General features: G+C 73.6%; 174 protein-coding genes. 85 read left to right on the top strand and 89 right to left on the bottom strand.

Features of this window, described 5'->3' with window-relative positions:
* The first annotated feature begins 101 nt into the window (after window positions 1-101).
* Window positions 102-848, top strand: a complete 747-nt coding sequence (locus IF06_RS0110235; protein ID WP_013474728.1) for an alpha/beta fold hydrolase — start codon at window positions 102-104, stop codon at window positions 846-848.
* A 36-nt stretch (window positions 849-884) separates the two neighbouring features.
* On the opposite strand, the gene IF06_RS0110230 is transcribed toward IF06_RS0110235, so the two are convergent.
* From IF06_RS0110230 to IF06_RS0110215, 4 genes are all read right to left on the bottom strand, one after another.
* Window positions 885-2,561 carry a CDP-glycerol glycerophosphotransferase family protein gene (locus IF06_RS0110230; protein WP_030270506.1) on the bottom strand — a complete coding sequence of 559 codons (1,677 nt, stop codon included), beginning with the start codon at window positions 2,559-2,561 and terminating at the stop codon, window positions 885-887.
* 19 nt (window positions 2,562-2,580) lie between these two features.
* Window positions 2,581-4,083, bottom strand: a complete 1,503-nt coding sequence (locus tag IF06_RS0110225) for a bifunctional cytidylyltransferase/SDR family oxidoreductase (RefSeq protein WP_013285258.1) — start codon at window positions 4,081-4,083, stop codon at window positions 2,581-2,583.
* Between the two features lie 104 nt (window positions 4,084-4,187).
* The gene (locus tag IF06_RS0110220) at window positions 4,188-4,988 is read right to left on the bottom strand and encodes an ABC transporter ATP-binding protein (protein WP_013285259.1); all 801 of its coding nucleotides are present in this window, start codon (window positions 4,986-4,988) and stop codon (window positions 4,188-4,190) included.
* On the bottom strand, window positions 4,981-5,883 hold the full coding sequence (locus IF06_RS0110215) for an ABC transporter permease (RefSeq protein WP_013285260.1): 903 nt from the start codon (window positions 5,881-5,883) through the stop codon (window positions 4,981-4,983). The genes IF06_RS0110220 and IF06_RS0110215 overlap by 8 nt, the downstream gene beginning before the upstream one ends.
* A 155-nt stretch (window positions 5,884-6,038) precedes the next feature.
* Here IF06_RS0110215 and IF06_RS0110210 point away from each other — a divergent pair, with 155 nt between their 5' ends.
* The 5 genes from IF06_RS0110210 to IF06_RS0110190 all read left to right on the top strand — a co-directional run bounded on the left by IF06_RS0110210 (window position 6,039) and on the right by IF06_RS0110190 (window position 12,303).
* Window positions 6,039-6,671, top strand: a complete 633-nt coding sequence (locus IF06_RS0110210; RefSeq protein ID WP_013285261.1) for a TetR/AcrR family transcriptional regulator — start codon at window positions 6,039-6,041, stop codon at window positions 6,669-6,671.
* A 151-nt stretch (window positions 6,672-6,822) separates the two neighbouring features.
* A complete protein-coding gene (locus IF06_RS0110205) occupies window positions 6,823-7,932 on the top strand; it encodes a DegT/DnrJ/EryC1/StrS family aminotransferase (protein ID WP_013474731.1) in 1,110 nt (369 codons plus the stop codon).
* Window positions 7,929-8,954 (top strand): Gfo/Idh/MocA family protein, encoded by a 1,026-nt coding sequence (locus tag IF06_RS0110200; protein WP_013285263.1) that lies wholly within the window; start codon window positions 7,929-7,931, stop codon window positions 8,952-8,954. The genes IF06_RS0110205 and IF06_RS0110200 overlap by 4 nt, the downstream gene beginning before the upstream one ends.
* Window positions 8,951-10,633, top strand: coding sequence for a glycosyl transferase family 1 (locus IF06_RS0110195; protein WP_030270496.1), 1,683 nt, complete (start codon window positions 8,951-8,953; stop codon window positions 10,631-10,633). The genes IF06_RS0110200 and IF06_RS0110195 overlap by 4 nt, the downstream gene beginning before the upstream one ends.
* A gap of 50 nt (window positions 10,634-10,683) precedes the next feature.
* Window positions 10,684-12,303, top strand: a complete 1,620-nt coding sequence (locus tag IF06_RS0110190; RefSeq protein WP_186461560.1) for a glycosyltransferase family 4 protein — start codon at window positions 10,684-10,686, stop codon at window positions 12,301-12,303.
* A gap of 68 nt (window positions 12,304-12,371) precedes the next feature.
* Here IF06_RS0110190 and IF06_RS0110185 read toward each other — a convergent pair whose 3' ends face one another.
* Both IF06_RS0110185 and IF06_RS0110180 read right to left on the bottom strand, forming a co-directional pair.
* Window positions 12,372-14,522, bottom strand: coding sequence for a glycosyl transferase (locus IF06_RS0110185; RefSeq protein ID WP_030270491.1), 2,151 nt, complete (start codon window positions 14,520-14,522; stop codon window positions 12,372-12,374).
* Window positions 14,519-15,961 (bottom strand): glycosyltransferase, encoded by a 1,443-nt coding sequence (locus IF06_RS0110180; protein WP_013474735.1) that lies wholly within the window; start codon window positions 15,959-15,961, stop codon window positions 14,519-14,521. The genes IF06_RS0110185 and IF06_RS0110180 overlap by 4 nt, the downstream gene beginning before the upstream one ends.
* Window positions 15,962-16,241: 280 nt before the next feature.
* Here IF06_RS0110180 and IF06_RS0110175 point away from each other — a divergent pair, with 280 nt between their 5' ends.
* Window positions 16,242-18,143 carry a hypothetical protein gene (locus IF06_RS0110175; protein WP_232236647.1) on the top strand — a complete coding sequence of 634 codons (1,902 nt, stop codon included), beginning with the start codon at window positions 16,242-16,244 and terminating at the stop codon, window positions 18,141-18,143.
* Window positions 18,144-18,147: 4 nt separating this feature from the next.
* On the opposite strand, the gene IF06_RS0110170 is transcribed toward IF06_RS0110175, so the two are convergent.
* Window positions 18,148-19,338 carry a glycosyltransferase family 39 protein gene (locus IF06_RS0110170; protein ID WP_013285269.1) on the bottom strand — a complete coding sequence of 397 codons (1,191 nt, stop codon included), beginning with the start codon at window positions 19,336-19,338 and terminating at the stop codon, window positions 18,148-18,150.
* Window positions 19,339-19,567: 229 nt separating this feature from the next.
* Between IF06_RS0110170 and IF06_RS0110165 the strand changes: the two genes are divergently transcribed.
* From IF06_RS0110165 to IF06_RS0110150, 4 genes are all read left to right on the top strand, one after another.
* Entirely contained in the window at window positions 19,568-21,187 is a 1,620-nt protein-coding gene (locus IF06_RS0110165; protein WP_369752120.1) for a glycosyltransferase family 4 protein, read from the top strand.
* Window positions 21,184-22,752, top strand: a complete 1,569-nt coding sequence (locus IF06_RS0110160; protein WP_030270483.1) for a glycosyltransferase family 2 protein — start codon at window positions 21,184-21,186, stop codon at window positions 22,750-22,752. Before IF06_RS0110165 ends, IF06_RS0110160 begins: the two co-directional genes overlap by 4 nt.
* Before the next feature lie 3 nt (window positions 22,753-22,755).
* Window positions 22,756-24,039 (top strand): nucleotide sugar dehydrogenase, encoded by a 1,284-nt coding sequence (locus IF06_RS0110155; RefSeq protein WP_013285272.1) that lies wholly within the window; start codon window positions 22,756-22,758, stop codon window positions 24,037-24,039.
* Between the two features lie 201 nt (window positions 24,040-24,240).
* Window positions 24,241-25,989 carry a CDP-glycerol glycerophosphotransferase family protein gene (locus IF06_RS0110150; protein ID WP_013285273.1) on the top strand — a complete coding sequence of 583 codons (1,749 nt, stop codon included), beginning with the start codon at window positions 24,241-24,243 and terminating at the stop codon, window positions 25,987-25,989.
* A 58-nt stretch (window positions 25,990-26,047) separates the two neighbouring features.
* Here IF06_RS0110150 and IF06_RS0110145 read toward each other — a convergent pair whose 3' ends face one another.
* Both IF06_RS0110145 and IF06_RS0110140 read right to left on the bottom strand, forming a co-directional pair.
* Entirely contained in the window at window positions 26,048-26,590 is a 543-nt protein-coding gene (locus IF06_RS0110145; protein ID WP_013285274.1) for an acyltransferase, read from the bottom strand.
* A gap of 67 nt (window positions 26,591-26,657) precedes the next feature.
* Complete coding sequence (locus IF06_RS0110140) at window positions 26,658-26,996, bottom strand: DUF952 domain-containing protein (protein WP_030270481.1); 339 nt, start codon at window positions 26,994-26,996, stop codon at window positions 26,658-26,660.
* Between the two features lie 84 nt (window positions 26,997-27,080).
* On the opposite strand from IF06_RS0110140, the gene IF06_RS0110135 reads away from it, so the two are divergent.
* Both IF06_RS0110135 and IF06_RS0110130 read left to right on the top strand, forming a co-directional pair.
* The gene (locus IF06_RS0110135) at window positions 27,081-27,737 is read left to right on the top strand and encodes a response regulator transcription factor (protein ID WP_030270479.1); all 657 of its coding nucleotides are present in this window, start codon (window positions 27,081-27,083) and stop codon (window positions 27,735-27,737) included.
* Between the two features lie 10 nt (window positions 27,738-27,747).
* Window positions 27,748-29,136: a sensor histidine kinase gene (locus IF06_RS0110130; RefSeq protein WP_030270477.1), complete on the top strand. Its 1,389-nt coding sequence runs from the start codon at window positions 27,748-27,750 to the stop codon at window positions 29,134-29,136.
* Between the two features lie 6 nt (window positions 29,137-29,142).
* On the opposite strand, the gene IF06_RS0110125 is transcribed toward IF06_RS0110130, so the two are convergent.
* From IF06_RS0110125 to IF06_RS0110110, 4 genes are all read right to left on the bottom strand, one after another.
* Window positions 29,143-30,084: a TAXI family TRAP transporter solute-binding subunit gene (locus IF06_RS0110125; RefSeq protein ID WP_013474739.1), complete on the bottom strand. Its 942-nt coding sequence runs from the start codon at window positions 30,082-30,084 to the stop codon at window positions 29,143-29,145.
* Window positions 30,085-30,180: 96 nt separating this feature from the next.
* Window positions 30,181-30,828, bottom strand: coding sequence for a hypothetical protein (locus tag IF06_RS0110120; RefSeq protein WP_013474740.1), 648 nt, complete (start codon window positions 30,826-30,828; stop codon window positions 30,181-30,183).
* 106 nt (window positions 30,829-30,934) lie between these two features.
* Window positions 30,935-31,738 (bottom strand): peroxide stress protein YaaA, encoded by an 804-nt coding sequence (gene yaaA / locus IF06_RS0110115; RefSeq protein ID WP_013285280.1) that lies wholly within the window; start codon window positions 31,736-31,738, stop codon window positions 30,935-30,937.
* Window positions 31,739-31,754: 16 nt separating this feature from the next.
* Window positions 31,755-33,359, bottom strand: a complete 1,605-nt coding sequence (locus IF06_RS0110110) for a hypothetical protein (protein ID WP_030270472.1) — start codon at window positions 33,357-33,359, stop codon at window positions 31,755-31,757.
* Between the two features lie 82 nt (window positions 33,360-33,441).
* On the opposite strand from IF06_RS0110110, the gene IF06_RS0110105 reads away from it, so the two are divergent.
* The gene (locus IF06_RS0110105; protein WP_013285282.1) at window positions 33,442-34,518 is read left to right on the top strand and encodes an App1 family protein; all 1,077 of its coding nucleotides are present in this window, start codon (window positions 33,442-33,444) and stop codon (window positions 34,516-34,518) included.
* Between the two features lie 345 nt (window positions 34,519-34,863).
* Here IF06_RS0110105 and glgB read toward each other — a convergent pair whose 3' ends face one another.
* The 4 genes from glgB to glgA all read right to left on the bottom strand — a co-directional run bounded on the left by glgB (window position 34,864) and on the right by glgA (window position 41,386).
* Window positions 34,864-36,966: a 1,4-alpha-glucan branching protein GlgB gene (glgB, locus tag IF06_RS0110100; protein WP_030270468.1), complete on the bottom strand. Its 2,103-nt coding sequence runs from the start codon at window positions 36,964-36,966 to the stop codon at window positions 34,864-34,866.
* The gene (locus IF06_RS0110095) at window positions 36,954-39,074 is read right to left on the bottom strand and encodes an alpha-1,4-glucan--maltose-1-phosphate maltosyltransferase (protein WP_013474744.1); all 2,121 of its coding nucleotides are present in this window, start codon (window positions 39,072-39,074) and stop codon (window positions 36,954-36,956) included. Before IF06_RS0110095 ends, glgB begins: the two co-directional genes overlap by 13 nt.
* 299 nt (window positions 39,075-39,373) lie before the next feature.
* Complete coding sequence (locus tag IF06_RS0110090) at window positions 39,374-40,102, bottom strand: class I SAM-dependent methyltransferase (protein ID WP_030270466.1); 729 nt, start codon at window positions 40,100-40,102, stop codon at window positions 39,374-39,376.
* Window positions 40,103-40,192: 90 nt separating this feature from the next.
* Complete coding sequence (gene glgA, locus IF06_RS0110085) at window positions 40,193-41,386, bottom strand: glycogen synthase (RefSeq protein WP_030270464.1); 1,194 nt, start codon at window positions 41,384-41,386, stop codon at window positions 40,193-40,195.
* Window positions 41,387-41,480: 94 nt separating this feature from the next.
* Here glgA and glgC point away from each other — a divergent pair, with 94 nt between their 5' ends.
* Window positions 41,481-42,713 (top strand): glucose-1-phosphate adenylyltransferase, encoded by a 1,233-nt coding sequence (gene glgC / locus IF06_RS0110080; RefSeq protein WP_013285287.1) that lies wholly within the window; start codon window positions 41,481-41,483, stop codon window positions 42,711-42,713.
* Window positions 42,714-42,747: 34 nt separating this feature from the next.
* The gene (gene pgm, locus IF06_RS0110075; protein WP_030270462.1) at window positions 42,748-44,391 is read left to right on the top strand and encodes a phosphoglucomutase (alpha-D-glucose-1,6-bisphosphate-dependent); all 1,644 of its coding nucleotides are present in this window, start codon (window positions 42,748-42,750) and stop codon (window positions 44,389-44,391) included.
* 6 nt (window positions 44,392-44,397) lie between these two features.
* On the opposite strand, the gene IF06_RS0110070 is transcribed toward pgm, so the two are convergent.
* Entirely contained in the window at window positions 44,398-45,327 is a 930-nt protein-coding gene (locus IF06_RS0110070) for an NAD(+)/NADH kinase (RefSeq protein ID WP_030270460.1), read from the bottom strand.
* Between the two features lie 121 nt (window positions 45,328-45,448).
* On the opposite strand from IF06_RS0110070, the gene IF06_RS32800 reads away from it, so the two are divergent.
* Together IF06_RS32800 and IF06_RS0110060 are read left to right on the top strand one after the other, a co-directional pair.
* Window positions 45,449-46,315, top strand: coding sequence for a GNAT family N-acetyltransferase (locus IF06_RS32800; RefSeq protein ID WP_145752643.1), 867 nt, complete (start codon window positions 45,449-45,451; stop codon window positions 46,313-46,315).
* The gene (locus IF06_RS0110060; protein WP_013285291.1) at window positions 46,312-47,370 is read left to right on the top strand and encodes a DegT/DnrJ/EryC1/StrS family aminotransferase; all 1,059 of its coding nucleotides are present in this window, start codon (window positions 46,312-46,314) and stop codon (window positions 47,368-47,370) included. Before IF06_RS32800 ends, IF06_RS0110060 begins: the two co-directional genes overlap by 4 nt.
* A 44-nt stretch (window positions 47,371-47,414) precedes the next feature.
* Here IF06_RS0110060 and IF06_RS0110055 read toward each other — a convergent pair whose 3' ends face one another.
* The gene (locus IF06_RS0110055; protein ID WP_013285292.1) at window positions 47,415-48,056 is read right to left on the bottom strand and encodes a sugar transferase; all 642 of its coding nucleotides are present in this window, start codon (window positions 48,054-48,056) and stop codon (window positions 47,415-47,417) included.
* Window positions 48,053-49,339: a glycosyltransferase gene (locus IF06_RS0110050; protein WP_030270456.1), complete on the bottom strand. Its 1,287-nt coding sequence runs from the start codon at window positions 49,337-49,339 to the stop codon at window positions 48,053-48,055. The genes IF06_RS0110055 and IF06_RS0110050 overlap by 4 nt, the downstream gene beginning before the upstream one ends.
* A gap of 136 nt (window positions 49,340-49,475) precedes the next feature.
* Here IF06_RS0110050 and IF06_RS0110045 point away from each other — a divergent pair, with 136 nt between their 5' ends.
* Both IF06_RS0110045 and IF06_RS0110040 read left to right on the top strand, forming a co-directional pair.
* A complete protein-coding gene (locus tag IF06_RS0110045) occupies window positions 49,476-50,441 on the top strand; it encodes an NAD-dependent epimerase/dehydratase family protein (protein WP_030270454.1) in 966 nt (321 codons plus the stop codon).
* A gap of 21 nt (window positions 50,442-50,462) precedes the next feature.
* Window positions 50,463-51,431, top strand: coding sequence for an NAD-dependent epimerase/dehydratase family protein (locus tag IF06_RS0110040; protein WP_013285295.1), 969 nt, complete (start codon window positions 50,463-50,465; stop codon window positions 51,429-51,431).
* Here the strand turns inward: IF06_RS0110040 and IF06_RS0110035 are convergent.
* The 7 genes from IF06_RS0110035 to IF06_RS0110005 form a co-directional block, all read right to left on the bottom strand.
* Window positions 51,385-52,677 carry a lipopolysaccharide biosynthesis protein gene (locus IF06_RS0110035; protein WP_013285296.1) on the bottom strand — a complete coding sequence of 431 codons (1,293 nt, stop codon included), beginning with the start codon at window positions 52,675-52,677 and terminating at the stop codon, window positions 51,385-51,387. The genes IF06_RS0110040 and IF06_RS0110035 overlap by 47 nt on opposite strands.
* Window positions 52,674-53,903, bottom strand: a complete 1,230-nt coding sequence (locus IF06_RS0110030; protein ID WP_013285297.1) for a glycosyltransferase — start codon at window positions 53,901-53,903, stop codon at window positions 52,674-52,676. The genes IF06_RS0110035 and IF06_RS0110030 overlap by 4 nt, the downstream gene beginning before the upstream one ends.
* 29 nt (window positions 53,904-53,932) lie before the next feature.
* Window positions 53,933-55,177, bottom strand: a complete 1,245-nt coding sequence (locus IF06_RS0110025; protein ID WP_030270448.1) for a glycosyltransferase family 4 protein — start codon at window positions 55,175-55,177, stop codon at window positions 53,933-53,935.
* A gap of 10 nt (window positions 55,178-55,187) precedes the next feature.
* Window positions 55,188-56,435: an O-antigen polysaccharide polymerase Wzy gene (gene wzy, locus IF06_RS0110020; RefSeq protein ID WP_030270446.1), complete on the bottom strand. Its 1,248-nt coding sequence runs from the start codon at window positions 56,433-56,435 to the stop codon at window positions 55,188-55,190.
* A gap of 226 nt (window positions 56,436-56,661) precedes the next feature.
* Complete coding sequence (locus IF06_RS0110015; protein WP_052166142.1) at window positions 56,662-57,828, bottom strand: DegT/DnrJ/EryC1/StrS family aminotransferase; 1,167 nt, start codon at window positions 57,826-57,828, stop codon at window positions 56,662-56,664.
* A gap of 198 nt (window positions 57,829-58,026) precedes the next feature.
* On the bottom strand, window positions 58,027-59,115 hold the full coding sequence (locus IF06_RS32795) for a GNAT family N-acetyltransferase (protein ID WP_052166141.1): 1,089 nt from the start codon (window positions 59,113-59,115) through the stop codon (window positions 58,027-58,029).
* A 111-nt stretch (window positions 59,116-59,226) separates the two neighbouring features.
* Window positions 59,227-59,661: a hypothetical protein gene (locus tag IF06_RS0110005; RefSeq protein ID WP_013285302.1), complete on the bottom strand. Its 435-nt coding sequence runs from the start codon at window positions 59,659-59,661 to the stop codon at window positions 59,227-59,229.
* 156 nt (window positions 59,662-59,817) lie between these two features.
* On the opposite strand from IF06_RS0110005, the gene IF06_RS0110000 reads away from it, so the two are divergent.
* Window positions 59,818-60,831, top strand: a complete 1,014-nt coding sequence (locus IF06_RS0110000) for a DUF389 domain-containing protein (RefSeq protein WP_013285303.1) — start codon at window positions 59,818-59,820, stop codon at window positions 60,829-60,831.
* A 39-nt stretch (window positions 60,832-60,870) separates the two neighbouring features.
* Here IF06_RS0110000 and IF06_RS0109995 read toward each other — a convergent pair whose 3' ends face one another.
* Window positions 60,871-63,318, bottom strand: a complete 2,448-nt coding sequence (locus tag IF06_RS0109995; protein ID WP_030270440.1) for a Tex family protein — start codon at window positions 63,316-63,318, stop codon at window positions 60,871-60,873.
* A 46-nt stretch (window positions 63,319-63,364) separates the two neighbouring features.
* On the opposite strand from IF06_RS0109995, the gene IF06_RS0109990 reads away from it, so the two are divergent.
* Both IF06_RS0109990 and IF06_RS0109985 read left to right on the top strand, forming a co-directional pair.
* The gene (locus IF06_RS0109990) at window positions 63,365-64,753 is read left to right on the top strand and encodes a nucleotide sugar dehydrogenase (protein ID WP_332258966.1); all 1,389 of its coding nucleotides are present in this window, start codon (window positions 63,365-63,367) and stop codon (window positions 64,751-64,753) included.
* A gap of 45 nt (window positions 64,754-64,798) precedes the next feature.
* Window positions 64,799-66,310, top strand: coding sequence for a deoxyguanosinetriphosphate triphosphohydrolase family protein (locus IF06_RS0109985; RefSeq protein WP_030270437.1), 1,512 nt, complete (start codon window positions 64,799-64,801; stop codon window positions 66,308-66,310).
* A gap of 49 nt (window positions 66,311-66,359) precedes the next feature.
* On the opposite strand, the gene IF06_RS0109980 is transcribed toward IF06_RS0109985, so the two are convergent.
* From IF06_RS0109980 to IF06_RS0109960, 5 genes are all read right to left on the bottom strand, one after another.
* A complete protein-coding gene (locus IF06_RS0109980) occupies window positions 66,360-67,505 on the bottom strand; it encodes an MBL fold metallo-hydrolase (RefSeq protein WP_030270435.1) in 1,146 nt (381 codons plus the stop codon).
* A gap of 113 nt (window positions 67,506-67,618) precedes the next feature.
* Window positions 67,619-68,563, bottom strand: a complete 945-nt coding sequence (locus tag IF06_RS0109975; protein ID WP_030270433.1) for an SDR family NAD(P)-dependent oxidoreductase — start codon at window positions 68,561-68,563, stop codon at window positions 67,619-67,621.
* Window positions 68,560-69,744 (bottom strand): zinc-dependent alcohol dehydrogenase, encoded by a 1,185-nt coding sequence (locus IF06_RS0109970; protein ID WP_013285309.1) that lies wholly within the window; start codon window positions 69,742-69,744, stop codon window positions 68,560-68,562. The genes IF06_RS0109975 and IF06_RS0109970 overlap by 4 nt, the downstream gene beginning before the upstream one ends.
* A gap of 74 nt (window positions 69,745-69,818) precedes the next feature.
* Entirely contained in the window at window positions 69,819-70,391 is a 573-nt protein-coding gene (locus tag IF06_RS0109965; RefSeq protein WP_030270431.1) for a hypothetical protein, read from the bottom strand.
* A 65-nt stretch (window positions 70,392-70,456) separates the two neighbouring features.
* Window positions 70,457-71,680, bottom strand: coding sequence for an oxygenase MpaB family protein (locus IF06_RS0109960; protein WP_013285311.1), 1,224 nt, complete (start codon window positions 71,678-71,680; stop codon window positions 70,457-70,459).
* A 137-nt stretch (window positions 71,681-71,817) separates the two neighbouring features.
* Between IF06_RS0109960 and IF06_RS0109955 the strand changes: the two genes are divergently transcribed.
* Together IF06_RS0109955 and IF06_RS0109950 are read left to right on the top strand one after the other, a co-directional pair.
* A complete protein-coding gene (locus IF06_RS0109955; RefSeq protein ID WP_013285312.1) occupies window positions 71,818-72,585 on the top strand; it encodes an SDR family NAD(P)-dependent oxidoreductase in 768 nt (255 codons plus the stop codon).
* 204 nt (window positions 72,586-72,789) lie between these two features.
* Entirely contained in the window at window positions 72,790-74,652 is a 1,863-nt protein-coding gene (locus IF06_RS0109950; RefSeq protein ID WP_030270429.1) for an AMP-dependent synthetase/ligase, read from the top strand.
* Here the strand turns inward: IF06_RS0109950 and IF06_RS0109945 are convergent.
* Window positions 74,560-75,531 carry an oxygenase MpaB family protein gene (locus tag IF06_RS0109945; protein WP_036310577.1) on the bottom strand — a complete coding sequence of 324 codons (972 nt, stop codon included), beginning with the start codon at window positions 75,529-75,531 and terminating at the stop codon, window positions 74,560-74,562. The genes IF06_RS0109950 and IF06_RS0109945 overlap by 93 nt on opposite strands.
* Window positions 75,532-75,683: 152 nt before the next feature.
* Here IF06_RS0109945 and IF06_RS0109940 point away from each other — a divergent pair, with 152 nt between their 5' ends.
* Entirely contained in the window at window positions 75,684-76,901 is a 1,218-nt protein-coding gene (locus IF06_RS0109940; protein WP_030270420.1) for an oxygenase MpaB family protein, read from the top strand.
* 12 nt (window positions 76,902-76,913) lie between these two features.
* Here the strand turns inward: IF06_RS0109940 and IF06_RS0109935 are convergent, their stop codons facing one another.
* Both IF06_RS0109935 and IF06_RS0109930 read right to left on the bottom strand, forming a co-directional pair.
* Complete coding sequence (locus IF06_RS0109935) at window positions 76,914-78,107, bottom strand: TetR/AcrR family transcriptional regulator (RefSeq protein ID WP_232236646.1); 1,194 nt, start codon at window positions 78,105-78,107, stop codon at window positions 76,914-76,916.
* Window positions 78,108-78,170: 63 nt separating this feature from the next.
* Window positions 78,171-79,379 (bottom strand): TetR/AcrR family transcriptional regulator, encoded by a 1,209-nt coding sequence (locus IF06_RS0109930; protein WP_030270417.1) that lies wholly within the window; start codon window positions 79,377-79,379, stop codon window positions 78,171-78,173.
* Between the two features lie 162 nt (window positions 79,380-79,541).
* Between IF06_RS0109930 and IF06_RS0109925 the strand changes: the two genes are divergently transcribed.
* Window positions 79,542-80,756 (top strand): acetyl-CoA C-acetyltransferase, encoded by a 1,215-nt coding sequence (locus IF06_RS0109925; protein ID WP_013285318.1) that lies wholly within the window; start codon window positions 79,542-79,544, stop codon window positions 80,754-80,756.
* A gap of 9 nt (window positions 80,757-80,765) precedes the next feature.
* Window positions 80,766-82,913 (top strand): 3-hydroxyacyl-CoA dehydrogenase NAD-binding domain-containing protein, encoded by a 2,148-nt coding sequence (locus IF06_RS0109920; RefSeq protein WP_030270416.1) that lies wholly within the window; start codon window positions 80,766-80,768, stop codon window positions 82,911-82,913.
* A gap of 6 nt (window positions 82,914-82,919) precedes the next feature.
* On the opposite strand, the gene IF06_RS0109915 is transcribed toward IF06_RS0109920, so the two are convergent.
* Window positions 82,920-84,866: a GMC family oxidoreductase N-terminal domain-containing protein gene (locus IF06_RS0109915; protein WP_030270415.1), complete on the bottom strand. Its 1,947-nt coding sequence runs from the start codon at window positions 84,864-84,866 to the stop codon at window positions 82,920-82,922.
* A gap of 32 nt (window positions 84,867-84,898) precedes the next feature.
* Window positions 84,899-86,050 (bottom strand): acyl-CoA dehydrogenase family protein, encoded by a 1,152-nt coding sequence (locus IF06_RS0109910; protein WP_030270414.1) that lies wholly within the window; start codon window positions 86,048-86,050, stop codon window positions 84,899-84,901.
* A gap of 76 nt (window positions 86,051-86,126) precedes the next feature.
* Between IF06_RS0109910 and IF06_RS0109905 the strand changes: the two genes are divergently transcribed.
* Window positions 86,127-87,617: an aldehyde dehydrogenase family protein gene (locus IF06_RS0109905; RefSeq protein ID WP_030270412.1), complete on the top strand. Its 1,491-nt coding sequence runs from the start codon at window positions 86,127-86,129 to the stop codon at window positions 87,615-87,617.
* Between the two features lies 1 nt (window position 87,618).
* On the opposite strand, the gene IF06_RS0109900 is transcribed toward IF06_RS0109905, so the two are convergent.
* Complete coding sequence (locus IF06_RS0109900; protein ID WP_013285323.1) at window positions 87,619-88,299, bottom strand: GntR family transcriptional regulator; 681 nt, start codon at window positions 88,297-88,299, stop codon at window positions 87,619-87,621.
* A gap of 43 nt (window positions 88,300-88,342) precedes the next feature.
* Here IF06_RS0109900 and IF06_RS0109895 point away from each other — a divergent pair, with 43 nt between their 5' ends.
* From IF06_RS0109895 to IF06_RS0109880, 4 genes are read left to right on the top strand one after another with little or no spacing between them, the layout of a single operon-like run.
* Window positions 88,343-89,164: an enoyl-CoA hydratase-related protein gene (locus tag IF06_RS0109895; RefSeq protein WP_030270410.1), complete on the top strand. Its 822-nt coding sequence runs from the start codon at window positions 88,343-88,345 to the stop codon at window positions 89,162-89,164.
* On the top strand, window positions 89,161-90,321 hold the full coding sequence (locus tag IF06_RS0109890) for a CaiB/BaiF CoA transferase family protein (protein WP_030270408.1): 1,161 nt from the start codon (window positions 89,161-89,163) through the stop codon (window positions 90,319-90,321). Before IF06_RS0109895 ends, IF06_RS0109890 begins: the two co-directional genes overlap by 4 nt.
* Window positions 90,321-91,349 carry an LLM class F420-dependent oxidoreductase gene (locus IF06_RS0109885; RefSeq protein WP_030270406.1) on the top strand — a complete coding sequence of 343 codons (1,029 nt, stop codon included), beginning with the start codon at window positions 90,321-90,323 and terminating at the stop codon, window positions 91,347-91,349. The genes IF06_RS0109890 and IF06_RS0109885 overlap by 1 nt, the downstream gene beginning before the upstream one ends.
* A 22-nt stretch (window positions 91,350-91,371) precedes the next feature.
* On the top strand, window positions 91,372-92,505 hold the full coding sequence (locus IF06_RS0109880) for an acyl-CoA dehydrogenase family protein (RefSeq protein ID WP_030270404.1): 1,134 nt from the start codon (window positions 91,372-91,374) through the stop codon (window positions 92,503-92,505).
* Here IF06_RS0109880 and IF06_RS0109875 read toward each other — a convergent pair.
* The 4 genes from IF06_RS0109875 to IF06_RS0109860 form a co-directional block, all read right to left on the bottom strand.
* Window positions 92,491-93,198, bottom strand: coding sequence for a TetR/AcrR family transcriptional regulator (locus IF06_RS0109875; RefSeq protein WP_030270402.1), 708 nt, complete (start codon window positions 93,196-93,198; stop codon window positions 92,491-92,493). The two genes, IF06_RS0109880 and IF06_RS0109875, sit on opposite strands and share 15 nt — an antisense overlap.
* 136 nt (window positions 93,199-93,334) lie before the next feature.
* A complete protein-coding gene (locus IF06_RS0109870; protein WP_013285329.1) occupies window positions 93,335-94,087 on the bottom strand; it encodes a succinate dehydrogenase/fumarate reductase iron-sulfur subunit in 753 nt (250 codons plus the stop codon).
* A complete protein-coding gene (locus IF06_RS0109865) occupies window positions 94,084-96,018 on the bottom strand; it encodes a fumarate reductase/succinate dehydrogenase flavoprotein subunit (RefSeq protein ID WP_030270400.1) in 1,935 nt (644 codons plus the stop codon). Before IF06_RS0109865 ends, IF06_RS0109870 begins: the two co-directional genes overlap by 4 nt.
* A gap of 1 nt (window position 96,019) precedes the next feature.
* The gene (locus tag IF06_RS0109860) at window positions 96,020-96,751 is read right to left on the bottom strand and encodes a succinate dehydrogenase cytochrome b subunit (protein WP_174361705.1); all 732 of its coding nucleotides are present in this window, start codon (window positions 96,749-96,751) and stop codon (window positions 96,020-96,022) included.
* A gap of 35 nt (window positions 96,752-96,786) precedes the next feature.
* Here IF06_RS0109860 and IF06_RS0109855 point away from each other — a divergent pair, with 35 nt between their 5' ends.
* Window positions 96,787-97,716: a LysR family transcriptional regulator gene (locus IF06_RS0109855; protein WP_013285332.1), complete on the top strand. Its 930-nt coding sequence runs from the start codon at window positions 96,787-96,789 to the stop codon at window positions 97,714-97,716.
* 152 nt (window positions 97,717-97,868) lie between these two features.
* On the opposite strand, the gene hrpA is transcribed toward IF06_RS0109855, so the two are convergent.
* Window positions 97,869-101,864: an ATP-dependent RNA helicase HrpA gene (hrpA, locus tag IF06_RS0109850; protein WP_030270397.1), complete on the bottom strand. Its 3,996-nt coding sequence runs from the start codon at window positions 101,862-101,864 to the stop codon at window positions 97,869-97,871.
* 140 nt (window positions 101,865-102,004) lie between these two features.
* Here hrpA and IF06_RS0109845 point away from each other — a divergent pair, with 140 nt between their 5' ends.
* Window positions 102,005-102,478, top strand: coding sequence for a cytidine deaminase family protein (locus tag IF06_RS0109845; RefSeq protein ID WP_013285334.1), 474 nt, complete (start codon window positions 102,005-102,007; stop codon window positions 102,476-102,478).
* A 35-nt stretch (window positions 102,479-102,513) separates the two neighbouring features.
* On the opposite strand, the gene IF06_RS0109840 is transcribed toward IF06_RS0109845, so the two are convergent.
* Complete coding sequence (locus IF06_RS0109840) at window positions 102,514-102,873, bottom strand: YciI family protein (protein ID WP_030270394.1); 360 nt, start codon at window positions 102,871-102,873, stop codon at window positions 102,514-102,516.
* A gap of 4 nt (window positions 102,874-102,877) precedes the next feature.
* Complete coding sequence (locus IF06_RS0109835; protein ID WP_030270392.1) at window positions 102,878-103,810, bottom strand: MerR family transcriptional regulator; 933 nt, start codon at window positions 103,808-103,810, stop codon at window positions 102,878-102,880.
* Between the two features lie 120 nt (window positions 103,811-103,930).
* Here IF06_RS0109835 and IF06_RS0109830 point away from each other — a divergent pair, with 120 nt between their 5' ends.
* The 4 genes from IF06_RS0109830 (at window position 103,931) to IF06_RS0109815 (ending at window position 107,971) form a co-directional block, all read left to right on the top strand.
* Window positions 103,931-104,977 carry a FecCD family ABC transporter permease gene (locus IF06_RS0109830; protein WP_013285337.1) on the top strand — a complete coding sequence of 349 codons (1,047 nt, stop codon included), beginning with the start codon at window positions 103,931-103,933 and terminating at the stop codon, window positions 104,975-104,977.
* Between the two features lie 113 nt (window positions 104,978-105,090).
* Window positions 105,091-106,125 (top strand): FecCD family ABC transporter permease, encoded by a 1,035-nt coding sequence (locus tag IF06_RS0109825; protein ID WP_232236645.1) that lies wholly within the window; start codon window positions 105,091-105,093, stop codon window positions 106,123-106,125.
* Window positions 106,122-106,994, top strand: a complete 873-nt coding sequence (locus IF06_RS0109820; protein WP_030270390.1) for an ABC transporter ATP-binding protein — start codon at window positions 106,122-106,124, stop codon at window positions 106,992-106,994. The genes IF06_RS0109825 and IF06_RS0109820 overlap by 4 nt, the downstream gene beginning before the upstream one ends.
* Window positions 106,995-107,026: 32 nt before the next feature.
* Window positions 107,027-107,971 (top strand): ABC transporter substrate-binding protein, encoded by a 945-nt coding sequence (locus IF06_RS0109815; RefSeq protein ID WP_013285340.1) that lies wholly within the window; start codon window positions 107,027-107,029, stop codon window positions 107,969-107,971.
* A gap of 55 nt (window positions 107,972-108,026) precedes the next feature.
* On the opposite strand, the gene IF06_RS0109810 is transcribed toward IF06_RS0109815, so the two are convergent.
* Window positions 108,027-109,286 (bottom strand): Nramp family divalent metal transporter, encoded by a 1,260-nt coding sequence (locus IF06_RS0109810; RefSeq protein ID WP_030270388.1) that lies wholly within the window; start codon window positions 109,284-109,286, stop codon window positions 108,027-108,029.
* 331 nt (window positions 109,287-109,617) lie between these two features.
* Window positions 109,618-110,265: a hypothetical protein gene (locus IF06_RS0109805; protein ID WP_013285342.1), complete on the bottom strand. Its 648-nt coding sequence runs from the start codon at window positions 110,263-110,265 to the stop codon at window positions 109,618-109,620.
* A gap of 186 nt (window positions 110,266-110,451) precedes the next feature.
* Here IF06_RS0109805 and IF06_RS0109800 point away from each other — a divergent pair, with 186 nt between their 5' ends.
* A complete protein-coding gene (locus tag IF06_RS0109800; RefSeq protein ID WP_030270387.1) occupies window positions 110,452-112,095 on the top strand; it encodes a hypothetical protein in 1,644 nt (547 codons plus the stop codon).
* 66 nt (window positions 112,096-112,161) lie between these two features.
* Here the strand turns inward: IF06_RS0109800 and IF06_RS0109795 are convergent, their stop codons facing one another.
* Together IF06_RS0109795 and trmB are read right to left on the bottom strand one after the other, a co-directional pair.
* A complete protein-coding gene (locus tag IF06_RS0109795) occupies window positions 112,162-114,666 on the bottom strand; it encodes a DEAD/DEAH box helicase (protein ID WP_030270385.1) in 2,505 nt (834 codons plus the stop codon).
* A 47-nt stretch (window positions 114,667-114,713) separates the two neighbouring features.
* Window positions 114,714-115,340 (bottom strand): tRNA (guanosine(46)-N7)-methyltransferase TrmB, encoded by a 627-nt coding sequence (gene trmB / locus IF06_RS0109790; RefSeq protein WP_221489093.1) that lies wholly within the window; start codon window positions 115,338-115,340, stop codon window positions 114,714-114,716.
* Window positions 115,341-115,483: 143 nt separating this feature from the next.
* Between trmB and IF06_RS0109785 the strand changes: the two genes are divergently transcribed.
* Complete coding sequence (locus IF06_RS0109785; protein ID WP_030270381.1) at window positions 115,484-116,065, top strand: hypothetical protein; 582 nt, start codon at window positions 115,484-115,486, stop codon at window positions 116,063-116,065.
* 359 nt (window positions 116,066-116,424) lie between these two features.
* Window positions 116,425-117,084 carry a class F sortase gene (locus IF06_RS32045; protein WP_030270376.1) on the top strand — a complete coding sequence of 220 codons (660 nt, stop codon included), beginning with the start codon at window positions 116,425-116,427 and terminating at the stop codon, window positions 117,082-117,084.
* 153 nt (window positions 117,085-117,237) lie between these two features.
* On the opposite strand, the gene IF06_RS0109775 is transcribed toward IF06_RS32045, so the two are convergent.
* From IF06_RS0109775 to IF06_RS0109765, 3 genes are read right to left on the bottom strand one after another with little or no spacing between them, the layout of a single operon-like run.
* A complete protein-coding gene (locus tag IF06_RS0109775; protein ID WP_030270374.1) occupies window positions 117,238-117,552 on the bottom strand; it encodes an antibiotic biosynthesis monooxygenase family protein in 315 nt (104 codons plus the stop codon).
* A gap of 25 nt (window positions 117,553-117,577) precedes the next feature.
* Entirely contained in the window at window positions 117,578-118,375 is a 798-nt protein-coding gene (locus IF06_RS0109770; protein ID WP_030270372.1) for an exodeoxyribonuclease III, read from the bottom strand.
* A gap of 37 nt (window positions 118,376-118,412) precedes the next feature.
* The gene (locus IF06_RS0109765) at window positions 118,413-119,333 is read right to left on the bottom strand and encodes a proteasome assembly chaperone family protein (RefSeq protein WP_030270369.1); all 921 of its coding nucleotides are present in this window, start codon (window positions 119,331-119,333) and stop codon (window positions 118,413-118,415) included.
* Between the two features lie 393 nt (window positions 119,334-119,726).
* On the opposite strand from IF06_RS0109765, the gene IF06_RS0109760 reads away from it, so the two are divergent.
* From IF06_RS0109760 to IF06_RS0109750, 3 genes are all read left to right on the top strand, one after another.
* Entirely contained in the window at window positions 119,727-120,578 is an 852-nt protein-coding gene (locus IF06_RS0109760; protein ID WP_030270367.1) for a hypothetical protein, read from the top strand.
* Between the two features lie 94 nt (window positions 120,579-120,672).
* Entirely contained in the window at window positions 120,673-120,819 is a 147-nt protein-coding gene (locus IF06_RS33900; RefSeq protein ID WP_013285352.1) for a hypothetical protein, read from the top strand.
* 39 nt (window positions 120,820-120,858) lie between these two features.
* Window positions 120,859-121,593 carry an EcsC family protein gene (locus tag IF06_RS0109750; protein WP_030270365.1) on the top strand — a complete coding sequence of 245 codons (735 nt, stop codon included), beginning with the start codon at window positions 120,859-120,861 and terminating at the stop codon, window positions 121,591-121,593.
* On the opposite strand, the gene IF06_RS0109745 is transcribed toward IF06_RS0109750, so the two are convergent.
* Together IF06_RS0109745 and IF06_RS0109740 are read right to left on the bottom strand one after the other, a co-directional pair.
* Window positions 121,570-122,424 carry a GDSL-type esterase/lipase family protein gene (locus tag IF06_RS0109745; RefSeq protein WP_030270362.1) on the bottom strand — a complete coding sequence of 285 codons (855 nt, stop codon included), beginning with the start codon at window positions 122,422-122,424 and terminating at the stop codon, window positions 121,570-121,572. The genes IF06_RS0109750 and IF06_RS0109745 overlap by 24 nt on opposite strands.
* Window positions 122,425-122,523: 99 nt before the next feature.
* Complete coding sequence (locus IF06_RS0109740; protein WP_013285355.1) at window positions 122,524-123,117, bottom strand: antibiotic biosynthesis monooxygenase; 594 nt, start codon at window positions 123,115-123,117, stop codon at window positions 122,524-122,526.
* 164 nt (window positions 123,118-123,281) lie between these two features.
* On the opposite strand from IF06_RS0109740, the gene IF06_RS0109735 reads away from it, so the two are divergent.
* From IF06_RS0109735 to IF06_RS0109715, 5 genes are read left to right on the top strand one after another with little or no spacing between them, the layout of a single operon-like run.
* Window positions 123,282-123,545, top strand: coding sequence for a DUF6343 family protein (locus IF06_RS0109735; protein ID WP_013285356.1), 264 nt, complete (start codon window positions 123,282-123,284; stop codon window positions 123,543-123,545).
* Between the two features lie 12 nt (window positions 123,546-123,557).
* A complete protein-coding gene (locus IF06_RS0109730; protein WP_013474804.1) occupies window positions 123,558-124,970 on the top strand; it encodes an NADP-dependent succinic semialdehyde dehydrogenase in 1,413 nt (470 codons plus the stop codon).
* 32 nt (window positions 124,971-125,002) lie between these two features.
* Window positions 125,003-125,977, top strand: coding sequence for a TIGR03885 family FMN-dependent LLM class oxidoreductase (locus IF06_RS0109725; protein WP_255368079.1), 975 nt, complete (start codon window positions 125,003-125,005; stop codon window positions 125,975-125,977).
* A 37-nt stretch (window positions 125,978-126,014) separates the two neighbouring features.
* A complete protein-coding gene (locus IF06_RS0109720; RefSeq protein WP_030270360.1) occupies window positions 126,015-127,595 on the top strand; it encodes a Na+/H+ antiporter in 1,581 nt (526 codons plus the stop codon).
* Window positions 127,592-127,849: a UBP-type zinc finger domain-containing protein gene (locus IF06_RS0109715; RefSeq protein ID WP_013285360.1), complete on the top strand. Its 258-nt coding sequence runs from the start codon at window positions 127,592-127,594 to the stop codon at window positions 127,847-127,849. Before IF06_RS0109720 ends, IF06_RS0109715 begins: the two co-directional genes overlap by 4 nt.
* Window position 127,850: 1 nt before the next feature.
* On the opposite strand, the gene IF06_RS0109710 is transcribed toward IF06_RS0109715, so the two are convergent.
* Both IF06_RS0109710 and IF06_RS0109705 read right to left on the bottom strand, forming a co-directional pair.
* Entirely contained in the window at window positions 127,851-128,384 is a 534-nt protein-coding gene (locus tag IF06_RS0109710; RefSeq protein WP_013285361.1) for a GNAT family N-acetyltransferase, read from the bottom strand.
* 23 nt (window positions 128,385-128,407) lie between these two features.
* Complete coding sequence (locus tag IF06_RS0109705) at window positions 128,408-129,778, bottom strand: MFS transporter (RefSeq protein WP_036310563.1); 1,371 nt, start codon at window positions 129,776-129,778, stop codon at window positions 128,408-128,410.
* Between the two features lie 466 nt (window positions 129,779-130,244).
* Between IF06_RS0109705 and IF06_RS0109700 the strand changes: the two genes are divergently transcribed.
* Complete coding sequence (locus tag IF06_RS0109700) at window positions 130,245-130,787, top strand: DinB family protein (protein WP_084588802.1); 543 nt, start codon at window positions 130,245-130,247, stop codon at window positions 130,785-130,787.
* A 12-nt stretch (window positions 130,788-130,799) separates the two neighbouring features.
* On the opposite strand, the gene IF06_RS0109695 is transcribed toward IF06_RS0109700, so the two are convergent.
* Together IF06_RS0109695 and IF06_RS0109690 are read right to left on the bottom strand one after the other, a co-directional pair.
* The gene (locus IF06_RS0109695; RefSeq protein ID WP_013285364.1) at window positions 130,800-131,120 is read right to left on the bottom strand and encodes a DMT family transporter; all 321 of its coding nucleotides are present in this window, start codon (window positions 131,118-131,120) and stop codon (window positions 130,800-130,802) included.
* A gap of 53 nt (window positions 131,121-131,173) precedes the next feature.
* Window positions 131,174-133,780, bottom strand: a complete 2,607-nt coding sequence (locus IF06_RS0109690) for a glycoside hydrolase family 9 protein (protein ID WP_030270354.1) — start codon at window positions 133,778-133,780, stop codon at window positions 131,174-131,176.
* A gap of 213 nt (window positions 133,781-133,993) precedes the next feature.
* On the opposite strand from IF06_RS0109690, the gene IF06_RS0109685 reads away from it, so the two are divergent.
* Window positions 133,994-134,719, top strand: coding sequence for a PP2C family protein-serine/threonine phosphatase (locus tag IF06_RS0109685; protein ID WP_013285366.1), 726 nt, complete (start codon window positions 133,994-133,996; stop codon window positions 134,717-134,719).
* 3 nt (window positions 134,720-134,722) lie between these two features.
* Here IF06_RS0109685 and hrpB read toward each other — a convergent pair whose 3' ends face one another.
* Entirely contained in the window at window positions 134,723-137,293 is a 2,571-nt protein-coding gene (gene hrpB / locus IF06_RS0109680) for an ATP-dependent helicase HrpB (RefSeq protein WP_030270352.1), read from the bottom strand.
* Window positions 137,294-137,426: 133 nt separating this feature from the next.
* Complete coding sequence (locus IF06_RS0109675) at window positions 137,427-138,248, bottom strand: SigB/SigF/SigG family RNA polymerase sigma factor (RefSeq protein WP_013285368.1); 822 nt, start codon at window positions 138,246-138,248, stop codon at window positions 137,427-137,429.
* 334 nt (window positions 138,249-138,582) lie between these two features.
* On the opposite strand from IF06_RS0109675, the gene IF06_RS0109670 reads away from it, so the two are divergent.
* Window positions 138,583-139,320: a hypothetical protein gene (locus IF06_RS0109670; RefSeq protein ID WP_030270350.1), complete on the top strand. Its 738-nt coding sequence runs from the start codon at window positions 138,583-138,585 to the stop codon at window positions 139,318-139,320.
* On the opposite strand, the gene IF06_RS0109665 is transcribed toward IF06_RS0109670, so the two are convergent.
* The gene (locus tag IF06_RS0109665; RefSeq protein ID WP_030270348.1) at window positions 139,269-140,858 is read right to left on the bottom strand and encodes a phospholipase D family protein; all 1,590 of its coding nucleotides are present in this window, start codon (window positions 140,856-140,858) and stop codon (window positions 139,269-139,271) included. The genes IF06_RS0109670 and IF06_RS0109665 overlap by 52 nt on opposite strands.
* Window positions 140,859-140,999: 141 nt before the next feature.
* Between IF06_RS0109665 and IF06_RS34730 the strand changes: the two genes are divergently transcribed.
* Window positions 141,000-141,125 carry a hypothetical protein gene (locus tag IF06_RS34730; protein WP_013285371.1) on the top strand — a complete coding sequence of 42 codons (126 nt, stop codon included), beginning with the start codon at window positions 141,000-141,002 and terminating at the stop codon, window positions 141,123-141,125.
* A 44-nt stretch (window positions 141,126-141,169) separates the two neighbouring features.
* On the opposite strand, the gene IF06_RS0109655 is transcribed toward IF06_RS34730, so the two are convergent.
* On the bottom strand, window positions 141,170-142,156 hold the full coding sequence (locus IF06_RS0109655; protein WP_030270346.1) for a pirin family protein: 987 nt from the start codon (window positions 142,154-142,156) through the stop codon (window positions 141,170-141,172).
* A gap of 11 nt (window positions 142,157-142,167) precedes the next feature.
* On the bottom strand, window positions 142,168-142,650 hold the full coding sequence (locus IF06_RS0109650; protein WP_013285373.1) for a MarR family winged helix-turn-helix transcriptional regulator: 483 nt from the start codon (window positions 142,648-142,650) through the stop codon (window positions 142,168-142,170).
* A gap of 114 nt (window positions 142,651-142,764) precedes the next feature.
* Between IF06_RS0109650 and IF06_RS0109645 the strand changes: the two genes are divergently transcribed.
* On the top strand, window positions 142,765-143,349 hold the full coding sequence (locus IF06_RS0109645) for a DUF1684 domain-containing protein (protein WP_013285374.1): 585 nt from the start codon (window positions 142,765-142,767) through the stop codon (window positions 143,347-143,349).
* A 53-nt stretch (window positions 143,350-143,402) separates the two neighbouring features.
* Here the strand turns inward: IF06_RS0109645 and IF06_RS0109640 are convergent, their stop codons facing one another.
* Window positions 143,403-143,990: a general stress protein gene (locus IF06_RS0109640; protein WP_013285375.1), complete on the bottom strand. Its 588-nt coding sequence runs from the start codon at window positions 143,988-143,990 to the stop codon at window positions 143,403-143,405.
* 112 nt (window positions 143,991-144,102) lie between these two features.
* Between IF06_RS0109640 and IF06_RS0109635 the strand changes: the two genes are divergently transcribed.
* Window positions 144,103-145,929: a glycoside hydrolase family 15 protein gene (locus tag IF06_RS0109635; RefSeq protein WP_030270343.1), complete on the top strand. Its 1,827-nt coding sequence runs from the start codon at window positions 144,103-144,105 to the stop codon at window positions 145,927-145,929.
* 82 nt (window positions 145,930-146,011) lie between these two features.
* Window positions 146,012-146,512: a metallophosphoesterase family protein gene (locus IF06_RS0109630; RefSeq protein WP_030270341.1), complete on the top strand. Its 501-nt coding sequence runs from the start codon at window positions 146,012-146,014 to the stop codon at window positions 146,510-146,512.
* A gap of 2 nt (window positions 146,513-146,514) precedes the next feature.
* Here the strand turns inward: IF06_RS0109630 and IF06_RS0109625 are convergent, their stop codons facing one another.
* Complete coding sequence (locus IF06_RS0109625) at window positions 146,515-146,739, bottom strand: DUF3072 domain-containing protein (RefSeq protein WP_013474820.1); 225 nt, start codon at window positions 146,737-146,739, stop codon at window positions 146,515-146,517.
* Window positions 146,740-146,840: 101 nt separating this feature from the next.
* On the opposite strand from IF06_RS0109625, the gene IF06_RS0109620 reads away from it, so the two are divergent.
* A complete protein-coding gene (locus IF06_RS0109620) occupies window positions 146,841-147,779 on the top strand; it encodes an NAD(P)/FAD-dependent oxidoreductase (protein ID WP_030270339.1) in 939 nt (312 codons plus the stop codon).
* A gap of 20 nt (window positions 147,780-147,799) precedes the next feature.
* On the opposite strand, the gene IF06_RS0109615 is transcribed toward IF06_RS0109620, so the two are convergent.
* The 3 genes from IF06_RS0109615 to IF06_RS0109605 all read right to left on the bottom strand — a co-directional run bounded on the left by IF06_RS0109615 (window position 147,800) and on the right by IF06_RS0109605 (window position 152,030).
* Window positions 147,800-149,089, bottom strand: a complete 1,290-nt coding sequence (locus IF06_RS0109615) for a cation:proton antiporter (RefSeq protein WP_030270337.1) — start codon at window positions 149,087-149,089, stop codon at window positions 147,800-147,802.
* Window positions 149,090-149,189: 100 nt separating this feature from the next.
* Entirely contained in the window at window positions 149,190-149,867 is a 678-nt protein-coding gene (locus tag IF06_RS0109610) for an HAD family hydrolase (protein WP_030270335.1), read from the bottom strand.
* 9 nt (window positions 149,868-149,876) lie between these two features.
* Window positions 149,877-152,030 (bottom strand): SpoIIE family protein phosphatase, encoded by a 2,154-nt coding sequence (locus tag IF06_RS0109605; RefSeq protein WP_030270333.1) that lies wholly within the window; start codon window positions 152,028-152,030, stop codon window positions 149,877-149,879.
* Window positions 152,031-152,229: 199 nt separating this feature from the next.
* On the opposite strand from IF06_RS0109605, the gene IF06_RS0109600 reads away from it, so the two are divergent.
* Complete coding sequence (locus IF06_RS0109600) at window positions 152,230-153,090, top strand: mechanosensitive ion channel family protein (protein WP_013474825.1); 861 nt, start codon at window positions 152,230-152,232, stop codon at window positions 153,088-153,090.
* A gap of 60 nt (window positions 153,091-153,150) precedes the next feature.
* On the opposite strand, the gene IF06_RS0109595 is transcribed toward IF06_RS0109600, so the two are convergent.
* Window positions 153,151-153,516 carry a DUF6401 family natural product biosynthesis protein gene (locus IF06_RS0109595; protein ID WP_030270331.1) on the bottom strand — a complete coding sequence of 122 codons (366 nt, stop codon included), beginning with the start codon at window positions 153,514-153,516 and terminating at the stop codon, window positions 153,151-153,153.
* A gap of 163 nt (window positions 153,517-153,679) precedes the next feature.
* On the opposite strand from IF06_RS0109595, the gene IF06_RS0109590 reads away from it, so the two are divergent.
* Entirely contained in the window at window positions 153,680-154,126 is a 447-nt protein-coding gene (locus tag IF06_RS0109590) for a hypothetical protein (RefSeq protein ID WP_013285386.1), read from the top strand.
* Window position 154,127: 1 nt separating this feature from the next.
* Here IF06_RS0109590 and IF06_RS0109585 read toward each other — a convergent pair whose 3' ends face one another.
* From IF06_RS0109585 to IF06_RS0109565, 5 genes are all read right to left on the bottom strand, one after another.
* Window positions 154,128-154,340, bottom strand: a complete 213-nt coding sequence (locus tag IF06_RS0109585) for a hypothetical protein (protein WP_013285387.1) — start codon at window positions 154,338-154,340, stop codon at window positions 154,128-154,130.
* A 164-nt stretch (window positions 154,341-154,504) separates the two neighbouring features.
* Window positions 154,505-154,768, bottom strand: a complete 264-nt coding sequence (locus IF06_RS0109580; RefSeq protein WP_030270328.1) for a hypothetical protein — start codon at window positions 154,766-154,768, stop codon at window positions 154,505-154,507.
* A 101-nt stretch (window positions 154,769-154,869) separates the two neighbouring features.
* Entirely contained in the window at window positions 154,870-155,331 is a 462-nt protein-coding gene (locus IF06_RS0109575; protein WP_013285389.1) for an SRPBCC family protein, read from the bottom strand.
* Window positions 155,332-155,389: 58 nt separating this feature from the next.
* The gene (locus IF06_RS0109570; RefSeq protein WP_013285390.1) at window positions 155,390-155,806 is read right to left on the bottom strand and encodes a DUF2795 domain-containing protein; all 417 of its coding nucleotides are present in this window, start codon (window positions 155,804-155,806) and stop codon (window positions 155,390-155,392) included.
* 57 nt (window positions 155,807-155,863) lie between these two features.
* Window positions 155,864-156,886, bottom strand: coding sequence for a YihY/virulence factor BrkB family protein (locus IF06_RS0109565; RefSeq protein WP_013474828.1), 1,023 nt, complete (start codon window positions 156,884-156,886; stop codon window positions 155,864-155,866).
* 141 nt (window positions 156,887-157,027) lie between these two features.
* Here IF06_RS0109565 and IF06_RS0109560 point away from each other — a divergent pair, with 141 nt between their 5' ends.
* On the top strand, window positions 157,028-157,432 hold the full coding sequence (locus IF06_RS0109560) for a ChaB family protein (protein ID WP_013285392.1): 405 nt from the start codon (window positions 157,028-157,030) through the stop codon (window positions 157,430-157,432).
* A 60-nt stretch (window positions 157,433-157,492) separates the two neighbouring features.
* Here the strand turns inward: IF06_RS0109560 and IF06_RS0109555 are convergent, their stop codons facing one another.
* Complete coding sequence (locus IF06_RS0109555; protein ID WP_013285393.1) at window positions 157,493-158,926, bottom strand: aldehyde dehydrogenase family protein; 1,434 nt, start codon at window positions 158,924-158,926, stop codon at window positions 157,493-157,495.
* A gap of 72 nt (window positions 158,927-158,998) precedes the next feature.
* Between IF06_RS0109555 and IF06_RS0109550 the strand changes: the two genes are divergently transcribed.
* Complete coding sequence (locus IF06_RS0109550) at window positions 158,999-160,591, top strand: phytoene desaturase family protein (RefSeq protein WP_013285394.1); 1,593 nt, start codon at window positions 158,999-159,001, stop codon at window positions 160,589-160,591.
* Between the two features lie 451 nt (window positions 160,592-161,042).
* Here the strand turns inward: IF06_RS0109550 and IF06_RS0109545 are convergent, their stop codons facing one another.
* On the bottom strand, window positions 161,043-161,810 hold the full coding sequence (locus tag IF06_RS0109545; protein WP_013285395.1) for a polyprenol monophosphomannose synthase: 768 nt from the start codon (window positions 161,808-161,810) through the stop codon (window positions 161,043-161,045).
* A 90-nt stretch (window positions 161,811-161,900) separates the two neighbouring features.
* Window positions 161,901-162,347, bottom strand: coding sequence for an SRPBCC family protein (locus tag IF06_RS0109540; protein ID WP_013285396.1), 447 nt, complete (start codon window positions 162,345-162,347; stop codon window positions 161,901-161,903).
* 182 nt (window positions 162,348-162,529) lie between these two features.
* Here IF06_RS0109540 and IF06_RS0109535 point away from each other — a divergent pair, with 182 nt between their 5' ends.
* The 8 genes from IF06_RS0109535 to IF06_RS0109500 are packed head-to-tail and all read left to right on the top strand — an operon-like array spanning window position 162,530 to window position 171,232.
* Window positions 162,530-164,194: an HAD-IIIA family hydrolase gene (locus IF06_RS0109535; protein ID WP_030270325.1), complete on the top strand. Its 1,665-nt coding sequence runs from the start codon at window positions 162,530-162,532 to the stop codon at window positions 164,192-164,194.
* On the top strand, window positions 164,191-165,165 hold the full coding sequence (locus IF06_RS0109530) for a glycosyltransferase (RefSeq protein ID WP_013474832.1): 975 nt from the start codon (window positions 164,191-164,193) through the stop codon (window positions 165,163-165,165). The genes IF06_RS0109535 and IF06_RS0109530 overlap by 4 nt, the downstream gene beginning before the upstream one ends.
* The gene (locus tag IF06_RS0109525; protein ID WP_013285399.1) at window positions 165,150-166,367 is read left to right on the top strand and encodes a glycosyltransferase; all 1,218 of its coding nucleotides are present in this window, start codon (window positions 165,150-165,152) and stop codon (window positions 166,365-166,367) included. The genes IF06_RS0109530 and IF06_RS0109525 overlap by 16 nt, the downstream gene beginning before the upstream one ends.
* Complete coding sequence (locus IF06_RS0109520) at window positions 166,367-167,059, top strand: D-sedoheptulose-7-phosphate isomerase (protein WP_030270322.1); 693 nt, start codon at window positions 166,367-166,369, stop codon at window positions 167,057-167,059. Before IF06_RS0109525 ends, IF06_RS0109520 begins: the two co-directional genes overlap by 1 nt.
* On the top strand, window positions 167,056-168,546 hold the full coding sequence (locus IF06_RS0109515; RefSeq protein WP_013285401.1) for a PfkB family carbohydrate kinase: 1,491 nt from the start codon (window positions 167,056-167,058) through the stop codon (window positions 168,544-168,546). Before IF06_RS0109520 ends, IF06_RS0109515 begins: the two co-directional genes overlap by 4 nt.
* 55 nt (window positions 168,547-168,601) lie before the next feature.
* Window positions 168,602-169,303, top strand: a complete 702-nt coding sequence (locus tag IF06_RS0109510) for an SDR family oxidoreductase (protein ID WP_013285402.1) — start codon at window positions 168,602-168,604, stop codon at window positions 169,301-169,303.
* Window positions 169,300-170,259, top strand: a complete 960-nt coding sequence (locus IF06_RS0109505) for a glycosyltransferase family 9 protein (protein WP_013285403.1) — start codon at window positions 169,300-169,302, stop codon at window positions 170,257-170,259. The genes IF06_RS0109510 and IF06_RS0109505 overlap by 4 nt, the downstream gene beginning before the upstream one ends.
* Entirely contained in the window at window positions 170,243-171,232 is a 990-nt protein-coding gene (locus IF06_RS0109500) for a DNA topoisomerase IB (protein WP_030270320.1), read from the top strand. Before IF06_RS0109505 ends, IF06_RS0109500 begins: the two co-directional genes overlap by 17 nt.
* Before the next feature lie 177 nt (window positions 171,233-171,409).
* Here IF06_RS0109500 and IF06_RS0109495 read toward each other — a convergent pair whose 3' ends face one another.
* The 4 genes from IF06_RS0109495 to IF06_RS34725 all read right to left on the bottom strand — a co-directional run bounded on the left by IF06_RS0109495 (window position 171,410) and on the right by IF06_RS34725 (window position 174,967).
* Window positions 171,410-172,453 carry a helix-turn-helix domain-containing protein gene (locus IF06_RS0109495; protein ID WP_013285405.1) on the bottom strand — a complete coding sequence of 348 codons (1,044 nt, stop codon included), beginning with the start codon at window positions 172,451-172,453 and terminating at the stop codon, window positions 171,410-171,412.
* A gap of 125 nt (window positions 172,454-172,578) precedes the next feature.
* Entirely contained in the window at window positions 172,579-173,082 is a 504-nt protein-coding gene (locus IF06_RS0109490; protein WP_013285406.1) for a hypothetical protein, read from the bottom strand.
* A 63-nt stretch (window positions 173,083-173,145) separates the two neighbouring features.
* Window positions 173,146-174,777, bottom strand: a complete 1,632-nt coding sequence (locus IF06_RS0109485; RefSeq protein ID WP_013285407.1) for a RecQ family ATP-dependent DNA helicase — start codon at window positions 174,775-174,777, stop codon at window positions 173,146-173,148.
* 67 nt (window positions 174,778-174,844) lie between these two features.
* Complete coding sequence (locus IF06_RS34725) at window positions 174,845-174,967, bottom strand: hypothetical protein (protein WP_013285408.1); 123 nt, start codon at window positions 174,965-174,967, stop codon at window positions 174,845-174,847.
* A gap of 139 nt (window positions 174,968-175,106) precedes the next feature.
* Here IF06_RS34725 and IF06_RS0109475 point away from each other — a divergent pair, with 139 nt between their 5' ends.
* Window positions 175,107-176,606 (top strand): glycoside hydrolase family 3 protein, encoded by a 1,500-nt coding sequence (locus IF06_RS0109475; RefSeq protein ID WP_030270317.1) that lies wholly within the window; start codon window positions 175,107-175,109, stop codon window positions 176,604-176,606.
* A gap of 45 nt (window positions 176,607-176,651) precedes the next feature.
* Here IF06_RS0109475 and IF06_RS0109470 read toward each other — a convergent pair whose 3' ends face one another.
* Both IF06_RS0109470 and IF06_RS0109465 read right to left on the bottom strand, forming a co-directional pair.
* A complete protein-coding gene (locus tag IF06_RS0109470) occupies window positions 176,652-176,939 on the bottom strand; it encodes a GNAT family N-acetyltransferase (RefSeq protein WP_030270315.1) in 288 nt (95 codons plus the stop codon).
* A complete protein-coding gene (locus tag IF06_RS0109465) occupies window positions 176,936-178,162 on the bottom strand; it encodes a cysteine desulfurase-like protein (RefSeq protein ID WP_030270313.1) in 1,227 nt (408 codons plus the stop codon). The genes IF06_RS0109470 and IF06_RS0109465 overlap by 4 nt, the downstream gene beginning before the upstream one ends.
* Before the next feature lie 99 nt (window positions 178,163-178,261).
* On the opposite strand from IF06_RS0109465, the gene IF06_RS0109460 reads away from it, so the two are divergent.
* The 7 genes from IF06_RS0109460 to IF06_RS0109430 all read left to right on the top strand — a co-directional run bounded on the left by IF06_RS0109460 (window position 178,262) and on the right by IF06_RS0109430 (window position 182,556).
* Window positions 178,262-178,621 carry a hypothetical protein gene (locus IF06_RS0109460; protein ID WP_013285411.1) on the top strand — a complete coding sequence of 120 codons (360 nt, stop codon included), beginning with the start codon at window positions 178,262-178,264 and terminating at the stop codon, window positions 178,619-178,621.
* Window positions 178,622-178,686: 65 nt separating this feature from the next.
* Entirely contained in the window at window positions 178,687-179,508 is an 822-nt protein-coding gene (locus IF06_RS0109455; protein ID WP_013285412.1) for a DUF1206 domain-containing protein, read from the top strand.
* Between the two features lie 77 nt (window positions 179,509-179,585).
* Window positions 179,586-180,782, top strand: a complete 1,197-nt coding sequence (locus IF06_RS0109450) for a mechanosensitive ion channel family protein (protein WP_013474842.1) — start codon at window positions 179,586-179,588, stop codon at window positions 180,780-180,782.
* Between the two features lie 241 nt (window positions 180,783-181,023).
* Window positions 181,024-181,458 (top strand): phage holin family protein, encoded by a 435-nt coding sequence (locus tag IF06_RS0109445; RefSeq protein WP_013285414.1) that lies wholly within the window; start codon window positions 181,024-181,026, stop codon window positions 181,456-181,458.
* Window positions 181,455-181,796 carry a DUF3618 domain-containing protein gene (locus tag IF06_RS0109440; protein ID WP_013285415.1) on the top strand — a complete coding sequence of 114 codons (342 nt, stop codon included), beginning with the start codon at window positions 181,455-181,457 and terminating at the stop codon, window positions 181,794-181,796. Before IF06_RS0109445 ends, IF06_RS0109440 begins: the two co-directional genes overlap by 4 nt.
* Entirely contained in the window at window positions 181,793-182,065 is a 273-nt protein-coding gene (locus IF06_RS0109435) for a DUF4235 domain-containing protein (RefSeq protein ID WP_013285416.1), read from the top strand. The genes IF06_RS0109440 and IF06_RS0109435 overlap by 4 nt, the downstream gene beginning before the upstream one ends.
* Before the next feature lie 287 nt (window positions 182,066-182,352).
* Window positions 182,353-182,556: a cold-shock protein gene (locus tag IF06_RS0109430; RefSeq protein ID WP_007075740.1), complete on the top strand. Its 204-nt coding sequence runs from the start codon at window positions 182,353-182,355 to the stop codon at window positions 182,554-182,556.
* A gap of 81 nt (window positions 182,557-182,637) precedes the next feature.
* Here IF06_RS0109430 and IF06_RS0109425 read toward each other — a convergent pair whose 3' ends face one another.
* Both IF06_RS0109425 and IF06_RS0109420 read right to left on the bottom strand, forming a co-directional pair.
* Entirely contained in the window at window positions 182,638-182,829 is a 192-nt protein-coding gene (locus tag IF06_RS0109425; RefSeq protein ID WP_013285417.1) for a hypothetical protein, read from the bottom strand.
* An 82-nt stretch (window positions 182,830-182,911) separates the two neighbouring features.
* The gene (locus tag IF06_RS0109420) at window positions 182,912-183,895 is read right to left on the bottom strand and encodes an aldo/keto reductase (RefSeq protein WP_013285418.1); all 984 of its coding nucleotides are present in this window, start codon (window positions 183,893-183,895) and stop codon (window positions 182,912-182,914) included.
* A gap of 84 nt (window positions 183,896-183,979) precedes the next feature.
* Between IF06_RS0109420 and IF06_RS0109415 the strand changes: the two genes are divergently transcribed.
* Complete coding sequence (locus IF06_RS0109415) at window positions 183,980-184,771, top strand: trans-aconitate 2-methyltransferase (protein ID WP_013285419.1); 792 nt, start codon at window positions 183,980-183,982, stop codon at window positions 184,769-184,771.
* Window positions 184,768-185,793, top strand: a complete 1,026-nt coding sequence (locus IF06_RS0109410) for an adenosine deaminase (protein ID WP_013285420.1) — start codon at window positions 184,768-184,770, stop codon at window positions 185,791-185,793. The genes IF06_RS0109415 and IF06_RS0109410 overlap by 4 nt, the downstream gene beginning before the upstream one ends.
* A 460-nt stretch (window positions 185,794-186,253) precedes the next feature.
* Here the strand turns inward: IF06_RS0109410 and IF06_RS0109405 are convergent, their stop codons facing one another.
* The gene (locus IF06_RS0109405; protein WP_030270308.1) at window positions 186,254-187,645 is read right to left on the bottom strand and encodes a HAMP domain-containing sensor histidine kinase; all 1,392 of its coding nucleotides are present in this window, start codon (window positions 187,643-187,645) and stop codon (window positions 186,254-186,256) included.
* 29 nt (window positions 187,646-187,674) lie between these two features.
* On the bottom strand, window positions 187,675-188,364 hold the full coding sequence (locus IF06_RS0109400) for a response regulator transcription factor (protein ID WP_013285422.1): 690 nt from the start codon (window positions 188,362-188,364) through the stop codon (window positions 187,675-187,677).
* A gap of 73 nt (window positions 188,365-188,437) precedes the next feature.
* Between IF06_RS0109400 and IF06_RS0109395 the strand changes: the two genes are divergently transcribed.
* A complete protein-coding gene (locus tag IF06_RS0109395; RefSeq protein ID WP_013285423.1) occupies window positions 188,438-189,367 on the top strand; it encodes an ADP-ribosylglycohydrolase family protein in 930 nt (309 codons plus the stop codon).
* A gap of 110 nt (window positions 189,368-189,477) precedes the next feature.
* Here IF06_RS0109395 and IF06_RS34720 read toward each other — a convergent pair whose 3' ends face one another.
* A complete protein-coding gene (locus IF06_RS34720; protein WP_013285424.1) occupies window positions 189,478-190,425 on the bottom strand; it encodes a DUF1775 domain-containing protein in 948 nt (315 codons plus the stop codon).
* A gap of 203 nt (window positions 190,426-190,628) precedes the next feature.
* Between IF06_RS34720 and thrS the strand changes: the two genes are divergently transcribed.
* The 4 genes from thrS to IF06_RS0109370 all read left to right on the top strand — a co-directional run bounded on the left by thrS (window position 190,629) and on the right by IF06_RS0109370 (window position 195,203).
* Window positions 190,629-192,647: a threonine--tRNA ligase gene (gene thrS, locus IF06_RS0109385; RefSeq protein WP_030270305.1), complete on the top strand. Its 2,019-nt coding sequence runs from the start codon at window positions 190,629-190,631 to the stop codon at window positions 192,645-192,647.
* Window positions 192,648-192,721: 74 nt separating this feature from the next.
* On the top strand, window positions 192,722-193,282 hold the full coding sequence (locus IF06_RS0109380) for an HIT family protein (RefSeq protein WP_013285426.1): 561 nt from the start codon (window positions 192,722-192,724) through the stop codon (window positions 193,280-193,282).
* 32 nt (window positions 193,283-193,314) lie between these two features.
* Window positions 193,315-193,938 carry a CG0192-related protein gene (locus IF06_RS0109375; protein ID WP_030270303.1) on the top strand — a complete coding sequence of 208 codons (624 nt, stop codon included), beginning with the start codon at window positions 193,315-193,317 and terminating at the stop codon, window positions 193,936-193,938.
* A gap of 263 nt (window positions 193,939-194,201) precedes the next feature.
* Window positions 194,202-195,203: an aldo/keto reductase gene (locus IF06_RS0109370; protein ID WP_052166144.1), complete on the top strand. Its 1,002-nt coding sequence runs from the start codon at window positions 194,202-194,204 to the stop codon at window positions 195,201-195,203.
* Window positions 195,204-195,365: the final 162 nt, after the last annotated feature.

Here is a 195,365-nt window from a genome sequence, read left to right as displayed (position 1 = left end):
GGGGGCGAGGGCGAGCGGCGTGGGGCGTGGGGGCGTCAGGGTGGGGCGGGTCGGCGGGTTCGGTCTCGCGTGTCCGGGGCGGGCGGTGGCAGACTGCGCCAATGGGCGATGCGACGGGGAAGCGGCACCTGATTCTCCTGCACGGCATGGGTGCCACAGGCGAGGTGTGGCTGCCCTGGGCGCCGCTGCTGGAACGCCGCTGGCCCGGCCGCTGGCTCGCCCCCGACCTGGCGGGTCACGGCTGGTCGCCGCCGCTCGACGGCTACTCGTTCGAGGCCCTGGCCCAGCGCGTGGTCGACGGGCTCGGCCCGGTCCGGCTCGGCCCCGAGGACCGGCTGGTGCTGCTCGGGCACTCGCTCGGCGGGGTGGTGGCGCTGGCGCTCGCGGCCCGGCAGCGAGGGCTTCCGGTCGACGCGGTGGTCGGGCTCGGCATCAAGGCGGTCTGGTCCCCGGCCGAGCTGGCGAAGTCGGCGGAACTGGCCGCCCGGCCGGTCACCTGGTTCGCCACCCGTGACGAGGCGGCCCGCCGCTACCTGCGCGTGTCCGGGCTCGCCGGGCTGTTCGCCCCGGACCATCCGGTGGTGGAGGCGGGGCTGCGGCGGGAGGACGGCCGCTGGCGGCTCGCCATGGACCCGGCGGCGTTCGCGGTCGGGGAGCCCCGGCTGCCGGTGCTGCTGGCCGCCACCGACGTGCCGGTGCTGCTGGCCCGGGGCGAGCTGGACCCGATGGTGACCGACGCGCAGCTCAAGGAACTGGGCGTGCCGGTGGCCACGCTGCCCGGGCTGGGCCACAACGCGCACGTCGAGGACCCGGAGGCGGTGCTCGCCCTGCTCGACCCGTACCTCTGAGCGGGCGAGCCGGCCCGCGACGGGCCGCCCGCGTTTCTAGCCGGCCGCGCGCGGCGCCGGGACCGCCCAGTCGGGTTCCAGCTCGCGGCGGGCGGCGGACAGGAACGCCTCGGCGTAGGCGTCGGCGGGGAAGTCGCCCAGGTAACGCGTCCGCGCCGCCCAGCGCTGTGCCGCCTTCGGGTCGGCGTCGAGCAGGTCGGTGAGCACCTCGTCCACGTTGGACATGTCACGCCGCAGCACGTAGCCGGACGCCGCGAGCGGGAACCGCTCGACGAAGTGCTCGCCGTCGGCGCCGGTGTCGGTGACCGCGTACGGCTTGCCGGAGTAGAGCCAGTCGGAGATGACCCCTGACACGTCGGAGACCAGCGCGTCGGCGCGGTTGACGCACTCGGTGAGCGTCAGCTCGCGGGCCGCGGCGGCGCCCCACAGGTGCGGCCGGCCGGTCTTCGCCCGGTCCGCGGCGAGCAGTTCGGTGAGCCGGGCGAGCTGGCGGGCCGAGGCCGGGTTCTTGCCGGTGTACGGGTGGGCGCGCAGGATCACCGCGGCGCCCCTGTCGATCAACCGGCGGATCAGCGTCTCGGCCACCGGCAGCGAGCAGTAGTTCGCGTCGGCGTGGTGCCCGGTCCAGGTCGGGGTGTAGAGGACCGTGGGGTGCGCCGCCGAGGTGACCGGCTCCCGGCGTACCTCGATCGCCTCGACCTGGGGCCGGCCGACCACGACGAACTTGTCGGCGGGGATCTCCACGCCGGCGCGGGCGTACCTGTCGATCGCGGCCTGCCCGGCCACGAAGATCTTGTCGAAGATGGCCGAGACCGGGTTGGCGCTGGGGGCCTTGTCGCTGTCGCCGTGGTGCAGCTGCACGTGGGTGAGCTGATTGACCCGGATCAGGTGGGCGTTCTTCGCGCCGTGGTTGACGTAGAACGCGACCCGCAGGCTGGGCACCAGCGCCTCGTCGAGCGCCTTCAGCGTGGGGCAGAGGACCACCGGCGCGCGGGTGGCGGCGGCCACCGCGGGCAGGAGCTCCGGCTCGCGCAGCACCACCATGAACGGGCGGCCGATCCGTTCCAGGTACGGCAGCCACATGGTGACCTGGTACTCCGAGCCGGGTGGCGCGGAGAAGTGCAGCACGAACTCGGGCTGGTGGCGGCGCAGTGCCCGGCCGACCGGGCCGCCTCCGGCGGGCGGCCGGAACCGGCGCCGGGCGAGGTCCAGCGCGACCGCCCCGCATCCGGCGCCGACGAGCAGCGCGGCGACCAGCGCCGTCCAGGCGGGCAGCGTCAGGGCGGCGGCGAGCGCCACCACGGCGAGCAGTACCAGCAGCGCGTCGCCGAGCCGGGCGGCGACCACGGGTGTCCACGTGCGGACCGGCAGGTTCGCCGCCCGGATCTCCAGTGCGCCGGCCTGCCGCAGCGGGCCGACCAGCAGCACCAGGCCGAGCAGGACCAGCGCGGTGGCGGCGAGCGCCGGGTCGAAGCCGTCGTCGAGGCGACGGGCGTAGCCGACCAGGATGCCGGCGGCGACGAGCACCGTCTCGGCGAGCCCGTCGGCGGACGGCCGGACCCGGCGCTCCCAGGCGGTGGCGGCCAGCGCCGCGACCGCCAGGGCCAGGCCCCAGCCGGTGGCGCCGGTGAGCGCCACGACGAGGAAGGCCAGCACCGCCAGCCCGGTGGTCAGCCCCCGGGCGAGCAGCTTGCGGACCAGGTCACCACGCATCTGGTACGTCCCGTCGGGTTCAGGCGTCGGCGGACAGCTCGGACCGGTGCGGGCCCGGCTGGGCCGGCACGGCGGCCACCTGCTCGCCGGGGGACCGGCGCACGTCGACCACCTGGCCGGTCAGGTCGGAGATCAGCACGTCCAGGGACGCCTGCGCGACCGCCTCGGAGGAGAGCAGCGTGTGCTCCGGCTCCTCGCCGAACGCCCGCGTCCGCATCGGGGTGGCGGTGCGTTCCGGGTTGACGCAGTTGACCCGTACCCCGAACTCGGCCCACTCGTCGGCGAGCGCCTGGGTCAGGTTGACCAGCGCGGCCTTGGTGGCCGAGTAGAGCGCGTAGCGGGCCCGGCCCCGGGTGTACGAGCTGGACGTGTAGAGCAGCAACTGGCCCTTTGTCTGCTGGAGGTACGGCAGGGACTGGCGCGCGATGGTGACCGGCCCGACGAAGTTGACGTGCAGGAGACGGTCCATCGTCTCGGAGTCCATCTCGGCCAGCGCGCCCTTCTCCAGGATGCCGGCGGTGACCACCACGTGGTCGATCCGGCCGGTGGCCTCGAACGCGGTCTTCAGCGCGGCGGCCACGTCCTCGGCGCGCTCGACGTGCGTGCCGGTGGTGGAGCGGCTGAACGGGAAGACCTGGGCGCCGTAGCCGCGGGCCAGTTCGGCCAGGTCGTGGCCGATGCCGTAGCTGCCGCCGAAGACCACGATGGTCCGGCCGGTCAGCTCCTCGGCGTAGCTGCGGTGGTCGGTCAGCCGGGGCGCCTGCGCGGCGGCGAGCTGGAACAGCTTGTCGGCCAGGTGCACGTCGACCGGGTGGGTGACCTTGATGTTCTCGTCCGAGCCGTCGATCACCTTGATCGGCGTGCCGGGCAGGTAGCGCAGCACCACGCCGCAGTCGTCGGTGGCGGCGAAGTCGGGGTCGCCCTCGGCGCGGCGGTACGCCTCGCGGATGGTGCCGGAGCGGAACGCCTGCGGGGTCTGGCCGCGGCGCAGCCGGGAGCGGACCGGGATGTCGGTGATGCAGTCGTCCGCGTCGACCTGGATGATCGTGTCGGCGGACGGGATGGCCACGTCGACGGCCGAGTACGTCCAGAGCGCGTTCACGCACTCGCGCACGATCCGGGCGCTGACAAGCGGGCGGACCGCGTCGTGGAAGAGGATGTTGACGTCGCCCTCGCCGACCGCGTCGAGCGCGATCCGGGTGGTGTCGTTGCGGGTCTCGCCGCCCTCGATCACCTTGGTGACCTTGCGGAAGCCGGCGTCGGCGACGATGCGCCGCGCGTCGTCGACGTGACCGGTGGCCATCAGCACGATGATCTCGTCGATCTCCGGCGCGGCCTCGAAGACGGCGAGGGTGTGCTCGATGATCGGCTTACCGGCGATCTTGAGGAGCTGCTTCGGGATGCCCAGCCCGAGGCGCGTGCCGGTCCCCCCGGCCAGGATCACGGCCACCGTACGCGCGGGGCGCCAGGGTGCCGGGCTCGCCGGCGCGGCGTCCGGTGCGGTGGTGTGGTCCTGCGTCATTGCCGTACCTCACTCTGGGTGAAAGGGGATGGATCCGAAAACCTTAACGCGTACGCCGGAGCGCACCGCTCCGGGCGGAACCCGGTGCGGTGCGCTCCAGGGCGCTACTTCTGGTTCTCGTACGCGTCGCAGACCTCCTTGGTGGGGCCGTCCATCTTCAGGACGCCGCTCTCCAGCCAGATGGTCCGCTCGCAGGTGTCCCGGATCGAGCCGATCGAGTGGCTGACCAGGAAGACGGTGCCGGCGCTGTCGCGCAGCTCGCGGACCCGCTGCTCGCTGCGGACCCGGAACTTGCGGTCGCCGGTGGCCAGTGCCTCGTCGATGAGCAGCACGTCGTGCTTCTTCGCCGAGGAGATCGCGAAGCGCAGCCGCGCGCCCATGCCGGAGGAGTAGGTGCGCATCGGCAGCGAGGCGAAGTCGCCGCGCTCGTTGATCCCGGAGAACTCGATGATCTCCGGGGCGATCCGCTTGACCTCCTCCGGCGGCATGCCCATGGCCAGGCAGCCGAGCACCACGTTGCGCTCGCCGGACAGGTCGTTCAGCAGCGCGGCGTTCACGCCGAGCAGCGACGGCTGGCCCTTGGTGTAGACGGCGCCGCGGGCCGGCGGGAGCAGCCCGGCGATGGCGCGCAGCAGCGTGGACTTGCCGGAGCCGTTGCTGCCGATCAGGCCGATCGCCTCACCCTCGTACGCGGTGAAGCTCACGCCCTTGACCGCGTGCACCTCGCGGATGTTCGGCGCCTTGGTGCGGGAGACGATCCGCTTGAGCGCGGAGACCGGGGTGGTGCCGCCGCTCGCGCCCTTGTGGATCCGGTAGATCACGTGCACGTCGTCCACCACCACCGTGGGGACGCGACCCGAGTCGGTCACCGGGCCGGCGTTCAGCGGCAGGGTCTGCTCAGCCACGGCCGTACTCCTTCTCTCCGCGCCAGAAGTAGACGAACCCGCCGATGCCCATCACGACCGCCCAGAACAGGCCCATCGCCCACAGCTTCAGCGGGGAGCTGATCAGGTTCGGCTGGTGCGAGTCGAGCAGCGCGTAGCGGGCCAGCTCGATGAAGACCAGCGGCGGGTTCCACTCCAGGATGTTCGCCGCCCAGTTCGGCAGGTGCTCGCGGATGAGCGCCACCGGGTAGAGCACGCCCGAGGCGTACAGCCAGGTGCGCATCACGAACGGCATGACCTGCTTGAGGTCGGTGGCCTTGGAGCCGAGTCGGGCCATCACCATGCTCAGCCCGACGTTGAAGATCGTCTGGAGCAGCAGCATGGGGACGATCAGCACCCAGCGGAAGGTGATCGGCTCGCCGGTCAGCAGCACGATCGCGGCCAGCACCACCATCGACATGAGCAGCTGCTGGAGCTGGACCAGCGTCACGGTGATCGGCAGCGCGGCCCGCGGGAACTGGAGCGCCCGGATCAGGCCCAGGTTTCCGGTGATCGCGCTGGTGCCGTTGGACGCCGCGGTCTGGGTGAAGATGAAGATGAAGATGCCGGTGCACAGGTACGCGATGAAGTTCGGCACGTTCCGGTGCTGGGCCAGGATCACGCCGAAGATCAGGAAGTAGACCGCCGCGTTGGTGAGCGGTGTCAGCACCTGCCAGAGCTGACCGAGCTGGGTGTTGCTCAGCGAGGAGGCGACCTTCGCCCGCGAGTACGCGGTCATGAAGTGCCGGTACGCCCACAACCTGCGGGCGTACTCGCCCAGGGCGGGTCGTTCCCCGGCCACCCGTAGCCCGTACCGCTGGGCCAGCTGGGCCCGGGTCAGTCCGGATTCGGGGTCGGCCACCGCGGTGTTGGCCATGTTCAGGCGCTCCGATCTTTCGTGCTGATGGGGAGCAGTGCGGTGAATGAGATCCAGCGTGGCCGGGCGGGGAGGAGCCGCCTCGCTGCTGCATGGAAGGTAGTCCACCGAACGTCGGGACGCAACCGTACCGTCGTTGCGCTACATTGTTCCACGTGACGACCGAGAAGAGGCGTGCCCCGGCCGGCGCGGCGGTGCTGCGCGGGGAGATCACCAGTGCCATCCGCGCCGCCGTGATGCAGGAGTTGGCCGAGGTGGGCTACGGTCGCCTCTCCATCGAGGCGGTGGCCCGCCGGGCCGGTGTGAGCAAGACCGCCATCTACCGCCGCTGGCGTTCCAAGCTCGACCTGGTGCTGGACATGGTCTCGGCGGTGGCGGGGCGGAACATCCCGCTGCTGGACACCGGCAGCCTCCTCGGTGACCTGGAGATCCTGCTGCACGTGATGGCGCGTGCGTTGCGTCACCGGCTGGCCGCGCAGATCATCCCGGACCTGCTGGCCGAGGCGGCCCGCAACCCGCAGATCGCGGAGAAGCTGCAGGCCGCCCTGGACGACTACCAGCAGGCCATCGGCCGGATCCTGATCGGCCGGGCGGTCGAGCGCGGTGAGCTGTCCGCGGACACCGACCGGCGCGCCGCCGTCGATCTCATCGTCGGCCCGGTCTACTGGCGGATGGCGATCTCCCGGGCCCCGCTGGAGCCCACCGAGGTGCCCCGGATGGCGGCCGCGATCGTCGCCGCTCTGCGGGTAGCATGCGTGGGGCCTGTACGCGACGAGGTGGAAGTCTGAACCCCGGGCCGCCCCCGGAGGGCCGTCGTCGATCATGAACAGAAGGTCACATCCGGTCGGACAATCAGTGCAACCCGCTGGTTTTCCCGACAGACCGGTACCATCCCCCGAAATGTCTCTCATGAACCACGCGTCGACAGGAGGAAGCCCCATGGTCGGGCCGCATCCAGAGTTCATTCCCCCCGCACGGCCGATCATCGGCGAAGCCGAGATCGAGGCGGCCGTCCGGGTGCTGCGGAGCGGCCGGGTCGTGCAGGGCCCCGAGGTCGCCGCGTTCGAGGAGGAGTTCGGCGACCTGGTCGGCGGCCGGCACTGCGTCGCCGTCAACTCCGGCACCTCCGCGCTCCAGCTGACGCTGATGGCGCTCGGCTTCGGCCCGGGTGACGAGATCATCGTCCCGTCCTTCTCCTTCGCCGCCAGCGGCAACGCGGTCCGGCTGGTCGGCGCCGAGCCGGTCTTCGTGGACATCGAGCCGGGCAGCTTCTGCGTCGACCCGGAGGCGGTCGCCGCGGCGATCACGCCGAAGACGGTCGCGATCATGCCGGTGCACCTCTACGGCCACCCGGCCGCGATGGACCGGATCATGGCGATCGCGCAGCAGCACGGCCTCGCAGTGGTCGAGGACGCCGCGCAGGCGCACGGCGCCGAGCTGAACGGCACCCCGGTCGGCGCGTTCGGCACCGCCGGCTGCTTCAGCTTCTACCCGACGAAGAACATGCACTCCCTCGAGGGCGGCATGATCACCACCGCCGACGCGGACCTCGCCCGGACCCTGCGGCTGCTGCGCAACCAGGGCATGGAGCAGCGGTACGCCAACGAGATCGTCGGCGCCAACATGCGGATGACCGACGTGGCCGCCGCCATCGGCCGGGTGCAGCTCACCCAGCTCGCCGAGTGGACCGAGCAGCGCCGCGCCAACGCCAAGTTCCTCGACTCGGCGATCACCGGCATGGTCACCCCGCCCGTCGCCGACGGCGCCAAGCACGTCTACCACCAGTACACCGTGCGGGTGCGGGCCGACCGGGACGCCGCCCAGGCCCGCCTCACCGAGCTGGGCATCGGCAACGCGGTCTACTACCCGACCCCGATCCACCGGCTCAAGCCGTACCTCGACGCCGACGGCAAGCCGGGCGCGTGGGACCTGCCGGAGACCGAGCGGGCCGCCGCCGAGGTGGTCTCGCTGCCGGTGCACCCGTCGCTGAGCCCTGCCGACCTGGAGCGGATCGCCGAGGGCGCGAACCTGGCCGGGGGTGCCCGATGAGCGGACGGAAGCTGCGGGCCGGCCTGATCGGCCTCGGCGCGATGGGCCGCAACCACGCCCGCGTGCTGTCCAACCTGGACGGCGTCGAGCTGGTCGGCGTGGTCGACCCGGCCGGCGACGTGACCGGCACGCTGCGCGCGCCCGTCGTACCCGAGCTGAGCGACCTGCTCGCCCTCGGCGTCGACTACGCGGTGGTGGCCTGCCCGACGGCGCTGCACGAGCCGATCGGCATGGAGCTGGCCGCCAACGGCGTCTGCGCGCTCATCGAGAAGCCGCTCGCCCAGTCCGTCGACGCCGCCACCCGGCTGGTCGAGGCGTTCGAGAACGCCGGCCTGGTCGCCGGCGTCGGGCACATCGAGCGCTACAACCCGGCACTGCAGAGCCTGCGCACCCGCTTGGAGGCGGGCGAGCTGGGCGAGGTGTTCCAGGTCGTGACCCGGCGCCAGGGCCCGTTCCCGCACCGGATCGCCGACGTCGGCGTGGTGATGGACCTGGCCACCCACGACATCGACCTGACCGCCTGGGTGACCGGCCAGCAGTACAGCTCGGTCGCCGCCCGCACCGTCTCGCGCAGCGGCCGGCTGCACGAGGACATGGTCGCCGTGGTCGGCCAGCTCGCCGACGGCACGATGGTCAACCACCTGGTGAACTGGCTCAGCCCGCTCAAGGAGCGGTCGACTGTGGTCACCGGTGACAAGGGCTGCTTCGTGGCCGACACGCTCACCGCCGACCTGACCTTCTACGCCAACGCCGCCATCGACACCGAGTGGGAGGCGCTGCGCGCGTTCCGCGGCGTGGCCGAGGGCGACATGGTCCGCTACGCGATCCCGAAGCGGGAGCCGCTGCTGGTCGAGCACGAGCGCTTCCGGGACGCGGTCGAGGGCAAGCAGAGCGACATCGTCACGCTGCGGCAGGGTCTGCGTACCGTGCAGGTCGCGGCCGCCCTGCTGGAGTCGTCCGCCGACGGCAAGGTCGTGTCCGTCGCGGCCAGCGGCAGCGACGCGGAGCCGGCACTGCGATGAGCCCGGCGCCGGTGCGGCGGACGGTCTCCGCGGTACGGCGGCGGATTCCCCGGCGGTGGCGCATCGCGCTCCGCCGGGCCGCCGCCGGCGCGCGGCCCTGGCAGACCCCTTCGGTACGCGAACTGTGTGAACTCCCCGCCGGCACGCCGCTGCTAGTACACGCCGGCGGGATCACCGGCGACCGGGCGCTGGACGGCGTGCTGCGCGCGCTCGTCCGGCTGCCCGAGTTCCACCTGGCGCTGGTCTGCGACGAGGCGGAGCGGGCGCCGGCCCAGGACCTGACCCGCCGCGCCGGCAAGGCGCGCCGCCGGGTCCACGTGGTGCCGCGCCCGCGTACGGTGACGGCCGCGTTCCTCGCCCCGGCGGACGTGGCGGTGTTCGGGTTCGACCCGGACGCCGGTCTCGACCTGCTGGACACCTTCCTCGCCGCCGGGCTGCGGGTGGTCGCCGCCGACAGCCGGGTGACGCGCGAGCACCTGGCCCGGCACGCCGGGGGCGAATTCTTCGCGCCCGGCTCGCTGCCCTCGTTCACCAAGGCGGTGGAACGGGCCCGGCAGCGCGGCGGCGACGAGGCATCTCCCGCGCAGGAGCCGCCGGTCGCGCCGATCGAGGCCGGCACGCCCGGCCCGTGGCGTCCGCTCGGCGCCGGGCCGATCCGGCTGGGGCTGGGCACGGCGAACTACGCCGGGCAGCTCTCCGCCCTGGCGGTGGCGATCACCACAGCCCGCGCCGACGTCGGCGTGGAGCTGGTGATGGCCAAGCCACCGGCCACCTACCGCTACCCGGCCGACCGCTACCTGAACTACCCCGGCGAGCACCGGCTCGACGTGCAGATCGCGCGGGCCGAGCGGGTGCTCGGCTGGTACACCCACCTGATCGTGGACGCGTTCCGTCCGGTGCTCGGCCGGGCCAACGGCGACGACATCGCCGCGGACCTGCCCGCGTTGCGCCGGGCCCGGCTCAAGGTCGCGCTGCTGGCGCACGGCAGCGAGATCCGCCACCCGGGCGCGCACCTGGAGCGGCACGCCGAGTCCGCGTTCCGGGACGCCCCGGAGGACCTGATCGGGCAGCTCACCACAGTCGCCGAGCGGAACCGGCGCACCGCCGAGGAGAGCGGCCTGCCGTTCTTCGTGACCACCCCCGACCTGCTGGACGACGTGCCGTCCGCCACGTGGGCGCCGCTGATCGTCGACGTGGACGCCTGGGCCTGCGACCGCCCGGTGCTGGAACGCGCCCGGCCGGTGGTGCTGCACGCGCCGTCGAAGCGGTGGACCAAGGGCACCGACCGGCTCCTGCCCCGGTTGCAGGAGCTGCACGATCGACGGATCATCGAACTGCGCCTGGTGGAAGGGCTGCCGCACCACGAGATGCGGCGCCAGGTGCAGGAGTGCGACATCGTGGTCGACCAGCTGGTGATGGGCAGCTACGGCACCTTCTCCTGCGAGGGGATGGCCGCCGGCCGGGTCGTGGTGGCGTACCTCAGCGAGGGGCCGCACCGGGCCGCCGGGATCCAGCCGCCGATCGCCAACGCCACCCCCGGCACCCTCGTCAAGACCATCGAGTCGCTGCTCGACGACAGGCCCGCCGCGGTCGCCCTGGCCGCGGAGGGCACCCGTTACGTCCGTGACCACCACGACGGGCGGCGCACCGCCGAGGTCTTCGACGCCTTCCTCCGGTGACCCGCCCGACCACCACCCACGCCCGCACCGTCAACGAGGAGAAGCACCCGATGCAAGCTGGCGCTAACAGCGATGCCCGACCGACCCGGGGCCGGGTGGTGATGCTGGTCGACAACGGCGTCCACGGCGACTCCCGGGTGCAGAAGGCAGCGCGCTCGGCCGCCGACGCCGGCTGGGAGGTCTTCCTCCTCGGCATCCGCAACGCCCGCTCCGACGTGGACACCTGGCGCATCGGCGGCGCCGAGGTGCGGCTGCTGCGGGTACCCAAACCGCTGCACCGGCTGCCCCGGGAGTACAGCCGGTCGCTGCGCCGGCCGCTGGCGTACGCGTCCACCACCAAGGCCGCGTACCGGGTCCAGGAGATCAAGGCCTGGCAGGCCGATCTGTACGAGCGCCGCGTCCGCGCCCAGGCGCTGGGCGGCGGGCTTCCGGCCGCCGTGGGACGGGCGGCCCAGCTGCCGTCCCGCGCCGCCGCCACCGCGCTCGCCCGCTGGGTACGGTTCCGCAGCGGCGAGACCCGTCGGCTGCGCAAGGCGCAGACCGATCCGGAGGCGCTGTTCAGCCGCCTGCCCGTGCGGTTCTGGCAGGGGCTGCTGGGCGACCGCGCCTGGCGCCGGCTGGACCCGGGCCTGTGGGACTTCGAACTGGCCTTCCGCAAGACGCTCGACGAACTCAAGCCGGACATCATCCACGCCAACGACTTCCGGATGCTCGGCATCGGCGCGCGGGCGACGCTGCGGGCCCGGGCCGCCGGCCGGCGGACCAAGCTGGTCTGGGACGCCCACGAGTTCGTCGGCGGCATCACCGGCCGGGCCGACAACCCGCGCTGGCTGCCGGCCCAGATCGCCTACACGGCCGAGTACGCCGCCTATCCGGACGCCGTGGTGACCGTCTCCGACACGCTCGCCGACCTGCTCCAGGAGACCCACGGCCTGCCCGACCGGCCGGCCGTGGTGCTCAACGCGCCGATGGCGCCGCCGGCCGAGGCCGACGGCGACGTGCCGGACCTGCGGGCGCTGTGCGGCGTGGACAGCCGTACGCCGGTGCTCGTCTACTCCGGCGCGGTGAACCCGAGCCGGGGCTGCCAGATCATGGTGGAGGCGCTGCCGGAGCTGCCCGACGTGCACGTCGCGTTCGTGACCATGAACCCGAACGGCGACAACCAGTTCTCCGAGGCGCTGCGGGAGCGGGCCGCCGAACTCGGCGTCGCGGACCGTGTGCACCTGCTGCCGTACGTGGCGCACTGGCAGGTGGTGCCGTTCCTGTCCGGCGCGGACGCCGGGGTCATCCCGATCCACCACAAGCCCAACCACGAGCTGGCGCTGATCACGAAGTTCCTGGAGTACTCGCACGCCCGGCTGCCGATCGTGGTCAGCGACGTGAAGACCATGGCGCAGACCGCGCGGGCCACCGGGCAGGGTGAGGTGTTCACCGCCGAGGACCGGGCCGACTACGTCCGGGCCGTCCGGGCCGTGCTCGCCGACCCGGAGCGCTACCGGGCCGCCTACGACAAGCCCGGCCTGCTGGAGGGCTGGACCTGGGAGGCCCAGGCCCGGATCCTCGACGAGGTGTACGGCTCGCTGCTGGGCACGCCCGCCGCGAGCGGGGCGCGTCCTCCGGCGTCCCGGCGTCCCGGCGACGAGCGGGAGTACGCGGCCACCTCGCGCTGACCCCCGGCACAGAACGATTCGGCCGGCTCCCCCGTGACGGGGAGCCGGCCGAATCACGTGTACGCCGGTCAGCCGGACGTGGCCGGCGGCTCCAGCAGCAGCCGGTCGAAGTCCTTCTGCGTCACCGACCAGTCCCAGGTGCTCAGCACGTGCGACGCCGCGGCCCGGCCCGCCTCACGCCAGATCTCCTCGGTGGCGGTGAGGGCCAGGATCCGCTCGGCGGCCTCCTGCGGCGTACCCACCACCCAGTCGCTCGGGAACAGGCTCCGGGCGCTGTGCGGGCGGCCGGCGAAGAACGGCCAGTCGCGCACCACGGGCACCGCGCCGCTGGCCGCGCCCTCGACGAGCGCACAGTGGAAGCTCTCCCGCAGCGAGGTGCTGAGGATGACCCCGACGTCGGTGAGCGCACCGGGGACGTCCTCGGTACGGCCGGTCCGCACCACCGCGCCGGACGGCTCCAGCTCGGCCAGCTCGGCGTCGAGTTCCCGGACGTAGGCCGTGATCGCCGGGCTGAGCTCCGGGTTGAGGTCGTCGCCGACCAGCTTGAGACGGTACCGCTCGTCGTGCCGGCGCAGCTCCCGCAGCACCGCCAGGGCCCAGCGCGGGTCCTTCGCCAGGGAACTCAACCCGACCAGCCCGAGCGTGAACCGGCTGTCGGCGGAGACCTTCGGCGCCACGTACCGGTGCAGGTCCATCGCGTTGCTGATCATGTGGGTCCGCGGGCCCTGCGGCGCGCGCAGCCGCGGCACCGCGGCCAGCGCCAGGTCGCGCAGGTGCTCGGAGACGAAGACCACGTCGTCCACACGCGACCAGTCGGTCAGGTGCGGCCACCAGCTGAACGCCTCGAAGCTGTGCAGGCGGACGATCACCCGGGTGGTGCCCGGGTCGATCATCGTCAGCATCGCGGCGCCGAGGTTGCACCAGTCCACGAAGACCGTGTCCGCCCACTCCAGGTGGGGGCCCCACGCCTCCTGGACCTCCCCGGCCCGCTTGGAGGCGCCGGCGAGCATGTGGAGCGTCACGTTGGTGCGGCCGTTGCTGAGCACCGGGAGGATCGACTCCTCCATCAGGTTCAGCCGGCGGACCTCCACCCCGGGCATCGCCTCGTAGCGCTCCAGGATCGGCCCGAGGAAGTTGTCGTTCAGCCCGGTGAAGAAGAGCATCCGGTGCGGCCGGCCGGCGGGCGGGAACGCCGCCGGGCTCTGCCGCCCGCGCGGCGTCGCCATCGCCCGGCCGGCCTCGCTGTCGTGCAGCGGCGCGAGGAACTTCTCCGGGTCCTCGGCCAGCGGCGAGGTGGTGCCGTCGAACTGCACGATCCGGTGGAACATCAGGTTGAACGCGCGCAGCACGTGCGGCGCGGCCTTGCCCGGGTTGCGCTTCTTGAGGAAGCCGTCGGCGAGCTTGAGCTGACCTCGCACCACTGTCATCAGGTGCTCGGGCACCTTGCCCTGGCTCAGTTCCGCGTCCACGATCGGGCCGAGGAGCTGCCCCTTGGTCGCCGGGCTCTTCAGCCGGCCCTGCGCCGCCAGCGCCAGCCGCTTCGCGCTGGCGCCGTGCCCGGTCTTGAGCATGTTGCCGGTGACCCGCCGGGCGATCTTGCCGCGGTGCCGCTCCGGCAGACCGGGCGCCGTGACGGCGCCCTGCCAGAACCAGCGCACCGGGCCGAGCTTCATGGCCCGCTTGCCGGTGCTCATCTCGAACACCCGCTTCGCCAGGTCGACGGTCTGGTTGCGGGTGGCGCTCGCCAGCACGGTCGGGGCCGGGCCGACGGTGTTCAGCCGGGGTCGACGGTAGCGCGCCGGATCGGCGGACCGCTTCTCCACCGCCCGCAGCGCCGGGGCGATGCCGTAGACGGCGTCGGCCCGCCGGTAGCGCTGCGCGAGCTGCCAGACGGTGTGCAGGGCCTGCGCGTCGAGCGCGACCAGGACGTCGGCCCGCTTGGCGTGCCGGCGTACCCACGGGTCGCGCTGGGCGCGCAGCCACGGGCGCCGGGCCGGGGCCGCCCGCTTGACCGCCCGGCCGAAGCGGGGGCCCAGCTCGGTGGCGGTGGGCAGCAGGTGCACCTCGGCCAGCCCGGTCGCCGCCGGGATCTTCTCCACCGGGTCGAAGGTGGTGGCCACCCGTACGGTGACGCCCCTGTCACGGAACTGCTGAAGCGCGTCGGTCAGGACCGCCACCCGTCCGGGGACGGTGCCCATAACCATCAGGACCTCGATCATGACCTACCTTCTCGGGCCAGGACGCGCGCGCCGGCGGGGGAGGGCTGTGGGGTGCCGGCCGGACCGCCGGTGCCCAGCACCAGCTCGGTCACCTCCCGGACGGCGGGGATGAGCTGCTCCTCGCGGGCGTACTGCCGCGCCTCGGCGCGGGCCTTCTCCCGCTCGGCCGCGTCGGCGGTACGGGCCATCGCGGCGGCCCGCCGGAAGGCGCCGGTCAGCTCGGCCGGGTCCAGCCCGACCGCGCCGGTCCAGAGTGGATAGGTGGACAGCACCGTGGAGGCGTCGTGGTCGGCCTCGTGGGCGGAGACCACCGGCAGGCCGGTCGCCATGTACTCGTACACCTTGCCGGAGGTCATGTACCGGCCGCCGGTCACCATCAGCACCACCGCGTCCCAGCGGGAGTAGAGGTCGACCACCTCGGCCTTGGGCACCGAGCCGCCGACCAGCACGCCGTCGACGGCGGCGGCCCTGAGCAGCTCCGCGTGCGCGTTGTCGCCGCGCGCCCAGGCGGCGCCGATGTGGCCCCGCACCTCGAAGCGGGCGTCGGCCAGCGCCGGGTCCTCGGCGCGTGCCGTGCGCCAGCCCTCGAGCACGGCGCTCAGCAGCGGGACGGGAAGGTTCAGCGCGCCGAGGTAGCCGAAGGTCAGCGGCCGGTCCGGCGGGGCGGGGCGGACCTGGGCCGGGATGCTCGCCGCGTCGTAGCCGTTGCGCACGACCCGCATCTTGTGCGCCAGTTCCGGATAGCGCTCGCGGTACCAGCGGGAGATCGGCTCGTTGACGTTCCAGATGGCGACGGCGTTGGTGAGCAGCTTGATCTCCCACTGGCCGGAGACCGACTCCCGGGTGAACGCCTCACCGTTGTTGATCACGTCGACCGACCAGCCGTCGCGGAAGTCCACCACGTACGGCACCCGGTGCGTCTCCCACAGCTTCCAGGTCGCGGACAGGTTGACGTACGGCGCGCAGGTGGTCACCAGCAGGTCGACGTGCCGCTCCCGGTGGATCCGGAGCAGGGCCTTCTCCAGCGCCGGACGCCAGCCGCCGAAGACCGGCTCGGGAAAGACCTTGAGGTTCTGCTTGCGCAGGTCTGCCAGGTAGTCCTTGTGCGCCAGGGCACGCTGCTCGGTGAACGTGCGGATGTCGGTCTCGAGGTCGTCCCGGAACAGCGGCAGCTTCACCACGCGCACGCTGGGATCCACCCCCTGGGAGAGGGTGTGGTCGAGCCCGTACTCCCGTTCCCAGGCCTCGTCCGCGATGGTGACAGCGGTCACGTCCCAGCCCGCGGCGGCGAACTGGTTCGCGGTCTCCCGCATGCGGTAGGCGCAGCTCTTGGCCGCCGGTGGGAAGCCGATCGCGAGGTAGACCATGTGCGGCCGGGACCCGGACCGTCGCGGCCGGGGGAGTTTCAACGAGTCCCAGAGAGTTCGCCCGTTGTTCATCGATTCCGATCCTGGGGAGGTGGGGAGATGCCGTGTCGCGGCCTGGACGGCTCGGCCGGACGCGGTACCTGCTGTGCCGGTGGCCGCGTAACGACCGCCGGAGCGCGTGCGGACACTACAATAACGCCGTTTCGCGCGCCGGACCTGCCGCCGCCCGGCGGCCGGCGGGTGCGCCGTGCCCCGGATCACCGCGGTCCCGTCACCGGCGGTCCCGGCCGGCCGGACACGCCGTCTCGGCCGGTCCTCGACCGCGGCCTCCGCTTTCGTAGACTCCTACGCCATGACCGCGCCTGCGCCCGACACCCGCGACCGCGAGCCCGCCCCCACCGGCGGCGACGGGTCCGCGGCCGACGACTCGTCCGATCCGGGGTCGTCCACCCCGCGCCCGACGACGACCGCGGCCCCGGAGCAGCCGGAGCAGCCGGAGCCGGACACCGCGGCCGAAAAGCGGCGCGGCGGCCGGTGGCGGCGGGTCGACGCGCTGGTGGCCCTGGTCTACCTCGCCGGAGCGTTCTGGGTCACCGCCCGCGGCTGGCGCGACTACGACGGCCGGCTGCTCGGCAGCCGCCCGAACGACCAGGGCTTCAACGAGTGGATGCTGGCGTACGCGGCGCACGCGGTCACCAACCTGGAGAACCCGTTCTTCACCACGCTCCAGAACGCCCCGGCCGGCGTGAACCTGATGACGAACGTCGGGATGCAGCTGCCCGGCCTGGTGCTCACCCCGGTCACGCTGCTCTTCGGCGCGTCCTTCTCCTATCTGCTGTTCATCACGCTGAACCTGGCCGGCACCGGGTACGCCTGGTACCACGTGCTGTCCCGGCACGTGGTCGACTCCCGTGCGGCCGCGTTCGTCGGCGGACTGTTCTGCGCCTTCGCGCCGGCGCTGATCTCGCACAGCAACGGCCACCCGCACATCACCGCGCAGTGGCTGGTGCCGTTCATCGTCTGGCGGGTGATCGCGCTGTCCCGCGGCGAGCGGGTGATCCGCGACGGCCTGATCCTGGGCGGGCTGGTGGTCGCCCAGTTCTTCATCAGCCTGGAGATCCTCTTCCTGACCGCGCTCGGCTGCCTGATGCTGGTCCTGGCCTACCTCGTCTTCCGGCCCCGCGACGCGGTACGCCGGCTGCGCCCGCTGCTGTCCGGTCTGGCGATCACCGCCGTGCTCGTGTCCGCGGCGGCGGCGTACCCGCTGTGGATGCAGTTCGCCGGCCCACAGCACCGGGTCGGCCACCCCGGCACCCCGGACATCTACGCCCTCAAGCTCGGCTCGTTCGTCGAGTTCGCCACCAAGTCGATCGCCGGTGGCCCGACCAGCGCGATCGGCTGGGCGCCGAACACCACCGAGCAGGCCAGCTTCTACGGCTGGTCCCTGGTGGTGCTCGCGGCCGGGGTGCTCTGGTGGCTGCGCCGGGAGACCACGGTCCGGGTCCTCGGGGCCGTCGGCCTGGTGTCGGCGCTGTTCTCCATCGGCACCACCTGGACCGTCGGCACCCGTCGCACCGACGTCCCCGCGCCGTTCGCCCTGGTGCAGAACCTGCCCGTGTTCGACTCCGTGGTGGTGTCCCGGTTCGCGCTGATCACCACGGTGGCGCTCGGTGTGCTGCTGGCGGTCGCCGGGGACCGGCTCGCCGCCCGCCGCACCGAACCGGCCGGCCGGCTGGCCGCCCGCGTCGGGGCCGTGGCGGTGGCCGCCGCGCTGCTGCCGATCCTGCCGATGCCGCTGGACGCGAAGGGCCGCACCCCGGTGCCGGACTTCGTCACCGCCGGCACCTGGCGCGACCACGTGGCGCCCGGCCGCACGCTCGTCCCGGTCCCGGTGAACGGCATGACGTCGCTGTACTGGAGTTCTGCCGCGGTGGCCGGCTTCGCCGTCCCCGAGGGCTACTTCCTCGCGCCGGTCTCCGCCACCGACAACACCGGCCGCTGGGGCGTCGACCCGCAGCCCACGGCGAAGCTGCTCACCGCCGTCTCGCTCGGCGAGCGGGACACCACGGTCGGCCAGGCCGACGTCGACCAGGCGCGCGCCGACGTCCGCTACTGGAAGGCCGACGCCGTGGTGCTGCCCGACCGCGCCGCCCGCCGCCACGACGACCTGAAGACCGTGCTGGACGCGCTCTACGGCCCGGGGGAGCGGGTCGAGGACGTCTGGGTGTGGGACGTCCGGCCGTTCACCCGCTGACCGGTCACGGCGACTTCGTCCAGATCAGCAGCAGATAGCCGCCGAAGTAGGCGGAGAGCGCCACGAGCGTGACCAGCACCGTGCCGGCCCGGGCCCATCCGGCCCGGGCCAGGCCCACGGCGGCCGGCAGCAGCAGCGGGAACGCCGGCAGCAGGAACCGCGCCTTGGAGTGGTAGTAACCGGCCGCGCCGAGCGTGGTGACGAGCATCAGGCCGCTGTAGAGCAGCAACTGCCACGGCTGCCGGTCGATCGCGCTCAACGCGAAGAACATGATCGACAGCAGCGCCACCACGGTGACCACCAGCAGCGGCAACGCGGCCACCTGCACCAGCGCCTGCTGGCCCCGGTCGACGGTGTAGACGCCGAAGTCGAAGGTGGTGCCCCACCCGGCGGACTGGATGTGGAACCAGCCGTCCGGCCGGCCGGTCCGGGTGCCGACCCAGGCCAGGTAGCCCAGCCACCCGGCCGGGGCGAGCAGCAGCGCCGCCCAGGGCCGCCAGCCGTCGCGCCGCCTGACGACCGCCAGCAGCGCGGCCAGCCCCACCACCGGGATCAGCGACGAGGCGGTGGGCCGGGTCAGGCCGGCGAACAGGCACACCACACCGGCCGTCACCCAGTGCCGGCGCAGCAACGCGTACAGCGTCCAGGCGGCCAGCGCGGTGAACAGGCTCTCGCTGTAGCCCATCGACTCCACGACGGCGTGCGGCACGGCGCCCCAGAGCGCGGCGAGCAGGATGCCGGTACGCCTGTCGTGCAGGTGCTTGCCGATGGCGTACAGGCCCCAGGCGGCGGCCAGCGCGGCCAGCCACGCCACGACCAGCGCCGACTCGCGCGGGCTGAACGGGGAGAGCCGCTCCAGGGCCGCGGTCAGGCCCGGGTAGAGCGGGAAGAACGCCATGTTGCTCTGGGTCTTCTCGTACCCGTCGTAGCCGTGCTGGACGATCCCGAGGTACCAGTTGCCGTCGGCCCGGGTGAGCCGCTCGACCGGGGAGACGTCGATGTTGCGGGCCCACAGGTAGACGACGAGCACGCCGATCAGCCGGATCACCGCGTACAACGCCAGCGCGGGCGCCGCGTCCCGGGCGGCGTCGCGCAGCCGCCGGACGTAGCCGGGCCGGACGCGGTCGGCTGTGGCCGGGCCGGTCGGCGGGGCTGGTGCGGGCCGGCTGGGTTCCTCGGTGGTCACCACGTCCATTGTGCGGTCCCGTTCGCGCTGAGCTGCGATTGTCCGGAGGCCCGCGTGGCGCGGCCGGCGACCCGGCGAACGACCCGGAGCGGGCGCCGGTCGTTGAACAGGATGGAGGGTAGCAACCGTCACACCAGGTCGTGGGGCACCGGCGGCGGCGGGCGTTCGAGCCCGATCCGCTGTCGTAGACTCGCTCGGGTCCGCGGGCGCGGTGCTGGCGACGACGAAACGGGCAGGAATGGGATCTGACGGCACGACCGCAGCGGCGGGCACCCGGGGACGGGTCGTGATGCTGGTGGACAACGGGGTCATCGGGGACTCCCGGGTGCAGAAGGCGGCCCGCTCCGCCGCCGACGCCGGCTGGGACGTCGTGCTGCTCGGCCGCGCGCCGGTCGGCAGCCCGCAGAGCTGGCGCCTCGGCGCCGCCGAGGTACGCCTCGTGCCGATGCCCGAGCCGCTGGCCCGCCGCCGGCACGAGTTCCGCCGGGCCTGGCTGCGGCACCCGCTCGCCTATCCGCCCAGCGGCATCGCGGCGCAGCGTACCCAGGCGGTGAAGGCCTGGCGCGCGGACCTGGCGGTCCGCCGGGCGGCGCTCACCGTCGCTGCCCGCGAGTCCGGCGCGGGCCGGCCGGGCGGGCTGCCCTGGGCCGCGCTGCGCGCCGAGGAGAAGCTGTCCGGCCTGACCCGCAAGTGGGTCGGTTTCCGCAACCGTCAGCTCACCCGGGCCCGCAAGGGCCGCAAGCTGGACGGCCCCTGGGACCGCGCGTACACGCTGTTCTGGCGCAAGCTGCGCGGCGACGGCGCGTGGCGGCGCCTGGAACCGGGCCTGTGGGACTACGAACTGGCCTACGGCCCGGTGGTCGACGAGCTGGCGCCGGACCTGATCCACGCCAACGACTTCCGGATGCTCGGCGTCGGCGCCCGCGCGAAGGTCCGGGCCGCCGCGAAGGGCCGCCGGATCGCGCTGCTCTGGGACGCCCACGAATATCTGCCCGGCGTGCAGCCGTGGCGCGACAACGCCCGCTGGCTGCCCGGCAACGTGGCGCACGAGCGGGAGTACGTGCCGTACGCCGACGCCACCATGACCGTCTCCGGTGGTCTGGCCGACCTGCTGCGCACCGAGCACGGGCTGGCCGAACGGCCGGCGGTCGTGCTCAACGCACCCGCGGTGGACGAGTTGCCCGCGGATCCGGCCGGGCCGGCGCCGGACATCCGCGCCCGCTGCGGGCTCGGGCCGGACGAGCCGCTGCTGGTCTACAGCGGGGTGGCCGCCGCCAAGCGCGGCCTCGGCGTGATGGTCGAGGCGCTGCCCCGGCTGCCCGGCGCGCACGTCGCGTTCGTGGTCAACAAGCCCGACTCGGCGTACGTCAGGGGCCTGGTCACCCGGGCCGGTGAGCTGGACGTGGCGGACCGGGTGCACGTGCTGCCGTACGTGCCGCACCACCAGGTGGTCCGGTATCTCGGCGGCGCGCAGGTCGGCGTCATCCCGATCCAGCACTGGCCGAACCACGAGATCGCGCTGATCACCAAGTTCTTCGAGTATTCACACGCCCGCCTGCCACTGGTCGTCTCCGACGTGCGCACCATGGCCGAGACTGTCCGGGAGACCGGTCAGGGTGAGGTGTTCCGCGCCGAGGACGTGGCCGACTTCGTCCGCGCGGTCACCGCGGTGCTCGCCGACCCGCAGCGGTACCGCGCCGCGTACGACCGGCCGGGCCTGCTGGCCGGCTGGACCTGGGAGGCGCAGGCGCGGGTTCTCGACGAGGTCTACTCCCGGCTGCTGCCCGACGCGCCGCCCCGGCCGACGCCGCCGGCGCACGCCCCGGTGGAGCCGGCACAGGTGGAGGTGGGCGCGTGAACGGGCCGGACGTGACGGTGGTGGTCGCCGTCTACAACACCATGCCGTACCTGACCGCCTGCCTCGACTCGCTCGTCGGGCAGAGCATCGGCCGGGACCGGCTGGAGGTCGTCGCCGTCGACGACGGCTCCACCGACGGCAGCGGCGCGGAACTGGACCGCTACGCCGAGCGGTACCCGGGCACGGTCCGGGTGCTGCACCAGGCCAACTCCGGCGGCCCGGCGGCGCCGAGCAACCTGGCGCTCGACCACGCCCGCGGCCGGTACGTCTTCTTCATCGGCTCGGACGACCACCTCGGCCCGGAGGCGCTGGAGCGCCTCGTCGACGCCGCCGACCGGTGGGACTCCGACGTGGTGCTCGGCCGGATGGTCGGCACCAACAAGCGCTACGTGCACCAGGCCGTCTACGCCACCACCCGGGAGCGGCTCGACCTGTTCGACAGCGACCTGCCCTGGTCGTTGTCGAACACCAAGCTGTTCCGCCGGGACCTGATCGAGCGGCACGGCCTGCGGTTCCGTACGGACATGCGGATGGGCAGCGACCAGCCGTTCACGCTGGAGGCGTGCGTCCGGGCGAAGAAGGTGTCGGTCCTCGGCGACTACGAGTTCTACTACGCGGTCAAGCGGGACAACGCCCAGAACATCACGTACGCCAGCCGGTTCGAGGAGCGGCTGCGCTGCGCCGAGGAACTCGTCGGGTTCGTCGCCGGCCTGATCGAGCCCGGCCCGCGGCGGGACGCGGTGCTGGTGCGCCACTTCACCTGGGAGGTGGCGAAGCTGCTCCGCGCGGAGTTCCTCGCCCTCGCCCCGGACGTGCAGCGGCACGTCCACGACCGGATCCGCAAGCTCGCCGAGGCGTACCTGACCGACGGGGTGACCGCCCGGATGGCGCCCGAGGAGCGGCTGCGGGTGGCGGTGGCGCGCGACGGCGACCTGGACGCGCTGTGCACGCTCATCGGCCAGCAGTCCGACCGGTCACTGCCCGAGGTGGTCGTCGACGGCGACCGCTGGTACGCCGACCACGTCGGCTTCCGCGATCCGGCGTTCGGCTACCCGGACGACTGGTACGACGTCACCGAGCGGGCCGCCGCGATACTGGCCAAGCTGACCGCGACCGGGCTGGCCTGGGGACGCGACGCCGCCGGGGCGCGGGCCCTGGTGGTCACCGCCCGCAGCCGCTGGGCCGAGCTGGCCGAGCTGAGCGCGGAGGCGCTGCGGGTCAGTGTGGGCGATCTGACGGGTGTCACGTCGGCCGAGTCCTCCGGCAGCGGTACCGTCGTACGAACGGACTTCGCGGTGGACCGGTTGCTGGCGGTCGTCGCGGGGACAGGCGAGCGTCGTATCGTACGCGCCGAGGTCTCCGCCCTGGGCGGGACGGGCTCGGCGCCGTTGCGCACCGACCGCCCCGTCGCCGCACCCCGGCTGGTGGCCCGGCGCGGTGTCCGCTGGCACCTCGTCACACCCACCACGAACCACAAGGGCCAGGTGATCGTCGCGATCACGCCGGTGACCCCCGGTCGGTTCCTTGCCCGCCTGCGCCGAATCTGGCCCTCTGGAGGAAAGTAGTTCATGAACATCTGCGTCGTCGCGCTCGGCAAGATCGGTCTGCCGCTGGCCGTGCAGTTCGCGTCCAAGGGGCACCGGGTGATCGGCGCCGACGTCTCCGAGCGGGTCGTCCAGCTGGTCAACGACGGTGCCGTGCCCTTCCCGGGTGAGGCCGACCTGGACGTCAAGCTCAAGGAGACGGTGGCCGCCGGCCTGCTGTCGGCCACCACCGACACCGCCGCCGCGGTCGCCGAGTCGGAGGCGGTCGTCGTGGTCGTGCCGCTGTTCGTGGACGCCGAGGGCGTGCCGGACTTCGGCTGGATGGACGACGCCACCCGGGCCATCGCCCGTGGGTTGAAGCCGGGCACGCTGGTCAGCTACGAGACCACGCTGCCGGTCGGCACCACCCGTAACCGGTGGGCGTCGATGCTCGCCGAGGGCTCCGGCCTGACCGCCGGCACCGACTTCCACCTGGTGTTCAGCCCCGAGCGGGTGCTCACCGGGCGGGTCTTCGCCGACCTGCGCCGCTACCCGAAGCTGGTCGGCGGCATCGACGAGGCGTCGGCCGCGCACGGCGTGCGGTTCTACGAGGCGGTGCTCGACTTCGACGAGCGCCCCGACCTGGACCGGCCGAACGGCGTCTGGGACCTCGGCTCCGCCGAGGCGTCCGAGCTGGCCAAGCTCGCCGAGACGACCTACCGGGACGTGAACATCGGCCTGGCGAACCAGTTCGCCCGCTTCGCCGACACCGTCGGCGTGGACGTCACCAAGGTCATCGAGGCGTGCAACACGCAGCCGTACAGCCACATCCACTCGCCGGGCATCGCGGTCGGCGGCCACTGCATCCCGATCTACCCGCGGATGTACCTGTGGAACGACCCGGCCGCCACCGTGGTCCGCTCGGCCCGCGAGGCCAACGCGGCCATGCCGGAGTACGCGGTCGACCTGCTCGCCGCCGCGTACGGCGATCTGACCGGCGTGGGCGTGCTGGTGCTGGGCGCCGCCTACCGGGGTGGCGTCAAGGAGACCGCGTTCTCCGGTGTCTTCCCGACCGTGGACGCGCTGCGCCGGCGGGGTGCGGTGCCGTACGTCTCGGACCCGATGTACACGAACGAGGAGCTGGTCGCGCACGGCCTGCCCGGGTACGACGGCGAGCCGGTCGGCGCCGCGGTGATCCAGGCCGACCACGCCGAGTACCGCACCCTCGCCCCGGCCGACCTGCCGGGCGTGACGGTGCTGGTCGACGGCCGCCGGGTCACCGACCCGGCGCGCTGGACCGGCGTGCGCCGGGTGGTCATCGGGGGCTGACCCCACCGACTCCGCGGGCCCCGGCCGTCTCGAACGGCCGGGGCCCGTCGCGTGCCGCCGCCGGGATGAGCCGGGATCACGCCGTGTGGAGTTCACCTGCCGGACACCCCGGCAATACTTGTGTCATGTGATCCGTTTAGGGTCGCAGCCGTCGGAAATCGACCCGCACCGACATCGGTGGGGCAGACAGGGAGCGTGTCGTTGTTCAGCAGAGTACGCAGCCAGCAGGGTCTCGCCGCGGTCGGCGCGACGCTCCTCGGCTACGCGGTCATGGTCCTCGCCGGAGTTCTCGGCCTGGTGGTCCCGTACGCGGTGGCCGCGGTGGTCGCCGTCGCCGGTGAGCTGGCCCTGGCCGGGCGGCACACCGAGACCGCCACGCTGCTCGACAAGGCCGGTCTGGGCGAGACATTCCGGCGGCTGGTGCGGGACCTGTCGGTGGTCCTGCTCGTGGTCGCCGCGGTGCGTCCCGGCGTGGCCGGCACCGTCGCCGTCCTGCTGCTGCCCGCCGCGCTGTGGACCGTGGCCGTCGCCACCAACGCGGTGACCAAGGTGATCGACGGCCGGGTCGACCCACCGGCGTACACCCGCAACATCGACCTCGGCGCGCTGCGGCGGGTTCCGGTGCCGCCGGCCTGGGCGCGGCTGCTGGCCGGGCTGCGCATGCCGCTGCTGAACGTGCTGCTGGTGCCCGCGGCAGTGGTGGCCGCCGCACTCGACCGGGTCGCCCCGGTGGTGCTCACCGCCCTGGTCACGCTCGCCGCCGGCCTGGTCACCGCCGCGGTGCTGGCGCTCACCGCGCTGCGCGGCCGGGGCAAGGCCCCGGGTGTGCTGCCCGCCGTGCACGACTGGATGGCCCGGGAACGGCCCGAGGTGGCGCTCTACTTCGCCGGCCCGGCCAAGGACGTCTACCAGGCCAACATGTGGCTCGCGCCGGTGGAGGCGACCGGCCGTCGCGCCGTCGTGCTGCTGCGCGCCGCGGACGCGTTCGAGCAGCTCGCCGACACCCGGCTGCCGGTGATCTGCGTGCCGGCCGGCGTCGACTTCATGAACCTGGACCTGGGCTCGCTGCGCGTGGCGCTGTACGCCGCGAACGTCGGCGCCAACATCCACCTGCTGCGGGAGCCGGGCGTGAAGCACGTCTTCGTCGGCCACGGCGACAGCGACAAGCAGGCGAGCGTCAACCCGTACAGCAAGGTGTACGACGAGGTCTGGGTGGCCGGGCCGGCCGGGCGGGAACGGTACGCCCGGGCCGACGTCGGCGTGCTGGACCGCGACATCGTGGAGGTCGGCCGCCCGCAGCTCGCCGGGGTGCACACGTTCGGCTCGGGCGCCGCCGACCACCGCTTCACGGTGCTGTACGCGCCGACCTGGGAGGGCTGGCTCGACGACGACCCGTACCACACGTCGCTCGTGCTGATGGGTGAGCGGATCGTGTCCGGCCTGCTCGCAGCCGGGGACGTGCGGGTGATCTACAAGCCGCACCCGCTGACCGGGACGCGCTCGCCGAAGGCCCGCGCCGTGCACGAGCGGATCGTGTCCCGGATCAAGGCCGCCGGCGGCGAGACCGATCCGTCCTCGCTGGACGGCACCGCGCACCTGGTGGTCACCGGCCGCACGCCGGGGCTGTTCGACTGCTTCAACGTCACCGACCTGCTGGTCAGCGACGTGTCCAGCGTGGTCTCCGACTTCGTGCAGAGCGAGCGCCCGTACGTGGTGGCGAATCCGGCCGGCCTGCCCGAGGACGAGTTCCGGCGGCAGTTCCCGACCGCTCGGGCGGCGTACCTGCTCTCGGCGGACTGCGGCGAGCTGACGAAGATCCTCGACGTGACCCGGGCCGGGGACGACCCGATGACCGGGGCGCGGCGGGAGCTGAAGGAGTACCTGCTCGGCCCGGCCGGGTCGAATCCGATGGACCGGTTCCGGGACGAGATCGGCCGGCTCTGCGGCTGAGGCGTACCGACGGAGCAGGGGCGACGACCGCGCCGGTCGTCGCCCCTGTCTCGTCCGGTCAGCCCTGGTGCGGCGGGTTGTCGACGTCGCGGGAGATGACCTCGCCCTTGGCGTCGACCCAGCCCTTCGGGCGGGCCGGGTTGCCGGCCACCAGCTGGTACGGCTTGACGTCGCGGGTCACCACCGAGCCGGCGGCGATCATCGCGTACTCGCCGACCTCGATGCCGCACACGAGCGTGGCGTTCGCGCCGATCGACGCGCCCCGGCGGACGAGCGTCGGGGTGATCGTCCAGTCCGGATTCTGGGCGCGCGGACGGAAGTCGTTGGTGAACACCGCGCACGGGCCCACGAACACCTCGTCCTCGATGGTCACGCCCTGGTAGACCGAGACGTTGTTCTGGATCTTCACCAGGTCGCCGACGGTGACGCCCGCGTCGACGTAGACGTTGCGGCCGATCACGCAGCCGGCGCCGACCTGGGCGCTGGACCGGATGTGCGCCAGGTGCCAGACCTTGGTGCCGTCGCCGACCTGGGCGCCGGACTCCACGTCGGCCGTCGGGTGGACGAAGACGGAGGCGGACCGGTCGTTGCTGTCAGTCATCTCAACTCGCATCACATGCCAGGGCGCGTCGCGCCGTCGGGCGGGCTCGACGCAGCATAACGAGCGCTCACCCGAGCAGTTCGGCCACCGCGTCGGCGGCGGGCCGGTCGGCCGGCAGGGGGTGCGCGGCGACCACCGCGTCCACCGGCAACGCCCCGTACAGGTGCGGGAACAGCGCGCCGCCGCGGGACTCCTCCCAGCGCAGCGCGTCGCCGAGCCGGGACTCGTCCACCGCGAGCACGGTCAGGCCGGTGACCCCGGCGAAGAACCTCCGCGCGGTCTCCACCACCTGGTCGGCGGCGGACAAGTGGACGTAGCCGTCCTGCCGGTCCATCGCGGTGCCGGCGAACCGCCCGTCCGCCCGCGCCTGCGTCCACTCGTCGTCGGTGAGAATCTTGTAGATCACGGCAGCAGCCTAGAGCGGCCTCGCGTCCCGGCGGCGCGTCTGCCACCATTCGCAGGGCAACACGTCGAGTCGAGGGAGGAACGGGTGCGGATCCTCCTGGTCGAGGACGACCGCCGGGTCGCCGCGGCGTTGTCGTCCGCGCTGACCCGGCGCGGCTACCAGGTGGAACACGCCGCGACGGTGGCCGCCGCGCTCTCCGCCGCCCCCTGCGACCTGGTGCTGCTCGACCTGGGGCTGCCCGACGGCGACGGCACCGACCTGTGCCGCGAGCTGCGGCGGCGCAGCAGCCGGCTCGGCATCATCGCGGTGACCGCGCGCGGTGAGGAACGCGACCGGGTGCTGGGGCTGCGGCTGGGCGCCGACGACTACGTGGTGAAGCCGTTCTCGATGGTGGAGCTGCAGGCGCGGATCGAGGCGGTGCTGCGCCGGGCCGCGCACACCGCGCCGCAGCGCAACCTGATCGAGGCCGGTGCGGTCCGCATCGACGTGGGCGGCCGGACGGTGACGGTGGCCGGCCGGGACGTCTCGCTCACCCGCAAGGAGTTCGACATCCTGCTGTCCCTGGCCCGCCAGCCCGGGGCGGCGGTGCCGCGCGAGCGGATCCTGCTCGATGTGTGGGGCACCACCTGGGCCGACCGGCACACCGTGGAGGTGCACGTCGGGTCGCTGCGCGGCAAGCTCGGCGACCCGACGCTGGTGGAGACCGTACGCGGGGTCGGCTACCGGCTCCGCGAGGCGTGAGGGCCGGTTCGTGCGCCGCCGGCTGGTGATCAGCTACCTGCTGCTGATGGTGCTGGTCCTGATCGCCCTGGAGACGCCGCTGGCGGCCACGCTCGCGACCCGGGAGACGGACCGGGTCCGCGCCGACCGTCTCGCCGACGCCACCCGGTTCGCCTCGCTGGCCGGGCCGGCGTTGCGGGGCGGCAGCCCCGGCCCGCTGGACGGGGAACTGGCCGCCTACGACGCGCTCTACGGCATCGGCGCGGCCGTGGTGGACCGGGACCGCCGTACCGTGGTGGCCTCGTCCGGGTGGGAACCGGGCGCGGGCACCCGCGCGGCGCTCGACACCGCCCTGTCCGGGCAGCAGTTCAGCGGCCCGGAGTCGGTCTGGCCGTGGGTCGGCGGGCCGGTGGTGACGGCCGTGCCGATCAACGACGGCGGCGAGGTGCTCGGCGCCGTGGTCACGACCAGCCCGGCGGACGGCGTGCGCCGCACCGTCACCGTGTGGTGGCTGCTGCTCGCGGGCATCGGCCTGCTGGCGGTGCTGGCCTGCGTCTCGACCGCGTTCGGGCTGGCCGGCTGGGTGCTGCGCCCGGTCACCGAGCTGGACGCGGTGACCCACGAGATCGCCGAGGGCCGCCGCGCCGCGCGGGTCCGCGCCGGACTCGGGCCGCCCGAACTGCGCCGGTTGGCGACCAGCTTCAACGACATGGCCGACGCGGTCTCCGACGTGATGGACCGGCAACGCGCCTTCGTCGCGCACGCCAGCCACCAGCTCCGCAACCCGCTCACCGCGCTGCGGCTGCGGGTGGAGGAACTGGGCCCCAGCCTCACCGACCCGGACGGGCGCGCCGAGCACCGGCTGGCGCTGGAGGAGACCGACCGGCTCGCGACGGTGCTCGACGCGCTGCTCACGCTGGCCCGCGCCGAGCGGGAGGAGAACGAGCGGGTGACTGTGGACGCCACCGCCACCGCCGCCTCCCGGGTGGCCGCCTGGCTGCCGCTGGCCCGGCACCGCGAGGTCACGCTCCGCCTCGACGCCGAGGACGCGCCGGCGTACGCCCGGACCGTGCCGACCGCCATCGACCAGGCGCTGGACGCCCTGATCGACAACGCGGTGAAGTTCAGCGGCGCCGGTGGAGAGGTGACGGTGACCGTACGGGCCGCCGACGGCGGGACGGTGCTGACCGTCGGCGACACCGGCCCGGGCATGACCACCAGTCAGCTCGACCAGGCCACCGAGCGGTTCTGGCGGGCGCCGGACGCGCAGAACGTGGACGGCGTGGGCCTCGGGCTGACCATCGCGGCGGTGCTCGTGGACGCCTCCGACGGCCGGCTCACCATGCGCCAGGGCGAGCCCCGGGGCCTGGTCGCCGAGCTGTGGTTCCCGGCGCCCGCCGACGCGCCGGTCCGGTGCTGACCCGCGTCAGGGCTTCGCGGCGCGATACCACTGCGCCGCGCCCGGATGCAGCGGCAGCGGGGTGGTGACGATCGCCGACCGGGGACTCATCCGTCCCGCCGCCGGGTGCGCGGCGGCCAGCTCCTCCCGGCGGTCCATCAGCAGCCGGGTCACCTCCCGCACCAGCGCGGCGGGCAGGTCGGCGCGGACGATCAGGTAGTTCGGGTTCGCCACCGTGCTGACCGGGGCGGCCCGGTACACCGAGCGCGGCACGTCCCGGGTCACGTAGACCTGCCCGTACGCCCGGCGCAGCGGCTCGGTCCAGTCGCCCAGGTCCACGATCCGCAGCGAGGTCCGCTGGGCCAGGTCGGCGACGCCGCGCACGGGTAGCCCGCCGGAGAAGAAGAACGCGTCGATCCGCCCCTCGCGCAGGGCCGCCACCGAGTCGTCCAGCCCCAGGTGTTCCTGGCGTACCCGGTCGCCACCGAGCTGGGCCACCGCCAGCAGACGGGTGGCGGTGATCTCCGTGCCGGAGCCGTCGGCGCCCACCGACACCCGCCGGCCGCGCAGGTCGCCGAGCGTGCGGATCGGCCCGCCGGCGCGGGTCACCAGGTGCAGCAGGTCGTCGTAGACCCGGGCCACCGCGAGCACCGACGGATGCTCGGGCTCGCGCGGCGGCAGCACGTCGGCCTGGGTGAAGCCCAGCTCGGCCTCCCCAGCGCCGACCAGCCGGACGTTCTGCGCCGAGGCGGCGGTGACCACCACCTCGGCCCGTACGCCGGGCAGCTCCCGGTTGAGCAGCGCCGCGAGCGACTGGCCGAAGGCGTGGTAGACGGCGGTCGGGCTGCCGGTGGCGATGCGGATGCGGGTCGGCTCGGACGGCTCGTCCCGGCACCCGGTGAGCCCGGCGACGAGCAGGAGCACCAGCGCGAGCGGGGCGGCGGCGCGCACAGGCCAGTGTCGGCTCACGGGCTGCACTCTGCGCCGTGCACCCGCCGTGGCGCAAGCCCACGCGGCGCACGCACCACCGCAGGCCCGGCGTGCGGCAGTCTCGGGCCGGGCCGGTCAGCTCGCCGGGGCCAGCTCCGCGCTCTCGGTGATCCGCTCCCGGTGCTCGCCGTTCGGCACCACCACGAGGAAGCAACCCGACCCGGGCCGCAGCGCCGCCGGCACGTCCAGCAGCGCCGCGCCGCGTACCAGCACCGCCGCCAGGTCCCGGTCGGCGAGCCGGATGCCGAGGCAGTGCCGGCGGACGTGCCGGCCGCCCGCGAGCAGCGCCGCCCGCCAGGCCGCCGCGGCCAGCCGGGGCCGCCACAGCCGCCGCGGCGCCGAGGCGCCCGGGAACGGCCCGCCGAGCAGCTCCCGGCGGCCCTGCCGCCAGCCCGCGGTCAGCAGATTCGCGTACGCCGCCCGGTGCTGCGGCGGCACCGACAGCCGGTGCAGCTCGTAGCGGCGGCGCAGGCCACCGGTGGTCAGCTCGTGCTCCACCGGCACGTCGAGGCGTCCCAGCAGCTGCCGCATCCGTTGCGCCGCGTCCTCGCGGTTGAACTCGGCGATGCCGCCGCGGTGCGGTCCGGAGTCGAGGCGGCGTACGTCGGCGGCCGGCGGCGGCGTGCAGCGCACCATGCAGGCGACCTCGAAGGCGTCGGTCAGGGTCAGCCAGTCCAGCGGCGGCGGCGACGGGCGCGGGCGGTCGAGCAGCGTGGTGAGCATCGGCGCGGCTCCTCGGTCGTCGGGGTACCTCTACCGTCGCTGCCGAGCGCCGGACCGGGAACCGCTGCGCCCGAGCCTTGAGCAAAATTTGCGGGAAGCCCGCGGCTCAGAGCTCGGTGACCACCAGGTCGACCTGCCGGGGCCGCCCGGCCGCCCGGGGTGCCTCCTCGACCGTGTACTTCAGCTCCCGCAGCGCCCCCACCAGCGCGTCGGCGGTACGCGGCCGGGCGTCGGCGAGCAGCAGATCCCGCACCAGCCGGCCCTTCGTGGCCTTGTTGAAGTGGCTCACCACCGACCGGGCCGGCGTGCCGTCCACGATCCGTTCGTGCAGCACCCGTACCGTCACCGTGCGTTCGGCGAGCGCGCCGCGCGGCGTCCAGGTGGCCGCGTACGCGCCGGAGCGCAGGTCCAGCACCGGGCCGCGCCCGGCGGCGGGTTCCAGTACCGGGCCGAGCGCCGCCCGCCAGTACGCCGACAGCGCGCCGAGCCCCGGCAGCCGCGCCCCGATCGGGCAGCGGTACGGCGGAATCCGGTCGGCGAAGCGTACCGCGCCCCACAGGCCGGAGCTGATCAGCACCTGGCGGCGGGCCGCCCGCTGCGCGTCGGGGGGCAGCGTGTCCAGGCCGAGCGCCTCGTAGAGCACGCCGGTGTAGAGGCGTCCGGCCGGGGCGGTCGCTGCCTCCCGCAGCCGGGCGTTGCGCCGCAGCTCGCCGCGCTGCCCCTCGGTGAGGCCCAGCGCGGTCCGGGCCGCCGTCTCGTCCGGCCCGGCGCACAGGTCGACGAGCGCGGTCAGGACCGCCTCCCGGGCCGGGTTCAGCTCGGTCAGGGACAGCCGGGACAGGTCCAGCCGGCGGCCGGTGCCGGCCTCGGCCTTTCCCTCCGACGGGGGCAGCAGGATGAGCACCGGCACAGCGTACGGGCCGGGGTCAGCGCCACGGCCGCACGGCACGGTCGGGGTGGTACACGCGACTGCCGCCCACCTCGGCCACCACCGCCGCGTCGGCGCGGTCGCCCAGCAGCCGCCGCAGTGTGCGCTCGGCCGGGGAGCCGACCGCCACCACGTACCCGGGCCGTTCCGCGCGCGCCACCCGCTGCCAGTACGCCGGATAGCGGTTCTGCCCGGGCGTCAGCGCCCCGTCGAGCACGCCGCAGGCAACGGTCTCTCCGGTGTTGAAGATCAGCCGGTTGCAGGTCCAGTAGTCCCCGTACACCTCGTGCAACCCGGCGTCCCGCACCGTGTCGGCGAGGCGGCGGGCGGTGCGTTCCTCGTCCCGTACGCCCGGCACGCCGGCCAGGAACGCCACGGTCCCGGCAACGGTGGCGGCGGTCAGCCCGGCCAGCACCACCGCCGCCGCGGTGCCGCCGAGCCGGGCCGTCCACCCGGTGGTGGCCCGCAGGGCGTGCGCGGCGGCCAGCCAGAGCGGCCACAGCACGGCCGGCAGCGAGATCTGGAGCACCGACAGGTAGCGGGCGTTGCCGAGCGGGTCGGTCGCGGCGAGCGGGCTGCGCACGTACGCCAGAAGTGTCAGCACCGCGCCCGCGACCAGGGCGAGGATCGCCACGGCCCGGACCCGCGCGGCGTGGTCGGCGGCCCGGCGGTACGCGATCAGCCCGAGCGCGGCGGCGGCCACCAGCAGCACCGGGTAGAGCACGCCGAACCACTGCGCCCAGCGCGCGCAGCCGTCCATCGGACACATGCCCGACGCCAGTGGCACCCCCTCCAGCAGCCCGCCGCGCAGGCGTTCGGCCAGCGACGGCGCGACGCCCTCCTTGGTGCTGATCTCGCGGAACACCGACAGCGAGTCCTGCCCGGGCGGCGCGACGAGGTTGTCCTTGACCACCGGGGCGATCCCGGCCAGGAAGCCCGCGACCAGCAGCACGCCCGGCCAGCCGATCAGGTCCCGGGGCACCGCCACCGCGAGCACCACCGCCGCGACCAGCAGATACGGCGCGATCAGCCAGTCCGACCAGAGCGCCAGCCCGGCGAGCAGCCCGAACGCGCCGGTGGCCAGCCAGCAGTGCCGGATCCGTCGGCCGCCGAGGGCCACCGCGATCAGCAGCATCGCCAGCACCGCCGGCTTCACCTCCGGGCGGCCGCCGACCGCTGTGAGCTGGTCGCGGACCACGCGTTCCGAGCCGAGCGCCAGCAGGCCCACCACGACCACCGCCAGCCAGGGGGAGAACAGGCGGCGGGTCAGCCGGTACGCCAGCCACAGGAAGATCGCGAAGAGCGCGAGCAGCGGCAGCCGCAGCACCGGCCAGCTCGGCCCGGCCCAGCCGACGAGCGGCGCGGCCAGGTACGACTCCAGCACGCCCATGTAGCGCTGGCCGTAGAGGAAGACCGGCCGCTCACCACCGGCGGCGATGTGCAGCGCGGCCAGGCCGAACGTGGCCTCGTCGCTGTTCGACGCGGGCACCGTGAGCAGCGTCAGCACCAGCCGGTAGCCGACCCCCGCGGCGCCGAGCAGCAGCGCCACCAGCGCCGGCGCGTCCGGACGCGGTCGTACCGGGTTCCGCTTCGTCGTCGACACGACCAACGCCCCCGTCGTCGTCCCGACCGCAGTCTGTCACGGCGGCGCCCGGCGCCGGGGCGGATCGGCGTGGATCACTCGCGTGGCCCGGCCGGTCCGGTTGTGGCACTGTTGCCGTGTGCCGCCCACACCACCGGACCAGCTGGCCGTCCCGCAACTGCACCGCGCCGCGCGCTTCGAGGACGCCGTGCACGGCCTGGTGGAGCGCCGGTTGCGGCGCACCGGGTGGCAGCCCAACATCATCGCGTACGCGGGTTACGGCGCCCCCGGCTGGGCGCGCGTGCTCTGCCGGGTGCTGCTGGGCCGCCCGGACACGCGGCGGCGGGGCCGGCTGGACAAGGTGCGGGGCTGGCGCAGCTTCGCCACGCTGCCCGCCAAGCACATCACGGTGACCATCGAGGCCGACGGCGTGCGCCAGGAGGTGACCGCCGACCGCAGTGGCTTCGTCGACACCGTGATCGAGGCCGACTTCACCCCCGGCTGGGGCTGCGTACGCCTCAGCGTCGCCGACGCCGAACCGGTGGAGGCGCTGGTACGCATCCTCGACCCGGCCGTCCGCTTCGGCATCCTCTCCGACATCGACGACACCGTCATGGTGACCGCGCTGCCCCGGCCGCTGCTGGCCGCGTGGAACACGTTCGTGCTCGACGAGCACGCCCGCACCGCCGTGCCGGGCATGGCCGTGCTGTACGAGCGGCTGGCCACCGCCCACCCGGGCGCGCCGGTCTTCTACCTGTCCACCGGCGCGTGGAACGTCGCGCCGACGCTCACCCGGTTCCTGTCCCGGCACCTCTACCCGGCCGGGCCGCTGCTGCTCACGGACTGGGGACCGACCGCCGACAGGTGGTTCCGCAGCGGCCGGGAGCACAAGCGGGCCACGCTGGCCCGGCTGTCCCGGGAGTTCCCCGAGGTGCGGTGGCTGCTGATCGGCGACGACGGGCAGCACGACCCGGAGATCTACCGGGAGTTCGCCGCCGCGCACCCGGACAACGTCGCGGGGGTGGCGATCCGGCGGCTGTCCCCGACCCAGTCGGTGCTGGCCGGTAGCCTTCCGGCGCCCGCAGGGCGGTCGTCGTCGGGCCCGATCGGTCAGAAGTGGCTGAGCGCCCCCGACGGCGCCGGCCTCTGGAAGCTCCTCCGCGAAGCCGACCTGGTCTGACTCCTGCGGCCACCCGGCGACGGGCGGTCACGCGCCGACAGCCTGGGTGTGGAGAGCGACCGCCAGATCGCGGTCATCCCGACGCCGGGATATCACAGAGCGTAGTGCTGACCGGGAAGCGACTCCCCGATACGGTTATGACTCAGAGGCATATTTATGCCTCTGAGTCATAACGGGCTCAAGACGAAACCTTCAGACGGCCGCTCGGCCCGGTTGGCCGCCTTCCCCGTGACCCGTGCGTACCCTTGGCCCGCCGTCCGGGGTTTGGCCGCCGTTCGGGGGGTTGGCCGCCGTCCGGGGTGGCCTGCCGCCGCCGTGGGCCGCCCGGCCGGCTGGGCTGTGCCGTCAGGCCGGGCGGAGCCAGAGGACGCCCAGCGGCGGCACGCGCAGGGAGACCGACGCGGGCAGGCCGTGCCACGGCACGTTCTCGGCGTGCACCTCGCCCAGGTTGCCCACCCCCGACCCGCCGTAGTGGTGGGCGTCGGTGTTCAGCGCCTCGGTCCACGTACCGCCGGCCGGCAGGCCGATCCGGTAGTCCTCCAGCGGCAGCGCGGAGAAGTTCGCCACGCACACGAGCGTCTGCCCGTCCGGGGCGATCCGGATGAACGACACCGCGTTGTTGGCGACGTCGTCCCCGGCGATCCAGCGGAAGCCGGCCGGGTCGGTGTCCTGCGCCCAGAGCGCCGGGCTCTCCCGGTAGACCCGGTTCAGGTCGGCGACCAGCCGCTGCACGCCCGCGCGGGCCGGATCGTGGGTCAGGTACCAGTCGAGGCCGCGCTCCTCGCTCCACTCCCTGTCGTCGGCCAGCTCGCAGCCCATGAAGAGCAACTGCTTGCCCGGGTGCGCCCACATGTACGCCAGCAGCGCCCGCACCGTGGCCAGCCGCTGCCAGGTGTCGCCGGGCATCTTGCCGGCGAGCGAGCCCTTGCCGTGCACCACCTCGTCGTGGCTGATCGGCAGCACGTAGTTCTCGCTCCACGCGTACGCCAGGGAGAACGTGAGCTGATGGTGGTGGTGCTGCCGGTAGATCGGGTCCTTCGAGGTGTAGAGCAGGGTGTCGTGCATCCAGCCCATGTTCCACTTGAACCCGAACCCGAGCCCGCCCTCCGAGGTGGGCCGGGTGACGCCGGGCCAGGCGGTGGACTCCTCGGCGATCATCAGTACGCCCGGGTGGTGCCGGTAGACGGTGGCGTTGACCTCCTGGAGGAACGCGATCGCCTCCAGGTTCTCCCGGCCGCCGTGCACGTTCGGCGCCCACTGCCCGTCCTGCCGGGAATAGTCCAGGTAGAGCATCGAGGCGACCGCGTCCACCCGCAGCCCGTCGATGTGGAACTCGTCGAGCCAGTACAGCGCGTTGGCGACCAGGAAGTTGCGCACCTCGTTGCGGCCGAAGTCGAAGACGTACGTGCCCCAGTCGGGGTGCTCGCCGCGACGCGGGTCGGGGTGCTCGTACAGCGGGGTGCCGTCGAAACGGGCGAGCGCCCACTCGTCCTTCGGGAAGTGCGCCGGCACCCAGTCCAGGAGCACGCCGATGCCGGCGGCGTGCAGCCGGTCCACCAGGTGGCGGAAGTCGTCCGGGTCGCCGAACCGGGCCGTCGGCGCGTAGTAGCCGGTGACCTGGTAGCCCCACGAGCCGCCGAACGGGTGCTCCATCACCGGCAGGAACTCCACGTGGGTGAAGCCCATCTCCAGCACGTACGCGGTGAGCTGCTCGGCCAGCTCCCGGTAGCCGAGGCCGGGTCGCCAGGAGCCCAGGTGCACCTCGTACACGCTCATCGGCTCCTGGTGCGGCGCCTGCCGGGACCGGCGCGCGAGCCAGTCCGCGTCGCCCCACTCGTACCGTGACTCGTGCACCACCGACGCGGTGGCCGGCGGCACCTCGGTGCGCGCGGCCATCGGGTCGGCCTTGTCCCGCCACCGGCCGTCCGCGCCGAGGACGCGGTACTTGTAGCGGCTGCCCACCGGCATGCCCGGCACGAAGATCTCCCACACGCCGCTGGAGCCGAGCGAGCGCATCGGCCACCCGTCGTCCGGCGCCCAGCCGGTGACGTCGCCGACGAGCCGCACGGCCCGCGCGTTGGGCGCCCAGACGGTGAACGCGACGCCCTCGTCGAACACCCGGGCGCCGAGCGCCGCCCAGAGCCGCTCGTGCCGCCCCTCGCCGATCAGGTGCAGGTCGAGGTCGCCGAGCGTGGGCGGATAACGGTACGGGTCGTCGTGCGTCGTGCCGTCCACCTCGACCCGGTAGTCGAGCACCTCGCCGGGGAGGACCGCCTCGAAGACACCGGCGTCGTGCACCCGCTTCATCGGGTGCCGCTCGCCGTCGGCGAGCACCGCCACCTCGCCCGCGCCCCGGCGCAGCGTCCGGATCGTGGTGCTCCCGTCGGCCGGGTGCGCGCCGAGCACGGCGTGCGGGTCGTGTACCTCGCCGGCGATCAGCTGGTCCATCGGGCGTCGTCCTTGTCGGCCGGTGCGGTCGGGGCGGTGCCGCCGGAGAGGTCGGCGGGCACGTCTTCCACTGTCAGGTCGGGCGCGGCCGGCTGCTCCGGCTCGGCGGCGGTCGGCGCGGCCGGCTGCGGGGGCTCGGGTGCGGCCGGGCGGCGCACGGTGAGCACGTGCGCCGGTTGCAGGTACGGGTCGAGGCGCACCGCGTTGCGCTGCCCCCAGTCGTACTCGGCGCCGGTCAGCTCGTCGCGCACGGTGAACCGCTCGTGCCAGTCCAGGCCGAGCGCCGGCATGTCGAGCGTGGTGTTGCCCCACTGCACCTCGCGGGAGTCGAACGAGCAGACCACGATCACCGTGTTGCCGGTCTCCGGGTCGTGCTTCGACCAGCACAGCAGCGCCGGGTTGTCGATGTCGTGGAACCGCAGGTTGCGCAGCCGGTGCAGGGCGGGGTTGTCCCGGCGTACCCGGTTCAGCGTGGTGACGAACGGCGCCAGCGACCGGCCCTGCGCCAGCGCGGCGTCCCAGTCCCGCGGGCGCAGCTCGTACTTCTCGTTGTCCAGGTACTCCTCGGCACCGGGGCGCGCGACGTGCTCGAACAGCTCGAACCCCGCGTACATGCCCCACGAGGGGGACAGCAGCGCCGCCAGCACCGCCCGGATCTTGAACATCGGCGGGCCGCCGTGCTGCAACGACGAGTGCAGGATGTCAGGCGTGTTCGGCCAGAAGTTCGGCCGCATCCAGTCGACCGAGGCGACCAGTTCCTCGCAGTACTCCCGCATCTCGGCCGCCGTCGTGCGCCAGGTGAAATAGGTGTACGACTGGGTGAAGCCGATCTTGCCGAGCCCGTGCATGATCGCCGGCCGGGTGAACGCCTCGGCCAGGAACAGCACGTCCGGGTCGACCTTCTTGACCTCGGCGATCAGCCAGTGCCAGAAGTCGAACGGCTTGGTGTGCGGGTTGTCGACCCGGAAGATCCGGATGCCCTCGCCGACCCAGTGCAGCACCACCCGCAGCACCTCGGCCCGGATGCCCTCCGGGTCGTTGTCGAAGTTCAGCGGATAGATGTCCTGGTACTTCTTCGGCGGGTTCTCCGCGTACGCGATGCTGCCGTCGGCCCGGGTGGTGAACCACTCCGGGTGCTCGGTGACCCACGGGTGATCCGGCGCGCACTGCAACGCCAGGTCCATCGCCACCTCCAGCCCCTGCTCGGCGGCGGCCGCGACGAAGTCGCGGAAGTCCTCAGGCGTACCCAGATCGGGGTGGATGGCGTCGTGGCCGCCCTCGGCCGCGCCGATCGCCCACGGCGAGCCCACGTCGTCCGGCCCGGCGGTGAGCGCGTTGTTGCGGCCCTTGCGGTTGACCCGGCCGATCGGGTGGATCGGCGGCAGATAGAGCACGTCGAAACCCATCGCCGCGACACCCGGCAGTCGCTCCATAGCGGTGGCGAACGTGCCGGAACGCGCGGGCGCGTCGACTGTGGCCGGGACCGCGCCCTCGGAGCGGGGGAAGAACTCGTACCAGGCGGAGAAGAGCGCCCGCGGCCGGTCCACCCACAGCGTGCGCTCCTCGCCGGTGGTGACCAGCTCGCGCACCGGGTGCTCCCACAGCAGGTCGGCCAGGTCCAGCGCCGCGCTCACCCGCCGCGGCAGGTCCAGGTCGTCGTCGGCCAGCGCCCGCACGGCTTCGCGTACGCGATCACGGTCGGCCCTCGGCACCAGGTCGAGCGCGGCGGTGAGCACCCGTACGCCCTCGGCCAGATCGTTCGCCAGCTCGGCCGCGCCCTGGCCGGCGGCGAGCTTCTTCGTGACCGCGTTCTGCCAGGTGAGGTACGGGTCTCCGAACGCCTCCACGGCGAAGCGCCACAGGCCGACCGCGTCCGGGCGGATGGTGGCGTGCCATCGGTCCTGGCCGGGTTCACCCGGGCGCATCCGGGTGAACGGGCGGGCCGCGCCGTCCGGGCCGAGCCAGACCACGTTGCACCCGAGCGCGTCGTGGCCCTCGCGGTAGGCCCGCGCCGACACCGGTACGACCTCGCCGACCACCGCCTTGGCCGGGTAGCGACCGCAGGAGACGACGGGGGAGACGTCTTCGATCGGGAACCGTCCAGTCACCCGCTCAACCTACTGCGCGAGATCCTCTCGCGCTCGGCGACTTCACCTCAGCCCTCAACCCGCTCACGAGGGCGTCGAGTCCGTGCCGGTGAGGCACCCGTGCCGTTCCACCGAACGAGCGTGGGCTGCGGTGAGTGGAACGCTATGGGTGTCAAATGGGCGCTGAGGCACCCATGGCGTTCCACCGAACGGGTGGCGGACTTCCGGCGGCCGGCCCCGGTGCCACGAACGGCCTCTTCCCGCGCCTCGGGCACAGGGTCGGCGGGCTCCGGGCGATCTGGCCTGTCCGACAGCGACGTTCAGGTCGACCGCTGGGCGACGAAGACGAACTCCCGGCCGGGGCGGTCGGGCGCGTCCCGCACGTCGAGCACCCGGTAGCCGGCGGCGGTCAGGCTCGCCTCGACCTCGTCCCGGTCGCGGAACCGCAGCGTCGAGTCCGACGTGAGGACGGCGCCGTCGGCCGGGAACCGGTACGTGAACCGGAAGGACACGAACGGCAGGTCCACAGCGGTGACCTCGAGACGTCGTTCCACCGGCCCGACGCCCGGCACGTCCCGGGTCACCGGCGCGCTGTCCGCCGCCCACTCCTCCCACGCGCGGCGCTCGGGACGCCGCGTCTCGAACACGAGATGCCCGCCGGGCCGCAGCGCCGCGTGGACGCCCCGCAGGGTGCGCGCCCAGTCGTCGTCGGCGCAGAACACCTGAGCCACGTTGCCGGTCATCACGGCCAGGTCGGCGCGCAGCGGTGGCAGCGTCGTGGCGTCGCCGTGCACCCAGCGCACGCGGCCTTCGCGGTCCTTCGACCGGGCGACGGCGAGGGACGCCCCGGCCGGGTCGACCCCCACGACGGTACGGCCGTGCCGGGCGAGCAGCAGGGCCAGGTTCCCGGTGCCGCAGCCGAGGTCGAGCACCACGCGCGCGTCCAGCTCGTCGGCGATCGCGAGGTACGCGTCCAGGTCGTCCCGGTCGCCGTCGAACGCGTCGTAGACCGGCGCGAGCCGAGGATGGGCGAAGATCGCATCCGGCATCCGGGGACTGTATCCGCCGCCGACCGCGACCGGGCGGGCTGTTAAGAAGGGGCCCTTCCTCTACCGGAGGCGTTAACAAGGTGCCCTTCCTTACACCCCCACCGAGCGGTACACCTCGATCGTCTGGCGGGCGATCGCGTCCCAGGAGAAGTGCTCCACCGCCCGTCGCCGCCCCGCCGCCCCGAACGCCGCGATCCGCTCCGGGTCTCCCAGCAGCTCGTTCATGCGCGCGGCCAGGTCGGCCACGAAGCGCTCCGGGTCCAGCGGGGTGCCGGAGCCGTCGCCGGCCTGCTCGATCGGCACCAGCAGCCCGGTCTCGCCGTCGGCCACCACCTCGGGGATGCCGCCGGTGGCGGTCGCCACCACGGCGGTCTCGCAGGCCATCGCCTCCAGGTTGACGATGCCCATCGGCTCGTAGACGGACGGGCAGGCGAAGACCGTGGCGTGGGTGAGCACCTGGATCACCTCGTGCTTGGGCAGCATCGCCGCCACCCAGATCACCCCGGACCGGGTGGCCCGCAGCTCCGCCACGAGACCCTCCACCTCGGCGGCGATCTCCGGGGTGTCCGGCGCGCCGGCGAGCAGCACCAGCTGGGTGTCGGCGGGCAGCTCCCGGGCCGCGCGCAGCAGGTACGGCAGGCCCTTCTGCCGGGTGATCCGCCCGACGTAGACCACGCTGGGCCGGACCGGGTCGATGCCGAGCCGATCGAGCACGTCGGTGCCCGGGTCCGGGGCGTACTGCGCGGTGTCGATGCCGTTGTAGACCACGCGTACCCGGTCGGGGTTCACCGCCGGGTACGCGGTGAGCACGTCGCGGCGCATGCCCGCGCTCACCGCGATGATCGCGTCGGCCGCCTCGAACGCGGTCCGCTCGCACCAGGAGGAGAGCGCGTACCCGCCGCCGAGCTGCTCGGCCTTCCACGGGCGCAGCGGCTCCAGGCTGTGCGCGGTCACCACGTGCGGCACCCCGTGCAGCAGCTTCGCGGTGTGCCCGGCCAGGTTGGCGTACCAGGTGTGGCTGTGCACCACGTCGGTGCCGGCCGTCCCGGCGGCCATCTCCAGGTCGACGCCCATGACGCGCAGCGCGGCGTTCGCGCCGGCGAGCGCGGCCGGCTCGGCGTACGCGGTCACGCCCTCCTCGTCGCGGGGCGCGCCGAAGCAGTGCACCCGCACGTCGGCGAGCCGGCGCAGCTCACGGGCGAGGTATTCCACGTGCACCCCGGCGCCGCCGTAGACCTCCGGCGGGTACTCGCGGGTGAGCAGGTCGACGCGCATCGGTGCCATGCCCGCACCCTAGTGCAGAGCCGGGTGTCCCACGCGGTGCGCAAGTGTGGGCGTCCGAGTGGTGAAGTCGGTTCCGGGTCGTTAGCGTCTGAGCATGGCTGCCAAGGTGCTCGCGATCGTCCTGGCCGGCGGGGAGGGCAAGCGCCTGATGCCCCTGACCACCGACCGGGCGAAGCCCGCCGTCCCCTTCGGCGGGATGTACCGCATGGTCGACTTCGTCCTGTCCAACCTGGCGAACGCCGGCTTCCTCAAGATCGTCGTGTTGACCCAGTACAAGTCCCACTCGCTGGACCGCCACATCACCAAGACCTGGCGGATGTCGACGCTGCTCGGCAACTACGTCACGCCGGTGCCCGCGCAGCAGCGCCGCGGCCCGTGGTGGTTCGCCGGCTCGGCCGACGCGATCTACCAGAGCTTCAACCTGATCAACGACGAGCAGCCCGACTACGTGATCGTCTTCGGCGCCGACCACATCTACCGGATGGACCCCCGGCAGATGGTCGACGACCACATCGCCTCCGGCGCCGGGGTCACGGTGGCCGGGATCCGCCAGCCGCTGTCGACGGCCGACCAGTTCGGCGTGATCGAGGTCGGCGAGGACGGCAAGCGCATCCGCGCGTTCCGGGAGAAGCCCACCGACGCAGTAGGGCTGCCCGACGCGCCGGACGAGATCTACGCCTCGATGGGCAACTACGTGTTCACCACCAAGGCGCTGTGCGAGGCGGTGGAGCGCGACGCGGCGGACAAGACCAGCAAGCACGACATGGGCGGCAGCATCATCCCGATGCTCGTCGAGCGCGGCGAGGCAAACGTCTACGACTTCAAGGACAACGAGGTGCCCGGCAGCACCGACCGCGACCGCGGCTACTGGCGGGACGTGGGGACGCTCGACTCGTTCTACGACGCGCACATGGACCTGATCAACGTGCACCCGGTGTTCAACCTCTACAACTTCGACTGGCCCATCTACACCGAGCAGCCGCCGTACCCGCCGGCCAAGTTCGTGCACGCCTGGGGCGAGCGCGTCGGCCGCGCGGTCAGCTCGATGGTGTCGCCCGGCTCGGTGATCTCCGGCTCGCTGGTGGAGAACTCGATCGTGGCGCCGAAGGTGAAGGTGCACTCGTGGGCGCACGTCGACGGCGCCGTGCTGATGGAGGGTGTCCAGATCGGCCGCCACGCGGTCGTCCGGCGCGCGATCCTGGACAAGAACGTCCACGTCCCGGAGGGCGCCGAGATCGGCGTCGACCTGGAGAAGGACCGCCAGCGCTACACCGTGTCCGACAACGGCATCGTCGTCATCGGCAAGGGCCAGCGCGTCGAGCCCTGAGCATTCCCGCCGCATCCCCGAGGAGGATCCCGCAGTGGCCCACCCCCGTGCCGGCCAGCCCGCACAGCCCGACGACCTGGTCGACGTGCCCCGGCTGGTCACCGCCTACTACGCCGAGCACCCGGACCCGGACGACCCGGCGCAGCAGGTCTCCTTCGGCACCTCCGGGCACCGCGGATCCAGCCTGCGCAACGCCTTCAACTCCGACCACATCCTCGCCGTCACGCAGGCGCTCTGCGACTACCGGCGCGAGCAGGGCCTTTCCGGGCCGCTGTTCCTCGGCCGGGACACCCACGCGCTCTCCGCGCCCGCCGAGGCCGACGCGCTGGAGGTGCTCGCCGCCAACGACGTGACCGTGCTGCGCGACAGCCGCGACGGCTACACCCCGACGCCCGCCGTCTCGCACGCCATCCTCACCCACAACCGGGGGCGCACCAGCGGCCTCGCCGACGGCATCGTGATCACCCCGTCGCACAACCCGCCGTCCGACGGCGGGTTCAAGTACAACCCCACCCACGGCGGGCCCGCCGACACCGACGCCACGAAGTGGATCCAGGACCGCGCGAACGCCATCCTCGCCGCCGGGCTCAAGGAGGTGAAACGCATCCCGTACGCGCGGGCGCGCGCCGCCGCGACCACCGGCGAGTACGACTTCCTCGCCCGGTACGTGGACGACCTGCCCGCCGCGCTGGACATCGACGCGATCCGCGACGCCGGGGTGCGCATCGGCGCGGACCCGATGGGCGGGGCGAGCGTGGCGTACTGGGGCGAGATCGCCGAGCGGCACCGCCTCGACCTGACCGTGATCAACCCGCTCGTGGACCCGACCTGGCGGTTCATGACGCTCGACGGCGACGGCAAGATCCGGATGGACTGCTCGTCACCGAACGCGATGGCCTCGCTGATCGCCGCCCGGGACGACTACGCGGTCTCCACCGGCAACGACGCCGACGCCGACCGGCACGGCATCGTCACGCCCGACGGCGGCCTGATGAACCCCAACCACTACCTGGCCGTGGCGATCGGCCACCTGTTCCGTACCCGGGAGCAGTGGGGCCCGGCCGCGGCGGTGGGCAAGACGCTCGTCTCCTCCTCGATGATCGACCGGGTCGCGGCCGACCTCGGCCGTCCGCTGCTGGAGGTGCCGGTCGGGTTCAAGTGGTTCGTGCCCGGCCTGCTCGACGGCACCGTCGGCTTCGGCGGCGAGGAGAGCGCCGGGGCGTCGTTCCTGCGCCGCGACGGCGGCACCTGGACCACCGACAAGGACGGCATCCTGCTCTGCCTGCTCGCCGCCGAGATCATCGCCACCACCGGCCGTACGCCGAGCGAGCACTGGGCCGAGCTGGCCGACCGCTTCGGCGCGCCCGCGTACGCCCGGATCGACGCCCCGGCCGACCGGACGCAGAAGGCCGTCCTGGCGAAGCTGTCGCCGGAGCAGGTCACCGCCACCGAGCTGGCTGGCGAGCCGATCGCCGCGATCCTCACCAGCGCACCCGGCAACGGCGCCGCGATCGGCGGGCTCAAGGTGACCACCGGGTCGGGCTGGTTCGCCGCCCGGCCGTCCGGCACCGAGGACGTCTACAAGATCTACGCCGAGTCGTTCCAGGGGCCAGAGCATCTGGCCCGGATCCAGGAGGAGGCCAAGGCGCTGGTCGACGGCGTGCTGGCCACCGCGTGAACCGGCTCAGCGGGGCGGGGGCAGCTCCCGGCGGCTGAGCTGCTCCCGCAACCCGTCCGGCAACAGCTCCCGCAACTGGTCGGGCAGCAGCGGCAGGTCCAGCAGGCTCAGTTTGAGCTGGTTGCGCTCCTGGTAGCGGCGCGGGTCGAGACGGACCACGCGGCCGGCGTCCTTGACGTACCGGATGTGCACCGAACCCTCGGTCGCCGCCTGCCGGATCAGGAGGCCGTCCATCTCCACCGCCACCGGTGCCGAGTCGGCGCGCAGCTCCAGGTGAACCGTCTCGTGCGCGGAGAGCAGCACCGAGCGGGAGATCCCGGCCATCGGCGCCGACGGCGTCACCACCATCGCCTCCGTGGCCGGTGAGATCAGCGGCCCGCCCGCGGCATAGCTGTACGCGGTCGAACCGGTCGGCGTGCTCACCACCAGCGCGTCGCACCGGTAGTAGCCGTACCGCTGGCCGTCCACCGCGAGGGTGGCCGTGACGAAGCCGGCGCCGGGCTGCCGGACCAGGGCGATGTCGTTGAACGCCACCACGTCGTCGCCGCAGACGTCGCAGGCCAGGCAGGCGTGCGACTCGACGGTGAAGTCGTGCTCCACCAGCCGCTCCAGCGCCCGGGGCAGGTCCGGCGGTTCCACCTCGACCAGGAAGCCGACCCGGCCCAGGTGCACGCCGAGCACCGGCTTCGGGTCGCGGACGGCCATCCGCAGTGCGCCGAGCATGGTGCCGTCACCACCGATGCTGATCAGCGCGGCGCAGCGGTCGGCCAGCTCGTCCGCCGCGATCGCCTCCACCGCTGCCGGTACGCGGGCGCGGTCCTCGGCGCGTACCGCGAGGGTGATCCGGTGCCGGGCGGCCCAGTCCGCGACGATCCCCACCACCTCGGAGACGTCCCGGGTGGGGTGCAGCACCAGACCCAGCACGTCACCCGCCACCACTACAGCTCATCACACCGGCGGCGCACGGCAGCGGTTACCGGAACCGGACCACGCCGGGACCCGGCAGCCGTGATCCGAAATCCCCCTTTGGGGTGGTAGTGGCCACTATGGTGTGAACATGCCGGTCCCGTATGGTGTCCAGTCGATCGTCCCCGCCGCCGACGTGGGAGTGCCGTCCCGTGCGGACGCGCCGGGTCTCCGGGTGCGCCCGGCCATCGTCGCGGACGCGGAATGGCTGGCCGAGGTCAGCCAGGCGTCGTTCGCGCGGCATCTGCACGACTACCTGACCTCGGCTCAGCCCGGCGTCGGCCGGTTCTGGGAGGTCGTGCTCGCACACCCGGAGTCGTTCCCCGGCCGGTGTTTCCTGGTGGCCGATGACCAGGACGGCCGGCGGCTGGGCTTCGCCGACCTGACCCGGGTCGAGCCGGGCCTGGCGCACCTGTCCTACATCTGCGTGGTGGAGGCCGCCCGTGGCCGCGGCGTCGCCCGGGAGCTGCTGCGCGCCTACGCTCGCGCCCACCCCGACCTCCGGTCGATGCGGCTGGACGTGTTCGCCGACAACGCCCCGGCCCGTGCGCTCTACGACCGGCTCGGGTTCGCCGGCGACTCCACGACCACGTGGTGGGTCGCCGACCTCGCGCTCGGCGGGGTCGCGCCCGCCGCCGACGTCCGCTTCGACGGGCTGCACGCCGCCCGGGCCTGGCTCGACACGTACGGCTTCGGTGAGCTCACCGTCGTCGCCGGAGACGCCACCCACGTGCTGGGGCGGCCGAGCCCGGGGGTGCTGCGGTGCTTCGACCCGGCGACGCTGCGACGGCCGGCGGTGGTCGCCGCCGTGGTCCGGGCCTTCCCCGGCATCGACCGCGTCCTGGTCATGACACCCGGCGAGGACGCGCCGCCCAGCGCGGTCGGCCCGCTGCGGGCCGTCAACCGCTCGCTCAGGATGTCCACCACCGAGATCCGCGCCAGACTGGAGCTTCCGTGACGCAGACGATCCCCAAGACCGCCACCGACCCGGGTGCCTTCCGCACGCCGAGCCTGTTCTACCGGGCGGCCCGGGAGGGCATGCGCGACCTGCTCGCCCAGCCCGAGGTCTGGCGCGGCGACCGGCGCGACATCCTGCTGCCGTCGTTCATCGGCTGGTCCGCCAACGAGGGCAGCGGCGTCTTCGACCCGGTGACCGAACTCGGGCTCGACCCCGGCTTCTACGACCTGACCGAGGACCTCGCGGTGGACGTGTCCTCGCTGGAGGCACGGCTCGCGGAGCGTCCCTACGACGTCGTGGTGGTCATCCACTACTTCGGCCGTACCGAACGGGCGATCGGCCGGATCCGGGAGCTGACCGACAGGCACGGCGCGCTGCTGCTCGAAGACCTCGCACACGCGTGGTTCACCCACGCGCTCGGCGGGCCGGCCGGCCGCACCGGGGAGGTCTCGCTCTACTCCCTGCACAAGATGCTGCCGATGCCCGGCGCACGCGGCGGGATGATCACCTACCGCGACCCGGGCCGGCTCACCGGGCAGCGGGAGACCGAGCCGGACCTGTCCCGGCACGTGCTCGACCACGACACGCTGGGCATCGCCGCGCGGCGGCAGGAGAACTTCCGCGCCCTCACCGCGCTGCTGCGCGACCTGCCCGAACTCGGCGTCGCGTTCGAGCTGATGTGGCCCGAGCTGGCACCGGACGACGCCCCGCAGACGCTGCCGGTGCGGATCCTCGGGACCGGCCGGGAGAACCGCGACCATGTCTATGCCGAGATGAACCGCGAGGGCTTCGGCATGGTCAGCCTCTACCACACGCTCATCGCGCAGTTGCGGGACCATCCGTCGATGGCACGGCTGTCCCGGCAGATCATCAACTTCCCCGTACACCAGGACGTCGCGCCGGCCGACTACCCGGCGCTGGTCGCGAGCTTCCAGCGGGCGCTGGGCACACTCCCCGAGCGCGGCGCGCTCGCGCCTGCCGGACGTCCGGCGGCACCGGCCCAGAGCGGCGCCTCGGCGCCGCGACCGTCCGGCGTGCCCACCGGCTCGGCCTGAATACGGTCGGTGCCCCGCCCGGCGCGGGCGGGGCACCGACGGGCTCAGCGGACGCCGGTGAGGCGCCGTTCCTGGTCGAGGTCGAGCATCTGCGCCGACGGGTCGACCGCCACGCCCGAGGCGCGCAGGACCTTGCCCGCCGTCCGCGCGAGGATGCGCAGATCGAGCCAGAGGGACCAGTCGAGAACGTAGCGGACGTCGAGTTCCAGGCGTTCGGTCCAGGCCAGGTCGTTGCGGCCGTTGACCTGCGCGAGCCCGGTGATGCCCGGCCGGACCTCGAACCGCTTGCGCTCCCGGTCGGTGTACCAGGGGTCGTAGCGCAGCAGCAGCGGCCGGGGACCGACCAGGCTGAGGTCGCCCCGGAGCACGTTGACCATCTGCGGCAGCTCGTCGATGCTCAGCCGCCGCAGCGTCCGGCCGACGCCCCGGCAGCGGACCCCGTCGGGCAGCAGCCGGCCCTCCGCGTCGCGGTCGTCGGACATCGTCCTGAGCTTGAGGACCCGGATGCGGCGCTCGTACCGGCCGGTGCGTTCCTGCCGGAAGAAGACCGGGCTGCCGAACTGGGCCAGGACCAGCAGCGCCGCGACGGCCACGACCGGCGCGGTCACCACGAGGACGACGAGCGCCACTGTGATGTCGACGAGCCGCTTGAGCCGTAGCTCGACCGACCGCCGGGCGGGGCTCACCGGGAGTGCGCCTTCCCGGCGGCCTGCGGGGCGTACTCCCCGGGTGGTCCGCCGACGCCCGCGGCGTGCTCGATGACCTCGGCCATCCGCACCGCGGAGATCCGGTTGTCGAAGTGCCGGTGCGACCGCTCGCGGGCGCGTACGCCGCGCTCGGCGAGACGCCCGGACCGGAACTCGGCGTACGCGTGCTCGATGGCCTGCGCCAGGGCGGCCGGGTCGTCCCGGGGGACCACCCACCCGCAGCTCTCGTCCACCGTCTCCGGCAGCCCGCCGGCGTCGCTGACGATGCTGGGAACGTCCAGCAGCGCCGCCTCGGGCGGCGCGCCGTGGCCCTCGCTCAGTGACGGGCTGACGCTGAGGTCCGCCGCCCGGTAGTAGGGCCGCACGTCGTCGGCGGTGTCGATCCAGCGGACGGAGTGGTCGTCGGCGACCCCGAACCGGCGGATCAGCTCCTGCCGGTGGTCCTCGCCGGCCTGGTCCGAGCCGCCACCGACGAGCATCAGCACCGCCTCGGGGTGCCGGGACCGGATCTCCTGCCACGCGGCGAGCAGGACGTCGTGGCCCTTGAACGCGCGGTCCCGGTGGGCGGCGAGCTTTCGTGGGGGATAGACGTACGCCACCATGATCACGACGAACTGGTCCGGGCTCAGCCCGAGATCCGCGCGGCACTTCGCCCGGGCCTCCGCCCGCGTCGCCGCCGTGTCGTCCGGCAGGTCCGCGGTCGCCCAGGCCAGGTTGAGTCCGCTGGTGACGGCCGGGCGACGCGACGCCGGTACGCCCAGCTCGCCGTAGAGGCGGGAGGTGTAGCGGGTGCCGCAGATGATCGTGCGGTCCAGGCGCCAAAGCAGCCGCTCGACCATCCGGACCGCCCGTGACTCCAGGAACGCGGGGCCGGCGACGAACTGCACCCGCGCCAAGGGCAGGCCGACGGTCGCGAGCCGCGCGCCCAGCGTGGCCGCGTACAGGTGGTGGTAGAGCACCTGGGGCCGCAGGCGGCGGACGAGGCGGCGCAGCCGCCACAGCTCGGACAGCGTGCTCAGGCTGGGGCGGAAGCGGAACGAGAACGGCGACGCCACCGTCCGGATCCCGGCCTCGGCCAGGCGGTCGTTCAGGCGCCCGCCGGGTGGGCAGATCACCACCACCTCGTGGCCGCGATCCCGCAGGGCGCAGGCCTGCGGGATGGTCCAGAGTCCGCCGTAGTTCGTCTTGACGATGACGGCGACGCGCAGTGACCGGCGCCCGGGCGGGTCGCCGGCGACGCCGGACCGGGGATCGTGCCTCACGTGTTCGCCTCCAACAGTCGGCGCGACGTCGTTCGCCGCTCCACCCAGGGCAACGAGCTTTGTGGTGTTTAGTAACCAACGTCGGATTCCCTCGTTGGCCCTGCGGAGAGAGCACCGGCGAGCGGTAGGAGCGCACGTGAGAGTCGTCGTCACGGGGGGCGCCGGTTTCATCGGTTCCAACCTGGTGCGGGCCCTGTCGGAAACGGGCCGGGTCGCCGAGATCGTCGTCGTCGACGACCTCTCCACCGGGTCGGTGGAGAACCTGCGCGGGCTGCCGGCGGAGGTGCTGATCGGCACCGTCCTGGACCCCGCGCTGCTCGACCGCGCGATGGCCGGCGCCTCCAGCGTGGTCCACCTCGGAGCCCTCGGCTCGGTGCCCCGCTCCATCGACGACCCGCTGCGCAGCCACCACGCGAACGCCACCGGCACCCTGACCGTCCTCGACGCCGCCCACCGCAACGGCGTCCCGCAGTGCGTGCTGGCCTCCTCGTCCTCGGTGTACGGCGCCAACCCGGTACTGCCACGCCAGGAGGGCCTGCGGCCCATGCCGGTCAGCCCGTACGCGGTGTCGAAGCTGGCCACCGAGGCGTACGGGATCGCGTTCGCCAACTGCTACGGCATGGCCGTCCTGCCGTTCCGCTTCTTCAACGTCTTCGGACCGAGGCAGGCGGCGAACCACGTGTACGCCGCAGTGGTCCCGCGGTTCGTCACCGCCGCCCTGGAGAACCGGCCGTTGCAGGTGCACGGCGACGGGCGGCAGTCCCGGGACTTCACCTACGTGGGCAGCGTGACCTCGGTGATCGTGGACGCCGTGCTGCGGCAGGTGGCGGCCCCGGACGTGGTGAACCTCGCGTTCGGCGCGCGCATCTCCCTGCTCGACCTCATCGCCGAACTGGAGACCGTGCTGGGGCGGCCGCTGGACGTCGTGCACGTGCCGGCGCGGCCCGGTGACGTCCGCGAGTCCCAGGCCGACCACACGCGACTGCGCGAGCTGTTCCCGGCCGCGTCGCCGACGCCCTTCGCCGAAGGGCTGCGGGCTACGGTCGAGTGGTTCCGGTCGCTTCGGGTCGACGAGCCCGTCGGGTCCGGCACGTCCGGCTGATCCCGACCCGATCGGAGCCTCATGGCCAGGATCCTGCTGTTCGGCGCGTCCGGCTTCCTCGGCCGGGCGGTCGAAGCGGTCCTCGCGGAGCACTTCACCGTCGTCGCGCCCAGTCGCCGGGAATGCGATCTCGTCGCCGCGGACCGGTCGCGGCTCGCCGCGTTCCTGCGCCGGGCACGACCCGACGGGGTGGTCAACTGCGCCGGCCGGATCGCCGGGACGAGCGCGCAGTTCGTCGAGTCGCACACTCTGATCACCGCCAAGCTGATCGACTGCGTGGCCGAGGTCTCGCCCGGCGTGCGGCTGGTCCGGATCGGCTCGGCGGCCGAGTACGGGGTCGTCCCGCACGGCGCCGTCGCGACCGAGACCGACCCGGCCCGGCCGGTGAGCGACTACGGGATCAGCCAGCTGGCCGCGACCGACCTCGTGCGGCTGGCCGCCGCCAGTGGCCGGGTCGACGCGGTGGTGCTGCGGGTCTTCAACCCCGTCGGGCCCGGCTCGACCAGTGGCAACGTGCTGGGACGGGCAGCCGAGCTGCTCCAGGCGGCGTTGGCCCGGGGGGACCGGCGGATCGAACTGGGGCTCAACGACTCCTACCGCGACTTCGTCGACGTCCGGGACGTGGCGGAGGCGGTGCTGGCGGCGCTCAACGCCCGACGGCTGCCGGAGTCGATCTACAACGTGGGCAGCGGACAGGCGGTCGCCACCCGGGAGGCAGTCGAGATGCTGGCCCGCCATGCCGGGTTCACCGGACGCTTCGTCGACGGGCTCCGCTCGCCGACTGCGGACCGGTCCGCGGCGGTGCCGTGGATGTGCGCCGACATCAGCCGGATCAGCGACGCCCTCGGCTGGGCGCCGAGATACCCGCTGGGCGAGTCCCTGGCCGCGTTGTGGGCAGCCCGCTCCCACGTCACGGCCGGCTCCGGCACCCGCCACGTGACGGTCAGCGCGCGTCCGGCACCAGTTCCGCCGTCGGCGCCGGTGCGGTGAGAGGTGCCGCCACGCGGGCCCGCCGGTTGAGCCGTACGCGCAGGACGACCAGAACGACGACGGAGAGCAGCGCATACAGCGCGATCGAGGCGGTCGCCGCGCCCATCGTTCCCCAGCGGGAGATGGCGAGGCCGTAGCAGGCGACCGACGCCACGGCGGCGAGCAGACCGACCCCGGCGGCCTGTTTCGTGCCCCCGGTGCCGAGCAGGGCTCGGCTTGCGATGCCGAAGGGCGCCAGGCACAACTCGGCGAGCAGGAGCGGCACGATCAACGGGCGGGCGGACCCGAACTCCGCGCCGAAGACCGGCACCACCAACAGCCAGCCGCCGGCCGCGACGACGGCGCCGCTGACGAGCGTTGCCAGCAGCGTGTAGCCGATCGCACGGACGGGCCAGGGATCGCCGTCGCGCTGCGCGGCCTGCCGCTGCGACAACTGTCCGATGGCGGCCGGAAGGAGGCCGACCACGCTGCTCAGCGTCGCGGCCAGGGCGTAGATGCCCACCGCGCCGGGACCGACGAGGACACCGAGCAGGTAGCGGTCGGCCCGCTGGAGGAAGCTCGTCCCGAGGGAGAACCCCAGAGACGGGGCGCCCATCCGGATCAGCCCGGTGACGTCCCGCCGTCGCGCCCGTGCGAACCGCGCCAGCCCTTGGCCGCGTACCAGCGTCCACTGCGTCACCGCCACCGCGAGCAGCGCGGTGGCCTGGCACATCAGGAGGAGCCACACCTGCGCCGAGACGACGACCGCGATGGCGATCCCGATCAGGCCGGCGGTGGTGGCGGCGATGTTCCACACCGCGCCCCGGCGAAAGTCCCCGTCCGCGAACCGGAGATCGGTGAGCTGGTCGAGCGCGATGTTGGCGGCGCCGCCGAGCGCGACCGCGGCGAGCAGCCGTACATCGGTCAGCGCGGGGCCGAGCAGCGGCGCGGAGAGACGGACCGCGGCGGCCGCGGCCGCCCCGGTGCAGACCGCGGCCACCACTGTCATCCAGCAGTACGCGGAGAGCAGTTCGTCGCGGCGGTGCCGGGAGGCGGCCTGCGGCAACTGCGCGCGCATGGCGGTGCCGCAGCCCAGGCGGCCGACCAGCATCACCACGCCGGCGACCGTGAGGACCAACACCATGACGCCCCGGTCGGCCGGCCCCAGCGCCAGGGTGGCGAGGACGGCGACGCCGCTGCTGCTCAGGGCGGCGATGCCGTTGGCGCCGGTCAGCAGGACGATAGTGCCCAGATGGCGGCGGCTCATCCGGTGGGCACCGCCGGCCGGTCCGCTCCGCCGCGCGGCGCCACGGTGTTCCGGCCGTAGATGGCCAGGTGCTGCTCGACCGACCGCTCCATCGTGAAGACGCTGTCCTGGAAGGCCGCCAGCGCCCGCCGGCCGCCCCTCGGCCGTCCCGGCACGAGGCCCAGGCGGTGTACGGCGTCAGCCCAGGTCTCGGCGTCGGCGTCGACCGGGACCAGGGCGACACCGGCGAGCTGGTCGTCGATGAACCGTGCGCCGGGCAGGTCGGACGCGACCACAGGGGTGCCGACGGCGCGGGCCTCCAGGACTGTGCCGGGCAGACCTTCGAGCGCGGAGGGTTGCAGCAGGAGGTCGGCCTGGGCCAGGAACTCCCCGACGTCAGCCCGCGGACCCACCAGGTGCATCCGGTCGAGTACGTCGTGCCGGGTGGCGGACTGCCGGACGGCGTCGTCGTCCCGGTCGTCGTGCGGACCCACGAACACGGCCCGGCAGCCGATCCCGCGTTCGCGCAACGCGGCGACGATCGACGGCACCATCGACCGCCGCTTGAGCGGGTGCGGGCGGCCGATCACCACGCAGACGAGGTCGTCCGGGGCGGCGCCGATCTCGTCGCGGAGCCGCAGCGTCGACCGGCGGTGCAGGCGGCCCAGGTCGAGACCGTTGGGCAGCACCCGGCACCGCGGGTCGTTCTCCCACGACGGCCGGTAGCACGAGGTGAGAGCGCCGGGGGCGACGCCGAGCACGTCCGTCGCGCAGAAGTGGATGAGGCGCACCATCACGCCCCGCTGCAACCGGCGGCGCAGGCTGTCCGGATGTCCGTCGCGGTCGGACCGGAAGTGCGCGATCCGGATCGGCACCCGCGCCAGTGCCGCGAGGAACAGCACGAAACCGGAGAACGTCGCGACGTCCGAGTGCACGGCGTGCGGACGGACCTGCCGAAGCAGGCGGTAGAAGCGGACCGGGAACCGACGGTCCAGCCGGATCGGGTGGATCCGTGAGCCCAACTGCTCCACCTCGTCGCCGCGCGCGCCCTTGACGCCGCTGAGCGTGACGAAGGACGTCCGCACCCCGGACGCCGCGAGCCGGGGCAGCAGTTCTATGGTGCGCTGCTCGGCGCCGCCGATGTCGAACGCGCCGAGGACCCGTACCACGCGGATCTCCGGAGGCCGGGGGGCCGGCGCGCCGGACGCGCTCGTCGTCGCCGGGTCGCTGTGGCTCGCGCTGGACATCGTCTCTCCCGTGTCGGGCCGGCCGGTCCTCATACCGGTCGGTTCTCCTGCTCGACGGACTCCACGGCGGGGGCGGCGGACTGCGGCAGCGGACGGCGGTTCGCCATCAGGTCCCGGGCCGCCCGGTAGAACTCGCTGCGCCGCGGCGTCAGCCGGTCCGCGGCGAACTCGTGGGCGACCGCGAGGTTGCGACGCGAGGCGGCAGCCATGGCGTCGGGGTCCGCGAGGGTACGGCGGATGGCGTTGGCCAGGCTGTCGGGGTCGTCCGGCGCAACCAGCATCTCCGGTGGCAGCAGTTCGGGTATGCCACCGACACGCGAGCCGATGGCCGGCAGCCCGCGGGCCATCGCCTCGATCAGGGCCCGGGGCAGGCCCTCGGTCCGGGATGGCATGACGAACAGGTCGGCGGCGTCGAGGTGCCGGCGCAGCGCCTCGACATCGGTGATCAGGCCGGCGAACGTGATTCGGTCGCGGACCCCGAGGCGGGTGGCCAGATCCTCCAGCACCGGCTGGCAGCGCCCGGGGCCGATGTGCACGTGCCGTACCGGCGGGGCCGAGGACCGCAGCAACGAGATCGCCTCGATGAGCGTGTCGATGCCCTTGTAGAGCTGTTCCAGGGAACCGACCGACACGAGGGTCACCGGCCCGGCCGGCAGCCGGGGCGGGCGGGGCTCCCGCACGAACGCCGCCGGCGGCAGGTTCACCGAGCTGAGACCGATGGAGAGCGCCCCCGGGCGGGTGGGATACCGCTCCTGGAGCGAGCGCTTCGTCTCGTACGACACCGCGACGGCGGAACGGCACTGACGCCGGAGGTTGCGGGTGCTCCACACACGCAGGAAGGGCCGCAGCGGGTGCTCGATCACCCCGGGGGCGAAGACCGCGTACGGGTCGCCGATGACCTCCATGGCGTAGGCGAGACCGCGACTGGTGATGTGCCGGTGCATCAGCGTGGCGATCGACGACGGCGCCCGGAGCAGCACCGCCTCCGCGTCCGCGGCGATCCGGCGGACGGCCCGGTCGATGCGGGGCAGGCGTCGCAGGTACTCCTGCGGTCCGAGGTAGTGGGGGATGGGTGCCACGGTCACCCCGTCGCCGTCGACCCGGACCGCGTTCGGCGGGATCTCCGGTACGTCCCGCGCCCGGGCCACCACCCGTACCTCGTCGAAGGCCGCCAGGTATCGCGCCCAGAGCGCGTAGCCGGTGCCGAAGTCCACCCAGAATCGGTTGTCCGGAGTGCGGAGGTACCGGCACTCCTCGGTGATGGTGAGCCTCACGCGAGATGTCCTATCGGTTTACGGGAACCAGGTTGCCGTGCGGGACGCGCGCCTCGGGGCGCGCGGTCGGCTGGACGGAGCGGCCCTTCAACGAGCCGAGCCAGATGACGGTGTAGAAGGCGACGCCGTGCAGGAGAGTGGCGAGCAGGCTGGCGCTCTCCCCGCGGAACCCGTACATCCAGCTGATCGTGTAGAGGATGCTCGCGTAGGCGTAGACGTGGCCCTGCGCGGCGCGGAAGAAGAGCAGCCGGTGCCCGAGGGTCAGCGCGGCGAAGACGACGGGTACGCCGAGGTACCCGAAGTTGGCGTACGCCTCCGCGGTCAGCGAGAAGCCGAAACCCGACGACGAGCCCGGCAGCCAGGCGTCGACCAGCCAGGACATGAGCATCGGCCGTTCCGGGACCAGCGCCGACGGCATCGCGGTGAGGAAACCGTTGAGGTAGCTCTCGCCGGGCCACAGTCGCAGGCTGTCGGCCGCGTTCGTCAGGACGAAGGTGTCCACGAAGAGGGTCGAGCCCTCGTTGAGAACCTTGCTGAGGTTCAGCGCGTCCCCGCTGCGAACGGCGCTGAGATAGGTGGCGGCCAGGACGAACGCGACGCCGGCGATGCCGAACTTCGGCGAGATCCGTCGCCGTTGCAGCAACAGGACGTGCAGCACGACGGCGAAGAGGACGAAGAGGAAGTCCCGTTCGCTGGTGGCCAGGCAGTAGAGCACGTAGAGGCCGAGGTTCACCCAGTAGGCGATCCGGGCCGGGCGCACCGCCCGGGCCAGGAAGTAGATCGAGCAGGCGCACATCTCGACGACCAGATAGCGGGTGTGCAGGGGACCAGCCAGTTCGATCCGTCCGAGCTTGTCGGCGGCCAGCATCGCCGGGCCACGGGTGACCAGGATGGCGAGGGTGTAGGCGGCCAGTCCGTAGAGCACCACCGGAAGGACCGGATTCTCGCGCGGTGTCCGGCCGAGTGCGGTCAGGTCCGGCAGCCGGTCCCGGACCGGCATGAGCAGGCCGACCAGCGTCACACCGCCGAGCGCCAGCGCCAGCACGAGGCAGGCGGCCGGGATCTTGTCGGTGACGATGCCGATGTAGATCTCGTTGCCGAGGGCGTAGTTGATCGCCGGTCCCAGGCCGAAGAAGGCGAGATAGGCGAAGACATAGGGCAGGAGATCGGTGCGACCGGACCGGAGGAACAGGGCCAGCAGCATCGCCAGACTGACCGCGAGGGTCAGCCATATCGCGGTGGTGGTGCTCAGCTCCACGGAGACTCCAAATCGGTGTACGGACACTCCGGACCGGGAGCGGCCGGGGGCGAGAGCGGATTCCGCTCCACATGCGTGCCGGCTGCATTCAAATGTCTAGCAGGAAAGGTCTCCCATAGGCGGCGATTGCGTCTATCGCATTGACTTGGACGGTGCCGTAACCCGTTCGCCCGTCACTCGTTCCTCGACGCATTCGAATCACTTTCGGATGCGATTCTCCGGCTGGTCAGCGTGCGGCGAGGAATTCGTCGAGCGCGCCGAATAGCCGGTCCGCGTCGGCCCCGAGCAGGGTCGACCCGCTGGGCAGGGAGACGCCGGTGGCGAAGAGACGATCCGCCGCGCCGCTCAGGACCGCCTCGTGCCCGCGATGAGCGGGTTGCTGATGCATGGGCTTGAACATGGGGCGCGTCTCGATGTCGTGCCGGGCCAGGTGCGCGGCCAGCTCGTCGGCCCGCCACCCGGCCCGGGCGGAGTCGACGACGAGGGTGGTGAGCCAGCAGTTCGACCCGGGGTCGCCGTCGCCGAGGATCCGGGTGCCGGGAACCGCGGCGAAGAACTTGGCGTACCGTTCCCGTATCGCCCGGCGACGCTCGATCATGCCGTTCAGCCGCCGTAGCTGTGCCCGCCCGAGCGCGGCGAGCAGATTGCTCAGCCGGTAGTTGTAGCCGACCTGCCGGTGTTCGTAGTGCGCGACCGGTTCCCTGGCCTGGGTCGCCAGGTGGCGTGCCCGGTCGATCAGGTCGCCGTCGTCGGAGACGAGCATCCCGCCGCTCGAGGTCGTCATGACCTTGTTGCCGTTGAACGAGAAGACACCCAGCCGGCCGAACGTGCCGGCGTTGCGGCCGCGCCAGGACGCGCCGAGCGCCTGTGCGGAGTCCTCGACCAGCGGGACGTCGAAGTCCGCGCAGACGGGCAGGATGCGGTCGTAGTCCGCGCAGCCGCCGTTCAGGTCGACCGTCATCACGGCTGCCACGCGGCGGCCCTGCTCCCGCAGCCGGCGCAGCAGCGGCGGCAGCAGCTCGGGGTCGAGGTGCCCGGTTGCGGCGTCACAGTCCACGAAGACCGGCTCGGCCCCGGTGTACCGCACCACGTTGGCGGTCGCCACGAACGTCATGGTGGGCACCACCACGACGGAGCCGGGCCCGGCTCCGATCACCGTCAGCGCCAGGTGCAGGGCGGCGGTCCCGGAGCTCACGCCGACGGCGTGGCCGCTGCCCACCCGGTCCGCCAGCTCGCGTTCGAACGCGGCCAGGTCGGGCCCGTCCGGCGCGACCCAGCCCGAACGGACCGCCGCCAGGATGGACGCCTCCTCGGCCGGACCGACGTCCGGCGGAGAGAGATAGATCCGTCTGCTGACACTCGTGCCGTCCTGCTGATGGGCGGGTCGAGCCATCAGTGAGTAGTCCTGTGCCACGGTGCTGGTCTCCGATGGAAGTGTGGGTGTCACCCGGCGACGCGCAGGGAAACGGGGACGCACGCGCGGACCTGATCGTCGCGCCGCTGCGACCTGGCCCGTCGAGTCGGGACCGACTGGTTCAACGCGCCGACCGTGGCGGCCGTTACGGTGTGCCGGCCGACTGCGGCCGACGCCTCACCGCCCGGCGGGCTCGGGCAGCGGGCACCGGTATTCGGGGAAGTAGTCCGAGGACGCGGACCAGGCCGGATCCCGCCGGGATCCCTCCCGCCGGTGCGCCGTTGACAGCCGCCGGTACGCCGGCTCGTCGAGCACCCGCGTGCCCAGGTGGAACGGGACCAGACCGTTCGGTGCGAAGGCGCGCTTGTACCGGAAGATGCCGTCGTCGGGGGCGTACCCGCCGCCCAGGACGAACCGGATCCGCCCCTGAGCGCGTCCCCATCGGCAGATCTCGAATTTGAGGAGATCGTTGGGCCGCAGGTCGAACGCCGCCTCGTCGGTGCCGCCGAGGTACGAGTAGAGGTTGAGCGCGGAGACCAGCACCAGTTCGGTCGAGACGACGCGTCCCTCGTACACGGCGTGGAAGAAGGCGAATTGGCCGGGCAGTTCGTCGACGATCCGCTCGAAGAACTCGCGGGGGAAGTAGTAGCCGCTCGCCGCGGCGCGCCGGTCCATCGTGCGCTCGTAGATGCCCAGGAAGTCGTCGAGCCGCCCCCCGTCGAGATCGACCACGACGATGACGCCGTTGCGGCGGGCTTTGTTGACGTTCTTGCGGACCTTGTGGTCGAACTCGCGCCACATCTCCTCTTCGCCGGTGCGCAGGTCGCGGACGACGTTCACCAGCTTCTGCCGGACCGGTCCCGGCGGGGGCAGCCGGTCCTCGTCGAAGAGCGTGAGCCGGGTGACCTCGGAGACCACCTGACGCGACCCGCACCAGGCGTCGAACGCCTCCCAGAACTCCTTCGCGTCGAGTTCGGTCGCGCCCTCGGCGAAGGCGCCTCCGTAGCCGTACGCGTTGACGACGTCCCGGTACCGTCGCCCGGGCTCGGCGAGGTGCGGCGCGTCGACCGGGCGGAGCAGGAACGGATACAGCACGAAACCGTGCTCGGTCCGGGCGTACGCGGCCAGCGGCTCGTCCTGCGGCCCGGCGAACAGCCGGAGGTAGGCCGGGTGGGCGAAGACCTCACGCCGGTCCCAGTCCCGGTGCAGAGCACGCCAGCGCTCGTCGTCCGCCGGCTTGCGGGCGTCCAGGATCTCCAGTCGCATCTGCGCTCCCCGTCGCCTGGCCACGGCCGCCCCGATGGCGGCCGGCCACGTGTCGTCCGTTCTGGGTAACGAGGATCGGCCGGGACGGTGTCGACAGGTGGCCGGGCCGGGTCAGGGCCAGTCGTCGCCCGCTTCGAGGCGCGCGCCGAGCAGCGCCGTCAGCGGAAGGGACTCCCCGTCGCGTCCGCCGCGGCCGATGACGAGTGAGGGCGTGGACGGCTCCGGCCGGGCGCCGAGCAGCCGGGCGCGCAGCCCGGCCGGCACGGTCAGCAGGTAGTAGCGGCCCTCGGTGTCCACCGCCCGGCTCCGGGCCCGGTCCACGTACCACCCGACCAGCGGGGTCCGGTAGCGGCCGCGTCCGCTGTAGGGCGTGGCCACGAGCCGCTCGGTGCGCAGGCCGCGCCCGGCGGCCTCGGCCGCGAACCGGGCGACCAGCTCCGCGGCCTCGGCCTGCTCCGCGGCGCGCTGCCGGGCGTCGGCCTCGGCGTGCGCCCGCACCGCGTGGCGTCGCCGCTCCCGCCACCGCTCGTCGTCGTCGGCACCCACGACCGCGAGGGTACGCCCACCGCCGCGCCCGCCCGACCCGGCCGCTCCCGGGCCGGGCGGAGAAGGGCGTGCCGGGCCGTCGCGCGACCACCTGCCGCCCTCGCGCTGATCGTCTAGAGTGCTGACGTCCGTCGCGTCCATCGAGGAGCCTGGTTCGTGCTGCACATCCGGGTGATCGCACCAGCGGACCGCTCGTCCGACATCGCCGACATGCTTGCCGCGGACCCCGGCGTGACCCACCTGGTGGTGTTGCCGGGCGCGGCGCGTCAGCCGGCCGGCGACTACATCACCTGCGACGTGGTCCGGGAGAGCGCCGACGGTGTCCTGCGCCGGCTGCGGGAGATGGGGGTCGAGGCGCGCGGGGCGATCGCCGCCGACGACGTGGAGCTGACCCTCTCGGCCGCCGCGGACCGGGCCGCCGAGGCCGCTCCGGGCCACGGTGACGACGCGCTTATCTGGGACGAGGTCGCCGCGAAGACGGGTGAGCAGACCGTGCTCACCGGCATCTTCCTGGCGCTGATCGTCGTCGCCACCATGATCGCCGGCATCGGCGTGCTGCTCGACCAGCCCATCCTCATCGTCGGTGCGATGGTCGTCGGCCCGGAGTTCGGCCCGCTCGCGGCGCTCTGCGTGGCGCTGCTGCGCGGCAAGGGGGGTGTCGTCGTCCGGTCGGTGCAGGCGCTCGTCGTCGGCTTCGTGGCGGCGATGCTCGCCACCGTGGTCAGCACCTGGGCGCTGGACGCGGCCGGTCTGGTGAGCCGGGAGATGCTGCTGGCCGAGCGGCCGTTGACGGACTTCATCTGGCGCCCGGACGCCCTGTCGTGGGTGGTCGGCCTGCTCGCCGGCATCGCCGGGATGCTGTCGCTGACCTCGAAGAAGTCCGGCTCCCTGGTCGGCGTCCTGATCTCGGTGACCACCGTGCCGGCGGCCGCGAACGTGGCGGTCGCCGCCGCGTACGGCGTCTGGCACGAGGCGGCCGGTTCCGCGCTCCAGCTGGTCGTCAACCTGGCCGCAATCGTGCTGGCGGGTCTGCTCACGCTGCTGGTCCAGCGCTCCTGGTGGCGGCGTGTGGCGCGGCGGTCCCGGCAGCCGGTGCCCCGGCAGCGGGCCGACCGTGACCCCGCGTCCGCCCGGACCGATCCGTCGTCGGGCGGGCACCGGTCGAGCTGACTCGTTCGTGACGTCAGCCCGACCGGCGGCCGCAGACCGTCAGGCCAGACCGGCGCGGCGCAGCGCCTCCGCCATCGCGTCGTTCACCGGCGCCGCCGCTCCGCCACCTCGTCCCTGCCGCGGCGACTGACCACCGCGCGAGCCGCCCCGTTCGCCCTGGCCGCCACGCCGGGCGCCGGCGTCGCCGCGCTGCCCGCCACGGTCGCCGCGCTGCCCGCCACCGTCGCCGCGCTGCCCGCCACCGCGCCGGCCGCCGCGCTCCTCGCCGCCCGGCCCCCCGGCCGCGGGACGGCCACCGGCCGGCGCCTCGTCGTCCAGCCGCAGCGTCAGCGAGATCCGCTTGCGCGGTACGTCCACGTCGAGCACCCGGACCTTGACCACGTCGCCGGACTTCACCACGTCGCGAGGGTCCTTGACGAAGGTGTGCGACATGGCCGAGACGTGCACCAGTCCGTCCTGGTGCACCCCCACGTCGACGAACGCGCCGAACGCGGCCACGTTCGTCACCACCCCCTCCAGCACCATGCCGGGCGTCAGGTCGCTGATCTTCTCCACGCCCTCGACGAACGTCGCGGTCCGGAACTCCGGCCGCGGGTCGCGGCCCGGCTTCTCCAGCTCGGCCAGGATGTCGGTGACGGTGGGCAGACCGAACGTGTCGTCGACGAAGTCGGTCGCGCGCAGGCCGCGCAGGATGGCCGACCTGCCGATCAGCGCGCGCAGGTCCTGCCCGGTGGAGGAGAGGATGCGGCGCACCACCGGGTACGACTCCGGGTGCACGCTGGAGGAGTCCAGCGGGTCGTCGCCGCCGGGGATGCGCAGGAAGCCGGCGCACTGCTCGAACGCCTTCGGCCCGAGCCGGGGCACCTTCTTCAGCTCCGCGCGGGTGCGGAACGGCCCGTTGGCGTCACGGTGCAGCACGATGTTCTCGGCCAGCCCGGCGCCGATGCCGGACACCCGGGTGAGCAGCGGCGCGGAGGCGGTGTTGACGTCCACGCCGACGGCGTTGACGCAGTCCTCGACCACCGCGTCGAGCGAGCGGGACAGCTTCACCTCGGACAGGTCGTGCTGGTACTGCCCGACGCCGATCGACCGCGGGTCGATCTTCACCAGCTCGGCCAGCGGGTCCTGGAGACGGCGGGCGATCGACACCGCGCCGCGCAGCGAGACGTCCAGACCGGGCAGCTCCTGCGAGGCGTACGCGGACGCGGAGTAGACCGACGCGCCGGCCTCGGAGACCACCACCTTGGTGAGCTTCAGCTCCGGGTGCTGCTTGATCAGGTCGCCGGCCAGCTTGTCGGTCTCCCGGCTGGCGGTGCCGTTGCCGATCGCGACCAGCTCGACGCCGTGCGCGGCGGCCAGCGTGGCGAGCGTGTGCAGCGACGCGTCCCACTGCCGGCGCGGCTCGTGCGGGTAGATGGTGTCGGTGGCGACCACCTTGCCGGTGGCGTCGACCACCGCCACCTTCACGCCGGTACGCAGGCCCGGGTCGAGGCCCATCGTCACCCGTGCCCCGGCCGGCGCGGCCAGCAGCAGATCACGCAGGTTGGTGGCGAAGACCCGCACGGCCTCCTCCTCCGCCGCCTGCCACAGCCGCATCCGCAGGTCCGCGCCCAGGTGGATCAGGATCCGGGTACGCCAGGCCCAGCGCACCGTGTCGGCCAGCCACCGGTCGGCGGGCCGCCCCTGGTCGCTGATGCCGAAGCGTCCGGCCACGGCGGCCTCGTAGCGGCTCGGCCCGGTGGCCGCGTCGGCGTCGCCCTCGGCCTCCGGGTCCATGGTCAGGTCCAGCACGCCCTCCTTCTCGCCCCGGAACACGGCGAGGATGCGGTGCGAGGGCAGCTTCGGGTACGGCTCGGCGAAGTCGAAGTAGTCGGCGAACTTCGCGCCGGCGGTCTCCTGGCCGTCGCGTACCCGGGAGACCAGCCGGCCCCGCGACCACATCTGCTCGCGTAGCGTGCCGATCAGGTCGGCGTCCTCGGCGAAGCGCTCGATCAGGATGGCCCGCGCCCCGTCCAGCGCGGCCGCGGCGTCCGCGACGCCCTTGTCCGGGTCGGCGAACCCGGCGGCGACCGTCTTCGGGTCCTGGGCCGGATCGGCCAGGAGCGTGTCCGCGAGCGGCTCCAGCCCGGCCTCGCGGGCGATCTGCGCGCGGGTGCGCCGCTTCGGCTTGTAGGGCAGGTAGATGTCCTCCAGGCGGGACTTGGAGTCGGCGGCGAGGATCTGCGCCTCCAGCGCCTCGTCGAGCTTGCCCTGGCTCCGGATCGACTCCAGCACGGCCGCGCGCCGCTCGTCCAGCTCACGCAGGTAGCGCAGCCGCTCCTCCAGCGTGCGCAGCTGCGCGTCGTCGAGCAGGCCGGTGGCCTCCTTGCGGTAGCGGGCGATGAACGGCACTGTGGCGCCGCCGTCGAGCAGCTCGACTGCCGCCCGTACCTGCCGTTCGGCGACGCCGAGTTCCTCGGCGATCCGCTGGTGCACAGACTGGGTCACGATCTGATCCGCCTTCTCGGGTGGGTTCCGTCGTGCATTCTGCCGGTTGCCGTCGTACGCGCCGCACCGGCCGGACGGCGGGTCCGGGCCGATATCCCGAAAACGGACTTCCGGCCCCAGAAACCCCTCTAGCCTCCAATCAGGTGATTTCCTACGGTTGTCTGGAGCCCGGGTGAGCGCTGAGAAAGTGGTCGTCATCGGTCAGGGGTACGTCGGTCTCCCGCTGGCCATGCGGGCCGTCGAGGCCGGCTTCGACGTGGTCGGGCTGGACGTCGACGCCGACCGGGTCAAGCGGCTCGCCTCCGGTGAATCCTTCGTGGAGGACATCCCCGCCGACCGGCTGGGGCGGGCGCTCGGCAGCGGCCGCTACCTGCCGAGCACCGAGTACGCAGACGCCGAGGGCTTCGACGTCTGCGTCATCACGGTGCCGACCCCGCTGCGCGACGGCACGCCGGACCTGAGCTACGTGGAGCAGGCCGGCCGGGGTATCGGCCCGCACGTGCGGCCGGGAAGCACCGTGGTGTTGGAGTCGACGACGTACCCAGGCACCACCGAGGAACTGCTGCGTCCGCTGCTCGAAACGGCCAGCGGGCTGCACGCGCCGGGCGACTTCCACCTCGGGTACAGCCCGGAACGCATCGACCCCGGCAACCCGACCTGGCGGTTGGAGAACACGCCCAAGGTGGTCTCCGGCGTTGACGCGCCCGCGCTGGAACGGGTGGACGGCTTCTACCGCCGCATCGTGGAGCGGACCGTTCCGGTGTCCTCCACCCGGGTCGCGGAGCTGACCAAGCTGATCGAGAACACCTTCCGTCAGGTGAACCTGGGCCTGATCAACGAGCTCACGGTGCTCTCCCACCACCTGGGCATCGACGTCTGGCAGGCGATCGACGCCGCGGAGACGAAGCCGTTCGGGTTCATGCCGTTCCGGCCCGGACCCGGTGTCGGCGGACACTGCCTGCCGATCGACCCCTGCTACCTGTCCTGGCAGGTCAAGCGGCGTCTCGGCCGTCAGTTCCGGTTCATCGAGCTGGCCAACGACGTCAACCACGAGATGCCCGAGCACGTGGCGCAGCGGGTGATGACCGGCCTGAACCGCACCGGCCGTGCCGTCAACGGCGCGCGCCTGCTGATGCTCGGCCTGGCGTACAAGAAGAACACCGGAGACATGCGGGACTCGCCGGCGGTGGACGTCGCCCGGCGGCTGTGCGACCTCGGCGCGGACGTCCGCGCCGTCGAGCCGTACGCCGAGGCGCACCAGATCCCGGGTGGGGTGCTCGTCGTGCCGCTGACCGAGCAGGAGGTCGACGCGGCCGATGCGGTGGTCGTCACGACCGACCACGACGTCTTCGACTACGAGATGGTCTCCCGCCGCGCCCGCTACGTGTTCGACGCCCGCAACCGGTGCTCCGGGCCGGTGGTCGAGCGCCTCTAGGCACACCCTGCCCGCCCCGCCGCCGGCTGCGCTAGCGTGGCGATCATGGAGGCACCTGCGGATCCGCGGGCCCGGCGGCTGTTCGGCGGCAGCGCCCGGGCGCTCGGCGACCTGGCCGCCGGCCCGTTCCGGGCCGACCGGGACCGGATCGTCGGGTCGCCGTTCTTCGCCCGGCTGGGCGGCGTGACCCAGGTGATCAGCCCTGGTGGTTCCGGGCTGCTGGTGCACAACCGGCTCACCCACAGCCTGAAGGTGGCCCAGGTGGCCCGGGCGATCGCGGAGCGGCTGACGGCCGACCCGGCGCACCGGGACCTGCTGGAGAAGCTCGGCGGCTGCGACCCGGAGGTGGTGGAGGCCGCCGCGCTCGCGCACGACCTCGGGCACCCGCCGTTCGGGCACCTGGGGGAGCGGGTGCTCGACCGGCTGGCCCGGCAGCGCCTCGGGCTGCCCGACGGCTTCGAGGGCAACGCCCAGTCGTACCGGATCGTCACCAGCACCGAGATCCGCGGCGCGGCGACCACCGGGCTGGACCTGACCGCCGCGGTCCGGGCGGCCATGCTGAAGTACCCGTGGACCCGGCTGGACCATCCTGATCCGCACCCGCGCCACCTGGACCCGGCGCCCCGGGGCGCGGCTGCGCCGCCGGAGGACCCGGAGAGCGGTTCGGTGAAGTTCGGCGCGTACCGCACCGAGCTGGACGACCTGCGGCAGGCACGGGAGCCGTTCGCCGGGCGGATCCCGGACTGGCAGCAGACGCCCGAGGCGTCGGTGATGGACACGGCCGACGACATCGCGTACGCGATCCACGACGTGGAGGACTTCTACCGCGTCGGGGTGCTCCAGCAGGGCGCCGTGGCGGCCGAGCTGATGGCCTGGCAGCGCGAGTGCGGGCACCTGCGGTCGATCACGGCGTCGGCGCTGGAGGGGGCGGGCCGGCGGCCGGGAGCCGCGATCGAGCGGCTGCGCCGGCAACTGCACCGCAAGGACGGCTGGATCGCCGACGACGAGGCGTTCGCCGCCGCCGTCGAGCACGTCCGCGAGGAGCTGGTGGAAGGGCTGCTGGCGCTGCCGTTCGACGGCTCGATCGAGGCGGAGCAGTACGTGGCCCGGTTCTCCGCCCGCTGGTCGACCCGCTTCGTGGACGCCATCGCGGTGACGCCGGACCCGGGGGTCCGTTCCGGATACGTGCTGCTGGCGAAGGCGCAGTGGCACGAGGTGCAGGTGCTCAAGTTCGTGCACCACCGGTTCGTGCTGGCCCGCCCGGACCTGGCCCTGCACCAGCGTGGCCAGGCCCGGTTGCTGGGCACGCTGGTGGAGGCGCTGTGGGAGTGGCTGCTGGACCCGGACGAGGAGTCCCGGCTGCCGCGCCGCCTGCACGACCTGGTGGAGCTGGCCGAGGCGGAGCTGCACCCGCGTACCCCGGACCGGATCGGCCGGGCCCGGGGCCGGGCGATCATCGACTTCGTCGCGCAGCTCACCGACGGTCAGGCGGTGGCGATGCTCGACGCGTTGTCGGGACGCTCGGGCGCGCTGTGGACGGACGCCTTCGTGCTCTGAGCCGGCGCGGAGCACGAAGGCGACCGCGCCACCCAGGGACCGCGCCGCGTCAGGCGACCGACTGCCACCACCCGTCCACCGCCGGCGGCTCGTCCACCACGACCCGCTCGCCGGGACGCGGCACGGCCAGCCGTACGTCGCGCGCCTTCGCCTCGGCCCAGAGCCGGTCCACCGGCTCGGACCAGTCGTGCAGGGCCAGGTTGAACGTGCCCCAGTGCACCGGCACCAGCAGTCCGCCGCGCACGTCGAGGTGGGCGGCGACCGCCTCCTCCGGGAACATGTGGATGTGCGGCCACGCCCTGTCGTACGCGCCGATCTGCATGAGCGTCACGTCGAACGGGCCGTGGTCGGCGCCGATCGCGGCGTACCCGTCGAAGTAGCCCGAGTCGCCGGTGTAGAAGACCTTCCGGTGCGTACCGGTGATCGTCCAGGAACTCCAGAGCGTGCCGTCGCGGCGCAGTCCGCGCCCGGAGAAGTGCTGCGCGGCGGTCGCGGTGAGTGTCAGCCCGCCGGCCCGGTGGCTCTCCGACCAGTCCAGCTCGACGATGCGGTGCTCGGGTACGCCCCAGCGGGCCAGGTGCGCGCCGACGCCGAGCGGCACCACGAACGGCGCGGACTGGAGGTCGGCCAGCGTGCGGACGGTCTCCATGTCGAGGTGGTCGTAGTGGTCGTGCGAGATCAGCACCGCGTCGAGCGGGGGCAGGTCGGTCAGGCGGACCGGCGGCTCGTGGATGCGTCGCGGGCCGACCAGCCCGGACGGGGAGCACCTGTCGCTCCACACCGGGTCGAGCAGCACCCGGTGCCCCTCGATCTCGACGAGCGTGGAGGCGTGGCCGTACCAGACGACGTTCAGCTCGCGGGCCTGGTCGCCGGCCGGCGCGGCGCCGGGGTGCAGCAGCGGCACCGGGCTGCCCGGCCGCCGCTTCTGCTTGCCGAAGACCAGCTCCCGGAGCAGGTTGCGGCCCGGGTCGGCGACCATCGTGGCGCTGGCGCCGGCCGGGTTGTGGAACGTGCCGTCGCGGAAGCGCGGTGACCGGGCCGCCCGTTCCGCCCGGGCGCCGGTGAGCCGGCCGCCGAGCTGGGCCGGTACGTCCCGCGCCGCCCAGGCCATCCCGGCGACGGCGGCCAGCCCGGCGAGCTTCCACACCCGCCCGCCGCGCGTCCGGTCCGGTTCCCGCCCCGTTGGTTCCCGCATGCTCGTCCCTCCGCCGTGTCCCGTCGTACACGGTAACGACCCTCGTCCCGGTCCGCCCGCGCGACGGCCCGCCCACGGGGCGGCCCGCCCGCACGACAGCCACCCACAGGACGTCAGGGCAGCCGGCGGCGTACCGCGGACGCCACGGTCGACGCGCGTCCGCCCACGGCCCGGACCACCTGGGACACGTCGGGCAGCCATCCGCCCCGGACCGCCTCACCGGCCGGGTTGGGCGTGAACACGATGCCCTGGTGCGCGGCGACCGGCGTCCGGGTCAGTCCGGCCAGGCGCATCAGCGGCCCGACCAGCACGTCGTACACGCCGGGCAGGACTGTGAAGCCGAAGCGCATGACCACGTTGAGCCGGCCCACCGACACCTCCCGGCGGGGCCGGTCGAGGCAGTGGACGATGGCCCGCGCCACCCGTTCGGGCGAGGCGATCGGGGGCGGCGGCCGGCCGACGCGGCCCAGGTAGTTGGCCGCCTGCCGGTAGACGGGCGTGTCGACGCTGCCCGGGTTGACCAGGCAGATCGCGACGCCGGGTGTCTCCCGCGCCTCCTGCTGGAGCGTGCGGGCCAGCCCTTGCAGACCCCACTTGGCGGCCACGTAGCCGCTCATGTAGGGCGCGGTGATGTGCCCGAGCACCGAGCCGGTGAGCACGAGCGTGCCGCCGCCGGTGGTCCGGAAACGGCGCAGCGCCTCCCGGGCCACCGCCGCGGCGGCCAGCAGGTCGGTGCGGACCACCTGCTCGAACACCTCGGCCGGGGTCTCGTCGAAGCGGCCGTAGGACATCACCGCGGCGGTGTGCACCCAGGCGTCGACGCGGCCGAACTCGGCCCGCGCCGCGTCGGCGAGCGCGGCCACCGCGCCGGGCTCGGTCACGTCCATCGGTACGGCGATCGCCCGCGCGCCCGCCGCCCGGCACTCGTCGCGTACCTCGTCGAGCGTGGCGGGGGAGCGGGCCGCGAGGACCAGCCGGTCCCCGCGGCCCGCCAGCTCCCTGGCGGTCGCCCGGCCGATCCCGCTGGTCGCGCCGGTGACGACCACCGTCCGGGTCACGGCGCGAGCACGACCTTCACGCAGCCGTCCTCCTTCTTCTGGAACATCTCGTACGCGCGCGGCGCGTCGGTCAGCGGCAGCCGGTGGGTCCGCAGGTCCTCGACGCCCAGCGGGTCGTCGTCGCGCTCCAGCAGCGGGATGATCTCGTCGACCCAGCGCCGCACGTGGCACTGGCCCATGCGCAGCTGGATGCCCCTGTCGAACATCTCCATCAGCGGCATCGGGTCCTGCTCGCCGCCGTACACGCCGGAGATCGACACGGTGCCGCCACGCCGTACGGCCTTGAGCGCGGCGTGCAGCACCACGAGCCGGTCCACGCCGGCCTTGTCGGTCATCGCCTGGGCCAGCTTGTCCGGCAGCAGCCCGGCGGCGGTTTGGGCCATCTTGCCCAGCGGCGCGCCGTGCGCCTCCATGCCGACCGCGTCGATCACGGCGTCCGGGCCGCGTCCGTCGACCAGGTCGATGAGCGCGCCGGGTACGTCGTCGAGCTGGCTGACGTCGAGCACCTCGATGCCGTGGCGGCGGGCCATCTCCAGCCGCTCGGGGACCAGGTCCAGCCCGATCACCCGGCCGGCGCCGAGGTGGCGGCCGATCCGGGCGCTGAACTGCCCGACCGGGCCGAGCCCGAACACGGCGAGCGTGCCGCCGGGCGGGGTGTCCGCGTACTTCACCGCCTGCCAGGCGGTGGGCAGGATGTCGGAGAGGTAGAGCCAGCGCTCGTCCGGGCCGCTGTCCGGGATCGTGATCGGGCCGAACTGGGCCTGCGGCACGCGCAGGTACTCGGCCTGGCCGCCGGGGATCGAGCCGTACAGCGAGGTGTAGCCGAACAGGGACGCGCCCTTGCCCTGGCTGGTCACCTGCGTGGTCTCGCACTGCGCGTAGAGCTGCCGCTCGCACATCCAGCACGAGCCGCAGGAGATGTTGAACGGGACGACCACCCGGTCGCCCTTCTTGAGCCGGGTCACGCCGGGCCCGACCTCCTCGACGACGCCCATCGGCTCGTGCCCGAGGATGTCGCCGGGCTTCAGGTACGGCCCGAGCACCTCGTACAGGTGCAGGTCGGAGCCGCAGATGGCGGTCGAGGTGATCCGGACGATCGCGTCGGTCGGCTCCTCGATCCGGGGGTCCGGGACGTCCTCCACGCGGACGTCCCGCTTGCCGTGCCAGGTCAGTGCCTTCATGCCTGTCTGTCCCCTCTCCGGTGCCGTCCATCGGACTGCTACCCGGCAGAGGGCCGTTGAATCGGCGGCGCCGGTCACCGTGGCGTGAGGTCGACAGCCACGGCGATTGTGCTGGTGCTGGCGGCGGTGGCGGCCAGCGCGCCGATGTCGAGGCGGCGGCCGGCGCGGTCGGTGACGGCGCCGGCCGCGAGCTGCAGGCCGGCGACGGGCGTGCCGAGCGTCGCCGACGCGGCCTCCAGCAGCCGCCGCCGGGCCACCGCCACGGCGACCCGGAGCGGGGTACGGGTTCCGACGGCCGGATGGGGTGCGCCACGTGTCCGGCCGGCTGCCGGTCGTGGCGGTGGCACACGGACGCGCCGGCGCGGCACCGAGAGCCCGTCGGCGATCAGTTCGGCGGCCGAGGTGTCGCCGTCGTACCGGTCCGGCGGCAGCGTGAACGACACGGTCCCGTCCGGGGCGACCTCGACGGAGATCAGGGCCGCCCCGGGCAGGGCCGTGGCCGTCATGATCTCGCCGAGTCCGAGCAGCCCGGCCACGTCCGGCGACGGCGTCCGGGCAGCCGGGTACGCGGCGGTGAGTTCGGCAGCGGCCACCAGGACCGGCGCGGCCAGCACGTACCCCAGGAACGGAGGGAGGGACACGGTCATGGTGCTCACCCGGGCGCTCGTCGTCGCAGCCGGGGACGGGAGGTGCCCCGGCTGCGACGCGGTGGTCAGAACTCGCGGTTGCCGAGCGGGATCTCGATGTTGATGGACTGCCCCTCGGACAGGAACAGCAGGGCGAGCTTGCGCAGGAACTCGTCGAACAGCCAGTAGCACTCCGGTGCGAGCGGGAACGGCAGCAGCGCCTCCCGGACCGCGATGAACGGGCCCCAGCTCGTCCGCAGCAGCGTGTCCCAGAGCAGGTCGCGCGGGATCTCCAGCCAGTTGGCGATCTGGTTGCCGAGCATGAACCGGGTGAACGAGCCGAGGATGGGCTTGCTGAGCAGCCCGGCGTCGATCTCCTTGCCGAGGCCGAGCAGGATGTCGGCGAGCGCGTTGCCCTCGCGGGTGGGCGCGAGGATCGGGTCGAGGACCTCGCCGGCCTGGGAGTTCGCCTCGCTCCACGTGGCCGGGATGTACTCGTCCCTGATGCCGAGCATGTGCGCGGCCACCTGCCACAGGTGCAGGAAGGCCGTCGACTCGGCGGCGGGGATCGGCACCCGCCAGTCGGTCAGTTTCCGCATGACCGTGGTCGGCAGGCTGTGCCAGGTGACCATCATGTCCCGCTGGCTGATCGGGATGTCCTCGGGCGCGACGTCGGCCCACTCGGGCGACTGCGGCAGGAGGTGACGCACACCGGCGTGCGCGAGCCGGGTCTTGACGGCGGTCACGATCATCGAGCCGTCGGGCTGGTACGCGTTGGCGGTGCCGATGTCGTACCCGAGCTTGGCGGTCTTGGAGATGCGGTCCTTCATGTCCGCGCCGCCCTTGGAGTAGTAGACGGCGCGCGCCTCCTTGGGGATGACTGTGCTCATCATGCCGCTGGCCAGGCCGTAGAGCACGCCGAGGTAGAGCCCGCGCTTCTCGTTGAAGCGCACGGCGGTGGCCAGCTTGCCCTGGTCCACCCAGGACGGCAGCACGCGTGCGCGTTCGATGAACGCGCGGACGTCCGCCGGGAGGCCGGAGGGCAGCGGCTGGCCGTTCTTCGTCCACGTCCGCAGCAGTTGGTTGACCAGTGGCGCCTCGCCCCGGTCCAGGAGGGAGGCGACGAGCGGGTCGGCCTCCTCGTCCCACACCCAGCGGGGGTCCACGCCCGCGCCGGCGCCGGCCACTGATCCCTTCGGAGACCAGGTCCACGCCGACCGGGCCTGTGCCGGAGCGGCGACGCTGAGCGCGCCGAGCGCGCCCAGTGCCCCACCGGCCTTCAACATCTTGCGCCTGCTTACCGGTTCCACGTTCACTCCTCGGGGTCGAGGCCGCTGATACGGTGAAACGAATGTTGCGCCCGTGTATCACATGAGAGCACGTGGTAACGGTGTCCACAAGGCTCATGACGACAACTGTCGATGGTTTGCGATGAGGGGAGTCCACGGTGGCGCTGGTCGAGGGGATGCTGTCGGGCAAGGTGGCGTGGGTGACGGGCGCCAGTCAGGGCGTCGGCGCGGCGGTCGCCGAGGGGCTGGCCCGGGCCGGCGCGTCGGTGATCCTCCAGTCCCGGCGGCCGGACGCGCTGGACGAGGTGCGCGACCGGATCACGGCCGGCGGCGGCACGGCGGAGGTGGTCGCCGGTGACGTCGCCGACGAGTCGGCCGCGAACGCCGTGGTGGCCCTGGCGCGGCGGCGGTGGGGGCGGCTCGACGTCCTGGTCAACAACGCCGGCATCAGCCCGGCGCTGCACCGCAGCGAGCGGCTCAGCCTCGGTGACTGGCAGCAGGTGATCGACACCAACCTGTCCGGGGTGTTCGTCTGCGCCCGCGCGGCCGGCGCGCTCATGGTCGAGCAGGGCGCGGGCAGCATCGTCAACATGTCCTCCGTGCACGGTCAGGTCGGCTTCCCGCGCCTGGCCGCGTACAGCGCCAGCAAGGGCGGCGTCGAGCAGCTCACCCGCACGCTGGCGCTGGAGTGGGCGGCGGTCGGCGTACGCGTCAACGCGGTGGCGCCCGGCTACCTGGAGACCCCGATGACCGAAGGGTTGCGCGGCCACGAGCAGTGGTCGAAGCGGCTGCGCGACCGTATCCCGATGGGCCGGTTCGGCCGTCCCGAGGAGGTGGTCGGCGCGGTGCTGTTCCTGGCCTCGGACGCCGCGAGCTACGTCACCGGCAGCGTGTTGCACGTGGACGGTGGCTGGACCGCGCAGTGACCGGCGGGCCGTTTGGTTAGTCGGCGTTCGTCGCCAGGTTGCCGTCACGACGCGATATCGCGCCAGATCACGGCCACTCCTTCCCAGGAAGTTAACCCTCGTTTACAGTGCTGCCATCGGCTGCGGAACCCGCGCGGGCACCACGGCGAGGGGTGCGGCCAGCCCTGCCACCACCAGGCCCGGTTGCGTGTGAAGGAGTAGCCCATGGACCCCGCCCACGTCCTCGCCGAGGACTGCGCCAAGAAAGCCGCCGACCTGACCGTCCCGGCGCTGCTGCACCGCAACGCCACCGAGTACGCCGACCGGCCCGCGCTGACCACGCTCGGCCGGGACGACACCCGCACCTGGGCCGCGCTGCGCGACGAGGTCGCCGAGCTGTCCGCCGGTCTGGCCGAGATCGGCCTGGAGGCCGGGCGGCACATGCTGATCATGATGTCCAGCCGCACCGAGCACTGGCTCGTCGACCTCGCGGCGGTCCACCTGGGCGCGGTGCCGTCCACGATCTACCCGACGCTCAGCGCCGAGCAGATGCGCTACCTGGCCCGGCACAGCGCCGCCCAGGTGCTCGTGCTGGAAGGGCCGGCCGAGCTGGAGCGCTGGCGGCCGATCCTGGCCGACCTGCCCGACCTGCTGCGGGTGGTGCTGGTGGACGAGCCCGCCGAACCGGCCGGCGACGCGGTGCCGCTGTCGCGCGTGCGTACCCTCGGCCGGGCCGCACGCGAGGCGGACCCGGACGCCTTCGAGCGGCGCTGGCGCACGATCCGGCCCGAGCAGCCGGTGACGCTGCTCTACACGTCCGGCACGACTGGTAACCCGAAGGGCGTCGTGCTCAGCCACCACAACGTGATCCACCAGGCGGTGGCGCTGGACGCGATGGTTTCCGTCCCCGACCACGCGCCGACGGTGGCCTACCTGCCGCTCGCGCACATCGCCGAACGGTTCCTCGGCATCTACAACCCGATCTACCGCGCCGGGCACGTGACCATCTGCCCCGACGCCACGCAGCTCGTCGCGGCGCTGCGCACCGTCGGCCCCGCCTCGTTCTTCGGGGTGCCACGGGTCTGGGAGAAGATGGCCGCCGGCGTCCAGGCCCACCTGGCCACCGCCGAGCCCGCGGTCCGCGCCGCCGTCGCCGCCGCGAGCGCTGTCACACTGGAGGCGTACGAGCTGCGCGCGGCCGGAGAGCCGGTGCCGGACGAGCTGGCCGCCCGGGTGGCGCAGGCCCGGGACACCGTGCTGCGGCCGTTGCAGGCCACCCTCGGCCTGCAGAACATGGCCTGGCCCGGCAGCGGCGCCGCCCCGATCCCGGTGGACGTGCTGCGGTTCCTCGCCGGGCTCGGCGTCGACGTGCTGGAGGTGTGGGGTCTGACCGAGACCACCGGCACCGCCACCCTCAACACCCCCGACCGCTTCCGCACCGGGACGGTCGGCCGCCCGAACGTGGGCATGGAGGTACGCCTCGCCGACGACGGCGAGGTCCTCGTCCGGGGTCCGCTGGTGTGCTCCGGCTACCTGCGCGAGGACGGCGGCGTCGAGCCGGTCGTCGACGCGGACGGCTGGCTGGCCACCGGCGACGTCGGGACGCTCGACGACGACGGCTTCCTCACCATCACCGACCGCAAGAAGGAACTCATCATCACGTCCAGCGGGAAGAACATCTCGCCGGCGCAGATCGAGAACCTGCTGCGGGCGCACCCGCTCATCGGTCAGGCGGTCGCGATCGGCGACCGGCGGCCGTACGTCACGGCGCTGATCGTGCTGGACGAGGAGGTCGCGCCGCAGTGGGCGCGCACGCACGGCGTCAGCGACCCGCAGCTGCCCACGCTGGCCTCGGACCCGGTGCTGCTGGCCGAGATCCAGGCCGCCGTGGACGCGGCGAACGCGCGCCTCGCCCGGCCGGAGCAGGTCAAGACGTTCCAGGTGCTGCCGTCGGCGTGGACGCCGGAGTCGGGCGAGCTGACCCCGACGCTGAAGCTACGGCGCCGGGTCATCGTCGACAGGTACGGCGACCGGATCGACGCCCTCTACCGGCCGGGCGACGCGGTGGCGGAGCCCGTCACGGAGTAGCGCCGGGTCGATGCCGGGCGGGGGTGGCGGCGCGCCGAGGTCGGCGGGCCGGTACCCCCGCGGGTAGCCGGGATAGGTGCGGTTGCGCGGCGCGCGGGTCAGCCGGCTCACGGTCCGCGCGGGCAGCAGCCGCACCACGGCGGCCCGGGCGCGCAGCGCGCCGCCGACCAGCGCGGTCAGCGGTCGCGGCGCGGCCGGCAGCCCGAAGGCGGCCCGCATCTCGGGCGGCAGCAGCGCGCGCACCGCTAGCCGCGCGGCCGGGCGCAGCGGCGCCGGGTACCAGGACGCGAACAGGTCCAGCGTGTACGCCGCGACCCGCTCGTTGCTCGGCGTACGGCGGAACGTGTCCCGCTCGTACGCGTCCTTGAACGCCCGGAACGCGTCGAAGTCCGCCGGGACGTCTCGGATGCCCATGCGCGCGCCGACCGCGCGGTAGTAGTGGAACGCGGCCAGCCGCTCGTGCTCGTGCAGCGGGCGCCAGCCGTACCGGTCCAGCCAGTCGATCGGCTCGTAGACGAACGTCGACAGCACGTACCGCATGTCGTCGTTCGAGATCGCGTACCGGCCGTGCGCCCGGTTGACCACCCGCAGCGCCTCCCGGCCGCGCGGCGAGTCGTACCCGTGCTCCAGCAGCTCGGCCATCAGCAGCGCGGTGTCGTCGTAGCGCTGCTGCGCCCGCAGCCGGAACTCGCCGGTCGCGTCGAGCAGCACGGAGATGCTCGGCACGCAGAACGTGCGCAGCAGCGCCAGCTCCAGTGCCCGCTGGTAGTCGAAGGGGAACTCGTAGCCGGCGGAGAGCCGGTAGATCTCGTGGTGGTCGCGGACCGGATCGAGCGTCTCGATCCGGCGCAACCAGCGGTACCGCCCCTCACGAGCCATCGCCACCACCCCCACCGTCCACCCTTGCCGATGCAGTCAAGCTCCTCTATGTTAATAGAAAATCACATCCCCGGATAACTCGAAACCTGCTTGTGCGCACCTCACGGGCCGGTGTTCAGGGCGATGTCCGGTCGAACCGGGAAGTGGTGCTAATGGAGAATCTCAGTAGACGAAGCGTCCTGACGCTCGGCGCCGCGCTGGGACTGGTAGCGGTGGCGGACGCCCCGAAGGCGTGGGCGTGGTCGTCGTCCGGCTCGATCGCCGGGACCGACACGGTCACCGACCCGTGGGACGTCTGGGACGACGACACCGACCCGCTCGTCGCCTCGATGCTGGACGCCGGTCAGATCCCGGCGGTGAACACCGCGTTCGCGTCCTGGATCCGCAACGGCGACGCGCTGCCCGTCGGCCTGCCCCCGGCGCTCACCACCTACCTGCGGCGGGTCAACACGCTGCCGTCCTGGGCCGACCAGGCCAAGCTGGACCGCGCCGCCCAGTTCAACAAGCGCATGAGCATGTACCTGTTCCTGCTCTACGGCCTGGGCAGCGGGATCATGAGCACGGTGATCCCGCGCGAGGCCCGCAACGTCTACTGGTCCGAGGGCGGCGCGGACATGAAGTCGCGCGCCGCGAAGACCTTCACCTACGGGTACGACCTGAGCGCCCCCGACGCGTTCAAGGCCACCGGCAGCTTCGTGGTCACCTCGCACAAGACGCGCCTCACCCACGCTGCCGTGCGGCACCTGCTGCCGCAGTCCGCGCCGTGGCGCGGCGTCACCGACCACCCGATCCCGATCAGCAACGGCGACATCCTCATCACCTTCCACAGCCTCGGCACGTACGTGCACCGCAAGCTGCTCGACTGGCGTCGCTGGGGACTGCGGATGTCGGCCGCGGAGGAGGAGGCCTACCTGCACATGTGGCAGGTCGCGCTGCACCTGCTCGGCGTGCGCGACGAGTTCATCCCGAACAGCTGGGCCGCCGCCGAGGAGCAGTCCCGGTACGCGCTGTCCCCGCTGCTCGCGCCGACACCCGAGGGCATCGATCTGGCCGACATCCTGCTGAACCTGACGTCCTCGGTGGACCTGGGCGTCACCCGGGGGTTCCAGCGGGAGTTCGCGCGCTACGTGCTCACCGACCGGATCGGCGACTGGCTGCGGCTGCCCCGCGACTACATCTCCCGGGGCGTGATCGAGGCCGGCTGGCCGACGTACGTGATGTTCCGCGAAGGGCTCTCGCCGCTCATGCCGGAGACGTTCGGCCTGTTCGACAGGTTCATCCGCGGGCTGGCGATGCTGTTCCTCAACAACGGCTCGTCCGCGTCGCACACCCCGATCACGATTCCGGTCATGAACCGGCCGGGCACCTGAGTCCGTGCCGGTTCAGAGCGTCAGGGCGCCGGTGACCAGCGCGGTGACCGCGTCCCGGTGGCCGGGCGAGTCCTGCCAGCGCAGGGCGCGCCCGGCCTCCACCGCCACGCCGAACCCGGCGTGCACGAGCAGCCGGGCCTGCCGCCGGTCCAGGTCCGGCCGGACCGCGCGCAACTGCTGCTCCCAGACCGCGATGTGCTCCCGCTGGGCGAGGATGAGGGGACGCCGTACGTCGTCCGGCAGGCCGGCCACCTCCGCCTCGGCGACGCTGTTGAGGGTGTTGTGCTCGAAGCAGTAGGCCACGTACGCCGCCGCCAGCGCGACCACCGCCTGCCGTGGGTCGGCCGCCCGCTGGAGGCTGCGGTCCACCGCCTGGGCGAGCAGTTCCGCCGCCTGGAGGCAGGCGGCCACGAGGATGTCCACCTTGCCGGGATAGTGGCGGTAGATCGCGGACGGTGCGAGCCCCACCGCCTGGGCGATCTGCGCGTTGGTGACTGTGGCGAACCCGTCCCGGGCGAACAGCGGTACGGCCGCGGCCAGGATCTCCGCACGCCGCGTCCGGGGCACCGGCTGGGCGGGCAGCTCGACCAGCCGCGCCGTCCCGGCAGCGGTGGCCGGATCGGTGGCCACCACCCGCATCGCGGACCGCAGCACCAGATCCTCGATCCGGCGCTGGGCGATCGAGGTGTGGTGCATGGTGACCGAACCGATCACACCGAGCGCGGCCACCGCCCGCAGGCGCTCGTCGGGCAGCGGGTACTCCCGCCGTACCATCTCGGTCACCCGGCCCACGACGTGGCCGAACTTCGCGCGGAGCAGGTGGCGGTCCGCGCGGCCGAGGTAGCGGGCCTCCCACCGGTAGAGGCCGCCGGAGGCGCGGTGCGCGACGGTGACCCGGGTGAGGGCCAGCAGCACGTCGGCCAGCGCCGCGTCCGGCGGCCACTCGTCGATGGCCCCGACCAGGTTGTCCACCATGACGTTGGCGCACTCGGCGAACAACGCGTACTTGTTCGGGAAGTGGCGGTACAGCGCGGGCGCGCTGATCCCGACCGCCGCGGCGATCTCCTCCATGGACGCGCCGTGGTAGCCGCGCTCGCTGAACACCTGCCCGGCCGACTCGACGATGACCTGTCTGCGGTTGCGGGGCCGGGTGGCCGCGGCCGGCCCGGTGGTCACCGGATCGTCCGGGCGGACGCGGACGGGCACGGGACCATGGGTGTCAGTCAACCACAGCGCCTCACGCCGCCCGCGCGCTCGCGGTGACGCCGGTCAGGCGTGCAGGACGGCGAGCGTGAGCCGGGCGGTCTGATCGTCGTAGCCGGCGGTGCGGTCGAAGCGGCCGAGCCGCCCGACGTCGGTGACGACGTTCAGCGCGGCGTGGACGAGCACGCGGGCGTCGGCGGCCGGCAGGTCCGGTCGTACCGCCCGGACCAGGCCCACCCACTCCTCGACGTGCAGCCGCTGCGCGCCGCGCAACTGGTGGCGGTCCCGGTCCGGCAGGTTGTTGTTCTCCGCCAGGTACACCGCGACCAGGTCGCTCTGGCCGAACGCGAAGTCGACGTAGGCGCGCACCACCCGGTGCAGCGCGTCGGCCGGGTCGCTCGCCTCGGCGATCGCCGCGGTGGTGGCCCCGGTGAGCCGGTCGGTGGCCCGGTAGTAGGCGGCCGCGAGCAGGTCGGCCTTGCCGGGGAAGTAGCGGTACACGCTGGACGCCTGCATGCCCGCGGCGCGGCCGATGTCCTCGACCGCGACTGCGTGGTAGCCGTGCCTGTGGAACAGGCGCATCGCCTCGATGAGCAGCAGTTCGCGCCGCGACGCCGGACGCACCGGCCCGGTGGCGGGCATGTCCTGCGGCGCGGTACGCCGCCGGAGCGGCACCGTCGGCGCGTCGGTCCGCAGCAGCGTCCAGGCGACCCGGGTGAGCAGGTGCTCGGTGTCGGCGCCGGTGGCCGCGGCCCGGTACGTGGTCACGCTGCCGAACGCGCTCAGCGCCGCATTCACCAGCAGGTCGGCCTGCGCGGTGGTCAGCTCGGGACGCAACTCGCGCAGCGGCGCGGCGACGCGGCCGACGAGCGTGGCCATCGAGACGGCGAACTCCTGCCGGTGCTCGGGCGTCAGGTAGCGGCCCTCCCACTGGTACAGCCCGGCCACCCGCCGCCTGCTCACCGCGACCTCGGCGAGCGCGCGCAGCAGTTCGTCGAGCAGCTCGTCGGCGTTACTCGCCGCCGGCTGTCCGGTCGCGGCGAGCAGGGCGCCGACGACCTCCCGGGTGGCGTGCACCAGGATCGCGTACTTGTTCGGGAAGTGCCGGTAGACGGCCGGCCCGCTGATGCCGACGGCGGCGGCGATCTCGTCCACCGAGACGCCGTGGTAGCCCCGCTCGCAGAACAACTCGGCCCCGGCGAGCGCGATCCGGGCCTTGCGGTCCTTGGGCCGTCTGACCGGTGCCGGGGCGGTGTCGCTGGCTGCTTGTCGCACAGCTACACGTTAGCGCCCCCTCGCGTGCATCCGGTGACGCCCCTCGGCCGTTTCCCCGGCGGGGTCGGAGCCGGACAGCGCGGAACGCGTCTTGACAAGCGGCGGCAGGCTCAAGAAAAGTTAGGCGAAATTCGCATGCGGGTGAGCAATGAGGAGCTTGGCATGACGACCGATGCGTTCATCTACGACGCGTTGCGCACGCCGCGCGGGCGGGGCAAGCCGACCGGATCGCTGTACGGGGTGAAGCCTGTTTCGCTGATCACCGGCCTGATCGAGGAGACCCTGCGGCGGATGCCCGGCCTCGATCCGGCGCTGATCGACGACATCGTGCTCGGGGTGGTGTCCCCGCTCGGCGACCAGGGCGCCGACATCGCCCGGACCGCCGCCGTCGCCGCCGGCCTGCCCGACACGGTGGCCGGGGTCCAGCTCAACCGCTTCTGCGCCTCCGGGCTGGAGGCGGTGAACATCGCCGCGCAGAAGGTGCGCTCCGGCTGGGAGGATCTCGTCCTCGCCGGTGGCGTCGAGTCGATGTCCCGGGTGCCGATGGGCTCCGACGGCGGGGCCTGGGCGCTCGACCCGGAGGTCAACTTCACCACCGGGTTCGTGCCGCAGGGCATCAGCGCCGACCTCATCGCCACCATCGCCGGCTTCGATCGGGAGACGGTCGACGCGTACGCGCTCCAGTCGCAGGCGCGGGCCGCGAAGGCGTGGGCCAACGGCTACTTCGCCCGGTCCGTGGTGCCGGTCCGCGACCGCAACGGGCTGACCGTGCTGGACCGGGACGAGCACATCCGGGCCGACTCGACGGCGGAGAGCCTCGGCGCGCTGCGCCCCTCGTTCGCCGAGATCGGTGAGAAGGCGGGCTTCGACGCGGTCGCGTTGCAGAAGTACCACTGGGTCGAGCGCATCGAGCACGTCCACACGGCGGGCAACTCCTCCGGCATCGTGGACGGCGCCGCGCTCGTCGCGATCGGCAGCGAGGCGGCAGGCGCCGCCGCCGGTCTCACCCCGCGCGCCCGCGTCGTGGCCACAGCGCTCAGCGGCGCCGACCCCACCATCATGCTCACCGGCCCGGCCCCGGCCGCCCGTAAGGCGCTCGCGAAGGCCGGTCTCGGCGTCGACGACCTCGACCTGGTGGAGATCAACGAGGCGTTCGCCGCGGTGGTCCTGCGGTTCGTCGCCGACCTCGGCCTGAACCCGGACATCGTCAACGCCAACGGCGGGGCGATCGCGATGGGCCACCCGCTCGGCGCGACCGGCGCCATGATCCTCGGCACGCTCGTCGACGAACTGGAACGACGCGGCGGCCGCTACGGCCTGGCCACGCTCTGCGCGGGCGGCGGCATGGGCATCGCGACCGTGATCGAACGAATCTGAGGAGCACGAATGGCAAACACCATCCGGTGGGAGCACGGCGACGACGGCATCGTGCTGCTCACCCTCGACCACCCCGGCCGTTCGGCGAACGTGATGAACGCGGAGTTCGGCGCGAGCCTGGCGGCCACCGTGGACCGGCTCGAAGCCGAGCGTGACCGGATCACCGGCGTGATCGTCACCTCGGCCAAGAAGACGTTCTTCGCCGGCGGCGACCTGGAGACCCTGGTGCGGCTCACGCCCGCCGACGCCGAGGCGTCAGCGGCCGACGCGGCCGCGCTCAAGCAGGCCGTACGCCGGCTGGAGACGCTCGGCCGCCCGGTCGTCGCCGCCGTCAACGGATCGGCCCTCGGCGGCGGACTGGAACTGGCCCTGGGCTGCCACCACCGCGTCGTGCTCGACGACCCGGCCATCGAGATCGGCTTTCCCGAGGTCACGCTCGGCCTGCTGCCCGGCTGCGGCGGCGTGGTGCGTACCGTCCGGCTGCTCGGCGTCACCGCCGCGCTGACCGACTGGCTGCTGCGCGGCCAGCGCCGCCGGCCGCAGGACGCGCTCGCGCACGGGCTGGTCGACGAGTTGGCCGCCGACCGGGACGCCCTGATGGCCGCCGCCCGTGAGTGGATCGCCGCCCACCCGGACGCGACCCAGCCGTACGACCGCAAGGACTACCGGATGCCCGGCGGCACCCCGTCCAGCCCCGGCCTCGCGGTGCAGTTGCCGGCCATGCCCGCGCTGCTGCGCAAGCAGCTCAAGGGCGCGCCCTACCCGGCGCCCCGCAACATCCTCGCCGCCGCCGTCGAGGGCGCCCAGGTGGACCTGGACACCGCGTTCGTCATCGAGGGGCGGTACTTCACCGAGCTGGCGACCGGCCAGGTCGCCAAGAACATGATCAAGGCGCTCTTCTTCGACCTCCAGACCGCCCGGTCCCGCACCGCCGGTGGCGACCACGAGCCGGTACGCAGCGTCGCCGTCGTCGGCGCGGGCATGATGGGCGCAGCCATCGCGTACGTCTGCGCCCGCGCCGGGATGCGGGTGGTGCTCAAGGACGTCACCGCCGAGGGTGCGGCGCGCGGCAAGGCGTACTCGGCGGGCCTGCTCGACAAGGCGGTCGCGCGGGGCCGGTCCACGCCGGAGAAGCGGGACGAGATCCTGGGCCGCATCCACGCCACCGGCGACCTCGCCGACCTGGCCGGCGTCGACCTCGCCATCGAGGCGGTCTTCGAGGATCCGGCGCTCAAGCACAAGGTGTACGCCGAGATCGAGCAGGTCGCGCCGGACGCGCTCATCGCCTCCAACACCTCCACGCTGCCCATCACGCTGCTGGCCGAGGGCGTCAGCCGGCCGGAGGAGTTCGTCGGGCTGCACTTCTTCTCCCCGGTGGACAAGATGCCGCTGGTCGAGGTGATCCGCGGGGAGCGGACCGACGAGGCCACGCTGGGCCGCGCGCTGGGCGTCGTCCGCCAGTTGCGCAAGACGCCGATCGTGGTCAACGACAGCCGGGGCTTCTTCACCAGCCGGGTCATCGGCACGTTCACCAACGAGGGCGTGGCGATGCTGGCCGAGGGCATCCCGGCGGCCACCATCGAGCAGGCCAGCAGCCAGGCCGGCTATCCCGCGCCGGTCCTCGCGCTGATGGACGAGCTGACCCTCACCCTGCCCCGGAAGATCCGCCAGGAGACGGCCGCCGCGACAGTGGCCGCCGGGGGCACCTGGCAGCCGCACGCCGCCGACGCGGTGATCGACCGGATGATCGACGAGTGCGGCCGGACCGGACGCTCCGGCGGTGCCGGCTTCTACGACTACCGCGACGGGAAGCGGGCCGGGCTCTGGCCGGGGCTGCGGGAGCAGTTCGGCGGCACGAACCTGGACACGCCCTTCGAGGACCTCAAGGAGCGGATGCTCTTCATCGAGGCGATCGAGTCGGTGCGGTGCCTGGACGAGGGCGTGCTGACCTCGGTGGCCGACGCCAACGTCGGCTCGATCCTGGGGATCGGCTATCCGAGCTGGACCGGCGGCGTCCTGCAGTACGTCAACCAGTACGACGGCGGGCTGCCGGGCTTCGTGGCCCGCGCCCGGGTGCTCGCAGAGCGCTACGGCGAGCGGTTCGACCCGCCGCCGCTGCTGACGGCGATGGCCGAGCGGGGCGAACGGTTCGAGTAGCGGCGGTCAGAGCGCGGCGGCGAGTCGCTGGGCGTTCATGTACGCGATGGCCTCCACGGAGATCATCGGGTTGACGCCCAGCGACCCCGGGAAGGTCGACGCGTCGGCGAGGACCAGGTTGGGGACCTCCCACGTCGCGCCGTCCGGCCGGGCCACCGACGTCGCCGCGCTGCCGCCCATCCGGGCCGCGCCCATGATGTGCAGGGCGGCCATGGCGACCTGCCCGGGCGCGGTCCCCAGCGTCTCGACGTGCCGGACGAACTCGTCGATGGAACCCGTGCCGCGTTCCCAGACCGGGCCGCGCTGGTGTCCGGACCAGAGCCGCAGCGCTCCGGCCGCCTCGACGATCCGGGCCGCGCCGGCGATCCCTGCTCGCAGATGGGCCGCGTCGTACGGGGAAAGGCGGTAGTGCACCACCGGCTCGCCGTCGCGGCCGACCCGGACCTCACCGCTGTCGCGGTCGCGGGTGATCACGCCGACCCCGCCGAGGTGCGGCAGCGCGCGCATCCGGTCCAGATGCGCCCGTCCGCCCGTCCAGCTCATGAACGACACAGCGGTGGCCGGGTTGGTGGCGGCGGTCTCGTAGATGACGCCGTAGCCGCGGCCGTCGAGATCGGCGTGTTCGGTGGAGTACCGGGTCTGCATCCCGCCCTCCCACGGCCGCACCTCCTCGGCGAACACGCCCCACACGCCGGTCGCCGGATGCAGGTGCAGGTGCCGGCCGATGTTCGGGTTGGTGAGCCCGGAGCGGCGGAGCAGGGCGGGTGTCTGCACGCTGCCGGCCGCGACCACCACGGCGCGGGCGCGTACGGCGACCGGGTGGCCGTTCGCGGTATGGCCGGTCACGCCCGTCGCCCGGCCCGCTTCGACGGTGACGGTCCGCACGTCGACGCCGACGACGAGCCGCGTACCGGCGCGCTCCGCGTCGGCCAGCCAGGTCTTCGTCGCGGACCGTTTGGCGCCGATCCGGCAGCCCAGGCCGCAGCGCCCGCACTCGACACCGGTGTCGCAGCCGTCGACGTTGCGGGGCATCTCGTCGACGTGCCAGCCCAGGCGGTTCAGTCCGCGCTCCATCAGCGCGTCCCGGGAGGAGATCCGGCCGTGCTCGCGGTTGACGCCCAGCCTCGACCACACCGCGTCGAGGCAGCTGTCGTACTCGTCGGTGGCGAACTGCGGCACGCCGAGCGCGGCCCACTCCTCGCGTACCCGGGCCGGGGTGGGGAACGACGTGGTGTAGTTCACCACTGTGCCCCCGCCGAGGCACTGCCCCTGGAGGAGGCTGAGCTGGCCCTCGGCGGTGGCGGCGGGGCCCGGGGCGTAGAGCCGGGACAGTCCGGACAGCTCCCCGCCGTCGAAGTCCCGGTCGTCGTAGTAGCCGCCCTTCTCGACGACGACCACGTCCAGGCCGTGCCCGGCGAGGACCGCGGCGGCAGTGCCGCCGCCGGCGCCGGATCCGACGACGACGACGTCGCAGTCCAGCGTGGTCGGCGCGGACGGGTGGACCGGGGCCAGCGGCGGCGCGGGCGCGTCGGGCCGGACCCCGAGCGGTCCGGGGTAGCCGATGGCGTCCCACACGGGCGAGTGCCCGGCCGGCCCCGGCGTCAGGTAGTAGGAGAGGGTGGCGGCGCCCTTGAGCGCCTGGAACAGCGCCCGTTTGGCGGTGATCCGCGAGTGGGCCAGCGCGAGCAGCGTCTTCTCCCGGCGCTCCTGCGACTGCCGGGAGAACGGCCGCGCGGAACCGCCGAGGACGAACTGGGTGGCGGGGGAGTCCCACCGGTCCAGCAGCCGCAGGAACTGCCGGACCTCGGCGGCGCGCGGATTGTGCAGGACGAGTGCGGCCATCACCTCGGTCGCGCCGAGCCGGCTGGCCGACGGGATCCCGGCGCCGTCACCCGGCGCGAACGTGTCGCAGATGCTCGCCAGGGCGGCGCGCTGGCGGTCGGACAGGTGCACGGTGCCTCCGATCGACCGAAGGGCCGGGTGGGTCAGGACATCTGCTCGGACAGGCCGTACGTCTTGGCGATGATCTCGCGCTGGATCTCGCTGGCGCCGCCGTACACGGTGGACACGATCGCCGAGCGGACCAGACGCTCCATGTCGAACTCGGTGGTGTAGCCGTAGCCGCCCATCATCTGCATCGCGTCCAGCGCGACGCGCCGGGCCGTCTCGGTGGCCTTGAGCTTCGCCATCGAACTCTCCCGGGGCAGCACCGTGTCCGGTGCCTTGTCGACCTTCGCGGCGGTGTCGTAGACGAGCAGCCGGGCGCACTCGATCTCGGTGGCCAGGTCGGCCAGGCGGTGCCGGATCACCTGGAACGATCCGATCGGCCGGCGGAACTGGCGGCGGTCCTTCACGTACGCCACCACGTCGTCGAACGCGCGCCGGGCGATGCCGAGCACCACGCTGGCGAGGATCAGCCGTTCCATGTTGAGCCCGGCCATCAGCTGCCGCCAGCCGTGGTCGACCCGGCCGACCACCGCGTCGGCGGGGAGCACGCAGTCGGTGAAGTAGAGGTCGTTGACCTCGCGGCCGCCCATGGTGTCGATGCCGGACACGGTCAGGCCGGGCGCGCCGGCCGGGACCAGGAACATGGTCAGGCCCTGGTGGTCGCCGGCCCGGCCCGAGGTGCGCGCGACGAGCAGGATGTGCTCGGCCAGGTGGGCGTTGGAGCACCACGTCTTCTGCCCGTTGACCACCCACCCGTCGCCGCGCCGCTCGGCCCGGCAGCTCAGGTTCGCCACGTCGGAGCCGGCCTCGGGCTCGGACATCGCGACCGCCTCGACCACGCCGCGGGCCACGCCGCTGAGGATCAGCTTCTTCTGCTCCGGCGTGCCGAACCGCTGGTAGGTGGCGGCGACGATGATCGAGGTGGTGAACCCGCCGATGGGCGCCATCGCCCGGCTGGTCTCCTCCAGGAACAGGCACAGCTCGGTCATGCCGGCGCCGCCGCCGTCGAACTCCTCCGGCAGCGACAGGCCGAGCCAGCCGAGTTCGGCCATCTTCCGGTACAGCTCCGGGCTGTGCGGTTCCCGCCCGCCGTCGGTGAGACGGTGCCGTTGCTCGCGGGTGCCGACCTCGCGGCGGCAGAAGTCCCGCACCGCCTCGACAAGTGACAGTTGCTCGTCGCTCCACTCCACCGCGGTACCTCCAGCGCATCGTGAGGGATTGACAGCAAGGCTAAACTATCGAATATCAAATGTCAGGAGGCCGCCGATGACGTCCCTCGTTGAGCACCCCCGCCGGCTGCGCGTCGTCGACCCGGTGACAGGTGAGCACCGCGCCGACTACGACATCGCCGACGACGCCGCCGTACGCGCCGCCGTGACGCGGGCCCGCGAGGCGGCCGGCTGGTGGGCCGGTCTGGACGCCAGGCAGCGCCGCCGGCACCTGCTGGCGTACAAGGCGGCGGTCGCCGGTGGCATCGAGGAGCTGGCCGGCATCGTCCGGAGCGAGACCGGCAAGAGCCTCGCCGGGGCTCAACTCGAGGTGATGCTCGCCGTCGAGCACCTGGACTGGGCGGCCCGGCACGCCGCACGGGTGCTCAGGCGGCGGTCGGTCTCCTCCGGCCTGCTCGCGTTCAACCAGGCCGCCTCCGTCGAGTACGTGCCGTACGGCGTGGTCGGCGTGATCGGGCCGTGGAACTACCCCGTCTACACGCCGATGGGTGCGGTGTCGCACGCGCTCGCCGCCGGCAACGCGGTGGTGTTCAAGCCCAGCGAGTTCACCCCGGGCGTCGGGGTGTGGCTGGCCGAGCGCTGGCACGAGCTGCTTCCCGACCACCCGGTCCTCCAGGTGGTCACCGGCGACGGCACGACCGGCGCCGCGCTGTGCCGCGCCTCGGTCGACAAGATCGCGTTCACCGGGTCGGCAGCGACCGGGCGCGCCGTCATGGCCGCCTGCGCCGAGAGCCTGACGCCGGTGGTGATCGAGGGCGGCGGCAAGGACGCGCTGATCGTCACCGCCGACGCCGACCTCGACGCGGCAGCGCAGGCGGCGGTCTTCGGCGGACTCGGCAACGCCGGGCAGACGTGTGCCGGCGTCGAGCGCGTCTACGTCGAACGGTCCGTCTACGAGCCGTTCCTGGCCACGCTCACCGAACTGGCGCGGCAGGTCCGGCCGGGTGCCGAGCCGGACGCGCCGTACGGGCCGATGACCACGCCCACCCAGCCCGAGGTCGTGCGGCGCCACGTCACCGACGCGCTCGACCGGGGCGGCCGGGCGGTTGTCGGTGACGCGGCTTCGGTCCGGCCCCCGTTCGTGGAGCCGGTCGTGCTGACCGACGTGCCCGAGGACAGCACCGCCGTCACCGAGGAGACGTTCGGCCCGGTGCTCGTGGTCAACCCGGTGGCCGACGCGGACGAGGCGGTCCGCCGCACGAACGCGACCAGCTACGGCCTCTCCGGCTCGATCTTCACCCGCGACCGCCGTCGTGGCCTGGCGCTCGCCGGGCGGCTGCGGGCCGGCGCGGTGTCGGTCAACTCGGTGCTGGGGTACGCGGGCGTGCCGTCACTGCCCTTCGGCGGCGTGGGCGACTCGGGGTTCGGGCGGGTCCACGGCGCGGACGGCCTGCGCGAGTTCGCCCGGGCGCGATCGGTGACGTGGCAGCGGTTCCGGCCGCTGATCGAGGTGATGACGCTTCAGCCGTCCGCCGCCGCGATGAAGCGCTCGCTGGCGATGTTCGCGTGGCGTCATGGCCGCCGGTGACTCACTCGTTCCACACGCCCAGGCCGTCCAGGTGCTTGACCAGCCGCTCCGCGCCGTCGGTGAAGTGCCGGGCCATGACCGGCCGGACCGCCTCCGGGTCGCCCGCCGCGAGCGCGTCGAGCAGCGCCTCGTGATCGGCGACCATGCCGGCCCGCCACTCCGCGTCCGCGGCGTAGAACCGCGACGGCGTGTAGCGGGTCACGGTGCGCAGCAGCCAGGACAGCTTGCGCGCGTCGGCGAGCCGGTTGATCCGGCGGTGGAACTCGTATTCGAGCTGTTCGACCCGGCTGACCTGCCGGGCCTGGGCGGCCCGGCGCAGCCGCTCGTGCTGCTGCCGCAGGTCGTCGAGCTGCTCCGGGGTGATGCTGACGGCGACCCGGGCGGCCAGCTCGCCGGCGATGTGGCCCTGGAGGCTGAACACGTCGATGATGTCCTGCCGCGACAGCGGCGCCACCACGTGCCCGCGGCGCGGTTGCAGCTCGACCATGTCCTCCGCGCGCAGCATCAGCAGCGCCTCGCGTACCGGTGTGATGCTCAGCCCGGTCTCCTGGGCCACCTCCTCGAGCCGGATGCGTTCGCCGGGGCGCAGCTGGCCGGACATGATCCGGTCGCGCAGCAGGCTCGCCACGGTCTCGGAGAGCTGGGGCTGAGAGACGTTCTGGATCCTGCCGCGGTCCGCCACCAGCCCAGAGTATCAAATGTCAAATGTCAGAACAGGAGCGCCGATGAGCTCGACCGTGCCGGAGTCCGAACCGGCCGGCGCCGGACTGCGGGCCGCCACCAGCGACGGCGTCCGCACCATCTGGTTCGACCGGCCCGACCGGCGCAACGCGATGTCGCTGGAGATGTTCCGCGACTACTACGCGGCCCTGGTGGCGGCGGACGCCGACCCGGAGGTCCGGGCGGTCGTGGTCACCGGCTCCGGTGACTGGTTCTGCTCCGGCGCCGACCCGGAGGCGCTCGCCGCGCTGCTCGACGAACGCAACCGCGACCTGCTCGCCGGCGAGTTCGGCCACCCACCGCACCTGCCGCTGACGCTCGGCACCCCGATCGTCGCCGCGATGAACGGCGGCGCGGCCGGCCTCGGCCTGGTCCACGCGCTCTACGCCGACGTGCGGTTCATGGCGGCGGAGGCGCGCCTGTCCACCTCGTTCAGCCGGCTCGGCCTCGTCGCCGAGTACGGCAGCGCCTGGCTGCTGCCCCGGCTGATCGGCGTCGGCGCCGCGCTGGACCTGCTGCTGTCCGGCCGCAAGGTCGACGCCGTGGAGGCGTTCCGGATCGGACTTGTGCAACGCGTGCTCCCGCGCGACGAGGTGCTGGCCGAGGCACAAGCCTATGCCGTGGCCCTGGCCGAGCACTGCTCACCGGCGTCCATGGCGGTGATCCGGCGGCAGGTGTGGTCGGGCTCGGAGACCGGCGCCGCCGAGGCCGCCACCGACGCGATCCGGCTCATGGTCGAGTCCCTGGCCGGCGCCGACTTCGGCGAGGCCCTGCTCAGCCGGGCCCAGGGCCGCGCACCCCGCTTCGCCCCACGGGGCGGCGCGTGAGCGGCCCGCTCGCCGGCGTCCGGGTCGTGGAACTGGCCGGGATCGGACCCGGCCCGTTCGCCGCCATGCTGCTGGCCGACCTCGGCGCCGACGTGGTCCGGGTCGACCGGCCGGAGCCCGGCGCGCTCCCGGCCGGTGACCCCGGGCGGAACCTGCTCAACCGGGGCAAACGCTCGATCGTGGTGGACCTCAAGCACCCCGACGGCGCCGAGGTGGTCCTCGCGCTGGCCGGCCGGGCCGCGATCCTGATCGAGGGCTGGCGCCCCGGCGTGGCCGAACGGCTCGGCGTCGGACCGCAGGCCGCGCTGGCCCGCAACCCGGGCCTGGTGTACGGGCGGATGACCGGCTGGGGACAGGACGGGCCGCTGGCCCGCGCCGCCGGCCACGACATCGGCTACATCGCCGTAGCCGGGGCGCTGCACCCGATCGGCCGCGCCGGCGGGCCGCCGCAGATCCCGCTCAACCTGGTCGGCGACTTCGGCGGCGGCTCGCTCTACCTGGTCGTCGGCATCCTGGCCGCGCTGCACGTCGCCGCCGCCACCGGCCGGGGCCAGGTCGTCGACGCCGCCATCGTGGACGGCGCGGCCCACCTCACCACCCCGTTCGCCGGGATGCTCGCGCAGGGCACCTGGCGACCCGAGCGGGGCCGCAACCTGCTCGACGGCGGCGCACCGTTCTACGACGTGTACGCCACCGCCGACGGCGGGCACATGGCTGTGGGCGCGCTGGAACCCCAGTTCTACGCCGAACTGCTGCGGCTGCTCGGGCTCGCAGGCGCGGACCTGCCGGCACAGCACGACGTGGCCGGATGGCCGGTGCTGCGAGCCCGCTTCGCCGAGGTGTTCGCCGGCCGTACCCGCGACGAGTGGACAGCGGTGTTCGACGGCACCGACGCCTGCGTCGCGCCGGTGCTGTCGCTCACCGAGGCGCCAGGCCACCCGCACCTGGCGGCGCGCGGCACGTACGAGGAGCACTTCGGCGTCCGGCAGCCGGCCGTGGCGCCCCGCCTGTCCGGGACACCCGGCCGGGTCGGCGGCCCGCCGCCCGCGCCCGGCGCCGACACCGAGCCCGTCCTCACCGACTGGGGACTGGGCGCACACCTACCGCGATGGCTGGACGACGGCGTCGTCGGCCGGAAGCAGGGAGCAGCGCACTGATGCGTATCGGGACGACACTGGCGTACGCCGCCGACCCCAGAAGCGGCGCCGACGACGTGGCCGCCTGGGAACAGGACGGCCTGGACGTGGTCTGGGTGTCCGAGGCGTACGGCTTCGACGCGCCCACCGTGATGGGTTACCTCGCCGCCCGGACGAGCCGGGTCCACATCGGCTCCGCGATCCTGCCGATCTTCTCGCGTACCCCGGCTCTGCTCGCGCAGACCGCCGCGGGCCTGGACGCGATGTCCGGTGGCCGGGCCATCCTCGGCCTCGGCGCGTCCGGACCGCAGGTGATCGAGGGATGGCACGGCGTCGCGTACGACAGGCCGCTGGCCCGCACCCGCGAGGTGATCGACATCTGCCGGCGGGTGTGGCGGCGCGAGACGCTGACGAACGACGGCCTCTACCGGCTGCCGCTGCCGCCCGGCGAGGGCACCGGGCTGGGCAAGCCGCTGAAGATCCTCACCCACCCGGTCCGCGACCGGATCCCGATCCACGTGGCGAGCCTCGGTGACCGGAACGTCCGGATGACCGCCGAGATCGCCGACGGGTGGCTGCCGTTCCTCTACGATCCGCAGCGCGCGGGCGACGTCTGGGGTGCCGCGCTGGCGGCCGGCCGGGCGAAACGGCCGGCTGACCTCGGGCCGCTGGAGGTGGTGGCCGGCGGGCCGCTGGCGATCGGCCCGGACGTGACCGGGCTGCGCGACCTCGCCCGGCCGCTGATCGCCCTGTACGTGGGCGGGATGGGCGCCAAGGGCCGCAACTTCTACCACGACCTTCTGTGCCGCTACGGCTACGAAGCCGAGGCGGACCGCATCCAGGACCTCTACCTGGACGGCCGCAAGGCCGAGGCCGCCGCCGCGGTGCCGGCGGAACTGCTGGAACGCACCAGCCTGATCGGACCGGAGAGCTACGTGCGTGACCGGGTCCAGGAGTACCGCGACGCGGGCGTGACGATCCTCAACGTCGCGCCGCTGGGCGAGGACCCGCGGCGCCTCGTCGCCGCCGTCGCGGACATGGCCCGGTAGCGCAGGGGAGGAGCCCACACACATGGACCGCGCGATCTTCACCGCCGACCACCTCGCGTTCGCCGAACTGGTGCGCGCCTTCATCGACAAGGAGATCACCCCGCACCACGAGCGCTGGGAGGCCGACGGCATCGTCGACCGCGGCGTGTGGCGGGCCGCCGGCGCCGCCGGACTGCTCGGCCTCTTCGTCGACGAACGGTACGGCGGCGCCGGGGTCACCGACCGGCGCTTCCACGCCGTCCTGACCGAGGAACTCGCCCGGGCCGGTGCGAGCGGGCCCGCGTTCGGCCTGCACAACGACATCATCGGCCCGTACCTGACCGACCTGACCACCGAGGAGCAGAAGCAGCGCTGGCTGCCGGGCTTCTGCTCCGGCGAGATCGTCACCGCCATCGCCATGTCCGAGCCGGGCGCGGGCAGCGACCTGGCGGGCATCACCACCACAGCGGTACGCGACGGCGACGACTGGGTCCTCAACGGGCAGAAGACGTTCATCAGCAACGGCATCCTGGCCGACCTGGTCGTCGTGGTGGCCCGTACCGATCCCGGCGCCGGGCGGCGGGGGATCAGCCTGCTCGTGGTCGAGCGCGGCATGCCGGGGTTCGAGCGCGGCCGCAACCTCGACAAGCTCGGGCAGAAGGCGCAGGACACCGCCGAGCTGTTCTTCTCCGACGTCCGCGTACCAGCGGCGAACCTGCTCGGCGCGGAGGGCGAGGGCTTCGCCTACCTGATGCGCAACCTGCCGCTGGAGCGGCTGTCGATAGCCGTCGCGGCGCTCGCCGGCGCCGAGACGGTGTTCGCGCAGACGCTCGACTACTGCAAGCAGCGCCAGGCGTTCGGCCGTCCCATCGGGAGTTTCCAGCACAACCGGTTCGTACTCGCCGAACTCGCCACCGAGCTGCGCCTGGGCCGGGTCTTCGTCGACAACTGCCTGGTCGCGCCGGACCTCACCGCGGAGACGGCGGCGATGGCGAAGTGGTGGTGCACCGAGTTGCAGCAGCGCGTCGTGGACCGGTGCCTCCAGCTGCACGGCGGCTACGGCTACATGCGCGAGTACCCGGTGGCCCGCGCCTACCTGGACGCCCGCGTCCAGACCATCTACGGCGGCACCACCGAGATCATGAAGGAGGTGATCGGCCGGTCACTCGGCCTGTGAGCCGGGCTCCAGCATGGGTACGAGGAACCGGCGGGCCATGGTCCGCAGCTCGTCGGCGTCGTCCAGGTCGATGACGTGGCTCGGGGTGAGCAGGAAGGAACAGGACAGCCGGGTCATCAGCTCGGCGACCACCTCCACGTCGACTGTGGCGGCGATGGTGCCGGCGCGCTGCTCGCGGCGCAGCTGCCCGGCGACGAACCGCTGCACGGTGGCCAGGGTCCGCCCGCCGTCGCTGATCATCGAGGGGATGAGCACGTCCGGTTCGACGCTCATCAGCCCGCCGATCAGCGGGTTGCGGCGGATCGCGTCCAGCGCGCTGACGAAGCCCAGCACCAACCGGTCTCCGACGGTGGCCGCCTGCTGGATGTCGACCAGGAACCGGTCGAAGTAGCGCCGGAACTCGCGGCGGACCACCTGCTCGACCAGCCGGTCCTTGGTGGCGAACCGGCGGTACGCGGTGATCCGGGAGACGCCCGCCCGCCGGGCCACGTCCTCCATCGTGGAGCGGCGGATGCCCATCCGGCAGAACTGCTCGTAGGCGGCGTCGAGGATCCGGGTCGCCACCTCGTCGCTGTCGTCGGCGCTGTGCAACGCCTCGGTGAAGGCGCGTTCCAGCAGCGACTCGGGCCGGCCGGCCGGTTCGTCGTGACCCGCCTCGGGGGAGGACGCCTGCGCGGGAGCGGTCCGGGCCATGGGTGCCCTCCCGGGAGAGACGGTGACGCGGTTGGTGCTTCACCGTACCAATCGCCGGGGCGTACCCCCGGACAAGCGCGACCGCCGCGCCCCGGAAGCGGGGCGCGGCGGTCGCGTGGGGTCGTGCGGTGTCCGGTCAGGAGCCGGAGCGCTTGGCCGTCGCCTTCAGGTAGTCCCGGTTGAGGCGGCCGATGGTGTTCAGCGGGATGCCCTTCGGGCAGGCCGCCGCGCACTCGCCGATGTTGGTGCAGCCGCCGAAGCCGGCCTCGTCGTGCGCGTCCACCATGCCGATCACCCGGGTGTAGCGCTCCGGCTGGCCCTGGGGCAGCAGCGAGAGCTGGGTGATCTTCGCGGCGGTGAACAGCATGCCGGAGCCGTTCGGGCAGGCCGCCACGCAGGCGCCGCAGCCGATGCAGGCAGCCGACTCGAACGCGGCGTCCGCGTCGGCCTTCGGCACCGGCACCGAGTGCGCCTCCGGGGCGCTGCCGGTCGGCGCGGTGACGTAGCCGCCGGCGGCGATGATCTGGTCGAACGCGTTGCGGTTGACCACCAGGTCCTTGACGACCGGGAACGCGCGGGCCCGCCAGGGCTCGATGTCGATCGTGTCGCCGTCGGAGAACTGCCGCATGTGCAGCTGGCAGGCGGTGGTGCCGCGCTGCGGGCCGTGCGCCTCACCGTTGATCATGAGGCTGCACATGCCGCAGATGCCCTCGCGGCAGTCGTGGTCGAACGCCACCGGCTCCTCGCCGTCGAGGATGAGCCGTTCGTTGAGCACGTCGAGCATCTCCAGGAAGGACATGTCCGGGGACACGTCCTGCACCGGGTAGGTCACCATCCGACCCTTGTCCTCGGGGCCGGTCTGGCGCCAGATGCGCAGGGTCAGGTTCACTTGTAGCTCCGCTGCGTGGGGTGGACGTATTCGAAGGTCAGGTCTTCCTTGTGCAGCACGGGCTCACCGGTGCCGGTGAACTCCCAGGCCGCCACGTAGGCGAACCGGTCGTCGTCGCGCTGCGCCTCGCCGTCGGGCGTCTGGTGCTCGGCCCGGAAGTGGCCGCCGCAGGACTCCTCGCGGTGCAGGGCGTCGATGCACATCAGCTCGGCCAGCTCGAAGAAGTCGGCCACCCGGCCGGCCTTCTCCAGCGACTGGTTGAGGCCCTCGCCGTCACCCGGCACGCGCACCCGCTGCCAGAACTGCTCACGCAGCGCGCGGATCTCGTCGATCGCCTTGCGCAGCCCGGCCTCGGAGCGCTCCATGCCGCAGTGCTCCCACATGATCTGGCCCAGCTCGCGGTGGAACGAGTCCACCGTACGGTCGCCGTTGATCGCCAGCAGCCGCTTGATCCGGTCCTCGACCTCGGTGCGCGCCGCGACCGCCTCGGGGTGGCTGGCGTCGACCTTGTCCAGCGAGTTGGAGGCCAGGTAGTTGGCGAGCGTGTTCGGCAGCACGAAGTAGCCGTCGGCCAGGCCCTGCATCAGCGCCGAGGCGCCGAGCCGGTTCGCGCCGTGGTCGGAGAAGTTGGCCTCACCGATCACGAACAGGCCGGGGATCGTCGACTGGAGGTCGTAGTCGACCCAGAGGCCACCCATCGTGTAGTGCACGGCGGGGTAGATCCGCATCGGCACCTCGTACGGGTCCTCGCCGGTGATCCGCTCGTACATCTCGAAGAGGTTGCCGTACTTGGCCTCGATGGCCTTGCGGCCCAGCCGGTTGATCGCGTCGGCGAAGTCGAGGTAGACGCCGAGGCCGGTCGGGCCGACGCCGCGTCCCTCGTCGCACACGTTCTTCGCGGCGCGGGAGGCGATGTCGCGGGGGACCAGGTTGCCGAAGGACGGGTAGATCCGCTCCAGGTAGTAGTCCCGCTCGTCCTCGGGGATCTCCCGCGGGCTGCGCTGGTCGCCCTTGGCCTTGGGCACCCACACCCGGCCGTCGTTGCGCAGCGACTCGCTCATCAGGGTCAGCTTCGACTGGTGGTCGCCGGAGACCGGGATGCAGGTCGGGTGGATCTGCGTGTAGCAGGGGTTGGCGAAGTACGCGCCCTTGCGGTGCGCCCGCCAGGAGGCGGTGACGTTGCAGCCCTTGGCGTTGGTGGAGAGGTAGAAGACGTTGCCGTAGCCGCCGGAGGCGAGCACGACCGCGTCGGCCATCTCGGTGCTGATCTCGCCGGTGACCATGTCGCGGACCACGATGCCGCGCGCGCGGCCGTCGACGAGGACCAGTTCGAGCATCTCGTGGCGGGCGTTCATCTCCACGTTGCCCAGGCCGATCTGCCGCTCCAGCGCCTGGTACGCGCCGAGCAGCAGCTGCTGGCCCGTCTGGCCCCGGGCGTAGAAGGTGCGCTGCACCTGCGCGCCGCCGAAGGAGCGGGTGTCCAGCAGGCCGCCGTACTCGCGGGCGAACGGCACGCCCTGGGCCACGCACTGGTCGATGATGTTCACCGACATCTCGGCCAGCCGGTGCACGTTCGACTCGCGGGAGCGGAAGTCGCCGCCCTTGACCGTGTCGTAGAACAGGCGGTGCACCGAGTCGCCGTCGTTGCGGTAGTTCTTGGCGGCGTTGATACCGCCCTGCGCGGCGATCGAGTGGGCCCGGCGCGGGCTGTCCTGGTAGCAGTAGGACCGCACCTGGTAGCCCTGCTCGGCCAGGGTGGCGGCGGCGGAGCCGCCGGCCAGGCCGGTGCCGACCACGATCACCGTCATCTTCCGGCGGTTGGCCGGGTTGACCAGCTTCATCTCGAAGCGGTGGCGGTCCCACCGCGTCTCGATCGGGCCGTCCGGGGCCCGGGTGTCGGCGATCGGGTCGCCCTCGGTGTAGAGATCCATGTCAGGACACCAATCCGGTGATCACGGCGAACGGAACCAGCAGGTAGCCGCCGACGAGCGCGACGGCGAAGACGAGCGCGGCGATCCGGGCCCGGCGCTCGCCCTTCGGCGTCTGCTGGCCGAGGCTGCGGAACGCGCTGAAGGCGCCGTGGCGCAGGTGGAAGCCGAGGGTCACCAGCGCGAGGGTGTAGAAGAGCGTGACGTACCAGCGCTCCGGCGCGAAGCCGGCGACCACGTTGCCGTACGGGTTGGCCGGGTCGCCCTGCGGGTTCAGGTGACCCGTGGTCAGGTCGAGGATGTGGTAGATCACGAAGAGCAGGATGATCACACCACCCCAGCGCATCGTGCGGGCCGCGTAGTTCACGTGGATCTTGCGGCGGTGCGCGTACCGGACCGGGCGGGCGGCCCGGGACCGCATCGCGAGCACGGTGGCCGCGCCGATGTGCCCGAGGACGGCGACGGTGAGCACGGTGCGCTGGATCCACAGGAACCACGTCGTCGGCAGCAGCGGCGTGCCGATGTCCCGCAGCCAGTGCGCGTAGTGGTCGAACGACGTCTCACCCGTGAAGATCTTCAGGTTGCCGAGCATGTGCGCGATCAGGAACAGCACGAGGATGATGCCCGTCACCGCCATGACGGCCTTGAGGCCGACGTTCGAGCGGATGGGCGACCGAGTTTTCGTGATTACCACGCGGTCGACGCTAGGAGCACTTCGATCAGGCGTCCAATGCATCGAAATCGCAGCGTTGATAGCCGTAGGCTATGTAGATGCAGCTCCATCAGCTTCGGTACTTCGTGGCGGTCGCCGAAGTACGACATTTCACCCAGGCGGCCGATCTTGTCGGCATAACCCAGCCCTCGTTGAGTAAGCAAATTCACGCGCTGGAGACCGACCTGGGGGCACCGCTGTTCGAGCGGGTAAGGGGCAACATCACACTCACCGCAGCAGGTGAGGTGCTGCTGCCGCTGGCCAAGCGGATCCTCGCCGACGTGGAGACCGCCACCCGCGAGGTGCAGGAACTGGTGGGGCTGCGCCGGGGCCGGGTCCGGCTCGGCGCCACCCCCAGCCTCGCCACCTCGCTCGCCCCGCCGGTGCTGCGCCGGTTCCGCGACGCGCACCCCACGATCGACCTGCGCGTGGAGGAGGGCGGCTCGCAGGACCTCGTCCGGGACCTGCTCCGCGGCGACCTCGACCTCGCCCTGATCATCATGCCGTCGGCCGGCACCGACCCGGGGCTGCGCGCCGACCCGATCCTGCGGGAGAGCCTGGTGGTCGCCTCGGTCGACCCGCTGCCGGGCGCCTCGGAGGCCGGGGAGTTACGCATCACCGACCTGCGCGACCAGCCGCTCGTCATGTTCCGCGAGGGCTACGACCTGCGCGACGCCACGCTCCAGGCGTGCCGGGCGGCCGGGTTCGAGCCGACCCTGTCCGTCGACGGCGGGGAGATGGACGCCGTGCTCAGCTTCGTCGAGGCCGGGCTCGGCGTCGCGCTGGTGCCCGGCATCGTGGTGGCCCGCCGCGCCGGCATCCGGGTCACCCGGCTCGTCCCGCCCGGCGTCCGCCGGACCATCGCGGTGGCCCGCCGCCGCGACGTGGTGCCCACCCACGCCGGGCGCGAGCTGCGCCGCATCCTCCTGGAGTACGTCCACGACGCCACCGCCACCGCCGAACTCCCCCCAGGCGTAGAGCCCCTCTGACCGCCCCTCTCCCGCCGCCCCTCTCCCGCGCGATCTTGCACTTTCGGCCCCGGCGAAAGGTGCGAATGCCACTGCGCGGGGGCACCAAGTGCAAGATCGACGAGGGCGAGGGCGAGGGCGAGGGCGAGGGCGGGGGCGGCGGGCGGGGTGGGTCAGCGGCCCTCGGCGTCGTCCATGGCTCGGTAGATTCGCTGCTCCGAGACGGGGTAGGGGGTTCCCAGGGCCTGGGCGAAGACGTTCACCCGCAGCTCCTCGATCATCCAGCGGATCTGGCGGACCGCCGCCGAGGCACGTCGCGGCGGGGGCAGCGCGGCCAGCATGTCCTGGTACTCCTTCTGCACCACGGCGACGCGGTCCTGCTGCTGTTTGTCCCGTTGCGGGTTGCCCGGCAACCGGTCCAGCCGCCGCTGGATAGCGGTCAGATAGCGCAGCACGTCGGGCAGGCGCGCGTACCCCGTCTCGGTGATGAAACCCTTGTGCACCAGGCCGGTGAGCTGGTTGCGGATGTCGGCCAGCGCGGCCACCACGGCGAGGTTGCGGGTGGCGCCGAGCCGCTGCTCCACCGCGTACGCGGAAGCGAGCACCCGGCGTACCCGCTCCATGATCTCGACCACGGTGTCCACCAGGTCGGCGCGGACCTTGTCGCGCAGCGCGGCGAAGCCCTCGGCGTCCCAGGCCGGGCCGCCCGCGTCGCCGATCAGCTTGTCGATCGCCGCGCCGGCCGCGTCCTCGATCAGCTCCGGCACGCTGCCGTGCGGGTTGCGGGACAGCGCCAGCTTCGCCTCGTTGCTCAGCCGCCCCTGGAGGAACTTCGCCGGTGACGGCATCGTCAGCCGCAGCAGCCGCCGGGTGCCCGCCCAGTGCGCGGCCTCCTGCTCGGCGGCGGAGTCGAACACCTTCACCCCGACCGTCGCGCCCTCGTCCACCAGCGCCGGGTACGCGGTCACCGCGAAGCCTGCGCGTACCTGCTCGATGGTGCGCGGCAGCGCGCCGATCGACCACTCGGTCAGCCCGGTCCGGGCCACGTCGGGCGCGGCGGCGGCCACGACCTGGCGTACCTCCTGGCGCAGCTCGCGTTGCAGCGCCGGCAGGTCCTTGCCCTCGGCGACCGGCTTGTCGTCGTCGCCGAGCACCCGGAACGTGACCCGCAGGTGCGGCGGCAGCCTGCCGAGGTCCCACGCGTCGGCCGGGACCGTCACCCCGGTCATCCGGCGCAGCTGCCGGGTCAGCGCGGCCAGCAGCGGCTCCTCGCCCGGTGTGATCGCGGCGAGCGCGGCGCGCGCGTAGTCGGGCACCGGGACGAAGTTGCGCCGTACCGGCTTGGGCAGCGACCGGATCAGCGCGATCACCAGTTCCTCGCGCAGCCCCGGCACCTGCCAGTCGAAGCTCTCGGCCGGCACCTGGTTGAGCAGCGGCAGCGGGATGTCCACAGTGACGCCGTCGGTGGGCACGGTCGGGTCGAACGTGTACGTCAGCGGCAGCGTCACGCCGTCGGCCCGCCACTGGTCCGGGAAGTCCTCCTCGTCGACCCCGCCCCGGCCGTCGTTGACGAGCAGCTCGCGGGTGAACGTGAGCAGGTCGGGCCGCTCCCGGCGGGTCTTCTTCCACCACGAGTCGAAGTGCCGTCCGGAGACCACGTCGGCGGGGATCCGCTGGTCGTAGAAGGCGAAGATGGTCTCGTCGTCGACCAGAATGTCGCGACGCCGGGCCCGGTTCTCCAGCTCCTCGATCTCGGTCAGCAGCTTCTGGTTGTCCCGCCAGAACTGGTGGTGGGTCTGCCAGTCGCCCTCGACCAGGGCGTGCCTGATAAACAGCTCGCGGCTGAGACCTGCGTCGATCCGCCCGAAGTTCACCTTGCGGGAGGTGACGATCGGGATGCCGTACAGCGTGACCTTCTCGTAGGCCATCACCGCGGCCTGCTTCTTCTCCCAGTGCGGCTCGCTGTAGCTGCGCTTCACCAGGTGCTGGGCCAGCGGCTCGACCCACTCCGGCTCGACCCGCCCGGCCACCCGCCCCCACAGCCGGGACGTCTCCACCAGCTCGGCCGCCATAACCCAGCGCGGCGGCTTCCTGAACAGCGCCGACCCGGGGAAGATCGCGAACTTCGCGCCCCGAGCGCCCAGGTATTCGTGCTTCTGCGCGTCCTTGAGGCCGAGGTGCGACAGCAGGCCGGGCAGCAGCGACTGGTGCACCTTCGGGGTGTCGATCTCCTCCGGCAGGTCGGCGCCGGCGCCGCGCCGGCCCTCACCCTTGTCGGAGGTACGCAGCACCTGGCGCAACTGGCTGACGATGTCCTGCCACTCGCGTACCCGGAGGTAGTTGAGGTATTCGGCCTTGCACATCCGGCGGAACGCGCTGGACGACAGCTCCCGCTGCTTCTCCCGCAGGTAGCGCCACAGGTTCAGGTACGCGACGAAATCGGACTCCTTGTCGGCGAACCGGGCGTGCGCCTGGTCGGCCTGGGCCTGCTTGTCGGCCGGGCGTTCCCGGGGATCCTGGATGGACAGCGCGGCGGCGATCACCACGACCTCGGTGGCGCAGCCGTTGCGCTCGCCCTCGAGGACCATCCGGGCCAGCCGGGGGTCGACCGGGAGCTGGGCCAGCCGCCGGCCCAGCGCGGTGAGCCGCTTCGCCGGGTCGGTCTCGGCCGGGTCGAGCGCACCCAGCTCGTGCAGCAGGTTCACGCCGTCGGTGACGTTGCGCCGGTCCGGCGGGTCGATGAACGGGAACGCCGCGACGTCGCCGAGCCCGACCGAGGTCATCTGGAGGATGACCGAGGCCAGGTTGGTCCGCAGGATCTCCGGGTCGGTGAACTCGGGGCGGGAGTCGAAGTCCTGCTCGTCGTAGAGGCGGATGCAGATGCCGTCCGAGGTACGCCCGCAGCGGCCCTTGCGCTGGTTGGCGCTGGCCTGCGAGACCGGCTCGATCGGCAGCCGCTGCACCTTGAGCCGGCTGGAGTAGCGGGAGATCCGGGCGGTGCCCGGGTCCACCACGTACTTGATGCCGGGCACCGTCAGCGAGGTCTCCGCGACGTTCGTGGCCAGCACCACCCGGCGGTTGGAGTGCGCGGCGAAGACCCGGTGCTGCTCGGCGGTGGACAGCCGGGCGTACAGCGGCAGGATCTCGGTGCCGAGCAGCGACCGCTTGGACTGCACCAGCTTGCCCAGCGCGTCGGCGGTGTCGCGGATCTCCCGCTCGCCGCTGAGGAACACCAGGATGTCGCCGGGCCCCTCGGCGGCCAGTTCCTCGACCGCGTCGCCGATGGCCTGGATCTGGTCCCGGACGTTCTCCTCGTCGGCCTCGTCCTCCTCGTCGGCCTCCGTGACCTCGACCAGCGGCCGGTAGCGGACCTCCACCGGGTACGTGCGCCCGGACACCTCGACCACCGGCGCCGGGTTGCCCTCGGCGTCGGCGAAGTGCTTCGCGAACCGGTCGGTCTCGATGGTGGCCGAGGTGATGACGACCTTGAGGTCGGGCCGTCGGGGCAGGAGCTGCCTGAGATAGCCGAGGATGAAGTCGATGTTGAGGCTGCGCTCGTGCGCCTCGTCGATGATCAGCGTGTCGTACTGCCGCAGCATCCGGTCGGTCTGCAACTCGGCCAGCAGGATGCCGTCGGTCATCAGCTTGACCAGGCTGTTGTCGCCCACCTGATCGGTGAAACGCACCTTGTAGCCGACCACGTCGCCCAGCTCGGTGCCGAGTTCGTCGGCGATCCGGTCGGCGACCGTGCGGGCCGCCAGCCGGCGGGGCTGGGTGTGCCCGATCAGGCCGGTGATCCCGCGCCCCAGCTCCAGGCAGATCTTGGGGAGCTGGGTCGTCTTCCCGGAGCCGGTCTCACCGGCCACGATCACCACCTGATGGTCGCGGATCGCGGCGGCGATGTCGTCCTTGCGCTCGCTGACCGGCAACTGCGGCGGGTAGGTGATCGCCGGGACGGCCGCGCGGCGCGACTCCAGCCGCGCCTCGGCCCGGGTCACCTCGGCCGCGATCTCGGCCAGCGCCGCCTCCCGCCGCTGCGGGTCGCGCAGCCGGCGCACGCCGTCGAGCCGCCGCTGGATCCGGCGCTGATCGCGGAACATCAGGGGGGCGAGGCGGCGGTGCAGGTCGCGGGCGGTCTCAGGGGCGGCGGGTACGGCTGGATTCTGCATGTCGTCGCCAAGGATAGGCAGCCGCGCGGCGGACCGCCCCCGGGTTACCGGCGCTGGGCGTGCCCTCCCTGGTGCGGCCGTCCCCGCCGGATAAAGTTGCCGCCGACGAGGCCGACGGACGAGGCCGACGAGGGGCGGGGATGATCATGCGGGACACCGACCGGGCGCTCGTGCAGGCCGCCACCGCCGTCGCGAAGCTGCGCTGCCGCAGCGACAACCACACAGTCGCCGCCGCCGTACGCAGCACCGACGGCCGGGTGTTCAGCGGCGTGAACGTCTACCACTTCACCGGCGGCCCGTGCGCCGAGGTGGTCGCACTCGGTGCCGCCGCGACCCAGGGCGCCGGCGAGCTGGAGGCGATCGTCGCGGTGGGGGACCGCGGCCGGGGCGTCCTGCCGCCGTGCGGACGCTGCCGTCAGGTGCTGCTCGACTACTTCCCGTCGATCAAGGTGATCGTCGGCCCGCCCGACGGGCTGCGCGCGATCCCGATCACCGACCTGCTGCCCGAGACGTACGTCTGGGCCGACCAGCAGGTCGAGGTGCCGGTGGCCGCCCGCGCCGGGGTGTGGCCGACGCCTGTGGTGCCGGGCAGCCGGCAGGCCCCGGAGGACTGACCGCGCCCCGCCCCGGGCGCTGCCGGCCGCGACACTCAGTCGCCGGCCGCTGCCTCCAGCATCGAGCGGGGGACCGGCACCTGCTCGAAGCGGACCTGGCCCTCCGGCACCATCCAGCCGCTGACCTGCGCGACGAGTCGTCCCGCGCGGACCGCCGGGTCGTTCGCGTACAGCTCACGGGCCATCTGCGGGTCCACCGACAGCACCACGAAACCGCGGACACGCCCGTCGTCGCCGTCCAGGAACGGCCCCGCCGCCAGCACCGCGCCCTGCTCCACCAGCCCGGCCTGGTGCGCCAGGTGCGCGTCCTGGATCCGGTCGAGGGCGTCCTGCGGCAGGTCCGGCGCGTCGTCCGGGCGGACCAGGAGCACCACCGTGTGCCTGTCGAATCGCATGTCCTCAGGCTAGGTGCTGCCGGGCGCGCAGTGCCCGGATCGACCAGTCCAGCACCGGCGCCAGGCTCTCGGCCGGTGGCCAGCCGTTGACCACGGAGAGCAGCTCCAGGTACCGCTCCCGGCGAGGGTCGCTCGCGGTCCGCAACCGGTCCAGCATCCGCCGGCGCAGGTCGGCGTCGTCCGAGCGGCCGCAGAGCCGCGCGTACCGGCCCGCCGCCCGGGCCAGGATCGGATCGGCCTCCGGCGCGGCCGGCTCGATGCCGTCGGCGAGCGCCGGGGCCACCTCCTCCCGGACCACGGCGACCACGTCCCGGCGTACGCCCTCGGCGCCTTTCCGGTCCGCCGCGTGCTGCTCGGCCAGCCGGCGCAGCCCGGCCCGGAATCCCGGGTCCAGGGTCAGCTCGGCCAGCTCCACCCACGCCTCGATCTGACAGTCGTCCGGATCGTCTGGCAGTTCCGGCGTGAGCGACCGCCTGATCCCCGCGAACCCCGGATCGGTCAGGCCGCCGAACGCCGCGTCGAGGAACTCGTCGACCAGCCGCCGCCGTTCCCGCGCGGCCAGGCCGGCCAGCCGGTGCAGCAGGTCGGCCTCGGACGGGGAGGCCCCGCGCCGGGCGATCACTGTCAGCACCGCGCGGCGCGACCGCAGCAGGCGGATCTGCGCGGTCAACGCGTCCGCGTGCGCCGAGGCGACCTCGGCCAGGCTGACCTCCCGCGCCACCACCCGGCGCACGGTGGGCAGGTCCACGCCCAGCTCGCGTAACGTCCGTACCAGGTCGAGCCGGGCCACCGCCGCCGCGTCGTAGCGGCGGTGGCCGGCCGGTCCCCGGTCGGTGGGCGGCACGACGCCGCGGTCGGACCAGAACCGGATGGTCTTCACCGGCAGCCCGGTCCGCCGGGCCAGGTCACCGATCGAGTAGCGCTCCGCACCGTCCATGCGCCCACCATCGCGCCTCCCCCCGGTGGAGGCGCAACCCCATCGACAGTGCCCGCTTAGGTACGCCTTACCAGGTCAGCTAAGGTAAGGCGCACCTAATCGGAAGGCGAAGAACCCCTCGTGACCACCGTCGCCGTCCGGCCCGCGCGGGCCGGGACTCCCGTCCGCCGCGGCACCGTCCGCCGCGTCGCGGTCACCGTGGCGGCGGCGCTCCTGCTCCTGCTGGCGCTGCTGGCCAGCCTCGCGCTCGGCAGCCGGCACCTCCCCGTCGACCAGGTGTGGCACGCGCTCGTGTCCCCGGACGGCGGCGACGCCACCACAGTGGTCCGGGAACTGCGGCTGCCGCGTACCGCTCTCGGGCTCGTCGTCGGCCTGGCGCTGGCACTGGCCGGGGTGCTGTTCCAGGCGGTGACCCGCAACCCGCTGGCCGAGCCGCGCATCCTCGGCATCAGCGCCGGGGCGTCGTTCGGCGTGGTGCTGGCCATCGCCGTGTTCGGGGTGGGCACGCTCGCCGGGTACGTCTGGTTCGGCATCGCCGGCGCGCTGCTCGCCGGGCTGCTCGTGTTCGCCATCGCCAACCGCACCCGCGAGGGCGCCAGCCCGGTCACCCTCGCGCTCGTCGGCGCGGCCCTCGACGCCGGTCTCGGCGCCATCGTGTACGCGCTGCTCAGCATCGACGCCCGCACGTTCGAGGAGTACCGCTTCTGGGTGGTCGGCGGGCTGACCGGCCGGGGCGTCGGCGTGGCCGGGCAGGTGCTGCCGTTCGTGGTGGCCGGGGTGCTGCTGGCCGCGCTCGCCGCCCGCGGTCTGGACGCGCTCGCCCTCGGCGACGACGTGGCCCGGGGACTCGGGCACCGGGTCGCACTGGTCCGGCTCGCCGCCGGGGCCGGTGGCGTGCTGCTCACCGGTGCGGCGGTGGCCGCCGCCGGGCCGATCGCCTTCGTCGGGCTGGCGGTGCCGCACCTGGCCCGGGCGCTGGTGGGCGCGGACCAGCGGTGGACGCTCCTGGTCGCCGCGTTGCTCGGTCCGGCGCTGCTGCTCGCCGCCGACGTGGCCGGCCGCCTCGTCGCCCCGCCCGGCGAGATCCCGGCCGGCATCATCACCGCCCTGCTCGGCGCCCCGCTCCTGGCCTTCCTGGTCCACCGAGCCAAGACGGTGACGACATGACCACCCCCGCTCCCATCCCCACCCCCGGCTCCCGCGATCTTGCACTTGCCGCCCCGACGAAGGGGGCATTTCGGGCACCCGAGGGGCCGGAAGTGCAAGATCAACGGGGTGGGGTGCGACGGCCGCGGGGGCGTGGAGTGCTGCGGGTCGGGGCGGTGGTGGTGCCGTTCCGGTGGCGGCCCCTTGTGGTGGCGGCTGTGCTGTTCGTGCTGCTGTGCGTCGCGGTGGTGGTCAGTCTGTCGCTGGGTACGCCGTACGTCGCCCCGGTGGACGTGGTGCGGTCGCTCTCCGGTGCGGGCACCCCGTACGACCTCGTGGTGCGCGACCTGCGACTGCCTCGCGCGGTCCTCGCGGCGGTGGCAGGGGCGGCCTTCGGCGTCGCCGGCACGCTGATCCAGAGCGTGGCCCGCAACCCGCTCGCCAGCCCCGACGTCATCGGTGTCACGCAGGGCGCCGGGCTGGCCGCGACGATCGCGCTGACCAGCGGCGCGGCGGCGGTGCTGGTGGCGCCGGCGGCGCTGCTCGGCGGCCTGGCCGCCGCGGTGGCGGTGTTCGCGCTCGGCGCCCGGCACGGCCTGGCGGCCCAGCGGTTCGTGCTCGCAGGTGTGGCGGTGGCGTTCGCGTTCCGGGCGCTGATCGAGGTGGTCATGCTCACCGCCGACCCGATCGACGGGCTGCGCGCCCAGATCTGGCTCATCGGCACGCTCGCCGGCAAGGGATGGAGCGAGGCGGCCTGGATCGCCGGCACGCTCGCGGTCCTGCTGCCGGTGCTGCTCTGGGCCGGGTGGGCGCTGCGCAGCAGCGCGCTCGACGACGACACCGCGCGCGGGATCGGCCTGCGGCCGGTGGCCCGCCGCATGGGGCTGGCCGGTACCGGTGTGCTGGCCGCCGCCATGGTCACCGCCCAGGTCGGTGCCGTCGACTTCGTGGCGCTGGTGGCCCCGCAGGTGGCCCGCCGGCTGGTCCGCGCCGAGCGCCCGCCGCTGCTGTGCGCCGCGCTGCTCGGCGCGTTGCTGCTGGTCCTCGCCGACCTCGGTGCCCGCCGGCTGCTGGCGCCGACCCAACTGCCGGCCGGCGTGCTCACCGCGGCGATCGGCGGGCCGTACCTGATCTTCGTGCTGCTGCGCACCCGAGGGAGGCGGTCGTGACCGCGCTGCTGTCCACCCGCGACCTGGTCGTCGGCTACGAGGGCCGCACCGTGCTGGACGGACTCGACCTCGACCTGCCGGCCGACACGTTCACCGTGATCGTCGGCCCGAACGCCTGCGGCAAGTCGACGCTGCTGCGCACGATGGCCCGGCTGCTCACGCCCCGGCGCGGCGCGGTGCTGCTCGACGGCGCGGCGATCCGCGATCTGCCGACCCGGGACGTGGCCCGGCGGCTCGGCGTCCTGCCGCAGAGCCCGCTGGTGCCCGAGGGGATCACCGTGGCCGACCTGGTCGGGCGCGGCCGGCAGCCGTACCAGCGCTGGTGGCGGCAGTGGTCGGCCGAGGACGGACGGGCGGTCGAGGAGGCCATGCGGCTGGCCGACGTCAGCGCGCTCGCCGACCGCCCGGTGGACACGCTCTCCGGCGGGCAGCGCCAGCGGGTGTGGATCGCCATGACGCTGGCCCAGGACACCGACGCGCTGCTGCTGGACGAGCCGACCACGTTCCTCGACCTGGCCCACCAGGTCGAGGTGCTGGACCTGCTGCACCGGCTGCGCGCCGAACGCGGCCGGACAGTGGTGGCCGTGCTGCACGACCTCAACCAGGCGGCCAGGTACGCCGACCACCTGATCGCCATGCGCGACGGCGCGGTGGTGGCCGCCGGCAAGCCGCGCGAGATCCTCACCGCGGACCTGGTTCGCGACGTGTTCGGGCTGGACTGCGTGGTCGTGCCCTGCCCGGTCAGCGGCGCCCCGCTCGTGGTGCCCGCCCTCACCCAGACCGGATCCGCCCAGACCGGATCCGCCCAGACCTCGGCCGTTCCGGCCGTCACGCCGGCCACGGCCGGCGCCCCCGTCGGCGACGCCTGAGCGCGCCGACCCGCACCACCGAAAGGAACCTGATGCGTCGTCTCGCCGTCGCACTCACCGCCGCCCTCGCTCTCGGCGTCGGCCTCACCGCCTGCGGGGAGAGCGACCCCGTCGCCGGCACCGGCACCGGGGAGACCCGGGAGATCACCCACTCCATGGGCACCACGAAGGTGCCCGCCGAGCCGAAGCGCGTGGTCGTGCTCGACACCGACAAGATCGATACCGCGCTGTCGCTGGGCGTCACCCCGGTCGGCGCGGCGACCGCCGGTGAGGCGAAGAGCTGGCCCACCTACTTCGGAGCGGACAAGCTCGCCGGGATCACCGAGGTCGGCGTGCTCACCGAGCCGGACCTGGAGGCGATCAACGCGCTCAACCCGGACCTGATCCTGGGCAGCAAGTTCCGCCAGGAGAAGTTCTACGACGAGCTGTCCAAGATCGCCCCGACTGTCTTCACCGAGAAGGTGGGCGTCACCTGGAAGGAGAACTTCCTCCTCGACGGTGCGGCGCTGGGCAAGGAGCAGCAGGCCAAGGACCTGCTGGCCGAGTACGAGAAGCGGGCGAAGGACTTCGGCGCGAAGCTCGGCGACGCCTCGTCCCGCAAGGTCTCCATCGTGCGCTTCATGCCGACCGAGATCCGCCTGTACGGGCCGGACTCGTTCTCCGGCATCGTCGTCGGCGACACCGGCCTGGGCCGCCCCGAGCGGCAGATGCTCGCCGGCAAGGAGGACAAGCGGATGGACCGGGTCAGCCCGGAGCGCATCGCCGAGGCCGACGGCGACGTGGTGTTCGTGACCGCGTACGGCGAGAAGGCCGCCGCCGAGCAGGCCAAGGTCACCGGCGGCACGCTGTGGAAGGGCCTGTCCGCGGTCAAGGCCGGCAAGGCGCACGTGGTCTCCGACGAGATCTGGATGACCGGCATCGGCGTGGGCGCCGCCAACAAGATCCTGGACGACCTGGAGAAGTACCTGGCCGCCTGAGCCCCGATCACCCGCGCCCGTCCAGCCGTCGTCGGCCGGACGGGCGCGGGTGTGTTCAGGCCGCCAGTTGCCAGAGCAGGAACGCGTTGAGCGCCACCACGAACGCCGTGATCGCGACCGCGGCGGCGGTGGTGGCCCGGCGGTTGACCAGGCTGCCCATCAGGTCCCGGCGGCGCGTGAACATCACCACCGGGATCAGCGCGAACGGGATGCCGAAGCTCAGCACCACCTGGGACAGCACCAGCGCGCGGGTCGGGTCGACGCCGATCGCGAGCACCGCGAGCGCGGGCAGCAGCGTGATCATGCGGCGGACCAGCAGCGGGATCCGGCGGCGCAGGAAGCCCTGCATGATGATCTCGCCGGCGTACGTGCCGACGCTCGTGGAGGCGAGCCCGGACAGGAGCAGGGCGACCGCGAAGCCGACCGCCGCCGCCGTGCCGAGCGTGGTGGCGAGCCCGGCGTGGACGCCTTCCAGGGTGTCGGTGCCGGGAATCGACGTGCCGTGGAAGCTGCTAGCGGCGACCAGCAGCATGGCCAGGTTGACCGCGCCGGCGATGCCCAGCGCGATCAGCACGTCGATCCGCAGGCCCTTGGCGACGACGCGCCGCTGCGTCTCGCCCTCCGCCGGCAGCCGGTTCGGGGTCAGCGCCGAGTGCACGTAGATGACGTGCGGCATCACCGTCGCGCCGAGGATGCCGGCGGCGAGCAGCATGCTGTCGGTGCCCTGCATCCGAGGCAGCAGCCCGGCCGCGGCGTCGGACACGTCCGGTTGCGCGCTGACCAGGTTGACAGCGAACGCCAGCACGATCACGCCGAGCAGCACCGCGATGGCGATCTCGAACGTCCGGAAACCCCTGGCGCGCAGCGCCAGGATGGCGAACGAGGCGGCGCCGATGATCAGGCCGCCGGGCAGCAGCGGGACGCCGAACAGCAGGTACAGCGCGACCGCCCCGCCGATCACCTCGGCCAGGTCGGTGGCCATGGCGACCAGTTCGGCCTGCGCCCACATGACCCGGTTGAGCGGCCGGGGCAGATGTTCCCGGCACAGTTCCGGCAGGCTGCGCCCGGTGGCCAGGCCGAGCTTGGCGGTGAGCGTCTGCACCAGCATGGCGGCCAGGTTCGCCGCCACGACCACCCAGACCAGCAGGTAGCCGTACCGGGCACCGGCGGTGGAGTTGGTGGCGAAGTTGCCGGGGTCGACGTAGGCGACCGCCGCCACGAACGCGGGCCCGAGCAGGATCAGACGGCCACGTACCGGGCGTGGGGCGCGGGCGGTCCGTAGCGGGGGTACGACGGACGAGTCGTTTGTTACCACTGTTGCTCCTCGACGACGGCGAACGACGGACGACTGATGGCGAACGGCGAACGGCGGGGGGTGTCAGGGAGGGCGGCCACGCGGGGGTGTTCCCGACGGATGCCCGTATATGCCACCAACCTGAGCCCGGAGGAGGAAAGCAGACACGGGACGATGCCGTCCGCTGTACGACCACCGGCTGGGCGCCGTGCGGCGCACCGCCCGGGACGACGAACGGCCGCCCCGGGTGGCGGGGCGGCCGTTCGGTAGGTGGGCGGTGCGGCGGTCGCCGCCGGGTACGCGGTCCGGCGGCGTGGTCGCGGTGCGCCGGATGGCGTGCCGCGGCGGCCGGTCAGGCGGCGGTGGACCAGATGGCCCGGAACGCGGCCGCCTCACCGGCCAGCCACTGCTCGATCTGCTCGGGCTTGACGTCGGCGGGCATCCGGTGCGCCTCGCCGCGCCGCACGTCGACCAGGACCGGCTCGGCGTGCGGCAGCACCGCGTCCATGTGCCGGGCCATCAGGTGCAGTGTGGCCAGCGTCGTCTCCTCGCTCGGCGGCGCCTCGTCGAAGTGCAGCCGGATCGCCTCGGCCCGGCCGTCGGCGTACCGGACGCCGAACTGCGGGTTGATCTTCACGGGCAGGTCGCCCAGCATGGCCAGCGCGTCGCGCGTCTGGGCCAGGTCGACGCCGGCCGGCTCGCCGAGCGAGTGCAGCCAGCGGGTCGCGCCCGGCACGAGCGCCTCGTAGAGCGGTCGCCAGCGCGGCTTGACCAGGTCGGCGACCTGCGCGAGGTGCGTACCGCCGGTGTGGAACGCGACGTCGGCCTTGAGCGCCTTGACGAACTGGCCGTGCGGGTTGAAGCCGTGCCGGCTGGCCCGCTGCCGGCGCAGCCCGCCGACGAAGGTGGCCTTGGTGGGGCCGGTGCGGTCGACGTACCGGGTGAATCCGAGGAGGGTGGCGTAGGGGGTGACAGGGGTCGCGGAGGTGGGCGCAGTCACGAGCATCCTCCCAGGTCAGCAGCTCGATTAGTACATACATTCTAATCGACGGGTCTGACATCGCCCAGGGTGCGAAAGGGGCATTGTCGATCCGTTCGCCGACGGCCCGCCGATCCGGACGGGACACCGCGCGATCGATCCGTCCCCTAGAGTGCGGTTCTTCCACACCTCTCTCCCGGAGTACCCATGCGATCCCTCACGGCCCGATGGCCCCGCCTCGCCGCCGCCGCGGCGCTGCTGGCCACGACCGCGCTCTTCGCCCCGTCGACCCCAGCGCACGCCGCCGACGAACTGCCCGACCTGTTCGTGTCCTTCAGCAGCGACCCCGTCGCGGAGATCGACAACAGTGGCACCACGGTCGGGATGTACGTCTACAACTACGGCCAGGCCGACGCGACGGCGGTGACCGTCACGCTCGACCTGGGCAAGCTGTCGTCCGACGTGGTCGCCTCGGTGCCGGACTGGAACGACTCCTGCAAGCTCGCGGCGGGGAAGGTCACCTGCACCGTCGGTGGCCTGGTGGCCGGCCAGACCGATCTCATCTATCCGCTCTCGCTGGCCAGCCGCACCGGTGCGACCCCCGGTGACGCCGGTTCGGTCGGCGTGACCATCGCCGGCGCACAGGACGACGCCAACCCCGGCGACAACACGATCAGCTTCCCGGTCACGATCCGCGCCTCGGGCCCCGATCTGGTCGCCGCCGCCGACGACCTGAACGACAAGTCCAAGCCGGTCGGTGAGGGCGACCGGGTCCCGCTCTACAGCGGTGTGCTCAACGAGGGCGACAGCCCGGCGACCGACTTCACCGTCCGGGTCGACCTGCCCACCGGCGCCACCTTCTTCGAGCGGTACAGCGACTGCACCTACGTCGGCTACTACCCGAAGGCCAGCGGTCCGCCGTACGTATACGGGCCGAGCCAGGTCACCTGCACGGTGCCGCTGACGCTCAAGCCCGGCGAAGGGCTGCTGCTGTTCGACGACGAGACGGGCGAGTCGCTGTTCAACATCACGTTCGGCCGCAACCTGCCGGGCCCGGACGAGAACTACGCCCTGTTCAGCACCGCGCTGGCCGGTGAGGCGGAGACGGCGAAGAAGGCCGCGGCGACCAAGGGCAACGGCCCGTCGTTCGCCACCGCCGCCGAGAAGCTGCACGCCAAGGCGGTCAAGGCGGGCCAGGCCCGCAAGTCCGTCGTGGAGCGCGAGCTCGACGAGTCGGACAACTACGCCGACTTCCGGTTCTGGAGCAAGAAGAACAGCCTCGACGTCGCCGTCACCGCCGCGCCGGTGAAGGGGGCGGTCGGCCAGACCGTCGACCTCACCTACGAGGTCGTCAACCACGGCCCGTCCGACGGCGGCGGCCCCGGTGTCCTCATCACCGCACCGAGCGGCACCGTCCTGCTGCCCAGCGAGTGGTGCTACACCGACGGCCAGCCGGGCACGACGTTGCCCGAGTCGGCGAAGCTGCGGTGCAACTTCGAGAGCGAGTTCCCGAGCGTGGCCTCCGGCTACGGCCGGATCAAGCCCACCGTCCAGCTGAAGATCAAGTCGACGCCGGGTACCGACGGCACGATCGTGGTCGACGGCGCCACGTCCTCGACCGAGTCGAAGCCGGCGAACAACACCGCTCGCATCGTCGTCGCCGTCGGCAACGGCGGCCCGGGCACCGGTGGCTCCGGAGACGGCAGCGGTGGCACCGGCGGCGGCCTGCCGATCACCGGTGCGCCGGCGGCCACGCTCGCCGGTGTCGGCGCCGCCGTGCTCGCGGCCGGCGCGGTCCTGTTCGTCGTGTTCCGTCGTCGTCGCGTGGCGTTCCAGGCCCCGCGCGACTGATCGGACACGATCGCGGGGGCGGAACCGGACCGGTTCCGCCCCCGCGGCGTACGTCAGCCGACGCCGCTACAACTGGCCGACGTCGGTGACGCGGACCACCGCCGCGCCTGTCTCGTCCGAGGCGGCCAGGTCGATCTCGGCGCTGATGCCCCAGTCGTGGTCGCCGTCCGGGTCGTCCAGGATCTGCCGGACGGTCCACCGCTCGCGGCCCTGCTCGATCATCAGCAGTGCCGGCCCCCGCGCGTCCGGCCCCACACCGATGGAGTCGTACGCCTCGAAGTACGGCTCCAGCGCGTCCGCCCAGGCGTCGGCGTTCCAGCCGTCGCCCGCGTCCAGCTCGCCGAGCAGGTCCCAGCGGCGCAGCGCGGCCAGCTCGACGCGACGGAACATCGCGTTGCGCACCAGCACCCGGAACGCCCGCGCGTTGCGGGTCACCGCCGGCGGCCGGTCGTCCAGCGAGGCGGCCACCTCGGCCACGTCCGACGGGTTGCGCAGCCGCTCCCACTCGTCGATCAGGCTGGAGTCGACCTGGCGGACCAGCTCGCCCAGCCACTCGATGAGGTCGACCAGCTCCTCGGTCTTCGCGTCCTCGGGGACGGTCTGCCGCAGCGTCTTGTACGCGTCGGCGAGGTAGCGCAGCACCAGCCCCTCGGACCGGGACAGCCCGTAGAACTGCACGTACTCGGGGAACGTCATGGCCCGCTCGTACATGTCCCGGACCACGGACTTGGGGGAGAGCTGGTGGTCGGCCACCCAGGGGTGTCCCTGCCGGTACATCTCGTACGCGGAGTCCAGCAGCTCCGCCAGCGGCTTGGGCCAGGTCACGTCGTCGAGCAGTTCCAGGCGCGCCTCGTACTCGATGCCCTCGGCCTTCATCGCGGCGACCGCCTCGCCGCGGGCCTTGAACTGCTGCGCGGACAGCACCTGGCGGGGGTCGTCCAGGATCGACTCGATCACGCTGAGCACGTCGAGCGCGTACGACGGCGACTCCCGGTCGAGCAGCTCGACGGTGGCCAGCGCCAGCGGTGACAGCGGCTGGTTCAGCGCGAAGTCGAGCTGGAGGTCGACGGTGAGGCGTACCCGGCGGCCGGTCTCGTCCGGCTCGGGCAGCTCCTCGACCACGCCGCCCGCGCGCAGCGCGCGGTAGATGGCGATGGCCCGGCGGATGTGCCGGCGCTGCGCGGCCGGGTCCTCGTGGTTGTCGGTGAGCAGGTGCCGCATCGAGGCGAACGCGTCGCCGGGGCGGCCGATCACGTTGAGCAGCATCGAGTGGCTGACCTGGAAGCTGGAGGTGAGCGGTTCCGGCTCGGCCTCGACCAGCCGCTGGAACGTCGGCTCGCCCCAGCCGATCGAGCCCTCCGGCGGCTTCTTCTTCACCACCTTGCGGCGCTTCTTCGGGTCGTCACCCGCCTTCGCGAGCGCCTTCTCGTTCTCGATCACGTGCTCGGGGGCCTGCACCACGACCCGGCCCAGCGTGTCGAACCCGGCCCGCCCGGCCCGGCCGGCGATCTGGTGGAACTCGCGGGCCTTGAGCAGCCGGGTGCGGGTGCCGTCGTACTTGCTCAGGCCGGTGAACAGCACGGTACGGATCGGCACGTTGATGCCGACGCCGAGCGTGTCCGTACCGCAGATGACCTTGAGCAGGCCGGCCTGGGCGAGCGTCTCGACCAGGCGGCGGTACTTCGGGAGCATGCCGGCGTGGTGCACGCCGATGCCGTGGCGGACCAGCCGGGACAGCGTCTTGCCGAAGCCGGAGGTGAACCGGAAGTTGCCGATCGCCTGGGCGATCATGTCCTTCTCGGCGCGGGTGCAGACGTTCACGCTCATCAGCGCCTGGGCGCGTTCCAGCGCGGCGGCCTGGGTGAAGTGCACGACGTACACCGGGGCCTGCTTGGTCTCCAGCAGTTCCTCCAGCGTCTCGTGCAGCGGCGTGGTCGCGTACGAGAAGAGGAGCGGGACCGGCCGCTCGGCCGAGCGGACGACGGCGGTCGGCCGCCCGGTGCGCCGGGTCAGGTCGTCGACGAAGCGGGTGGTGTCGCCGAGCGTGGCGGACATCAGCACGAACTGGGCCTGCGGCAGCTCGATCAGCGGCACCTGCCAGGCCCAGCCGCGGTCCGGCTCGGCGTAGAAGTGGAACTCGTCCATGATCACCTGGCCGACGTCGGCGCGGCGGCCCTCGCGCAGCGCCAGGTTGGCCAGGATCTCCGCGGTGCAGCAGATGATCGGCGCGTCCGCGTTGACGCTGGCGTCGCCGGTGAGCATGCCGACGTTCTCCGCGCCGAAGACCTCGCAGAGCGCGAAGAACTTCTCCGAGACCAGCGCCTTGATCGGCGCGGTGTAGAAGGTCGTCCGGTCGTCGGCCAGCGCCGCGAAGTGCGCCGCGATCGCCACCAGGCTCTTGCCCGAGCCGGTCGGCGTATTCATGATCACGTTCGCGCCGGAGACGATCTCGATGACCGCCTCCTCCTGATGGGGATAGAGGTCCAGGCCGCGCTCGGACGCCCAGGAGGCGAACGCGTCGTAGAGGGTGTCGGGATCGGCGGTCTTCGGCAGCGCGGCGGTGAGAGTCATGGCGGCTCCCATCGTGCCTGGATCACACCACGCCGCGCCAACCGGGTTCAGCGCCGCCGGTGGATCAGGTCGAAGACCTCCCGGCCCGCGGTCAGCGCGCGCCGCTCGAACTTCGTCACCGGCCGGTGCGCCGGACGGGGCGCGTAGCCGCCGTACACGTCGACCAGCTCCGGGTCGGCGGTGAGCGTCTCGCGCATCGACTCGGCGTACTCGGCCCAGTCCGTCGCGCAGTGCAGCGTGCCGCCCGGCGCCAGCCGGGACCGCAGCAGCGCCACGTGTGCCGGCGCGATGATCCGCCGCTTGTGGTGCCGCGTCTTCGGCCACGGGTCCGGGAAGAAGACGTGCACCGCGTCCAGGCAGCCCTCCGGCATGGCGCGGACCAGGTCCAGCGCGTCGCCCTCGGCCACCCGCACGTTGTCCAGACCGTGGCGTTCCACCAGGTCGAGCAGGTTGGCGATTCCCGGCGTATGGACCTCGACCGCCAGATAGTGTCGGTCCCGGTCGGCCGCCGCCATCGCGGCGGTGGCGTCGCCCATGCCGGAGCCGATCTCCAGCACCAGCGGCGCCCGTCGTCCGAACAGCGCCGTCGGATCGCACGGCCCGTCGAGGGCGGCGATCTCGAGGCCGTACGCGGGCCAGAGCCGGGTGAGCGCGTCGCGCTGCCGCTCGCTCATCCGTCCGCGACGCGGATGGAAGGTACGGATGCGGCCGGCGGCGATGTCGGGGAGGGTCACAGCGACCCGAGCCTACGCGACCCGGATCGGATGTGATGTGCGGCCGGGGGTGAGAGGATTCATCCCGTACGCCGGGAGGGGTCATGGGGTCGTTCAGGGTACGTGAGGCGCTGCTGGTCGCGGTCGCCGCGTGCGCCGCCCCGCTGGTCGGCGCGCTGCCCGCCCAGGCCGCGCCGCGCGCCGCCGAGCCGGTGCCGGAACAGCCCCCGGCCGACGTGATCTTCGTGGAGGTCACCCCGGGCACCGTCTCGCCCGGCTACCTCGTCGGCATCCGGGCGAGCTGCCGGAACAACACCGTGCCGGCGATCGTCACCTCGGACGCGTTCGGCAGGATCCAGGTGCAGCCGCAGCGCGGCCTGCTCACCGCCTCGCCGATGGTCCACGAGCGCACCCGGCCCGGCAACTACCGCGTGAAGCTGGAGTGCCCGGGTGGGGAGACCGCCTCCACCATGCTCCAGGTGGTCAAGCAGGGGCAGCCCACCCGGCAGCCGACCCACCCGCCCAGTCACCTGCCCAGCCGTGGTCCGGCGACCGGATTCGGCGGCACCGCCGGCCCCGGGCTCGGCGGCCTGCTGGTGCCCGTCGGGCTGGCGGTGACAGTGGTCGGCGCCGGGCTCGGCGTGGCCGCGTCCCGCCGGCAGGCCCGCGGCGCCGCCGGACGCTGAGGCCGGTCATGGCCGAGCACTTCGTTCCGCCGCCCGCCGGAGCACGGCGCTCCGGCCGGCCCTTCCTGGCACTGCCCCCGCCCGCCGCGCCACCGGCCGACGCCGCCCGCCCGTCCCGGGCCGGCCCGCCTGCCGAGGTCGCCCGGTTCTCCAGGGCTGACCCGGCCGCCGCGCCCCGGACCGGCCCGCGCTCGGGGGAGAGGCCGGCCGCCGGGACCGGGTCGTCGGCCGTGCCGGTCTCCGGGTCGCGGCCGTGGATGCCGCCGCCCGCCGCGTCGCGACCGTGGTACCCGCCGTCGGCCGATCCGCCGGCCCTGCGTCCCCGGCCCGCCGGGCCGCCGCCCGTCGAACCGCCACCGGTGTCGCCGGGCGGGCGGGACCGGGGCCGGGGTTCCTGGTCGAAGCCGCTGGCAGTGGTGCTGGTGCTGGTCGGTGTGTTCGCCACCGGGGCCGGGCTCGGGCGCACGGCGGGGCCGTTCGACTTCGCCGACGCGTCCACCGGGTCGAGCCGGTCGAACGGGTCGGGCGCGGTGGCCCCGGCGAGTGCCGCCGCCCCGGTCCGGAAGCCGGCGAGTCGGCCGGTACGCCTGGCGGTGCCGGCCATCAAGGTCAACGCGCCGGTCACCCCGGTCGGGCAGGCGAAGGACGGCTCGGTGGACGTGCCGCCGCTGACCGAGCACGACCAGACCGGCTGGTACGACAGGGGAGCGGTGCCCGGCGACCCGGGCCGGGCGATCATCGTGGGTCACGTCGACACCAAGAGCGGGCCGGCCGTCTTCTACCGGCTGCGCTCGCTCAAGCCCGGCGCCCGGATCCAGGTGACCCGCGCCGACCGCAGCGTGGCGACCTTCAAGGTGGACAGCGTCGAGTACTTCGACAAGGCGAACCTGCCCGCCGCCCGGGTCTACGGCGACTCGGGTCCGGCCGAGCTGCGCCTGATCACGTGCGGCGGCGAGTGGGTCGGCGGCCGTACCGGCTACCAGGACAACGTGATCGTCTTCGCGTCCCTGGCGAGCTGACCGCTGCCCGACGCTCTCGCTCCCGCCCTCACTCCGACGATCATGAGGTTGGCGGCGACAATTCGGACCGCGAACGCCGTCAACTTCATGATCGACGGGGAGGGCCGGGGGCCGGGCGGGCCCGGCGGGCCGGGTGGGCCGGGGGAGGGCGGGTCAGGGTTTGGCGGGGACCTGCTGGACGACCTCGAACTCCAGCAGGGTGGCGCCGGTGGCGACGGGCTTGCGGGGTTCGCCGCCCTCGGCGTGCGCGGCCCGCGACGGGCCCTGCGCCCACGCCTGGTACGCCTCCTCGGTCTCCCAGCGCGTGTACACGAAGTAGCGGGTGTCCCCGGCGACCGGGCGCAGCAGCTCGAAGCCGAGGAAACCGGGGGAGTTCTCCACCGCGCCGGCCCGGGCCGCGAACCGCTTCTCCAGCTCCTCGCCGGCGCCGGACGGGACGTCGATCGCGTTGATCTTCACGACAGCCATGTGTCCACCCTAACGAGCGCTGCCCTCAGAACGTCTCGACGGCCGGTGTCAGGTCCGCGTCGACCACGATCGGGGCGTGGTCGGAGGGGCCCTTGCCCTTGCGGGCCTCCCGGTCCACGTACGCGGAGCGGACCGCGCGGGCGAACGAGGCGCTCGCGTACACCAGGTCGATCCGCATGCCCTTGTTCTGGTGGAACATCCCGGCCCGGTAGTCCCAGTACGTGAACGGGTGCGGCCCCTTCATCGGCGTCGGCACCACGTCCTCCAGTCCCAGGTCACGCAACGCGGCCAGCGCGGCCCGCTCGGCCGGGGTGACGTGGGTGGAGGTGACGAACAGCGCGGGATCCCAGACGTCGGCGTCGGTGGGCGCCACGTTGAAGTCACCGCAGACGGCCACCGGCAGCGCGCCGGCCACCTCCGGTTCGAGGGCGTCGCGCAGCGCCGCGAACCAGGCCAGCTTGTACGCGTAGTGCGGGTCGTCCGGCGCGCGGCCGTTCGGCACGTACACCGACCAGACCCGCAGCTCGTCGCAGGTGGCCGAGATGGCGCGGGCCTCGGGCTCGGGGAACCCGGGCTCGCCCGGGAAGCCGACAGTCACGTCGGCCAGCCCGACCCGGGACAGCACGGCGACGCCGTTCCACCGCCCGTCGCTGTGGCTGGCCACCTCGTAGCCCAGCTCGCCCACCTCGGCGACCGGGAACGCCCCGTCGGGGCACTTGGTCTCCTGCAGGCACACGACGTCGGGCTTCGTGGTGGCCAGCCAGTCGAGCAGCCGGGGCAGGCGGGCCTTCACCGAGTTGACGTTCCAGGTCGCCAGGCGCATGCCCCCAGCCTGCCGCATCCCCGCCCGCCCCGCCCGGTCAGCGCTCCGGGGTGTCGCCGGGTCGGGTCTGCTCGGCGAGGAAGCGTTCCAGCTCGGCGCCGAGTTCGTCGGCGGTGGGCAGCGGCCCGGTCTCGCCGGCGAGCAGGCTCTTCTCGCCCCGGCCGCGGGCGAACGTGTCGTACTGCTCCTCCAGCGCCTGGACCAGCGTCGCCGCCTCCTCGGTCTGGGTGACCTGGCGGTCGATCTCCACCCGGACCGCCTCGGCGGCGGTCCGCAGCGCCTTGACGGGCAGCAGCAGGCCGGTGCTGCGGGACACGGCGGACAGCAGTGCCTCGGCGGCGGCCGGGTACTCGGCCTGGGCCACGTAGTGCGGCACGTGCGCGGCGAAGCCGAGGGCGTCGCGCCCCTGCTCGCCGAGGCGGTACTCCAGCAGGTGACCGACGCCGGCCGGCACCTGCACCTTCTGCAGCCACGGCTCGTGCCCGGCGATCAGTTCCTTGCGGGTGGCGTGCGCGGTGACGCCGCTGGGCCGGGTGTGCGGCACCGCCATCGGGATCGAGTTGAGCCCGACTGTGAGCCGGACGTCGAGGCGGGCGCTGAGCCCGGCGACGGCGGCCACGAAACGCTCCCACTGAAGATCCGGCTCGGGGCCGGTGAGCAGCAGGAACGGGGTCTCGTCGTCGTCGTGCAGCAGGTGCAGCTCCAGCGCCGGGGCGTCGTAGGACTCCCAGTGGTCCTCGACGAAGGTCATCACCGGGCGGCGGGAGCGGTAGTCGAAGATCTGGTCCACGTCGAAGCGGGCGATGACCCGGGCGTCGAGCGAGGTGAGCAGCTGTTCCCGGGCCAGCCGGGTGGCGTTGCCGGCGTCGACGAAGCCGGTGAGCGCCTGGATCAGCACCGGCTGGCCGAGCTCGGGCAGCTCGTCGGTGAGTTCGTAGAGCTCGTGTGGATCGAGCACCGGTGGGGTCCTCCCTGTCGACGCGTACGGGGGAGCGCCGAGCGTGCGGCGTCCCCGGTTCGGCCAACGTACCGGGGCGGGTGGTCCATTCCGTTACGGCCACGTCCGATGCCCGGATGATGATCACGATTCGGCTACGCCCCGGTCCGGCGACCCATATCCGGATCGTCCGAACGGACGAGTTAGTCGATCATCGGGCGGGACCGGGAGGTCTGCGGCGTTCCTGCCCGGGCCGCTGCGCGGGTTGCAGGCCGGGTGATTGGTCCGGTTCCCGAGGTCCGTGGTCCGCCGGGTCGCACTGGGATGGGCCGTCCGCTTCGGAACGGCCAAAGTGTGGCGAGGGCCACCCTTTGGGCCTGGGTGATCCCGGTTTGCCCTGCCTAGCCTCGTCGGATGCGTAACGACGGCAACCTCGACGACCCGTTCGGCTCCGGCCGCCCGGCTGACCGTTCGGACGATACCCCCTCCACCAACCGGTTGGCCACACTCCGGGGACTGGTCCGGCGTACCCGCTTCTGGGCACCCACGAACCCCCGGCCCGGCCGGACGAAGCTGGCGGTCGCCACCGGCGCGGCCTGCTGCCTGGGCCTGGTCGGCGTCAGCCAGGCCGGCTTCGGTGCCCCGGACCGCGCCGCCGACCCGGCGCCCTCGGCGGAGGCCGCCGAGCGTGCCGCGGTCGACCCGGCGTCCCGGGCCATGGCCCGGCCGAGCACCGCCCCCGCCACCCCCAGCGCCAGCGCCAGCCCGTCCGCGACGGCGAGCCCGAAGGCGACCGCCAAGCCCAAGCCGAAGAAGACCGTCCGGCAGATCGTCCCGGTCGCCGGCCTGGACCGCACCCAGATGAACAACGCGAAGAAGATCGTGCAGGCCGGCAAGGAGATGGGCATGCCGCGCCGCGCCCTCGTCATCGCGGTGGCGACCGCCATGCAGGAGAGCACCCTGCTCAACTACGCCAGCGGCGTGCTGCCCGAGTCGCAGAACTACCCGCACCAGGCCATCGGCTGGGACCACGACTCGGTCGGGCTGTTCCAGCAGCGCCCCAGCAGCGGCTGGGGCACCGTCGAGCAGCTCATGGACCCGGAGTACGCGACGAAGGCGTTCCTGTCCGCGCTGGCGGAGATCCCCGGCTGGCAGAGCCTGCCGCTCTCCGTGGCCGCCCAGGCCGTGCAGATCTCGGCGTTCCCGGACGCGTACGCCCAGCACGAGTGGCGGGCCGGCGAAGTGGTGGCCGAGATCCTGGGCTGACCAGGACGGGTGGTTGCCGAAGGGCCGATTCGGGTATCAAGGGCTTGCCGGTCCCAGGTACACATGAAGGGGACCGCAGGACGGGAGGACCCTCATGTCGCTGATGCAACGGATCACCGCCTTCCTGCGGTCGCCGCGGGGCCAGCAGCTGGTCGACCGCGGCCGGCGTGAGATGTCGAAGCCGGAGAACCAGGCCCGGCTGCGGCAGATCGCGAACCGGCTGCAGTCGCGCCGGCGCTGACCCGCGTCACCCCCGCCGCACGAGCCTCCGGAGCCCTTCGTGACCGACCCCGCCCCCGTCGACGGGGAGCCCCCCGCCGCCCCCGTCCCGCCGGTGGAGGCGCCCGAGGCACCACCGGCCAAGCTGTGGGACCGGATGCGGGACGACCCGCAGTACGCGCCGGAGCACCTGGCCCTGGAGGCGGTACGTCGGCTCGGCCCGGAGGCCGCCCAGTGGGCCGCCCGGGAGCGGGCGCTGCGACCGGCCGCCCCGCCGGAGCACTTGGCCGACCAGGCGGTACGCAAGTTCGTCAACCACGCCCGGCTCTCCGGTGCGGTGTCCGGCGCGGCCGGGCTGCCCGGCGCGGTGATCGACGTGGGCGTGCTGGCCTGGACCCAGGCCCGGCTGGTGCTGCACGTCGCGGCCGCCTACGGCGTCGACCCGGCGCACCCGGACCGGGCCACCGACCTGCTGGTGCTCCAGCGGGTGCACAAGGTCGCCGAGACGGCCCGTCTCGCGCTGGGCGTGGCCGCCGGCCGGGAGCGGGCCGGTGCGCTGTTCGGCTCCGCCGGTGACCGGGCGCTGGGCCGGGTGATGCTCCAGCTCGGGGTCCGGCTGGCCCGGATGGCCGGGGTGCGTGCCGCCAAGCGGATGTTCGCCAAGGTCGTGCCGGGCGCGGCGATCGTGCTCGGCACCTGGGCCAACTCGTCGGCCACCAAGGAACTGGCCGACCGTACGCGCGCCCTCTACCGCGCCGCCGGCCCCCGGCAGCTACCGGGCCCGCGTCAGCCCTGACCAGCCGGAGGCGTTCCAGGCCACCTCGGCCAGCCGGCCCTGCCCGGTCGCGTTCGGGTGGAACCAGTCGAGCGCGTTGACCTGGTCCAGGTCGAAGCGATGGCGGTGCACCGCGCCGCCGTCCCACCGGCAGCGTGACCCGTACGCCCGGCAGGCGGCGCGCAGTTGCCCGTCGTACGCCTCGATCCGGTCCCTGACGCGGGCCCGGCGGGCGGCAGCGGCGGGCGCTGTCGACGTGGCGTCGGCCAGCAGCGACGGGCATACGCCCCGCGACCAGGCCCGCACGGCGCGGGGCTCGGTGTGCCCGATCTGCCAGAGCCGGTACAGGTCCGGGATGCTGACCACCAGCACCCGGGCCTTCGGCCGGCCCTCGCGCAGCACGCCCAGCGCCGCGTCGACCTGGTCGCGGAAGGTGGCGACCGGCGTCATGTCGTCGACGTCGCCCCGGCAGGCGTCGTTCGCGCCGATCAGCACGGTGACCAGGTCGGCCCTGTCGCGTACCGCCGACCGGGCCTGGCCGGTCAGCGCGGCCGCGCGGGCCCCGGGCACGGCCCGGTTGTACGCCCGCAGCCCCGGCGCGTCGGCGCGCAGCCGCCGGTAGAGGCTCTCCACCCGCAGGCCGTCCCCGGTCGACCAGGAGTTGCGTTCGCAGCTCACCAGCACCAGGCAGGAGCCGTAGCCGGTGCTGACCGAGTCGCCGAGCGCGACCAGCACCCGGGGTTCGCCGGGGGCGGGTGTGCCGGAGGGCCGGGGTGACGCCTCGCCGGAGCCGTCACAGGCGAGCGCGACGAGCGCCGCCAGGCAGGCCAGCGCGGCGATCCAGCGTCTCATCGGTCCCCCGTCCGGCGGCGGCAACGGGCGCGTCGACCCTATGCCCCGGCGGAGAGCCGGTGGCGGTTCTGTCGGCTATCGGGCATCGACCACTGTCGTTCACATCTGTCGTGTCGGCGCAGGCCGGCCGTGCAGCCACCGGTGCAGCGCCCGGGTGATCCGGGGCAGCACCAGGTAGGTCATCAGCGGGGTGAGCACGAGCGTCATCAGCAGCGTCCGCCCGGCCAGCGGCACGCCGGCGAGGAACCGGGTGGTCAGCAGCGTGGCGGCCAGGCTGAGCGGGAAGAACGCCAGCCAGATCGTGACCGCCTGCTTCCAGCGCGGCGGCGCGGCCGGTTCCGGCTCGCCGAACGTCTCGACCACGTGGTCAACCGGCGGGGCGAACCAGCCCTCGATGCCGGTGCGCCGCTCCACCCGGGTGTGCTCGACGATGCCCTGCGCCGAGCTGAGCCACCAGCGCCGCTGCGGCGAGTCCTCCCAGTCGCGCAGGGTGTCCGCGTCGGCGAAGCGGTACATCACGTGCCACTCGCCGGACCCGGGGGCGCTGCGGACGAAACCGGCGCCGAGGAAGCCCGGGAAGCTCTCCGCCAGCGCCGTCCCGGCCCGCATCCACGCCACCACCTCGTCGGTACGCGCCGGGTCGGCGCGCCGGGACACGGCGACGGTCACGGGTACGGCCTGAGTCGTGGTCATGCCATCCTCTCCACCGTTCCGCGGGATCTCCGCCGGAAACCGGCACCCCGAAGTAACGCACCCGCCCGCCGGGCGCATCCGGCGACCGCCCGCCGGGTGTCCCGGATCACCGGTGTTCCCGCGCCGGCCGGTTATCCCCGCCCGTGCCGGGGTAGGCCCCAGGAATGACCCGATCACAGCCTCGCCGTGCCCGCGGCACGGTCGGCCACGCGAACAGCGCCCTGAACCTGCGGCTCGCGCTCGCCACGTTCGGTCTGGTCGTGATGACCGTCTTCGCGGTGCTCGCGTTCGCCGCGGACATCGCCTGGCTGGGTGTCGTCTGCGCGCTGCTCGCCGTGGTGGCGGTGGTCGACCTGGTCGTGATCCAGCGCCGCCGCGCCGCGCGCCGCCGGGAGGAGCCGGGCGTGCGGCACTCGCTGTTCGAGTGACAGGAGTACGACATGCCCATCGCCACCACCAATCCCGCCACCGGACAGGTGCTCAAGACGTACGAGGCGATGTCGGACGAGCAGATCGACGCCGCGATCGAGCGGGCCGACCTCGCCTTCCGGCAGTTGCGCGGCACCACGATCGCGCAGCGGGCCCGGTGGCTCCTCGCCGCCGCCGACCTGCTCGACGCCGAGCGCGACGAGACGGCCCGGCTGATGACCACCGAGATGGGCAAGACGTACGCCGCCGCGAAGGCGGAGGTCACCAAGTGCGCCACCGCCTGCCGCTTCTACGCCGGGAACGCGCCCCGGATGCTCGCGGACGAGCCGGCCGACGCCGCCGCGGTCAAGGCGAAGCGGGCGTACGTGCGGTACCAGCCGATCGGTCCGGTGCTCGCGGTGATGCCGTGGAACTTCCCGCTGTGGCAGGTGATGCGGTTCGCCGCCCCGGCCCTGATGGCGGGCAACACCGGCCTGCTCAAGCACGCCTCGAACGTGCCGCAGACCGCGCTCTACCTGGAGGACCTGTTCCGCCGGGCCGGTTTCCCCGAGGGCGCGTTCACCACGCTGCTGGTCGGCTCCGACGCGGTCGACCGGATCCTCAGCGACCCCCGCGTGCGCGCCGCCACGCTCACCGGCAGCGAGCCGGCCGGGCGGTCCATCGCCCAGATCGCCGGCCGGGAGATCAAGAAGACGGTGCTGGAGCTGGGCGGCAGCGACCCGTTCGTGGTGATGCCCTCGGCCGACCTGGACACCGCAGCCGAGGTCGCCACCACCGCCCGCTGCCAGAACAACGGGCAGTCCTGCATCGCCGCGAAGCGGTTCATCGTGCACACCGACGTGTTCGACGCGTTCGCCGAGAAGTTCGCCGCCCGGATGGCGGCGCTGCGCGTCGGCGACCCGATGGACGACGGCACCGACGTCGGCCCGCTGGCCAGCGAGCGCGGTCGCGACGAGGTGCACGCGCAGGTCACCGACGCGGTGGACCAGGGCGCGACCGTGCTCTGCGGCGGTGAGAAGCCGGCCGGGGACGGCTGGTACTACCCGCCGACGGTGGTCACCGACCTGCGCCCGGAGATGCGGATGTGGTCCGAGGAGGTGTTCGGGCCGGTCGCCGGGCTCTACCGGGTCGGCTCGTACGACGAGGCGATCGAGGTCGCCAACGGCACCAGCTTCGGCCTCGGCTCCAACGCCTGGACGAACGACCCGGCCGAGCAGGAGCGCTTCGCCGTCGACCTGGACGCCGGCAACGTGTTCGTCAACGGCATGACCACGTCCTATCCGGAGCTGCCGTTCGGCGGCGTGAAGAACTCCGGGTACGGCCGCGAGCTGTCCGCCGCCGGCATGCGCGAGTTCTGCAACACCAAGACCGTGTGGATCGGCGAGGGCGAGGCCGGCGCGGGCGCCGGGGCGCACTCCGAGTAGACGCGATTGGCCGGACGCCGTCACGGGTAGGAGTGGCGACCATGACGGCGTTCGGCTTCCACGCATCCCACGAGCAGATCCACCCGGCCCGGCTGCTGGAGGCGGTGATCCACGCCGAACGCGCCGGCTTCGACGCGGCCATGTGCTCCGACCACTTCTCGCCGTGGAGCGAGCGACAGGGCCAGTCCGGGTTCGCCTGGTCCTGGCTCGGCGCCGCGCTCCAGGCCACGAACCTGTCCTTCGGCGTGGTGAACGCTCCCGGCCAGCGCTACCACCCGGCGATCATCGCGCAGGCCATCGGCACGCTCGGCGCCATGTACCCGGGCCGGTTCTGGGCCGCGCTGGGCACCGGCGAGGCGGCGAACGAGCACATCACCGGCGAGGTCTGGCCGCGCAAGGACATCCGCAGCGCCCGGCTGCGCGAGTGCGTCGACGTGATCCGGGCGCTGCTCGCAGGCGAGGAGGTCAGCCACGACGGCCTCGTCACGGTGGACCGGGCGAAGCTGTGGACCCGGCCGGAGGAGCCGCCCGCACTGGTCGGCGCCGCCGTGAGCATCGCCACCGCGCGCTGGTGCGCCGAGTGGGCCGACGGGCTGATCACCGTCAACGCGCCGGTCGAGCACCTGCGGCAGATGATCGACGCCTACCGGGACGCGGGCGGACGTGGCCCGCTGCACCTCCAGGTGCACGTGAGCTGGGCGCCCGAGCAGGAGCAGGCCGAGGCGATCGCGTACGAGCAGTGGCGCAGCAACGTGTTCGCGCCGCCGGTCTGCTGGGACCTGGAGACCCCCGAGCACTTCGACGTGGCGAGCGCCGACGTGCCGATGTCCAAGGTCGCCGAGACCGTGAACGTCTCCGCCGACCTGGGCCGGCACGTCGGCTGGCTGGAGGAGTACGTGGCGCTGGGCTTCGACCAGATCGCGCTGCACCACGTCGGGCAGGAGCAGCGCGCGTTCATCGACACGTTCGGCGCCGAGGTGCTGCCGAAGCTGCGCTCCGCCGCCTGATCACACATCACCCCGTCGACGCTTAGGCTCGTCGTTCGTGGATGCTCTGTTCGAGGTCGTGGTCTTCCTGGCCATCGCGACCTTCGGTGCGGCGCTGGCCCGCCGGCTCGGCCTGCTCGCGCCGATCCTGCTGGTCGTGCTCGGCCTCGCGTTGTCCTTCCTGCCGTTCTTCCCGCACGTGCGGCTGGACCCGGACCTGGTGCTGGTGGGCATCCTGCCGCCGCTGCTCTACGTGGCGGCGCTGGAGACGTCGGTGCCGGCGTTCCGGCTCAACCTGCGGCCGATCCTGCTGCTCGCCGTCGGACTGGTCGTCTTCACCGCGTTCGCGGTGGGCACCGTCGTGCACTGGTTCCTGCCCGAGCTGCCGTACGCGATCTGCCTGGCGCTCGGCGCGGTGGTGGCGCCGCCGGACGCGGTCGCCGCCACCGCGGTGGCCCGGCGGGTCGGCCTGCCCCGGCGGGTCGTCACCATCCTGGAGGGCGAGAGCCTGGTCAACGACGCCACCGCGCTGGTGCTGCTGCGGGTGGCGATCGTCGCCGCGACCGCCACCACCGGCGGCGTCGGCGTCGGTGACGTGGCCCGCGAGGTGGTCGTCGCGGCCGGCGGCGGCATCCTGGTCGGCCTGCTGGGCGTGGTGGTCTTCGGGTATCTGCACAAGCGCATCACCGACCCGGTGCTGGACAACGCGCTGTCGCTGATCGTGCCGTTCGCCGTGGTCTTCGCCGCCGAGGAGATCCACGCCTCCGGCGTCGTCGCGGTGGTGGTGACCGGCCTCGGCATCGGGCACAAGCTGCCCACGCTGCTGTCGGCTGCCTCCCGGCTCCAGGTGACCGCGTTCTGGCGGCTGATCCGGTTCCTCCTCGAAGGACTGGTGTTCCTGCTGGTCGGCCTGCAACTGCCGGAGGTGGTCCGCGACCTCGACGAACCGTTCGGCTCGCTGGCCGCGATCACCGCCGCGGTGCTGGCCGCCGTCTTCCTGTCCCGGTTCGTCTGGGTGTTCCCGGCCACCTACCTGGCCCGGCTGGTGCCCCGGATCCGGCAGCGCGACCCGGCGCCGCCGGTGCAGTTCCCCGTCGTCATCGGCTGGGCCGGCATGCGGGGCGTGGTGACGCTCGCCGCCGCGCTGGGCCTGCCGCTCACGCTGGCCGACGACGCGCCGTACCCGCGTGCGCTGCTCATCTGGCTGGCCTTCGCGGTGATCGTCGCGACGTTGGTCGGGCAGGGCGCCACGCTGCCCTGGGTGGCCCGGCGGCTGCGGCTGCCCCCGGACGACCCGGTGCAGGACGCGCTGTCCGCCGCCGGGGTGCAGCAGCGGGCCAGCCGGGCGGCCCGGGAACGGCTCGACGAACTGGCCGCCGGCGCGCCGGCGGCGGTGGTGGAACGCCTTCGTGGGCTGACCACCTCCCGGGCCAACCTGGCCTGGGAACGGCTCGGCGGCACCGAACGGGAAACCCCCTCCCAGGCGTACGCGCGCCTGCGGCAGGAGATGATCGACGCGGAGCGGGAGGTGTTCCGGGCCGCCCGCGACTCCGGCCAGATCCCGGAGGAGGTGCTCACCCGCGCCTATCGTGATCTGGATCTGGAGGAGTCCATGCTGCGACAGGAGGTCGTCGAATGAGCTGCCGGCACCTGGCCGAGGCGGGCACGGCCGAGCCCGACACCACCACCGAGTGCCCGGACTGCGTGGCGATCGGCAACCCGGACTGGGTGCATCTGCGCGCCTGCCTGACCTGCGGGCACGTGGGCTGTTGCGACTCCTCGCCGTACCAGCACGCCACGAAGCACTTCGAGTCGAGCGGCCACCCGGTGATGCGGTCGGTCCAGCCGGGGGAGTCGTGGCGCTGGTGCTTCGTGGACGAGGAGATCGGCTGACTCAGCCGACCCGGCGCTCCAGCACCTGCCCGGTCCACGTCGGGCGGCCCGGCCGCTCCACCGTGAACGGCTCGGTGGCGGTGAACCCGCAGCTCTCGTAGAACCGCACGAGCGCCCGGTCGGGGCTGCGGAAGCAGTCCACCCGCAGCAGGCCGACGCCGCGCTCGCGGGCCAGCTCCGCCGCGTACGCCAGCAACCGCGCCCCGACCCCGCGCCCGGCGTACGCCCGGTCGGTGACCAGCAGGTTCACGTACAGCTCCGGCTCGGTGGCGGGCGGCACGTACTCGGTCGCCGCGCCCACCACCAGCGCGCCCGCCACCGTCCCGTCGATCTCGGCGAGGTACAGGCCGTCGCCGGCGGCCCACGCCTCGGCCTGGGCGACGCGGCGCGGGTCGATCGACGCCGGCTCGGTGCCCCACTGGTCGGTACGCCCGAGTTCGGTCAGCCATGCGGTGGCGCTGTCGAGCAGCCGCAGCAGCGTGGGCGCGTCGCCGGGCCCACCCGGACGGATGGTGATGCTCTGCTGGTCGGTCATCCCGCCATGCTGCTACACGCGGCTCACCCGGGCACACCGGCGGCCCGTGCCTCCGGCGCCGGCCGGTTCGCGATCGCCCGGCGGGCCAGAGCCGGGGCGGCCAGCCCGGCGGCGGCGAGGATCCCGCCGAGCACCAGCCAGCCGACCGGACCGCCACCGAGCACCAGCAGCGTGAGCAGCCCTCGGCCGAGCGCCTGGGCCAGCCCGGCGAGCAGGCCGTCCGCACCCTGGTAGGCGCCGATCGCGCCGGGCGGGGCCAGGTCGTAGGCGAGGCCCGCGCCGGCCGCGCCGTGCCACAGGTCGCCGACCGTCCACACCGCAGTGGCGACGAGCAGCAGGACGACCGCGGGGAGCACCGGCAGGACGGCCGTCGCCGCGTACAACGGTGTGGCCGCCGCGAGCACCAGCCCGGCCCGGCGCAGCTTCCGGGCGGCCGGCGCGGCCCGCTCGGCGCCCCGGCTCAGCCGGACCGCGAGCAGCACGGTGAGGACCGTGTTCGCGAGCAGAACCGCCGACACCACGGGTGGCGGCGCGCCGGCCCGGTCCACAGTCCACAGCGGCACGACGAGCACGAGCACCGTCACGTGCGTGCTGAGCACCGCCGAGACGCCGCTGACCGCGAGGAACCGCCCGTCCCGCAGCGGCCCACCGCGCGCCCGGCGCGTGCGGGTAGTGGTCGGCGGCCCGGCCGTCGCCTCCGACACCGCGGCCCGGCCCGCGTCGGCTGCTCCCTGCGTGCCGGCTGACTCCCCGTGCGCGGCGGCGGCCGGCCGCGCGGCGGCGGCCGGCCGCGCGGCGGCGATCGGCTGCGCGGCGGCGATCGGCGGCAGGCGCAGCAGCAGCGCCGCCGAGAGCAGGTACGTGGCCGCGTTGCCGACGATCAGCACCTGATACGCCCGGTGCGTGTCCACGGCGAGCGCGATCCCGGCCAGCGCGGTACCGACGGTGATGCCCAGGTTCGCCACCGCCCTTAGTGTCGCGAACGCGTGCACCCGGCCGTCCGGGCCGCCCACCGCCGCGACGAGCGCCGCCCGTACCGCCAGGTTGCCGGCCGCGAGCAGCGCCTCCGGCACCGCCACCGCCAGGAACGCCGGAAACGAACCGACCAGCAGGTACGCCAGCGCGGCGACCGCCTGACCCACCTGGAGGACGGCCCGGAGCGTACGCGGATCCCACCTGTCGGCCAGCGCGCCCAGCGGCACGCTGGCGCTCAGCCCGACCAGCCCCGCGACTGTGAGCCCGGCGCCCACCGAGGTGGCGGAGAGGCCCACGTCCCGGGCCAGGTAGAGCGCACCGCCCGCCAGCCACAGCCCCGCGCCGACGGTGTTCACCAGCGTGGCGTACGCGAGCGTGCGCAGCGGCCCGGGCGGCGGGAGCGGCGAGACGCGTCCCATCAGCGGCGTCCGGCCAGGGCCATGCGATCGACGCTAGGCGTGGGCCAGCTGTCGCGGCGTCCCGGAACCGGCGACCCCTGTCACACCCGAGGGCTCGGGAGGCATGTTGCGACGCCGAGCAGCCGTGCGGTCCAGTCGGTGAAACCGCCGTCGCCGAGCATCGGACGGACCGTGTCGGCGAGTGCGTGGCGGCCACCGGCTGGCATTGCCGCCCACACCCGATTCTCGGCCGGCCGGGTGACGTGGCGGCACCGAAACGGCGCTCGGCCCGGCGTGGCTGTGACAATCGCGGCCGGCAGCTCCTCGCGGAAAGGATGAGCTTCCGAGCGTTATGCCTCTCAGTCATAAATATGACCGAGAGGCATAACGCCGGAGGGACAACCCTTCTGTTCCGGCGCGACACGCCGCTTCCGGGCGGGCGCGTTAACCGGTCGACCGGGGGCGCGGACCGTGCCACGATCGCGCGGTGCCCGCCTCCGTGACCGCCTCCGTGACCGCCCTGCTGCGCCGGCAGTTCGACCTGACCTGGGCGCTCGCCGAGTACCACCTCGACCGGCTGGAGCCGGGTGATTTCCTCTGGGAACCGGCCGCGCTGTGCTGGACCATGCGCCAGGACCCGGCCGGCGGGTGGCGTGCCGACTGGGCCGACACCGAGCCGGACCCGGTCCCGGTGCCCACGATCGCGTGGCTGACCTGGCACATCGGCTGGTGGTGGTCGGTGGCGGCCGACCACGTGCGGCAGCGGCCGGCGCGGGAGCGCGACGACATCCGCTGGCCCGGACCGGGCGCGGAGACTGTGGCGTGGCTGCGGGAGCTGCGGTCGGAGTGGACGGACACGCTGGACGGGCTGACCGAGGCCGGCCTGGACCGGCCGTCCGCGTACCCCTGGCCCGCCGACGCCGGGCTCACCGTCGCGGACCTGGCCGCGTGGGTGAACGCCGAGCTGATGAAGAACGTGGCCGAGATCGGGCAGCTCCGGCTTATGCGGGCGGCAGGGCGGGCGGCCTGAGCCGGGCCGCGCTCAGTGCGCGCCGCCGAGGTTGAGCACCACCACCCCGGCGATGACGAGTCCCGCCCCGACCACCTTCGTCACGCTCAGCGGCTCACCGAGGAACGCCGCGCCGATCGCCATGATGGCGGCGGTGCCGAGGCCGGACCAGACCGCGTACGCGACGCCGACCGGGATGTCCTTCACTGCGAGCGAGAGCAGGCCGAACGCGGACAGGTACGCCACGGCGAGGCCGACAGTGGGCCAGAGCCGGGTGAAGCCGTCGGTGGCCTTGAGCAGGCTGGTGCCGATCACCTCGGCGGTGATCGCGCCGAGCAGGAACAGGTACGCCATCGCAGGACCGTACCCGGTCCTGCGATGGCGCCTGAGTGGAGCTCGAATCCCGGTCAGGAGACCGTGCAGGCCTTTCCGTTCAGCGTGACAAGCCCCGGATCCGGGTTGGGAGACCGGGAGGCGGTCCCGTTGAAGCCGAACGTGGTGGACGCGCCCGGTGCCAGCTTCGCGTTCCAGGACAGGTTCTTCGCGGTGACAGTGGCGCCGCTCTGGCCGAGCTGCGCCGACCACGCGTGGCCCACCTTCTGGTCGCCGAGGAAGGCCCAGCGCAGGCTCCACCCGTTCACCGCCGTCGTGCCGGTGTTGCGCACCGTCACCTGGGTGGTGAAGCCGGACGGCCAGCTCCCGTGCGTGGTGTAGGTGACCGCGCAGGACGGCGCCGGCACCGCGCCCGCGTCACCCTGGTCGGCCAGGAACGACGCGAGCCACGCCAGCGCCGAGTTCCAGTTGATCGCCACCTCGTTCGTCGCGTACGAGTTGATGTCGTCGACGTAGCAGAACATCGGCGCGCACCCGGCGAGCAGGTTCGCCGCGAACGGGTCCTGGAGCGCGGCGTTCGGACCACCGGCGAGCGAACCGGCCGGCGGGCGCGGCAGGTCCGGGTTCAGCTGGTGGCCGAAGATCCGGCTGTGCTGGTTGCGGGCGTGCTGCTCACCCCACCCGGTCACGTACGACATGTTCAGCGCGTTGCGGCCGAACAGGTAGTCCGCGGCCTGCACCGCGCCGTCCCGGTACTTCGCGTCCCGGCTCAGGTCGAACGCGGTGGCGAGCACGATGGCGTTGTTCACCAGGTTGCTGTTGCTGCCCCAGACGTACGCGTCGGCGCTGCCCGGGAACGGCAGCCCGTACGCCTGGCCGGCGATCGTGGCCAGGTAGCTGTCGGCGGCGGCGGTGATCGACTCGCGGATGCGGGTCTTCTCCGCGGCGGGCAGCGTGTTCGGCACGGTCGCCAGGTCGAGGCGGCCCAGCGCGGCGACGCTCTGCCAGCCGAACGCGCCGTTCGGGGCGAACACGTCGGCGGTGTGCAGCGGCGAGCCGGTGACGTCGGCCAGGTACGCCTTGTCGCCGGTGGTCAGCCACAGCTCGACGGCGGCCCAGTAGAACTCGTCGGTGACGTTGGTGTCGTCGTACGCGCCGCCGCCGGTGCCGTCGCTGGCCGAGGCGTAGATCGCCGGGTGCGCCTTGGCCGCCGCGTACGCGGTCTTCGCGGCGGTGCCGCAGCGCGCGGCGAACGCGGCGTCGTACGGGGCGTACAGCCGCTGGCACTGCGCCGCGACGGCGGCCAGGTTCAGCGTGGCGGCTGTGGACGGCGCGTGCAGCTCGCGCGGCTGCGGGTCGTCCTGGGGCTGCAGCGGCAGGCCGGTCCAGTTCCGGTCGTGGATCTTGTGGTGGACCATCCCGGCCAGCGGCTCGCCCGCCGGCACCTGCATGCGCAGCAGGAACTCCAGCTCCCAGCGGGCCTCGTCGAGCACGTCCGGCACGTCGTTGCCGCGCTCGGGCAGCCGCAGCGTGGAGTCGCCCAGGGCGGCGCCGCCGCCGGCGGTCTCGGCCGTCTTGGTCCGCTCGAACGTGCTCAGGAGCTGGTAGGCGGCGATGCCGCCGTTGACGACGTACTTGCCGTGGTCACCCGCGTCGTACCAGCCGCCGCGCACGTCCAGCGAGTAGTCGCAGACGCCGGCCTGGCACGGCACGTCGGTGTCGCCCTGGTTGGGCGCGACGCCGAGGTGGCCGGCCGGGCGGGCGTACTCCTCGCCGATCAGGTCGCCGTCGATCTCGATGCCGCTGCGCTGGGCGTAGAAGAACTGGAGCGAGTCGGCGCGCAGCCGGTCGTAGAGCGCGCCGGAGATGTCGAACGGGTGGCTGGTCTCGCCGTCGACGGTCAACGTGTAGCCGGTGCCCGGCGTGCGGTACGCGGAGAAGTCGGCCGTCTGCACGTTCTGCGCGGAGGCCGCGTCGGTGCCGCGCGGCGTGGTCTGCCCGCTGGCGACCACCGCGCCGCCGGCGGACTTGAGCTGCCAGGGCAGCGCCTCGGTGGCCTCGGTGACCACAGTCGCGTGCTTCGGCCCGCCGGGCAGGTAGCCGACCTGGTTGACCCGGACCCGGGGGCCGGTGTCCGGCTCGTACGGCGGCGCCGGCTCCCCGCCGCGCAGCGACACGTTGTCCAGGCAGAACGTCTGCGCCTGGGCGCTGCCGCCGACCTGGAAGATCAGCTGGGCGGTGGGGTTGTCGGCCGGCGAGGTGAACGTGGTGGTGACGCGCTTCGCGGTGCCGGTTGCGGTCGCGTCGACGCTCGCGTACGTGGTGTAGGGGGCGCTGCCGAGCTGGAGCACCGCCTTGACGGCCGCGCCGGGGGTCGCGGAGACGTCGAAGGACAGCTCGTACTCGGCGCCCTGGGTCAGCGGCACCGCGTCCTGGCCGATGCCGGCGTCCCACGGGTTGGCGGTGCCCGCCGCGACGGAGGTGCAGAGACGGCCGTCGACGACCGCGAGGTCGCCGGTGCCGTACGAGAACCAGGGTGAGACACCGGCGCTGAAGTCGCCGTTGCGGAGTTGTTCGGGGGCGTCCGGCGGCACCTCGGCGCTCGCCGGGCCGGCGGTGAGGCCGGTGAGCGCCAGCGTGGTGGCCGCGAGTGCGGCGAGCCGACGACGGAATCGGGTCACGGAGGTTCCTTCCGTGCTCGGGGGTGGTGGGGGAGGCCAGGAGCTGGGAGCGCTCCCAATATCAGCCCGATGTTTCCATCGCGTTCCGCCGCTGTCAATCGATCCGGCCCGATGAGGCGCGCGCGCCCGGGCGCGGTGCGATTCGGCGCGCCACGTACGATGTCAGTGATCTCCTAGAGACATCCGAGCCCTCGACCTGGCAGGCTGCGACCCATGACCCTGAAGCTTCGTTCCGTCGGAGCGAGCGACCGTGGGCTGATCCGCAGCGGTAACCAGGACGCGCAGCACGCGGGTGCCTGGCTGGTCGCGGTCGCCGACGGCATGGGCGGCATGGCGGCCGGCGACCTGGCCAGCCGCATCGCCATCGACGCGATCGCCCCGCTGGACGTGGAGACGCCGGAGGACGCGCTCGTCGCCGCGCTCCAGGGCGGGATCGAGCTGGCCACCGCGCAGATCCGCCAGGCCGTCGAGGAGGACCCGGAACGCCAGGGCATGGGGACCACGCTCACCGCGCTGCTGTTCGCCCGCACCGGCAGCTGCCTCGCGCTGGCGCACGTCGGGGACTCCCGGGCCTACCTGTACCGCGAGGGCGTGCTCAAGCAGGTCACCCGGGACGACACGTTCGTGCAGATGCTCGTCGACCAGGGCGTCATCACCGCCGAGCAGGCCAGCAGCCACCCCCGCCGCGCGGTGGTGACCCAGGCGTTGCAGGGTGACGAGGTCTCCCCGTCGTACGCCACGATGGTGCCCCGGGCCGGTGACCGCTGGCTGCTGTGCAGCGACGGCCTCTCCAACGTGGTCCGCGCGGACACGCTCACCGAGGTGCTCAGCGAGCAGCCGGAACGCGACGCCTGCGCGGCCCGGCTGATCGACCTGGCGCTGCGGGCCGGCGGCCCGGACAACATCACCGTCGTGATCGCCGACGTCGTCGAGGAGTAGCCCTCACCGCCGTCGCGGAGCGGCACGGCGGGTCGGCTCGGCTGTGGTCGGGTCCTCCGGCCACGGATGGCGCGGGTAGCGTCCGCGCAGCTCCGCACGTACCTGCGGGTATCCGGTGCGCCAGAACGAGGCCAGGTCCGCGGTGACCGCCACCGGCCGCCCGGCGGGGGAGAGCAGGTGCAGCAGCACCGGCACCCGCCCGTCGGCGATGCGCGGCACGTCCCGCCAGCCGAACGTCTCCTGGAGCTTGACCGCCAGCACCGGCGCGGCCGGGTCCGCGTAGTCGATCCGGATCCGCGAGCCGCTCGGCACCTCCAGGCGCTCCGGAGCCAGCTCGTCCAGCCGCGCGGCCTGCCGCCAATCCAGCAGCCGCCGCAGCGCCGCCGCCACGTCCACCCGGCCGAGGTCGGCCCGGCGCCGGGCGCGGGCCAGCTCCGGGCCCAGCCAGACGGGCGCGCCGGCGGTCAGCGCGGCGTCGGAGACGTCCGGCCAGCCGTCGCCGAGCGCCTGGCGGCAGAACGCCAGCCGGAGGCGCAGCCCGGTCGCCTCGGGCGTCCACCGCAGCAGGCCCGGCCCCTCCTGTCGCAGCCCGTCCAGCAGCGCCGCCGCGACCAGCTCCGGGTCCGGCGCGGTGAGCGGCCGGTCGACCAGTTCGACGGCGCCGAGCCGGACCACCTCGCGGGCCACCACGTCCCCGCCGGACCAGGCCACCTCCCGTCCGGTGTCCAGCAGCGCCGCCCCGGCCTCCCGGGCGGTCGCCTCGTCGATCGGTGCGGCCAGCCGCACCCGGGCGGCAGGCGCGCCGGGGGAGCGGTCGGCCACCGCGACGGCCAGCCACGCCGCTCCGGTCAGCCCCGACCCGGGCGCCAGCTCCGCGGCGGTCCCGCCGGCCATCAGGTACGCGGACCCGCCCGGCCGCCGTGAGCGGGCCAGCCGTTCCGGGTACGCCAGTCCGGCGAGCAGCCCCGCGGCCAGATCGTCCGGCAGGCGCTCCCGCTCGTTCCCCGCCGACCGTCCGCCGCTCACGCTGCGGTGCGGCGTCGAGTCGGCGCGCGTGCCGGCGGAATGCCGGTCGGCGGGCAGGGCGGCGCGCAGGCGGCGTACCTCGGTGCGCCAGCGCGCGGTGGCGGCCGGGTCGGCGCCGTCGCGCAGCCGGCGCCAGCGGGCGGGCAGGTCGTCTCCCGTCCCGCCCAGCGTGTCCTCGCCGAGGATCGCCACCACCTGGGCGGCCCGGTCGGCACCCACCCGGGGCGCGCCGTCCAGCAGCGCCCGCGCCAGCCGGGGATGCGTGCCCGCCGCCGCGACCGCCCGTCCCCGCGCGGTGATCCGGCCGTCGTGGTCCACCGCGCCGAGCGTGGTCAGCGTCTCCCGCGCCACAGTGAGCGCGGCCGGCGGCGGTGGGTCGGGCAGCGCCAGCCCGGTGCCGTCCGGTGTGCCCCAGGCCGCCAGCTCCAGCGCGAACCCGGTCAGGTCGGCGGTGGCGATCTCCGGTTCGGGCTGCGGGGCGAGCCGCTCGTGCGCCGCCTCCGACCAGCAGCGGTAGACCGCCCCGGGCGCCTCCCGTCCGGCCCGGCCGGCGCGCTGGGTGGCCCCGGCCCGCGACACCGGCACGGTCACCAGCGCGCCCAGCCCTCGGGCCAGGTCGGTGCGGGGCACCCGGCTCAGTCCGGCGTCCACCACCACCCGGACGCCGGGGACGGTGAGGCTGCTCTCCGCCACCGCCGTCGCGAGCACCACGCGCCGTCCGGCAGCAGGGGTGAGCGCCGCGTCCTGGGCGGCCCCGGGCAGCCGTCCGTGCAACGGCAGCACCGCGATGTCGCGGAGGTCGGCCAGGCGGCGCGCGACGGCGCCGATCTCACCGGCGCCGGGCAGGAAGACGAGCACGTCACCGTCGCGTTCGCGCAGCGCCCGGCGGACCGTGGCTGCCACGTGGTCGAGCAGCGCCGGGTCGACCCGGCCGGCACCGGGCGGCGTCACCGGGCGCGGCGGCGGCGCCCACACCCGCTCGACCGGGTGCAGCGCGGCCTCGGCGCGTACCACGGGAGCGGGGTCGCCGGCGCCGAGCAGCGCGGCGAACCGGTCCGTCTGCGGGGTGGCCGACATCGCCAGCAGCCAGAGGTCCGGGCGTAGTGTGGCGCGGGCCTCGACGCTGAACGCCAGCGCCAGGTCGGCGTCGAGGTGCCGTTCGTGGCACTCGTCGAGCATCACCGCGTCCACGCCCGGCAGCTCGGGGTCGTGGTGCAGGCGGCGGACCAGCAGGCCGGTGGTCACCACCTCGACCCGGGTACGCGGCCCGGTCCGGCGCTCGCCGCGCACCGCGTACCCGATCCGGTCGCCGACCCGCTCGCCGAGCAGGGCGGCCATCCGGTGCGCGGCGGCGCGGGCGGCCACCCGCCGGGGCTGGGCGATCACCACGCGGCCGGTGACCGCGTCGGCGACCGCGAGCGGCGCGGTGGTGGTCTTGCCGGTGCCGGGCGGCGCCACCAGGACGGCGGCGCCGCGCTCGCGCAGCGCGCCGACGAGCGCCGGCAGGACCGGGCGGACCGGTAGGTCGAGCGGGATGTCGGCGAGCACCGACCCACTCTCGCACCGCTCCGCCGGTCGGTCCGCGCTGCCCCCGGAACGCGGAACGGCCCGGCCGGCGCACCGCCGACCGGGCCGGGTGGGCCGCCGCGCCGGGTCCGCCGACCCGGCCGCCGCCCCCTTGCTAGTACGTTCCGTCGAGCTGACCGCGCAGCTTGGTGAGCGCCCGGGCCAGCAGCCGGGACACGTGCATCTGCGAGACGCCGATCTGCTCGGCGATCTGCGACTGGGTCAGGTTGCCGTAGAAGCGCAGCGTGAGGATCTTCTGCTCGCGCTGGTCGAGCGTGGCGAGCGCCGGGCCGAGGGCGACACGCATCTCGGCCAGCTCGAACTCGCCGTCCTCGCCGCCGAGCAGATCGCCCAGCTCGGTGGCCCGCTCGCCGTCGCCGGTCGGGGTGGACAGCGACACCGCGTTGTACGCGCGGGCGCCCTCCAGGCCCTCCAGCACCTCTTCCTCGGTGAGCTTGAGGTGGGCGGCGATGTCGGCGACCGTCGGCGAGCGGCCGAGCGTCTGGAGCAGCGTGCTGTTGGCGTCGGAGATCGCCAGGCGCAGCTCCTGGAGCCGGCGCGGCACCCGGATGTCCCAGGTGCGGTCGCGGAAGTGGCGCTTCAGCTCGCCGATGATGGTGGGGATGGCGTAGCCGGCGAAGTCGACGCCGCGCGACGGGTCGAACTTGTCGATCGCCTTGATCAGGCCGATCGCCGCGGTCTGCGCCAGGTCGTCGTTGGGCTCGCCCCGGCCGCTGTAGCGGTGGGCCAGGTGGTTCGCCAGCGGCAGCCACGCCTCGATGGCGCGGTCGCGCAGCGCCGGCCGGGACGGGTGGTCGGCGGGCAGCGCGGCCATCGCGGCGAGCAGGTCGGCGGCGCTGTCGGTGAGCGAGCGGGGGTCGAGCTTCGCGGAGGCGGCCGGCGTGGTCGCCCGGGCGCTGATCGTGGGAGCGGTCATGGGTGGTCCTCCCTGCACCTCGTCCACGGAAGAAAAAAGACGTGACGCTTAGGTTTAGGTTTCGGTCGTACGTTCGGAAGCCACCATAGCCCGATCGTGCTGCGGAAATCTAGCCGAAAGTACGATGTACTTAAGGTGTAAGCAGCCACGAAAGGCGTGAGCCGGTCGATATCGCGCTCGGCAGGGTGGTGGGGTGGCGCTGACCGGTCGGCCCCGGTCGTACCCCGACCGGTCAACGTGGAATCCGACAGGTGGGCGAAGTGTCGCCTTTCTGTCGTTGTCCCGCCGACGGGACCGCCCGTAGCGTCCGTAGCGACACGTCAACGGAGGCACCGTGCTGGATCCCGCCGCGCCGCAACTCGTCATCAACGCCCGGACGCTGCTGTTCAGCTGGCTCCCGGCGGATCCCGGCGCGGTCGAGACGCTGGTGCCCGCCGGTCTGCGCCCGCACCCGCAGCGTCAGGTGTTCGTCTGCCAGTACGTCGTCGACGACGAGACGCAGACCTCCGGCTTCGGGGCGTACTCGCTCACCTACGTGGGTGTCTCACTGGCGGACATGGACCCGCCCGACGGCGAGACGCCCGGCGGCTTGTGGACGCACTACCTCGCCTCCAGCGAGCGGGTCCGGCGGTACGCGGCCGCGCGGGGCGCTCCCGCCGCCGCCGGGGAGACCCGCCTCGACCTGCGCGGCGATCAGCTCACCGCCGAGACCCGGGCCGCCGACGGCACGCTGCTGATCCGGGTCACCGCCCGGATCGGGCACACGGGCACCGAGGCGCACAACGGCCACCACCGCTACCTCACCCGCCGCGACGGCGAGCTGATCGTCACCGACTACCCGTACGTGGCCGAGCCGGTGTCACCGTTCGAGGTCGAGTCGGTGGAGTTCCCGGCGCCGGAGCACCCGGTCCACGCGCTGCGGCCGGCCAACCCGCTGCACGTCTGCTGGGGCTTCTACTCGCCGCGCGTGTCGTTCGCGTACCCGGCCCGCCCGAACGTGCCGGACGAGGTGGCGGACCTTCACCAGGTGCCCGCCCGCCGGGCCCGCAGCGGCCTGCCGTCCGGGTCGTAGACCAGCCGGTACGCGGGCAGCGCCCAGAGCCGCGTACGCCAGGGCAACCGCTCCGGACGGTGGGGCCGCGACCGGCCCGGCGGACGGGGACCGGCCCGGCCCCCGGCGTGCCAGCGATCCAGTTCCTCCGCCGCCGCGGTGATCGCCGCGACCGCATCCGCCGGGTCCAGCAGGTCGTCGTCCTGCGCGCCGCCGGGATCACGGTCCAGGTGCTCGCGCCACAGCCTCAGCCGCAGGTCGCGGGCGAACACCCGGGCGCCGTCGCCCAGTCCGGCCGGGTCGGCCGGCGCCCGCTCGTCGCGGGTGTCGTCGAGCACCGCGCAGGACAGCTCGCTGTCGTGCGTCCAGGACCGGCGGTTGAAGTTGTCGCTGCCCACGCTGGCCCAGACGTCGTCCACCACGCAGACCTTGGCGTGCACGTACACCGGCGTCCCGTCGTGGTTCTCCACGTCGAACACGTGCACTCGTTCCGGCGCGGCCCGGTGGCACAGCGACAGCGCCTGCTCCCGGCCGACCATGTTGGGCGGCAGCGCGAGCCGGCCGTCCACGTCCGGGTGCCGGGGCACGACCGCCACCAGGTGCAGGTCCGGATGCTCGTGCAGCGCCTGCGCGAACAGTTCGGCCACCTCGGTCGACCAGAGGTACTGGTCCTCCAGGTAGATCAGCCGCCGGGCCCGGCGTACCGCCTTGGTGTAGCCGCGGGCCACCGTGCGCTCGCCGTCGGGGGCGAAGGAGTAGCGGGGCCGCACCGCCGGGTAGGTGCGCAGCACCTGCACGTGGTGCGGCCCGCAGGGCGGCGGGTCGGCGGGCTGCTCGGGCAGCGGGTCCGGGCGCAGGTCGGAGCCGCGCAGCCGGTCCCGCAGGTACGCCATCGGGTTCTCCGAGTCCAGCGGCATCGGGTCGGTCCACCGCTCCCGGAACGTGGTGTCCAGCGCGCCGACCACCGGCCCGCGCACCGCCAGCTGCACGTCGTGCCAGGGCGGCGTGGGGCCGTACCGGGGGGACATGCCGATCGGCTGCGGGTCGCCGGCGTGGCCGGCGTCGTCGCGGCGGCTGTGGCACAGGTCGATGCCGCCGGCGAAGGCGATGTCGCGGCGCGGTTCGCCGGGGCGGCGCAGCACCACGAGCTTCTGGTGGTGCGAGCCGCCGCGCCGGACCCGCTGGTCGAGCAGCACCTCGCCGCCGGCCGCGCGAATCGCCTCGCTGAGGTCGCGGTTCTCCTCCTCGCTGTAGGAGAGCGTGTCGAGGTGGGAGCGCCAGATCAGGCCCTTGACGATGACGCCGCGCTGGGCGGCCTGGGCGAACAACTGCGCCACAGTGGGGCCGTCCGGGCGCATCCGCTCGTCCGGGTCACCACGCCAGTCGGTGAAGAACAGGTGGTCGCCTGCTGTGAGCGACTCCACCTCGCTGACCAGGCGGTCGAAGTACGCGGCACCGTGAATGAGGGGCTCGGCGAGGTTTCCATCGGTCCAGACGGGTAACTCTGACCTCGGGTTGGCGCGTTCCTGTGCGGTGAGGAACCAGTCCCGCAGAGTCACGTTCCACCCCCCGAGGTCGACGACGTCCTCACACGGTAGGACCCCCGGCAGGGCCCCGCACGTCGAGCAGCAGGTCGGCGTCGGTGCCGCGCGTCAGGGGTGCGCCGGACCCCTGGATCGCGATACCGAGGAGGCACCGACATGCCCGCCGAGACGACGAACACCGTGACCGACCGCGACCAGGCGGTGGAGGGGGAGCGGGGTGCGCTGGTGGCGGTCCTGTTGATGGTGATCCTCGGGGTGGCCGGGATCTTCGCCGTCTCCTGAGACCGCGGCCGGGCGCCCCGGCGAACCGGGGCGCCCGTAGCAGGTCAGGGCCGGTCGCCCTGGCCGTCGCTGTGCGGCACCCGCCCGGTCGGGATCACCCCGAGCCGGCCGGCCTGGAAGTCCTCGACCGCCTGGATCAGCTCGGCACGGGTGTTCATCACGAACGGGCCGTAGTGCGCCACCGGCTCGCGGATCGGCTGGCCGCCCATCAGGTAGAGCTCCAGCGCCGGGGCGTTGGAGTCCTGCGTCCGGTCGGCGGTGATCCGCAAGGCCTCACCGGGACCGTGCACGGCGAGCTGGCCGAGGTGGATCGGCCGCCGGTCGGTGCCGACCGTGCCGCGGCCGGCCAGCACGTACACCAGCGCGTTGAAGTCGGACCGCCAGGGCAGGCTCATCTCGGCGCCGGGCTGCAACGTGACGTGCGCGATGGTGATCGGCGTGTGCGTCGAGCCCGGACCCCGGTGCCCGGCGACCTCGCCGGCGATGACCCGGATCAGGCCGCCGCCGTCGGGCGTGGTCAGCAGCGCCGACTCCCGGCCGCGGATGTCCTGGTAGCGCGGCGCGCTCATCTTGGCGACCCGGGGCAGGTTGACCCAGAGCTGGAGGCCGTGGAACAGCCCGCCGCTCATCACCAGGTGCTCCGGCGGCGCCTCGATGTGAAGCAGGCCACTGCCTGCAGTCATCCACTGGGTGTCGCCGTCGGTGATGGTGCCGCCGCCACCCGTCGAGTCCTGGTGGTCCATGATCCCGTCGATCATGTAGGTCACCGTCTCGAAGCCGCGGTGCGGGTGCCAGGAGGTGCCCTTCGGCTCGCCCGGCGCGTAGTCGACCTCGCCCATCTGGTCGAGGTGGATGAACGGGTCCAGCTCGGTCATCGGCACGCCGGCGAAGGCCCGGCGGACCGGGAAGCCTTCGCCCTCGTACCCGCTGGGGGCGGTGGTGACCCGGCGGACCTGGCGGTATTCGGTGGCCTCGCCGAGCTCGGGCAGGCGGGGCAGGACGAGGACGTCGTCGACGGTGATCGCGGGCATCGCGGGACTCCTTACTTGTCGGCCGGGGTGGACGACGCGGTGCGGTCGGCGCGCAGGCGCCGGCCGAGCCGCTCGAAGACCCGGGTGAGGCAGGCGACCTCGGCGTCGTCGAGGTCGTCGATCAGGTGGGCGCGTACGGAGCGCAGGTGGTGCGGCGCGGCCTCGCGCAGGGCGAGCAGGCCGGCCGCGGTGAGCACTGCCTCGCTGCCGCGCCGGTCCGCCGGACACGCCTCCTTCGCGACCAGGCCGCGCTTGCGCATCGTGGTGATCTGGTAGGTCAGCCGGCTCGGTGAGAACACCAGCCGGTCGGCCAGCTCACCCATGCGCAGCCGCTGGCCGGGCGCCTCGGAGAGCAGCACCAGCACGTGGTAGTCGGCGAAGCTGAGGTCGCTGTCGGCGCGCAGGTCGTCCTCGAGCCGGGTGAACAGCCGCTGGCTCGACTCGATGTACGCGCGCCAGCAGGCCATCCGCTCCGCGTCCAGGCTCTCCGTCATGGCTGCGAGACTAGCACTATTTAAAATTTAAACAAGCCCCTCTGTCGCGCCCGGTTGGCCAGGCGCGGGTGAGTCTTTGAAACCTGAACGGGTGACCCCGGCTAGGGTCGGGGGATGGACGATCTCGACCTGCTCGACTGGCGGGAGCGGGTGGCCCGGCTCTACCTGTCCGACCTCGACCTGACCGGGTTCCGGGCCGCGCGCGACGAGCTGTTCCGCACCCATCCGAGCAGCCCGGTGCCGCCCGCCGACCGGCCCGGCTTCACCGGCCTGCGCTGGTACCCGCCCGACCCGTCGGCGGTGGTCGAGGCACCGCTGCGACCGGCCTCCGGTGAGCTGCGCATCGACACCGGCGGCCCGGACGGGGTGGTCGCGTACCGGCGGGTCGCGGTCGCCGGGACGCCGTGGGGACCGCTCACGCTGTGGTGGATCGAGGCGTACGGGGGCGGGCTGTTCCTGCCGCTGCGCGACGGCACCTGCGGCGACGGCTCGTACGGCGGGGGCCGGTACCTCACCGACACGGTCAAGGGCACCTTCGGGCGGGGCCTGACAGTGCTCCCCGGTGACCGGGTCCGCCTGGACGCCAACTACCTCTACAACCCCAGTTGCGCCTACGACGACAGGTGGGCCTGCCCGCTGGCACCGCCGGAGAACCGGGTGGACGTGCCGCTGCGTGCAGGGGAGCGGGCGTACCACTGACGCGGCGAGGGAGGACCCCGGCGGGGCCCTCCCTCGATGTCGCGTACCGCCGGTCAGCGGGCGGTGGCGCCGGTCGGTGTCAGGTGCATCCGGCTCAGCAGCTGCTGGGCCTGACCGGCCATCTCCGCGTCCACAGTCACCGCGTACTGCGCGGCCCGCAGTGAACTGGCCGACGTGAAGTCACGCTGCCCACCGCTCATGGCGTGCGCGACAGCGCCGAACACGGCACCCCAGATCGCGCCGATCACCAGCCCGACCAGGATCACCGCCAGCCAGTTGCCGGCGGTGAAGATGCCGAACAACAAGCCGATGAACAAACCGAACCAGGCGCCGGTGCCGGCCCCGAGCAGGGCCGCCCGGCCCGTGGTGAGCCGTCCCATCACGGTCTCCACGAGCGTGAGGTCCGTACCGACGATCGAGGTACGTTCCACCGGGAACCGGTTGTCGGCCAGATAGTCCACCACGCGCTGGGCGGACGGATAGTCCGGGTACGAGCCGATCGTGACGGTCGGCGCCCCGGCATGCGGGCCGTGCCCGTCCCCGCTCGGCGGCGTCGGGCGACCGCCCGGTCCGGACGGGAGGTTGTCGCTGCCCGGCATTCCGGGTTGCCAGGCCGCGGTCGGAGTCGAGGGTCTGGTCATGAGCATCCTCCTTCGTCAACCCGCCGCGTTCCCGGCGCCGGGCAGCGGTAACGCGCCGGGCCGGACCGATGTGGCGAGGCATGCCGGTGCCCCGGGCCGGGTAGCCACACCCGTGCCGACCCGACACATCAGCGAGCACGGCTTCCTCGCCGACGGGCGCAGCGCGGCGCTGGTCGACCGCGACGGCTCGGTCAACTGGTGGTGCCCGCCCCGGTTCGACGCGCCGTCGGTGTTCGGGCGCCTGCTCGACGAGGGCGCCGGGCACTGGAGCATCCGCCCCGAGGGCGCGGCCACCAGCAGCCGGTCCTACCTGGACGACACGCTGGTGCTGCGTACCGTCTTCACCACGGCGACCGGCACGGTCGCCGTCACCGACGCGCTGGCGCTGGAGCCCGGCGCGCGCGGTCACGACATCGGGATGCACTCGCCCCGGGTGCTCGCCCGGCTGGTCGAAGGGCTCACCGGCGAGGTGCCGATGCGCGTCGAGTACGCGCCGCGGTTCGAGTACGGCCGGGTCGGCGCCTACCTGACCGAACGCGACGGGGTGGTGGCCGCCACCGCCGGCGCCTGCCGGCTGGAGCTGCGCGCCGACGTTCCGCTGACAGTCGCCGAGGGGGCCGCCGCCGGGCGGTTCACCGCCCGCGCCGGCAGCACCCACCGCTTCACCCTCGGGTACGCCCCGACGTACGCCGGCGCCGCGCCCGCGCTGCCCGACGCCGCCGAGGTGGTGGCCGGGACGGTAGCCGGATGGCGGTCCTGGTCGGCGCTGCACGACTACCGGGGCGAGTACCGCGACGAGGTGCGGCGCAGCGCGCTCGCGGTGCAGGGCATGACGTACGCGCCCAGCGGCGCGGTCGTCGCGGCGGCCACCACCTCGGTGCCGGAGCGGCTCGGCGGCGACCGCAACTACGACTACCGCTACGTCTGGCTGCGCGACTTCAGCCTCACCCTCCAGGCGCTCTGGCGGGCGGCCTGCCCGGACGAGGCGGACCGGCAGTTCACCTGGGTGGCGCGGGCGATGGGCCGGATCGGCGACGAGCCGGTGCCGATCATGTACGGCGTCGAGGGGGAGCGGGACCTGACCGAGCACGACCTCGACCACCTGGCCGGGTACGAGCACAGCCGGCCGGTGCTCGTCGGCAACGACGCCTGGCGGCAGCGGCAGAACGACGTGCTGGGCGAGGTGCTCGACGCCGCCTGGCTGATGCGGTACTACCTCGACCCGATGTCACCCGAGGTCCGCGACCTGCTGCGTACGCTCGCCGACCAGGCCGAGCGCGGCTGGCACCGGCCCGACGCGGGGATGTGGGAGGGGCGCGGCCCGGAGCGGCACTACGTGTCGTCGAAGGTGGAGTGCTGGACCGCGCTGGACCGGGCGGTCCGGTTCGGCTCCCGCATCGGCGAGCCCGCCGACGTGGCGCGCTGGGCCGCCGCGCGCGACGAGATACGGGCGGCCGTGCTCACCCACGGCTGGAACGAGCGGGTCGGCGCGTACACCGGGGCGTTCGGGTCCGACGACCTGGACGCCTCGGTGCTGGTCATGCCGCTCGTCGGTTTCCTGCCGGCGCACGATCCGCGGATGCGCGCCACGATGGACGTGCTGGAGCGGCGGTTGTCCCGCGACGGGCTGCTGCGCCGCTGGGACGGCGACCCGGCCGGGTTCGTGATCTGCTCGTTCTGGCTGGCCGCCTGCCTGGCCGAGGCGGGGGAGCTGGACCGGGCCCGGCGGCTGTTCGAACGGCTCGCCGCCCGCACGAACGACCTCGGCCTGTACGCCGAGCAGATCGACCAGGACACCGGCGAGCAGGTCGGCAACTTCCCGCAGGCGTACTCACACATCGGCCTGATCATCGCCGCCGGCCGCATCACCGACGCCGCCGCCCGCGCCCCCGCCCCCACCTCCCACCGCAACCCCGCGCCCGCTTCGCGTCGATCATGAGGTTGACGCCGAAGTCGATCTCCCTGAGTGCCGCCAACTTCATGATCGACCCCGGGAACGGGGGGTGAGGGAGGATGAGGGGGTGGAACTCGTGATCATGGCGGACACGCATGTGCCCAAGCGGGCGCGGGATCTTCCGGCGGTGCTGTGGGCGGCCGTCGAGGCCGCGGACCTGGTGGTGCACGCGGGGGACTGGGTGGACGTGGCGCTGCTGGACGCGCTGGAGGAGCGGTCGCGCCGCCTGGTCGGCGTGTACGGCAACAACGACGGGCCGGAGCTGCGCGCCCGGCTGCCCGAGGTGGCCCGGGTCGAGCTGGACGGCCTGCGGGTCGCCGTGGTGCACGAGACCGGCCCGAAGACCCGCCGCGAGGAGCGCTGCGCCGCCGCGTACGGCGACTGCGACCTGCTCGTCTTCGGGCACTCGCACATCCCCTGGGACACCGTCGCCCCGGGTGGTCTGCGCCTGCTCAACCCCGGCTCACCCACCGACCGGCGGGCGCAGCCGTACGCCACCTACCTGACCGCCCGGGTGGCGGCGGGGCGGCTCGACCGGATCGAACTGCACCGCCTGCCCCCGCGCTGACCTCAGCGGCCCCGGCCGGTCTCCGCCTGGAGCTCGTCGATCCGCCGGGACGCCTCGGCCTTGGTCAGGCCCTCCGGCACCGGCTCGCCCGCCTCCTGGGCCAGGGTGTGCAGGTACGACTCCTGGGCGGCGGTGGGCGGCTCGTCGCCGGTGACCCAGTCGTCCGGGTCCTTGACGGCGGCGTCCGGATTCACGTTCCTGCCGTTGGTGTTGGCGCGGTCGGCCATGCTGATCACCTCTCCTCGAACAGGTGTACCACTACCCCCGGCCCGGCGGGTTCATGCCGCCCGCCGCCTACGATCAGCTGGTGACGGCGGAGCGGGCGGGCGTGGTGGTGGTCGGCGCGGGCATCGCCGGGGTGGCGTGCGCGACCGAGTTGGCGCGGGCCGGTGTCCCGGTGCGGGTACGCGAACGGGCCCGGGTCACCGGCGGGCGGATGGCCAGCAAGCGCTTCGACGGCCGCCCGGCCGACCTGGGCGCCGCGTACTTCACGGTGGACGATCCGGACTTCGCCGTCGTGGTGGACCGGTGGCGGGCCGCCGGGCTGGCGCGGGAGTGGACCGACACGCTCGTCGCGTACGGGCCGGGCGGGCGCGAGCAGGTCACCGGCCCGATGCGCTGGGCCGCCCCGCGCGGGCTGCGCTCACTCGTCGAGCAGCTCGCAGGCGACCTGCCGGTGACGCACGACCGGCTGGTGATGAGCGTCGAGCCCGGCCTCCGGGTGGACGGCGCCGAGGCCGAGGCGGTCGTGCTCGCCATGCCCGGCCCGCAGGCGGCGCTGCTGCTGGACCCGGCGCTGGCCGAGGCGACCCGGGCGGTGGCCGCGCAACGCTGGTCGCCGGCGCTGAGCGGGGTGCTGCACTTCCCGGCCCGCCGCTGGACGGACTTCCGCGGGGCGTTCGTCAACGGCCACCCCGTACTCAGCCTGGTCTGCGACGACGGCGACCGCCGTGGTGACGGCGCGCCGGTGCTCGTCGCGCACACCACAGCCGAGTTCGCCGCCGGGCACCTGCTCCAGCCCACAGCCGCCCGCCCGGCGATCGAGCAGGCGGTCCGCGACCTGCTCGGACTGCCCGAGCCGGCGGTGTCGGCCCACGTGCACCGCTGGACGTACGCGTCCCCGACCGCGTACGCCGGGAGCGCCACGTTCCACCTGGACGACGACGGCATCGGCCTGGCCGGTGACGCGTTCGGCCGCCCGCGCGTGCAGACCGCCTGGCGCTCCGGACGGGACCTGGGCCGCGCGCTCGCCGCCCGGCTGGGCTGACAGCCCTCGGCCCGGGCCGGTCAGCCGGTGGCGCCCACCGGTTGCGCCGCCGACCCGGCCCGCGTGTCCTCGCCGGTGCGTTCGCCCTCCCGGTCCAGCAACTGCATGACCGGTGTCGCGGCGATCCCGTGCGCCACCACCGACACCACCACCACGAGACCGACTGTGGCCCAGACCAGATCCGCCTGCGGGAAGTCGGTCTTGCTGGTGGCGTACGCCAGGTAGTAGAACGAGCCGACGCCGCGGATGCCGAACAGCGAGATCACCCAGTGCTCGGCCGGTCTGCCCGGCGCCCCGCGCAGCGACAGCCACCCGGCCAGCGGCCGGATCACCAGCACCAGCGCCAGCCCGGCCAGTGCCGCCGGCCAGGTCAGCGGCGCGAGCAGCCCGCCGATCACCGCGCCGCCGAACAGCAGCAGCAACAGCACCGTGAGCAGCCGCTCCACCTGCTCGGCGAAGTCGTGCAGCACGGAATGGAACTCGTGCGTACGCTCGGCGGCCCGGATCGCGCGGGCGGCCACGAACACGGCCAGGAAGCCGTACCCGCCGATCACCTCGACCAGCCCGTACGCGAGGAACGTCGCGGCCAGCGCGAGGAAGCCCTCGGAGTGCCGGGCCAGCCGCAGCTTGCTCGGGGCACGGAAGAACAGCTTGCCGAGCAGCCAGCCGACGAGCAGCCCGCCGCCCACCCCGGCGGCGAGCTTGTAGAACACGTCCACCGCGAACCACTCGGCGAGCCAGCCGGACGGCGCGAGCCCGGTGGTGGCGATCGCGATGGCCGCGTACACGAACGGGAAGGCGAGCCCGTCGTTCAGGCCCGCCTCCGAGGTGAGCGCGAAGCGCACCTCGTCCTCCGAGTCCTCCACATCGGTCGGTTCGCCCACCTGCACGTCGGAGGCGAGCACCGGGTCGGTGGGCGCGAGCGCCGCGCCGAGCAGCAGCGCCGCGGCCGGCACCAGACCGGCCCACCACCAGCCGAGCAGCGCCACCGCGGCGATGCACAGCGGCATGGCGATCGCCAGCAGCCGCCACGTCGACGACCAGCGGGCCCAGCTCAGCGGACGGTCGATCTTCAGGCCGGCGCCCATCAGCGCGACGATCACCCCGACCTCGGTGAGGTGGGTGGTCAGTTCCGGCCAGCGCAGCGGGTCCGGTGTGGGCAGACCGGTGGGCAGCACGAACACGAGCATGCCGAGCCCGAGGAACGCGATCGGCATTGACAGCGGCCGCCGCTCCAGCACCCGGGGCAGCACCCCGGCCAGCAGCGCACCGACGCCCAGCAGAGCGAACGCGACATCGACCGGTTCCACGACACCACCCTTCCGACGCCCGGCGGCCGGGCGGTGGAGTCCAGCAGTGCCCCGAAGCGGGTCCGGTTAAGCGTGCGCGTGCCCGCCGGTTGACCGCCGGTCAGCCGAGCGTGCCGATGGCGCTGTCCGGCAGGGCGTGCAGCAGCGCCGCCGGGTCGTCGTAGACCGCCACCGCGCCCGCGCCGGCCAGCTCCGCCCGGCCGGTGCCGCCGCAGGTCAGGCCGATGCACGGGATGTCCAGCTTGCCGGCGGCTGCCACGTCCCAGACCGAGTCGCCGACGAACACCACCCGCTCGGCGGTCAGCCCCGACTGGTCCAGCGCGGCGACCAGGATGTCCGGCGCCGGCTTGCTCTCCTGCGCGTCGGCCGACGAGGTGACCGAGTCGATCACGTCGTCCGCGTCCAGCGCGGCCCGCAGCGCTGTCACCTCGTGCTCGGCGGCCGAGGTCGCCAGCACCACCCGCAGCCCGCGCTCGGCGCAGGCGCGCAGCAGTTCCCGGGCACCGGGCAGCGGCGCCAGCCGCTCCCAGTACTCCGCGTACAGCGCGTCGTGCGCGTCGCGCAGCCGGCCGTCGGCGTCCCGGTCCCGCTCGGCGCCGAGCAGGTGGTCGAGCAGCTTGTCCGAGCCCATGCCGATGGACCTGTGGATCCGCGCCATCGGCACCCGGTGGTCGGCCTGGCGCAGCGCCTCCCACCAGCTCACCGTGTGCAGGTACGTCGTGTCGACCAGGGTGCCGTCCACGTCGAACAGGACACCGCGTCGCTTGTCGTCGGCCATGTCCGGCTCCTACCCGGCCGGGGCGTCGCCGACGCGCGGCTCACCCGCCGGAATGAGGATCTCGAACCAGACCGTCGAGCCGCGTACGGTCGGGTCGGTGCCCCAGGCGTCGCTCAGCTCCTCGATCAGGCCGAGCCCGCGGCCGCGGCTGCTGAGCGTGTCGGTCTGCGCCCGGGTGACCTGACCCCGGGTGCCCGAGTCGGCAACCGACACCAGCAGCCGCTCGGCGGACAGGTCGACCTCGACCCGGGCGGCGGTGCCGGCGTGCAGCAGCGCGTTGGTGGTCAGCTCGCTCGTGCACAGCACCGCCGCGCCGATCACCGCCTCCGGCACCCGCCACTCGCCGAGCTGCGCGGTCATCCAGTGCCGGACCCGGCTCGGCGCGGTCGGCTCGGCCGGCACCTCCATGCTCGCCGACCGGCTGGGGCGCACTGCGTACTCGACGGCGAGCACCGCCACGTCGTCCTCGGTGGCGCCCGGCACCGACGCGGTCGCCACCGCGCACAGCGCGCGCGGATCGCCGCCGGCCGCCCCGGTCACCGCCGCGCCCAGCCCGGCCATCCCGGCGGCCAGGTCCTGCCAGCGCCGCTCCACCACGCCGTCGCTGTAGAGCAGCAGCGTGTCGCCGGGGCGGAACGGCACGGTGGCGGTACGCGCCCGCCCTCCCAGGCCCAGCGGAGGAGCGGGCGGCACGTCGACGAACTCGGCCACCGCCGCGCCGGGTCCGGCGCGCCGGATCAGCGGCGCGGGATGACCGGCGCTGGCGAGCGTGACCAGCTCCCGGTCCGCCTCGACCACGCCGAAGACCACTGTCACGAACAGCTCCTGGGTGCCGCCCTCGACGCCGAGGCTGGCGACCAGCCGGTCCAGCCCGTCGAGCACCGCGTCCGGCCGGGAGTCGACCAGGGCGAGCGCGCGCAGCGCGGCGCGTACCTGGCCCATCCGGGCGGCGGCCTGCACGTCGTGCCCGGCCACGTCGCCCAGCACCACGCCCAGCGCGCCGGTCGGCAGCAGGAACGCGTCGTAGAAGTCGCCGCCGGCCGCGTTGCCGTCCACGCCCGGGTCGTAGCGGGCGGCGATGCGCAGCCGGGGCAGGTCCGGGAGCCGTTCCGGCAGCATGCTGCGTTGCAGCATCTGGGCGGTGCCGTGCTGGGTCTCGAAGCGGCGGGCCCGCTCGGCGGCCTGGCCGACCAGCTCCGAGGAGGCGGTCAGCAGCGCCCGTTCGGCGGGGGACCAGGGGCGCGGCGTCCGGTAGCCCACTGTCAGCGAGCCCCGGACCACCGTGGTACGCAGCGGCAGCGCCGCCAGCGCGCGGATCTTCTCGTCGTGCCGGTCCGCCGCGACGCCGCGCAGCGGCTGCCCGTCGGCGGTGAACGAGGCCACGCCGCTGCGCGCGGTCACCACCGCGGGCAGCGGTGACTCGGCGGACATCCGGCGCCACAGCGGGGGCAGCCGCTCGTCGGCCTCGTCGAGCAGTTCGCCGCGGATGCGGCGGACCAGCCGCCACGCGCTGCCCTCGTCCACCGCGAACGACACCCGGTCGGCGTCGAAGGAGTGCAGGCAGTAGCGCAGCGTCACCCGGGCCACGTCGTCGAGCGTGAGCGTGCCGGCCAGTGCCGCCGCGAAGTCGCTCAGGCTCTGCAACTGCTGGGTCAGCTGGGTGGTCTGCGCCGAGACGGTCAGCACGCCGACGATGCGGCCGGTGGAGTCGCGTACCGGGCAGTGGCCCCGGGTGAACACGGCCGGCTCGGCCGGGCCCTGCCGGTCGGCCGGTAGCACCGCCTCCCGTTGCAGGAACGGCTCGCCGTGCCGGTAGACCCGTTCCAGCGCCTCGCCGGCGCTCGGGTCGCGCCACACCTCGGCGAACGCCTCGGCCGCCGGCCGGCCCAGCGCGTCCGGGTGCCGGTCGCCGATCAGCTCGGCGTACCCGTCGTTGTAGAAGACCACCAGGTCGTCACCGAGGAGCAGGGCCATCGGTACGGGGGAGGCGAGCACCACGTCCGTCACGGCGCGTACCGCGGGATCCCAGGTGTGGGGAGCGCCCAGCGACGTGCCGGCCCACGGGTGGGCGGTCCCGGCCGCCTGCCCGCCGACGACGGGATCGGTGGGCGCTCCCGGTGCGGGGGCGGACGGTGTGGGAACCCGACCGACGGTGCCTGGCATGACCGCAGCCTAACCGGAGCGTGGCCGGGTGGTTCCGATCATGCGTCCGTGGCGGGTGCGGGTGCCGGGCGGCGCGGATGTTCGGGCAGGTCAGACCGGTTCGGCAGGGCATGTCGGGAAATTGCCCCGGTCCGGCTCGGCGTGCTGCCCAGGTCACCGGGTATGCGGGCGGCGCAGTTCACGCGACAGGAGGGACATCATGCCGAAAACCCTCGCGGTCGGACAGGTCGACATCAGTGCGGCCTGGACCGACTTCTGGAGGTCGGTGCTGCTCTTCGTACCGCGGGCGATCGCGTTCATCGCGATCCTCGTCGTGGGTTGGCTCATCGCCCGAGCCGTCCTCAAAATCGTGGACGCGGCACTGGAACGGGTGGGATTCGACCGCGCCGTCGAACGCGGCGGCGTCAAACGCGCCCTGGAACGCACCAAGTACGACGCCAGCGACATCCTGGCCAAACTGGCCTACTACGCGGTCCTGCTGTTCACCCTGCAGTTCGCCTTCGGGGTGTGGGGACCGAACGCGATCAGCGACCTGATCCGCGGGGTGGTGTCCTGGCTGCCGCGGGCCTTCGTGGCGATCGTGATCGTGGTGATCGCCGCCGCCATCGCCAACGCCGTCCGGGACCTGGTCTCCGGCGCGCTGGGTGGGCTCTCGTACGGCCGGGTGCTGGCCGACGTGACGGCGATCTTCATCCTGGCGCTCGGCATCATCGCCGCGCTGAACCAGGTGGGCATCGCCACCACGGTGACCACACCGGTGCTCGTGGCGTTCCTCGCCACCGTGGCCGGCATCCTGATCGTCGGTGTCGGTGGTGGTCTGGTCAAGCCGATGCAGGACCGCTGGGACGGCTGGCTGCACCGGGCCGCCGAGGAGTCCCGGGCGATCCGGCAGCAGCGGCAGGCGCAGCAGGCCGGCCGTGGCGACTACGAGCGGCGGATGGCCGACCGGGGCGGGCAACCGGCACCGGCGGCGCAGCAGTCGTCCATGTCGGGCGCGGGCACGTACCGCTCCGGCGAGGCAGGGGACGAGACACAGCAGTTCCGCCGGCCGAACGGCTGACGGCAACGGGTGACGGGGTGTCCGCGGGGCGATCGCGGGCGCCCCGTAGCCGTGTCCGGGTCAGGCCAGGTGGCGCGGGTCCAGCCCGCGGGCCAGCAGGCACACCGCGAGCAGGCGGGTGAGCGTCCAGTCCGGCTCGGACCAGTCCACCGGCTCGGCCGGCGGCGTCCAGCCGTACTCGGCCGCCGCGTCGCGCAGCCCTTCGACGTACCCGGCGAGCGCCGCCACCGTCAGTGGCCGGCGGTCGCCGTCGAGGCTGTCGCGTACCCCGGCGGCGTGCTGGTCGACCTCGGCGAGCAGCCCGGGGTTCGCGTGGGCCGCGGCGAGGCCGGCGGTGCCGACGGTGGCGGTCAGCGAGGTGAGGGTCGTCCGCGCGGCCACGGCCGCGGAGCGGCGGGTCGCGACCCGGTTGTTCGGCACGCGCATGGTGTCCGAGGCTAACGCCGCCCGCCGCGGGCCGGCCTCGGCCGAGCGGGGGATGCCCGGGTCGTCCGGGGGAGCCGTCTCGTCGTCCGGCGGGATTGAGTCGCCCGTGCGGGGGCAGAAGTCCGGTACGCAGACCACGCGACCGGGGTCACGGAGGGACACGATGGGACAGCGGGCCGACGGACCGGACCGGGCACACCGGCGCCCGGAGGGAGTGAGTGACGCCACGGTCGAGGCGCTGGGCAAGCTCAGCGAGGCCCTGGAGTGCGTCGAGCGGGCCCGCGGCCACCTGTACGAGCTGCACCAGCTCATCGGCCACGCCGACCTGATGCTCGACGACGCGGTGGAGATGTTCCGCGCCGCCGGTCACCCGGCGCTCGCCGAGCGGATCGACAGGGAACTGCTCGGCCGCAACGTCATCGCCGGGCGGTGGACGTTCCAGATCGTCGAGGACTTCGACGACGGGTACTACGCGCTCTTCCGGGAGCTGGACCGGCAGGCCCGCGACGAACTGGTCGAGGGCCGGCGGCACCTCTACGAGGCGGAGATGAAGGAGCGCCGCCGCAGCCGCGGGATGCCGGGGCACGAGGCGCGCCCCGGCACGCGCTGACTCAGTCGGAGGAGCGGGCGTCGGCCGGGCGGCGGCGGGCGCCGTCGTCGGCGATGATCACGGTCGCGACCATCAGCGCCACCACCAGGCTGAACAGCCAGGAGCTGTCCTCGGTGAACCGGGCGGAGACCGGAGCCTGGAGCGCGGCGAGCAGGAAGCCCAGCCACGCGAGCTTGCGCTGACGGTTGGAGAGGAAACCGGAGCCCTGTTGCATCCCGAAAGTCTTGCGCGCATCAGGGGGAGTGCCGTCAGCCGTTCGGCCGATTCTAGATGGGCTGTCCGTTTTCCCGGCCGTCCGTACCGCACTTTTTGTCGTTTCGGCCGAGCATGAATCCGGCGGCTGCGGGCATCGGCACGGGTGCCGCAGCCGCCGGCGGATCACATGCTGTCGGGGCCGGTCCGCCCGATCGTCGACGGCCGGTAGGCCCGGTCCGCATCGGTCATCTCACGCCGCTCGGCCTCCGGGCCGGCGCCCCGGTCCACCGCCTCCGGGCCGTGCCCGAACGCGGCCTCCTCGCCGGCGTCGTTGGCGGTGACGTCGTCGCCCTGGCCGTCCGTGGCCGACCGGGCGATGGCCTGGTCCAGCTCGTGCAGGGGAGTGCGGTCCTCGTCGCGCCACACGTGGCGGTCGTTGTCGGTCATTCCCCTGCGGTACCCGGACCGGATGATCGCAAACGGCCGGACACGGCGATGGCCGCCGGCACCGCCGGCGGCCATCGAAACTCGGGTACGGGGGAGGTGGCTCAGGGGGTGGGGCGGTCGACAGCGCCGCGCCAGGCGCCGGTCTCCTGACCGCGCCGCTCGATGAACTGCTTGAACCGCTCCAGGTCGCCCTTGGCGCGCCGGTCGACCACGCCCAGCTTGTCGCCGGCCTGCTCGACCACGCCGTGCGGCTCGAACTCCATCTGGAGCGTGACCCGGGTGTGCCCCTCGTCGAGGCGGTGGAAGGTCACCACGCCCGCCTGCTGGGTGCCCCCGGTGGAGCGCCAGGCCACCCGCTCGTCCGGCAGCTGCTCGGTGATCTCGGCGTCGAACTCGCGCTTCACGCCCGCGATCTCGACGGTCCAGTGGGTCATCGTGTCGGAGAGCTGCCGCACCTCCTGCACGCCGTCCATGAAGTGCGGGAACTCCTCGAACTGGGTCCACTGGTCGTACGCGGTCCGGATCGGGACGTCCACGTCCACGTGCTCGGTAACGCCACTCATGTCGGGGTTCCTCCTCTTCCGCCGGTGTGTGTCTCGTACGGGCCGTGGGCCGGCCCGCTCACCAGCGCGTCGTCTCGTTCCTGTGCCCGAGTGCGGCCCACACCTCGGAGATCGTCTGGTAGTGGGCGCCCGCGGGCAGGGTCTCCAGGGCGGCGACGATGTCCGTCGGCGCCTCGTTCTCCCGCGCGTTTGCCAGCAGCGCCTCCCGGTCACCGGGCAGGGCGGTCATGGTGATGAACCGTCCCAGCCGGCTGCGCGCCTCGACGTCCTCGGAGCTCATGCCCTGCGGCGTGCCGCTGCGCAGCTCCCCGGCGGGCGCCGTGGTGGCCTCCGGCTGGTCCTCGCCGGCCGGCTCGGGGATCCGGAACTCCTCGGCCCGCGAACCGCCGGTCCCGGTGCTCTGGACGAGACCGCTGACCTCGCTGCTCATCTGGTCGTCGACCCTGGGCGAGTGCTTGCTGCTGCCACGTTCCATGCCTTGGGAGATGCCCCGGGGGATCGCCGGTAAACCGGCGCGGGCCGGGAGAGCCGGTCATCCGGGCGGCAACCGATCGGCCGTCTTCTCCCCGTCCGCCTTCTCGTCGTCGGCCGGGGAGCGCGGCGGCAGCACCGGGTCGTCCGGCTCCTCGACCCCCGCCTGCATCGCCCGCCCGCGTTGCAGCTCGGCGTTCACCTGCACGCCGAGCATCAGCGCGCAGTTGGACAGGTAGAGCCACACCAGGAACGCGATGACCGCGCCGAGACTGCCGTACGTGACGTCGTACGAGCCGAAGTTCGCCACGTACAGGCCGAAGCCGAAGGAGGCGAGCACCCAGGCCACGAGCGCCAGCGCGCCGCCCGGGGTGAGCCAGCGGAACCGCGGCTGGCGGACGTTCGGCGCGATCCAGAACAGCAGCGACAGCAGCGTCATCGCGACCACGGCGAGCAGCGGCCACTTCGCCACCGACCACGTGGTGCGGGCCACCGCCCCGGCGTGCAGCAGGTCACCCACCGCGTCGGTGACCGGGCCGCTGACGATCAGCCCGGTGGCCACCACCGCCAGCAGCACGATCGTCACCGCGGCCATGCCGATCTGCAACGGGCGCAGCCGGTAGAACGGCCGTCCCTCCCGTACCCCGTAGATCGCGTTGGAGGCGCGGGTGAACGCGCCGATGAACCCGGACGCGGACCAGAGGGCGCCGAGCAGACCGAAGCTGAGCAGCACCTTCGCCGAGCCCTGCTGCTCGACCACGTTGCGCACCACGCCCACGAACGCGTCGTTGCCGACCACCGAGCCGGCGCCGATCTCCCGGGCCAGGTCGATCACGGTGTCGACGGTGCGCGGGCCGTCGGAGACCAGGCCGACCAGCGCGACCACCACGATCGTGGACGGGAACAGGGCCAGCACGCCGTAGTAGGTGAGCGCCGCGGCCCAGTCCGCGCAGTTGTCAGTGACGAAGCCCTTGCCGCTGCGTACCAGCACGCCGCGCCAGGTGCGCCAGTTGAGCTGGCGGATCCGGCGGGGGAGACGGGACCGCGTCCGGCCGTCGACCGTCTGTGGTGTCGTCACGGTCATGTCCGCCTCCTCCAGGCTCCGCCACCGGGCGTGGCCGGGCGGTACCCCCGGGGGGAAATCGACAAACGGGGTGCCGGTTTGCCCGCCGGGCGGGAGGGAACCACACCAGACACCCGATCGAGACTCCAGGAGGAGGACGAGATGCCCGGGCGCGAGGTACTGCCCAGCACGCTGCGGCGCTCCCCGGCGAAGGCGCAGCGGACCTGGGAGAAGACGCACGACTCGGCGGTCGAGACGTACGGCGAGGGGGAGCGGGCGCACCGCACCGCCTTCGCCGCGGTCAAGCACGAGTTCGAGAAGGTGGGCGACCACTGGGAGCCCAAGGGCCGCAAGGGGCCCAGCGACAAGCAGGCCGAAGGCGGCGGCCCGGCCCGGCGCGCGCCGACGGCCGGCGGGGTGGACGCCAACGCCACCAAGGACCACCTCATGGAGGTGGCGAAGAAACTGGACGTGCGTGGCCGGTCCCGGATGACCAAGCCGGAACTGGTCACGGCGATCGAGAAGGCCAACAACAACGCGACCCGCAAGGCCCGCGGGGGTCGCTGACCCCTGGGGGTACGCGTCGAGCCCGGGACCGAGGCGGTCCCGGGCTCGCTCTGTGCCGTCTCACCAGTGGCCGCCGCCCGGCGCCTCCAGGTGCACCGCCTTGACGGTGCTGAACTCGTCCAGCAGCTCCGGGCCGTACCCGAAGCCCTGGCCACTGCCCCGGCGCGGCTGGGCCGCGCCACCCGGCGCCCCGCCGAACACCGAATTGATCTTCACGGTGCCGACCGGCAGTTCCCGCCAGGCGCGCTGGGCGTGGCTCATCGAGCCGGTCAGCACTGTGGCGGCCAGCCCGTACGGGGAGTCGGCCGCGCAGCGCAGCCCCTCGCTGAACGAGTCGACCACCACCACCGGGGCTACCGGCCCGAACGTCTCCTCCCGGACCAGCGCCATGTCGTGGCGGCAGCCCTCGACCACGGTGGCCGGGTAGAACGCGCCCGGTCCGTCCGGCAGCACACCGCCGGCGCGTACCCGGGCACCGTCGGCGAGCGCGGCGGTCACCTGCCCGTGCACGTGGTCCCGGTGCCGCCGGTCCACGAGCGGCGCGAGCTGTGTGCCCGGGTCACGGCCGGGGCCCACTGTGAGCGCCTCGGCGCGCGCCACGAGCGCGTCCAGGAAGCCCTCGGCGACGTCGCGGTGCACGTAGATCCGCTCCACCGCCACGCAGATCTGACCGGCGTTGGCGAAGCAGCCGAGCGCCGCCTGTTCGGCCGCCCAGATCGGGTCGACGTCCGCGTCCACCACGAGCGGATCGCTGCCGCCGTTCTCCAGCAGCACCTTCGCCCCGGTACGCGCGCCCGCGGCGGCGATCACCCGGCCGGTCGCAGTGGAACCGACGTGCGCGATGACGTCCAGCTCCTGCCCGGCCAGCGCGGCGCCCACCTCGCCGCCGCCGGTGATCAGCGACAGCACCCCGGCCGGCAACGCCGAGTCCAGCGCGCGGGCGAGCAGCCAGCCGGTGGCAGGGGTCCGCTCGCTCGGCTTGTAGACCACCACGTTGCCGGTGACCAGCGCCGCGCCGAGCAGGCCGCAGGACACCGCCACCGGGTCGTTCCACGGGGTGATCGCGGCGACCACGCCGCGCGGCTCGGGAGCCATGAAGTCCAGCGCGCCGTGCGCGCCGTGCAGCGTCCGGCCGCCCCGTAGCGGGGCCAGTTCGGCGTACTGTCGCAGCGTGCCGACGCCCGCCGCCACCCCGCCCCGCGCGTCGTCGAGCGGCTTGCCCATCTCCGCCGTGGTCGCCTCGGCCAACTCGTCGGCCGCCGCCTCGACGGCGTCCGCCGCCCGGTGCAGCGCCGCGGCCCGGTCCGCGGGCGCGGTCGCGGCCCACTCCGCCGCCACGCCCCGGGCCGCCTCCACCGCCTTGGCCACCTCGTCGGCCGTCGCGACCGGCGTCCGCGTCACCGGCGACCCGTCCGCCGGATCGTGGACGACCAGCTCGCCGCCCTCGCCGCCGGCGCCCCACACTCCACCAATGAGCTGCGCAACCGTGTACATGCGGCCGTGCTTGCCCCGGCATGGGCTGGGCAAACGCGTTTCGCCCGGTGACCGGCCGGGTAGGCGGATCGGATGACCTCCACCGCAGACGCCGTCGTCATCGGGGCCGGGCACAACGGGCTGGTGGCCGCGAACCTGCTGGTGGACGCCGGCTGGGACGTCGAGGTCCTGGAGGCCACCGAGGCGCCCGGCGGGGCCGTCCGCTCCGCGTACGTGACCGCGCCCGGTTACCTCAGCGACCTCTACAGCTCCTTCTATCCGCTCGGCTACGCCTCCCCGGTGCTCGACGGGCTGGGCCTGGAACGGCACGGCCTGTCCTGGACGCACGCGCCGGACGTGCTGGCGCACCTGCTCCCGGACGGCCGGGCCGCAGTGGTCAACCGCGATCTGGACGCCACCGCCGCCTCGCTGGAGGCGTTCGCGCCCGGCGACGGGGAGCGCTGGCGGCACGCGTACGCCGACTGGTGCCAGGTCTCCGAGCCGATGTTGCAGACGATCACCACCCCGTTCCCGCCGGTACGCGGCGGGCTGGGCCTGCTGCGGCAGCTCCGGGTCGGCGGCGCGCTCCGGCTCGCCCGCCGCCTCGTGCTCCCGGTCCGCAAGCTCGGCGCGGAGCTGTTCGAGGGCGAGGGCGGCACTGTGCTGCTGGCCGGATGCGCCCTGCACACCGACCTGTCCCCGGAGGAGGCCGGCTCCGGCGTGTACGGCTGGCTGCTCGCCATGCTCGGCCAGCAGGTGGGCTGGCCGGTGCCGGTGGGCGGCGCCCAGAAGATCACCGACGCGCTGGTGGCGCGGCTGGTCGAGCGGGGCGGGCGGATCACGTACGGCGCCCGGGTCGAGCGGGTGCTCACCGCCCGGGGCCGGGCGATGGGCGTACGCACCGCCGGCGGCACCGACTGGCGGGCCCGGCGCGCGGTGCTCGCCGACGTACCAGCGCCTGCGCTCTTCCTCGACCTGGTCGGCGCGGCGGCGCTGCCGCCCCGGATGGTCGAGGACCTGGCGCACTTCAAGTGGGACGGCTCCACCCTCAAGGTCGACTGGGCGCTGTCCGCGCCGGTGCCGTGGAAGAACCGCGACCTGGCCGGCGCCGGCACCGTGCACCTGGGCGCCGACCTCGACGGCCTCACCACGTACGCGGCCGAGCTGGCCCGCGGCGAGCTGCCACGGGATCCGTTCCTGCTGGTGGGACAGATGTCGGTGGCCGACCCGAGTCACTCACCGCCCGGCACCGAGTCGCTCTGGTCCTACACCCACCTGCCGTTCCGCCGGAACTGGCGGGCCGAGGAGGTGGCGGGGCACGTGGAGCGGATGGAGGAGGTGCTGGAGGCGGCGGCGCCGGGTTTCCGGGCGTCGATCGTCGGGCGCCACGTGGCCGGCCCGGCCGACCTGGAGGCCGCCGAGCCGAGCCTGGTCGGGGGAGCGCTGGGCGGCGGCACTGCCGCGGCGTACCAGCAGTTGTTCCTGCGGCCGATCCCCGGGCTGGGCCGGGCCGACACCCCGGTCGACCGGCTCTACCTGGCCAGCGCCTCCGCCCACCCGGGCGGCGGTGTCCACGGCGCGCCGGGGGCGAACGCGGCGCGGGCCGCGCTGGCCCGCGACCGGGCCGTCACCGGCGCGGTGTACGCCCGGACGATCGCCGCCGCCCACCGCACCGTCTACCGCTGACCCGACCGCGCCTCCACCCGGATGCAGCCATAGATCTTGGTACGGAAGTGCCCCTGTGGGGGCCGTTTCCTACCAAGATCTGCGAGCTGTTCGCGACGAGGCGCTCAAAGCGGTGTCGGCTGACCGCCAACTGCGCCGACTGCTGATCGCCGCCGCGCAATCGACGGCTGACGGCCGTTCACGGTGCGTCACGCTGAGTATTCGGCGCTGCCCCGGCGGTATCAACGCACCACCGCCTTTGCTCTGCACCCGCATACGCATCGGTCACGCACCGTGTCCGCAGCGGGCGCCCGGCGAAACGGCCCCCCGGAAAGCACCCCTGCTCAGGACGGTGCTGCGCCGATGGCTGCAGAGCAAAGGCGCCGACAGGAAAAGTGGCGGGACGACCGCGCCCTCACGCACGGTGACAATGACGCAGCGTGAGGGCGCGGTGGACGTGCGGGAGAGCGGGTCAGGAGTCCAGGTTGCGGTGCCGGCTGCGCAGCTTGAACGGCATCAGCGCGCTCTCGATCTTCGTGGCGGTGGTCATCTTCGAGTCGCCGTCGCGGCGCTCCTCGAAGCGGATCGGCACCTCCAGGATCGTGTGGCCCAGCTTGGTGGCGAGGTAGTGCATCTCCACCTGGAAGCTGTAGCCGTTGGACTGCACCCGGTCCAGCCCGATCGCGCGCAGCGCATCCGCCCGCCAGATCTTGAAGCCGGCGGTCAGGTCGCGGATGCGTACCCGCAGCAGCGTGTGCACGTACAGGTTCGCCCAGCCGCTGAGCGCGCGCCGGTACAGCGGCCAGTTCTCGTCCAGCTCACCGCCGGGCACGTAGCGCGAGCCGATGACCACCGAAGCCTGGGTGGACAGCAGCGCGCCGAGCATGCCGGGCAGCGCCTCCGGCGGGTGCGACAGGTCGGCGTCCATCTGCGCGACGAAGTCCGCGCCGTCGTCGAGCGCCCGGCCGATGCCGTCCACGTACGCCCGGCCGAGACCCTCCTTGCCCGGGCGGTGCAGCACCGTCACCCGGTCCGGGTGCTCGATGGCCAGCTTGTCGGCGACCTCGCCGGTACCGTCCGGGGAGTTGTCGTCGGCGACCAGCACCTTCAGCCCCGGCAGCGGCAGCGCGAGGAGGCGCTCGACCAGCACCGGGAGGTTGCCCGCCTCGTTGTAGGTCGGAACGACGACGGTCAGGCGCGCATCCCCCCACGGGGAGGGTAACTGCACGGGTTCGATCATCACGGACATCCTCGGTCAGCCGACAGGTTCACCTGAGAGGGTAGCCAGTCCCTCGCGCGGCAGCCGCACAGACGCCCCGCCACCGATCGATCACCGCTCCGGCTTCTGCCTCGTCGCGATGTCGGACAGCCGGGCCAGCGTCTCCCGGTTGCGAAGATGCAGCACCAGGTCGTTGAGCTTGGTCCGGACCCACCGCAGCGGTCCGGCGGCGAAGTCCTCGCCGATCGTCACCCGGGTCCTGCCGTCGTCCAGCGGCTCCAGGGCGAACGCCACGATCGCCTCCCCGGCCGGCCACAGCCCGGCGCGCAGCACCAGCCGGTGCGGCGACTGGCACTCCAGCACCGTCGACTTGTCCTGGAGCGAGAACGGCCACGGCCCGGCCCGGTGGTGCAGCCGGCTGCCGACGCGCGGCCACGTGTCGTCCACGTCCCGTACGTGCGCGGTGCCCACCACCCAGTCGCTGTACGTCCACCCGTCCGCGAGCACCTCGAAGACCTGCTCCGGGGGCGCGTCGATCACCTTCTCCACAACCGCCATCACCGAGCGGTACCCCGGCACGGGCCGTCGCTAACGGCGATCCGGGTTAGCTTCTCCGGGGCGGCGGGTATCGCCGGACCGGGCCGGTCGTGGCAGGCGTGCACCCGGCTGTGCGGCACCGGCGGGGCGGCCTGGCGCCGACGTCGACGTTTACTCCTCGGGGCCTCGGGAACCCGCCGCCCGTGCGACGGGACCACGAGCGGGATCAGTGCAGGTCAGCCCGGGTTGACCCGGGTGCTGACCGGTTCCCGTCCGGCCTGTACGACGCGGTCCTGCTGGACCGGGACGGCACGCTGGTGGAGGATGTGCCGTACAACGGCGACCCGGAGAAGGTCCGGCCGGTGCCGGGCGCCCGGGAGGCGCTGGACCGGTTGCGGGCGGCCGGGTTGCGGCTGGCGGTGGTCACCAACCAGTCCGGCCTGGCCCGGGGCTGCTTCACGGCGCACGACCTGCGTCTGGTCAACGCCCGGGTGGAGGAACTGCTCGGGCCCTTCGACCACTGGGCGATCTGCCCGCACGCCGAGGCCGACGGGTGCGTCTGCCGCAAGCCCGCGCCCGGCCTCGTGCACGAGGCCGCGGCCGCGCTCGGGACCACGCCGACCCGCTGCGTGGTGATCGGGGACATCGGCGCGGACACGGCAGCCGCCGCCGCGGCCGGCGCCGCGGCGATCATGGTGCCCACGCCCGCCACCCGGGCCGCCGAGGTGGCTGCCGCGCCCACTGTCGCGGCCGACCTGCCGGACGCGGTGGGCATCGTGCTGGCCCGGATGCGCCTGACGGCCGCGCCGCAGCCCGCGCGCCGGTCACGCCGGGACACGGTGCTGGTGGTGCGCAGCGACGCGGCGGGCGACGTGCTGGTGACCGGTCCGGGCATCCGGGCGGTCGCGGCCGGCGCGCAGCGGGTGGTGCTGCTGTGCGGGCCACGCGGCCGGGCCGCCGCCGAACTGCTCCCAGGCGTGGACGAGATCATCGAGGCGCCGCTGCCGTGGATCGACGCGCCCGCCCCACCCGTCGACCCCGGCGCCGTGCGCGCGCTGACCGACCGGCTGTCGGAGGTACGCGCCGACGAGGCTGTCGTGTTCACCTCCTTCCACCAGTCCGCCCTGCCCCTGGCCCTGCTTCTGCGCCTGGCCGGGGTACCCCGGATCAGCGCCATCAGCGACGACTACCCCGGCAGCCTGCTCGACGTCCGCCACCGCGTCCCGGCAGGCGTGCCCGAACCCGAACGCGCCCTGTCCCTCGCCGCCGCAGCCGGCTTCGCGCTGCCCGGCCACGACGAACCGGCGCTGCGCATCCGCACCGACCGGCTTCCGCCGCGCGCGGCCGACGCCGGCGAGCCCGGCTACGTGGTCCTGCACCCCGGATCGTCGGTGGAGACCCGCGCCTGCCCGGAGGAACTGGCCACCCGCGTGGTCCGCGTGCTCGGCGCCGCAGGCTACCGGGTCGTGGTCACCGGCGGACCGGACGAGCGGGAGCTGACCGCGCGCGTCGCTGCGGCGGGCGGCGTCGACCTGGGCGGGCGGACCGGGCTGGACGACCTGGCGGCGGTCATCGCCGGCGCCGGGGCGCTGGTGGTGGGCAACACCGGCCCGGCGCACCTGGCCGCCGCGCTCGGCGTGCCGGTGGTGAGCCTGTTCGCGCCGACGGTGCCGTTCGGGCAGTGGGGGCCCTACCGGGTGCCGACGGTGCGGCTCGGTGACGCGGGGGCGGCGTGCCGGGACACCCGCGCCACCGTCTGCCCGGTCCCCGGCCACCCGTGCCTGTCGGCTGTCGAGCCGGGACGGGTCCTGGAGGCGTTGCGGCTGCTCGGCGTGCCGGCGCCGGTGGCGGGCGGGGTGGCCGGATGAACATCCTGCTGTGGCACGTCCACGGGTCGTGGACGACCTCCTTCGTGCACGGCAAACACCGCTACCTGGTGCCGGTCACGCCGGACCGGGGTCCGTACGGGCTGGGCCGGGCGCGCACCTACCCGTGGCCGGACAGCGCCGTCGAGGTCACTCCCGAAGACCTGCGCGACACCGACGTGGACCTGGTGATCCTGCAACGCCCGGAGGAACTCGACCTGGCGGCGGAGTGGCTCGGCCGCCGGCCGGGCCGGGACGTGCCGGCCATCTACGTCGAGCACAACACCCCGAAAGGCGACGTGCCGAACACCCGGCACCCGATGGCCGACCGCGACGACCTGCTGCTCACGCACGTCACCGCGTTCAACGAGCTGTTCTGGGACAACGGCGCGACCAGGACCACAGTCGTCGACCACGGCGTCGTACCGCCGAACGTCGAGTGGACCGGGGAACTCGACCGCCTCGCCGTGGTCATCAACGAGCCGGTACGCCGCTGGCGGGTCACCGGCACCGACCTGCTCGCCCGGTTCGCCGCGCTGGCGCCGCTGGACGTCTACGGCATGAAGGTGGACGGTCTCGCCGCCCACCTCGGCCTGCCCGAGGACCGGCTGACCAGCCACGACGACGTACCCCAGCACGCCATGCACGCCGAACTCGCCAAACGGCGCGCGTACCTGCACCTGTGCCGCTGGACCTCACTCGGCCTCAGCCTCGTCGAGGCCATGACCATGGGCATGCCCGTGGTGGCACTGGCCACGACCGAGGCGGTGGAGGCGGTGCCGCCTGCCGCGGGCGCGCTGTCCACCCGCGTCGACACGCTCGTCGACGCCGCCCGTGGCCTGCTGGACGACCCGGAGTCCGCCCGCCGGGCGGGCGCCGTGGCCCGGGCCGCCGCCCGGGACCGCTACGGCCTGGATCGATTCCTCGCCGACTGGGACCGGCTGCTGGAGGAGGAAGTATGCGCATCGCGATGATCTCGGAGCATGCCAGCCCGCTCGCCGTCCTCGGCGGGGAGGACGCCGGTGGCCAGAACACGCATGTCGCGGAGCTCTCCGCCGCGCTCGCGGCCGCCGGTCACGACGTGCGCGTCTACACCCGCCTCGACGCGGTGGATCTGCCGGTGAGCGTCCGCACCCCGGACGGGTACGAGGTGGTCCACGTACCGGCCGGGCCGGCCGAACCGGTGGCCAAGGACGACCTGCTGCCGTACATGCCGTCGTTCGGGCAGTGGCTGGCCGACCGGTGGCGCACCGGCGACTGGCAGCCCGAGGTGGTGCACGCGCACTTCTGGATGAGCGGGCTGGCGGGTCTCGCCGCGGCCCGCCGCGCGGGCGTGCCGATGGTGCAGACGTACCACGCGCTCGGCACCGTCAAGCGCCGCCACCAGGGCGTGCAGGACACCAGCCCGCCGGGCCGGGTCGAGCACGAGCGGAAGCTGGGCCGCTCGGTGGACCGGGTGGTCGCCCAGTGCCAGGACGAGGTCGCCGAACTGGTCCGGATGGGCGTGCCCCGGTCCCGGATGACTGTCGTGCCGTCGGGGGTGAACCTCACGACGTTCTCCCCGCTCGGCCCGGTCGCCGACCGTGACGGCGGCCGGGCCCGCGTCCTCACCGTCGGCCGGCTGGTCGAACGCAAGGGCTTCCAGGACGTCATCCGGGCCGTCGCCGAGGTGCCGGACGCCGAGTGCGTGGTCGTCGGCGGGCCGCCGGCCGGGCTGCTGGAGACCGACCCGTACGCGTTGCGCCTGCGCGCGCTGGCCCACTCGCTCGGCGTCGCCGACCGGGTACGGCTGGTCGGCGCGGTCCCCCGGGAGGAGATGGGCCGCTGGTACCGGTCGGCCGACGTGCTCGTGGCCGCCCCCTGGTACGAGCCGTTCGGGCTCACCCCGCTGGAGGCGATGGCCTGCGGCGTACCGGTGGTCGCGACGGCTGTCGGCGGGCTGATCGACACGGTGGTGGCCGGACGCACCGGCGACCTGGTGCCACCCCGGGAGCCGGCGGCGCTCGGCGCGGCGATCCGGGGTCTGCTCGGCGACCGGATCCGCCGCTTCGCCTACGCCACCGCCGCGCTGGAGCGGGCACGCACCCGCTACTCCTGGGCCACCACCGCGGACCGCCTCACCGAGCTGTACGGCGAGGTGGCCACCGTGCGCCGCCCGACCCGGGTGGTCGCCTGATGACGGCCGGGACGCCGGCCACCGGCGCGACGGTGCTGGAGGACCACCTGAGCCTGCTGGCCGCCGCGTTGCTGCCGCTGCGGGAGGCGGAGCAGATGCTGGCCCGCTGGGGCGAGGAGCTGGCGCAGCGGCTCGCCGCCGGTGGCCGGTTGCTGGTGGCGGGCAACGGCGGCAGCGCCGCCGAAGCCCAGCACCTCACCGCCGAACTCGTCGGCAAACTCCGCCACGACCGCCAACCCCTCTCCGCCATCGCCCTGCACGCCGAGACCAGCGCCGTCACCGCCATCGCCAACGACTACGGATACGACGAAACCTTCGCCCGGCAGGTCCGCGCCCACGGCCGGCCCCACGACCACCTCCTGCTCATGACCACCAGCGGCACCAGCACCAACCTCCTCACCGCCGCCCACGCCGCACACCAGGCGGGCCTGCGCTGCTGGGCCTTCACCGGACCCGCACCCAACCCCCTCGCCGACCTCTGCCACGAGCATCTGGCGATCGACTCGCCGGACGGGCAGGTGGTGCAGGAACTGCACCTGGTGGCCTCGCACGTGCTCTGCGAGTACGTCGAACTGGCGCTGCCCGCCGCGCTCGCCGCCCAGCCGGCGGCCGGGCCGGTACGCGCGGGTGTCGAGGTCGTCGTCGGCGAGCCGGACCCGACGGCGACGGCCGGCCGGGGAGGCCCGGCATGAGGGGACCGGTGGTGGTGCTCGGTGACACGCTGCTGGACCGCGACGTCGAAGGTCTGGTGAACCGGCTCTGCCCGGACTCCCCGGTGCCGGTGCTGGACGAGACCGTATCCGTCGACCGGCCCGGTGGCGCCGGGCTGGCCGCCGTCTTCGCCGCCGCGCAGGGCGCCGAGGTCGCGCTGGTCACCGCCGTCGCCGACGACGCGGGCGGGGCCCGGCTGGGCACGTTGCTCGCCGCCGCCGGGGTCCGGTTGTACGCGCTTCCGCTGGCCGGCGCCACCCCGGAGAAGATCCGGCTGCGGGCGCGCGGACGGGTGCTGCTGCGCCACGACCGGGGCGGGAGCGCCGGTGCGCCCGGTCAGCCCAGCGACGCCGTGCTGCGGCTGATCGCCGACGCGTCCGCCGTACTGGTGAGCGACTACGGCCGGGGCGTGGCCGGGCATCCGGCGCTGCGGGCGGCGCTGGCCGCAACCCGGGCGCCTGTGGTCTGGGATCCGCATCCGCGCGGGCCGGCCGCCGTACCCGGGGTGCACCTGGCCACCCCGAACGAGCCGGAGGCCCGCGAGCTGGCCAAGACGCCGCCGGGCGGCTCCCGCCTGGCCGTCGCGTCGCGTAGCGCGCACGCCTTGCGCCGCCGCTGGCAGGCGCGCGCGGTGGCGGTGACGCTCGGCGGGGACGGCGCGCTGCTCAGCCACGCCGGGTCCACGCCCCTGGTGGTGCCGGCGCCGCCCGCCGAGGGGGACACCTGCGGGGCCGGCGACCGGTTCGCGTCCACCGCGACGTTGGCCCTGGCCCGGGGCGCGCTCGTGTCCGAGGCGGTGCAGGAGGCGGTCACCGAGGCGTCGGCGTACGTGGCCGGCGGCGGCGTCGCCGCCGCGCTGCCCGCGCCGGTGCGGGCGGTCGCCCCGGCGGTGGTCACCGGCGGCGGGGACCGGATCGGCGCCGGGGCGGCCGGCGAGGTGGTGGCGCGGGTACGTGCGGCCGGCGGCACGGTGGTCGCCACCGGCGGCTGCTTCGACCTGCTGCACGCCGGGCACGTGGCGACGCTCCAGGCGGCCCGGCAGCTCGGCGACTGCCTGGTGGTCTGCCTCAACTCCGACGCCAGCGTGGCGGGGCTCAAGGGTCCGGAGCGCCCGGTCGTGCCGCAGGGCGACAGGGGGCGGCTGCTCGCCGCGCTCGGCTGCGTCGACGCGGTGCTGATCTTCGACGAGCCGACACCGGAGGCGGCGCTGTCCTGGCTGCGCCCGGACATCTGGGTCAAGGGCGGCGACTACGCCAGCGGCGGCGGCCCGGAGACCTTGCCCGAGACGGAGATCCTGGCCCGCTGGGGCGGTCACACGGTGGTCGTGCCGTACCTCGACGGGCGCTCGACCACCGACATGATCGCGGCGGCGCGGGCCGGGCGGGGCAGCGGCGGCTGGCCGGCCGCGTCGGGCGACCCGGCCGAGGCCGTCGCGCAGGTCCGGTCCACGGCGAAGGGAGCACGATGAACGAGCGACGCATCCGACCCGGCGCGGTCGCGCCCGCCGGTCCGACGGTGGCGGCGTGAGCGCCGGCGCGCCCGGAGCCGGGCCGACCGTCCTGGTCACCGGCGGCTCCAGCGGGCTCGGCGCGGCGGTGGTCGCCGCGGTGGCCCGCGCCGGTGGGCGCCCGCTGGTGCTGGACCGGCAGCGCCCCGCCGACGGGGTGCCCTGGGTCGAGTGCGACCTGGCCGACACCCGCGCCGCCGAGGCCGCCACCCGCGACCTCGCGGAACGCTCCGGCGGGCTGGACGCCGTGGTCACCGCCGCCGGGATGGACGTGCCCGGGAAGCTGGCCGACATCCCGGCCGAGACCTGGGAGCGGATCGTCACAGTGGACCTGCTCGCCACCGCCGCGGTGATCCGGGCCGCGCTGCCCTGGCTGGAGGCGTCCCGGGGCAGCATCGTCACTGTGGCCTCCACGCTCGGGGTGAAGGCGGTCAGCGACGCGACAGCGTACTGCGCGGCGAAGTTCGGGGTGGTGGGCTTCACCCGGGCGCTCGCCGCGGAACTCGCCGGCGCTGTCGGCGTGACGCTGCTGATCCCGGGCGGGATGCGGACCGCGTTCTTCGACGAGCGGGACGCGCAGTACCGCCCCGGCCCGGACGCGGTGCTCAACGAGCCGGCCGACACCGCCGCCGCCGTCATGTTCGCGCTGTCCCAGCCGGCCGGCTGCGCGGTACGCGAGATGGTGGTCTGCGCCGCGCAGGAGTCCTCGTACCCGTGATCCTGGTGCTGCGGGCGCTCGGGGTCGGCGACCTGGCCACCGCCGTGCCGGCGCTGCGTGGCCTGCGCGCCGGCCTGCCGGGCCGGGAGCTGGTGCTCGCCGCGCCGGGCTGGCTGGCGCCGCTGGCGGAGCTGACCGGGGCGGTCGACCGGGTGCTGCCCACCGCCGGGCCGGACCGGATCGCGTGGACCGGCCCGCCCCCCGAGGTGGCGGTCAACCTGCACGGCCGCGGGCCGCAGTCGCACCGGGCGCTGGCCGCCGTACGCCCCGGCCGGCTGCTCGCCCACAGCAACCCGGGCGCCGGGCACCCGGACGGCCCGGCCTGGGACGACGACGAGCACGAGGTCCGCCGCTGGTGCCGCCTGCTGCACGCGTACGGGCTGCCGGCCGACCCGGGGGACCTGGCGCTGCGGCGTCCGGCGCTGACCGGCGTACCGGCCGGGGTGACGCTGCTGCACCCGGGCGGCAAGATCCCGGCGAAGCGCTGGCCGGCGGACCGGTTCGCCGGGCTGGCCCGGGAGCTGGCCGCGCGCGGGCACCGGGTGGCGGTCACCGGCTCGCCGGACGAGCGGGCGCTGGCCGAGCGGGTCGCCCGCGACGCCGGGCTGCCGCCGGAGGCGGTGCTGGCCGGCCGGACCGGACTGGCCGAGATGGCCGCGCTCGTCGCGGGCGCGCGGCTGGTGGTCAGCGGGGACACCGGCGTGGCGCACCTCGCCACCGGCTACGGCACCGCGTCGGTGGTGCTGTTCGGCCCGGTGCCGGCGGCGCACTGGGGCCCGCCGCCGGACCGGCCCCGGCACCGGGCGCTGGGTGCGATCGAGCCCACGCCCGTCAACCCGGATTCGACCGGGTCGGGCGGGGTAGGAACCCACCCGACATTGGATGCCATCGGGATCGACGAGGTGGTGGCTGCGGTGGCAGACGTGGAACGGGTCTCCGGTGCGGTTGCGGCGTAGCGATCCGGGCCGGCCGGGGTACGCCCGCCGGCGGCGCGGCAAGGGCTGGCTGTTCCTCGACCCGTCCGGCGAACCGGTTCGCGAGGGCGAGGAACTGGCCCGGCTGCGCGAGCTGGTGATCCCGCCCGCCTGGCGGGACGTGTGGATCTCGCCGTACCCGAACGGCCACATCCAGGCCACCGGCATCGACGCGGCGGGCCGCAAGCAGTACCTCTACCACCCGGGCTGGCGGCGCAAGCGCGACGAGGCCAAGTTCGACCACGTGCTGGAGGTGGCGCACCGGCTGCCCGTGCTGCGCGACCGGGTCACGCACGACCTGGCGCTGCGCGGCCTGCGCCGCGAACGGGTGCTGGCCACCGTCGCCCGGCTGCTCGACATGGGCGCGTTCCGGGTCGGCAGCGACCAGTACGCCACCGGCGACGACCCGACGTTCGGCGTGTCCACGCTGCGCCCCGAGCACGCCCGCTCCCGGGGCGGCTGCGTGGTGTTCGAGTTCCCGGCCAAGGGCGGCATCGACCAGGTCCGCCGGATCGAGGACGCCGAACTGTGCCGGGTGCTGCTCAACCTGCGCCGTCGCCGGCGCGCCCAGGAACGGCTGTTCGGCTACTGGGACGGCCGCTCCTGGCGCGACGTGCGCAGCGACGAGGTGAACGACTACCTGCGCGACGCCAGCGGCGGCGAGATGACCGCGAAGGACTTCCGTACCTGGCACGCGACGGTGCTGGCCGCAGCCGAACTGGCCACTGTGGGTCCGCAGCGCTCCGCCACCGCCCGCAGGCGCGCCGTGGCGGGGGTGATGCGTTCGGTGGCCGAACTGCTCGGCAACACCCCGACTGTGGCCCGGACCTCGTACGTGGACCCGCGCGTGGTCGACCTCTACCACGACGGGGTGCTGGCGCCGGTGCAGCCGGAGATGCCGCGCGAGGCGGTGGAGAAGTCGGTGCTGGCGTTGCTGGAGGAGGAGGCCGGCTGACCGCCGACCGGCCCCGTCGGTCCTGGGGGGAAGCGCGACGGGGCCGGAAATCTCGGCCGCCGGTGCGGTCCCGGGAAGCATCACCGGGCGGGGCCGCCCGCGGCCGGGACCGCCGCGGACGCCGCGCCCGGCCCCCCGATATCCGCGGGCCCACCGCGAGCGGTACAGGCCCGGGTTTCAGTATGTACGGGACAGGTTGACGGCGGATGCCGTGCTGTTGACGATCCGTGCCGATTCCAGGTGACGGGCCCGGTACTCCTGCGGCGTCTCGCCCTGCGTGGTCCGGAAGACCCGGCTGAAGTGCGCCTTGTCCCGGAAGCCCCAGCGGGCGGCGATGACCTGGATCGAGCGGTCGCTCAGCGCCGGGTCGGCGAGGTCGCGGCGGCACCGGGCCAGCCGCTCGTCCCTGATGTACGCGGCAACTGTGGTCTCCTCGTCCTCGAAGAGCCGGTGCAGCGAGCGCACCGAGATGTGGTGCGCGTCGGCGATCGCGCCCGGGTCGAGCGTGGCGTCGCCGAGGTGCTGGCGCACGTACGCGCGTACCTGGGCCTGGAGGGCCCGGCGCCGGACCTCGGTGGGCATCTCGTCCTCGGAGACGAGGTTGCGGCCCAGCAGCGTGGCGACCAGGTCGAGACCGACGGCGCCGAGCCGCTCCGCGTCGGCCGCGTGGTACTGCTCGGGGTTCGCGGTGATCCGGATGAGGAAGTCGGCGACCAGCCCGCCGACGCCCTCGGAGCCGGACATCCGGCCGGCGAACAGGGGAGCGAGCCGGCGGGGCGGCAACGGCAGCGCGTCGTACGGCATCAGGGCCACGATCGAGTGGGCGTACGCGGACCCCGCGGGGTCCGCGTGGTGACTGACCTCGTGCGGGCGGGAGCAGTCGTAGAAGGTGAGGTCGCCGGGGCGGCACCGGGCGCGCTGCCCCTCCTGGTCGGCCTGGCTGGTGCCGCTGAGCGTCAGCGCGAGCAGGTAGTAGTCGGGGTCGGAGCGCTGGATCAGTTTCGAGGTGCGCACGCAGTCCACCGACGGGTAGCGGTAGCGGATGAGCTGCATCCGGCCCAGGTCGACGAACTCGGCCCGGGCGACGAAGTCGTCGGCGTGCGCGGTGCGCACCCGCAGCGGCGTCGGGGTGCTCGCCATCATGTCCAGCCACATGCCGAACCGCTCCCGCGGCGGCAGCGCCTGCGTGTCGAGGACCTGCCGGTGCAGCTTCCCGTCCATAGAACGACTCCCCGTGTTCGTCACGCCCTGCACAAACAGGACGCCCCACGGGGCCGAAAAGCGACACCCGTGGGGCCGTGACGTCCGTCATTGACGGACCGGGGAAACCTCTGTTAGGAGTCCGTTCAGTCGTTCAGCACCTGGGACAGCCGGTCGCGGAAACGGCGCTCGGAATCGGTCACCGCGTCGCCGCCGAGGCCCAGGATGCCGCCCGTGGAGGCCGCGCCCACCACCTGCTCGGCGATGTCCACCAGCCAGTGCCGGTACGCCCCGGCCTGCCCCTCGTCCACCCGCGCGGCGAGCAGCGCGGACGCCTGCCCGGCCCGGGCCAGCACGTCCTCGATCATCGCCTTCGGGTCCTGCGGCGTGATCACCGGCAGCTCCGCGCCGGTCTCCGGGTCGCCCACCCGGTCGACGACCTCACCGGCCACCGCGGCGACCAGCGGGCTGGCCGACTCCCGGCCGGCGGCGATGGTCTCCAGCCCGGCGGCGTTCTCGGCCATGGTGCGACGGGTGCCGTCGGACTCGGCGGCGGCCGCCGCGGTGAGCACCGACTGCGGCAGCCCCACAAGCAGTCCCCACTCCTCGTCGGAGACGCCGAACCGGGTGTACGCCGGCTGCTCGATCACGATCAGGCCCCTTTCGCCGTGGTCGTCGTTGTCGACGGGCGCCCCCGCGGCGCCCGGGTCAGGCTAGTCCAGCTCCAGCAGGCCCTGTTCGGACACCACGCGCACGGACAGCGTCTTGTAGCCCACCTCGTCGAAGAGCACCGTCATCCGGTCCTCCTCGTAGCTGAGCACCAGACCGGCGCCCCACTCCGGGTGGCGTACCTGGCTGTGCACCGGGAACGGCCCGACCGCGCCGTCACCCGCCACACTGGTGCCCGCGTGGCAGTTGTCGCAGTGCCCGCAGACCTCGTGCATCTGCTCACCGAAGTACGCCAGCAGGGCCTGCCCCCGGCAGCCGGTGGTCTCGGCGAAGGCGCGCATCATGTCGGTACGCGACCGGGTCACTGTCTGCTGCCGTTCCGCCTCGGCCAGCGCGGCGCGGCCGGAGTCGGCGGCCGCCGGCGCGTACCGGGGTGCGCCGATGCGCTGCTTGGCCCGTGGCTCGGCGGCGCCGACCTGCTCCAGCAGGGACAGGTACTGCCCCAGCTTGCGCGGACCGAGGCCGGTCAGCTCGCGCAGCTCCTTGCGGTTGCGGGCCTTGCCGCGCAGCACCGCGGCGAGTTCGGTCAGTTCCTTCTCGTCCGGCAGACCGCCGCTGAAGTAACGCTGGAGGCCGACGTCCTCGGCGCGCCACAGCAGCAGCACCCGGGCCGGCGAGCCGTCGCGCCCGGCCCGGCCGATCTCCTGGAAGTAGCTGTCCGGCGAGTCGGGCAGCGCCATGTGCACCACCCAGGCGATGTTCGGCTTGTCGATCCCCATGCCGAACGCCGACGTGGCCACCATGATCGGCACCCGGTCGGCGAGGAACGCCTCGTGCAGCTCGTGCCGGGCCGCGGTGGGCATGCCGCCGTGGTAGAACTCGGCCGGGAAACCGGCGCCGGTGAGCCGCTCGGCCAGCTCCTCGGCCGCCCGCCGGGTCGGCACGTAGATGATTCCGGGCCGCTCGTCGTCGCGCAGCAGCGCGATCAGCCGCCGCCACCGGTAGTCGTCGGTCGGGCAGTGGGCCACCTCCAGGAAGAGGTTGGGCCGGTCCAGCCCGGAGACCACCACCTCCGGCTCGCGCAGCCGCAGCCGGGCGATGATGTCGTCGCGTACCGGCGGGGAGGCGGTCGCGGTGAGCGCCACCACCGGCGGGCGGCCGAGACCGTCGATCAGGTGACCGAGCGCCAGGTAGTCCGGCCGGAAGTCGTGGCCCCACGCGGAGATGCAGTGCGCCTCGTCGATCGCCACCAGCGCCGGCTTCAGCTCGCGGACCTCGGCGAGCCGGTCCGGGTTGCTCAGCGCCTCCGGCGTGATGAACAGGAACTCCGCGCGCCCGGCGCGGATGTCCTCGATCGCCTCGGCCTGCTGGGCGGCGCTCTCGTCCGAGCTGATCCGCACCGCGCGCAGCTCCGGGCGCTGCCGTTCGTTGAGCGCGGCGATCTGGTCCTGCTGCAACGCCAGCAGGGGGGAGATCACCACAGTCGGGCCGGGGATCAGGCTGGCCGGGATCTGGTAGATCGCCGACTTGCCGGCGCCGGTGGGCAGCACCACCAGGGCGTCACGGCGCTTCATCACGGCGCGCATGGCGGCGAGCTGGTTGGGCCGCAGCGCGGTCCAGCCGAACAGGTTCCGCGCCGCCCGGCGCAGGCTGGAGGAGTGCGTGGTCAGTTTCATCAAGCGCCTCAGCTACCCCCGGCGATCCCGCGCGAAACCGGCACCGCCGCTCACCGCCCGGCGCGGATCAGCGGCGGAACATGGCCCGGATCGCGATCAGCAGGAACAGGCCGCCGACCACCAGGCCGAGCAGGCGTACGCCGGGGATGTCGGCGGCGCTGGTGGCGTCGGCGAGCGGCAGAGCGGACATGTGGGAACTCTCCCACGCGAGGTCCGGGGGCGCCAGCGGCTAACAGTAAGGATTGTTGACTATTTAGCTGCGCGGTGTGACCATGTCAGCACCCGCCGGCCCCGGCGGGTCCGTGGGGGAGACGGGGGTACGACAGCACATGAGCGAGCGGACCGAGGGATCGACCGGAGACCTGGCGGCGCTCGCCGCCGCCGTCCTGCAACCGGGGTTCGTCGGCACCACACCGCCGCCGTGGGTGTGCCGCTGGCTCGGCGAGGGCCTCGGCTCGGTGGTCCTGTTCGCCCGCAACGTCGTCGACCACGAGCAGGTCGCCACGCTCACCGCGAACCTGCGCGCCGAGCGGCCCGACGTCATCGTGGCGATCGACGAGGAGGCCGGCGACGTCACCCGGATCGAGTCCGCCCGGGGCAGCTCCCGTCCCGGCAACTACGCGCTCGGCGCTGTCGACGACCCGGCGCTGACCGAGGAGGTCGCCCGCGACCTGGGCGCCGAACTCGCGGCCGTCGGCGTCACGCTGGACTACGCCCCGGACGCCGACGTCAACTCCAACCCGGCCAACCCGGTCATCGGGGTGCGCTCCTTCGGCGCCGACCCGGACCTGGTCGCCCGGCACACCGCCGCCTGGGTACGCGGCCTCCAGGCCGGCGGCGTCGCCGCCTGCGCCAAGCACTTCCCCGGGCACGGCGACACCCGTGTCGACTCGCACCACGACCTGCCCCGCATCGGCGGCGACCGGGCCCGCCTCGACGCGGTCGAGCTGGCCCCGTTCCGCGCCGCCGTGGCCGCCGGGGTGCAGGCGGTGATGACCGGCCACCTGCTGGTGCCGGCGCTGGACCCGGAGCTGCCCGCCACGCTCAGCCCGCGCGTGCTCGGCGGCCTGCTGCGCGAGGAGATGGGCTTCGGCGGCGTGGTGGTCACCGACGCGGTGGAGATGCGCGCGGTGGCCGACCGGTACGGCTTCACCGGCGCCGCCGTGCGCGCGCTCGTGGCCGGCGCGGACGCGATCTGCGTCGGCGGGGAACGGGCCACCGAGGCCGACGCCCGCGAGCTGCGCGACGCGATCGTCGCGGCGGTGATCAGCGGGGAGCTGCCCGAGGAGCGGCTCGCCGAGGCGGCCAAGCGCGTCGGTCAGCTCGCCGCGTGGAGCGTCGCCGCCCGCGCCCGCCGGGCCACCGGCACGCCGCCCGCCGACGGCTCACCGATCGGGCTCGCCGCCGCCCGCCGCGCGGTCCGGGTCACCGGCGACGCCGGGCTGCTGCCGCTGACCGGTCCGGCCCACGTCGTGGAGTTCGCGCCCCCGCGCAACATCGCCATCGGCGAGGAGACGCCGTGGGGCATCGCCGCACCGCTGGCCCACCTGGCGCCCGGCACCACCACCGCCCGCTACGCCGCCGACGCCGTACCGGCCGACCCGGGCGCGGCGCCCGCCGGCCGGCCGCTGGTGCTCGTGGTGCGCGACCTGCACCGGCACGACTGGATGCGGGACGCGGTACGCCGTGCGCTCGTCGCCCGCCCGGACGCGGTGGTGGTCGAGCTGGGCGTGCCCGAGCTGGTCACCGGTGCGGTGCACCTGGCCACCCACGGCGCCACCGCCGCGGCGGCACGGGCCGCCGCCGAGGTGCTGACCGGGGCGCGCTGACTCCCGGTCCGGCCGGGTGGGGAGGTCCCCCGGCCGGACCGGGCCTCACGGCTTGTCTGCCACCAGGTCGGCGTACTCCGGGTGGCGCTCGATGAACGAGGCCACGAACGGGCACTGCGGCACGATCCGGCCGCCCCGGGCGCGGACCTGGTCCAGCGCGCCCCGGACCAGCGCGGCCCCGACGCCCTGACCCTGGAACCGGTCGTCGACCTCGGTGTGCGTGAACACGAGCGTCTCGCCCCGGAGCGTGTACGCGGTGAACCCGGCCAGCGCGTCGTCCACCAGGATCTCGAAGCGGCGCGCGGCGGTGTTCTCCTCGACCAGAAAGCTCACCGGATCATTCTCCCCTCGGGCCCGGCCAGCCGGTCCAGTTCGGCCAGCAGCCGGTCCACCTCGTCGGCGGTGTTGTAGTGGTAGACGCTGGCCCGCACGGCCCCGCCGCTGCCCCGCAGGCCCATGCCCTCGAAGTACTCGTGGGCGTAGTAGTCGCCGTGCGACAGGCACAGGTCCGCCTCGCCCAGCGCCGCAGCCGTCTGCGCCGGGGCCAGGCCGGCCACCCGGAACGACACGGTCGGGCAGCGCCGCGCCGGTGCGCCGTACACGGTCACGAACGGGCGGTCGGCCAGCCCGGCGAGCAGCCGGTCGAAGACCGCCTCCTCGTGCGCCTGCGCGGCTGCCAGACCGGCGCGTACCCGCTCCCGCCGGTCGCCGGTCGCCTCCGGGTCCAGGCCGGCCAGGTGGTCCACCGCGGCCGTCACCCCGGCCAGCAGCGGGAAGCTCGGCGTGCCGTACTCGAACCGGTCCGGCACCGCGTCGGCGGAGGGCACGAGCTTCGCCGGGCGCAGCGCCTCCCAGCGCGCCGGGTCGGCGACCATCGCCGCCAGGTGCGGCCCGGACCACTTGTAGGCGCTGGTCACCAGGAAGTCCGCGCCGAGCGACGCCAGGTCGGTCGGGCCGTGCGGCACCGAGTGCACGCCGTCCACGCACACCAGCGCGCCGGCGGCGTGCGCGGTCTTGGCGATCGCCGCCACGTCCGGCACGGTGCCGATCGCGTTGCTGCCGGCGGTCACCGCGACCAGCCGGGTGCGCTCGGTGACCAGGTCGGCGTACTGACCGGCGGGCAGCTCACCGGTCGCCGGGTCGAACTCGGCCCAGCGCACGGTGGCGCCGGACGACTGCGCGGCCTGCACCCACGGGCGGACGTTCGCGTCGTGGTCCAGGCGGGAGACGACCACCTCGTCGCCCGGACGCCAGCCGGCGCCGAGCGTCCGGGCCAGCGTGTACGTCAGCGCTGTCGCGCTCGGCCCGAGCACCACGCCCGACGGCTGCGCGCCGAGCAGGTCGGCGACCGCGGCCCGCGCCCCGGCGACCAGATCCAGCGCCCGGCGCCCGGGCAGGAAGGCGGTGCTGCGGTTGCCCGTCGCGGCGCGCATCGCCCCGGCCACCGCCTCGACGACGGCGGCGGCGGTCTGGGTGCCCCCGGCACCGTCGAAGTGGACGAATCCCTCGCCCAGGGCAGGGTAGGCGGCCCGGACCCGGGCGACGTCGAAAGCCATTCCGGCACCCTAGCGCGCACCCCGGACGCCCTGCCCGGCGTGGCCGTCCCGCGCTCGCCCGCGAGGCCGCTGTGGCGTTCGCCGCCTATCCTTGGACGGGTGACGATCCGACGCGCCACCTCCGCCCCCGCCCGTCGCGCCGCCGGTCTGCTCGCCGGTCTCGCCCTCGGCGCCGCACTGCTCGCCGGATGCAGCTCCGAAGGCGCCGAGACCGACTGCGGTCTGGACGCCTGCACGATCACCTTCGACCGCGGCGTGGAGGCCAGCGCCCGGATCCTCGGCGTCGAGGCGAAGCTGATCGGCGCCGAAGGCGACCAGGTCACCGTCGAGGTCGCCGGGGAACAGCTCTCGCTCACAGTGGGCCAGCAGGCCACCGAGGTCGCCGGCTTCCAGGTCAGCCTGGACAGCGTCAACGATCAGCAGGTGGTGGTGCGGGTCGCCCGCGACCTCAGCGCCTGATCGGTTTCGGCCGTCCCGGCGGGCGGCGACGTTTGGAAAATCGCCCGCCGGGAGATTGAGGGCTCATGTCTCTCACCCGGAACGCCGGAGCCACCGCCGCCCAGGCTCGAAACAGCCGGTGGCTCGAACTGTTGACCCGTGCCGGCTTCATCGGATACGGAATCGTGCACCTGCTCCTCGCCTGGCTGGCGCTGCAGATCGCCTTCGGGAACTCGGGCGAGGAGGGAAACCAGAACGGCGCGCTGCGCACTCTCGGTGAACAGCCGCTCGGGAAGTTCCTCCTGATCGCGATGGCGGTCGGCCTGTTCGCCATGGCGATCTGGCAGGCCTTCGAGGCGATCTCCGGCCACGTGTCCAGGACGGGCAAGGAACGACTGTTCGAACGGATCGCCTCGGTGGTCCGGGTCGTCGTGTTCGTCTGGCTGGGCTGGACCGCGATCAAGGTCTTCCAGGACGCCAGCTCCAACGCCTCCGACCAGCAGCAGCAGCTCTCCGAGAAGCTGATGGCCTCCGACGGCGGCCGGTGGCTGGTCGGCCTGGCCGGGCTCGCGCTCGCCGCGCTCGGCATCGGCATGGTCGTCTACGGCCTGAAGAAGAAGTTCGAGCGCAACCTCAAGACCGGCGAGATGAGCCCGAAGACCCGCCAGCTCACCCGTCGGCTCGGCATGGCCGGGTACGCCTCCCGGGGCGCCGTGTTCGCCATCGCCGGCCTGCTGATCGTGGTCGCCGCTGTGAACTACGACCCGGAGAAGGCGCGTGGCCTCGACGCCGCGCTGCGGACGCTGCGCGACCAGTCGTACGGGCCGTGGCTGCTGGCGCTCATGGCGCTCGGCATCGCCGCGTTCGGTGTCTACTGCTTCTTCCAGTCCCGGTACCGCAAGGTCTGATCCTGGTCGATACCCGGGCCGCCGGGCACCATTGGGCCTTTGCCCGATTCCCGCCCGGTCGGAGGGAGAGAGAGTTCGTGCAGAGTTATGTCGTGACAGTCGCCGCCGCGCTCGCCGCGGCGGCGATCGCGTTGGTGCTGGCCCAGGTGGTGCACCGCGTCATCCGCCGCCTCGGCCGCCGCTCGCTGCTGATGACCGAGCTGACCGAGCACGCGCACCGCGCGTTCCAGCTCGCCCTCACCGTGGCCGCGGTGCAGTTCGCGGTCCGGTTCACCACCGCGTACGCGGTCGGCAGCCCGTGGCGGCAGTTCGTCCTGCACACGCTGGTGCTCGCGACGATCGCCGCCACCGCATGGCTGGTGGCCTCGCTGCTGGTGGTGGCGGAGGACACCGCGCTGGCCCGGTTCCGGGTCGACGTGCCGAACAACAGGCACGCCCGCCGGGTGCGCACGCAGGTGGTGCTGCTGCGCCGGCTCACCATCGCGGTGATCGTGATCCTCACGGTCGGCGTGATGCTGATGACGTTCCCGGCCGTACGCGGGGTCGGCGCCGGTGTGCTGACCTCCGCCGGTGTGATCGCCGCGGTCGCCGCGCTGGCCGCGCAGAGCCTGCTCGCCAACGTCTTCGCCGGTCTCCAGCTCGCGTTCAGCGACGCGGTACGCCTGGACGACGTGGTGGTGGTCGAGGGGGAGTGGGGCCGGATCGAGGAGCTGACGCTCAGCTACGTGGTGGTGCAGATCTGGGACGACCGCCGGCTGATCCTGCCCACCTCGTACTTCACCAGCCGGCCGTTCCAGAACTGGACCCGGACCGAGGCGGCGGTGCTCGGCACCGCAGAGTTCGAGCTGGACTGGTCGATTCCGGTGCAGGCGATGCGGGAGGAGTTGCGCCGCCTGTGCGAGGGCACGGAGCTGTGGGACGGCCGGGTCTGCGTGCTCCAGGTGACCGACGCGACCGGCGGCATGGTCAAGGTCCGCGCGCTGGTCAGCGCCGCCGACGCGGGCAGCCTGTGGGACCTGCGGTGCCTGGTCCGCGAGCACCTGGTGACCTGGGTACGCGACCAGCGCCCGACCGCCCTGCCCCGGCTGCGCGCCGAGGTCGGCGAGGCCACCGGCCCGCTGCCCTGGCAGGCGGTGCAGCCGCGCCGCCCGGTACGCCGCCCGACCGGCACCGAGGCGCCCGACGACGCGCGTGTCTTCGGCGGCAGCGACGACGGCGAGGCCCGCAGCGAGGTGTTCGTGGGCCGGGAGGAGCACGCCGAGGCACGTCGCTGACCCCGTACCCCCGATCGGAGCCCCCGGCCGCCCACGGCGCCGGGGGTTCGGCGCGTACGAGCGGCTTTCCGGCCGGGCGGGTTTGGCCGGGCCGCTGCGGGGGACGTGGTGCGCACGCCCCGGATCCGGTGCCCGGCACCGGGTTCCGGCGGCGCGCGGCCGGGCGGACCGGCTGCTCCGCGCAGGATTGACGGGCGGCGACTCCGGGCATACAGCGCGGTGATGACGAAAGGAGGACAGCATGGCTGACGTCGCGAGTCGCAGCACGTCGCGGACCGGGAGCGAGCCGTCCACCGCCGAACTGGTACAGCGCGCCACCGAGCAGGTCACCCGCCTGGTGCGGGACGAGCTGGCCCTGGCCCGTGCGGAGCTGACCCAGAAGGGCAAGCACGCCGGGATCGGGATCGGTCTGTTCGGCGGCGGCGGGGTGATGGCGCTCTACGGCGCCGGCGCCCTGGTCGCCACCGTGATCCTGCTGCTGGCGCTTGTCATGCCGGCGTGGCTGGCCGCCCTGATCGTGGCGGTGGCGCTGTTCCTGCTCGCCGGGATCCTGGCGCTGGTGGGCAAGAAGCAGGTCAGCCGTGCCGTCCCGCCGGTGCCCCAGGCGGCGGTCCGCAGCGTTCGGGCGGACGTCGACACGGTCACCGCCGCGGTGAAGGACGGGAGGCGGGCATGACCGGTAACGGGACCGGGGACGTGGCGGCGCTCCGGGAGGAGATCCGCCGGACCCGGGTGGAGCTCGGTGAGACGATGGAGCTGCTCGCGGCCAGGGCCGATCCGAAGGCGCTGGTGCGGCACTCCGCCGAGGCGGCGAAGGCGCGGATGCGGGAGCAGGCGTCGCTGACCGCGGCCCGGGTGCGCGGGCGGGCGGCGGAGCGGGCCCGGCTGGTCCGGGCGCAGGCGTACGAGAAGGGTGAGGCGGTCGGGCGCAACCCGTTGCCGTGGGCGGCCATCGCGGCCGGCGCGCTGGTGACCGCGGTGGTGCTGGTGATCGTCCGAGGGAGGCGCAGGTGAGTGGCAGGGTCGGCAAGGCGGCGTACAAGCCGGTGGGGGTGCTGCTCGGCCTGGCCGCCGGTGCCGTCGCCGGGGCGATCTTCCGTCAGGTCTGGAAGGTGACGGCGGGCGACGGCGAGGCGCCGAGCGCCACCGACGAGGACCGCCGCTGGGGCGAGGTGCTGGCCGCCGCGGCCCTGCAGGGGGCCATCTTCTCGGTGGTGCGGGCCGCCGTCGACAGGGGCGGGGCGGTGGGCGTACGCCGTCTGACCGGTCGCTGGCCGGACTGACGAAAAGGCCGGAAAGGCCCCTTTCCCGAGCGCGGGAAAGGGGCCTTTCGCATGGCTCCGGCGGGCCGCGCAGCGCCGTCCGCACGACCTTCAGGTCACATGTCGGAGAATTTCGTCCGCTAGGCTGTGCGAAGTTTTTGCGTACGTGGTTTGCTGTCTCACGCTGTTGAGAGACGCGTGGGTTGAGAGAAGTCTCCTGCATTGGGGGCCGCCTCAGGCGCCGCTGCTCGAAAACGGCCAATCGGCCGCACGGCGTGCTCGGCCGCCAGTTTTAGAAGGAGATACACATGGCGCAGGGAACCGTGAAGTGGTTCAACGCTGACAAGGGCTTCGGCTTCATCACCGTCGACGGCGGGGGTGCTGACGTGTTCGTCCACTTCTCGGCCATCCAGACCAGCGGCTACCGCACGCTGGAGGAGAACCAGCGGGTGGAGTTCGAGATCGCCCAGGGTCAGAAGGGTCCGCAGGCCGAGCAGGTCCGCCCCATCTGAGCTGACCGCACCGGCCGCGCCGGCCGGTGCCGGAAGCCCCGCATCCCGCACGGGAGGCGGGGCTTCGCCTTACCCGGTGCCTCAGCGGCGTCGCGCCCGCATGCCCCACCAGAGCCCGGCCAGTCCGAACAGGACCAGCACCGGGCCGACCAGCGCCCAGATCCGCTGGTCGCTCATGATGCTGCCCTCGACGTACCCGAGGCCCAGCACCGTCCACAGCGCACCGAGCACCACGGCGAGCAGCCCCAGGGTGAGCCGGAACCAACCCCTCATCGTTCCCCCTCCGACGACGACAGTCCCGCTCCAGCATGCCCGCCGCCGCGGGTGCCCGGCGACGCCGCGCCGGACGGCCGGCTCACCACCGGTCGTGCACCTGCGGGCGGATCAGCTCGTCGTAGGTGGCCCGCACCGCGGCCAGCTCCACTTCGGTCAGTGCCGGCTGCCCGGCCGCCTCGGCGTTGCGCCGCGCCTGCTCGGGGGAGCGGGCGCCGGGGATCACCACAGTGACGCCGGGCTGGTCGAGAACCCACCGCAGCGCGAACTGTGCCATCGTGCGGTCCTCGCCGACCAGCGGCGCGAGCCGGCGTACCGCCTCCAGGCCGCTGTCGTAGTCCACGCCGGAGAACGTCTCGCCCACGTCGAACGACTCGCCGTGCCGGTTGAACGTGCGGTGGTCGTTCGCCGGGAACGTGGTGTTCTCGTCGTACCGGCCGGAGAGCAGGCCGCTCGCCAGCGGCACCCGGGCGATGATCCCGACCCCGGCGGCAGCGGCGGCGGGCAGCACCCGCTCCAGCGGCTTGTGCCGGACCGCGTTGAGGATGATCTGCACGCTCGCCACACCGGGCCGGGCGATGGCGGTGAGCGCCTGGTCGCAGGTCTCCACGCTGACGCCGTACCCGGCCACGCGTCCCTCGGCGACGAGGGTGTCGAGCGCGTCGAAGACCCGGTCGTCGGCGAAGACGGCGGTGGGCGGGCAGTGCAGCTGCACCAGGTCGAGCGTGTCGACGCCGAGGTTGGCCCGGGACCTGTCGGTCCAGGCCCGGAAGTTGTCGAGGGTGTACGCCTCCGGCGTCTGCTCGACCCGGCGGCCCATCTTGGTGGCCACGGTGAGCCCGTGTCCGGGGCGGGAGCGCAGGAACCGGCCGATCAGGGCCTCGCTGCGGCCGTCGCCGTACACGTCGGCGGTGTCCAGGAAGGTGACGCCCGCGTCGACGGCGGCGGCCAGTACGGCGAGCGCCGCGTCCTCGCTGACCTCGCCCCAGTCCGCGCCGAGCTGCCACGCGCCGAGTCCGATGATGCCGACGTGCCGGCCGAGCCGGTCGAAGCTGCGCTGTTCCACCCGGTCGAGCCTAGTGAGCGGCTTGCCGTGGCGCGCGCCGGGCCGTACGGTCTAACAAGACGTACGTACGGTTTGGAGGCTGTCATGTGGGATCCGCGCACCTACCTGCGCTACGGCGACGAGCGCTCCCGGCCGTTCCACGACCTGCTGGCCCGCGTCGGCGACGAGCACCCGCGCGCCGTGGTCGACCTCGGCTGCGGCCCCGGCACCCTCACCGCCACGCTCGCCGCCCGCTGGCCCGGCAGCCGGGTCACCGGCCTGGACTCCTCCCCGGAGATGATCGAGCGCGCGACCGCCGAGGGCGGACCGGTCACGTACGCCGTCGCCGACGTCCGCGACTGGCGGCCGGAGCCCGACGTGGACGTGCTGGTCGGCAACGCCGTGCTCCAGTGGGTGCCGGAACACCGCGACCTGCTCCGCCGCTGGGCGGCCGCGCTGCCGGCCGGCGCCTGGATGGCGTTCCAGGTCCCCGGCAACTTCGACGCGCCGTCGCACCGGCTGCTGCGCTCCGTCGCCGCCCGGGACCGGTGGCGCGACGCGCTCGCCGGGAAGCTGCGCGAGGCCCCCGTCGACGAGCCCGTCGGCTACGCCACGCTGCTGACCGGCGCGGGCTGCGCGGTCGACGCCTGGGAGACTACGTACGTGCATCTGCTGCCCGCCACCGGCGCCGACCACCCGGTGCTGGCCTGGATGGAGGGCACCGCGCTGCGCCCGGTCCGCGCCGCGCTGGACGCCGCCGGCTGGGCCGCCTTCCGCGCCGAGCTGGGGGTACGGCTCGCGCAGGCGTACCCGGTGCGGCAGGGTCAGGTGTACTTCCCGTTCCGCCGGATCTTCATGGTGGCCCGCACCGGCGCCCGCGCAGAGGAGAACTCGTGACCGACCTGCCCACCTTCATCGCCGGACTACCAAAGGTGGAGCTGCACGTGCACCACGTCGGCTCGGCCTCGCCCCGGATCGTCGCCGAGCTGGCCGCCCGGCACGAGGGGCGCAGCCCGGTCCCGGCCGACCCGGAGGCGCTCGCCGACTACTTCGCGTTCCGCGACTTCGCCCACTTCATCGAGGTCTACCTCAGCGTCGTGGACCTGATCCGCGACGCCGACGACGTCTGGCTGCTCACCCACGAGGTCGCCCGGGAACTGGCCCGCCAGCAGGTCCGCTACGCCGAGCTGACCGTCACGCCGTACTCGCACGTCAACCGTGGCATCCCGGCGCCGGCGTTCTGCGAGGCGATCGAGGACGCCCGCAAGCGCGCCGAGGCCGACTTCGGCATCGCGCTGCGCTGGTGCTTCGACATCCCCGGCGAGGCCGGCCTGCCCGCCGCCGAGCAGACGCTGCGGATCGCACTCGACGAACGACCGGACGGGCTGATCAGCTTCGGCCTCGGCGGCCCCGAGATCGGGGTGCCCCGGCCGCAGTTCAAGCCGTGGTTCGACCAGGCGCGGGCGGCCGGGCTGCGTTCGGTGCCGCACGCCGGCGAGACCACCGGCCCGGAGACGATCTGGGACGCGCTGCGCGAACTGGGCGCCGAGCGGATCGGCCACGGCATCTCCGCCGCGCAGGACCCGGCGCTGCTGACCCACCTCGCCGAGCGGCGGATCCCGCTGGAGATCTCGCCGACGTCCAACGTGCGCACCCGCGCCGTGCCCAGCCTGGACGCGCACCCGCTGCCGCTGCTGGTCGAGGCCGGCGTGCCGGTCAGCATCAACTCCGACGACCCGCCGATGTTCGGCACCACGCTCAACGACGAGTACGCGGTGGCCGCCCGGCTGCTGCGGCTCGGCCCGGACGGGGTGGCCGCGCTGGCCCGGGAGGCGGTGGCCGCGGCGTTCCTGACGCCGGCCGAGCAGGCCCGGATCACCGCCGAGATCGACGCGTACCTGGCGAGCGCGGCACGCTGAGCGGCCGTACCGGTGCCGGTCGTCGCGATCCCCGAGGCGGCCGGCGCCGCGCGGTCAGCATCAGCCCGGACAGCGCCAGCGCGGCGAGCGCGGCAGTGGGACCGGGAGCGACGGGCACGGGCCGGACGGGACCGTGCGCGAGCACCGGGTCCTGCCAGACCGCGAGCGTGAGTGCGATGCCCAGGCCGATGACGGCGGCCCAGCGGAGCAGACGACTGACGGCCGGTGGCATGACGGTCACCTCGCGCCCGGGATCGACGGGAGAGCGCGCGCGACGGGAGCGAGGTGTGGGGGGACCGGACTCCCGCCGCGCGCATGATCCGTCGGCCGGAAGGTCTTACGGGGCGTCCCGGCCGACGGAACTGATGGGTTCTGTCAGCGATCCTGGCAGTTCACGCCGGTTTTCCGGCCGTCGTTAAACCACCTTTAAGGAGAACTTGCGCCCGTACACAGTCAGCGGTCAGCGCGGGCGCGGCCAGCGCCGCCCCGGACGCGGCTCGCGTGCCTCCCGGGCCATCCGCCCGACCAGCCCGAACCGGTTCACCGGCCGGGGCGCCGCGTCCGGGTCGGCCAGCAGCATCACCACACTCGCCCCGCCGAGCCGGGCCCGGTCGATGCTCACCGAACCGTTCGCCTGCAACGCGACCCGCTTGGCGATGTCCAGCCCGAGCCCGGTGGAGCCCTTGTCGCTCTCGCCCCGGCGCAACGCCCGGTCCGGGTCGGCGATGCCGGCCCCGGCGTCGTCGATGCGGATCGCCACCCAGCCGTCCCGGCGGCTCACCGCCACCTCGAACGCGGTGCCCTGCGGCGTGTACCGGAACACGTTGCCGATCACCGCGTCCAGCGCGGCGGCCAGCTCGGCGCGGGGCACCGGCGCCGGGATCCGCAACTGCGCACCGACCACCCGGTGCGGCCGGTTCTGGTCACCCGCCAGCGCCGACCAGAAGACCATCCGGTCCCGGACCACCTCGCTCACGTCGCACGACGCCGGCGCCGACTCCTGGGCGACCGCCTTGCGGGTCGTCTTGATGAGCTGGTCGACCTCGCCCTCCAGCGTGACGATCGCCTGCCGGATACGCCGGATGCCGCGCCGCCGGTCCAGCTCCGCCTCGCTGAACGTGCCGATGCTCGTGTCGTCGGACTCCAGCGCCTCGGCGTCCAGCCGCAGCGCGGTCAGCGGCGTACGCAGCCGGTGCGACAGGTCGGCGACCAGTTCGTGCTCGTCGGCGCGCAGCGCCACCAGTCGTTCCGTCATCCGGTTGAACGCGTGCCCGGCCTCGGCCAGCTCACGCGGGCCGGTCGGCTCGACCCGTACCCCCAGCTCGCCGTCACCCACCGCGAGCGCCGCCTTGACCAGGTCGCCGGTGGCGTCCACGGCCCGGGCCGCCACCCGGTCGACCACGGCGACCGCCGCGCCGACCAGCGCCAGGCCGATCGCGAGCAGCAGCAGCCACCGCCCGCCGCCGCCGGAGTCGAGCACCTCGTCGGGGACGAAGACCTCCACCACGGCGACCCGGTCACCCAGCACCACCGGGTCCAGCCGCAGCACCCCGCCGTCCACCTCGGTCACCACCGACCGCCGCTGCGCGGCGGCGTCGGCGAGCACCTGCGGGTTCGCGCGGCCGGCCGACTCGTCAGCGCCGATGCCGTGCACGACCGGCCGCATGGCCGGATCGTCGCCGGCCGCGGCGGCCACCGCCCGTTCGATCGTCGCGGTGTCCGTGCTGACCGCCAGCGCGCCGGTCACCAGCGCGGCCCGGCGGGCGGCGTCGGCCAGTTCCGCCTCCCGGGTGCGGTCGGCGAGGGTGAGCCCGAGCGGGACGAGGAAGGCGAGCGCGATCAGGCCGCACAGCCCCGCGGTGAGCCCGGCGAGGCTGAACCTCAGTCCGGCGCCACCAGCCGGAAGCCGACCCCCCGCACGGTGCGCAGGTAGCGCGGCTTCGCCGCGGACTCGCCCATTTTGCGGCGGAGCCAGTACAGGTGAACGTCGATGGTCTGGTCCTCGCCGACCGATGGCTGCCGCCATACCTCCTCCAAGAGTTCCCGCCGGGACACTACCCGGCCGGGACGCGCGGCGAGATACGCCAGCAGGTCGAATTCCTTGCGGGTCAGGGCCAGCGCCTCCCCGTCCAGCACCGCGCTGCGCTCGCCCACGTCCACCCGCAGGCCGCCGACCGTGTGCACGGCCGGCGCGACGGTACGGCTGGCCCGGCCGGCCCGCCGCAGCACAGTGGTGATCCGGGCGTCCAGGTGCGCCCCGGTGAACGGCTTGACCATGTAGTCGTCCGCCCCGGCGCGCAGGAGCCGTACCACCGACTGCTCGTCGTCGCGGGCGGTGGCGATGATGATCGGCACATCGGTGATGCCGCGCAGCATGCGCAGCGCGTCCGAGCCGTCCAGGTCGGGCAGGCCGAGGTCGAGCACCACCAGGTCCGGCGTCTCCGCGGCGACCCGGCGCAGTGCGTCCAGCGCGGTGCCGACCGCGTGCACCGCGTGCCCGCGGTCGGTCAGCGACCGCAGCATGGCGCCGCGCACGACGTGGTCGTCTTCGACCAGCAGGACGGTTGCCACGTCAGCACCGTACTCGGCGTGGCAAGCCGGTCGCGTTGCGGCGGTCCGGCCAACCGGGCAAGCTGGGACGGCGATGACGTTCACGCTCTTCCCCGACACCCGCCTCACGCTCGCCCGCGACGCGCTGGCCGGCCTGTCGGTGGGCGACGCCCTCGGCTCCCAGTTCTTCGTCCCCGGCCGGCACCCGGACGACCTCGCCGCCGGGCGGCTGCCCGCGCCGCCGTGGGAGTGGACCGACGACACCGAGATGGCGTGCTCGGTGGTGGCCGAGCTGGCCGCCGACGGCCGCATCGACCGGGACCGGCTGGCGCTGGCGTTCGCGCAGCGCTGCGAGCCGTACCGGGGGTACGGGCCGGGCGCGGTGACGGTGCTGCGGCTGATCCGCACCGGCACGCCCTGGCCGGTGGCCGCCGCGTCCGCGTTCGACGGGCAGGGCTCCTGCGGCAACGGCGCCGCCATGCGTGTCGCGCCGCTCGGCGCCTGGCACGCCGATTCCACCCGCCGCGCCGCCGAGCAGGCCCGCGCCTCCGCCGAGGTGACACACGCCCACCCGGAGGGCGTCGCCGGTGCGGTGGCGGTCGCGGTCGCCGCCGCGCTCGCCGCCCGCGCCCGCCTCGACGGCGGCCGCCCCGACCCGGCCCGGCTGCTCACCGCCGTCGCCGGGGCGCTCGACCCGGCCGGTGAGGTGCACCGGGGCGTACGCCGGGCCGCCGCGCTGCTCGGTCACTCCGCCGCCGAGGCGGCCGACGCGCTCGGCAACGGCTCCCGGGTCACCGCGCAGGACACCGTGCCGTTCACGCTGTGGGTCGCCGCCACGCTGCTGCACGACTACCCCGCCGCGATCCGCGCCTGCGTCGAGGCGGGCGGCGACGTGGACACCACAGCCGCGATCGTGGGCGGGATCGTTGCCGCGTACACCGGGGTGGGCGCGCCGGGCGGCGTGCCGGAGGGCTGGCTGACCGCCCGCGAGCCGCTCCCCACCTGGCTCCCCACTCCCGCCTGACCGCCCGCCCTCCCTCGCCGGCCGTGGTGGTCGTGGGTGCGCGCGCCGGTTCGGGGAAGTGGCGGGGTCGGCGGCGGAGGGATGCAGCCACCTCGGCGAGGTGGAGTCGATCATGCGTTCCGGCGCGCACCACCAGCGGGGACGGGCTCGACGGTCGCGGGGACGTCGGCGGCGGGGGCGGGGGCCGGCTCGGGGGAGCCGGAGCGGGGGTCCGTGTCCGGGCGTCCGGTGGCGGCGGGCTCGTCGGGGGAAGGGCTGTCGTCGGGCGGGAGGGTCATGGTGTCGCGCCGGCGGCGGCTGAGCAGCCAGCCGATCGCCGCGCCACCGGCCAGCCCGGCGAGCAGGCCGCCGCCGAGCAGCAGGTCCGCGCTCGGCCCGTCGTCCGCCGCACCGGCCGCCGGTGCCGTGCCGCCCGGTGCGCCGCCCTGCGCCCCACCGGCATCGCCGGGGGCACCCGCGGCGCCGTGACCGCCGTGCGCGCCGCCGTTCGTACCGGCGCCGCCGTCGTGCGTCACGGTGCCCGGCAGCGGCGGCAGCAGGTCGAGCGTCGGCGCGGGGTGCGCGCCACCCGCCGGGTCCGCCCATCGGACCACAGTGCCGTCGTCGTACGTCTGCGTCACGGTGAACGTGAGCCGGTCGGTGGCGGGCATCGGTCCCATGCCCAGCGGCAGCCGGGCCGCCCCGGTGCCGGTGCCGGGCATCCGCAGCCAGCTCACCGAGTGGGTCACCTGGTTCAGTTCGGCCGCGTGCATGCCGGGGACCGGCTGGTCGAGCGTGCGGGTCGTGATGGTCGGCGCCCAGTCCGGCACCGACAGCGGGTACACCTCGCCGATCGGGGCGTCCGCGGGCATGGTCAGCTCGATCCGGGTGGTCCGGGTGCCGGGCTTGTCCGCCGGGACCAGCACCGACAGTTCGATCGCGTCGCCCTGGCGTACCTGGGCGGGCGAGGTCGTGACGGTCACCCCGGCCGCGTTCGCCGCGCCCGGCCAGCCCACCGTCCCGGCGAGTACGGCCGCCAGCAGCGCAGCCGCCCACCGGCCCTGACGGATCATCCTCATGGTCGTCCCCATCCTTCTCGGCTGGGGTCGGCACCGGCTCCGGCCCCACCTGGTAGTTCGGGCGGCGGGGCGAAAAGGTTCAACACGGCACGGAACTCGCCGAGGACGGGCACCGGCGTCGGCGGCGGTCCGGGTCCGGGCGACCGATAGCATCGCAGGGGCCGGTCACCGGCCCACCAGTACCGTCGACGACAGGAGTCACCGTGTCCGCACCCCGTACCCCCGTCGTGGCCGACCCCGTCGTCGTCGCCGCCGGGACCACGGCGGCCGACGCGGTGGCCGCGGCCGGCCTGCCGATGAGCGGGCCGAAGGCGATCGTGGTGGTCCGCGATCCGCAGGGCCAGCTGCGTGACCTGGACTGGCGCCCGGCCGAGGACGTCGCGGTCGAGCCGGTCACGCTGGACAGCCCGGACGGGCTGAACGTGCTGCGCCACTCCACCGCCCACGTGCTGGCCCAGGCCGTGCAGGACGTCTTCCCGGACGCGAAGCTCGGCATCGGCCCGCCGATCGAGAACGGCTTCTACTACGACTTCGGCGTCGACAAGCCGTTCCAGCCGGACGACCTGACCAAGCTCGAGAAGCGCATGCAGGAGATCGTCAAGTCCGGCCAGCGGTTCCGCCGCCGCCGGTTCGCCGACCTGGACGAGGCGCGGTCCGAGCTGGCCGCCGAGCCGTACAAGCTGGAGCTGATCGAGGTCAAGGGGGAGGGGCTGGACTCCTCCGAGGTGATGGAGGTGGGCGGCGGCGAGCTGACCATCTACGACAACCTCGCCGCGAACGAGGACAAGGTCTGCTGGTCGGACCTGTGCCGGGGCCCGCACCTGCCGAACACCCGGCTGATCGGCGCGTTCAAGCTGATGCGCTCGGCCGCCGCGTACTGGCGCGGTTCGGAGAAGAACCCGCAGCTCCAGCGCGTGTACGGCACCGCGTGGCCGACCCGGGACGAGCTCAAGGCGTACCTGAAGCTTCTGGAGGAGGCCGCCCGCCGCGACCACCGCAAGCTCGGCGCGGACCTCGACCTGTTCAGCTTCCCCGACGAGATCGGGTCCGGCCTGCCGGTCTTCCACCCCAAGGGCGGCGTGCTCAAGCGGGTGATGGAGGACTACGTCCGGGCGCGGCACGTCGAGGAGGGCTTCGACTACGTCGGCACGCCGCACATCTCCAAGGAAGGTCTCTTCCACACCTCGGGACACCTGCCCTACTACAAGGACACGATGTTCCCGCCCATGGAGATGGAGGGCAGCGACTACTACCTCAAGGCCATGAACTGCCCGATGCACAACCTGATCTACCGGTCGCGCGGGCGGTCCTACCGGCAGCTGCCGATCCGCCTGTTCGAGTTCGGGACGGTCTACCGGTACGAAAAGTCGGGCGTGATCCACGGCCTGACCCGGGTACGCGGCTTCACCCAGGACGACTCACACTCCTACTGCACCCGCGAGCAGGCGCCGTCCGAGATCAAGCACCTGCTCGGCTTCGTGCTCAGCCTGCTGCGCGACTTCGGCATCGACGACTTCTACCTGGAGCTGTCGACCCGCGACGAGTCGAAGCCGGACAAGTTCGTCGGCTCCGACGAGGACTGGGCGACCGCGACCGCCGTACTGGAGCAGTGCGCGCTGGAGACCGGCCTGGAACTGGTGCCGGACCCGGGCGGCGCGGCGTTCTACGGCCCGAAGATCTCCGTGCAGGCCAAGGACGCGATCGGCCGGACCTGGCAGATGTCGACCATCCAGTACGACTTCAACCAGCCCAAGGGCTTCGGGCTGGAATACCAGGCCGCCGACGGCACCCGGCAGCAGCCGGTGATGATCCACTGCGCCAAGTTCGGGTCGATCGAGCGGTTCATCGGCGTGCTCACCGAGCACTACGCGGGCGCGTTCCCGGCCTGGCTGGCGCCGGTGCAGGTGGTCGGCATCCCGATCCGCGACGAGCACGGCGACTACCTGGTCGACTTCGCCGCGACGCTGCGCCGGCACGGCATCCGGGCCGAGGTCGACCTGGGCGACGACCGGATGCAGAAGAAGATCCGCAACGCGCAGCAGCAGAAGATCCCGTTCATGGTGATCGCCGGTGACGACGACGTGGCCGCCGGCACCGTCTCGTTCCGCTACCGGGACGGCTCGCAGCGCAACGGCGTGCCGGTCGACGAGGCGGTGGCGCACGTCCGCGAGGTGGTGGAGTCGCGTACCAACGCCGGCCCCACCGCCACCGCCGCCGAGTAGACGCTCCGCCGACCGCGCCGCCGGGCGGCGGCGCGGTTCGGCGGCGACCCGGCCCGGATCGTAGGATCGCCTGTGTGACAGGGGCGGAGCGGCACACCGGGTACGGCGGCGACGACGGTCTGGCGGACGGGCTGGACCGGCTCTGGACGCCGCACCGGATGACCTACATCTCCGGCGAGGACCGTCCCGAGGGCGGCTACGAGAAGCCGGCCGGCTGCCCGTTCTGCCTCGCGCCCGGCCTGCCGGCCGAGGAGAGCCTGGTGGTCGCCCGCGGCGAGCACGTCTTCGCTGTGCTCAACCTCTACCCGTACAACCCGGGGCACCTGCTGGTCTGCCCCTACCGGCACGTGGCCGACTACACCGAGCTGGACGAGCCGGAGACGGTCGAGCTGGCCGCGTTCACCAAGGCCGCCATGCGGGTGGTCCGGCACGTCTCCAGCGCGCACGGCTTCAACCTTGGCATGAACCAGGGTGGCGTGGCGGGCGCGGGCATCGCCGCGCACCTGCACCAGCACGTGGTGCCGCGCTGGGGCGGCGACGCCAACTTCATGCCGGTGATCGGCCGGACGAAGGTGCTGCCGCAACTGCTCGCCGACACCCGGGAGCTGCTCGCCAAGGCGTGGGCGGCGGCCTGACGGGGGCCCGCCCCGACAGTACGATCTCGCGCATGGCTCTCCTGCACCGCGCGGAACTGCGCCCCTCGAAACTGGAGCTGCTCGCCGGCTGGCTGCCCGGCCGGCAGTGGTTCGCCGGCGAGGCCGGCGCGCCGGTCACCCGCGTCGCGGCGTACCGGTTCGACGACCCGGCCGGCGAGGTCGGCATCGAGACGCTGCTCGTGCGCGCCGGTGACGGCCCGGTGCTCCAGGTGCCGCTGACCTACCGGGGCGCGCCGCTGGCCGGGGCGGACGAGCACCTGGTGGGCGTCATCGAGCACTCGGTCCTCGGCCGCCGCTGGGCGTACGACGCCTGCGGCGACCCGGTGTACGCGCCGCTGCTGGCCGCCGCCGTGCTCGCCGACGCCGGTCAGGCCGAGGAGTACTTCGAGGTCGACGGGAAGCGCGAGGTGCGCCCGGTGAGCATGACGCTGACCGGCAGCCGTACCGCCCGTCCGGTGCCGACGGGTCCGGTTTCGGCAGGTCCGGGTGACGGCGGCGTGACGGTGGTCCGGGTGGGGGACGTCGAGCTGGCGGTGGTCCGGCGGCCCGTACCGGCCGACGTGCCGGAGGCGGGCGGCCTCGCCGGCGCCTGGCCGGGTCAGGACGAGCCGGTGCTGCTGGCGTACGCGCGCTGACGGCTCGCCGGGCGGCGGCGTTCCTCATCGGAGCCGGATCGAAGGGACGACAGCGGACCGATATGCCTCAGAGGCATATTCATGACTCTGAGGCATATCGCGTTCACCACGACCGTGCACCGCCGGGCGTCACGCGGCGTGACCGCGACCCTGCTCAGGGGTCAGGAATCGGCCCGTGTACGCCGGGAAGGTGACAGGATGCGGCGGTGGCAGTCGACACGCGACAGTTGGGGCGCAGCGGCATCGAGGTGAGCGCCCTCGGCATGGGGTGCTGGGCGATCGGCGGCCCGTGGGCCGAGGGTGCCCGGCCGCTGGGCTGGGGCCGGGTCGACGACGACGAGTCGGTACGCGCCGTCCGCCGCGCGCTCGACCTCGGCGTCACCCTGTTCGACACCGCCGACACGTACGGCGCCGGGCACGGCGAGCGGGTGCTCGGCCGGGCGCTCGCCGGCCGGCGTGACGAGGCGGTGATCGCCACGAAGTTCGGTTACACGTTCGACGAGCGGACCCGGCAGGCCACCGGCGAGAACGCCTCGCCGCACTACCTGCGCCGGGCGGTCACCGGCTCGCTGCGCCGGCTGGGCACCGACCGCATCGACCTCTACCAACTGCACCTGGGCGACCTGCCGCTGCCCCGGGCCGAGGCGCTCATCGGCACGCTCGACGACCTGGTCGACGCCGGCCTGATCCGGGCGTACGGGTGGAGCACCGACCGGGCCGACCGGGCCGCCGCCTTCGCGCAGGTCGCCCGCGGCGCCGCCGCCGTGCAGCACGCGCTGTCGGTGCTCCGGGACGCCCCGGCCATGCTCGACGCCTGCGACAAGCACGACCTGGCCGGCCTCGCCCGGGGGCCGCTCGGGATGGGTCTGCTCACCGGCAAGTACACGCCGGAGTCCACGCTGCCCCGCGACGACGTACGCGGACTCGGGCCGACCTGGCTGGAGTGGTTCCGCAGCGGCCGGCCCGCCCCGGAGTGGCTGCGCCGGGTCGCCGCCGTGCGCGACGCGCTGACCGCCGACGGACGCACCCTGGCCCAGGGGGCGATCGGGTGGATCTGGGCGCGCAGCGACCGGGCCGTGCCGATCCCCGGTGCCCGTACCGTCGCGCAGGTCGAGGAGAACGCGGCCGCGCTGGCCCGGGGCCCGCTCGCCCCGGACCAGTTCGCCGAGGTGGAGCGGCAACTGGCGGCGGTACGCTCGGCCGCGCTCCGGGACGCCGATCGCCCCCACTGGCCGATGCCCCCGGTTCCCGCCGTCCGCCCCTGACCGAGCCTCCCGCGCCACCCGCTCCGCCACCCCGCCCTCGTCGGCGGCGATCTTGCAGTTGTGGCCCGCATGTTGTCGGGAATGCCCCCTTTGCGGGGGCCGCAAGTGCAAGATCGCGGGGGAGGGCGAGGGCGGGCGGGCGCGGGTGGGGAGCCGGTAGAG

It is taken from the genome of Micromonospora globosa (assembly GCF_000717585.1).
Lineage (GTDB): Bacteria > Actinomycetota > Actinomycetes > Mycobacteriales > Micromonosporaceae > Micromonospora > Micromonospora aurantiaca.
The sequence above is the reverse complement of the archived record's forward strand: the minus strand, read 5'-3'. Positions and strand labels throughout refer to the sequence as shown.

What these genes read in the sequence shown, in the direction of transcription:
- IF06_RS0110015 (WP_052166142.1), bottom strand. Translation starts at nt 57,828, where the DNA reads ATGGCTCGACCCGCCCATCAGCAGGACGGCACGAGTGTCAGCAGACGG.
- IF06_RS0109575 (WP_013285389.1), bottom strand. Translation starts at nt 155,331, where the DNA reads ATGAGTGGCGTTACCGAGCACGTGGACGTGGACGTCCCGATCCGGACC.
- IF06_RS0109425 (WP_013285417.1), bottom strand. Translation starts at nt 182,829, where the DNA reads ATGAGGGGTTGGTTCCGGCTCACCCTGGGGCTGCTCGCCGTGGTGCTC.
- IF06_RS0110230 (WP_030270506.1), bottom strand. Translation starts at nt 2,561, where the DNA reads ATGCGTGGTGACCTGGTCCGCAAGCTGCTCGCCCGGGGGCTGACCACC.
- IF06_RS0109965 (WP_030270431.1), bottom strand. Translation starts at nt 70,391, where the DNA reads ATGACCGTGTCCCTCCCTCCGTTCCTGGGGTACGTGCTGGCCGCGCCG.
- IF06_RS0109515 (WP_013285401.1), top strand. Translation starts at nt 167,056, where the DNA reads ATGAGGGGACCGGTGGTGGTGCTCGGTGACACGCTGCTGGACCGCGAC.
- IF06_RS0109745 (WP_030270362.1), bottom strand. Translation starts at nt 122,424, where the DNA reads ATGAGACGCTGGATCGCCGCGCTGGCCTGCCTGGCGGCGCTCGTCGCG.
- glgC (WP_013285287.1), top strand. Translation starts at nt 41,481, where the DNA reads ATGGCTGCCAAGGTGCTCGCGATCGTCCTGGCCGGCGGGGAGGGCAAG.
- IF06_RS0109590 (WP_013285386.1), top strand. Translation starts at nt 153,680, where the DNA reads ATGGGACAGCGGGCCGACGGACCGGACCGGGCACACCGGCGCCCGGAG.
- IF06_RS0110155 (WP_013285272.1), top strand. Translation starts at nt 22,756, where the DNA reads ATGAACATCTGCGTCGTCGCGCTCGGCAAGATCGGTCTGCCGCTGGCC.
- IF06_RS0110195 (WP_030270496.1), top strand. Translation starts at nt 8,951, where the DNA reads ATGAGCCCGGCGCCGGTGCGGCGGACGGTCTCCGCGGTACGGCGGCGG.
- IF06_RS0109920 (WP_030270416.1), top strand. Translation starts at nt 80,766, where the DNA reads ATGGCAAACACCATCCGGTGGGAGCACGGCGACGACGGCATCGTGCTG.
- hrpA (WP_030270397.1), bottom strand. Translation starts at nt 101,864, where the DNA reads ATGCAGAATCCAGCCGTACCCGCCGCCCCTGAGACCGCCCGCGACCTG.
- IF06_RS0109625 (WP_013474820.1), bottom strand. Translation starts at nt 146,739, where the DNA reads ATGGCCGACCGCGCCAACACCAACGGCAGGAACGTGAATCCGGACGCC.
- IF06_RS0109465 (WP_030270313.1), bottom strand. Translation starts at nt 178,162, where the DNA reads ATGGCTTTCGACGTCGCCCGGGTCCGGGCCGCCTACCCTGCCCTGGGC.
- IF06_RS0110120 (WP_013474740.1), bottom strand. Translation starts at nt 30,828, where the DNA reads ATGCTCACCACGCTGCTCGACCGCCCGCGCCCGTCGCCGCCGCCGCTG.
- IF06_RS0109840 (WP_030270394.1), bottom strand. Translation starts at nt 102,873, where the DNA reads ATGCGATTCGACAGGCACACGGTGGTGCTCCTGGTCCGCCCGGACGAC.
- IF06_RS0109740 (WP_013285355.1), bottom strand. Translation starts at nt 123,117, where the DNA reads ATGACCACGACTCAGGCCGTACCCGTGACCGTCGCCGTGTCCCGGCGC.
- IF06_RS0110035 (WP_013285296.1), bottom strand. Translation starts at nt 52,677, where the DNA reads ATGAGCCGCCGCCATCTGGGCACTATCGTCCTGCTGACCGGCGCCAAC.
- IF06_RS0109760 (WP_030270367.1), top strand. Translation starts at nt 119,727, where the DNA reads ATGCGTAACGACGGCAACCTCGACGACCCGTTCGGCTCCGGCCGCCCG.
- IF06_RS34725 (WP_013285408.1), bottom strand. Translation starts at nt 174,967, where the DNA reads ATGTCCGCTCTGCCGCTCGCCGACGCCACCAGCGCCGCCGACATCCCC.
- IF06_RS32800 (WP_145752643.1), top strand. Translation starts at nt 45,449, where the DNA reads ATGCCGGTCCCGTATGGTGTCCAGTCGATCGTCCCCGCCGCCGACGTG.
- IF06_RS0109375 (WP_030270303.1), top strand. Translation starts at nt 193,315, where the DNA reads ATGGCTCTCCTGCACCGCGCGGAACTGCGCCCCTCGAAACTGGAGCTG.
- IF06_RS0110180 (WP_013474735.1), bottom strand. Translation starts at nt 15,961, where the DNA reads ATGAACAACGGGCGAACTCTCTGGGACTCGTTGAAACTCCCCCGGCCG.
- trmB (WP_221489093.1), bottom strand. Translation starts at nt 115,340, where the DNA reads ATGAGCGAGCGGCAGCGCGACGCGCTCACCCGGCTCTGGCCCGCGTAC.
- IF06_RS0109545 (WP_013285395.1), bottom strand. Translation starts at nt 161,810, where the DNA reads ATGATCGAACCCGTGCAGTTACCCTCCCCGTGGGGGGATGCGCGCCTG.
- IF06_RS0109430 (WP_007075740.1), top strand. Translation starts at nt 182,353, where the DNA reads ATGGCGCAGGGAACCGTGAAGTGGTTCAACGCTGACAAGGGCTTCGGC.
- IF06_RS0109885 (WP_030270406.1), top strand. Translation starts at nt 90,321, where the DNA reads ATGCGTATCGGGACGACACTGGCGTACGCCGCCGACCCCAGAAGCGGC.
- IF06_RS0109785 (WP_030270381.1), top strand. Translation starts at nt 115,484, where the DNA reads ATGGGGTCGTTCAGGGTACGTGAGGCGCTGCTGGTCGCGGTCGCCGCG.
- IF06_RS0109775 (WP_030270374.1), bottom strand. Translation starts at nt 117,552, where the DNA reads ATGGCTGTCGTGAAGATCAACGCGATCGACGTCCCGTCCGGCGCCGGC.
- IF06_RS0109860 (WP_174361705.1), bottom strand. Translation starts at nt 96,751, where the DNA reads ATGCATTGGACGCCTGATCGAAGTGCTCCTAGCGTCGACCGCGTGGTA.
- IF06_RS0109925 (WP_013285318.1), top strand. Translation starts at nt 79,542, where the DNA reads ATGACGACCGATGCGTTCATCTACGACGCGTTGCGCACGCCGCGCGGG.
- IF06_RS0110030 (WP_013285297.1), bottom strand. Translation starts at nt 53,903, where the DNA reads ATGTCCAGCGCGAGCCACAGCGACCCGGCGACGACGAGCGCGTCCGGC.
- glgA (WP_030270464.1), bottom strand. Translation starts at nt 41,386, where the DNA reads ATGGCACCGATGCGCGTCGACCTGCTCACCCGCGAGTACCCGCCGGAG.
- IF06_RS0109685 (WP_013285366.1), top strand. Translation starts at nt 133,994, where the DNA reads ATGACCCTGAAGCTTCGTTCCGTCGGAGCGAGCGACCGTGGGCTGATC.
- IF06_RS0109985 (WP_030270437.1), top strand. Translation starts at nt 64,799, where the DNA reads ATGGAGGCACCTGCGGATCCGCGGGCCCGGCGGCTGTTCGGCGGCAGC.
- IF06_RS0109560 (WP_013285392.1), top strand. Translation starts at nt 157,028, where the DNA reads ATGCCCGGGCGCGAGGTACTGCCCAGCACGCTGCGGCGCTCCCCGGCG.
- IF06_RS0110170 (WP_013285269.1), bottom strand. Translation starts at nt 19,338, where the DNA reads ATGGACGTGGTGACCACCGAGGAACCCAGCCGGCCCGCACCAGCCCCG.
- IF06_RS0109415 (WP_013285419.1), top strand. Translation starts at nt 183,980, where the DNA reads ATGTGGGATCCGCGCACCTACCTGCGCTACGGCGACGAGCGCTCCCGG.
- IF06_RS0109650 (WP_013285373.1), bottom strand. Translation starts at nt 142,650, where the DNA reads ATGACGGAGAGCCTGGACGCGGAGCGGATGGCCTGCTGGCGCGCGTAC.
- IF06_RS0109675 (WP_013285368.1), bottom strand. Translation starts at nt 138,248, where the DNA reads ATGACCGCTCCCACGATCAGCGCCCGGGCGACCACGCCGGCCGCCTCC.
- IF06_RS0109520 (WP_030270322.1), top strand. Translation starts at nt 166,367, where the DNA reads ATGACGGCCGGGACGCCGGCCACCGGCGCGACGGTGCTGGAGGACCAC.
- IF06_RS0109895 (WP_030270410.1), top strand. Translation starts at nt 88,343, where the DNA reads ATGAGCTCGACCGTGCCGGAGTCCGAACCGGCCGGCGCCGGACTGCGG.
- IF06_RS0110145 (WP_013285274.1), bottom strand. Translation starts at nt 26,590, where the DNA reads ATGACTGACAGCAACGACCGGTCCGCCTCCGTCTTCGTCCACCCGACG.
- IF06_RS0109695 (WP_013285364.1), bottom strand. Translation starts at nt 131,120, where the DNA reads ATGGCGTACCTGTTCCTGCTCGGCGCGATCACCGCCGAGGTGATCGGC.
- IF06_RS0109875 (WP_030270402.1), bottom strand. Translation starts at nt 93,198, where the DNA reads ATGGCCCGGACCGCTCCCGCGCAGGCGTCCTCCCCCGAGGCGGGTCAC.
- IF06_RS0109855 (WP_013285332.1), top strand. Translation starts at nt 96,787, where the DNA reads ATGCAGCTCCATCAGCTTCGGTACTTCGTGGCGGTCGCCGAAGTACGA.
- IF06_RS0109550 (WP_013285394.1), top strand. Translation starts at nt 158,999, where the DNA reads ATGACCTCCACCGCAGACGCCGTCGTCATCGGGGCCGGGCACAACGGG.
- IF06_RS0109815 (WP_013285340.1), top strand. Translation starts at nt 107,027, where the DNA reads ATGCGTCGTCTCGCCGTCGCACTCACCGCCGCCCTCGCTCTCGGCGTC.
- IF06_RS0109395 (WP_013285423.1), top strand. Translation starts at nt 188,438, where the DNA reads ATGACGTTCACGCTCTTCCCCGACACCCGCCTCACGCTCGCCCGCGAC.
- IF06_RS0109845 (WP_013285334.1), top strand. Translation starts at nt 102,005, where the DNA reads ATGATCATGCGGGACACCGACCGGGCGCTCGTGCAGGCCGCCACCGCC.
- IF06_RS0110235 (WP_013474728.1), top strand. Translation starts at nt 102, where the DNA reads ATGGGCGATGCGACGGGGAAGCGGCACCTGATTCTCCTGCACGGCATG.
- IF06_RS0109655 (WP_030270346.1), bottom strand. Translation starts at nt 142,156, where the DNA reads ATGCCCGCGATCACCGTCGACGACGTCCTCGTCCTGCCCCGCCTGCCC.
- IF06_RS0109570 (WP_013285390.1), bottom strand. Translation starts at nt 155,806, where the DNA reads ATGGAACGTGGCAGCAGCAAGCACTCGCCCAGGGTCGACGACCAGATG.
- IF06_RS0109970 (WP_013285309.1), bottom strand. Translation starts at nt 69,744, where the DNA reads ATGAAGGCACTGACCTGGCACGGCAAGCGGGACGTCCGCGTGGAGGAC.
- IF06_RS0109565 (WP_013474828.1), bottom strand. Translation starts at nt 156,886, where the DNA reads ATGACCGTGACGACACCACAGACGGTCGACGGCCGGACGCGGTCCCGT.
- IF06_RS0109600 (WP_013474825.1), top strand. Translation starts at nt 152,230, where the DNA reads ATGCCGAAAACCCTCGCGGTCGGACAGGTCGACATCAGTGCGGCCTGG.
- IF06_RS0109795 (WP_030270385.1), bottom strand. Translation starts at nt 114,666, where the DNA reads ATGACTCTCACCGCCGCGCTGCCGAAGACCGCCGATCCCGACACCCTC.
- IF06_RS0110090 (WP_030270466.1), bottom strand. Translation starts at nt 40,102, where the DNA reads ATGCCGGATGCGATCTTCGCCCATCCTCGGCTCGCGCCGGTCTACGAC.
- IF06_RS0109525 (WP_013285399.1), top strand. Translation starts at nt 165,150, where the DNA reads ATGCGCATCGCGATGATCTCGGAGCATGCCAGCCCGCTCGCCGTCCTC.
- IF06_RS0109980 (WP_030270435.1), bottom strand. Translation starts at nt 67,505, where the DNA reads ATGCGGGAACCAACGGGGCGGGAACCGGACCGGACGCGCGGCGGGCGG.
- IF06_RS0109475 (WP_030270317.1), top strand. Translation starts at nt 175,107, where the DNA reads ATGAGCGAGCGGACCGAGGGATCGACCGGAGACCTGGCGGCGCTCGCC.
- IF06_RS0109440 (WP_013285415.1), top strand. Translation starts at nt 181,455, where the DNA reads ATGACCGGTAACGGGACCGGGGACGTGGCGGCGCTCCGGGAGGAGATC.
- IF06_RS0109880 (WP_030270404.1), top strand. Translation starts at nt 91,372, where the DNA reads ATGGACCGCGCGATCTTCACCGCCGACCACCTCGCGTTCGCCGAACTG.
- IF06_RS0110215 (WP_013285260.1), bottom strand. Translation starts at nt 5,883, where the DNA reads ATGGCCAACACCGCGGTGGCCGACCCCGAATCCGGACTGACCCGGGCC.
- IF06_RS0109555 (WP_013285393.1), bottom strand. Translation starts at nt 158,926, where the DNA reads ATGTACACGGTTGCGCAGCTCATTGGTGGAGTGTGGGGCGCCGGCGGC.
- IF06_RS0110225 (WP_013285258.1), bottom strand. Translation starts at nt 4,083, where the DNA reads ATGACGCAGGACCACACCACCGCACCGGACGCCGCGCCGGCGAGCCCG.
- IF06_RS0110165 (WP_369752120.1), top strand. Translation starts at nt 19,568, where the DNA reads ATGGGATCTGACGGCACGACCGCAGCGGCGGGCACCCGGGGACGGGTC.
- IF06_RS0109940 (WP_030270420.1), top strand. Translation starts at nt 75,684, where the DNA reads ATGGAGAATCTCAGTAGACGAAGCGTCCTGACGCTCGGCGCCGCGCTG.
- IF06_RS0109495 (WP_013285405.1), bottom strand. Translation starts at nt 172,453, where the DNA reads ATGGACGGGAAGCTGCACCGGCAGGTCCTCGACACGCAGGCGCTGCCG.
- IF06_RS0109865 (WP_030270400.1), bottom strand. Translation starts at nt 96,018, where the DNA reads ATGGATCTCTACACCGAGGGCGACCCGATCGCCGACACCCGGGCCCCG.
- IF06_RS34730 (WP_013285371.1), top strand. Translation starts at nt 141,000, where the DNA reads ATGCCCGCCGAGACGACGAACACCGTGACCGACCGCGACCAGGCGGTG.
- IF06_RS0109605 (WP_030270333.1), bottom strand. Translation starts at nt 152,030, where the DNA reads ATGCCAGGCACCGTCGGTCGGGTTCCCACACCGTCCGCCCCCGCACCG.
- IF06_RS0109905 (WP_030270412.1), top strand. Translation starts at nt 86,127, where the DNA reads ATGACGTCCCTCGTTGAGCACCCCCGCCGGCTGCGCGTCGTCGACCCG.
- IF06_RS0109540 (WP_013285396.1), bottom strand. Translation starts at nt 162,347, where the DNA reads ATGGCGGTTGTGGAGAAGGTGATCGACGCGCCCCCGGAGCAGGTCTTC.
- IF06_RS0110190 (WP_186461560.1), top strand. Translation starts at nt 10,684, where the DNA reads ATGCAAGCTGGCGCTAACAGCGATGCCCGACCGACCCGGGGCCGGGTG.
- IF06_RS0110040 (WP_013285295.1), top strand. Translation starts at nt 50,463, where the DNA reads ATGGCCAGGATCCTGCTGTTCGGCGCGTCCGGCTTCCTCGGCCGGGCG.
- IF06_RS33900 (WP_013285352.1), top strand. Translation starts at nt 120,673, where the DNA reads ATGTCGCTGATGCAACGGATCACCGCCTTCCTGCGGTCGCCGCGGGGC.
- IF06_RS0110205 (WP_013474731.1), top strand. Translation starts at nt 6,823, where the DNA reads ATGGTCGGGCCGCATCCAGAGTTCATTCCCCCCGCACGGCCGATCATC.
- glgB (WP_030270468.1), bottom strand. Translation starts at nt 36,966, where the DNA reads ATGGACCAGCTGATCGCCGGCGAGGTACACGACCCGCACGCCGTGCTC.
- IF06_RS0109485 (WP_013285407.1), bottom strand. Translation starts at nt 174,777, where the DNA reads ATGAAACTGACCACGCACTCCTCCAGCCTGCGCCGGGCGGCGCGGAAC.
- IF06_RS0109735 (WP_013285356.1), top strand. Translation starts at nt 123,282, where the DNA reads ATGACCCGATCACAGCCTCGCCGTGCCCGCGGCACGGTCGGCCACGCG.
- IF06_RS0109705 (WP_036310563.1), bottom strand. Translation starts at nt 129,778, where the DNA reads ATGGGACGCGTCTCGCCGCTCCCGCCGCCCGGGCCGCTGCGCACGCTC.
- IF06_RS0109645 (WP_013285374.1), top strand. Translation starts at nt 142,765, where the DNA reads ATGGACGATCTCGACCTGCTCGACTGGCGGGAGCGGGTGGCCCGGCTC.
- IF06_RS0109640 (WP_013285375.1), bottom strand. Translation starts at nt 143,990, where the DNA reads ATGACCAGACCCTCGACTCCGACCGCGGCCTGGCAACCCGGAATGCCG.
- IF06_RS0109445 (WP_013285414.1), top strand. Translation starts at nt 181,024, where the DNA reads ATGGCTGACGTCGCGAGTCGCAGCACGTCGCGGACCGGGAGCGAGCCG.
- IF06_RS0110175 (WP_232236647.1), top strand. Translation starts at nt 16,242, where the DNA reads ATGACCGCGCCTGCGCCCGACACCCGCGACCGCGAGCCCGCCCCCACC.
- IF06_RS0109770 (WP_030270372.1), bottom strand. Translation starts at nt 118,375, where the DNA reads ATGCGCCTGGCGACCTGGAACGTCAACTCGGTGAAGGCCCGCCTGCCC.
- IF06_RS0109715 (WP_013285360.1), top strand. Translation starts at nt 127,592, where the DNA reads ATGAGCTGCCGGCACCTGGCCGAGGCGGGCACGGCCGAGCCCGACACC.
- IF06_RS0109595 (WP_030270331.1), bottom strand. Translation starts at nt 153,516, where the DNA reads ATGCGCGTGCCGAACAACCGGGTCGCGACCCGCCGCTCCGCGGCCGTG.
- IF06_RS0109800 (WP_030270387.1), top strand. Translation starts at nt 110,452, where the DNA reads ATGCGATCCCTCACGGCCCGATGGCCCCGCCTCGCCGCCGCCGCGGCG.
- IF06_RS0109950 (WP_030270429.1), top strand. Translation starts at nt 72,790, where the DNA reads ATGGACCCCGCCCACGTCCTCGCCGAGGACTGCGCCAAGAAAGCCGCC.
- IF06_RS0109585 (WP_013285387.1), bottom strand. Translation starts at nt 154,340, where the DNA reads ATGCAACAGGGCTCCGGTTTCCTCTCCAACCGTCAGCGCAAGCTCGCG.
- IF06_RS32795 (WP_052166141.1), bottom strand. Translation starts at nt 59,115, where the DNA reads ATGCGACTGGAGATCCTGGACGCCCGCAAGCCGGCGGACGACGAGCGC.
- IF06_RS0109730 (WP_013474804.1), top strand. Translation starts at nt 123,558, where the DNA reads ATGCCCATCGCCACCACCAATCCCGCCACCGGACAGGTGCTCAAGACG.
- IF06_RS0110200 (WP_013285263.1), top strand. Translation starts at nt 7,929, where the DNA reads ATGAGCGGACGGAAGCTGCGGGCCGGCCTGATCGGCCTCGGCGCGATG.
- IF06_RS0109455 (WP_013285412.1), top strand. Translation starts at nt 178,687, where the DNA reads ATGTCTCTCACCCGGAACGCCGGAGCCACCGCCGCCCAGGCTCGAAAC.
- IF06_RS0109580 (WP_030270328.1), bottom strand. Translation starts at nt 154,768, where the DNA reads ATGACCGACAACGACCGCCACGTGTGGCGCGACGAGGACCGCACTCCC.
- IF06_RS0110185 (WP_030270491.1), bottom strand. Translation starts at nt 14,522, where the DNA reads ATGATCGAGGTCCTGATGGTTATGGGCACCGTCCCCGGACGGGTGGCG.
- IF06_RS34720 (WP_013285424.1), bottom strand. Translation starts at nt 190,425, where the DNA reads ATGAGGATGATCCGTCAGGGCCGGTGGGCGGCTGCGCTGCTGGCGGCC.
- IF06_RS0109945 (WP_036310577.1), bottom strand. Translation starts at nt 75,531, where the DNA reads ATGGCTCGTGAGGGGCGGTACCGCTGGTTGCGCCGGATCGAGACGCTC.
- IF06_RS0109370 (WP_052166144.1), top strand. Translation starts at nt 194,202, where the DNA reads ATGGGGTGCTGGGCGATCGGCGGCCCGTGGGCCGAGGGTGCCCGGCCG.
- IF06_RS0109710 (WP_013285361.1), bottom strand. Translation starts at nt 128,384, where the DNA reads ATGACCGACCAGCAGAGCATCACCATCCGTCCGGGTGGGCCCGGCGAC.
- IF06_RS0109530 (WP_013474832.1), top strand. Translation starts at nt 164,191, where the DNA reads ATGAACATCCTGCTGTGGCACGTCCACGGGTCGTGGACGACCTCCTTC.
- IF06_RS0109610 (WP_030270335.1), bottom strand. Translation starts at nt 149,867, where the DNA reads ATGGCCGACGACAAGCGACGCGGTGTCCTGTTCGACGTGGACGGCACC.
- IF06_RS0109835 (WP_030270392.1), bottom strand. Translation starts at nt 103,810, where the DNA reads ATGGACGGTGCGGAGCGCTACTCGATCGGTGACCTGGCCCGGCGGACC.